At 70.3% G+C, this 230,686-nt stretch carries 192 protein-coding genes, 3 tRNA genes and 7 pseudogenes (1 of these 202 cut by a window edge); 130 read left to right on the forward strand and 72 right to left on the reverse strand.

Going from position 1 to position 230,686, the window contains the following annotated elements:
- Window positions 1-279 precede the first annotated feature (279 nt).
- Window positions 280-960, forward strand: coding sequence for a YdcF family protein (locus B118_RS0103570; protein WP_028192379.1), 681 nt, complete (start codon window positions 280-282; stop codon window positions 958-960).
- A gap of 6 nt (window positions 961-966) precedes the next feature.
- Here B118_RS0103570 and B118_RS33585 read toward each other — a convergent pair.
- Together B118_RS33585 and B118_RS33835 are read right to left on the reverse strand one after the other, a co-directional pair.
- A pseudogene (locus tag B118_RS33585) lies at window positions 967-1,050 on the reverse strand (XRE family transcriptional regulator); the annotation flags it as partial.
- 577 nt (window positions 1,051-1,627) lie between these two features.
- Window positions 1,628-1,719, reverse strand: a pseudogene (locus tag B118_RS33835) (haloacid dehalogenase); the annotation flags it as partial.
- A gap of 714 nt (window positions 1,720-2,433) precedes the next feature.
- Between B118_RS33835 and B118_RS0103580 the strand changes: the two are divergent.
- Window positions 2,434-3,654, forward strand: coding sequence for an LPXTG cell wall anchor domain-containing protein (locus tag B118_RS0103580; protein ID WP_018810636.1), 1,221 nt, complete (start codon window positions 2,434-2,436; stop codon window positions 3,652-3,654).
- 664 nt (window positions 3,655-4,318) lie between these two features.
- Here the strand turns inward: B118_RS0103580 and B118_RS29815 are convergent.
- Window positions 4,319-4,491, reverse strand: a pseudogene (locus tag B118_RS29815) (ISL3 family transposase); the annotation flags it as partial.
- A gap of 401 nt (window positions 4,492-4,892) precedes the next feature.
- Between B118_RS29815 and B118_RS0103585 the strand changes: the two are divergent.
- Window positions 4,893-6,140: a styrene monooxygenase/indole monooxygenase family protein gene (locus B118_RS0103585; RefSeq protein WP_028192380.1), complete on the forward strand. Its 1,248-nt coding sequence runs from the start codon at window positions 4,893-4,895 to the stop codon at window positions 6,138-6,140.
- 111 nt (window positions 6,141-6,251) lie between these two features.
- Here B118_RS0103585 and B118_RS0103590 read toward each other — a convergent pair whose 3' ends face one another.
- The 5 genes from B118_RS0103590 to B118_RS0103610 all read right to left on the reverse strand — a co-directional run bounded on the left by B118_RS0103590 (window position 6,252) and on the right by B118_RS0103610 (window position 11,545).
- Window positions 6,252-6,881, reverse strand: a complete 630-nt coding sequence (locus B118_RS0103590) for a TetR/AcrR family transcriptional regulator (protein ID WP_018220865.1) — start codon at window positions 6,879-6,881, stop codon at window positions 6,252-6,254.
- The gene (locus B118_RS27870) at window positions 6,776-8,125 is read right to left on the reverse strand and encodes a methyltransferase (protein ID WP_043540987.1); all 1,350 of its coding nucleotides are present in this window, start codon (window positions 8,123-8,125) and stop codon (window positions 6,776-6,778) included. Before B118_RS27870 ends, B118_RS0103590 begins: the two co-directional genes overlap by 106 nt.
- On the reverse strand, window positions 8,122-9,021 hold the full coding sequence (locus tag B118_RS0103600; protein ID WP_027647440.1) for a hypothetical protein: 900 nt from the start codon (window positions 9,019-9,021) through the stop codon (window positions 8,122-8,124). Before B118_RS0103600 ends, B118_RS27870 begins: the two co-directional genes overlap by 4 nt.
- Window positions 9,022-9,164: 143 nt before the next feature.
- Window positions 9,165-10,142 carry a saccharopine dehydrogenase family protein gene (locus B118_RS0103605; protein ID WP_028192381.1) on the reverse strand — a complete coding sequence of 326 codons (978 nt, stop codon included), beginning with the start codon at window positions 10,140-10,142 and terminating at the stop codon, window positions 9,165-9,167.
- Window positions 10,139-11,545, reverse strand: a complete 1,407-nt coding sequence (locus B118_RS0103610; RefSeq protein ID WP_026185368.1) for an MFS transporter — start codon at window positions 11,543-11,545, stop codon at window positions 10,139-10,141. Before B118_RS0103610 ends, B118_RS0103605 begins: the two co-directional genes overlap by 4 nt.
- A 97-nt stretch (window positions 11,546-11,642) precedes the next feature.
- On the opposite strand from B118_RS0103610, the gene B118_RS0103615 reads away from it, so the two are divergent.
- Entirely contained in the window at window positions 11,643-12,314 is a 672-nt protein-coding gene (locus B118_RS0103615) for a TetR/AcrR family transcriptional regulator (RefSeq protein ID WP_028192382.1), read from the forward strand.
- Between the two features lie 346 nt (window positions 12,315-12,660).
- Window positions 12,661-12,945, forward strand: a pseudogene (locus tag B118_RS0103625) (hypothetical protein); the annotation flags it as partial.
- Window positions 12,946-13,283: 338 nt separating this feature from the next.
- Here the strand turns inward: B118_RS0103625 and B118_RS0103635 are convergent.
- The 3 genes and pseudogenes from B118_RS0103635 to fabG all read right to left on the reverse strand — a co-directional run bounded on the left by B118_RS0103635 (window position 13,284) and on the right by fabG (window position 15,126).
- Entirely contained in the window at window positions 13,284-14,066 is a 783-nt protein-coding gene (locus B118_RS0103635; RefSeq protein ID WP_018220856.1) for a hypothetical protein, read from the reverse strand.
- A gap of 158 nt (window positions 14,067-14,224) precedes the next feature.
- Window positions 14,225-14,407 (reverse strand): annotated as a pseudogene (locus B118_RS32670) (hypothetical protein); the annotation flags it as partial.
- Window positions 14,408-14,421: 14 nt separating this feature from the next.
- Window positions 14,422-15,126: a 3-oxoacyl-ACP reductase FabG gene (gene fabG / locus B118_RS0103645; protein ID WP_018810646.1), complete on the reverse strand. Its 705-nt coding sequence runs from the start codon at window positions 15,124-15,126 to the stop codon at window positions 14,422-14,424.
- A gap of 481 nt (window positions 15,127-15,607) precedes the next feature.
- Here fabG and B118_RS0103650 point away from each other — a divergent pair, with 481 nt between their 5' ends.
- Both B118_RS0103650 and B118_RS0103655 read left to right on the forward strand, forming a co-directional pair.
- Complete coding sequence (locus B118_RS0103650) at window positions 15,608-17,470, forward strand: site-specific DNA-methyltransferase (protein ID WP_018810647.1); 1,863 nt, start codon at window positions 15,608-15,610, stop codon at window positions 17,468-17,470.
- 3 nt (window positions 17,471-17,473) lie between these two features.
- A complete protein-coding gene (locus tag B118_RS0103655; protein WP_028192383.1) occupies window positions 17,474-20,548 on the forward strand; it encodes a type III restriction-modification system endonuclease in 3,075 nt (1,024 codons plus the stop codon).
- Between the two features lie 651 nt (window positions 20,549-21,199).
- On the opposite strand, the gene B118_RS0103660 is transcribed toward B118_RS0103655, so the two are convergent.
- On the reverse strand, window positions 21,200-22,639 hold the full coding sequence (locus tag B118_RS0103660) for an MFS transporter (RefSeq protein ID WP_018810649.1): 1,440 nt from the start codon (window positions 22,637-22,639) through the stop codon (window positions 21,200-21,202).
- A 637-nt stretch (window positions 22,640-23,276) separates the two neighbouring features.
- Between B118_RS0103660 and B118_RS29495 the strand changes: the two genes are divergently transcribed.
- Window positions 23,277-24,959, forward strand: a complete 1,683-nt coding sequence (locus B118_RS29495; protein WP_080678016.1) for an alpha-keto acid decarboxylase family protein — start codon at window positions 23,277-23,279, stop codon at window positions 24,957-24,959.
- A gap of 282 nt (window positions 24,960-25,241) precedes the next feature.
- On the opposite strand, the gene B118_RS0103680 is transcribed toward B118_RS29495, so the two are convergent.
- Window positions 25,242-26,879, reverse strand: coding sequence for an FAD-dependent monooxygenase (locus B118_RS0103680; protein ID WP_028192384.1), 1,638 nt, complete (start codon window positions 26,877-26,879; stop codon window positions 25,242-25,244).
- Window positions 26,880-26,995: 116 nt separating this feature from the next.
- Here B118_RS0103680 and B118_RS0103685 point away from each other — a divergent pair, with 116 nt between their 5' ends.
- From B118_RS0103685 to B118_RS0103705, 5 genes are all read left to right on the forward strand, one after another.
- Window positions 26,996-27,598, forward strand: a complete 603-nt coding sequence (locus tag B118_RS0103685; protein WP_018826422.1) for a TetR/AcrR family transcriptional regulator — start codon at window positions 26,996-26,998, stop codon at window positions 27,596-27,598.
- Between the two features lie 1,057 nt (window positions 27,599-28,655).
- Window positions 28,656-30,449 (forward strand): AMP-dependent synthetase/ligase, encoded by a 1,794-nt coding sequence (locus B118_RS0103690; protein WP_026185364.1) that lies wholly within the window; start codon window positions 28,656-28,658, stop codon window positions 30,447-30,449.
- 238 nt (window positions 30,450-30,687) lie between these two features.
- A complete protein-coding gene (locus B118_RS0103695; protein WP_043540989.1) occupies window positions 30,688-32,169 on the forward strand; it encodes an MFS transporter in 1,482 nt (493 codons plus the stop codon).
- 58 nt (window positions 32,170-32,227) lie between these two features.
- Complete coding sequence (locus B118_RS0103700; RefSeq protein WP_028192386.1) at window positions 32,228-33,946, forward strand: RCC1 domain-containing protein; 1,719 nt, start codon at window positions 32,228-32,230, stop codon at window positions 33,944-33,946.
- A gap of 37 nt (window positions 33,947-33,983) precedes the next feature.
- Window positions 33,984-34,817 carry an SDR family oxidoreductase gene (locus B118_RS0103705; protein WP_028192387.1) on the forward strand — a complete coding sequence of 278 codons (834 nt, stop codon included), beginning with the start codon at window positions 33,984-33,986 and terminating at the stop codon, window positions 34,815-34,817.
- On the opposite strand, the gene B118_RS0103710 is transcribed toward B118_RS0103705, so the two are convergent.
- A complete protein-coding gene (locus B118_RS0103710) occupies window positions 34,814-35,335 on the reverse strand; it encodes a GNAT family N-acetyltransferase (RefSeq protein WP_028192388.1) in 522 nt (173 codons plus the stop codon). The genes B118_RS0103705 and B118_RS0103710 overlap by 4 nt on opposite strands.
- 150 nt (window positions 35,336-35,485) lie before the next feature.
- Between B118_RS0103710 and B118_RS0103715 the strand changes: the two genes are divergently transcribed.
- The 3 genes from B118_RS0103715 to B118_RS0103725 all read left to right on the forward strand — a co-directional run bounded on the left by B118_RS0103715 (window position 35,486) and on the right by B118_RS0103725 (window position 40,932).
- Window positions 35,486-37,165, forward strand: a complete 1,680-nt coding sequence (locus tag B118_RS0103715) for an RCC1 domain-containing protein (protein ID WP_028192389.1) — start codon at window positions 35,486-35,488, stop codon at window positions 37,163-37,165.
- Between the two features lie 215 nt (window positions 37,166-37,380).
- A complete protein-coding gene (locus tag B118_RS0103720) occupies window positions 37,381-40,494 on the forward strand; it encodes an FAD-binding and (Fe-S)-binding domain-containing protein (RefSeq protein ID WP_028192390.1) in 3,114 nt (1,037 codons plus the stop codon).
- Window positions 40,495-40,527: 33 nt separating this feature from the next.
- Entirely contained in the window at window positions 40,528-40,932 is a 405-nt protein-coding gene (locus B118_RS0103725) for a hypothetical protein (RefSeq protein ID WP_028187994.1), read from the forward strand.
- A gap of 165 nt (window positions 40,933-41,097) precedes the next feature.
- Here B118_RS0103725 and B118_RS0103730 read toward each other — a convergent pair whose 3' ends face one another.
- The gene (locus B118_RS0103730; protein ID WP_018220839.1) at window positions 41,098-42,885 is read right to left on the reverse strand and encodes a glycoside hydrolase family 15 protein; all 1,788 of its coding nucleotides are present in this window, start codon (window positions 42,883-42,885) and stop codon (window positions 41,098-41,100) included.
- 182 nt (window positions 42,886-43,067) lie between these two features.
- On the opposite strand from B118_RS0103730, the gene B118_RS0103735 reads away from it, so the two are divergent.
- Window positions 43,068-44,081 carry an SDR family oxidoreductase gene (locus tag B118_RS0103735; RefSeq protein WP_018220838.1) on the forward strand — a complete coding sequence of 338 codons (1,014 nt, stop codon included), beginning with the start codon at window positions 43,068-43,070 and terminating at the stop codon, window positions 44,079-44,081.
- A gap of 73 nt (window positions 44,082-44,154) precedes the next feature.
- On the opposite strand, the gene B118_RS0103740 is transcribed toward B118_RS0103735, so the two are convergent.
- Together B118_RS0103740 and B118_RS0103745 are read right to left on the reverse strand one after the other, a co-directional pair.
- Window positions 44,155-45,387: a glycoside hydrolase 5 family protein gene (locus B118_RS0103740; protein WP_018220837.1), complete on the reverse strand. Its 1,233-nt coding sequence runs from the start codon at window positions 45,385-45,387 to the stop codon at window positions 44,155-44,157.
- Window positions 45,388-45,482: 95 nt separating this feature from the next.
- The gene (locus tag B118_RS0103745; protein WP_026270547.1) at window positions 45,483-46,502 is read right to left on the reverse strand and encodes a LacI family DNA-binding transcriptional regulator; all 1,020 of its coding nucleotides are present in this window, start codon (window positions 46,500-46,502) and stop codon (window positions 45,483-45,485) included.
- 193 nt (window positions 46,503-46,695) lie between these two features.
- On the opposite strand from B118_RS0103745, the gene B118_RS0103750 reads away from it, so the two are divergent.
- From B118_RS0103750 to B118_RS0103775, 6 genes are all read left to right on the forward strand, one after another.
- The gene (locus tag B118_RS0103750) at window positions 46,696-47,976 is read left to right on the forward strand and encodes an ABC transporter substrate-binding protein (RefSeq protein WP_028192391.1); all 1,281 of its coding nucleotides are present in this window, start codon (window positions 46,696-46,698) and stop codon (window positions 47,974-47,976) included.
- Window positions 47,977-48,140: 164 nt separating this feature from the next.
- Entirely contained in the window at window positions 48,141-49,013 is an 873-nt protein-coding gene (locus tag B118_RS0103755; protein WP_018810664.1) for a carbohydrate ABC transporter permease, read from the forward strand.
- Between the two features lie 2 nt (window positions 49,014-49,015).
- Window positions 49,016-49,930 (forward strand): carbohydrate ABC transporter permease, encoded by a 915-nt coding sequence (locus B118_RS0103760; protein WP_018220833.1) that lies wholly within the window; start codon window positions 49,016-49,018, stop codon window positions 49,928-49,930.
- A gap of 50 nt (window positions 49,931-49,980) precedes the next feature.
- A complete protein-coding gene (locus B118_RS0103765; RefSeq protein WP_018220832.1) occupies window positions 49,981-52,404 on the forward strand; it encodes an endo-beta-N-acetylglucosaminidase in 2,424 nt (807 codons plus the stop codon).
- A gap of 69 nt (window positions 52,405-52,473) precedes the next feature.
- The gene (locus B118_RS0103770; protein ID WP_027657652.1) at window positions 52,474-56,670 is read left to right on the forward strand and encodes a glycoside hydrolase family 38 N-terminal domain-containing protein; all 4,197 of its coding nucleotides are present in this window, start codon (window positions 52,474-52,476) and stop codon (window positions 56,668-56,670) included.
- Complete coding sequence (locus B118_RS0103775; protein ID WP_018220830.1) at window positions 56,667-57,392, forward strand: DUF7158 domain-containing protein; 726 nt, start codon at window positions 56,667-56,669, stop codon at window positions 57,390-57,392. Before B118_RS0103770 ends, B118_RS0103775 begins: the two co-directional genes overlap by 4 nt.
- A 66-nt stretch (window positions 57,393-57,458) precedes the next feature.
- On the opposite strand, the gene B118_RS0103780 is transcribed toward B118_RS0103775, so the two are convergent.
- From B118_RS0103780 to B118_RS0103805, 6 genes are all read right to left on the reverse strand, one after another.
- Entirely contained in the window at window positions 57,459-59,243 is a 1,785-nt protein-coding gene (locus tag B118_RS0103780) for an RCC1 domain-containing protein (protein WP_028192392.1), read from the reverse strand.
- A gap of 236 nt (window positions 59,244-59,479) precedes the next feature.
- Window positions 59,480-60,307 (reverse strand): DUF72 domain-containing protein, encoded by an 828-nt coding sequence (locus B118_RS0103785; RefSeq protein WP_027645342.1) that lies wholly within the window; start codon window positions 60,305-60,307, stop codon window positions 59,480-59,482.
- A gap of 33 nt (window positions 60,308-60,340) precedes the next feature.
- A complete protein-coding gene (locus tag B118_RS0103790; RefSeq protein ID WP_028192393.1) occupies window positions 60,341-60,859 on the reverse strand; it encodes a hypothetical protein in 519 nt (172 codons plus the stop codon).
- Between the two features lie 139 nt (window positions 60,860-60,998).
- Entirely contained in the window at window positions 60,999-61,175 is a 177-nt protein-coding gene (locus B118_RS32315; protein WP_202902319.1) for a hypothetical protein, read from the reverse strand.
- Window positions 61,176-61,235: 60 nt separating this feature from the next.
- Complete coding sequence (locus B118_RS0103800) at window positions 61,236-62,270, reverse strand: sensor histidine kinase (RefSeq protein ID WP_018220825.1); 1,035 nt, start codon at window positions 62,268-62,270, stop codon at window positions 61,236-61,238.
- Window positions 62,263-62,955 (reverse strand): response regulator transcription factor, encoded by a 693-nt coding sequence (locus B118_RS0103805; protein WP_018220824.1) that lies wholly within the window; start codon window positions 62,953-62,955, stop codon window positions 62,263-62,265. Before B118_RS0103805 ends, B118_RS0103800 begins: the two co-directional genes overlap by 8 nt.
- 158 nt (window positions 62,956-63,113) lie before the next feature.
- Between B118_RS0103805 and B118_RS0103810 the strand changes: the two genes are divergently transcribed.
- Window positions 63,114-63,776, forward strand: coding sequence for a GNAT family N-acetyltransferase (locus B118_RS0103810; RefSeq protein WP_018220823.1), 663 nt, complete (start codon window positions 63,114-63,116; stop codon window positions 63,774-63,776).
- A 285-nt stretch (window positions 63,777-64,061) separates the two neighbouring features.
- Here the strand turns inward: B118_RS0103810 and B118_RS0103815 are convergent, their stop codons facing one another.
- Window positions 64,062-65,516 (reverse strand): glycoside hydrolase family 3 N-terminal domain-containing protein, encoded by a 1,455-nt coding sequence (locus B118_RS0103815; RefSeq protein ID WP_028192394.1) that lies wholly within the window; start codon window positions 65,514-65,516, stop codon window positions 64,062-64,064.
- 118 nt (window positions 65,517-65,634) lie between these two features.
- On the opposite strand from B118_RS0103815, the gene B118_RS0103820 reads away from it, so the two are divergent.
- From B118_RS0103820 to B118_RS0103830, 3 genes are all read left to right on the forward strand, one after another.
- Complete coding sequence (locus B118_RS0103820) at window positions 65,635-66,810, forward strand: ROK family transcriptional regulator (RefSeq protein ID WP_026185362.1); 1,176 nt, start codon at window positions 65,635-65,637, stop codon at window positions 66,808-66,810.
- A gap of 80 nt (window positions 66,811-66,890) precedes the next feature.
- A complete protein-coding gene (locus tag B118_RS0103825; RefSeq protein ID WP_018220820.1) occupies window positions 66,891-67,766 on the forward strand; it encodes an ABC transporter ATP-binding protein in 876 nt (291 codons plus the stop codon).
- Between the two features lie 78 nt (window positions 67,767-67,844).
- Window positions 67,845-68,741 (forward strand): ribokinase, encoded by an 897-nt coding sequence (locus tag B118_RS0103830; RefSeq protein ID WP_028184443.1) that lies wholly within the window; start codon window positions 67,845-67,847, stop codon window positions 68,739-68,741.
- 64 nt (window positions 68,742-68,805) lie between these two features.
- On the opposite strand, the gene B118_RS0103835 is transcribed toward B118_RS0103830, so the two are convergent.
- Both B118_RS0103835 and B118_RS0103840 read right to left on the reverse strand, forming a co-directional pair.
- Window positions 68,806-69,285, reverse strand: coding sequence for a DUF6232 family protein (locus tag B118_RS0103835; RefSeq protein ID WP_026185361.1), 480 nt, complete (start codon window positions 69,283-69,285; stop codon window positions 68,806-68,808).
- 59 nt (window positions 69,286-69,344) lie between these two features.
- The gene (locus B118_RS0103840) at window positions 69,345-69,878 is read right to left on the reverse strand and encodes a DUF6232 family protein (RefSeq protein WP_028192395.1); all 534 of its coding nucleotides are present in this window, start codon (window positions 69,876-69,878) and stop codon (window positions 69,345-69,347) included.
- 97 nt (window positions 69,879-69,975) lie between these two features.
- Between B118_RS0103840 and B118_RS0103845 the strand changes: the two genes are divergently transcribed.
- Both B118_RS0103845 and B118_RS0103850 read left to right on the forward strand, forming a co-directional pair.
- Window positions 69,976-70,749 carry an enoyl-CoA hydratase/isomerase family protein gene (locus tag B118_RS0103845; protein ID WP_018220816.1) on the forward strand — a complete coding sequence of 258 codons (774 nt, stop codon included), beginning with the start codon at window positions 69,976-69,978 and terminating at the stop codon, window positions 70,747-70,749.
- 72 nt (window positions 70,750-70,821) lie between these two features.
- The gene (locus B118_RS0103850) at window positions 70,822-72,444 is read left to right on the forward strand and encodes an acetolactate synthase (protein WP_028192396.1); all 1,623 of its coding nucleotides are present in this window, start codon (window positions 70,822-70,824) and stop codon (window positions 72,442-72,444) included.
- 6 nt (window positions 72,445-72,450) lie between these two features.
- On the opposite strand, the gene B118_RS0103855 is transcribed toward B118_RS0103850, so the two are convergent.
- On the reverse strand, window positions 72,451-72,858 hold the full coding sequence (locus tag B118_RS0103855) for a PLD nuclease N-terminal domain-containing protein (RefSeq protein ID WP_027645338.1): 408 nt from the start codon (window positions 72,856-72,858) through the stop codon (window positions 72,451-72,453).
- A 64-nt stretch (window positions 72,859-72,922) separates the two neighbouring features.
- Here B118_RS0103855 and B118_RS0103860 point away from each other — a divergent pair, with 64 nt between their 5' ends.
- The 13 genes from B118_RS0103860 (at window position 72,923) to B118_RS0103925 (ending at window position 92,496) form a co-directional block, all read left to right on the forward strand.
- Window positions 72,923-73,336 (forward strand): hypothetical protein, encoded by a 414-nt coding sequence (locus B118_RS0103860; protein ID WP_018220813.1) that lies wholly within the window; start codon window positions 72,923-72,925, stop codon window positions 73,334-73,336.
- Window positions 73,337-73,516: 180 nt separating this feature from the next.
- Window positions 73,517-74,296, forward strand: coding sequence for an electron transfer flavoprotein subunit beta/FixA family protein (locus tag B118_RS0103865; RefSeq protein ID WP_018820780.1), 780 nt, complete (start codon window positions 73,517-73,519; stop codon window positions 74,294-74,296).
- 14 nt (window positions 74,297-74,310) lie between these two features.
- A complete protein-coding gene (locus B118_RS0103870; RefSeq protein ID WP_018220811.1) occupies window positions 74,311-75,270 on the forward strand; it encodes an electron transfer flavoprotein subunit alpha/FixB family protein in 960 nt (319 codons plus the stop codon).
- A 151-nt stretch (window positions 75,271-75,421) separates the two neighbouring features.
- Window positions 75,422-78,130 carry an HAD-IC family P-type ATPase gene (locus B118_RS0103875; protein ID WP_028192397.1) on the forward strand — a complete coding sequence of 903 codons (2,709 nt, stop codon included), beginning with the start codon at window positions 75,422-75,424 and terminating at the stop codon, window positions 78,128-78,130.
- Window positions 78,131-78,221: 91 nt separating this feature from the next.
- On the forward strand, window positions 78,222-79,397 hold the full coding sequence (locus B118_RS0103880) for a cysteine desulfurase family protein (RefSeq protein ID WP_026185359.1): 1,176 nt from the start codon (window positions 78,222-78,224) through the stop codon (window positions 79,395-79,397).
- 143 nt (window positions 79,398-79,540) lie between these two features.
- A complete protein-coding gene (mnmA, locus tag B118_RS0103885; RefSeq protein ID WP_196230979.1) occupies window positions 79,541-80,614 on the forward strand; it encodes a tRNA 2-thiouridine(34) synthase MnmA in 1,074 nt (357 codons plus the stop codon).
- 52 nt (window positions 80,615-80,666) lie between these two features.
- A complete protein-coding gene (locus B118_RS0103890) occupies window positions 80,667-81,674 on the forward strand; it encodes a uroporphyrinogen decarboxylase/cobalamine-independent methonine synthase family protein (RefSeq protein ID WP_028184447.1) in 1,008 nt (335 codons plus the stop codon).
- A 231-nt stretch (window positions 81,675-81,905) separates the two neighbouring features.
- A complete protein-coding gene (gene ligA / locus B118_RS0103900) occupies window positions 81,906-84,041 on the forward strand; it encodes an NAD-dependent DNA ligase LigA (RefSeq protein WP_018220806.1) in 2,136 nt (711 codons plus the stop codon).
- Window positions 84,042-84,185: 144 nt separating this feature from the next.
- Window positions 84,186-86,603, forward strand: a complete 2,418-nt coding sequence (locus tag B118_RS0103905; RefSeq protein ID WP_027645335.1) for a putative bifunctional diguanylate cyclase/phosphodiesterase — start codon at window positions 84,186-84,188, stop codon at window positions 86,601-86,603.
- A gap of 150 nt (window positions 86,604-86,753) precedes the next feature.
- On the forward strand, window positions 86,754-87,059 hold the full coding sequence (gatC, locus tag B118_RS0103910) for an Asp-tRNA(Asn)/Glu-tRNA(Gln) amidotransferase subunit GatC (protein ID WP_018220804.1): 306 nt from the start codon (window positions 86,754-86,756) through the stop codon (window positions 87,057-87,059).
- Window positions 87,056-88,531 carry an Asp-tRNA(Asn)/Glu-tRNA(Gln) amidotransferase subunit GatA gene (gene gatA / locus B118_RS0103915; protein ID WP_018220803.1) on the forward strand — a complete coding sequence of 492 codons (1,476 nt, stop codon included), beginning with the start codon at window positions 87,056-87,058 and terminating at the stop codon, window positions 88,529-88,531. Before gatC ends, gatA begins: the two co-directional genes overlap by 4 nt.
- Window positions 88,532-88,544: 13 nt before the next feature.
- Window positions 88,545-90,044, forward strand: a complete 1,500-nt coding sequence (gene gatB, locus B118_RS0103920) for an Asp-tRNA(Asn)/Glu-tRNA(Gln) amidotransferase subunit GatB (RefSeq protein ID WP_018220802.1) — start codon at window positions 88,545-88,547, stop codon at window positions 90,042-90,044.
- Between the two features lie 94 nt (window positions 90,045-90,138).
- A complete protein-coding gene (locus B118_RS0103925) occupies window positions 90,139-92,496 on the forward strand; it encodes a transketolase-like TK C-terminal-containing protein (RefSeq protein ID WP_018220801.1) in 2,358 nt (785 codons plus the stop codon).
- Between the two features lie 30 nt (window positions 92,497-92,526).
- Here B118_RS0103925 and B118_RS0103930 read toward each other — a convergent pair whose 3' ends face one another.
- Complete coding sequence (locus B118_RS0103930) at window positions 92,527-94,107, reverse strand: metallophosphoesterase (protein ID WP_027645332.1); 1,581 nt, start codon at window positions 94,105-94,107, stop codon at window positions 92,527-92,529.
- Window positions 94,108-94,301: 194 nt separating this feature from the next.
- Window positions 94,302-95,468, reverse strand: coding sequence for a PQQ-dependent sugar dehydrogenase (locus tag B118_RS0103935; RefSeq protein ID WP_028192398.1), 1,167 nt, complete (start codon window positions 95,466-95,468; stop codon window positions 94,302-94,304).
- A gap of 80 nt (window positions 95,469-95,548) precedes the next feature.
- Between B118_RS0103935 and B118_RS0103940 the strand changes: the two genes are divergently transcribed.
- The gene (locus B118_RS0103940; protein ID WP_026185357.1) at window positions 95,549-96,466 is read left to right on the forward strand and encodes a 2-hydroxyacid dehydrogenase; all 918 of its coding nucleotides are present in this window, start codon (window positions 95,549-95,551) and stop codon (window positions 96,464-96,466) included.
- Here the strand turns inward: B118_RS0103940 and B118_RS0103945 are convergent.
- Window positions 96,460-96,849, reverse strand: coding sequence for a PH domain-containing protein (locus B118_RS0103945; RefSeq protein ID WP_018220797.1), 390 nt, complete (start codon window positions 96,847-96,849; stop codon window positions 96,460-96,462). The genes B118_RS0103940 and B118_RS0103945 overlap by 7 nt on opposite strands.
- A 146-nt stretch (window positions 96,850-96,995) precedes the next feature.
- A complete protein-coding gene (locus B118_RS32320; protein WP_028187982.1) occupies window positions 96,996-98,396 on the reverse strand; it encodes a right-handed parallel beta-helix repeat-containing protein in 1,401 nt (466 codons plus the stop codon).
- Between the two features lie 548 nt (window positions 98,397-98,944).
- On the opposite strand from B118_RS32320, the gene B118_RS31530 reads away from it, so the two are divergent.
- Window positions 98,945-99,106, forward strand: a complete 162-nt coding sequence (locus B118_RS31530; RefSeq protein ID WP_155254598.1) for a hypothetical protein — start codon at window positions 98,945-98,947, stop codon at window positions 99,104-99,106.
- Window positions 99,107-99,221: 115 nt separating this feature from the next.
- Here the strand turns inward: B118_RS31530 and ilvD are convergent, their stop codons facing one another.
- Window positions 99,222-101,069 carry a dihydroxy-acid dehydratase gene (gene ilvD / locus B118_RS0103955; protein WP_028192399.1) on the reverse strand — a complete coding sequence of 616 codons (1,848 nt, stop codon included), beginning with the start codon at window positions 101,067-101,069 and terminating at the stop codon, window positions 99,222-99,224.
- Between the two features lie 111 nt (window positions 101,070-101,180).
- Between ilvD and B118_RS0103960 the strand changes: the two genes are divergently transcribed.
- The 5 genes from B118_RS0103960 (at window position 101,181) to serA (ending at window position 109,322) form a co-directional block, all read left to right on the forward strand.
- Window positions 101,181-103,493, forward strand: a complete 2,313-nt coding sequence (locus B118_RS0103960; protein ID WP_026185355.1) for a putative bifunctional diguanylate cyclase/phosphodiesterase — start codon at window positions 101,181-101,183, stop codon at window positions 103,491-103,493.
- 345 nt (window positions 103,494-103,838) lie between these two features.
- Window positions 103,839-105,722 carry an acetolactate synthase large subunit gene (locus B118_RS0103965; RefSeq protein ID WP_018220793.1) on the forward strand — a complete coding sequence of 628 codons (1,884 nt, stop codon included), beginning with the start codon at window positions 103,839-103,841 and terminating at the stop codon, window positions 105,720-105,722.
- A gap of 61 nt (window positions 105,723-105,783) precedes the next feature.
- Entirely contained in the window at window positions 105,784-106,299 is a 516-nt protein-coding gene (ilvN, locus tag B118_RS0103970; protein WP_018220792.1) for an acetolactate synthase small subunit, read from the forward strand.
- 62 nt (window positions 106,300-106,361) lie between these two features.
- On the forward strand, window positions 106,362-107,375 hold the full coding sequence (gene ilvC / locus B118_RS0103975; RefSeq protein WP_018220791.1) for a ketol-acid reductoisomerase: 1,014 nt from the start codon (window positions 106,362-106,364) through the stop codon (window positions 107,373-107,375).
- A 351-nt stretch (window positions 107,376-107,726) separates the two neighbouring features.
- A complete protein-coding gene (serA, locus tag B118_RS0103980; RefSeq protein WP_018220790.1) occupies window positions 107,727-109,322 on the forward strand; it encodes a phosphoglycerate dehydrogenase in 1,596 nt (531 codons plus the stop codon).
- A 98-nt stretch (window positions 109,323-109,420) separates the two neighbouring features.
- Here serA and B118_RS0103985 read toward each other — a convergent pair whose 3' ends face one another.
- Window positions 109,421-109,777 carry a hypothetical protein gene (locus B118_RS0103985; RefSeq protein WP_238323855.1) on the reverse strand — a complete coding sequence of 119 codons (357 nt, stop codon included), beginning with the start codon at window positions 109,775-109,777 and terminating at the stop codon, window positions 109,421-109,423.
- Between the two features lie 330 nt (window positions 109,778-110,107).
- Entirely contained in the window at window positions 110,108-110,962 is an 855-nt protein-coding gene (locus B118_RS0103990; protein WP_027647467.1) for an FAD:protein FMN transferase, read from the reverse strand.
- Window positions 110,963-111,189: 227 nt separating this feature from the next.
- On the opposite strand from B118_RS0103990, the gene B118_RS0103995 reads away from it, so the two are divergent.
- Together B118_RS0103995 and B118_RS0104000 are read left to right on the forward strand one after the other, a co-directional pair.
- Window positions 111,190-112,221 carry a 3-isopropylmalate dehydrogenase gene (locus tag B118_RS0103995; RefSeq protein ID WP_018810684.1) on the forward strand — a complete coding sequence of 344 codons (1,032 nt, stop codon included), beginning with the start codon at window positions 111,190-111,192 and terminating at the stop codon, window positions 112,219-112,221.
- Window positions 112,222-112,491: 270 nt separating this feature from the next.
- On the forward strand, window positions 112,492-113,589 hold the full coding sequence (locus tag B118_RS0104000; RefSeq protein ID WP_018220786.1) for a branched-chain amino acid aminotransferase: 1,098 nt from the start codon (window positions 112,492-112,494) through the stop codon (window positions 113,587-113,589).
- A gap of 9 nt (window positions 113,590-113,598) precedes the next feature.
- Here B118_RS0104000 and B118_RS0104005 read toward each other — a convergent pair whose 3' ends face one another.
- Both B118_RS0104005 and B118_RS0104010 read right to left on the reverse strand, forming a co-directional pair.
- Window positions 113,599-114,327 (reverse strand): tyrosine-protein phosphatase, encoded by a 729-nt coding sequence (locus tag B118_RS0104005; RefSeq protein ID WP_028192400.1) that lies wholly within the window; start codon window positions 114,325-114,327, stop codon window positions 113,599-113,601.
- A 43-nt stretch (window positions 114,328-114,370) separates the two neighbouring features.
- On the reverse strand, window positions 114,371-114,835 hold the full coding sequence (locus B118_RS0104010; protein WP_018220784.1) for a PRC-barrel domain-containing protein: 465 nt from the start codon (window positions 114,833-114,835) through the stop codon (window positions 114,371-114,373).
- 285 nt (window positions 114,836-115,120) lie between these two features.
- Between B118_RS0104010 and cimA the strand changes: the two genes are divergently transcribed.
- Entirely contained in the window at window positions 115,121-116,713 is a 1,593-nt protein-coding gene (cimA, locus tag B118_RS0104015; RefSeq protein ID WP_028192401.1) for a citramalate synthase, read from the forward strand.
- 1 nt (window position 116,714) lies between these two features.
- Here the strand turns inward: cimA and B118_RS0104020 are convergent, their stop codons facing one another.
- Complete coding sequence (locus B118_RS0104020; protein ID WP_420329448.1) at window positions 116,715-117,656, reverse strand: endonuclease/exonuclease/phosphatase family protein; 942 nt, start codon at window positions 117,654-117,656, stop codon at window positions 116,715-116,717.
- Between the two features lie 212 nt (window positions 117,657-117,868).
- Between B118_RS0104020 and B118_RS0104025 the strand changes: the two genes are divergently transcribed.
- The 5 genes from B118_RS0104025 to arfB all read left to right on the forward strand — a co-directional run bounded on the left by B118_RS0104025 (window position 117,869) and on the right by arfB (window position 122,317).
- Entirely contained in the window at window positions 117,869-118,915 is a 1,047-nt protein-coding gene (locus B118_RS0104025; RefSeq protein ID WP_028192403.1) for an AAA family ATPase, read from the forward strand.
- A 26-nt stretch (window positions 118,916-118,941) separates the two neighbouring features.
- Window positions 118,942-119,928, forward strand: coding sequence for a DUF58 domain-containing protein (locus B118_RS0104030; protein WP_018220780.1), 987 nt, complete (start codon window positions 118,942-118,944; stop codon window positions 119,926-119,928).
- A complete protein-coding gene (locus tag B118_RS0104035; protein WP_018220779.1) occupies window positions 119,925-120,884 on the forward strand; it encodes a VWA domain-containing protein in 960 nt (319 codons plus the stop codon). Before B118_RS0104030 ends, B118_RS0104035 begins: the two co-directional genes overlap by 4 nt.
- Window positions 120,885-120,936: 52 nt before the next feature.
- Window positions 120,937-121,800 carry a S1C family serine protease gene (locus tag B118_RS0104040; protein ID WP_018220778.1) on the forward strand — a complete coding sequence of 288 codons (864 nt, stop codon included), beginning with the start codon at window positions 120,937-120,939 and terminating at the stop codon, window positions 121,798-121,800.
- Window positions 121,801-121,891: 91 nt separating this feature from the next.
- Window positions 121,892-122,317, forward strand: a complete 426-nt coding sequence (gene arfB, locus B118_RS0104045) for an alternative ribosome rescue aminoacyl-tRNA hydrolase ArfB (RefSeq protein ID WP_018220777.1) — start codon at window positions 121,892-121,894, stop codon at window positions 122,315-122,317.
- 78 nt (window positions 122,318-122,395) lie between these two features.
- Here arfB and B118_RS0104050 read toward each other — a convergent pair whose 3' ends face one another.
- Window positions 122,396-123,277, reverse strand: a complete 882-nt coding sequence (locus tag B118_RS0104050; protein WP_028192404.1) for a hypothetical protein — start codon at window positions 123,275-123,277, stop codon at window positions 122,396-122,398.
- Between the two features lie 192 nt (window positions 123,278-123,469).
- Here B118_RS0104050 and B118_RS0104055 point away from each other — a divergent pair, with 192 nt between their 5' ends.
- The 3 genes from B118_RS0104055 to B118_RS0104065 all read left to right on the forward strand — a co-directional run bounded on the left by B118_RS0104055 (window position 123,470) and on the right by B118_RS0104065 (window position 125,841).
- Window positions 123,470-124,078, forward strand: a complete 609-nt coding sequence (locus B118_RS0104055; RefSeq protein ID WP_028192405.1) for a TetR/AcrR family transcriptional regulator — start codon at window positions 123,470-123,472, stop codon at window positions 124,076-124,078.
- On the forward strand, window positions 124,075-125,241 hold the full coding sequence (locus B118_RS0104060) for an FAD-dependent monooxygenase (protein ID WP_018220773.1): 1,167 nt from the start codon (window positions 124,075-124,077) through the stop codon (window positions 125,239-125,241). Before B118_RS0104055 ends, B118_RS0104060 begins: the two co-directional genes overlap by 4 nt.
- A gap of 96 nt (window positions 125,242-125,337) precedes the next feature.
- Entirely contained in the window at window positions 125,338-125,841 is a 504-nt protein-coding gene (locus B118_RS0104065; RefSeq protein ID WP_018220772.1) for a hypothetical protein, read from the forward strand.
- A 156-nt stretch (window positions 125,842-125,997) separates the two neighbouring features.
- On the opposite strand, the gene B118_RS0104070 is transcribed toward B118_RS0104065, so the two are convergent.
- Window positions 125,998-127,317, reverse strand: coding sequence for a hypothetical protein (locus B118_RS0104070; protein ID WP_028192406.1), 1,320 nt, complete (start codon window positions 127,315-127,317; stop codon window positions 125,998-126,000).
- Window positions 127,318-127,481: 164 nt separating this feature from the next.
- On the opposite strand from B118_RS0104070, the gene B118_RS0104075 reads away from it, so the two are divergent.
- The 4 genes from B118_RS0104075 (at window position 127,482) to B118_RS0104090 (ending at window position 128,996) form a co-directional block, all read left to right on the forward strand.
- Window positions 127,482-128,285 (forward strand): fumarylacetoacetate hydrolase family protein, encoded by an 804-nt coding sequence (locus B118_RS0104075; protein WP_080635139.1) that lies wholly within the window; start codon window positions 127,482-127,484, stop codon window positions 128,283-128,285.
- A gap of 101 nt (window positions 128,286-128,386) precedes the next feature.
- Window positions 128,387-128,458 (forward strand) — tRNA-Gln (locus B118_RS0104080).
- Window positions 128,459-128,556: 98 nt separating this feature from the next.
- Window positions 128,557-128,629 (forward strand) — tRNA-Glu (locus B118_RS0104085).
- Between the two features lie 294 nt (window positions 128,630-128,923).
- Window positions 128,924-128,996: transfer RNA gene (locus B118_RS0104090), tRNA-Glu, on the forward strand.
- A gap of 68 nt (window positions 128,997-129,064) precedes the next feature.
- Here the strand turns inward: B118_RS0104090 and B118_RS0104095 are convergent.
- Complete coding sequence (locus B118_RS0104095) at window positions 129,065-129,751, reverse strand: IclR family transcriptional regulator (protein ID WP_018220769.1); 687 nt, start codon at window positions 129,749-129,751, stop codon at window positions 129,065-129,067.
- A gap of 49 nt (window positions 129,752-129,800) precedes the next feature.
- On the opposite strand from B118_RS0104095, the gene leuC reads away from it, so the two are divergent.
- From leuC to B118_RS29850, 3 genes are all read left to right on the forward strand, one after another.
- Window positions 129,801-131,246, forward strand: coding sequence for a 3-isopropylmalate dehydratase large subunit (gene leuC / locus B118_RS0104100; RefSeq protein WP_028192407.1), 1,446 nt, complete (start codon window positions 129,801-129,803; stop codon window positions 131,244-131,246).
- A 15-nt stretch (window positions 131,247-131,261) separates the two neighbouring features.
- Window positions 131,262-131,849: a 3-isopropylmalate dehydratase small subunit gene (gene leuD, locus B118_RS0104105; protein WP_018220767.1), complete on the forward strand. Its 588-nt coding sequence runs from the start codon at window positions 131,262-131,264 to the stop codon at window positions 131,847-131,849.
- 173 nt (window positions 131,850-132,022) lie between these two features.
- Window positions 132,023-132,715 carry an HU family DNA-binding protein gene (locus B118_RS29850; RefSeq protein ID WP_026270558.1) on the forward strand — a complete coding sequence of 231 codons (693 nt, stop codon included), beginning with the start codon at window positions 132,023-132,025 and terminating at the stop codon, window positions 132,713-132,715.
- 49 nt (window positions 132,716-132,764) lie between these two features.
- Here the strand turns inward: B118_RS29850 and B118_RS0104115 are convergent, their stop codons facing one another.
- Genes B118_RS0104115 through cofC form a run of 4 tightly spaced genes read right to left on the reverse strand, consistent with a single transcriptional unit; the run spans window position 132,765 to window position 136,902 of the window.
- Entirely contained in the window at window positions 132,765-133,634 is an 870-nt protein-coding gene (locus tag B118_RS0104115; protein WP_018810693.1) for an NUDIX hydrolase, read from the reverse strand.
- 4 nt (window positions 133,635-133,638) lie between these two features.
- Entirely contained in the window at window positions 133,639-135,996 is a 2,358-nt protein-coding gene (locus B118_RS0104120; protein WP_027657659.1) for an RNA degradosome polyphosphate kinase, read from the reverse strand.
- A 53-nt stretch (window positions 135,997-136,049) separates the two neighbouring features.
- Window positions 136,050-136,247: a hypothetical protein gene (locus tag B118_RS31540; RefSeq protein ID WP_018740399.1), complete on the reverse strand. Its 198-nt coding sequence runs from the start codon at window positions 136,245-136,247 to the stop codon at window positions 136,050-136,052.
- A 10-nt stretch (window positions 136,248-136,257) separates the two neighbouring features.
- Window positions 136,258-136,902 (reverse strand): 2-phospho-L-lactate guanylyltransferase, encoded by a 645-nt coding sequence (gene cofC / locus B118_RS0104130; RefSeq protein ID WP_018810695.1) that lies wholly within the window; start codon window positions 136,900-136,902, stop codon window positions 136,258-136,260.
- Between the two features lie 136 nt (window positions 136,903-137,038).
- On the opposite strand from cofC, the gene B118_RS0104135 reads away from it, so the two are divergent.
- From B118_RS0104135 to B118_RS0104150, 4 genes are all read left to right on the forward strand, one after another.
- Window positions 137,039-137,764 carry a lysophospholipid acyltransferase family protein gene (locus B118_RS0104135; protein WP_028184465.1) on the forward strand — a complete coding sequence of 242 codons (726 nt, stop codon included), beginning with the start codon at window positions 137,039-137,041 and terminating at the stop codon, window positions 137,762-137,764.
- On the forward strand, window positions 137,761-138,759 hold the full coding sequence (locus B118_RS0104140) for an NAD(P)H-dependent glycerol-3-phosphate dehydrogenase (protein ID WP_018826363.1): 999 nt from the start codon (window positions 137,761-137,763) through the stop codon (window positions 138,757-138,759). The genes B118_RS0104135 and B118_RS0104140 overlap by 4 nt, the downstream gene beginning before the upstream one ends.
- Before the next feature lie 4 nt (window positions 138,760-138,763).
- Complete coding sequence (locus B118_RS0104145) at window positions 138,764-139,879, forward strand: cystathionine gamma-lyase (RefSeq protein ID WP_028192409.1); 1,116 nt, start codon at window positions 138,764-138,766, stop codon at window positions 139,877-139,879.
- 78 nt (window positions 139,880-139,957) lie between these two features.
- Window positions 139,958-140,989, forward strand: coding sequence for an ROK family protein (locus B118_RS0104150; protein ID WP_018220759.1), 1,032 nt, complete (start codon window positions 139,958-139,960; stop codon window positions 140,987-140,989).
- Window positions 140,990-141,053: 64 nt separating this feature from the next.
- On the opposite strand, the gene B118_RS0104155 is transcribed toward B118_RS0104150, so the two are convergent.
- Window positions 141,054-141,254 carry a DUF397 domain-containing protein gene (locus B118_RS0104155; RefSeq protein ID WP_018220758.1) on the reverse strand — a complete coding sequence of 67 codons (201 nt, stop codon included), beginning with the start codon at window positions 141,252-141,254 and terminating at the stop codon, window positions 141,054-141,056.
- A gap of 4 nt (window positions 141,255-141,258) precedes the next feature.
- Window positions 141,259-142,104 (reverse strand): helix-turn-helix domain-containing protein, encoded by an 846-nt coding sequence (locus B118_RS0104160; RefSeq protein ID WP_028192410.1) that lies wholly within the window; start codon window positions 142,102-142,104, stop codon window positions 141,259-141,261.
- Window positions 142,105-142,333: 229 nt separating this feature from the next.
- Between B118_RS0104160 and B118_RS0104165 the strand changes: the two genes are divergently transcribed.
- Together B118_RS0104165 and B118_RS0104170 are read left to right on the forward strand one after the other, a co-directional pair.
- Window positions 142,334-142,609: a hypothetical protein gene (locus B118_RS0104165; protein ID WP_018220756.1), complete on the forward strand. Its 276-nt coding sequence runs from the start codon at window positions 142,334-142,336 to the stop codon at window positions 142,607-142,609.
- A gap of 222 nt (window positions 142,610-142,831) precedes the next feature.
- Window positions 142,832-143,938, forward strand: a complete 1,107-nt coding sequence (locus B118_RS0104170) for a D-alanine--D-alanine ligase family protein (protein WP_018810697.1) — start codon at window positions 142,832-142,834, stop codon at window positions 143,936-143,938.
- A gap of 70 nt (window positions 143,939-144,008) precedes the next feature.
- Here B118_RS0104170 and B118_RS0104175 read toward each other — a convergent pair whose 3' ends face one another.
- Entirely contained in the window at window positions 144,009-144,689 is a 681-nt protein-coding gene (locus tag B118_RS0104175; RefSeq protein ID WP_028192411.1) for a DUF3515 family protein, read from the reverse strand.
- Complete coding sequence (locus B118_RS0104180; RefSeq protein ID WP_018218919.1) at window positions 144,690-144,923, reverse strand: Lrp/AsnC ligand binding domain-containing protein; 234 nt, start codon at window positions 144,921-144,923, stop codon at window positions 144,690-144,692.
- A 96-nt stretch (window positions 144,924-145,019) separates the two neighbouring features.
- On the opposite strand from B118_RS0104180, the gene B118_RS0104185 reads away from it, so the two are divergent.
- Both B118_RS0104185 and B118_RS0104190 read left to right on the forward strand, forming a co-directional pair.
- Window positions 145,020-145,973: a thiamine-phosphate kinase gene (locus B118_RS0104185; RefSeq protein ID WP_018220753.1), complete on the forward strand. Its 954-nt coding sequence runs from the start codon at window positions 145,020-145,022 to the stop codon at window positions 145,971-145,973.
- A gap of 28 nt (window positions 145,974-146,001) precedes the next feature.
- Window positions 146,002-146,469: a GNAT family N-acetyltransferase gene (locus B118_RS0104190; protein WP_028192412.1), complete on the forward strand. Its 468-nt coding sequence runs from the start codon at window positions 146,002-146,004 to the stop codon at window positions 146,467-146,469.
- Window positions 146,470-146,635: 166 nt separating this feature from the next.
- Here the strand turns inward: B118_RS0104190 and rpmB are convergent, their stop codons facing one another.
- Window positions 146,636-146,827: a 50S ribosomal protein L28 gene (rpmB, locus tag B118_RS0104195; RefSeq protein ID WP_026185040.1), complete on the reverse strand. Its 192-nt coding sequence runs from the start codon at window positions 146,825-146,827 to the stop codon at window positions 146,636-146,638.
- A 228-nt stretch (window positions 146,828-147,055) separates the two neighbouring features.
- Between rpmB and B118_RS0104200 the strand changes: the two genes are divergently transcribed.
- Together B118_RS0104200 and recG are read left to right on the forward strand one after the other, a co-directional pair.
- Window positions 147,056-148,681 (forward strand): DAK2 domain-containing protein, encoded by a 1,626-nt coding sequence (locus B118_RS0104200; RefSeq protein ID WP_027645307.1) that lies wholly within the window; start codon window positions 147,056-147,058, stop codon window positions 148,679-148,681.
- Window positions 148,678-150,879 carry an ATP-dependent DNA helicase RecG gene (recG, locus tag B118_RS0104205; RefSeq protein ID WP_028192413.1) on the forward strand — a complete coding sequence of 734 codons (2,202 nt, stop codon included), beginning with the start codon at window positions 148,678-148,680 and terminating at the stop codon, window positions 150,877-150,879. The genes B118_RS0104200 and recG overlap by 4 nt, the downstream gene beginning before the upstream one ends.
- Before the next feature lie 162 nt (window positions 150,880-151,041).
- On the opposite strand, the gene B118_RS0104210 is transcribed toward recG, so the two are convergent.
- Window positions 151,042-152,211: a hypothetical protein gene (locus tag B118_RS0104210; RefSeq protein WP_018826356.1), complete on the reverse strand. Its 1,170-nt coding sequence runs from the start codon at window positions 152,209-152,211 to the stop codon at window positions 151,042-151,044.
- A 401-nt stretch (window positions 152,212-152,612) separates the two neighbouring features.
- Here B118_RS0104210 and rsmD point away from each other — a divergent pair, with 401 nt between their 5' ends.
- The 8 genes from rsmD (at window position 152,613) to mutM (ending at window position 157,959) form a co-directional block, all read left to right on the forward strand.
- Window positions 152,613-153,176, forward strand: a complete 564-nt coding sequence (rsmD, locus tag B118_RS0104220) for a 16S rRNA (guanine(966)-N(2))-methyltransferase RsmD (protein ID WP_026185348.1) — start codon at window positions 152,613-152,615, stop codon at window positions 153,174-153,176.
- Entirely contained in the window at window positions 153,173-153,661 is a 489-nt protein-coding gene (coaD, locus tag B118_RS0104225) for a pantetheine-phosphate adenylyltransferase (protein ID WP_018220747.1), read from the forward strand. Before rsmD ends, coaD begins: the two co-directional genes overlap by 4 nt.
- Before the next feature lie 215 nt (window positions 153,662-153,876).
- Window positions 153,877-154,374 carry an SPFH domain-containing protein gene (locus tag B118_RS0104230; RefSeq protein ID WP_018220746.1) on the forward strand — a complete coding sequence of 166 codons (498 nt, stop codon included), beginning with the start codon at window positions 153,877-153,879 and terminating at the stop codon, window positions 154,372-154,374.
- Between the two features lie 145 nt (window positions 154,375-154,519).
- On the forward strand, window positions 154,520-155,083 hold the full coding sequence (locus B118_RS0104235) for a YceD family protein (protein WP_026185347.1): 564 nt from the start codon (window positions 154,520-154,522) through the stop codon (window positions 155,081-155,083).
- A gap of 5 nt (window positions 155,084-155,088) precedes the next feature.
- Window positions 155,089-155,262: a 50S ribosomal protein L32 gene (rpmF, locus tag B118_RS0104240; protein WP_012181392.1), complete on the forward strand. Its 174-nt coding sequence runs from the start codon at window positions 155,089-155,091 to the stop codon at window positions 155,260-155,262.
- Between the two features lie 78 nt (window positions 155,263-155,340).
- Window positions 155,341-156,357 carry a fatty acid synthesis plsX protein gene (locus tag B118_RS0104245; protein ID WP_050563734.1) on the forward strand — a complete coding sequence of 339 codons (1,017 nt, stop codon included), beginning with the start codon at window positions 155,341-155,343 and terminating at the stop codon, window positions 156,355-156,357.
- Window positions 156,354-157,112, forward strand: a complete 759-nt coding sequence (gene rnc / locus B118_RS0104250) for a ribonuclease III (RefSeq protein WP_018220743.1) — start codon at window positions 156,354-156,356, stop codon at window positions 157,110-157,112. Before B118_RS0104245 ends, rnc begins: the two co-directional genes overlap by 4 nt.
- Window positions 157,105-157,959 carry a bifunctional DNA-formamidopyrimidine glycosylase/DNA-(apurinic or apyrimidinic site) lyase gene (gene mutM / locus B118_RS0104255; RefSeq protein WP_027645305.1) on the forward strand — a complete coding sequence of 285 codons (855 nt, stop codon included), beginning with the start codon at window positions 157,105-157,107 and terminating at the stop codon, window positions 157,957-157,959. The genes rnc and mutM overlap by 8 nt, the downstream gene beginning before the upstream one ends.
- A gap of 129 nt (window positions 157,960-158,088) precedes the next feature.
- Here the strand turns inward: mutM and B118_RS0104260 are convergent, their stop codons facing one another.
- Window positions 158,089-159,426, reverse strand: a complete 1,338-nt coding sequence (locus B118_RS0104260) for a CAP domain-containing protein (RefSeq protein ID WP_027645304.1) — start codon at window positions 159,424-159,426, stop codon at window positions 158,089-158,091.
- 357 nt (window positions 159,427-159,783) lie between these two features.
- Here B118_RS0104260 and B118_RS0104265 point away from each other — a divergent pair, with 357 nt between their 5' ends.
- The 3 genes from B118_RS0104265 (at window position 159,784) to B118_RS0104275 (ending at window position 164,606) form a co-directional block, all read left to right on the forward strand.
- Window positions 159,784-159,978 carry a hypothetical protein gene (locus B118_RS0104265; protein ID WP_012181397.1) on the forward strand — a complete coding sequence of 65 codons (195 nt, stop codon included), beginning with the start codon at window positions 159,784-159,786 and terminating at the stop codon, window positions 159,976-159,978.
- A 411-nt stretch (window positions 159,979-160,389) separates the two neighbouring features.
- Window positions 160,390-163,986 carry a chromosome segregation protein SMC gene (gene smc / locus B118_RS0104270; protein ID WP_018220739.1) on the forward strand — a complete coding sequence of 1,199 codons (3,597 nt, stop codon included), beginning with the start codon at window positions 160,390-160,392 and terminating at the stop codon, window positions 163,984-163,986.
- Entirely contained in the window at window positions 163,983-164,606 is a 624-nt protein-coding gene (locus B118_RS0104275; protein WP_018220738.1) for an HAD family hydrolase, read from the forward strand. The genes smc and B118_RS0104275 overlap by 4 nt, the downstream gene beginning before the upstream one ends.
- A 3-nt stretch (window positions 164,607-164,609) precedes the next feature.
- On the opposite strand, the gene B118_RS0104280 is transcribed toward B118_RS0104275, so the two are convergent.
- Window positions 164,610-165,137, reverse strand: coding sequence for a DinB family protein (locus B118_RS0104280; RefSeq protein WP_028192414.1), 528 nt, complete (start codon window positions 165,135-165,137; stop codon window positions 164,610-164,612).
- Between the two features lie 127 nt (window positions 165,138-165,264).
- Window positions 165,265-167,055 (reverse strand): alkaline phosphatase D family protein, encoded by a 1,791-nt coding sequence (locus tag B118_RS0104285; RefSeq protein ID WP_027657667.1) that lies wholly within the window; start codon window positions 167,053-167,055, stop codon window positions 165,265-165,267.
- A 143-nt stretch (window positions 167,056-167,198) separates the two neighbouring features.
- Here B118_RS0104285 and ftsY point away from each other — a divergent pair, with 143 nt between their 5' ends.
- The 21 genes from ftsY to B118_RS0104390 all read left to right on the forward strand — a co-directional run bounded on the left by ftsY (window position 167,199) and on the right by B118_RS0104390 (window position 189,138).
- Window positions 167,199-168,365: a signal recognition particle-docking protein FtsY gene (gene ftsY, locus B118_RS0104290; RefSeq protein WP_028192415.1), complete on the forward strand. Its 1,167-nt coding sequence runs from the start codon at window positions 167,199-167,201 to the stop codon at window positions 168,363-168,365.
- A 10-nt stretch (window positions 168,366-168,375) separates the two neighbouring features.
- Entirely contained in the window at window positions 168,376-169,242 is an 867-nt protein-coding gene (locus B118_RS0104295; RefSeq protein ID WP_018220734.1) for an aminoglycoside phosphotransferase family protein, read from the forward strand.
- A gap of 272 nt (window positions 169,243-169,514) precedes the next feature.
- Window positions 169,515-170,729 (forward strand): right-handed parallel beta-helix repeat-containing protein, encoded by a 1,215-nt coding sequence (locus B118_RS0104300; RefSeq protein WP_028187965.1) that lies wholly within the window; start codon window positions 169,515-169,517, stop codon window positions 170,727-170,729.
- A 324-nt stretch (window positions 170,730-171,053) separates the two neighbouring features.
- Complete coding sequence (locus B118_RS0104305; RefSeq protein ID WP_018220732.1) at window positions 171,054-172,427, forward strand: ammonium transporter; 1,374 nt, start codon at window positions 171,054-171,056, stop codon at window positions 172,425-172,427.
- 54 nt (window positions 172,428-172,481) lie between these two features.
- On the forward strand, window positions 172,482-172,820 hold the full coding sequence (locus B118_RS0104310; RefSeq protein WP_033660444.1) for a P-II family nitrogen regulator: 339 nt from the start codon (window positions 172,482-172,484) through the stop codon (window positions 172,818-172,820).
- A gap of 26 nt (window positions 172,821-172,846) precedes the next feature.
- Window positions 172,847-175,141 carry a [protein-PII] uridylyltransferase gene (locus B118_RS0104315; RefSeq protein ID WP_028192416.1) on the forward strand — a complete coding sequence of 765 codons (2,295 nt, stop codon included), beginning with the start codon at window positions 172,847-172,849 and terminating at the stop codon, window positions 175,139-175,141.
- Between the two features lie 178 nt (window positions 175,142-175,319).
- Window positions 175,320-176,864: a signal recognition particle protein gene (ffh, locus tag B118_RS0104320; RefSeq protein WP_018220729.1), complete on the forward strand. Its 1,545-nt coding sequence runs from the start codon at window positions 175,320-175,322 to the stop codon at window positions 176,862-176,864.
- A 112-nt stretch (window positions 176,865-176,976) separates the two neighbouring features.
- A complete protein-coding gene (locus B118_RS0104325; protein WP_018220728.1) occupies window positions 176,977-178,056 on the forward strand; it encodes an amidohydrolase family protein in 1,080 nt (359 codons plus the stop codon).
- Between the two features lie 83 nt (window positions 178,057-178,139).
- A complete protein-coding gene (proS, locus tag B118_RS0104330) occupies window positions 178,140-179,546 on the forward strand; it encodes a proline--tRNA ligase (RefSeq protein WP_018220727.1) in 1,407 nt (468 codons plus the stop codon).
- Window positions 179,547-179,747: 201 nt separating this feature from the next.
- Window positions 179,748-180,395 (forward strand): ribonuclease FAU-1 family protein, encoded by a 648-nt coding sequence (locus tag B118_RS0104335; protein WP_028192417.1) that lies wholly within the window; start codon window positions 179,748-179,750, stop codon window positions 180,393-180,395.
- A 323-nt stretch (window positions 180,396-180,718) separates the two neighbouring features.
- A complete protein-coding gene (gene rpsP, locus B118_RS0104340; protein ID WP_011905207.1) occupies window positions 180,719-181,183 on the forward strand; it encodes a 30S ribosomal protein S16 in 465 nt (154 codons plus the stop codon).
- On the forward strand, window positions 181,158-181,418 hold the full coding sequence (locus B118_RS0104345) for an RNA-binding protein (RefSeq protein WP_011905208.1): 261 nt from the start codon (window positions 181,158-181,160) through the stop codon (window positions 181,416-181,418). The genes rpsP and B118_RS0104345 overlap by 26 nt, the downstream gene beginning before the upstream one ends.
- Window positions 181,418-181,975: a ribosome maturation factor RimM gene (gene rimM, locus B118_RS0104350; RefSeq protein ID WP_018810713.1), complete on the forward strand. Its 558-nt coding sequence runs from the start codon at window positions 181,418-181,420 to the stop codon at window positions 181,973-181,975. The genes B118_RS0104345 and rimM overlap by 1 nt, the downstream gene beginning before the upstream one ends.
- 77 nt (window positions 181,976-182,052) lie before the next feature.
- Window positions 182,053-182,826, forward strand: coding sequence for a tRNA (guanosine(37)-N1)-methyltransferase TrmD (gene trmD / locus B118_RS0104355; RefSeq protein WP_018220723.1), 774 nt, complete (start codon window positions 182,053-182,055; stop codon window positions 182,824-182,826).
- Window positions 182,827-182,970: 144 nt separating this feature from the next.
- Window positions 182,971-183,327 carry a 50S ribosomal protein L19 gene (gene rplS, locus B118_RS0104360; RefSeq protein ID WP_018218952.1) on the forward strand — a complete coding sequence of 119 codons (357 nt, stop codon included), beginning with the start codon at window positions 182,971-182,973 and terminating at the stop codon, window positions 183,325-183,327.
- 178 nt (window positions 183,328-183,505) lie between these two features.
- Window positions 183,506-184,378, forward strand: a complete 873-nt coding sequence (gene lepB / locus B118_RS0104365) for a signal peptidase I (RefSeq protein ID WP_027645299.1) — start codon at window positions 183,506-183,508, stop codon at window positions 184,376-184,378.
- Between the two features lie 10 nt (window positions 184,379-184,388).
- Window positions 184,389-185,024, forward strand: coding sequence for a signal peptidase I (gene lepB / locus B118_RS0104370; protein ID WP_018220721.1), 636 nt, complete (start codon window positions 184,389-184,391; stop codon window positions 185,022-185,024).
- Between the two features lie 165 nt (window positions 185,025-185,189).
- Complete coding sequence (locus B118_RS0104375) at window positions 185,190-186,002, forward strand: ribonuclease HII (RefSeq protein WP_018220720.1); 813 nt, start codon at window positions 185,190-185,192, stop codon at window positions 186,000-186,002.
- Window positions 185,999-186,322: a DUF2469 domain-containing protein gene (locus tag B118_RS0104380; protein ID WP_018218957.1), complete on the forward strand. Its 324-nt coding sequence runs from the start codon at window positions 185,999-186,001 to the stop codon at window positions 186,320-186,322. The genes B118_RS0104375 and B118_RS0104380 overlap by 4 nt, the downstream gene beginning before the upstream one ends.
- A 226-nt stretch (window positions 186,323-186,548) precedes the next feature.
- Window positions 186,549-187,178, forward strand: coding sequence for a M23 family metallopeptidase (locus B118_RS0104385; protein ID WP_050592208.1), 630 nt, complete (start codon window positions 186,549-186,551; stop codon window positions 187,176-187,178).
- Between the two features lie 736 nt (window positions 187,179-187,914).
- Entirely contained in the window at window positions 187,915-189,138 is a 1,224-nt protein-coding gene (locus B118_RS0104390; protein WP_027658362.1) for a nucleoside hydrolase, read from the forward strand.
- A gap of 165 nt (window positions 189,139-189,303) precedes the next feature.
- Here the strand turns inward: B118_RS0104390 and B118_RS0104395 are convergent, their stop codons facing one another.
- From B118_RS0104395 to B118_RS27880, 3 genes and pseudogenes are all read right to left on the reverse strand, one after another.
- The gene (locus B118_RS0104395; protein ID WP_028192418.1) at window positions 189,304-190,281 is read right to left on the reverse strand and encodes a tyrosine recombinase XerC; all 978 of its coding nucleotides are present in this window, start codon (window positions 190,279-190,281) and stop codon (window positions 189,304-189,306) included.
- Between the two features lie 152 nt (window positions 190,282-190,433).
- Window positions 190,434-191,714: a DNA-processing protein DprA gene (locus B118_RS0104400; RefSeq protein WP_028192419.1), complete on the reverse strand. Its 1,281-nt coding sequence runs from the start codon at window positions 191,712-191,714 to the stop codon at window positions 190,434-190,436.
- Window positions 191,711-192,565 (reverse strand): annotated as a pseudogene (locus B118_RS27880) (ATP-binding protein); the annotation flags it as partial. The pseudogene B118_RS27880 and the gene B118_RS0104400, both read right to left, overlap by 4 nt.
- 180 nt (window positions 192,566-192,745) lie before the next feature.
- On the opposite strand from B118_RS27880, the gene B118_RS29505 reads away from it, so the two are divergent.
- Window positions 192,746-194,185, forward strand: a complete 1,440-nt coding sequence (locus B118_RS29505) for a recombinase family protein (RefSeq protein ID WP_238323856.1) — start codon at window positions 192,746-192,748, stop codon at window positions 194,183-194,185.
- 62 nt (window positions 194,186-194,247) lie between these two features.
- On the opposite strand, the gene B118_RS0104415 is transcribed toward B118_RS29505, so the two are convergent.
- Entirely contained in the window at window positions 194,248-194,436 is a 189-nt protein-coding gene (locus B118_RS0104415) for a hypothetical protein (RefSeq protein WP_043540993.1), read from the reverse strand.
- A gap of 452 nt (window positions 194,437-194,888) precedes the next feature.
- On the opposite strand from B118_RS0104415, the gene B118_RS0104420 reads away from it, so the two are divergent.
- Window positions 194,889-195,443: a hypothetical protein gene (locus B118_RS0104420; RefSeq protein WP_155256532.1), complete on the forward strand. Its 555-nt coding sequence runs from the start codon at window positions 194,889-194,891 to the stop codon at window positions 195,441-195,443.
- A gap of 6 nt (window positions 195,444-195,449) precedes the next feature.
- Here the strand turns inward: B118_RS0104420 and B118_RS0104425 are convergent, their stop codons facing one another.
- Together B118_RS0104425 and B118_RS33400 are read right to left on the reverse strand one after the other, a co-directional pair.
- Complete coding sequence (locus B118_RS0104425) at window positions 195,450-197,138, reverse strand: replication-relaxation family protein (RefSeq protein ID WP_028192422.1); 1,689 nt, start codon at window positions 197,136-197,138, stop codon at window positions 195,450-195,452.
- A gap of 169 nt (window positions 197,139-197,307) precedes the next feature.
- On the reverse strand, window positions 197,308-197,430 hold the full coding sequence (locus B118_RS33400) for a hypothetical protein (RefSeq protein ID WP_272945064.1): 123 nt from the start codon (window positions 197,428-197,430) through the stop codon (window positions 197,308-197,310).
- 203 nt (window positions 197,431-197,633) lie between these two features.
- Here B118_RS33400 and B118_RS29855 point away from each other — a divergent pair, with 203 nt between their 5' ends.
- The 4 genes from B118_RS29855 to B118_RS0104460 all read left to right on the forward strand — a co-directional run bounded on the left by B118_RS29855 (window position 197,634) and on the right by B118_RS0104460 (window position 202,156).
- The gene (locus tag B118_RS29855) at window positions 197,634-198,617 is read left to right on the forward strand and encodes a tyrosine-type recombinase/integrase (RefSeq protein ID WP_080678019.1); all 984 of its coding nucleotides are present in this window, start codon (window positions 197,634-197,636) and stop codon (window positions 198,615-198,617) included.
- 1 nt (window position 198,618) lies between these two features.
- The gene (locus B118_RS31545; RefSeq protein ID WP_155256533.1) at window positions 198,619-200,040 is read left to right on the forward strand and encodes a competence protein CoiA family protein; all 1,422 of its coding nucleotides are present in this window, start codon (window positions 198,619-198,621) and stop codon (window positions 200,038-200,040) included.
- Between the two features lie 52 nt (window positions 200,041-200,092).
- Window positions 200,093-200,704 carry a hypothetical protein gene (locus B118_RS32325; RefSeq protein ID WP_202902320.1) on the forward strand — a complete coding sequence of 204 codons (612 nt, stop codon included), beginning with the start codon at window positions 200,093-200,095 and terminating at the stop codon, window positions 200,702-200,704.
- A gap of 564 nt (window positions 200,705-201,268) precedes the next feature.
- Window positions 201,269-202,156, forward strand: coding sequence for a hypothetical protein (locus B118_RS0104460; protein ID WP_155256534.1), 888 nt, complete (start codon window positions 201,269-201,271; stop codon window positions 202,154-202,156).
- Window positions 202,157-202,162: 6 nt separating this feature from the next.
- On the opposite strand, the gene B118_RS0104465 is transcribed toward B118_RS0104460, so the two are convergent.
- Both B118_RS0104465 and B118_RS0104470 read right to left on the reverse strand, forming a co-directional pair.
- On the reverse strand, window positions 202,163-202,645 hold the full coding sequence (locus B118_RS0104465) for a hypothetical protein (protein WP_028192427.1): 483 nt from the start codon (window positions 202,643-202,645) through the stop codon (window positions 202,163-202,165).
- Between the two features lie 171 nt (window positions 202,646-202,816).
- On the reverse strand, window positions 202,817-203,719 hold the full coding sequence (locus tag B118_RS0104470) for an FkbM family methyltransferase (RefSeq protein WP_028192428.1): 903 nt from the start codon (window positions 203,717-203,719) through the stop codon (window positions 202,817-202,819).
- A gap of 76 nt (window positions 203,720-203,795) precedes the next feature.
- Between B118_RS0104470 and B118_RS0104475 the strand changes: the two genes are divergently transcribed.
- A complete protein-coding gene (locus B118_RS0104475; protein WP_202902321.1) occupies window positions 203,796-204,296 on the forward strand; it encodes a P-loop nucleotide/nucleoside kinase family protein in 501 nt (166 codons plus the stop codon).
- On the opposite strand, the gene B118_RS0104480 is transcribed toward B118_RS0104475, so the two are convergent.
- The 4 genes from B118_RS0104480 to B118_RS0104495 are packed head-to-tail and all read right to left on the reverse strand — an operon-like array spanning window position 204,233 to window position 208,285.
- Window positions 204,233-205,138, reverse strand: a complete 906-nt coding sequence (locus B118_RS0104480; protein ID WP_028192430.1) for a glycosyltransferase family protein — start codon at window positions 205,136-205,138, stop codon at window positions 204,233-204,235. The genes B118_RS0104475 and B118_RS0104480 overlap by 64 nt on opposite strands.
- Window positions 205,135-206,406: a glycosyltransferase family protein gene (locus B118_RS27905; RefSeq protein WP_050592780.1), complete on the reverse strand. Its 1,272-nt coding sequence runs from the start codon at window positions 206,404-206,406 to the stop codon at window positions 205,135-205,137. The genes B118_RS0104480 and B118_RS27905 overlap by 4 nt, the downstream gene beginning before the upstream one ends.
- Window positions 206,373-207,065, reverse strand: a complete 693-nt coding sequence (locus B118_RS0104490) for a hypothetical protein (protein ID WP_028192431.1) — start codon at window positions 207,063-207,065, stop codon at window positions 206,373-206,375. Before B118_RS0104490 ends, B118_RS27905 begins: the two co-directional genes overlap by 34 nt.
- Window positions 207,062-208,285: a glycosyltransferase family protein gene (locus B118_RS0104495; protein WP_202902322.1), complete on the reverse strand. Its 1,224-nt coding sequence runs from the start codon at window positions 208,283-208,285 to the stop codon at window positions 207,062-207,064. Before B118_RS0104495 ends, B118_RS0104490 begins: the two co-directional genes overlap by 4 nt.
- Before the next feature lie 1,046 nt (window positions 208,286-209,331).
- Between B118_RS0104495 and B118_RS31550 the strand changes: the two genes are divergently transcribed.
- The 3 genes from B118_RS31550 to B118_RS29875 all read left to right on the forward strand — a co-directional run bounded on the left by B118_RS31550 (window position 209,332) and on the right by B118_RS29875 (window position 211,381).
- Complete coding sequence (locus B118_RS31550) at window positions 209,332-209,643, forward strand: hypothetical protein (RefSeq protein WP_155256535.1); 312 nt, start codon at window positions 209,332-209,334, stop codon at window positions 209,641-209,643.
- Between the two features lie 669 nt (window positions 209,644-210,312).
- Window positions 210,313-211,191, forward strand: coding sequence for a helix-turn-helix domain-containing protein (locus tag B118_RS0104505; protein WP_028192433.1), 879 nt, complete (start codon window positions 210,313-210,315; stop codon window positions 211,189-211,191).
- On the forward strand, window positions 211,178-211,381 hold the full coding sequence (locus B118_RS29875; protein ID WP_080678021.1) for a DUF397 domain-containing protein: 204 nt from the start codon (window positions 211,178-211,180) through the stop codon (window positions 211,379-211,381). Before B118_RS0104505 ends, B118_RS29875 begins: the two co-directional genes overlap by 14 nt.
- A 111-nt stretch (window positions 211,382-211,492) precedes the next feature.
- Here the strand turns inward: B118_RS29875 and B118_RS0104510 are convergent, their stop codons facing one another.
- Window positions 211,493-211,693: a DUF397 domain-containing protein gene (locus B118_RS0104510; protein WP_028192434.1), complete on the reverse strand. Its 201-nt coding sequence runs from the start codon at window positions 211,691-211,693 to the stop codon at window positions 211,493-211,495.
- A 112-nt stretch (window positions 211,694-211,805) separates the two neighbouring features.
- Here B118_RS0104510 and B118_RS0104515 point away from each other — a divergent pair, with 112 nt between their 5' ends.
- Together B118_RS0104515 and B118_RS0104520 are read left to right on the forward strand one after the other, a co-directional pair.
- Complete coding sequence (locus B118_RS0104515) at window positions 211,806-212,342, forward strand: DUF6879 family protein (RefSeq protein WP_043540995.1); 537 nt, start codon at window positions 211,806-211,808, stop codon at window positions 212,340-212,342.
- On the forward strand, window positions 212,336-213,193 hold the full coding sequence (locus tag B118_RS0104520; protein ID WP_238323858.1) for a helix-turn-helix domain-containing protein: 858 nt from the start codon (window positions 212,336-212,338) through the stop codon (window positions 213,191-213,193). Before B118_RS0104515 ends, B118_RS0104520 begins: the two co-directional genes overlap by 7 nt.
- A 142-nt stretch (window positions 213,194-213,335) precedes the next feature.
- On the opposite strand, the gene B118_RS27915 is transcribed toward B118_RS0104520, so the two are convergent.
- The 3 genes and pseudogenes from B118_RS27915 to B118_RS0104535 all read right to left on the reverse strand — a co-directional run bounded on the left by B118_RS27915 (window position 213,336) and on the right by B118_RS0104535 (window position 215,404).
- A complete protein-coding gene (locus tag B118_RS27915; RefSeq protein WP_080678022.1) occupies window positions 213,336-214,187 on the reverse strand; it encodes a DUF2637 domain-containing protein in 852 nt (283 codons plus the stop codon).
- A 170-nt stretch (window positions 214,188-214,357) separates the two neighbouring features.
- Window positions 214,358-215,032, reverse strand: a pseudogene (locus tag B118_RS27920) (magnesium chelatase domain-containing protein); the annotation flags it as partial.
- A 15-nt stretch (window positions 215,033-215,047) separates the two neighbouring features.
- A complete protein-coding gene (locus B118_RS0104535; protein ID WP_018220714.1) occupies window positions 215,048-215,404 on the reverse strand; it encodes a YraN family protein in 357 nt (118 codons plus the stop codon).
- A 246-nt stretch (window positions 215,405-215,650) separates the two neighbouring features.
- Between B118_RS0104535 and B118_RS0104540 the strand changes: the two genes are divergently transcribed.
- The 8 genes from B118_RS0104540 to B118_RS0104575 all read left to right on the forward strand — a co-directional run bounded on the left by B118_RS0104540 (window position 215,651) and on the right by B118_RS0104575 (window position 224,443).
- Complete coding sequence (locus B118_RS0104540) at window positions 215,651-216,586, forward strand: hypothetical protein (RefSeq protein ID WP_018820688.1); 936 nt, start codon at window positions 215,651-215,653, stop codon at window positions 216,584-216,586.
- A gap of 309 nt (window positions 216,587-216,895) precedes the next feature.
- Window positions 216,896-217,783, forward strand: coding sequence for a 30S ribosomal protein S2 (rpsB, locus tag B118_RS0104545; RefSeq protein WP_028192437.1), 888 nt, complete (start codon window positions 216,896-216,898; stop codon window positions 217,781-217,783).
- 90 nt (window positions 217,784-217,873) lie between these two features.
- Window positions 217,874-218,701, forward strand: coding sequence for a translation elongation factor Ts (tsf, locus tag B118_RS0104550; RefSeq protein WP_018220711.1), 828 nt, complete (start codon window positions 217,874-217,876; stop codon window positions 218,699-218,701).
- 162 nt (window positions 218,702-218,863) lie between these two features.
- The gene (pyrH, locus tag B118_RS0104555) at window positions 218,864-219,631 is read left to right on the forward strand and encodes a UMP kinase (RefSeq protein ID WP_033660626.1); all 768 of its coding nucleotides are present in this window, start codon (window positions 218,864-218,866) and stop codon (window positions 219,629-219,631) included.
- A gap of 68 nt (window positions 219,632-219,699) precedes the next feature.
- Window positions 219,700-220,257: a ribosome recycling factor gene (frr, locus tag B118_RS0104560; RefSeq protein WP_018220709.1), complete on the forward strand. Its 558-nt coding sequence runs from the start codon at window positions 219,700-219,702 to the stop codon at window positions 220,255-220,257.
- A 370-nt stretch (window positions 220,258-220,627) separates the two neighbouring features.
- A complete protein-coding gene (locus B118_RS0104565) occupies window positions 220,628-221,863 on the forward strand; it encodes a phosphatidate cytidylyltransferase (RefSeq protein WP_028192438.1) in 1,236 nt (411 codons plus the stop codon).
- A 128-nt stretch (window positions 221,864-221,991) separates the two neighbouring features.
- Window positions 221,992-223,110: a dual-specificity RNA methyltransferase RlmN gene (rlmN, locus tag B118_RS0104570; RefSeq protein ID WP_026270593.1), complete on the forward strand. Its 1,119-nt coding sequence runs from the start codon at window positions 221,992-221,994 to the stop codon at window positions 223,108-223,110.
- 55 nt (window positions 223,111-223,165) lie between these two features.
- Entirely contained in the window at window positions 223,166-224,443 is a 1,278-nt protein-coding gene (locus B118_RS0104575; protein WP_028192439.1) for a DivIVA domain-containing protein, read from the forward strand.
- Window positions 224,444-224,534: 91 nt separating this feature from the next.
- On the opposite strand, the gene B118_RS29880 is transcribed toward B118_RS0104575, so the two are convergent.
- A complete protein-coding gene (locus B118_RS29880; protein ID WP_026185340.1) occupies window positions 224,535-224,801 on the reverse strand; it encodes a DUF2631 domain-containing protein in 267 nt (88 codons plus the stop codon).
- A 193-nt stretch (window positions 224,802-224,994) separates the two neighbouring features.
- On the opposite strand from B118_RS29880, the gene B118_RS0104585 reads away from it, so the two are divergent.
- The gene (locus tag B118_RS0104585) at window positions 224,995-226,584 is read left to right on the forward strand and encodes a Rieske 2Fe-2S domain-containing protein (RefSeq protein ID WP_028184481.1); all 1,590 of its coding nucleotides are present in this window, start codon (window positions 224,995-224,997) and stop codon (window positions 226,582-226,584) included.
- Between the two features lie 88 nt (window positions 226,585-226,672).
- Here the strand turns inward: B118_RS0104585 and B118_RS0104590 are convergent, their stop codons facing one another.
- The gene (locus tag B118_RS0104590) at window positions 226,673-228,298 is read right to left on the reverse strand and encodes a phytoene desaturase family protein (RefSeq protein ID WP_050592782.1); all 1,626 of its coding nucleotides are present in this window, start codon (window positions 228,296-228,298) and stop codon (window positions 226,673-226,675) included.
- Between the two features lie 117 nt (window positions 228,299-228,415).
- Window positions 228,416-230,686 carry the 3' portion of a DNRLRE domain-containing protein gene (locus tag B118_RS0104595; protein ID WP_028192441.1) on the reverse strand. 861 nt of this gene lie beyond the right edge of the window, so only the last 2,271 of its 3,132 coding nucleotides appear in the window; the start codon falls outside the window, past its right edge; its stop codon occupies window positions 228,416-228,418.

Genomic DNA, 230,686 nt, shown 5'->3' on the forward strand with positions numbered 1-230,686 from the left:
AATCCGCGGGTTCGGGGTTCGAGTCCCTGGCGGCGCACCAACGAGCAAGGCCCTGACCTGGTACTTCTGTGCCGGTCGGGGCCTTCTTCGCGTACGGCGGTGGTGGCTGGTCGTTCGACGGGTGCTCGGGAGCCGTTGGACGTCACGATCATCCTGGCCGTTGCCAACCTCCTGGTTCTGAGGTGGCCGGCGGCGTGGCGCTGGCGTCAGCGGTGTTGTGCTGCGCTGCTGCCCCTACGCTGGCGGCATGAGGGAACCCAGCGCGGACCGGACTGGTAGGTGCTGATGGACCGGCGTGCGGCAGCTGCTGCCGAGGTGATTCCCGACGCTGTTCGGGCGGATGTGGTGACGCTGTGGCGCTACCACGATCTGCGTCACGGGTTGCGTTCGTGTGATGTGGGGATCGGGCTGGGTAGTCATGATCTTGGGGTGGCGGTCGTCGCGACGCGTCTGTTCCACGAGGGCTTGTTCCCAACGATCGTGTTTACCGGCGCGAATGCTCCGACGACGGTTGGGCGGTTCCCGCGCGGGGAGGCGGTGCACTACCGCGAGTACGCCGTTGAGCGGGGCGTACCGGCGGGAGCGGTTTTGGTGGAGCCGCGTGCCATGAACACCGCCGAGAATCTGGAGTTCTCCCGTGCGCTGCTGGCCGAACGCCGGATCCCGGTGGAGTCGGTGCTGATCATGTCGCGGCCCTACCAGCAGCGTCGGGCTTATGCGACGTGCCGGCTGGTGTGGCCGGAGGTCGAGGTGGTGTGCGCGTCGAACCCACTCGAACTGGATGACTACGTGCGCAGGATCGGCGACGCGCGGCAGGTGGTGGACATGCTGGTCGGCGACACACAGCGGATCGAGGTGTACGCGCAGCGCGGGTTCGCGATCCGGCAGGAGATGCCGGACGAGGTACGGGCGGCGTTCGAGCGCCTGGTGGCGGCCGGCTACACGAGCCGGCTGATCTGAGCCGGGCTACCAGCGCGGCCCTCCCGGCCGGACGCCCATCCGGTCGCTGAGTTCGACGGCGAGTCGAGGTGGCCGGGGGCGGGTGAGGATGCAAGGGGTTGTGGTGCTTGCCGTACCTCTCAATTCCGCGCGCCCCGGCCTTCGGCCGGTGGCGGTGACAGATCCGATGTCGGTCTCCGTTGCGGGTTCCGGGTTGGGTTCAGTCTTCAGGCGGACGTCCGGATGGACCCTCTTCGCCTCACACCGCAGGCCAGCGCGTCTGTCAGCGCAGTCGGCTTGTCCTGCGACAGGCCCTGCCTGGTCTTGGTTCTCTCCCCTGGGGGCGGGCTTTCCCTACTTGGGAAGGAGGTGGTAGCCGGTGAATGATCTGGTCCTTCGGGTCCAGTCCCAGCTGACCGGCCGCGATTGGGTGTTGCTGGGCTGGTTGTACGACCACGGTGTCGGGACGTCGTTCCAGCTCGCGAACGCCTTGTCTTTCGTCGTTGGACGTCGGTCAGCGGCGGTTGCGGACCCTGTACCGGCTGGACGGACGTGTCGCCGCCCTCACTGCCAGCCGGGCCGCGCTGCCGGGTAGTTAGCGTGCCGACTGGTTGTGCTTGCGTACGAGGTCAGGCAGCTCGGCCAGCGAGTCGAGCTGGAACATGCACTGGTCGCTGACCGTCTTGTCGCCGAGGATGGCCGAGAAGGGGTGGCGCGGCACGCGAGCCAGTCCGCCCAGGTGCCGTACTCCCGGGACTCGTCAACGATAGTCTCGCCCACATCGAAGGTCGTGCCAGCGAGGTCCGACTGCTTCCAACAGGCTGTGCTGGGTGCGGGGAGTACCGGGGCGTAGACGACGCCGGAATGCGACTGGCCGAAGTTGGCCCGCGAGGCTGCGGGGCGTCCATCGTCGAGGCAGCGAACGCGTAGCCCCTGCCGTGCGGCGGCGAGGGCGATGGTGAGCCGCACAGCCCCTCCCCGATGGCAAGGACATCGACACTGTCGTCACTCATGACTGCCCCCAGATAGGGCCCCGGCCGGACCGTTCATCGACGACGACAAGGTGGTGTCGATTGGCGCACCGGCGTACCAGCTCCGCCGGTGCGTGGTGGTGATTGGTGCGGAGCCGCAGCCGTTCGGGAGTCCAGCCCCAGCCAGCCGCGGGCTGCCGCCCGATGGGCGCGATCGGGGTTGCACGTGATACGCGGGCGTCTTTCCACGGGCCAAAGTGCGGTCTGCGTCCGGAATCTCCGACACGGCACATGCGAGCCGGAGATCAACCGCATCTCGCCTCAATCGGATTTCTTCCACGCTGGCCTGATTGTTCCGTTTATGAAACAGTGCCTCACCATCCATTATGGTGAGGCACTGTCCGCTACGGATAAGCCACACAGTGATTGATCAAAATAACGAGTGGATCACGGGGTGGCCCGGGGTGGCGCCGCAGGCTAATGTGCCTGCCTGTAGTTACCTTTGTCGAGGGAGAAACCCTTCATGAAGTCACACAACCGGCAGCTCGCCCGACTGGGTGCTGGCGCCGTCGGTCTTTTCGTTGCGGGCTCGTTCGCCTCGCCCGCTTACGCGGTTGATGGCACGGACCTCTCCGTCGAGCTCTCGGGCACGACTATCGCTGCCGGCTCGACCGAAAAGGTCGTCGAAATCGACCTGGAGAACGTCGGAAAGACCACACCGGAGTCGGTCGACATTATCTTTACCGTCGGCGATCTCGTCGGTGCGTTCCAGTTCGCTGACATCTGTGACGATGATCCCGCAGATGGCACCGTCTATTGCGCGGTCGATAAGACCTCCATTCCGGAACCGGGCGGCACAACCGATTTGTCCTACCTGGTGACCCGGGCCGACGACTCAGCCGACGCCTCGGGCGAGCTGACTGTGACGGTCCTGGTCGACGGCGACGACAACACCGCCAACAACACTGACACCGCCGAGGTGGTGATTGGGGAGCACGGTGTCGACCTGGGTGTCGTAGCCGAGGACGTGCGCGCGCCCATCGACGCCGACGCGAGCCTCGAGTCCGGCGCACCTGTCTACATCGATGGGTCGATCGCCCCGGGCGGTTCGACCGCCGTCGTGGCGACCGTGTTCAATCAGGGCGATATGACGGCGGACGGGGTCAGGATCTCCGTCACTCTGCCGGAGCAGGCCACCTTCACCGAACCTGAGCAGGGTTGCGAGTACAGTGCCGACAACCGCACGGTCACCTGTGACTACTCCGAGATTACGCTGATCCCGGCCGACCATGACACACAGGACGGCGACGCAACCTCCGGCGGTACCTTCTGGTTCCCCGCCAAGATCGATGCTGGCGTTGCGAAGAGCGGTGCCCTGACCGGCGGTAGCGTCACGGTCGCCGCCCTCGCCGCAGTTCCCTACGGCCCCAAGCAGAACGTCGCCGCACCTACCGCACTGCCGGAGAACGTGGAACTGCTCGACGCCGCGGATGTCGACAAGGTTGTTGATGTTGACGAGTCCGACAACACCGACACGTACTCGATCTTCGTGTCGGTCAACGGCGGTTCCGGCGGTGGATCCACCGGCGGTGACGGCAGCTCACTTCCGGTGACTGGCGCGCAGGCGGGCCTGTTCGGCGGCCTCGGCGCCTTCGTGATCGTCCTCGGCGCCGCGCTCTTCCTGATCGCTCGCCGTCGCCGCGTCGTTCTGATGACTCCGGGTGACGAAAAGCCGAACGCGTAAGAAGCCACACGCGATACACCTCCCCACCGGAGGTGACGCCTTCGCGCGGCGGGGTGGGACGGGCTACCGTCCCACCCCGCTGCCCCGACAGATGTGCCGATGGTGATGTAGGCGGCATGAGGCAACAGCAACTGGACGGTGTCGCGCTCGTTGGCATCGCTGGAGCACGCGCCGGTCGCGAGGTCGAGAGTCACTGGGGCTTAGCGATCACAGGTCGGACCAGGTAGCCGAACGGCGCGTTGAGGCCATCCGCGATGGTGCACTGACTCGTCAACGACGAACACGCAGCGCCAGGGGCTCGCGCAGACGGCAGCGGGCTCGGCGGCGGCTGCGCGTTCGGTGTGGACCCACTGCTTGCCGAGGAGGAAGCGTGACCGCGATCGCTGACCCAGCGATTCCCTACCGCGCTTCTGGTCTCGCTCTCACCCTTGGGCTTATAGTCACAGTCGCGTCGTGGTTCGTCGCTCTCGCATCGTGGTTCAACTGGAAGGACTACTTCGCGGGGTGGACACGAGGATAGAAGCGTGGCTGCGATTGCCTTAGCGATTACCTTTGGCACGGCATTCATGGGACGACTTGGATCGAGCCCACCGCCAGCCTGTCGACGACTCTGATCGATGCTGTCCAGAAAGTACTCATAGCCCTCACGCTGCTGTCGGCAGTATTGGTGGCGGAGCAGGGTGAAGCCTGCTCGTCCGTGCATCTGGCGGGCGATTCGTTTGGTCTCGGTGTTGACGCCTTCGGTGGGGCCGTCGCTGTAGAGAGCGTGAGCGCGGCGTTCACGGCGTCGCGATCCCGTTCCAGACCTCGGGTGAAGGCGTGCAGCTGAGGCACCTCGTCGCGCGGCCCACCCAACCCGGACCGTCAAGAGCCAGAATGGCCTGGACCCGCGGCAGGTCCGCCGCTGGGACTCCTGGCACCGTTCACCACCCTCGCCCTGGCCGCACTCCCGTCCCAGTCGACGGACCCTCAGCCTGAGACTCGGCTACTCTGCGGTAGCCTGCCCCAGCGACGATGTCAACCCGCCGTCGACAGCCGTGACAACGTTGTCCACGTTCGCTCCCCGCGCACCACCCCGACGCGGTACGGCAGATGTTGTTCCATCCGTGCCGCTGGTCATCGTTGACCCGTGGCATCGCCAGCAGGCGCTCGCACCCTCGACCCCGCGGCGACGCCAGCAAACCCACACCCTGCTTGCCTGGTCGGTCAGCCGACAGCTCTGAACCAAAGGAACACCCATGCGCAGAATATTGATTGTCGGTGCCGGGCAATCCGGCCTGCAACTCGCCCACGGGCTACTCGCCGAGGGCTACGAGGTGACGATCATGTCGGCTCACACCCCGGATGAGATCCGTAACGGCGGGCCAACCTCCACCCAGGCCATGTTCGCTCCCGCGCTGGACGCCGAACGCCGCTACGAGCTAAATCTGTGGGACGACCAGGCGCCCCAGATCGCGGGCCTGCGTGTCAACCTGTCCGCACCGCCGGGTACCCGCGCGCTGGACGTCATCGCCGAGTTGGAGCGACCGGCCCAGTCCACCGACCAACGGCTGAAGATGGCCGCCTGGCTCGAACTCGCCGAACACCGCGGCGCCACCGTCGTCCACAACACGGCCTCCGCCGCCGACCTGGACACCCTCACCTCGGATGGCCACCACGACCTGACCATCGTCGCGGCCGGCAGAAGTGATCTCGCCGCCGCGTTCGACCGGGACCCAGTCCGCTCACCCCACACAACCCCACAACGCGGCCTGGCCATCGCCTACGTCCACGGCCTCGCTCCCGACCCGGACTGGCCCGCTCCGCACGTCGGATTCCACGCCGTGCCCGGCCTCGGCGAACTGTTCGTGATTCCTGCCCTCACGCAAGCCGGCGCCTGCGACATCCTCTTCTGGGAGGCTGTCCCAGGTCAGGACCTAGACCGCTGGCCCACCAATGGCAGCCGTGTGCCACCCACCGAACACCTCCAGACCACCCTCGACCTCGCCAAGCAGTACGTGCCCTGGGTGTATGAGCGATGCCGAAACGTCGAACTGACCGACGCCAAGGCCACCCTGCATGGTCGGTTCACCCCCACCGTACGTAAACCGGTCGCCCACCTACCCAGCGGCGGCGTCGCACTGGGCATGGCCGACGTCGTCATCACCAATGACCCCATCACCGGCCAGGGCTCCAACACCGCCGCCAGATGCGCTGACCACTATCTACGCGCCATCCTCGCCCACGGCGACCGGCCCTTCGACACCACCTGGATGCGCGATACCTTCGAATCGTTCTGGGCCACCACCGCTCACGCTGTCACTGCCTGGACCAACGCTATGCTGCAACCCCTACCAGAGCATGTGCAGCAAATCCTCGCCACCGCCGCCACCAACCCAGAAGTCGCCCGACGATTTGCTGCCGGATTCGCGGACCCGACCACTCTCACCGACTGGTTCATGACCCCCACTGGCGCAGCCGACTACCTCGCCTCCACCCGTGCCTGAGATGCCGGCATCGCGGTAGCCAACTTCACCCTGTTTGAGATCACGTCAATAGATGCCTGCATTGGGAGCTGGAGGGCTTCCCGCCTCCCGACCACTCGGCCGGCATTGTGGCTAGCGTCGGGTCGCTTTGCTGATCTTGTTGTGGAGGGCGCGCCGGGCGATCGGGCCGAGGTCATCGACGATCTCGATGAGCACGGCGAGTTGGTCCAGCGCCTCGATGCCGCGCTCGGCTGAGGGCCGGTCGACGCCGTCGTACAGCTCCAGGCCGATGAAGGCCGCCGACACCGCGCGGGCGAGCCCGGGAACGTCGGCGATTTCGGCGAACGGTGATCCGGCCAGCAGCCGGCGCAGGACCAGCTCGATCTCGTCCACCCACAGCTGCAGGGACTCGGCGGTGGGGGCGGCGAGGCGCTCGTCGGCCTGTGCGCCGGCGAGCATCTGGGCCAGCACGGACACGTTGCCCAGCTCGCGTTCCTCCTCGTGCAGGACGCGCCCGACGGCGAGCAGTTCGCGCAGCGACCCAACCTGGCGCAGCCGGGCCGACCAGTGGGCGACCCGCTCGGCTGTGCCGGTCCGGCATGCGGCTGCCAGCAGCTCGTCGAGCGTCCCGAAGTGGTAGAAGACCAGCGCCTGGTTCACTCCGGCGGCGGCGGCGATGGTGCGGGCCGAGACGCCGGCGATGCCGTGCTGGCGGATCGCGGCGAGGGTGCCGTCGAGCAGGCGTCGCTTGGTGTCCGACATCGCTCTCCTCCCGCCGGGTGTGGCGGTGCGATCATCGCATCCGCCACCAGTTGCGCCAGCCAGGTGATGCCGGGCAGCCGCAGGGTCCAGCCCACCCAGGCCCAGCCGAGGTTGAGGTGCTCGAGAGCGCGGGCGACGGCGGCCACCCCCCGTTCCGCGTGGCCGTCGCCGCCCGTGTACCCGGCCCGCAGCTGCCCCTCCTTGGCCGGGGCGAGCCTCAGGTTCACCGGGTTTCGCCGCGCGAGGAACCGCCAGACCGCCACGCAGGGCCCGCACCCGGCGTCGAGCCGCAACACCGCGGGCGCGCCCGAGGCGTATGGCCGCCAGCGCGGATACCAGTCGCGTACCGCCCGTCGCCAGTCCCGCCAGGCGTCCCCGTGCCGGCGGGCCAGGTCGTGCTCCTCATGCGACCGGGCCACGGCCGCACTGAAGGCCACGGCGAGGGCGGTCGCGGCCAGCAGCGCCATGCTGTGGGTGACCGCCGCGGTCAGCAGGAGCAGGCCAGCCGCGCTGACCTGCATCGGGTTCGCCAGGTACGCGTAGGGCCCGGTGCTGACGAGCCGGGCCGGCGGATCCCACGGGTACGGGGTGCCGCCGCCCCGTCCGGCGAACTCGCGTACCGCGATGAGCGCCGGGGTGGCCACCAGCAGCGCGACCTGGGCCAGGACCAGGAGGGCGGCCCGGGGTAGCCCGGTCAGCGGGGACCACGAGCCGCCACCCAGTTCGAAGGCGACACCGGGCACGAACCACAGCAGCAGCGTGGCGAAGACGACGACCTGGAGCAGCACCCGGGCCCGTAGGTGTCGGCCGTCGGCGCCCCACCGGCCGAGCAGCTGCGCGGGGAGGGCCACGGCGAGCAGCCCCACCACCTCGCCCACCAGCCAGTGCGGCCCGAGCAGGACGAGCGGGTGCAGCGCCGGCATCGCCACCACGTCGAGCCAGAGCAGCAGGCCCAGCGCGAGGGGCAGGGGCAGGAACCGGCGTAGCAGCACCGGCAGCGCGCCCCAGAGCGCCGCCCACCCCAGCCACAGGTCGACTGGTATCCCCCGGTAGGCCCCGTGCACCGGCGCGAACGCGTACCAGCCAGTCCGGCGGGCCGACTCGTTCAGCGCGGCGACGCCCAGGGCGGCGGTCACGGCGGCGAGCAGGGCGGCGGCCCGCGCCCGCCGGTCGCGCTCCAGCCGGGCCGCGGCCAGCACCGCCAGCAGGGGCGCCCCCAGGGCGAGCCAGCGGGCGGCGGTCACGGCAGGACGAGCATGTCGAGCAGGTGCCCCACGCCCTCGTGGAGCAGGCCGTCCTGGAGCGGCCCGAAGTACCAGGAGGGGTCGAGACCACGCTCGTACGCCACCCGGATGCGCACCTCGGTACGTTCTCGGCCCACCGCCTGCCAGGTCACCTCCGCATGTCGGAAGGTGACCCACCGACCGGTGATGGCGGTGTCCTCGACGAACTCGAAGTCGACCCGGCCCGGCTCGGTGGCGGTGACCTCGGTGAGCAGATGTCCGCCGGGCCCGTGCGAGCTGCCGTGGTAGGCGAACATCCACCGGTCCCCGGTGGCGAGGCCGTCGCCGGTGACGCGGGTCGGCACGGGTACGCCGAGCAGGCGCAGCGGCACCGACCGGACCGGTACCGGGCGGGGGCCGGTCGCCAGCCGCTCGCCGACCGCGTGGGCCGGGAGGGTGACCACCCGGACCACCTCGACCGACTGCTCCGGGGTGATCCGTGGGGCGAGCCCGGTGCCCTCGAGCCCGGGTACGAGCAGCAGGGGCACGGCGACTAGCGAGTACGCCCGGGTGGTGGCGCGGCGGGCCAGCCTGATCAGGGCGGTGGTGCCGTGGGTCATGGCGTACACCAGCGGCGCGGACAGGATGACGCAGATGGCGCCTTCGTGCAGCGCCACCGAGGCCAGCAGCAGCGCGATCGTGGTGGCGGCGAAGACCCGGCCGTGGGTGGTACGGCCCGGGGCCAGGGCGAGGGCAACGGCCAGCAGTACCGGCAGTCCGACGAAGAGCAGGGCGCTGTCGGCGCGCCCCTGGGCCACGGTGACGGCGTAGACGACGATCCCGAAGGCCGCGATGAGGCTGGCGAGCGTCCAGTTGGCCCAGGTGCGCCTCGGCTCCGGCTCCGGCTGACTGGTCATACTTCCTCCCAGGTTTGAGCGATCGCTCAAACCTGGAGCGTAGGCGGATTTGAGCAGCTGCTCAAGAGGTGGCCCGGTCGAACCCTGGCAGTGCGGACCGGCTCGCCCGCCCGCACTGCCAGCCGGGCCGTGCTGCCGGGTGGTCAGCGTCTCAGGTTGAGGGTGAATCCACTGGCAGCGAGTTCGGTGAGAAAGGCTCTCGGCTCCACGAGGTGCTCGATGTGTCGTACTCCCGAGGGCATGGCGGGCAGGTCTCGGATGAGTAGCGCCGCAGCGAGACCGGTGGCGCGACTCTGCTGGCGACCGCTGAAGCTTGCCTGACTGGCGCCGGAGTCGACGGTGACGGCAAATCCGTCACCGCCAAGCTTGATCCTGGCCAGCGCGTCCAGCATGGTGCGGCGGATCCAGGGGCGACGTAATAGCCGGGCGATGCCGGGTCGCCCGGCGGCTGCCAGCAGCGCGGTGGTCAGCCGGGAGTCCAGGCACAGGCCGGTACTCGCTGCGACACCCAACGTGGTGGACAGCGTGTACTGGTCTGAGAACGGGAACCGATACACGGTTCGCTCGCCGTGCGGAGCCGGAAATCGCATTGCCCACGAGCCGTGTAGGCGGCCCAGCCCATCGAGAGTCCAGGCGAGTGCCGCTGGCCCGTGCCGTTCCCCGGAACCGAGCAGCACGCCGATTTGTACCTGCCGCGTTGTTGACTGTTCGACGCAGTGTCGGGCAAGCAGGTTGCTGACCCCGGGGACCAGTCCGACGCTGAGGACCGCTGTGGCCTGCCGCTGGGAGGCGAGCTCGTCCAGTTGTTCGATCTCGACGTGCAGCCGGTGGGAAGCCGAGACGTCCACGTAGTGGATCCCCCGCTCCAGGCAGGCGCGGGCGATCCGCGCGTTGTCGAGTTCGGCGCACATGAGCACGGCGTCAACGCCGTTGAGCGCGGTGGCCAGGTCGCCGGGATCGGCGGCGTCCAAGCGAACCACGGTGGACCCCTGCACGCGCGGCGCACGGTGTGGGTTACGGCCGGCCACCACCACGTCCGTCGTGCGTAGGTGACTGACCAGTGCGGTCACGGCGTGTACGCCGACGGCGCCGTATCCGCCGAGGACGAGGATCCGCTTCATCGGGCGATCGCCTCCTGCTGTGGTGTGTCGCCGCTCGCCGGCTTCTTTGGTTCTCGGGTGCCCATGGACAGGGCGCAGAGGATGCCCAGGACGGCGAGACCGGCCGCGCCGGCAAACCCGATGCGCAGACCATCGGCGAGCGCGCTGGCCCCGTCCCCGCTGCCGCGGTTGGTGGTCCATGCTGTCGAGGCCATCAGCAAGGCGGTGAGGCCGAGGGCGGCGCCGAGGCGTTGGGCGGTGTTGACCAGGCCAGCGGCGACTCCTTGCTGACTTTCTGGTGCGCTGCGGACGGCGGGGGCGGTGGAACCGACGAACACAGCAGGCAGGCCGACTGCGAAGATCAGGCTGGCCGGCAACACGGCGGTCAGGTAGCCGGCGCCGGGGTGCAGCAGGATCGCATATCCGGCCAGGCCGAGCGCGAGCAGGAACATCCCGGCCGCGAGAACCACGCGTGACCCGAAGCGGCCCATCGCCCAGGGCAGCGCGGTACGCGCGGTGACCATGTTGACCGCGGCGATGGGCAGTACGGCGAATCCGGCGGCGAGGGCGGAGTATCCCATCGCCTGCTGGAGCATGAGTGACAGCAGCACGAACGCCGGCACGTGGGAGGCGCCCACGAGAGCGTTGGCCGCGACGCCGGTCCGTACCTGGCGGATCCGCAGCAGTTGCGGCGGCAGGATCGGGGCCGGGTGGCGCCGCTGGTTGACCGCGAACACCGTACCGAGTCCGAGGGCGGCGACGGCTGCCGTGTAGGTGAGCGGTGTCCACCCGGCGGTGGGCAGCTCGGTGGCGAGCAGGACCACGGCGAGCAGGCAACCGGTGGCGGTGAGTCCACCTACCAGGTCCAGCCGTGTCCGAGCGTCGCTGGCGCGCCCGACCCAGGGCGGGTCGGCGGGCAGCAGGCGCGGGCTCAGGACAAGGGCGACCACACCGATCGGGACGTTGATCAGAAAGATCCAGGGCCAACCAAGTGTCTGGGTCAGGACACCGCCCAACGCCACGCCCGAGCCCGCGCCGGCGGCGGCCATGGCGCTCCATACCGCGAACGCCCGACGGTAGGCAGCGGGTTCGGTGAAGATCGCGGCGATCAATGCGAGCTCGGCGGGGACCAGGATCGCTGCACCGACGCCCTGTACCGCTCGACCCAGCAGCAGCGTTCCGGCGTCCGGCGCGAGGCCGGCCAGTAGCGACGCGCCGGTGAACAGTGCGATTCCGGCCTGGAACATGCGACGTCGGCCGACCACGTCCGCGGCCCTACCGGCGACCAGTTGCAAGCCGCCGAAGGTGAGTTGGTAGGCGTTGACCACCCAGGTCAGCCCGGATTCGGTCAATGTAAGCGCTGCACCCATCGCGGGCAGTGCGACGTTGACGATCGACACCTCAAGAAACACCACGAGTTCCACGGAGGTGAGCAGCAGCAGCGCGGCGAGCCCACCCCGTCCCCAAGTTTTTGTAGTCACGCTACAAGCATGTTTTTGTAGTCGAGCTATAGTCAATGGTGTGAGCGAAACACCACACCGCAACCGCCAGCAACCAACCGTGAAGACACCACACGAGGACGGCAGGACCGCGCGATCCCGGTGCACCCGGACGCGCATCACCACGGCGGCCACCGAGTTGTTCACCAGTGCCGGCTACAGCAGCACCAGCATCGCGGCCATCGCCGCCAGGGCCGGCGTGAGCGAGCAGAGCGTCTACTACAGCTTCGGCACCAAGCGGGCTGTCCTCACTGCGGCCCTCGACCTGGCCATCGCCGGTGACGACGAACCTGTACCCACACTTGAGCGGCCCTGGGTGCGTGCGGCACTCGCCGATCCGGACCCGCACGGGCAGATCCACCGACAGGTCGCCGGTGCCGCAGACGTCTTACGGCGCGCCGCGCCACTGTTGGACGTCGTGCGCAGCGCTGCCACCATCGACGCCGAACTGGCCGAAGTATGGGAGACCAATCTTCAGCAGCGGCTCACCGTGCAACGCGTCTTCGCCGAAGCGTTGGCCCGCAAGACACCGCTGCCCGCCAACATGGCCGTCGACGCGGCCGCCGACACCGCCCTGGCCATCCTCAGCCCCGAGACATACCACCTGCTCGTGCACCACCAGGGCTGGGCACACACGCGATGGCGTGACTGGGCCACGAACGCTCTGCGCCGCCTACTCACGACGTTGCCGTAGCACAGCGGCGACCCGGCTGGATCACGCCGGGCACCCGCCCGTGGAGCCCAGTGGCTACCGTCGGCCCTGCGCTGAGGAGCCGGGTGTACCTCGACGTAGGCCCGATCGCTGCGGTGGGTGCGCTCGTCCTCGGCGAGTGCCACTTGCTGTGGTCAACGCAGCCCAGGACGGCGGCGAGTTTGCAATCGTGGCACTTGACGTGGCTCACACCGGTCCAGGGTCTGCTCGGGTACGGCGGTGGTGGTTGGTCGGGAGCCGTTGGACCGGGGTTGGACGTCACGATCGCCCTGGCCGTCGCCGACCTCCTGGTCTTGAGGTGGCGGGCGGCGTGGTGCTGAAGCGGAGGGTGCTGATCATGTCGCGGCCCTACCAGCACCGTCGGGCTTATGCGACGTGCCGGCTGGTGTGGCCGGAGGTCGAGGTGGTGTGCGCGTCGAATCCACTCGAACTGGATGACTACGTGCGCGGCGTCGGCGACGCGCGGCAGGTGGTGGACATGCTGGTGGGCGACACGCAGCGGATCGAGGTGTACGCCGAGCGTGGGTTCGCGATCCGGCAGGAGGTGCCGGACGAGGTGCGGGCGGCGTTCGAGCGTCTGGTGGCGGCCGGTTACACGAGCCGGCTGGTCTGAGCCGGGCTACCAGCGCGGCCCTCCCGGCCGGACGCCCATCCGGTCGCTGAGTTCGACGGCGATTCGAGGTGGACGGGGGCGGGTGGGGATGGCCCCGGACCAGGTCGCGGGAGAGCCGGTGGCATTGGCCTCGGCGATGTGGGTGTCGGCCGAGGCGCGGTCGTTGTCTCAGGCGGCGGCCAGTGCGCAGACGAGGGGCAGGCTCCCGTGGACCGTCAGGAGCTGCGGAGTCGGCGTGCCGAGCTGTGGTTCCAGGAACTGCGCCGCCGCCGCGGCGGCGAGGCCGCCGGCTGGGGCGTACTCACCGATGGGCGGTCCACGCGAGGCGATGTGAACGGTTACGGCAGCACCGCGCCTCGGTAGATGCGGTCGAAGAGGTTGAACAGAGGCTGGTCATAGGCCTGCAACTTCGTCCGCGTATTGATGTCGTTGTGCACACCGTCGCCGCCGGGCGGTCCGGGGAAGTTCACTCCGAAGTAGCTCTGGATGCCCTCGGCGAAGTACTCCTTGATATCCGTTCCCGCGTACGTGTTCGTCCACAGACCGTTGGCGCGGGCGTTGCTCCAGGCACTGGACAACTCGGTGGACATCGCGGGGTCGATGTTCTGCAGGGCCATCAGATGCAGGGTGTGTCCGAACTCGTGCACGAACAGGTTCGCCCGCCCCTGGTTGTCCAGCACGTTGCTCTCGGTGCAGGTCGACAGCGGGAAGGAGGGGGTGGCGCCGAATCCGGCCCAGTATCGGTCGTCCAGGCTCGTGCCGAACTGCTGGTACACGTCGGGGATCGCGCTCATGCGCTCACCTCGGGCGACGACCACGAGGCGGACGTTCTGCCGGTTCAACTCGTGCACGGGCCAGTACGGGTAGGTCCACAGCAAGGTCCCGAGCTGATTCCGCATCCGCACCAGGGTCTCGTCCTGCAGGTGGTGCGGACCGAAGAGCGGCAGCCCCCACGCGTCGACGTACTTGCCGTACCAACGGGTGTCCAGACCGTACTTGGTCACCAGGGACGGTGGGATCGGCTCGACCGGTCCGGCCAGCGCCGGCGACGCCCCGGCGATCGTGGACAGTACTCCTATCGCGCCGGCGGACAGCAGGGACCGGCGTGTGATGGCACCCAAAATATCGACTCCTCTCATGCGGCATGCCATCTTCACGCCATATCGGACAGTGTGTCAATCCCCCCGGAAACGTGGAGGGATCCGGTTCCGGCCTGAGCCTCCAGAGCTCGTGCCGTTGATCGTGTGTAGTCGACTGGTGGGCGGCCGCCGCGGCCCGACTATGTCCGAGACGAACCGAATCGTCTCCTGCAGGGTAGCGGTTGCGCCGCCGCGCCGAGCGCGGTGCGGTCCGGGGCGTCCGCGTTGTTGCTGGTGTGCGAAGCGCCGTACGGGTTGCCGGCGACGAACTGGCTCGGGTCGGTGTAACCGGGGGTGACCACGCTCCCGCCCCAGTGGTTAAAGAAGGTGCCGGCCGCTAATGTCCCATGCTGAGGCCACCATCGACCGGAATGATCGCGCCGGAGACGTAGCTGGCGGTGTCGCCAGCCAGCCAGGTGATCACGCCGGCGACATCATCCGGCTGGGCGAATCGGCCAGCGGGGATCGCTCGGTGGAACTCGGCTCGCCGCTCGTCGGGTACGGCGGCGAACTGCTCGGTCTCGACCGGTCCCGGCGCCACCACGTTCGCGGTGATGTTGCGACTGGCGAGTTCGCGGGTGAGCGAGCGGGCCACGCCGACCAGTCCGGCCTTGCTGGCGGCGTAGTTGACCTGGCTGTGGCTGCCGGTGAGGCCAACCACGGAGGACAGGAAGATCAGCCGACCCCACCCTCCCCGCAGCATGCTGTGCGACGCGCGGCTGGCACAACGAAAGGCACCGGTGAGGTTGGTGTCCAGCACCCGACCGAACTGCGCCTCGGTCAGCTTCGGAAACGGCCCGTCGTCAATGATGCCGGCGTTCGCCACCAACACCTCGACCGGTCCCAACTCGGCTTCGACCTCGTCGAAGGCGGCATTGACGCTGCCCGCGTCCCGGATATCACAATAGACCCCGAACATCCCGTCTGGGAAATCCCGGCCACGGTGTGCCACCGCCACCCGGTCGCCCTGTTTGGTGAATGCCTGCGCGGTGGCCAGGCCGATTCCCCGGTTGCCGCCAGTCACCACCACGGTTCGGGCCATGGAAGCCTCCTTCCAGCCGACCTGGGTTACCCGGCCGGTCTCGGTTGACGCGTGGAAGCCGGCGGGGTTTCGGCCCCAGCCCCTTCACGGCCTTCGTCCCGCTGCACCACCGACCGCACCTGTCCCAGCACGGCACGGCTACCTCTGCGCTCCCGAAGGCGCGGGTACAACGCCGGGGGGCGGTCCCTGCCCAGCAGCGGTCCTCTTCGCGGCCGGTGGCGTGGTGTCCGACACGCAGGAGTTGCCGGTCGCTACGTCGGTCTCCGGACGCCGGTTCTGCCCTTCAGGAGGTGTCCGGGCGAGGATGTGTCGGAAGCAACCGGCAGGATAGACAGGCACGCGAGATCACTAATCTGGGGAAGAGCCTCCGGTGCGAGCCGTAGTTCAACCGCAGGGGCGAGTTGCGGTGGCTGCCTCGCGACCGAGCCGCAGCGCTCGCGGCGCCGACCGACCCTGCAACACCGACGACCGAGGAAGCCCCGTGGACGAGCTGAGGATGCACTCGCCGGACCTGACCGGCCGGAACATCGACAAGATCGCCGAGCTGTTCCCAGCGGTCGTCACCGAGGGGCCCGATGGCGCACGAGTGATCGACTTTGACCTGCTCCGTCAGGAGCTGTCGGGCCACACGGTCGAGGGTCCGCAGGAGCGCTACCAGCTCAACTGGCCGGGTAAGCGTGAGGCGCTCTTCGCCGCGAACGCGCCGGTCGCCAAGACGTTGCGTCCGGTCCGGGGCGAGTCGGCCGATTTTGACACCACGCGGAACATCTTCATCGAGGGCGACAACCTCGACGCGCTCAAGCTGCTCCAGGAGTCGTACCTCGACAAGATCAAGATTATCTACATCGACCCGCCGTACAACACGGGAAACGACTTCATCTACGACGACGACTTTGCGGAGAACTCCACGGAGTACCTCGCGAAATCCGGGCAGGTCGATGCCGCCGGGAACCGCCTGGTCGCGAACACCGAGGCGAACGGGCGGTTCCACTCCGACTGGCTCAGCATGATGTACCCGCGTCTCAAGCTCGCGCGAAACCTGCTGACCGACGATGGCGTGATCTTCATCTCGATCGACGACAATGAGGTCGACAACCTCAAAAAGATCGGCTCGGAGATCTTCGGGCAGCAGAACTTCGTCGCACAGATCATCTGGCAGAAGGTGTACGCGCCGAAGAACTCGGCGCGATGGTTCTCCGAGGACCACGACTACATCGTCGTATTCGCCCGTAACAAGGAACGCTGGCAGCCGCAGCGGCTTGCGCGCACCGAGGATATGGAGGCGCGCTACAAGAACCCCGACAGCGATCCAAGGGGTCCGTGGAAGGCCGAGAACATGTCGGCGCGGAACAGGTATGACGCAGGCGTCTACCCAATCACGGCACCATCGGGACGCCTTGTCGAAGGTCCGCCGCGGGGCAGCTACTGGCGAATATCCGAGCAAAAATTCGCCGAGCTCGACGCGGACAACCGAATCTGGTGGGGTGCGGACGGGAACAACACCCCGGCGGTGAAGCGGTTCCTGTCCGAGGTCTCGGCCGGCCGGACCCCCCAGACGCTGTGGTCCTATGCGGAGGTTGGGCACACCCAGGACGCCAAGAAGGCGCTCCTGAGGTACGTTCCGTTCGAGAACACGGCGAATGTGCTCAATTCTGTCAAGCCGGTCGAGCTGATCCAGCGGATCCTGCAGCTCGCGGGCAGGCCGAGTGACGGCGATATCGTCCTCGACTTCTTTGGCGGAAGCGCGACCACCGCTCATGCCGTCCTCCAGCAGAACCTGGCCGACGGTGGCAACCGACGCTTCATCAGCGTCCAGATCCACGAGCCGCTGCCGGTCCCGGAGCCCGCCTTCAGGTCGATCTTCGAGATGGGTCTCACCCGGGTAAGGAACCTCGCGGCGGAGATCGGGAGCCTGGACAACGCCCCACGCAACCTCGACCTGGGCTTCCGTGTCCTCAAGGTTGACTCGACGAACCTCTCCGACCTGCTGCGCACCCCGGACGAGCTTGGCCAGGGCGAACTCGACCTCTTCGTGGACAGCGTGAAGCCCAACCGGACCGGCGAAGATCTTGTCTTTCAGGTGCTCCTCGACTGGGGTCTGGAGCTGACGATGCCCATCGTCCCGGAGCCGATCGATGATCACGAGGTGTTCGTGGTCGAGGACGGCGTCCTGATCGCCTGCTTCGAGGCAAAGGTGAGTCCCGCCGTGGTGCGCGAGATGGCGCGCCGACAGCCGCTGCGTGCCGTATTCCGGGACTCCGGCTTCGCCACGGACGCCGATCGGATCAACGCCGAGCAGGTGTTCGCCGAGGTTTCGCCCGCGACCGAGGTGCGGGCGATCTGACCGATGAAGCTTCAATTCAAGGTCCAGCAGTACCAGACCGATGCGGTGGATGCGGTGGTGGACTGCTTCGCCGGGCAGCCTCGTGGCGAAGGTGTGTCGTATCGAGTCGACCCGGGGCATCCCGCCAATTTCGCTCAACCAGCGCTGGAGCTTTCGGACTCCGGGCTGCGGAACTCGGAGATCCTGCTGAGTCCGGCACGGCTGCTGCAGAATGTCCAGGCAGTGCAGCGCAGCCGGAACCTGCCGCTATCGGCGTCGCTCGTGCAGAGCAGGGCGGCCTCGGCACCGAACACGCCGAACCTCGATGTCGAAATGGAAACGGGAACCGGCAAGACCTACGTCTACATAAAGACGATCATGGAGCTGAACAAGCGCTACGGCTGGTCGAAGTTTATCGTCGTGGTGCCGAGTGTTGCGATCCGCGAAGGCGTGCAGAAAACGTTCGACATCACCGCCGAGCACTTCCAGCAGACGTACGGGACGAAGCCGCGCTCCTTCGTCTACAACTCGTCCCAACTGCACGAGCTGGAGCGTTTCAGCTCGGACGTGGGCATCCAGGTAATGATCATCAACATCCAGTCGTTCAACGCCACGGGTAAGGATAACCGGCGCATCTACGACGAACTCGACGGCTTCCTGTCCCGCCGCCCGATCGACGTGATCAGCGCAAACCGACCCATCGTCATCATCGACGAGCCGCAGAAGCTCGGCGCGGCCAAATCTCTGGAGGCACTGAGCCGGTTCAACGCGTTGATGGTGCTGCGGTACTCCGCGACCCACAAGGTGGAGCACAACAAGATCCACCGGCTCGACGCCCTTGACGCGTACAACCAGAAGCTCGTGAAGCGGATCGCCGTGCGCGGCATCACCGTCAAGGGGTTGGCCGGGAGCACGGCGTACCTGTATCTGGCCGGGATCGAGATCACCAAGGGCGCCAAGCCACGCGCCCGGCTCGAGTTGGAGATCCAGACCAAGAGCGGCATCAAGCGCGCGGTCAGACGGCTCGACCAGGGAGCGAATCTGCACAACGCCGCAAAGGGTATCGAGGCATACCGGGGCCTGTTCATCACCGACATCGACGCGAACCGCGACGTGGTCGAGCTGAGCAACGGCGATACCTTGTTCGCGGGGCAGGTCACGGGGGACGTGAGCGACGAGGCGAAGCGGCGTATCCAGATCCGCGAGGTGATCAGCGCCCACCTGGACAAGGAGCGCGAGCTGTTCGCGCAGGGCATCAAGGTGCTCTCGCTCCTCTTCGTCGACGACGTGGCCAAGTACCGCGACTACGACCGCGAAGACACTCTCGGCGACTACGCGCGTTTCTTCGTCGAGGAGTATCAGGCGCTCGTGGCCGAGGAGCTGAGCCAGTTGTCGCTTGACGAGGGTGCCGAGGCGTACCGCCGCCACCTCCAGGCGATTGCCGCCGAGGACACCCACCAAGGGTATTTCTCGATTGACAGGAGGACCAAGCGTCTCCTTGATCCGAAGGTGTCAAAGCGCGGGGAAGAGGTAGGCCAGGCGACAGATGTCGATGCCTATGATTTGATCCTGCGTAACAAGGAGCGGCTGCTGTCGTTCGCCGAACCCGTCCGGTTCATCTTCTCCCACTCCGCACTGCGCGAAGGCTGGGACAACCCCAACGTGTTCGTCATGGGCATGCTCAAGAAGAGCGACAACACGGTCTCGCGCCGACAGGAGATCGGGCGTGGCCTGCGGCTCGCCGTAGACCAGCACGGTGAGCGGATGGACAACCCTGTCACCGTGCACGACATCAACGAGCTCACCGTCGTCACCGACGAGTCCTACACCGACTTCGTGGCGGGCTTGCAGAAGGAGATCAGCGACTCCCTCGCAGCCCGGCCCCGCCGGGCCAGCGTCAAGTACTTCATCGGCAAGACCTTCACCACGGAATCCGGCGAGAGCGTCGTCGCGGAGGCACTCGCGAACGCCCTGTACAAGTACCTCGTCCGGAACGACTACCTCAACGACGACGACACCATCTCGGATGCCTACAAGAGCGCGCGCGACACGGGCACCCGCGCCGAGCCGACCTCGAATCTACTCAAGCCCGTCGTGGACGGTATTTGGCCGCTGGTCGATGCTCTCTACCAGGACATTGTGCCCATCCCCGACGGGCGCCGGCCCAAGCGCATTCCGCTGAATGAGGAAAACTTCGCCAAGGAGGAGTTCAGAGAACTCTGGAATCGCATCAACCGTAAGGTCGTCTACCAGGTGGAGTTTGACTCCGTCGAACTGGTCGACAAGTGCGTCGCCGCGCTCGACGCCCAGCTCAACGTCGCGGCCATGGAATACGTCGTGCGGTCCGGCCAGCAGCGTGCGGCCCTCGACACCGACGAACTGGCCAGTGGCGCTGGCTTCACGGTCAACTCGACGAGCACTCACACGGACACGGTCTCGGCGTCGTCGCAGGTGCCGTATGACCTGCTCGGCGAGATCACGGAGAAGACCCAGCTGACCCGCCGAACAGCCGCCGCGATCCTAGGTCGCACCGAGCCGACGACCTTCGCGAAGTATCGGCAGAACCCCGAGCAGTTCATCACCGAGTGCGTCCGGCTGATCAACGAGCAGAAGGCCACGGTGGTTGTCGAGCACCTCAGCTATCACGCTCTCGCCGAGCGGCACGACCTCGCCATCTTCACCGAGAACCAGACGAAACAGGACTTCGCCAGAACCGGGCAGCGGCTCAAGCGCCACATCTACGACTACGTGGTCACCGACTCCAAGGTCGAGCGCGACTTTGTCGCTGAACTGGATTCCAGCGAGGAGGTTGTCGTCTACGCCAAGCTGCCGCCGGGATTCTTCATCCCGACCCCGGTCGGCAACTACAACCCCGACTGGGCCATCGCGTTCCAGGGGGGCGCGGGCAAGCACGTTTACGTCGTTGCCGAGACCAAGGGTTCGCTCTCGTCGATGCAACTCAGAGGTGTCGAAAGAGCCAAGATCGAATGTGCCCGCAAGCTTTTCGCCCAGCTGAACCACGAGCGGAAGGAACCGGTGAGATACGACGTTGTCGCCGGCTTCGGTGAGCTCATGCAACTCGTCGCAGCCGGGTCGTAACCGGCGCCTGGAACCGTCCGGCCAGGCTGTCGGGCAGCACCAAGGAGCCTGGGGCTCGAAGGGGCTGAGCCGACCGAACCGGCGAACGCTGGCAGCCCCAACACGTCGACCGAGGCGTCGAATTCGGTCACCTCCCGGCCGTGCGGCGCGCCGAGGGCCGGTACCCGACTGTTTTCGGTCGACATCAGCCTCCATCGTCCCGGACCAGGTGGCCGACACCTTGCCCGCCACGGGGCGCGGGCCGTTGTATTGATGTGAGCGGCGTTCCGATCAAAGGAATGGCGCCCACGTTCCGGCACGGAGGTGCAGGTGCGCAGCAGGGACTTCCGTCGTCTCGGCGCTGTCAGCGCGCTCACCCTCGAAGGTGGCGGGATCGGTGGCGTCTGGGTCCACCGACCACGCTGAGGCAGGACGGTGCCGCAGAGGTGATCCGCGGGCCTCCACGCGACCCTGAAGCGTCTCGGCCGCGAGCAACTGGATCTTCCTGCTCCACTCCCAACTGCACCGCGGGGCTGGACCGGTCCCACTCCCCGGACGCGATGCACCAGCACCCGCGGCCGGATGCGGTCCAGGCGGTGGTGGACACCCTTGACCTGAGTGGCGACATGGCGAGCCCGTGTTGGACGGGTGCCCGCCGGGGTAGGGGGTGGATCAGGATGCTCGACCGCGTCCGTGGCGGCGGCTGCCGAGGATCTCGACCAGGCTGGTGAGCAGGGCGGCGGCGACGATGCCGATCGCCACGGCGAGCGCGTACCGAAGCGCGGTTGACCAGCGTCCGTCGTTGGCCCCGAACGCCGCGAACAGGGTCGCGGTGATGATCGCCAGCCCCATCGCGGATCCGACCTGCCGCATGGTGCGGTACATGCCAGCGGCGCTGCCGACATCAGCCCGGGACACCTCCTGGAGAGTCAGCGCGTTGTTTGGTGTGAGCACGAGGCCGCCGCCGACCCCGGCGAGTAGTAGCGTAGCGCCGGTGACGATCGAGAAGGTCGTCCCGGTTAGGCCGGCGAAGGCTGTCGCCATGACGAGACTCGCCACGACGACGATGAGTCCAATGGCCAGCAGTGGACGACCGTAACGGTTGACCTTGAATCCACCGAGCACGGCCCCGAAGACCGAACCTAACGCGAATGGTGCGATCGTGAGACCGGTGATCAGTGGACTGCGGTCAAGACCGTACTGCAGGTAAAAGCTGAAGATTGCCGGCAGTGGGGCAAACCCGGCGCCGAAGAGGAATCCGACCAGTAGCCCTCGGCGGTACGTCCGATGGGTGAGGAGACGGAAGTCGAAGACCGGCGGGTGGTGTCGTGCCGTGGCGGTTTCCCAGGATCGGAAAACGACGAGGACACTGATTCCGACCGGCACCAACAGCCACGGCAGCAACCCCTTCCACTGTCCCTGTTGCAGTGCGGGCAGGATCACCAACGTGGTCCCGACGGCCAGTAGCAGCGTACCGATCAGGTCGTGTTGGTGATTGGTCTGGTGACGTGTCGATCTGCTCGGGAAGTACCGCCAGATGAGCACTGCCGCCGCGATCCCGATCGCGGCGTTGACGAGAAAGACAAGCCGCCAGCCGTCGTCCGCCCCGCCCGCAGCGATGACTATGCCGCCGATCAGTGGGCCAAGGGCGGCGCCCGCGTGGGAAGTGGCACCGACTGCTCCGAAGGGGCGGCCCCGTTCCCCGGGGCGGAACAGTTCCTCCACCAAGGCGTTGATCTGGGGGGTGAGGATACCGGCGGCCGCGCCCTGCAGGAGCCGGGCGACCACCAGGATGATGCCGGAGTTGGCGAGTCCAGCCATCATGTTGGCTGCGACGAACAAGGCGAGACCGAGGAGCAGGGTAAACCGTCGTCCTTTGGCGTCCCCGAGCCGCCCGGCGGGGATGAGGACGAGTGCGAACATCAGCGAGTAGCCGGAGAAGACCCATTGGAGAATGTTGTTGTCGGTGCCCAGCGTGCGGTCGATCGAGGGCAGCATCACGGTGATGGCACCGAGGTCGATCCAGCTGAGGAACGAGACGATCAGCGCAATGTTGAGGAACCGCCACGGCCGAGCGTACGCGGCCGCTGCCGGGACGTTCGACCGCGACATCCTCACCGCCTGATCCTGAGACAGCACCACCTACGAGACACGGTTGGGGCTGTCTGCCTGGCCCGCGACCCGTCGCCGTGGGCCGTGGCCTGAACCTGCCGCCCCTCCGGCTGTCCGTGGGCTCATCGCGTCACAGAGCGGGCACCCCTCGGCCCCTGCCCGCTTCGGGTGCAGTGAGCGCAGCAGGAGAGGTGGCCGGAGGCCATTGTGATGTTAGGGCAATTATCAACCATTGGCGGCGGGCCGGCGACCGAATCGGCGATCGAATCGATCTGGGGCCCAGGAACTGAGCCGTCCGGACTGCAGGCCCAGTGACCTGCCCGCGCTCGGCACACCTGAGCCCAACGAGGCGGTGTTCGGTGTGCTCCGGCCAGCGTTGCGACAGCTCGACAACCTGCCAGCGTTGCGACAGCTCGACAACCTGCCGGCGTTGCGGTAGCTCGACATTGGCCGGCGCTGCCGTCGATACTCGCGGCAACCGGACAGGTCAGCGCCGCAGGCAGGCCGACGATCCGGCCGATGTTCCTCACCTGATCGGGCGCCGCCGATACAGAGAAGCCGACCTCAGGGGCGAAACATCGAGGTTAGGGTGAGGCTGTTCCACCGCACGTATCCGAAGAATGCTTCCATTGGAGGAATGGTGGGGGGAAGTGGGGGGTCGGTAACGGTCGGCGACCTGTTGCTTGGTCGCCTCCATGACCTGGGTGTGCGGCATGTGTTCGGAGTGCCTGGCGAATTTACAATGGGATTCACCGGGCAGGTTCTGGCCTTCGACGGTATCGACTGGGTCGGTAGTTCCAGCGAGCTGAACGCCTGCTTCAGCGCTGACGGCTATGCGCGGGTTGCTGGCCTGGGAGTGATTGTTTCACAGTTTGGTGCGGGTGAACTATCGAGCATGAATGCAATGGCTACCGCAATTGTTGAGTCGGTGCCGATCGTGTCGATCGTGATTGCCCCCTCGACGGAGGTTTTGCGGGAGCATGCCCAGATCCGTCATTCACTTGTGGATAGCTTTCCGGACCATTGGGTTCAGGTGGCCCAACAGGTGACCGTTGCCCAAACCTCGTTGACCCCGGAGTGTGCGCTGAGGGAGATCGACCGAGTTCTGGCCGAGTGCTGGTCACAGCAACGTCCCGTGTACATCCGGATTCCTACAGATGTAGCTCGAACGTCCGTCCCGCAGCCGTCGCGACGTCTCACCCGCCCGGAACCGATCTCGAACTCCGCGCAACTGGACGCGTTTGCCGTCGCTGCGCAACGGCGACTCACAGACGCGGAACGGCCAGCGCTACTGGTGGGGAATATTCCGATCCGCCTGGGCCTCGGGCCAGCTGTCGCCGCGTTTGCGGCCGAGCATAATTGGCCCGTCGCCACGCAGGCGCCCGGTCGAGGGCTGTTTGATGAGTCTGACTCTCGTTTCGTCGGGGTTTATAGTGGCAGTGGGAGTCGTGATTCAATCCGGGAGGTGGTTGAAGGCGCCGACGTCCTGGTCTGCATGGGTGTCACCTTCTTTGCATGGAATGGTCTTTTCGCCGTAGACCGTGATCCTGATCGAATCATAAACTTGGAACGGGATTCCGCAGAGGTCGCCGGCACCCGGTTCGGCCCGATCTCCATGGTTGCGGCGCTCGGTCAACTGCACGAGATAGCCCCCCGCCGTGCGAGTGGTTGGCCGAGTGGCGAGGCTCCGCTGATTAAGCCATCCGACCTGGCGCGGGCGGGCTCCAGGCCAATCAGTCATGAACGGCTGTGGCCGGCCCTCCAAGGTGTGCTCCGTCCGGGGGATATCTTGGCCGGAGAGGTTGGGACATCATTCTTTGGTTTGGCAACGATGCGGTTGCCAGCCGGGGTTACCGTCTTGATGGCGCCGACCTGGGGGGCGGTCGGTTATGTTATTCCCGCGTCTTTTGGTGCCGGAGTTGCGATGTCTGAACGGCGAGTGGTGTCGATCAGCGGCGATGGGGGCCTGCAGATGTCCTCGCAGGAAATCAGCCGGATGCTTACCTTTGGGCAAAATCCGATCATTTTCGTGATCAATAACCGTGGCTACGCCTCCGAGCGAGCGATAGGAAAAGAGGTTGGGAGAGGTTACGGGGAGGAGATACCTGATTGGCGATATGGTGATCTACCAGCGGTGTTTGCTGCGGAGGGAACCTTCGCGGTACATGCCGCCCGCACCGAGGCCGAGCTGGCCGATATCTTGGCTGGTATCGAAGAGCGCCCGAACCGGTTGACCCTCGTCGAGGTCATGGTCGATCCAACAGATCTGCCTGAAGGAATGCCGCAGTGGAGTCGGAAGGCCGCCGCCCCACAAACCTAGCGGAGGGAGCGTGTCGATTTCGGCGCTAGCTTCGCCGGTTTCGTTCGCTTCGGTTTCGGGCTCGCCAGGGCAGTGCGGGCGGTGCGCGTGGTGGTGGCCATTCCGCCTCCGCCGCACGCCGCCGTCTCGGCTCACGCCAACCTGCCTGAGCCAACGTTCCGGGACGGCGAACCGAGCTTGGAGAAAGCGTCGACTGCGGAACCCTTCGCTCTGCCAGCGGACGTACTCGTGGCTGGCGGGGTCGAGGGCTGGGGTCAAGCTGGCTGGCCGGCCACCTGCACCTCACCCGACCGGGTGGGTCCGGTGCGCAGCTCCGGCTCTGCTGAGCGCAGCAGACAGGTACCGCTCGATGCGGTTCGGCTCCGGCGGGCCGGCGTAGCCGATGTGCCGGTCTGGCCGGATCACGAAGGCCGCGGCACCGGCGTCGTACAGCTTCTGGGCGCTACGGCCCCGGTCGAGGAGGACTGGAACCGGGGCACGCACAGTCTGGGTCAGCTGCCAGGCGGGGGTCAGTAGCCGCAGCTCCACTGCGCCGGGCCAGCGGCGGGCGAGCGTGTCGACCAGCCTGTTGATCTGTGTGGTCAGGGCCGGGTCGGGCTTCGGCGCGGCCAGCAGGAGGGTGTGGCGGTCGGTGGCGAGTTGGTCGTGCAGGCGCTGTGGCTGGTGGGTGATCCCGTCGAACAGCGTCGGGTCGGGCAGGCGGTCCCCACCGTGCAGGCCGCCCCTGCGGCCGGTCACCCCGGCGGTGCCGCGGTAGCTGTGTGCGAGTTGGGACAGTCGGTGGGCGAGTAGTTGGCGGGCCGGCATGCTGGCCTGTAGCCCGGACAGCACCAGGTCGCGTAGGTGCCGGCGCGGGTCGCCCCGCAACAGCATCGCCGCCGCGCCGAGGTGGGTGAAGCGGACGACCTGTCGTCCGATCCGATGCCGTTCGGCCTGGTAGCTGTCGAGTAGGGCGGCCGGGGCCCAGCCGGCGATCACCGCGGCGAGTTTCCAGCCCAGGTTGATCGCGTCGGCGACGCCGAGGTTGAGCCCTTGGCCGCCGAACGGGGTGTGGACATGCGCTGCGTCGCCGGCCAGGAAGACGCGACCCGCGCGGTAGCTGGCCGCCTGCTTGCGGGCCAGGTTGAAGGTCCAGAACTGGTCGGTGGATTCGATGGTGGCGGGGATCCCGGTCCGGGACAGGGCCGCCTGCGCGTCGCTGTGGGTGGGGGGTACCAGCCGGCCGGTGGCGTCGCTGGTTTGGGTGTACGCCAGCCGGAACCGCCGTCGCCCGGGTAGGGGGAAGACGCCGTAGATCCCGCTGCCGTCACTGGAGAAGGTCATCTCGTTGCGCGGCAACGGCCAGTCGACCACCGCGTCGCAGAGCACCCACGGATCGCTGTACGTGGTGCCATCGAAGTCGATCCCGAGCAGGTCCCGCACCGTGCTGTGCGCGCCGTCGCAGCCGACGACCCACTGCGGGGTGACGGTTTCGGTGCCGCCGTCGGGCGTGGTGAGGGTGGCGGTGACCTCAGTATCGGTCGAGGTGAGGCCGACCAGGGTGGTGCTGCGGTGCAGTGGGACGCCGTGCCGGGTCAGATGGTCGATGAGGATCTGCTCGGTGCGGTACTGCGGAATGTCGACCAGGTGCGGGTACGCGGTGTCGTCGAGCACGCGGAAGTCGACGCTGAGTCGGTCGCGGTGGCTGGTTCGCAGGGTGAGCACATCGACCCGCTGCCCTTCGGCGAGGATCCGGTCGGCCACGCCGAGATCACGGAGATGTTCCAGCGTACGGGCGTGCAGCGCGGCCGATTTGGTCAGCTCCAGCGGGGCGGCGTGCTTGTCGATGACCCGGGTGCCAACACCGAGTCGGGTCAGTTGGGCGGCGAGGGCCAGGCCGGTGGGGCCGGCCCCGACGATCAGCACCTGCGGGTGTGGCATGTCGTGCACCTCTCTACTGATGGCCGATGGCTAATAAAAGTGAGCGCTCGCTCTCTTTAGCGTGCGCCCGCCCGCTGGGCGCCGTCAAGAGCGAGTGCTCGCTTTACGATGAGGGGATGCCGAGAGTCTCCGAAGACCACCGTGCTGCCCGACGCCGGCAGATCCTGTCGGCTGCCGCCACCCGCTTCGCCCGCGACGGCTTCCACCGCACCTCCATGCAGGACGTGGTGGATGAGTCCGGCCTGTCGTTCGGTGCCGTCTACCGCTACTTCCGCACCAAGAACGACATCGTCATGGCGATCTCCCTGGAGGCGATCAGCGTGATCGAGACGGTGGTCCGCGACGGTGTCCAGGACGGCCGTCCCGTCGCCGACCTGCTGGCTACGCTGCCAGGCGCGCTGCTCGACCTCGAACAGATCGACGAGCGGATGCGGCTGGCGGTGCAGGCGTGGGGGGAGGCGCTCCGAGATCCAGCCCTCGCCCAGCGGATGCAGGAGGGGCTACGGCGGGCGCGCGCCGCGCTTCGGGAGAGCATCGAGGTCAACTGCGCCGACAGTGGCGTCCATATCGACGCGGACGCCGCGGCGCAGGTCCTGATCTCAATCATCCAGGGCTTTATCCTGCAACGGTCCTGGGATCCCCGCCTCGACGCCGACTCGTACGGCCAGGCGGCCCAAGCGCTGATCAGCGGCAGGCTCGGCGGCGCTACGACGGGGTAGTGTTGATGTTGAGCGATCGTCGGCCTGGCGTCGTGTCGCCAGAGAACCTCTCATCGCGAGATGTGTGCCAACCTTGCCCAAGCCACTGAGGAGCATCTGCGGTACAGCCTTGACTGATTGCCGCACCTCAGCAAAGGGTCGTTAAAGGACGTCCGACTCGCTCTTCGCTGAATCCGTTCCTCCTGCTGGCGGCCGTGGCCGTCTGGGAGCGACTTAGCTACACCGGCACGCCACCTCGCTCCCGCCATACCATGCTCCGGGCTTTCTGGATGGGCGCGACAAGTAGGTGAGAGGTAGGAACAGGAGGCTGTCGGGCGGAGGCGAAACCTCAACTGGCCGCGCACGGCCAAGGGCTTGCAGATTGGTGAGTCTGGAATCTGCCCTAATGGCGTTGGGGGCGATGGAGAGCCGTCGCAGGTCCCGGTGATCGGTCCGCCGTTGGACGCCCTGCTCAAGAACGCCGGGCAATGCGCAGCGGGCCGCCGCGCGCTTCCTGGCAGCTGTGGGTCCGCACCGGATACACCGGCGCCGCTCCGTAGGGTTGCGTCGGGTTCCTTGTCGGTTGTCGGGCCGACGGGGAACGGGCTGCTTCGGGCGTCGGAGTGGATCCGGAGGTCGCCGTCATCGGCCGAAGGCGCGGAACGGGCACGCCCGAGGGGTCGCAGCCATCATCGTGCAGCTCATCGACTGCTCGCTGGCTGCCGTCGCCAGCGAGCAGGGCTGTGGTGGTAATGACCTGCGGCTGCCGGGCGGCCGCACCGAATGGGCCGGCCGAAGGTGACCTGCCGGTGTGTGGACTGGCCTGGTGGACGGAGAGTGGCACCGAACAGACCTTCCCGTTAGCCGAGAATTCGGTTAACGTGAATGCGCGGCTGGTGGGGCGCAGCAGATCGTTCCCGCCGGCTTGTTTGTGGTCTTCCCAGTAAGCCGGGCTGTCTGCGTTGAGTCCGGTGACGCGCCACTGTCGGAGCTCTGAAATCTCTTAACAGGCTGGGCGGCCGGTTCCCCCGATAGCAGCAGCAGCATCGACCGCCGCCACTGAATATTGGAGGATCGGGTGCGGGAGTCGACATCGCCGCCGCTATACGTGGTGCCGGAGGAAGGCGGGCTCGCTGACCTCGTCGCGGGCAACGCCGCCGAGGAGCCGGATGCACCGGTGTTCCACCGCAAGGTCGGGGACCGTTGGGAGCCGGTCAGCGCCGCGACATTCTTCACCGAGGTCACCGATCTGTCCCGTGGGCTGATCGCCAAGGGGGTCGAGCACGGGGACCGCGTCGGCCTGCTCTCCAGTAATCGGTACGAGTGGTCACTCATGGACTTTGCCCTCTGGATGATCGGTGCGTCGCCCGTCCCGATCTACCTGACCTCCTCACCCGAGCAGATCGAATGGATTCTCGGCGACTCGGGTTCGGTGGCGGTCGTGGTGGAGAACGCGACGCACGAGGAGGTGGTTCAGGGATTGCGGGGGAAGCTTCCCGCCCTGCAGCATGTCTGGCAGCTCGACGCCGGGGCGGTGGAGGAACTCCGGGGCGCGGGTGCCGCGGTCGAGCCAGCTGTGGTGGAGGAGCGTCGGAAGGCGGTACAACCGGGGGACATTGCCACGATCATCTACACCTCGGGCACCACCGGGATGCCCAAGGGTTGCACCCTCAGCCACGCCAATCTGCTTGCCGGCTCCGGCAATTCGGTCGCCCTACTCCGCACCATGTTCGGGCCGGTGGGCGACCTTCCCGCCTCAACCCTGCTCTTTCTGCCCCTTGCCCACGTCTTCGGCCGGATGGTGCAGGTCGGTGCCACGGTGGCGCGGACGCCCCTGGCGCACTGCTCCGATGTGAAGCAGGTTCCGGCGGAACTGGCCAGTTACCAGCCGACCTTCCTGCTCTCGGTTCCGTACGTGTTGGAAAAGGCGTACAACAGCGCCCGACGCAAGGCGTACGAGGGTGGCAAGGGCAAGATCTTCGACCGTGCGGCAGCGACGGCGATCGCCTACTCGGAAGCGCAGCAGCCCGGTCTGGGCCTGCGCCTCCGCCATGCTCTCTTCGATCGGCTGGTCTACAGCAAGTTCCGTGCCGCGCTGGGTGGGAACCTGCGCTACGTCATCTCCGGGGGCGCGGCGTTGGGGGAGCGCCTGACGCACTTCTACCGGGGCTGCGGCATCACGGTGTTCGAGGGTTACGGACTCACCGAAACCAGTGCGGCGGTCACGGTCAACTCGCTGGAGTCCTTCCGGCCGGGGACGGTGGGCCGGGTCGTGCCGAGTGTGCAGATGCGCATCGGCGACGACGGTGAGGTGCAGTGCACCGGAGGCCCGGTGTTCGCGGGCTACTGGAACAACGAGACGGCCAATGCCGAGGCCTTCACCGAGGACGGCTGGTTCCGCACCGGCGACATCGGAGAGTTCGACGACCACGGTCACCTGCGGATCACGGGCCGGAAGAAGGAGATCCTGGTGACCAGCGGGGGCAAGAACGTCTCCCCCACCCTGATCGAGGATCGCATCGCCTCCTCCCCCCTGGTCGCCCAGGCGCTCGTGGTGGGGGATGGGCAGAAGTACATCGCCGCGCTCATCACCATCGACTCGGAGTACCTGGAGCACTGGAAGACCAGCGCGGGAAAGCCGGCCGAGGCCACCCCCGCGGAGCTGGCCAATGACCCCGACCTCCTGCAGGAGTTGCAGCGCGCCGTGGACGCGGGCAACGCGGCGGTGTCCACGGCCGAGGCGGTACGACGTTTCCGCGTACTCCCCAGCGAGTTCACCGTGGAGTCCGGCCATCTGACGCCGTCGCTGAAGATGCGTCGCAAGGTGATCATGACGGACTTCGCCGACGAGGTGGCCGAGCTGTACGACTGATCCACCCCTCGCCGTACCCGGAAGGCCCTGCGCGTGCCCTGGCACGTGTCAGGGCCTTTCGGTGTTCGTGCTCCCGGTAGCGAGTCTCGGGGGTGCGGTCACGATCCGCCTCGTTACTGGTAGCGAGCGGCTACACCAGCCACCCAGCCTGCTTCCGATCGGCAGGAGCCACGCGCGGCCGATTAGCGAGCGCGGTACGACCCGGCGGGGCGGCGGGTAGCGAGGCAGCGTCGGCAAGATGGATGGTGTGATGGCTTCGCGACCGCCGGCCCGGTACGGCTACCGCAGCCTCGGGGCCGAGCCCGGCTTCGGGGTCCGGTTGGCGGGCGCCGCCGCGAGCAAGCTGCAAGCCGGCATGTTCTCCTTCGCGCTGCTCTACGCGGTCTCCGCCGGTCGCTCCTATGGCGTCGCCGCGCTGGTCGTCGCGGTCGCCGCGCTCGGCGGTATCGCGGCGCCCCTCCGCGGGCGGCTGCTCGACCGGTTCGGCGACAGGCGGGTCCTGTGGCCCATCCTGGCCGTGCATGTGGTCTCCGTGGCGGCGCTGTCGGTCAACGAAGGGCTGCACGGGCCGGTGCTGGCCACCTTTGGGCCGGCGCTGGTGGCGAACGTGTCGATGCCTCCGGTCGGGGTGCTGTCGCGGGTCATGTGGCGCAGGATGTCGCAGCCGGAGAATCTGCGGAGCGCGTTGGCGCTCGACGCGGTGCTCACGGATCTCGCCTTCGTCCTCGGACCTGCCCTGGTCGGTCTGCTGACCGAAGCCGTGTCGCCGATGGCCGGGTTGGCGGTTTCCAGCGGGTCGAGCGCGCTGGCGGCGGTCCTACTCCTGCGGGCGCAGGCCGGTCGGGAATCAGCCCGGAGAGTCAGCCGGGATCCGGTCGGGGGCACCCGCCGGGAGCCGGTCGCGGGCACCCTTCGGGAGCCGGCTGCGGGGGATGCCGGCCGGGGGTCGGAACGGGGCACCGGCGGCGCGCGGCACTGGTTCGGGCCGCTTGTGTTGGCGCCCCTACGCTGGCTGCTGCTCGTCGCCTGTCTCTTCGCCGCAGCGTTGCACGCCGTGCAGATCGCACTCCCCGCGGTGGCTGGTCGGTCGGCTGGCGCGGCTCTGGTCAGCCTGCTGTCGGTGGGCAGCATCGTCGGTGGCCTGGCCGTTGGGGCGCTGCGTGGGCGGTGGGTACCGCGCCTGCCCGCCCTGCTCCTGGGGCTTGCCCTCGCGTGTGTGGCCCTGGCGGTGGTCGGTCGACTGCCGCTGGGGCTGTTGGTGGCCGGATGCCTCCTGGTCGGTCTCTTCATCGGGCCCACCTTCGTTTCCCTGTACAGCACTGCGGGTGACCTGGCGCCGTCGGGTACCGAGGTGGAGACGCAGTCCTGGACCGGGGCTGCCATTCAGCTCGGCGCCGCCATGGGCGCTGCGGCCGGTGCCGCCGCTATCGAGGGCTGGGCGCCGCTGGCCGCGGTCGGGGTGGCCGCCGTGCTGGCGTTGTCCGGGGTTGGGGCAGGCGTTCGGGTGGCCCGCTCGCCGCGGCACCGCAGCCGACCGGACGGCCCCAGCCGGAGTGCGCCTACCGCGGAGTCGGCTGAGACCGGTCGTCCTTCCTCGGCCGAGGCCGGCCACCTTCCCCCGGCTGAGGCCGGCCGTCTTTCCACGGTGACCAACAACCTCGACGTACCACCGGGCGTTGATCCCGACGGTAGAGGTGTTTCTGCCCGCATTGAGGGATAGGTAACCAGTAGTAATAGCTGCCCTTCTTGCGGTACTTCACTGCGCGGAGGCGTACGCGATGCAGGGGTTCTGTCAGCGGCTGGGTCGGGGTGCCGGAGGGCACCAGGCGGGACGTGCTGTCGTCGGATGGTTCGCCCTCGCGCTGGCGGTGACGGTAACGCAGGCGATCGGGGTATCACCCGTGCTGGCGCAGCACCAGCCCGGATCGATGGCCGCGTCGCAATTCCTCCTCGCCTGGGGAAACAACAACGATGGGCAGCTTGGCAACGGAACTACTACCGGAAGCAACGAGCCGATCGCGGTGAGCCTGCCGCTGGGCGTCACGGTCACCGCTGTCGCCGCCGGTCGGCATCACAGCCTGGCGTTGACCTCGACCGGCACCATCCTCGCCTGGGGTGCCAACCACTTTGGTCAGCTTGGGGACGGAACCCTGATCGACCGTAGCGCGCCCGTCGAGGTGAGCCTGCCGTCGGGCACCACGGTTACCGCCATCGCCGCCGGCAGCATCCACAGCCTGGCGTTGACCTCGACCGGCACCGTCCTCGCCTGGGGCGGCAACGGCTTCGGTCAGCTCGGGGACGGGAGCACGACCAGGCGTACCACGCCCGTCGAGGCGACCATGCCGTCCGGTGTCACGGTCACCGCTGTCGCCGCCGCGGACAGCCACAGCCTGGCGGTGACCTCCGCGGGCGCCGCGTTCGGCTGGGGGCTGAACAGCCTTGGTCAGCTGGGCGACGGGAGCACCGACGATCGGAGCACGCCGGCCAGCGTCGCCCTGCCCCCCGGCGTCGAGGTCACCGCGATCGCCGCCGGCCGCCGTCACAGTCTGGCGGTCACCTCCACCGGCACCGCCCTGGCCTGGGGGTACAACGCCACTGGTCAACTCGGGGACGGGACCAACACCAACCGGAGCGCGCCGGTCGGCGTCGCTCTACCCCTCGGCGTCGACGTTGCCGCCGTGGCGGCCGGCCGCGTCCACAGTGCCGCCCTGACCTCAGCTGGCACCGTCTTCGCCTGGGGGGACAACAGCGCCGGGCAGCTTGGAAACGGGAGCAACAGCAGCAGCAACGAACCCCTCGACGTCAGCCTGCCGACGGGCACCACGTTCACCACCATCGCCTCCCGCGACAGCGACCACACCCTGGTGATAGCCACCGACGGCACCGCCCTCGCCTGGGGGAGCAATGTCTTCGGCCAGCTCGGTGACGGAACCGGCAACAACTCCAACACGCCGGTGGCCGTCACCCTGCCCTCCGGTATCACCCTGACCGCCACCGCCGTCGGCGACAACCACAGCCTGGCCCTGCCGGCTCAGCAGGTGGGCTCCGCCACGACCCTGCAGGTCTCGCCGCCGGACCCGACCGCGGATCAGGACGTCACGCTCACCGCCACCGTCACCTGCGACCTCGCAGACCCGACCGGCAGCGTCACCTTCCGCAACAACAACACCGAGCTCGCCACCGTGCCGCTGGACACCACCAACACCGCCACCCACACCACCCGGCTCCCCACCGGCGCCAACACTCTCACCGCCGACTACACCAGCACCACCACCGTCTGCCCGAGCAGTCAGTCCGAGTCCACCACCATCACCGTCGCCGACCCGACCGATCCGACCGACCCCACCGATCCGACCGATCCGACCGCCCCCACCGACCCTGATCTGCCCATCACCGGGGCCAGTCTGCCCAGCCTGCTCGGCGCCGCCACCCTGCTTCTCCTCGCCGGCGTCAGCTTCATCTGCCTCACCCGCCGACACCGGTCGGCCCACCACTGAGGTGATCAGGTAGCGGTATCGGGCTACATTGCGGCCCATGGACCTTCTCGTGGTGGGCGGTAGCGGGCTGCTGGGCCGGGAGATCGTTCGCCAGGCGCTGCGGACCGGCCGTCAGGTGGCGGCGACCTTCCACCGGCAGGTGGCGCCGGTGGCGGGGGTGACCTGGCGCGAGCTCGACATCCGACGCCGCGACGAGGTCGCCGCCCTGGTGCACCAGCTCCGACCCGGTGCGATCATCAATGCGGCGTACCAGCAGGACGACTGGGTCACCACCGCCGACGGCGGCATGTACGTGGCTGCCGCAGCCGCCGCCAACAGGGCCCGTCTGGTGCAGGTCTCCAGTGATGCCGTCTTCTCCGGCACGGCGGAACGTTACGACGAGACGGATAACCCCGACCCGATCAGCCCGTACGGTGCGGCCAAGGCCGCGGTCGAGACGGCGACCAGGGGCCTGGATCCGAGTGCCGTCATCGCTCGTACCTCGTTGATTGTGGGAGCCGGTGGTAGCTCTCGCCAGGAGCGGCTGGTGCACACCCTGGCCGCCGATCCCACCCGTGGTGTCCTCTTCACCGACGACCTGCGCTGCCCGATCGACGTCACGGACCTGGCCGCGGCACTGCTGGAGTTGGCCAATTCCGATCACGCCGGAATCCATCACGTCGCTGGCGCCGATGCCCTCAGCCGCTACGAACTCGGCCTGCTCATCGCCCGCCGTGACGGTCTCGACGACACGGTCCTGCCCGCCGGCCGCCGGGCCGACACCACCGTTCCTGGTCCGGTCCGGGTCCGCCTCGACTGCACCGAGACCCAGTCGAAGCTGACCACCCAGCTCCGGGGCGCCCGGACGTTCCTTGCCCCCACCGTCGCCTAACCGGCGGCGGTGGCGGCGAAGAACAGCCGGTCGCGCCACTGGCCGCGGAGGTAGCGGTGTCGGCGTCCGGCCGGCCGCATCCCGATTTTCGTCAGGACGCGCGCGGAGGCGCTATTGGCCGGGTCGCATGTCGCGTTCACGGTGCGTAAGCCGAGGTGGTCGAATCCGAACCTCATCAAGGCTTTGCTGGCCTCGGTGGCATACCCGTGCCCGCACCAGGGGCGGGCCAACACGTAGCCGATCTCGGCCTGCCGGGGAGCGGTTTCGGATTTGGCGAGTTGGATGGAGCCGATCAGGGTGCCGACCGCCGGGTTGACTATGGCGAGGGCGAATGTCGAACGTGGGGTGCGCGTGGCGTACTCGGCTACCTCGCGGAGGAATGCCGCGGTGTCCTGCGGATCGTTGGGTCCCCAGTCGGTGTAGCGAACAACCTCGGGATCGCTCGCGAACTCGTGCACGGCGGCATGGTCAGTGCCGTGAAACTCACGCAGCAGTAGGCGCCGCGTAGCCAGTTCCACAGCGGCACATGCTTTCACCTTTGTTCGGGGTGGGCGAGATGGTTTCCCGGACCAGGGTGCTGGGCGTTTCTACCCAATAATCCGACAATCCTCCGCTAATAATGACTTCTATCCTATTAGCGGAGGATTAACCGCTCGGAGGTGGGTGCGATGCAGGGATCCAGCCAGCGGCGTGGCCGGGGCGGCGGAGGGCAGCCGGTGCGACGTGCTGTCGCCGGTTGGTGCTCCCTCGCGCTGGCAATGGCGCTCGCACCGGTGCTCGGTGGATCGGCCGCGTCGGCGCACCACCAGCCCGCATCGACTGCTGTCGCGTCAGCTGCGGTCTTTGCTTGGGGTGGGAACGCCGGGGGGCAGCTGGGCGACGGAACCACGACCAACAGCAGCGAGCCGCTGGCGGTGCGCCTGCCCGCGAACACCACGGTTGCCGCCGTCGCTGCGGGTGAGCGCCACAGTCTCGCCCTGACCTCCGCTGGCAACATCCTCGCCTGGGGCGGCAACGACGACGGCCAACTCGGTAACGGGACCACCGTCAGCAGCCGTGAGCCCGTCCCGGTGCGCCTGCCCGCGGGTGTCCGGGCCGTCGCCGTCGCCGTCGGTGCCAACCACAGTGTGGCGTTGACCTCCACCGGCTCGCTGCTCGCCTGGGGCGCCAACAACTCCGGCCAGCTCGGCAACGGCACGGTCACCAGCAGCAGTATGCCCCTCGCGGTGCGCCTGCCGACGGGTACCGCCGTCGCCGCGGTCGCCGCGGGCCGCGACCACAATCTGGTCCTGACCTCGACCGGGCCGGCGGCCCTGCTCGCCTGGGGGGCGAACAGCGAAGGTCAGCTTGGCGACGGAACCAGGTCCGGACGCAGCGTCCCGGTCTCCGTCGCGCTGCCGGCCGGCCCCACGGTCACCGCCATCGCCGGTGGAGGTGATCACAGCCTGGCGTTGGCCGCCGACGGCGCCGCCCTGGCCTGGGGAAGTAATTCTCGCGGTCAACTCGGCGACGGCACCACCACGGACAGTCTCGTACCCGTCCCCGTCGCCCTGTCCGTCGGCACCGAGGCCACCGCGATCGCCGCCGGCCGTACGCACAGTGCGGTGTTGACCTCCGAGGGAACCGCCCTCGCCTGGGGTGGAAACCAGCTGGGGCAGTTGGGGAACGGCTCCACCTCCGACAGCAGCGAACCGGTCTCGGTCAATCTTCCGATCGGCATGCGGCTCACCACTGTCGCCAGTGGCGACAGCGACCACAACGTGGCGATAGCCGATGACGGCACCGCCCTGGCCTGGGGCGTCAACTCGCAGGGGCACCTGGGGGACGGGACCACCACCGACAGCGCCACCCCGGTGCCGGTCAGCCTGCCCACCGGCACCACGCTGGACATGATCGCCGTCGGCAACGACCACAACCTGGCCCTGCCCACGCTCCAGGCGGCCTCGGCCACGGTCCTGCAGGTCTCGCCGCCGGGCCCGACCGCGGATCAGGACGTCACGCTCACCGCCACGGTCACCTGCAACGCCGGAGACCCGACCGGCAGCGTCACCTTCCGCAACAACAACACCGAGCTCGCCACCGTGCCGCTGGACAGCAGCAACACCGCCACCCACACCACCCGGCTCCCGGTCGGCGCCAATACCCTCACCGCCGACTACACCAGCACCAACAGCGTCTGCCCCGACAGCCCGTCCGAGGCCACCACCATCACCATCGACGAACCCCCCGAACTGCCCACCACCGGAGCCAACCTGCCCATCCTGCTCGGCGCGGCGGGCCTGCTCATCCTCGGTGGCGCCGCCCTTATCCACCTCACCCGTCAGCGCCGGCCAGGCCACCCGTACTGACGCCCCGGCCCTTCGGGTGTGGCGCGGTCCCGGGCGGTCGGCCGGGGCGGCGCGGACAACGTCGGGGAGGGGTTTACCGGCGTCCTTGCCCGGGTACCCCCGGCCCGAGAATGCCTCAAGCCGGCAAGAATCGGGCGTAGTCGGATGAAATTGGCGGTGAGCGTGGTGAGGGGAGCAGGGAAGCGGCGGGCCCAACGGCGGCGGGAGCGGCGGCCGTGAGTGAGGTCCTGCTGCCCCAACCGGTCGTGCGCGCACCCGGGCCGGCGTTGGAGGTCGACCTGGCCGCACTCGTCGCCGACCTTCGGGCGGAGGTGGACGGCGAGGTCCGGTTCGATGCCGGTTCCCGGGCCGCCTACTCCACCGACTCCTCCAACTACCGGCAGGTGCCGCTCGGGGTGGTGCTGCCCCGGACGATCGAGGCGGGGGTGGCGGCGGTCGCGGTGTGCCGTCGGCACCGGGCACCGCTGGTCTCCCGAGGCGGTGGCACCAGCCTGGCCGGACAGTGCACCAACACCGCCGTCGTACTGGACTGGTCGAAGTACTGCAACCTCCTGCTGGAGGTAGATCCGCAGGCGCGGACCTGCCTGGTGGAGCCCGGCATCGTCCTGGACTCACTCAACGCCCAACTCGAGCCGACCGGGCTGGAGTACGGCCCCCGCCCGTCCACCCACAGCCGCTGCACCCTGGGCGGCATGCTCGGCAACAACTCCTGCGGCGCCACCGCCCAGCGGACCGGCAAGGTGGTCGACAACATCGTCGAGTTGGAGGTTCTGCTCTACGACGGGACCCGGATCTGGGTCGGGGAGACCAGCGACGAGCAGTACGCCGAGATCCAGCTCCGTGGCGGCCGACCAGCCGAGATCTACCGGCAGCTGCGGGCGCTGCGCGAGGAGTACCTCGCCGACATCCGTACCCGCTACCCACACATTCCGCGCCGGGTCTCCGGGTACAACCTCGACAGCCTCCTGCCGGAGAAGGGCTTTAACCTCGCGCAGACCCTGGTCGGCTCCGAGGGCACGCTGGTCACCATTCTCCGGGCGCGGTTGCGGCTGGTGCCCGTGGTGAAGGCGTCCGCTCTCGTCTTTGTCAACTATCCGGACATCGCCGCGGCGGGTGACGACGTCATGCGGGTGCTGGCGCACAAACCGGTCACCCTGGAGGGGATCGACCATCGACTGGTCGCGGACGAGCGGCGCAAACGCGAGCGGCCCGCGGGGCTCCGGGAGATCCCCGAGGGCGGCGCCTGGTTGATGATCCAGATGGGCGGGGACACGCCGGGACAGGCTCGTGCCGCCGCCAGCCGGTTGATCGCCGCGGTCCGTGCGGGCGGCGCGGGCACCGTGCACGAATTCAACGACCCGACCCACGAGCGGCAGATGTGGCAGGTCCGGGAGTCGTCCCTGGGAGCGACCGCACAGGTACGTGGCTCCGAGCGCACCTGGCCGGGCTGGGAGGATTCGGCGGTCGCCCCGGAACAGCTCGGCGACTACCTGCGGGACCTGCGACAGCTTCTTGAGGAGTACGGCCTGGACCAGGCGTCGCTGTACGGCCACTTCGGGCAGGGGTGCGTGCACACGCGCATTCCGTTCGAGCTGAACACCCCCGACGGGGTGGGGCGGTTCCGATCGTTCCTGGAACGGGCGGCCGACCTGGTCACCTCCTACGGTGGATCCTGCTCCGGTGAGCACGGGGACGGTCAGGCCCGGGGCGAGCTGCTGCCGAGGATGTACGGTGGCCGGCTGATGCGGGCGTTCGGCCAACTCAAGGCGATCTTCGACCCGGACGACCGGATGAATCCGGGCAAGACCGTGTCGCCCTACCCGCTCGACAGCCATTTGCGGTTGGGCGTCGACTATGACCACGGCCCGGTGCGGACCACCTTCGCTTACCCCAACGACGAGGGTAGTTTCGCCAACGCCGTGCTTCGCTGCGTCGGGGTGGGCCAGTGCCGCCGGCACGACGGTGCGGTGATGTGCCCCTCCTACATGGTCACGCGGGAGGAGGAGCACTCCACGCGGGGTCGCTCCCGGATGCTCTTCGAGATGCTCGACGGCGGCGCCCGGGGCGGCAGCATCGACGACGGGTGGCGCTCCACCGCCGTCCGCGACGCCCTCGATCTCTGCCTGGCCTGCAAGGGCTGCAAGTCGGACTGTCCGGTGAACGTGGACATGGCGACCTACAAGGCGGAGTTCCTGTCACACCACTACGCCGGACGCCTCCGTCCCCGTGCGCACTATTCGATGGGATGGCTGCCGGTGCTGGCGGCGGTGGCCGGAACCGTGCCGGGGGTGGTGAACGCCCTCACCCACGCGCCCGGTCTGGGCCGGCTGGCGAAAGCGGTGGGCGGCATCGACCAGCGGCGCGACATCCCGACCTTCGCCGCGGAGAGCTTCCAGCGGTGGTTCGCGCACCGGACCCCGACTGGGGACGGCCACCGCGGCGAGGTGCTGCTCTGGCCGGACACCTTCACCAACCGGCTCCATCCCGGGGTGGCCCAGGCCGCGGTGGAGGTGCTGGAGTCCGCCGGATGGCGGGTCCGGGTACCGGAGGGGCCGGTGTGCTGCGGCCTGACCTGGCTCTCCACCGGTCAACTCGGTGTCGCCAAGCGGGTGCTACGGGGTACGGTCGCCGCTCTTCGGCCCCACCTGCGGGCGGGTACCCGGGTGGTTGGTCTGGAACCCAGCTGTACGGCCGTCTTCCGTAGCGACGCCTACGAGCTCTTCCCGGACGACGAGGATGTCATCCGTCTTCGCCAGCAGACGGTCACCCTGGCCGAGCTCCTTCACGAGCACAGCCCCGGCTGGCAGCCGCCGTGGCTGCCGGCGCACGCGCTGATCCAGACCCACTGCCACCAGCACGCCGTCCTGGGTACCGGCGCCGACCAGGCGGTACTCACCGACGCTGGGGTGCGAGCCGACTTTCTCGATTCGGGCTGCTGCGGCCTCGCTGGCAACTTCGGCTTCGAGCAGGGGCACTACGAGGTCTCCGAGGCCTGCGCCGAACGGGTGCTCCTACCGGCCGTTCGGGACGCCAACGACACCGACGTGATCCTCGCCGACGGGTTCAGCTGCCGCACCCAGGTCGAACAGAGCGCCTCCGGCGGCCGCACGGCGATTCACCTGGCCGAGTTACTGCGTGCCGGGTTGCACGGTGAGTCGGTGGTGTCCCGGCCGGAACGGCGCTGGGGACGCCGGCCGCAGTCGCCGTCCCGGCGGGCGCGGCTGGCCGCGGTCGGGCTGGTCGGCCTGGCCGTACTCGCGCCGGTGGTCGCCCTGGTCGGGTCGAAGGTGCGGTGGTGGGGGAGGTCAAGGCCACGACGGCTCTGGTGAGGCGGGTTCGGCATCGGATGGAGGGCGGCAACGATGGTGGCGAAACAGGCACCAGCCCGGATCACGGGGCGGGGGGAGCTGACCCCGACCGCGGCGGTGGGGGAGCTGACCCGGTTGGTCTGGGGCGGGCTGCTCCTGGCCGCACCCGACCGGGTGCTGCGGGTGATGGGCGGCGATCCGGGTTCGACCCCGTCGGCGATCCTGCGGGTGCTCGGAATCCGGCACCTGGTGCAGGCCGCGGTGCTGCTCCGGTGGCCGACGCCGGAGGCGTTCCGGCTCGGTGCGGTCGCCGACGGGCTGCACGCGCTGACCGCGGTGGCGCTCATCGCTGATCGTCGACGGCGTCGGGTCGCGTTGACTGACGTCGCCATTACCACCGGGTGGACCATCCACGACGGTGTCGCCGCGAGTCGGGCGGGTGCCCGCGGCCGACGGTGACGCGGACGGGGTCACGCGGTTTCCGCCCGCGACGATCGGGGCCGGGTCTGGGTCACCGTGCGGCTGGACAGCTGAGCTCGTCCAGCGGCGTACCCCCGGTGAACTCCGTGCGGCGCACCGCGAACGTTGGTGGTCACCGCATCACGAATGTTGGTGGTCACCGCATCAGTCGGCGCAGGGAGCGGCGTGGCCGAGGCGTACGGCGGTTTCGAGCATCAGCGCGTGCACGAAGGCCTGCGGTAGGTTGCCCCGTAGCTGCCGCTGCGCCACGTCCAACTCCTCGGTGAAGAGTCCCGGTGGGCCGCACCCCGCCCGGTTGCGTTCGAACCACCGGTTCGCGGCGACGGCGTCGCCGGCCTGCCACTCGGCGAGCGCCGCGGCGAAACCGCAGAGCAGGAAGGCCCCCTCGGCGTCCCCCAGCGGACGGCGGTCGGGTCGAAACCGGTACAGGTAGCCGTCCTGCTGGAGTTCGCTCAGCACGGCCCGCCGGGTCGCCTCGGTCCGGGGGTCACCTTCGGGGAGCGCGCCGCGGATTCCCGGCAGCAGCAACGCCGAGTCGACGCGGGGGTCGTCGTAGGCGCGCTGCCAGCGCCCGGAGGGGTGGAGAGCGTGCGCCGTGGTGTCGGCGAGAATCGTGTCGGCGAGGGAGGCCCACCGGCTGGCCAGCCCGCCCGGCGCGATCCGGGCCGCCGCGCGCAGCCCGGCCACACAGGTCAGCTTCGAGTGAGTCCACTGCCGGGCCGGGAGCTCCCAGATGCCCGAGTCGGGCGACCGCCAGCACTTCTCGACGGCCTGGGCGGCGACGGTCAGCGCCTGCCAGGAGGTGGCCTCCAGCCGTCCCCGCTCGGCGGCGGCCGCCAGGACCAGCAGCACGTCACCGTAGGCGTCCAGTTGGAACTGCCCGCCAACCCAGTTGCCGGTCCGGGCCCTGGCCCCCGGATAGCCGGGCAGGAAGGTCAGCTCCTCTTCCGACGGTACGGGACCACCATCGATGGTGTAGGCGGGAGCGAGCCGATCGCCGTCGGCGAGGACCCGGTCGGTGAGGAACCGCACCGCGTCGTCGAGGAGCTCGTGCCGACCGATCAGGGCGGCGGCCTGTCCGGCGAACGACTGGTCGCGGATCCAGGCGTACCGGTAGTCGTAGTTGCGTCCGGCGAGCGCTCGCTCCGGCAGCCCCGTGGTCACCGCGGCGACCATCCCGCCGCCGGGCTGGGTCAGCCCGCGCAGCACCGTGTAGGCGAAGATCGCATCCCGTCCCGCGGTGCCGCGGGACAGCGGGCGCAGCACGTCCTGCCAGGACTTCTCGGTGATCCGCCACAGCTCCGAGGCATCGGGTGGCTTCCCATCCAGGGGCTGGGTGGCGATCTCCAGCACCAGGTCGACCTGCCCACCGGCGGGCACCCGCAGCTCGCCTTCGAGCGGCCCCTCGGCGCTGGGTTCGAGCGGGTGGCCGCAGCTGTGGCGGAGGTGCAGGCCACCGGAGCGGGCGTGCCACAGCCCCCCGTCCTGCCGTACCTGGCGGAGCGGCTCTCGACCGAAGTTCGCCCGGGGGGCGAGCCGTACCCGGACCTTCGCGTCCTGGTCCACCGCGCGCACCTGGCGTAGCAGGACCACCCGGTGGGCGTCACCAGGGAAGGCCAGGGCCTCCCGGGTTTCGATGATTCCGTCGGTGGTCACCCATCTGTTAATCCAGATCAGCGAGTCGGGCTCGTACTGGCCGCCCCAGACGAAGCGCCGGTCCGTGGGGGTCACCAGGTAGCTGCCCCGGCCCCCGAGCAGGCTGCTGAACAGCGGCGGGTCGGCCCACCGCGGGGCGCAGAGCCAGACGATGTTCCCGTCCGGGCCGACCAACGCCGCCCGCTGCCCGTCGGCGAGTAGCGCGTACTCCCGGAGCACGTTCGGTGAGTCCAGGTGGGGCGCTTCGGAGCTGTTCGTCCGTTTGTTGCGGGCCACGGCAGCACCTCCCCGCCCCCCGTTACCCGATCGGCGGTCCCCGACACCCGTGGCAGCCGGCTGGCCGGCTCCCACCCGCGGCGGCCGGCCAGCCGCTCGACTAACTCGTAACGCCCCGGGTAGACAGCGTGCTGACGCGAGTAGAACCGGAGCAGGTCAACCCGTTACGGGAGGTGGCGCGGATGGGGCACGGGCTACGGGAGATTCAGGTGGCGGTGGTCACGGGTGCCAGCGGCGGGGTCGGGCGGGCCACCGTACGGCAGCTGGCGCGGCCGGGGGTCACGATCGCCCTGTTGGCCCGCGGTCGTGCCGGTCTCGACGCCGCGGCCGACGATGTCCGCGCCGCCGGCGGTCACGCCGTGCCGATCGAGGTCGACATGGCCGACTACCACCAGGTCGCCGCCGCCGGCCAGCGGATCGAGGACGAACTGGGGCCGATCGACGTGTGGATCAACGTGGCGTTCAGCTCGGTCTTCGCGCCCTTCCAGCAGATTCGGCCCGAGGAGTTCCGCCGGACCACCGAGGTCGCCTACCTCGGCTACGTCTACGGCACCCGGGTGGCCCTGGACCACATGATCCCGCGGGACCGGGGCGCCATCGTGCAGGTCGGATCGGCGCTGGCGTACCGAGGAATCCCGCTGCAGGCCGCCTACTGTGGGGCCAAGCACGCCATCGTCGGGTTCACCGAGTCGCTCCGTTGTGAGTTGCTGCACGACAAGAGCAACGTCAAGGTCACCATGGTGCACCTACCGGCGATGAACACCCCACAGTTCTCGTGGCTGCTGTCCCGGCTGCCGCGGCACGCCCAGCCGGTGCCGCCGATCTACGAGCCGGAGGTCGCCGCCCGCACCATCGTCGCCGCTGCCGCCCGGCCGGGGCGGCGGGCGTACTGGGTGGGTACGCCCACCGTCCTGACCATCCTGGGTAACCGGCTGGTGCCGGGGCTGCTGGATCGCTACCTGGGCCGGACGGGCTACGACTCGCAGCAGACCGACCAGCCCGTCGGGCCGGACCAGCCGGTGAACCTGTGGCAGCCGGCCGATGGATCGGGCGGCCACGACTTCGGTGCGCACGGCGCGTTCACCGACCGGTCACTGCGGCACAGTCCACAGGCGTGGCTGTCCCGGCACCGGATGGTGTCGGTGGCGGGGGCGGCGGGGTTGCTCTTCGGCCTGCTCGCCTGGCGTCGTACCTGAGCGGCCGCGGCCGGGTCAACGCCGGCGGCCGCAGCCGCCCCGGCGCTGACCCGACCCGGGACGGTCGGTCGGGTTAGCGGACCGGGCCGAGGCCGCGGGCGGCGAGGTAGCCCTCGTCGGTCGCCCGGTCCGGGGTCACGATCGCGGTGGGTTCGAGTTGCCGGGCCTTCACCCAGTCCTGGTGGAACGTGCTTCCGGGCGCGACCTCCGCCCGCCGTGCGGGTTCCTGGAGCGGGTTGATCGGCGCCACCAGCGCCGGTCGAGCCAGGGCTGCCGCGTGGGCCGCGGTGTCCTGGGCGAACTCGGCCAGGGCGCGCGCGGCCGGCTTCGGCCGGTGGTCCACGGTGAACAGGCCCAGATCGTATTCCCGGTCCGGGAAGTCGGTGAGGCGACGGTCGATGTCGTGCGAGGACCACCAGGTGACGCCCCACAGCGCCGGGTTACCGGCCACCGTCGCCAGGGTGCGCGCGACGAATTCGCCGGCCTGCTCCGCTGGTACGTCCGGCCGGGGCACCCCGAGCTCCTGCAGCCACACCGGGCGGGTGGGGTCCGGCGCGCTGGAGGCGGCGAGCTCCAGCAGGTAGTCGGCGTGTGATGTGGTGGCCGGCCCGAGCGGCCCATCGATGCGCGAGGTGCCGTTGAACACCCAGGAGTGCACTGTGGTCAGGTCGCCCAGCTCGACCGCCTCGGCGGGGTGGAAGGGGTGATCGGGGGCGTACCACGCGTCGTCGAAGACGGAGTGCAGGCGGAGCACGTCGGGCGCCGCGGTGCGGACCACCTCCAGTAGCTCCGCCGCCCACCGGTGGGAGGCGTCCGGGGTGGTGGGGTTGGCCGGCCAGAGGTTGTTGACCTCGTTGCCGAGGGTGATGGCGAAGACGTTGGGGCGCGTCGCGACCTCGGTGCTGAGCCGTCGGACGTACTCGCTGATGCCGTCGCGTGCCGCCCGGTCGGTGAAGATGCTGCTCTGGTGCCAGGTGAGCACCCAGGAGGGTAGGAAGTCGAAGCTGGACAGATGTCCCTGGAGCAGGTCGACCGAGACCCCGAGGTCGAACTCCGCCGCCACGTCGATCAGCGAGAGCAGGTCGTCGATCGGCTGTTGACGGAGGAGTGCGCGGTTGGGTTGGATCCACGGCCAGATCGGGAAGACGCGTACGTGGTCCAGGCCGATGCTCGCCAGGTCTTCGAGGTCGCGGCGGGCCGCGTCAGCCGAGAAGTCGAGCCAGCTGTAGAACCAGCCGTCGGACGGTACGTAGTTGGCGCCGAGGCGGAACCTTCGGGTGCTCTGCGTACGGGCATTGGTGATCAAAAGGTCCTCCACGTGGCTAGCCAGGCACAGATAGGGCGCTAAACCGATTTATTACACACCACGAGTATCGCTCGACACGCATCGACCCGGGAGTGCTAGTTGCGGGTCGGCGAGGTGCTCTCCCGCGCGATCAGCCGGGGCGTCTCGGTCTTGTGGTTCTTCGTCTTCGTGGGGTTGGCCAGGACCGCCATCATGGCCTGGGCCGCCTGCACGCCGAAGCGGTAGGTGTCGCGGGACAGCGCGGTGAGGGAGGGGTGGGTGAGCTGGGCCAACACCGAGTCGTCGAAGGAGATGATCGATAGCTCGTGTGGGACGGGAACCCCCATCTCCAGTGCGACGCCCAGCCCGGCGACCGCCATCAGGTCACTGTCGTAGATGATCGCCGTTGGGCGGCCGGCCCCGGCGAGCAGCTTGCGCGTGGCCGCCGCGCCCTGGGCGTCGCTGAAGTCGGTGTGCAGTGACCGGGCGCGGGGGAGTGCCAGCCGGGTGGCGGCGTCCCGCAGTGCTCGGGAACGGCGCTGGGTGTGTTGAAACTCGGGTAGCCCCGACACGTGGGCGATCCGGGTGTGGCCGAGCACGGCGAGGTACTCCACCGCCGAGAGCATCGCCGCTCGGTCGTCGGCCCAGACCGAGGAGACGCTCCCGTGTCGGCCCGGCCCGCCGACCACGACGGCCGGGATCTTAAGCTGCTCCACCACGGCGATGCGTGGGTCACGAACCTTCAGGTCGATCAGCACCAGGCCGTCCACCCGGCGTTCGGAGACCCAGCTTCGGTAGATCTCGATCTCCGCTTGGGTGTCCTCGACGATCATCAGGTGCAGCGCGATCGACTGACTGGAGAACTCCGCCTGCAGGCCGGAGAGGAGGCGGGCGAAGAAGGGCTCCACGCCGAGGGTGCGCGCGGGGCGCGCGATCACCAGCCCGACGGCGTTGGCTCGGGCTCCGCCGAGGGCCCGCGCCGCACTGTGCGGACGCCAGTTGATCTCCTCTGCCACGCGGAGGATGCGCGCCCGGGTGGCCTCGCTGACGCCGGGCCGGCCGTTGAGCGCGAACGAGACGGCGCCTTTGGAGACCCCGGCCCGCCGGGCGATATCGGCGATTGTCGGTCGCTGCATCTGGCGACGCTCTCCCTCCACGCGGCTACCGGGAAGCGACGGTCGGTAGCCGCTCTTGACACGCGATTCTAACCGGGGGGATAGTCCCTCCACTAGACCGGTTTATCATTGCCATCGGATCGCCTGTGAGCACCGGACACGCCCGATCCGACGGGGGTAGCCGGCTGATAAAAAGTTAGGGGCGGAGAGAGAGATGCGAACACGCTTGGCCGGGCTTGCCCTGTCGTCGGCCGTGCTAACGGCGCTCGCGGGATGCGGGCTGTCCGGCACGGACTCCAGTGACGACCAGGTCGATGTCACCGGCGAGATCAAAGGCACTGTGACCCTGCAGACCTGGGCCCTGAAGCCCAAGTTCACCGACTACGTGCAGGGTGTTATCGACGGGTTCGAGGAGAAGTACCCGGGAACGACCGTCAAGTGGCTGGACCAGCCCGGTGACGGTTACTCGGAGAAGGTGCTCAGCCAGGCGGCCAGCGATGAGCTGCCCGACGTGACGAACCTTCCGCCGGAATTCGCCCTGCCGCTCGCCGAGCAGGGGCTGCTGCTCGACGTCGACCAGGCCGACGACAAGCTCCGCGAGGAGTACGTCGCGGGCGCCGTCGCCTCCTACGAGTACGCCGGTCTGACCGGGGTCTACGGCTACCCGTGGTACCTCAACACCGACGTGAACTACTGGAACACGGAGCTGCTGTCCCAGTACGGGTTGGACGAGACCAAGCTCCCGACCACGATCGAGGAACTGGTCGCCCAGGCCCGGATCGTCAAGGAGGAGTCCGACGGCAAGGTCCACCTGCTGAGCCGGATGCCCAGCGTCGAGGACCTGACCAAGGCCGGCGTCGACATCGTCTCCTCGGACGGCAAGGAATTCGTCTTCAACACCCCCGAGGCCGTGGCGGTCCTCGACACCTACCGGGACGCGTTCGCCGAAGGGCTCCTGCCCCGCAACGTGCTGACCGACGCCTACCTCGGCAACATGGAGCTGTTCAAGAAGCAGCAGGTCGCCTGGACCACCGGTGGCGGTAACTCGATCAACACCATCAAGGTCGACAACCCGTCGCTGGCCGAGAAGATCGTCGCGTCACCGGCGATCGGCACCCCGCCGCTGTACACCCAGGGGCTGTCGGTGGCCAAGGGCAGCGACAACCTGCCCGCGGCCGTCGCCCTCGCCCGTTGGGTGACCAACGCGGAGAACCAGGCGGCCTTCGCTGAGGTCGTGCCCGGCATCTTCCCGAGTACAGTTGCCACCGCTGAGGATCCGCAGTTCAGCGAGAGCGACGGCACCAACGCCGGGGACGCGAAGAAGATCGCCTTCACCTCGCTGGCCGAGGCGGAGCTGTTGAAGCCAGTCATCGTCGACCAGGCGATGACCGACTTCATCAATCAGCAGTTCTCCCTCGCGATCAGCGGAGAGATCACCTCCCAGGAGGCGCTGGACAAGGCAGTCGAGAAGTGCAACGAACTGCTCAACAACTGATCGGCCGAGCCGGGCCGGTCCCACGTTGACCAGCGGTGCTCGGCCGGACCGGAACCCCGGCCGGCCGAGCACCGGCGCCGCCCGCGCCACCACTGCCATCACCTGTCGTTGCGCGACTCACCGCATCGCCACGCCACCCCACCGGAAAAGCAGAGCGGGACGTAATGAAAACTCAGCGTTGGTTCACCCCCTGGCTGTTGCTCGGGCCTGCCCTCGTCTGGCTGCTGGTGTTCAACCTCTGGCCAGCGATCAACACCGTGGTCCTCGCGTTCACCAACGCCAAGCCACTCGGCGGTGGAAGCTTCACTGGAGTGGCCAACTTCGAGCGCATGCTCAATGATGATCAACTCATCTATGCGCTGGTGAACAGCATCGTCTACATGCTGGTCTGCCTACCCCTGTTGCTCTTCCTGCCGCTGCTGCTCGCGGTGCTGTTGGAGAAGAAGCTGCCGGGCATCACGTTCTTTCGCACCGCCTTCTACACCCCGGTGATCGCCTCCGCGGTGGTCGTGGCGCTGATCTGGACCTGGTTGCTGGAGGACCGCGGCCTGGTCAACGGGCTGGCCCAACAGCTCGGCTTCCTCACCGAACCGCTGCCCTTCCTCAGCGGGCGCTGGCTGCTGCTGTTCAGCGCGATCAGCCTCACCGTGTGGAAGGGGCTGGGTTACTACATGATCATCTACTTGTCGGCGTTGGGGAACGTTTCGCGCCAACTGCACGAGGCGGCCGCGGTTGACGGCGCCAGTCCGATCCGCCGGTTCTGGTCGGTCACCGTGCCCGGGGTGCGCACCACGATGTTGCTGGTCAGCGTCCTGGTCACCGTCTCCGCGCTGCGGGTCTTCACCGAGTTGTTCGTCCTCACCAACGGCACCGGCGGGCCCGGCGGCCGGACCATGTCCCTGGTCATGCTCATCCAGATGTACAGCCGGGGCTTCACCGGACACCTCGGCTACGCCTCGGCGCTCAGCCTGTTGCTGTTCGTGATCACTGTCGGCCCCATGCTTCTCCTCCTGCGCCTGAACCGGAAGGCGGCCTAGCCATGACGCAGCTCACCACCCCTCCCGCCGGCGCTCCGGCGAAGACGCCGGCCTCCGCGCCGAAGCGACGGCGTCGGGGCTCGGGCTTCGGCACCATGCGGCGGCGCGAGAAGCTGCTCCGGTACGCGCTGCTGCTGCTGGCGCTGGTGGTGACCGTCGGGCCGTTCGTGTGGCAGCTGTCCACCTCCCTGAAGGGTGCCGGCGAGAGCATCTACACCTCGACGCCGCAGTTCATTCCCTCCGATCCGACGTTCGACAACTACCTGCGGGTGGCCGAGACGATCCCCGTCCTGTCGTACGCGAAGAACTCGCTGATCGTGGCGGCGATAGCGGTCATCGGTAACGCCGTGGGCGCCACCCTGGCCGGGTTCGCCCTCGCCAAGCTGCGCTTCCGAGGCCGGACGCTGTTCCTCGCACTGGTGCTCGGCACCCTGGTGCTGCCCGGCGAGGTGACGATCATTTCGCAGTACGTGACGGTCCGCAGCCTCGGTCTGGCCGACACGTTGGTCGGTGTGGCGCTGCCCACCACCGTCGCCATGTTGAACGTGCTGTTGATGCGCGCGGCGTTCATGGCGATCCCCGACGAGATGGACGAGGCGGCGGTGATCGACGGCGCGTCGGCCTGGCAACGGCTGATCCATGTCGGACTCCCCAACGTGCGGGGCATGCTCAGCGTCATCACGATCTTCGCGTTCATCGGCGCCTGGGACGACTTCCTGTGGCCGCTGATCGTGTTGACCGACCCGCAGAACTACACCCTCACCGTCGGCCTGCAGTACCTCAGCGGTGCCTTCACCTCGAACCCCCGGGTCATCGCGGCCGGCACGATGATCGCGTTCATTCCGATCGTCATTGTCTTCGCGACGCTGCAACGGTTCTTCTTCCGCGGCGTCGAGGAGGGGGCGATCAAGGGGTAACCCTCGCCCCAACCCCCCACCCCCCCCACCCCCAATGGAGGTGATCCTGGATGCGACGCCTGCTTCTGTCCCTGCTGGTTGGTGCCACAGTCGTGGCTGGCAGCACCCTCAACGCGGCCCCCACCGCGGCAGCCAACACCAACCCGCAGGACGGCAGTCAGCCGTACGCCTCGTACTGGTTCCCGAACGAGATCCTCGACTGGGACCCGGACACCGACCCCGACGCCCGCTTCAACCGATCCACGGTTCCGCTCCAGCAGCGGGCCTCCGACCCGACGCTGAAGGCCAACGCGAACGCGCGGGCCGGCGAGGGCAAGGTGGCGTCGCTGGTGTCGTTCGCCCCGACATCGGACAACCCGTCCCAGGGCTCGCTCGAAGAGGACTACTACGCGTTCGGTCACTGGCAGTACATCGACACCCTGGTCTTCTGGGGCGGATCGGCCGTCGAGGGCCTGATCCTGGCGCCGAACCCCACGGTGATCGACGCCGCGCACCGCAACGGCGTCAAGGTGTACGGCACCGTCTTCTTCCCGCCGGTCGCCTACGGCGGCAAGCTCGAATGGGTGCACGACTTCGTGCGTAAGTCGGGCTCGACCTATCCGGTCGCCGACAAGCTCGCGGAGGTAGCCGAGTACTACGGCTTCGAGGGCTGGTTCATCAACCAGGAGACGACCGGCGGCGACGCCGCCCTCGCCACCGAACTTCGCAACCTGATGACCTACGGCCGGAACAAGGGCGTGGAGTTCATGTGGTACGACGCGATGACCGAATCCGGCGCCATCTCCTGGCAGAACGCGCTCACCACCGCCAACGACTCGTTCCTCGGCGGCCCGACGCCGGTGTCGGACTCGATGTTCCTCAACTTCTGGTGGTCCACCGGCGGCCTGGCCTCGTCCCGGGACCGCGCCGAGTCACTCGGGCGGAGCGGGTACGACCTGTACACCGGCATCGACACCGAAGCCAACGGCTACCAGACCAACGTCAACTGGAACGCCCTGTTCCCCGCCGGTGAGTCGCACGTCACCTCCCTGGGCATCTACCGCCCGGAGTGGACCTGGACGTCGTCGAGTGGACCGGCCGACTTCCGGGCGCGCGACTCCCGCTACTGGGTCGGCGCGAACGGCGACCCGTCGAACACCACAACCTCCTCGCCCTGGAAGGGGCTCGCCAACTACGTCGCCGAGTCCACGCCGGTGACCCAGAAGCCTTTTGTGACCAGCTTCAACGCCGGGCAGGGTTCGACATACCACGTCGCCGGGAAGCAGGTGCGTACCGGAGGCTGGAACAACCTGTCGATGCAGGACGTGCCGCCGACCTACCAGTGGCTGGTCTCCTCGACCGGCACGAAGCTGACGCCGTCGCTCGACTTCACCGATGCCTACGAGGGCGGCTCGACGCTGCGGCTCGACGGCAGGCTGGACGCGACGAACACCGTGCGTCTCTACCAGACCGACCTGCCGGTCGACGCGGACACCAAGCTGTCGACGGTCGTCAAGACCCCGGCCGCCGGAGCGACCCACCTGAGCGTGGCGGTGGCCTTCACCGACGCCCCGAACACCTTCACCACTCTTGACCTCGGGTCGACCGCCGGTACCGACTGGGAGCGTCGCGTTCTCGACCTGTCCGCGTACGCCGGTAAGACCATCGCCCAGATCGGGCTGCGGGCGTCGGCGCCGGCCGTTGTCCCGTCCTACGACATCAAGGTCGGCCAGCTCGCCGTGTACGACGGAGCCGTGGACACCGCCGCCGCGCCGACCGAGCTGACCGTGCTGGGCAGCACCGACGTCTCGGCGACCCGCAAGACGTTGCGGCTGGGCTGGACCCCGTCGGACAGCGGGTCGGTGCATCACTACGACGTGTTCCGCCGCAACCCGGACGGCAGCCGTACCCACCTGGGCGCGACGCCGAACGACGCGTACTTCGTGCCGCGGCTCGACCGGGTTGGCGCCGAGACCAGTGCGGTCATCGAGGTCGAGGCGGTGTCGACCGAGTACGGCCGCTCCACCGCGGCGACCACGACCGTCACCTGGTCCGGTACGGGGCCGATCACGACGAACCTGGCTCTCGACCGGCCGGCGACGGCGTCCGGGCAGTGCACCGCTGCCGAAGGACCCACCAAAGCCGTCAACGGCAGTGTCTCCGGCGGGAACAGCGACAAGTGGTGCACGACGACCGCCGACCAGTGGCTCGAAGTTGACCTGGGCTCGGTTCGTTCCCTCGACCGGTTCGTCGTCGCACACGCCGCCGCGGGCGGTGAGTCGGCCTCGTGGAACACCCGCGACTTCACCATCGAGGTACGGTCCACGGCCTCGGACCCGTGGACCACGGCCGTCACCGTCACCGACAACACCGCCGAGCTGACGACACATCCGGTGAGCGTCAGCGCCCGGTACGTGCGGTTGGTGGTCAACACCCCGACCCAGGGCGGCGACCCCGCCACCCGCATCTACGAGTTCGAGGCCTGGGGAGAGTAGCCTTCCCCACCTGCCCCCAACGTGAGCCTGTTTGCGCTGGTGGGCGTACCAACAAGAAAGGATGACCCCGTGTCGGTCATGATTACCGCCGTCGAGTCCACCGACCTGTTCGTCGGTACCGAGGACAACCCGCGTCAGGTGCTCCGCGTGACACTTGACGGCCCGCCCGGTCCGGTCACCGTTACCGGGCCCGGTGTCTCCGGTAACGCGACCGGCACGGGTGTCGTCGAGGTCCCCCTGGACATCGACGACCGAGTCCCCGGCAGGCAGCTGCCGGTAACCGTCACGGCCGGCGACGCGACCGCGGAAGCAACGGTCGTCGTCGCCGAGCCGGGCTGGACGATGTTCCTCGTCTCACACTTCCACTACGACCCGGTGTGGTGGAACACCCAGGCCGCGTACACCTCGCCGTGGGAGCTGCTCTCCGGTGACGCCACCACCCGGCCGCTCTGGGAGCGCAACGGCTTCGCGCTGGTGGACGCGCACATGGACCTCGCCCTGCGCGACCCGGTGTACACCTTCGTTCTCGCCGAGATCGACTACCTGAAGCCGTACTTCGATCTGCATCCCGAGCGTCGGGCGGACCTGCGCCTGCTGATCGAGCGCGGCCAGGTGGAGCTGATCGGCGGCACCTACAACGAGCCCAACACCAACCTCACCGGTGCCGAGACCACCATCCGGAACATCATCTACGGTGTCGGCTACCAGCGGGACATCCTCGGCGGGGATCCGCAGACGGCCTGGCAGCTGGACGTGTTCGGGCACGACCCGCAGTTCCCGGGCTATCTCGCCGACGCCGGGCTGACCGGTTCGGCCTGGGCCCGCGGCCCGTTCCACCAGTGGGGGCCGATCCAGAAGAACTTCCGCGAGGCCAAGAACGACGCGACGGTCATGCAGTTCCCGAGCGAGTTCGAGTGGATCTCGCCGTCGGGGCTCGGTGTCCTCACCCACTTCATGCCGCACCACTACTCGGCCGGCTGGTGGATGGACTCCTCGCCGGATCTGGCGAGCGCCGAGAAGGCCGTCTACGAGCTGTACCAGCGCCTCAAGCCGGTCGGCGCGACGAAGAACCTGCTGCTGCCGGTGGGCACCGACTACACCCCGCCGAACAAGTGGGTCACCGAGATCCACCGCTCGTGGGCCGAGAAGTACGTCTGGCCCCGTTTCGTCTGCGGTAACCCTCGGGACTTCCTCGCCGCCGTCCGCGCGGAGCTGGCCGAAGCCGGACGCCGCCCCAGCCCACAGACGCGGGACATGAACCCGGTCTACACGGGCAAGGACGTCTCCTACATCGACACCAAGCAGGCGCAGCGGGCCGGCGAGGTTGCCGCCGTGGACGCGGAGAAGCTGGCGACGCTGGCCGCGCTGGAGGGGCTCGGTCGGTACCCCGACGCCGCGCTCGACAAGGTCTGGCGGCAGCTCGCCTACGGCGCCCACCACGACGCCATCACCGGATCGGAGTCCGACCAGGTCTACATCGACCTGCTCTCCGGCTGGCGGGAGGCGTACGACCTGGCGGCCACCGTCCGGGACCGGTCGTTGGAGGCGCTCGTCGGGACGGTTGACACCACCGGTGCCGGAACCCCGATCGTCGTCACGAACACCCTCTCCTTCGTCCGCTCCGACCTGGTGTCGGTCCGGCTTCCCGAGGGCCACGACGGTGGCCGGGTGATCGACGACACCGGCGCCGAGGTGCCGGCCGTGGTGGACCGGGGCACGCTGCGCTTCCACGCCGCCGACGTCCCCGCCCTGGGCTGGCGGACCTGGCGGCTGCTGCCGGGCGTCTCCAGCGCCGAGCCGGCCTGGACGCCCGCCGACGGTGCCGCGATCGAGAACGCCTACTACCGGGTCACCGCCGACGCCGAGCGCGGTGGCGGGCTCGACAGCATCTACGACAAGATCGCGGACCGCGAACTGATCCGCGCCGACCACCTCGGCAACGAGCTGCGGATCTATGAGGAGTACCCGACCCACCCCGACTTCGGCGAGGGCCCGTGGCACCTGCTCCCGAAGGGCCCGGTCGTGGGTAGCGCGGCGGCGGGGGCGACGGTCCGCGTCGAGACCAGCCCGATCGGCACCCGCCTGGTGGTCTCCGGCGTCGTGGAGGAGATCGGCTACGAGCAGACGATCACGCTCTGGCACGGGGTGCGCCGGGTGGACTGCCGTACCCGCATCGTCGACTTCGCCGGCGCCGACCGGCTGGTCCGGGTGCGGTTCCCGGTCGACCTGCCCGGTGCCCTGCCGGTCTCCGAGGTCGCTGCCGCGGTGGTCGGCCGGGGGTTCGCGCTACCGGACGTGGACGCCGCAACCGCGCCCTGGACGCTGGACAACCCGGCCAACACCTGGTTCGGGCTCGGCTCCACCGCGCGGGTCTCGCTCTCCGACGCCGCCGGTGCCCCGCTGGGGGACCGCGCCCTCGGCGTCGCCGAGGTGGTCACGCCCACGCTCGACGAGGCGGCCGACGCCCGCGACCTGGTCGTCGCGCTGGCCGCGGTCGGTGTCACGGTGACGACCGCCAGCGCTGACTGGGCGCGGTACGGCTGGCTCGACGTCGACTCGAACCTGCCGGACTTCCGCATTCTCATCGGTGGGGCGCAGGACAACGACGCCACCCGGGAGCTGTTGGAGCGGGCGGGCCCGGAGTACGTCGAGGCGCTGGAGCAGCACGGCCGGGTCTGGATTCCCGCGGAGAAGCCGCTGCACGAGGTGTGGCAGCCCAACGCCGACCTGCGGGACCTGCGGGCGCTGCCGGCGCTCGTGGTCACCGACGTCGCCGCGCTCACCGAGGATGTCGCGGACGCCCAGATCCAGGCGCCCTGCCCGGGTTCGGTGCCGGCCTCGGAGCTGCTGGTCAACCACACCGTCGCGATGCTCACCTACGGGCTGCCCGGCTTCGCCGTCGACCCGACCGGAGCGCTGCACCTGTCGCTGATGCGTTCCTGCACCGGCTGGCCGTCCGGGGTCTGGATCGACCCGCCGAAGCGGACCCTGCCCGACGGCGCTTCGTTCCAGCTGCAGCACTGGACCCACGAGTTCAACTACGCGGTGACCAGTGGCGACGGCGACTGGCGGGCGCTCACGCTGCCCGCACAGGGCCAGGAGTTCAACCACCCGCTGTACGGCCGGGTGGTGGAGAACCACCCGGGAACGAAGCCGGCCACGCACTCGTACCTGGGGGTGGAGCCGGCCCGGGAGGTGCTGATCGGCACGCTCAAGCCCACCGGTAACCCGATCGCGCACGGCGCCGCCGCGTCCTCGGACCCGGCGGACGCGGTCAGCCTGCGGCTGCTGGAGTCGACCGGGCTCGGCCGCTCCGCGACCCTGACCGGTGCGCTGGCCCTGTCCGACAAGCACCAGGCCGACCTGCTGGAACGTCGTGGTGCGCCGCTCGCGGACTCGATTGAGTTGGCGGGTTCGCAGGTCACCACGGTCGTCGGTGTGCCGGCCGCGGCCCCGCGCAGCGAGGAGCCGCTCGGCCCCGAGGTCGAGATCGCCCAGCCGGTGCACTCCCGGTACTGGTTGCACAACCGGGGTCCGGCGCCGATGGGGTACCTGCCGGTCTCCGTGGGTGTCTCACCGGGGCTGCTGCGGACCGTCAGCGAGCCGGTCGAGGTCTCCGTGGTGCTCGCCTCGCACCTGCGGGACGCGGCCGTCGAGGGGACCGTCAATGTCCTCGTACCGCAGGGGTGGACGGCTTCGCTGGGTAGCCGCCCGTACCGGCTCGACCCCGATGGTCAGCTTCGCTTCGACGTCACGGTGACGCCCCCGGCCGGGGTGGAGTCCGGGCTGTACTTCATCACCGCGCGGACCGAGCACCTCGGACAGACGATCGAGGATGTCGCCACGGTCGCGGTCGGCGAGCTGCCCGCGCTGCTGCCGGTGCCCGGAGACATTCCGGAGGACGCGGACGCGATGCAGGGCACGACGGCCGAGACGGGACGCGACACCGGGCTCACGGTGGACGTCACCACCACCTCGGTCACCGTCGCTCCCGGCGGGCGGGCGACCGTCGGAGTGTCGCTGCACAACCGCACCCGGGGGGAGATCCGGGCTGAGCTCCAGCTCGTCTCGCCCTGGGGCACCTGGGACGCCATCGCCGAGCCGATCCGCGGTGTCGCGTTGGCCGCCGGCGAGTCCGACACGATCACCTTCGACGTCGTTCCCCCGCGGGACGCCGACCCAGGCCGCTTCTGGGCGCTGGTGAAGGTGATGTGGTTCGGCCGTTGCCAGTACGCCCCGACGGTTGAACTGGTGCTGGAGCCATGACCACCGCGCAGCTCGACGAGTCGGTGCTGGGCTGGCTCGACGGACGGCCATTGGACCGTACGGAGCTCGACCGCCGGCTCGCCGCCCTGCGCGGCGGGCTGCGGTCCTCCGCACTGCCGGTGCCCGGGAGCGCGGAGGACCGGCAGCTGACCCGCTGGGTGGCGCAGGTGATCCTGACCGAACAGCTCTGCGTCGCGGAGGCCGAGGCCCGTGGTCTCGACGTGACGGATGCACCACTGGTTCGGTTGGATCAGCTGGCCGCCGTCGAGTTCGGATCCATCACCGCGGCGGCGTTCGAGGGCTGTGCCGCGGTCCGGGCTCTGTATGCGGAGCTGACCGCGGAGGTCACCGCGCCAGCGGAGCAGGTCGCTGCCTATCGTGCGGCGACCGCTACGCGGTCGGCCGGGGTCGTGTGGCAGTTGTCCTCCGCCGATGGCGACTTCGAAGCGTCCCCGGACTCGTTGCCGGCGGCGTTGGCGGAGGCGCTGCGTTCGGCCGTGCCGGGGGAGACGGTCACCGTCGACTCGTGGACGGTGGTGCTTCGGGGGCGCCGGGAGTTGGTCGATCCGGCTCCTGATCCGACTGATCGGATCAACGACTCCGCGCGCCGGGTCGCCTTTGTCCGGTGGCTCGACCACGCTCGCGCGCACCGGCTTCGGCTGGTGTCGGGGCTGGAGCACCCGGGCGACCCGAACCAGCCCGATAACTACCACCGGCACTGACGCTCCGGCCGGGGTTGCTCGTCGCCGACGGCGACGAGCAACCCCGGCCGGGCTTTGCGCTACTCGCTACTTCTGGTGCTGGCTGGACTGGCGCCGGCGGGTGAGGTAGATGAAGCTGGCGCCGACGAGGAGGAGCAGGGTGGCGGTGGCGAGCAGGCTGGGCAGGCTGGCCCCGGTGATGGGTAGGTCGGGATCGGTCGGATCGGTGGGATCGGTCGGATCAGTCGGGTCAGTCGGGTCCGTGGGGTCCGTGGGATCAGTCGGGTCCGTGGGGTCAGTCGGGTCGGTGATGATGACGATGACGGCCTCGGACTGACTGTTGGGGCACAGGACCGTGTCGCTGATGTAGTCGGCGGTGATGGTGTGGGTGCCGGCGGGGAGCCGGAGGGTGTGGGTGGCGGTGTTGTTGGTGTCCAGGGGCACGGTGGCGAGGTCGGTGTTGTTGCGGAAGGTGATGCTGCCGGTCGGGGGTCCGGGGTCGCAGGTGACGGTGGCGGTGAGGGTGACGTCCTGATCCGTGGTCGGGTCCGGTGGCGAGACCTGCAGGTCCGTGGTGGAGGTCGCCTGAAGCGTGGGCAGGGCCAGGCTGTGGTTGTTGCCGACGGCGGTGGTGGTCAGGGTGGTGCCGGTGGGCAGGATGACCGCAACGGGGGTGTTGCTGCTGCTGGCGATGCCGACCCCGCCGCTGGTGGTGAGATTGGCACCGAGTTGACCGAAGGAGTTGTCGCCCCAGGCGAGGGCGGTTTCGGTGTTGGTCAGCGCCACGGTGTGGTTGCTGTTGCTGGCGGCGATGGCGGTGAGCGTGGTGTCGGCGGGCAGGATGACCTCGACCGGGGTGCCGCTGCTGAGGTTGTTCCCGTTGCCCAGCTGGCCCGAGGAGTTGTTACCCCAGGTGGCGGCGGTGCCGTTGCCGAGCAACGCCACACTGTGGCGCGCGCCGGCGGCGACGGCGGTGACCTCGGTGCCCGGTGCCAGGGCGACGTTGACCGGCGCGAGGGCGTCGTCGTTGGTCCCGTCACCGAGTTGCCCCTGGGAGTTGTCCCCCCAGGCGAGGGCGACGTTGCCGGAGGTTACCGCGAGGCTGTGGGCCGGGCCGCCGGCGATCGCGGTGAGCGTGGTGCCCGGCACCAGCGCGACACTGCGCGGCTCGCTGGCGTTGTTGGTGCTTTCGTCGCCCAGTTGGCCTTGGTCGTTCGCCCCCCAGGCGAAGGCGCTGCCAGTGGAGGTCAGCGACAGGCTGTGGACGGCACCGGCGGAGATGGCGGTCGCCGTGGTGTTCGTGGGCAGGTTGACGGTGACGGGTGTGCTGGTGTTGTCGGTGCTCCCGTCGCCGAGCTGACCGTGGGAGTTGCTGCCCCAGGCGAAGACGGCGCCACTGGAGGCCAACGCCAGACTGTGGGCGTTGCCGGCGGCGATGGCGGTAACCTCGGTTCCGGTGGGTAGGTCTACCGTGACGGGCGTGTTGCTGCTGGTCGTGGTGCCGTCGCCGAGTTGACCGGAGGTGTTGTCGCCCCAGGCGAGCAGGGTGCCGGTGTTGGTCAACGCCAGGCTGTGGGAGCCGCCGCCGGCGATGTCGGTGACCAGGGCGCCGGCGGGGAGGCTGACCTCGACCGGTACGTTGCTGTTGTCGTTGTTCCCGTCACCCAGCTGTCCCTGGTTGTTCTCACCCCAGGACAGGGCGGTGTCTGTCACGGCGGCGGCCGTCGGTGGCTTGTGCTGCGCGAACGCGGGCGACACGACGAGCGCCTGCGTGACCGTCACGGCCAGCGCGAGGGAGAGCCAGCCGGTGGCGGTGCGTCCCGTCTGTTGCCCTTCAACGCCTCGGCCGAGCCGTTGACCGATTCCTTGCATCGTGCATACCTCCGAGCCGACAAATGACCGCTAATAGGGCAGCAGCCACCTTTAGCCACCTATCACCCTGTGCGGGTAGAAATATCTCTACCGTCAGGATCAACGCGTACCGGGCGTTAAGGATGTCGGTCTGGGCAAAAGGGCGATTGACTTGGCCTCCGCGACGTGAGTCGACGCCGACGACGGTGGCCGGGGCGGCGGCGCCCAGGAGGGGCCGCGCGTGGCGGCGACGGCGCTCAGAAGAGCGTCAGCGGCTGCACCGGAGCCGGTCGGGGCAGCGGCTCGAGCGCGGGGACGCGGGCGCGTACCTCGTCGTGGAAGCGGCGGGCGAGCACCGGGGCGTCGGCGTTGTCTGGAGTGTGGACGAAGAAGGTGGGCGAGCGGCCCTCGTGGAGCCAGCCGGCGACGGTGTCGACCCAGCGCCGCCAGCCCGCGCTGGTCTGGTCGGGATCGTCCCGGCCGAGGTAACGGACGACCGGCCGGTCGGTCAGCGCCTCCGAGCGGAGTGGCATCCGAGGCTTCTTCGTCCAGGCATCCCGCTCCGCGTCACTGGTCGGGGGCCGGGCGAAGAACGCGGTGGTGTCGAAGGGAATCCACTCGGTGCCGGTGGCGGCCAGCGTCTCGACCAACAACTGGGCGGCGCCGGGGTCGACGAAGAACGCGGGGTGGCGCACCTCGACCGCGTACCGGTAGGTCGGGGGGAGGCGCCGCAGGAAGCGGGCCAGGGTGGCCACATCGCCCGGAGCGAAGGAACCCGGCAGCTGGATCCAGAGAGCCTGTGCCCGGGGCCCCAGGGGCTCGATCGCGTCGAGGAAGGCACGCAGCGGTTCGTCCACTGCACCGAGGCGACGCTCGTGCGTGACAACCCGGGGCAGCTTGAGCACGAACCCGAAACTCGGGTCGGTCTGCTGCGCCCAGGAGGACACGGTCTCCCGGGAGGGGGTCGCGTAGAAGGTGGTGTTCCCCTCCACCGCCGTGCACCACCCGGCGTAGTGCCGCAGGCGTTCGGGCGCTGGTAGCGGGTGGGCCACCAGGCGACCCTGCCACGCCTTGTGCGTCCACATCGCGCATCCCACCTGGAGCCGCACGCGAGCTGGTCAGTCCGGAGTGGGGAAGCCGTACCGGGCGGCGTGCTCCGGATCGGCCGGGTCGATCTGGCGTACGCCGGAGTCGGCGAGGCGCTTGTTGACCTCGTCCAGCCGCTCCCGCACCAGCCGGGCCTCCTCCTCGGTGACCCGACCCCGGTGCGGCCGGCCCGCGTGCTCGATGGTGCCGTAGTCGACCTTCTCGGCGGCGCGGCGGCTCTTCGGCGGGCGGATCCGCTCGGCGGTCCGCAGCAACTGCGCCATCGGCGTGTCGGTGGCCATCGAATCGAACTCGCTGGCGGTCAGTACGACCCGGCGCGGCTCGCCCTCACCGTGGCTGTCGTGGATCTCCACGATCGCGACGTCCAGGGCCGCGTCGTCGATGTTCTCCACCTCGGCCGGGGTGGCGTCCAACTGTACGGGCCCGGCAACCAGGTCCGGGTGCTCCAGGACGACCACCCGGGTGGCCTCGTCGTCGGGCTGGAGCACCCGGCCGCTGAAGTCGGAGACGCGGATCGTCTTCTTGCCCATGCGCGGAACTTCTCCTGTCGTAGCCCGGTCGCGGACCAGCAGACGTTACCCGACAGGTGTGCGAACGCCGGCGTCGGCTCGCCGGGCGGTGCGGTGGCGGGGGTGAGCCCCGGGCACCGCCCCGGGGCCCGACGGAGGGTCAGTGGGTGTTGGGGTGGCGGGTGGGCCGGCGGTTCAGCTCAACCCAGGTGAGTAGCGGCGAGGCGCGGATGCCGCGGTGCGGTGGCTGGGCCGGGAAGCGTTCCGCGGCAATCCAGGCGCTTGGCCAGAGTGGGCTGGAGTCATGGCAGCGGCGGTGCTGCGGCGGGTTCGGCATGACCCCACCATTCCAGACAATGTTGTACGTCTATTGAAGATAACGGTAACAGTCGATTTGCTAGGCGGTTCCCGGCAGGGGCAGCCGGACCTCGAACCGACACCCACCGGTGGTGTTGCGGACCTGCACCCGGCCGCCGTGCGCCTCGACCAACCCTCGTACGATCGCCAGCCCCAGTCCTCCGGAGCTGGCCAACTCCCCGGTGCTGGGGCGGCAGGGGGTGCGGGCTCGCTCGCCGCGGAAGGCGACCTCAAAGACGCGGGGTAGATCCGCCTCGGGGATGCCGCCGCAGGTGTCCGCGACCGCCAACCAGGCGCAGTTGGCCTCCGTTCCGGCCTCGACCCGGACGGTCCCCTCCGACGGGGTGTAGCGGACGGCGTTGAGGAGGAGGTTCCCCACCACCCGGGCCAGCTCCGGCTCACTGGCCAGTACGGTCGGCCAGCCCGAGTCGGGTGCCAGCAGCCGGATTCGGCAGGCGGCTGCCAGCGGTGCGGTGCTGGCGACGGCGTCCGACACGACATCGCCCAGGGGCACCGCCGACAGGGTCAGGCGCAGGGCGCCGGCATTGATCCGGGAGAGCTCGAAGAGGTCGTCGACCAGCCGGGTCATCCGATCGGTCTCCACCCGGATCCGGCGGTGGTACTCGCTCACCGTCGCGGGATCGTCGACCACCCGGTCCTCCAGCGCCTCAGCCATCGCGCGCAACCCGGCCAGTGGGGTTCGCAGGTCGTGCGACACCCAGGCGACGAGGTCCCGCCGACCCTGTTCGATCTGGCGTTCCCGCTGCCGGGCCTGGTCCGCCCAGACCGCGGCGGCGGCCAGGCGGCGCCCGAAGAGCCAGCCGACCGTGAGAACCACCAGGGCCGCCGCCGCCACCGTGATCAGCACCACGTTCCGGTCGTGCGGGGAGAGGAACATCTGGTCGGCGACCATGGCCACCGCGGCCACCATCGCGGTCACCGCTATGACCAGCAGGGTGACGATGTGTACCGTCACCGAGCGTCCGCGCAGCAGGCGCAGGGCGAGTGCGCCGAACGCGCCGACACCAAGCGCCGGACCGAGCGCGAACGCGAAGATCAGCGCCAGTTCACCCATCGGTCGGCTCGTATCGGTAGCCGATGCCCCAGACCGTCACGATCCGCCGGGGGTTCGCGGGATCGGCCTCCACCTTCTCCCGTAGCCGGCGAACATGCACGGTCACCGTTGACTGGTCACCGAAGTTCCAGCCCCACACCCGCTCCAGCAACTCCGCCCGGCCCACCGCCCGGGCGGGGTGTCGCATCAGGTAGGCCAGCAGGTCGAACTCGCGCACGGTGAGGGTCAGTTCGTGGCCGTGCAGCCGGGCCACCCGGGGGCCGGTCTCGACCACGAGCGCGTCGTCGCGGAGCACGGTGGCCGGTGCCGTCCGAGGCTCACCGCTGCGCCGCAGCACCGACCCGACCCGCAGGACCAACTCCCGGGGCGAGAACGGCTTGCCGAGGTAGTCATCCGCCCCAAGCTGGAGGCCGAGGACGCGGTCCGCCTCGTCGCCGCGCGCGGTGAGCATGATGATGGGCACCCCGTCCGGCTTGGCGCGCAACCGCCGGCATACCTCCAGACCGTCGAGCCCGGGCAGCATCAGATCCAGCACGACCAGGTCCGGCGGTTCGGCGGCGACCGCGGCGAGCGCCGAATCGCCGTCGCCGACATGCCGCACCTGGTAGCCGGCGTGTACCAGGTAGCGACAGACCACGTCACTGACTGTTCGGTCGTCGTCAACGACCAGTACCCGTTGCGTCACCGGGCCTCCCTCGTCGTTGCCCAGCCTAGCCGCGATGATCAGCTTAAGATCTTGCGAGGCGGTTACGGCCGTCGTCGGCGGCGGTGGCCCGCGACCCGCGGGTCCGCCCCCTGGGCGGGGTGTACGACGTCGCGACGAGCGGACCTCGGAGGAGGGCGATGGACAGCCGGCGGCTTCACCTGCACCTGACCACCTGGCTGGGGCAGTGGCCGGCTGGCCCGGGTCGGCATGTGGTCGCCGCTCGGCGTCGGGCCGAACCCGCCTGGGACGGGCGGCTCCGGCCGGCGATCGCCGTCTCCGCCGGGGAGCACCAGGTGCTCTCCGTGGCGCCGGCACGGGTCGCAGCCGTCCGGGAGCTGGCCCGGGGCTCGTCCCGGCGGCTCCTCGCTGGCCTGCCGGCGGCTGTCGGGCACCCCGACTGGGTGGTGCACGACGACGTGTTTCGGTGGACCGAGGACCCCGCACCGCTGCCGGAGGTCGGTGAGTGGATCCCGCCGACCTCGCCCGGCCTGCCGTCCTGGCTCCGACTGTTCGACCGGCCGGTGCTGGTGGTGCGCGACGACCGCGGCGAGTACCAGGCCGGGGTCGGCGTCAAGTGGCATGACGCGTACGGCCGGGAGTTGGCGGTGGGCACCGTCCCGGCAGCCCGGGGGCGGGGGCTGGCCCGTCGGCTGGTCGCCCAGGCGGCGCGCCGGGTCCTCGCCGAGGGGGCGGTGCCGACGTACCTGCACAGTCGGCAGAACACGGCGTCGGCCCGGGTGGCCGAGGCGGCCGGCTTCCCCGACCGGGGCTGGCTGTCGTTCGGGGTCTACCCGGGCTGAATTCGAGCGCGACCCGCACCAGGGCAGAGGTGAGGTGGCGGCCGGCGCGTGCCGCCGGGAGTGGGTAGGGCGCGGACCGGAGTTCCCGGGCCGGAGCCCCGGTCCGCGTCCTTCCCCCCAGGCCCCGCTGGCCGCCCGGGGCAGATCGCCGGATGCAGTTGTGACGCTACGTATTTAGTGGCGGGTAGGCAAGGGGTGATAGGAGGTGTCGGTGTGTCGAAAACTGGACTCTGACCTGCGCTAAGAGGCTGTGTGGCCGGCTGACGTCGCCGGTAACGGAGCGTACTAGGTATGTCCGGTGGTCAGCCCGAGGCGTTCGGCGGCGGCGCGGCCGTTGGCGTGGCTGGCGCCGTACGTGGTGACGAAGGCGTCGACTCCGGGCGGCCGCCACAACCCGGGCCAGCCCATCTCGACCACCACCACCGGGTGCTGGGCGGCGAGCGCCGCCACTAGGTCGGCGGCGCCGGGGAGCAGGTGTAGCCGCCGGCCGACCAGGACGATCGTCCGCTCGCCGGCGATCCGGCGCAGGGTCGCCGGGTCCGTGCCGGTGGCGACCACCCGCAGCTGCTCGACGCCGCTGAGGTGTGGGCCGAGTCCCCACGGCACCCGTGCCTCGGCGACTGTCCGGCTGGCCTGCAGCTGCACCACTAGGGGACGGCCGAGCCCGGTCAACGTGCCCTCCACCCGGACGGCCCGGCGGGCGGCGGCGTACCCGAGCTGGGTGGGCAGGGGGCTGGCGGCGCCGGTGGTCCGGGTCCGGGCGGCGAGTTCGGCGGTACGGCCGGCCGCCTCCTCGACCCGCGCCCGCTCCAGCCGGCCGTCGGTGAGCGCCGTCCCGATCTCGCCGGCGACCTGCTCGACCAGGCCAGCATCGACCTGCGCGCCGAGGCAGAGCAGGTCCGCCCCGGCGGCAAGCGCCGCGACCGCGGCCGGGCCGACCCCGCCGGTGGCCAACATGGCGCCCCTCATCTCGAGGGCGTCGGTGACGACCGCCCCGGTGAAGCCGTACTCGTGGCGTAGTAGCCCAACCAGGGCTGCCCGGCTGAAGGTGGCCGGGCCAGCCCCGGTCAGGGCCGGGATCCGGATGTGCGCCGTCATCACCGCCCGGGTGCCGGCGTCGACCACCGCCGCGAACGGCGGTAGGTCCCGCTGGCGGAGGAGCGCCAGGGGGACGTCGACCGTGGGCAGTTCGTGGTGGGAGTCGGCGACTGTGGCGCCGTGGCCGGGGAAGTGTTTGGCGCAGGCGGCGACGCCGGCGTGTTGCAGGCCGGCCACCGCGGCGGCGGCGTGCGCGGCCACCTGATCCGGGTCGCGACCGAAGGAGCGGGTGCCGATCACCGGGTTCTCGTCGGCGCTGTTGACATCAACGGCCGGGGCCAGGTTGACGGTGATGCCGAGGGCGGCCAACTCCGCCCCGATGGCCTCGTGGACACGTCGGGTCAGCGCCACGTCGCCGATCGCGCCGAGCGCGGCGTTGCCGGGGTACGGGCTTCCGGTCGCGTGCGCGAGGCGAGTGATGTCTCCGCCCTCCTCGTCGATCGCGATCAGAACGTCGGACCGGGCGGTGCGGAGCGCGGCGGTGCTGGCCGCCACCTGTTCGGGGTTGGGTACGTTGGTGCCGAAGAGCGTGTGTCCGGCGAGGCCGTCGCCGACCAGATCAATGGCCCACTGTGGTGGTACCGGGCCCGGGTACGCGGCGAGCAGCGTGCCCAGCACGAGGCGGCGAATTCCTGGATCCATCTACTCCCCTGTCTCGCTGTCGGTACGACCAGTTACCCGCTCGCTCAGTGGTCGTTACGCTACGGTTACCTCTTTCGTCGTTGCATGTGGCTGGTTTTATGAACCCTCGAGGACTGGCATGACTATGACCCGGCTCCCCGGCACTCCTCGCCTGTTGCGGGCGCTCAACGACCGCGCGGCGCTGGAGCTGCTACTGGAGCAGGGCCCGCTGACCCGGGCGCGGCTGGGCGAGCTGACCGGTCTGTCCAAGGTCACCGCCTCCCAGCTGGTCGAGCGCCTGGAGGAACGAGGGCTGGTCACCCGGGTTGGTGAGCAGGTGGGCGGGCGGGGTCCGAACGCCCAGCTCTATGCCGTCCGCCCGGGAAGCGCCCACGTGGTCGGGGTCGATTTCGGCGCCGAACAGGTGGTCGCCGCCTGCGCGGACATCACCGGGACGGTGGTCGGCCGCTCCGAGCAGGCAACTGGCGACATTGAGGACCCGGCCAGCCTGGTGCACAGCGCCGTCGTCGAAGCCGCGAGCAGCGCCGGGGCGCCCCTGGCGACCGTACGCCGGGTCGTCCTGGGCGCCCCTGGTCTGGTGGATCCGGCCAGTGGTGACATCACCTTCGCGTTCAACCTGCCGCGGTGGCACGCCGGCCTGCTCGGTGAGCTCCGGGAGGACCTGGGCATCCCCCTGGTCTTCGAGAACGACGTCAACCTGGCGGCGATGGCGGAGGCGCGGTCGGGAGCGGCGCAGGGCGTAGCCGACTTCGTCCTGGCCTGGGTGGACGCCGGTATCGGCCTGGCGATCATGATCGGCGGGCGGCTGCACCACGGCAGCACCGGCGCTGCCGGAGAGATCGGCTGGCTGCCGGTGCCCGGGGTGCCGATCCCGCGTGCCGCTGCCCTTCGGACGAAGCCCGCTTTCCAGCAGCTCGTCGGCGCGGAGGCGGTTCGCGCGCTCGCCCGGGAGCACGGGTACCCCGACGCCACGGCGGCCGGCGGGGTCGCTGCGGCGGCCGCCGACGGCGCGGCGGGTGCTCCGATGCTGGACGAGCTGGCCCGTCGGCTCGCGCTCGGCGTGACGAGCACCTGTGTGGTGTTAGATCCGCCGCTGGTGGTCCTGGCTGGTGCGGTCGGCGGGGCCGGCGGGGCGGCGTTGGCCGAACGAGTGCAGCGAGAGGTGGCGGCGATCGCGCTGGTTCGGCCGCGGGTGGTGCCGACCGGGCTGACCGAGGAGCCGATTCTGCGCGGCGCGCTGCACACCGCCCTGGCGGCGGTCCGGGACGAGGTGTTCGGCTCCACGACGAGCTGACCGGCGGGGACGGTGTGATGGTGCGGTCGCCGCTCCGCCGGTCGACCGCGCCTCGCTCCGGTGGCTCTTCGGGGGCTCGGGTGTGGCTGACCGGTGCGTGGTTGGATGGAGTCGTGACTGGTGCCCTGATCCCCGGCCCCGCCGGTGCCGCCCCCGCCCCCGCCGCCGTGGACGCGGATCTGGTGGTCAGCCTGGACGGCGTGACCGTGCGTCGCGCTGGTGCGGCCCTGCTGCACGACATGGACTGGCAGGTCGAGTTGGACGAGCGCTGGGTTGTGCTCGGTCCCAACGGTGCCGGCAAGACCACGCTGCTCAACCTGGCCGGTGGTCGACTGCACCCGACCGCCGGGCTTGCCCACGTGTTGGGCGAGCAGCTTGGCCGGACCGACCTGACCGAGCTGCGGACGCGGATCGGGCTCTCCACCGCGGCCCTCGCCGAGCGGATCCCCACCGAGGAGCGGGTCGTGGACGTGGTGGTGACCGCGTCCTGGTCCGTGGTGGGCCGCTGGCGGGAGGAGTACGACCGCGGCGACGAGATCCGGGCCCGAGCCCTGCTCGGCCAGCTTGGCGTCGGAGATCTCGCCGACCGCCGGTACGGCACCCTCTCCGAGGGGGAACGGAAGCGGGTACAAATCGCCCGGGCCCTGATGACCGATCCGGAGCTGTTGCTGCTCGACGAGCCCGCCGCCGGGCTTGACCTGGGGGGCCGCGAAGAGCTGGTGGCCCGGCTCGCGGAGCTGGCGGCGGACCCGGATGCCCCGGCGTTGGTGCTGGTCACCCACCATGTGGAGGAGATCCCGCCCGGCTTCACCCACGCGCTGCTGCTGCGCGACGGGAACGTGATGGCGCAGGGCCTGCTGACCGATGTCCTCACCGGGGACAATCTCAGCAAGACGTTCGGGCTGTCCCTGGTGGTGGAGCGGCACGGCGACCGCTACACCGCCCGTGCCGGTTGAGGCACGGCCCGGCCCACGTCGGGCCCTGACCGGGAAGGGATTCCGTAGCCCCCAAATCCGCACAACCGGAGGTGCGCGATGCCACAGACCCGGGTGGTCGTACTGGGTAGCGCCAACATGGACCTCGTGGCGACCGCTGCGACGCTGCCTCGACCGGGGGAGACGCTACTCGGCGCGGACTTCGTCATGGTGCCGGGCGGCAAGGGCGCCAACCAGGCCATCGCGGCCGCCCGGGCTGGCGCGGCCTGCACGTTCCTCGGTGCCATCGGCTCCGACGCCTTCGGCGTCACCCTGCGCGCCCGCATCACCGCGGCCGGAGTGGACACCAGCCAGCTGCGGGTCGCGTACGGAGCCTCCGGGGTCGCCCTGGTGATGGTGAACGCCGAGGGGGAGAACGCCATTGTGGTCAGTCCCGGCGCCAACGCCACGATGACCGGGCTGACCGAGCCGGAGCTGACCGCCATCCGCCAGGCGGATGTGCTGGTCGCCCAGTTGGAGATCCCGGTGGAGACCGTCACCGAGGCGGCGGTGGCGGCGCGTGCCGCCGGTACCCGCGTGGTGCTCAACGCCGCGCCGGCCCGGACCGTACCGCCGGAGCTCTTCGCCGCCACCGACGTCCTGGTGGTCAACGAGAGCGAGGCGCAGACGTTCACCGGTCACGGTCGGGACAAGCCGGCGGCCCTACTGGAGTTGACCCCTCGGGCGGTGCTCACCCTCGGTGTCTCCGGCGCCTGGTACGGCGACCGGGAGGGCGGCCGGGCATGCGTCCCGGCGGTGCCGGTCGAGACTGTTGACTCGACGGCGGCCGGCGACGCGTTCTCGGCCGCGCTCGCGGTCGGCTGGGGGGAGGGGCGCGACCTGGTGGACGCGGTGCGGTGGGCGGCGGGCGCCGGCGCGGCGTGTGTTCGGCGGCTCGGCGCTTCGGTGGCGTTACCCCGCCGAGACGAGATCGACGAGCTGTACCGGCTGAGCTGACTCTCCCGCACCGCACGCGCGGGCGGGTGGTGGCCGTGACGGCGGGATGTTCTGGCCGGCCGAGTCACCGGTCGTAGGTCTGCTGTTCGACGGCGCGCTGCACGGCGCGGTAGATCTGGCCGAACCGGAGCGCGTCCGGCGTGCGCAGGAGCAGTAGCTCGCGGCCCTGTGCCTGCACCCACAGCTCGTGCACCCGGTTTCCCCGCTCGTAGGAGCGGTCCAGCCAGCTGAGCGGGAGCTCCAGGAAGGGTGCCACGGCCAACGCGAGCAGCAGGCACCCGGCGAGAGTGAGCAGCACCGGCAGCCACCCTCGCTCCGGCGCCGACCAGACCAGCGAGAGTGCACAGAGCACCGCCGCCAGCGGCGGCAGCGACAACAGCAGCACCAGGACACCGCGGCTGAGCAGCCGCCCGCGGACGGCGAGGGTGGTTCGCCCCTTCGCGTGCCAGACGTACCTGATCTCGGCTATCGGTACCCGGAGCCCGCCCGACCGGATCGCCTCGGAGGTCACCTGCACCGCGTCGTCCCGGTAATAGAGGGTCATCATTAACCCTAACCGGGGTCGGTCGGTGTGGGTCGGCCCGCTCGGGCCGGCGCCGGCCCCTACTTCGGCACCGGGCCGCTCCGGCTGCTGGCGCGGGAGTGGGCCGATCTCGCCGCCGGGTGCGCTGGTTGGGGAGCCGGCTGACTGGCTTCGATGGCGCGCTGCAGGGCTCGGTAGATCTGCCCGAACCGCACCGCGTCCGCGGTCGCCAACAGCAGCATTGGCCGGCCCTGCCAACGGATCCAGATCTCCAGCCGGCGGCTGCCCCGGGCGTATGAGCGATCCAGATGTTCGAAGAGGAAGTCGGCGACCGGCCCGACCGCGAGCCCGACCAGCACCGAGGTGCCGATGATGGCGATGGTGACGGTGGGGGAGCGGCTGAGCCAGAGCGCGAGCGCGATGCCCGCCACCGCGGCGACCAGCGGACCGGCCAGGGCGGCGCCGATCGCGCCGCGGCCGACCAGCACGCGCCAGGAGCGGCTGCCGCGGTGGTGCCACGCGGCGCTGATCTCGGCCAGCGGGAAGGTCTGGTCCAGCACCTGGACAGCCCTGGATGTTACTTGTATCGATTTATCGTGGTAGTGCGTGACCATTTCCGAACTCCCGGCTACGGGGCTGGCGCCAGACTACGGCCCCGGCGGCCGGGCCGTAAGGTTGGCACGCTACTTCGACGAGGAAGTGAGGGACGGCGTGGGCGAGTTCGTGCGGCTGGAGATCAAGGACGGCATCGGCACCATCCGATTGGAGCGGCCGCCGATGAATGCGCTGAACACCCAGGTGCAGGAGGAGCTGCGCGCCGCGGCGACCGAGGCGGGTGGCGACCCGGCCGTCCGCGCGGTCATCGTGTACGGCGGGGACCGGGTCTTCGCCGCCGGGGCGGACATCAAGGAGATGGCCGAGATGTCCTACGTGGACATGTCCGAGCGGGCGGTCGCGCTCTCCGGTGCGCTGGGGGCGATCGCCCAGATTCCCAAGCCGGTGGTCGCCGCGATCACCGGGTACGCCCTCGGCGGGGGCTGCGAGCTGGCCCTCGCCTGCGACTGGCGGGTGGTCGCCGAGGACGCCAAGCTCGGCCAGCCGGAGATCAAACTCGGCGTCATTCCCGGCGCCGGCGGCACCCAGCGGCTGGCCCGCCTGGTCGGCCCGGCCCGCGCCAAGGATCTGATCATGTCGGGCCGGATGGTGGACGCGCCGGAGGCGCACCGGATCGGGCTGGCCGACCGGGTGGTCCCCGCCGCCGAGGTCTACCCCGCCGCGGTGGCCCTGGTGCAGCCGTACCTGACCGGGCCGGTGCAGGCCCTCCGCGCGGCGAAGCTGGCGGTCGACGGCGGTCTGGAGATGGATCTGACCTCCGGCCTGGCCTGGGAGAGCCAGCTCTTCGCGGCGCTGTTCGCCACCGACGACCGGCGGGAGGGCATGGCGGCCTTCGTGGAGAAGCGCAAGCCGGACTTCACCGGACGCTGATCCGGGGCGTTCCCTTTCCGGCTACCGCTGGGTAGCGTATGCCCGGATCTTCCGTGGTCAGGGGAGCTGGTCATGTCGGAGCGGATCGAGGGGCACGGCGGGGCGCTCGCGCTGGCGGCGCTGCGGGCACACGGGGTGCGGGAGATGTTCACCCTCTCCGGAGGGCACGTCTTCCCGCTCTACGACGCCGCGCACCAGCTCGGGTTTCCGATCTATGACGTCCGGCACGAGCAGTCGGCGGTCTTCGCGGCCGAGGCGGTCGCAAAGCTGCAGCGCCGCCCCGGCCTCGCCGTACTGACCGCCGGACCGGGCGTCACCAACGGCATCTCCGGGTTGACCAGCTCCTTCTTCAACGCGTCACCGATCCTGGTGCTCGGTGGGCGAGCACCACAGTTTCGGTGGGGCGCGGGCAGTCTCCAGGAGCTGGATCACCTGCCGTTGGTTGCCCCGGTGACCAAGCACGCCGAGACGGTGTTGCGCCCCGAGGACATCCCCCGCGCGGTGGGTGCCGCGTTGACCACGGCGCTCACCCCGCATCGCGGCCCGGTCTTTGTGGACCTCCCCCTGGAGGTGGCCTTCTCGGTGGCCGATGCCGACCTGCCGGCCGTCGCTCCGATCGCCCCGATCGAGGCGGACCCGGCGGAGGTGGCGAAGGCCGCCGACCTGATCGCCCGGGGTCAGCGACCCGTGCTCATCGCCGGCTCCGACGTCTACGCCGGCGATGCCGTTGCCGCGCTGCGCGCGGCGGCCGAGGCCCTCACGGTGCCGGTCTTCACCAACGGCATGGGCCGGGGCGCGCTGCCGCCGGAGCACCCGCTCGCCTTCGCCAAGTCCCGCCGGGTGGCGTTGCAGCAGGCCGACGTGGTGGTGGTCGTCGGCACGCCGCTGGACTTCCGGCTCAACTTCGGCGACTTCGGCGCCGCGGCGGTGGTGCATGTCGTGGACGCGCCGGGTCAGCGTGCCGGGCACCGCCAGCCGGCGGCCGCACCCGCCGGCGACCTGCGACTGATTCTGTCCGCCTTCGCCGACCACCCCGGCGCCCGCAGCGACCACACGGAGTGGGTCGCCGAGTTGCGGGCCGCCGAGGACGCCGCCCGCACCCGCGACGCCGCGGAGATGGCCGCGGAGACCGACCCGATCCGGCCCGCCCGGGTCTACGGCGAACTGCGCCGCGTGCTGGCCCGAGACGCGATCACCATTGGCGACGGCGGCGACTTCGTCTCGTACGCGGGGCGGTACCTGGAGCCCGCCCAGCCCGGCACCTGGCTCGACCCCGGTCCGTACGGCTGCCTCGGCACCGGGATGGGCTACGCCATGGGCGCGCGGGTCACCCATCCGGACCGGCAGATCTGCGTACTGATGGGGGACGGCGCGGCCGGCTTCTCCCTGCTGGATGTGGAGTCGTTGGTTCGGCAGCGGTTGCCGGTGGTGATCGTCGTCGGCAACAACGGCGTCTGGGGGCTGGAGAAGCATCCGATGCGGGCGCTGTACGGCTACGACGTGGCCGCCGACCTCCAGCCGGAGCTCCGTTACGACCAGGTGGTCCAGGCGCTGGGCGGTGCGGGCGAGACCGTGACGAGCGCCACCGACCTGGGGGCTGCGCTGCGGCGGGCCTTCGCGGCCGGCGTGCCGTATCTGGTCAACGTGGTTACCGACCCGGCTGACGCGTACCCCCGGTCGTCGAATCTCGCCTGAGACGGGTCAGGCGTCGGGTCGCTTCTGCTCACCGTCCCGGCGGCGCAGATCGTCCTCCCGGCGGCGCAGGTCCTCCTCCCAGCGGCGGAAGAGCTCCCGGTCGGCCTGGCTCTGGGTGCGTTCCTCGACCGAACGGAGAAACTCAGGGTCGTCGTCCGGGGCGACCGGGCGGCGCCGGCGCCCGGTGAGACCGTTGCCGGCCGGCCGGCCGGCTCCGGGCTGACCGACTCTGGTCTCCCGGCCGGCGACGAACCAGGCGATCGAGCCGACCAGCGGGAAGAAGAGGATGACCAGCACCCAGGCGATCCGGGGCAGGGCGCGGATGTCGCCCTCCTCGGCCGAGAGACAGCTGATCAACGCGACGACGGCGAGGACGACCTGCGCGAGGAAGAGGAGAACGTACAGCCGAGCCATGACACCATCATGACGTACCCGTGGTTGTTGCCGCACCCCGCGGCGGGCGCGACATTTACACTCCGTGATCATGGAGCAGCGGTTGACGGCCGAGGAGCGGCTGACCCTCAAGACGGGCGCCTTCGGCGCGGTCGTCCTCGTGTCAAATGTGGAGCCCGGTGTGCTGGCGCTGGTTCGGGAGAGCTTCGCCGCCTCCGCCGCGCTGGCTGACTCCAGTGGGATGGTCAAGGCGGTGCTGACCAGTGGTCCCCTGCCTCGACTGCCGCGCGATTCGGAGCTCGAGATCGAGTCTGTGGTGCTGCCGGCGCTGACCCGGGCGGTGGCGATCCTGCGGGAGAAGTCGCCGCAGGACGTGCGGACCTACCAGGAGGTGGTGTTGGCCGCCGCCGACCAGGCGGCCGGGGCCCACCGGGGGGTCACCCCGCGGGAGACAGCGATGATCGAGCGCATTCGGGGTGCGCTGGTGGAGCCGGCCTGAGTCACCCCGGTGAGCTGTGTCACCATACGGGCCCCGGAGGCGGAAGCTACTTGTGGGTAACATGGCGTCGTGGGCAACCGCACAGCGTCCGCGGTTGACCGCACGTTGAGTTACGCGGGAGGCTGCGCCCCATACCGGGCGAGCGAATCGCATCAACCACAGGAGGGTCGTCGAAGCGCGATGAATATCGTCGTACTCGTCAAGCAGGTGCCCGATTCGGGCGCGGACCGCAACCTGCGTACTGACGACAACACCGTCGACCGCGGTTCGGCGAACAACGTCATCAACGAGATGGACGAGTACGCCATCGAGGAGGCGTTGAAGATCAAGGAGGCGCACGGCGGCGAGGTCACCCTCCTGACCATGGGGCCCGACCAGGCGACCGAGTCGATCCGCAAGGCGCTCTCCATGGGGCCGGACAAGGCCGTACACGTCCTGGACGACGCCCTGGCCGGGTCCTGCGCGGTGACCACCGCCAAGGTGCTCAGCGCCGCGCTCGGGCAGCTGAACGCCGATCTGGTGCTCTGTGGTGCCGAGTCCACCGACGGCCGGGTCCAGGTCCTACCGCACATGATCGCCGAGCGGCTCGGCGTCGCCGCGCTGACCGGCGCCCGGAAGCTCACCGTCGACGGCGGCACGCTCACCATCGAGCGGCAGACCGAGGAGGGCTACGAGGTGATCACCGCCGAGACGCCCGCCGTGGTCTCCGTCTGGGACACCATCAACGAGCCGCGCTACCCCTCTTTCAAGGGCATCATGGCCGCCAAGAAGAAGCCGGTGCAGACCCTGCCCCTGGCCGACCTCGGTGTCGCCCCGGCCGAGGTGGGCCACGCCGGCGCGACCAGCGCCGTGCTGGAGCACAGCAAGCGCCCGCCGCGCTCCAGCGGCACGAAGGTCACCGACGAGGGCGCCGGCGGCACGCAGCTGGTCGAGTTCCTCGCCACCGAGAAGTTCGTGTGAGAGCAGGTCTGGACATGTCTGAGGTTCTCGTCGTCGTCGAAGCCACCCAGGAGTTCGGCGTCAAGAAGGTCACCCTGGAGATGCTCACCCTCGCCCGTGGCCTGGGTACGCCGAGCGCGGTCGTGCTCGGCGGCCCCGGCGCAGCCGAGGCGCTGAGCGCGAAGCTGGGTGAGTACGGGGCAGCGAAGATCTACGCCGCCGAGAGCGCGGAGATCGACGGCTACCTGGTCGCGCCCAAGGCCACCGTCCTGGCCGAGTTGGTTACGCGGGTGCAGCCCGCCGCCGTGCTGCTCGCCTCCGCCCAGGAGGGCAAGGAGATCGCCGCTCGGCTCGCGGTGAAGCTCGACAACGGCATCCTGACCGACGTGGTCGGGCTGGACGCCGACGGCACCGCGACGCAGGTCGTCTTCGCCGGCTCCACCATCGTGAAGTCCAAGGTCACCCGTGGCCTGCCGCTGGTCACCGTTCGGCCGAACTCGGTCACCCCGGAACCGGCCGCGGCCACCCCGGCCGTCGAGCAGCTCACCGTCTCGGTCCCGGCCGCCGACAAGCTCGCCCGGGTCGTCAACCGGGTCGCCGAGCAGAAGGGCAGCCGTCCGGAGCTGACCGAGGCGTCGGTCGTCGTCTCCGGCGGCCGTGGGGTCGGCACCGCCGACAACTTCAAGCTCGTCGAGGAGCTGGCGGACCTGCTCGGTGGCGCCGTCGGCGCATCCCGCGCCGCCGTCGACTCGGGCTACTACCCGCACCAGTTCCAGGTGGGTCAGACCGGCAAGACGGTCTCCCCGCAGCTCTACATCGCGCTCGGTATCTCCGGCGCGATCCAGCACCGGGCCGGCATGCAGACCTCAAAGACGATCATCGCGGTCAACAAGGACGGTGAGGCGCCGATCTTCGAACTCGCCGACTTCGGCGTGGTGGGCGACCTGTTCAAGGTCGTACCGCAGACCGCCGAGGAGATCCGCAAGCGCCGGTGAGCTGACTTGTCGTCCACGACCAGCGCCGGGAGCCCCACGAGGTTCCCGGCGCTGGTCGTATCGGCGTCCACGCACCGCCGCCCCGTCAACCTGCGAGGATGGCCTGCGTGCCCGTACGCACCCCGGCCGAGGCAGGGAACGAGGAGCGCGGATGCCGAGGACGCCCGACCGGGGTCACCACGCGTTGGCCCTGCCCGAGGTCGTGCTGCTGCTTGAGACCGACACCGAGCGCGGCCTGAGTGACGCGGCGGCGGCCGACCGCCGGGAGCGCTTCGGGGCCAACGTCCTGCCGGCCGCCCGTCGCGGCGGCCTGCTCCGCCGGCTGCTCCGCCAGTTCCAGAACCCCCTCGTGTACGTGTTGGTGGGTGCCGGCCTGGTCACGCTGTTGCTCGCCGAGTACGTCGACTCGGTCGTGATCTTCGGTGTGGTCCTGGTCAACGCCCTGGTCGGGTTCCTGCAGGAGTCCAGGGCGGAGGCCGCGCTGGACGCGTTGCGGTCGATGGTGCGGACCGAGACCCGGGTGGTCCGGGATGGCCAACCGCGGCGGGTGCCGTCGGCGGAGGTCGTCCCCGGGGACCTGGTGCTGGTCGAGGCGGGGGAGAAGGTCCCCGCTGACCTGCGCCTGGCCCGGGCCGACGAGGTCAGGGTCGATGAGTCGGCCCTGACCGGTGAGTCACAGCCCGTCCGCAAGGACGAGGTCGTCGTCCCGGACGGGACGCCGGTGGCCGATCGTCGGAACCTGCTCTACTCCGGAACGCTTGTCACCGGCGGCTCGGCGGCCGGTCTGGTCACGGCCACCGGTGCCGAGACGGAGCTGGGTCGGATTCATCGCCTGATCGGCAGCGCCCAGGTGCTGGACACCCCGCTCACGACCAAACTGGCCCGATTCAGCCGGCTGCTCACCGTCGTGATCCTGGTGCTCGCCGGGGTGGCCTTCGGAGTCGGCATCCTCCGGGGGGAGAGCGGCAGTGAGATGTTCACCGCCGCCGTGGCGTTGGCGGTGGGGGCCATTCCCGAAGGGCTGCCGGCGGCGGTGACGATCACGCTGGCGATCGGGGTGGGGCGGATGGCCCGCCGGCGAGCGGTGATCCGGCGACTGCCGGCGGTGGAGACGCTGGGCAGCACGACGGTGATCTGTACGGACAAGACCGGCACCCTGACCGAGAACCAGATGACGGTACGGGCGCTCTGGACAGTCGCCGGCCGGTATGAGGTCACCGGCAGCGGATACCGGCCAGCCGGTGAGCTCCGGGGGCTCGACGGCGAGGCCGCCCGGATCTCCGATGCCGGGGCGCTGCGCTGGTCGCTGCTCGCCGGGGTGGCCTGCAACGACGCTCGGCTGGTCGAGCGGGACGAGGAGTACGTGGTGCTCGGCGACCCGACCGAGGGCGCGATGCTGGTGGTGGCGGCCAAGGGTGGCCTGTGGGCCGCGGCGGTGGCCGAGGAGTTGCCCCGGGTCGCGTCGATCCCGTTCACCTCGGAGCGGCGGTTCATGGCGACCCTGCACGATGTTCGGGACGGCGGACGGGTGGTGCTGGTCAAGGGCGCGGTCGAGCGGCTGGTGGAGTGGAGCGTCGGGGCGCTGGACGAGCAGGGGCAACCGGTGCCACTGGACCGGGAGGAGGTGCTGGCCGCCGCCGGAGCGCTCGCCGGCGAGGGGCTGCGGGTGCTGGCCACGGCGCAGGTGCGGCTGGACGGCGCGGCCGAGTTGGCGGAGCAGGAGTTACCCGGCAGCCTGGTCTTCACCGGTCTGCACGCCATGCTTGATCCGCCCCGGGCCGCGGTCGCCGATGCGATCGCGGCCAGCCAGCGAGCCGGAATCTCGGTAAAGATGATCACCGGCGACCACCAGAGCACCGCGCGCGCCATCGCCGGTCGCCTCGGACTGCTGGCCGCGGAGCCGGGGCCCGGCGCGGTGCTCTCCGGTACCGACCTGGCGCGGCTCTCGCCCGCCGACAGCCCGGCGGCGGTGGACCGGGCGGCGGTCTTCGCCCGGGTGTCGCCGGAGCAGAAGCTGCGGCTGGTGGAGGCGTTGCAGGCCGATGGGCAGGTGGTGGCCATGACGGGGGACGGCGTGAACGACGCGCCGGCCCTGCGGCAGGCCGACATCGGGGTGGCGATGGGACGCAGCGGCACCGAGGTGGCGAAGGAGGCGTCGGACATCATCCTCACCGATGACGACTTCACCACGATCGAGGCGGCCGTCGAGGAGGGGCGGGGCGTCTTCGCCAACCTCACCAAGTTCATCACCTGGACCCTGCCCACCAACGCGGCCGAGGGCATGCTGGTCCTCGTCGCCATCGTGCTCGGCACCGCGTTGCCCATCCTGCCCAGCCAGATCCTCTGGATCAACATGACCTCGGCGGTGCTGCTCGGGCTGACGCTCGCGTTCGAGCCGAAGGAGGGCGGGATCATGTCCCGGCCGCCCCGGGATCCGGCCCAGCCGCTGCTGACCGGCGCTCTGGTGGTGCGGATTCTGCTCGTCTCCGCACTGGTCGTGGCCGGTGCCTGGTGGGTGTTTGAGTGGGAGCGCAGCGGCGGCGCGGAACTGGCGCAGGCTCGTACCGCGGCGGTGAACCTCGTCGTCGCGGTGCAGGTCTTCTATCTGTTCAGCTGCCGGTCGTTGCGCCACTCGGCGTGGCGGCTGGGGCTGTTCAGCAATCGCTGGCTGATCGGCGGGGTGCTGCTGCAGGCCCTCGGCCAGGTGGCGCTCACCTACCTGCCGGTGTTGAACACGTTGTTCCGGACGGCGCCCATCGGTCCCGGAACGTGGCTGCGGATCCTGGGCGTCGCCCTCGTGGCCGGTGCCGTCGTGGCACTCGACAAGCGGTTCGGCTGGTTCGGCCGCCGGCTCGGCTGAGCCGAGCTGGCGTGCCCACGCGGTGCGACTCTTCCCTCGGGAAGCCCGCCGGCTTCCGGCTGACGCCGATTCGGTCGTTAGGCTGGCCCTGATGGCTTATCTGGATCATGCGGCGACCACTCCGATGCTCGACGTGGCGTTGGAGGCGTACGTCGCCACCGCTCGCGAGGTCGGCAACGCCTCCGCCCTGCACGGGGCGGGCCGCCAGGCCCGCCGCCGCGTGGAGGAGTCGCGCGAGCGGGTGGCCGCCGCGTTGGGTGCCCGCCCCGCCGAAGTGATCTTCACCGGTGGTGGCACCGAGAGTGACAACCTCGCGGTCAAGGGCATTTTTTGGGCCCGCCGATCCGCCGATCCCCGGCGGACCCGGGTGGTGTCCAGCGCGGTGGAGCACCACGCGGTGCTCGACGCCGTCGACTGGCTGGCCGCGCAGGAGGGCGCCGAGGCGAGCTGGCTCCCGGTCGATGCCCTCGGCCGGGTCACCCCGCAGCGGCTGCGCGCCGAGTTGGCCACCGCCGCCGACCAGGTGGCGGTGATCACGACGATGTGGGCCAGTAACGAGGTGGGTACGGTCCAGCCGGTCGCCGAGTTGGCCGCGGTGGCCGCCGAGCACGGGGTGCCGCTGCACACCGACGCGGTCCAGGCGGTCGGTCAGGTGGCGGTGGACTTCGCCGCCAGTGGCGTCTCGGCGTTGACCGTGACCGGGCACAAGCTCGGCGGGCCGGCTGGGGTTGGTGCCCTGGTGCTCGCCCGGGACGTCGCGGTGACCCCGCTGCTGCACGGGGGTGGCCAGGAGCGGGATGTCCGCTCGGGGACCTTGGACACGGCCGGAATCGTCGCTTTCGCGGTCGCCCTGGAGACGGCGGTTCGACACCAGCAGCAGTACGCGGCCCGGGTCGCCGCGCTCCGGGACGACCTCGTGACGCGGGTGCGGCAGGCGGTGCCGGAGGCGGTGCTCAACGGGGACCCGAACGATCGCCTGCCCGGCAACGCGCACTTCTCCTTTCCCGGCTGTGCCGGCGATGCGCTGCTGCTCCTGCTCGACGCGCAGGGCATCGCCTGCTCCACCGGCTCGGCCTGCTCGGCGGGGGTCGCCCAGCCCAGTCATGTGCTGCTCGCGATGGGTGCCGACAGCGCTCGTGCCGGCTCCTCGCTACGCTTCACGCTCGGTCACACCAGTACATCGGCGGAGGTTGACGCGCTGATCGCGGCCCTGCCGGAGGCGGTCGACCGGGCCCGGCGGGCCGGTGGCCTCCGCGCTTCGCGCTGACCCGTCGACGCCCGGCGGCAGTTAGCCGCTTCGCCGGCACCGTCGGCGGAGAGCGGGGCGCTGGGTTTGGGGGCGGCGGCCAGGGTGGTTACGCTCGTCCGGGCGCCACCGTGGTGCCGGACGGTGTGGGGAAGGTGGTCGGGGTGCGGGTGCTGGCGGCGATGTCGGGCGGCGTGGACTCCGCGGTCGCGGCGGCGCGGGCTGCCGAGGCGGGGCATGACGTGACCGGGGTGCACCTGGCGCTGGCCCGCAACCCGCAGACCTATCGCACCGGCGCCCGGGGCTGCTGCACGCTGGAGGACTCCCGGGACGCCCGGCGGGCCGCCGACGTGCTCGGCATCCCGTTCTATGTGTGGGACATGGCTGAGCGGTTCCAGGCCGACGTGGTGGACGACTTCGTCGCCGAGTACGCGGCCGGCCGTACCCCGAATCCCTGTCTTCGCTGCAACGAGAAGATCAAGTTTGCCGCGGTGCTGGACCGGGCCGTGGCCCTGGGCTTCGACGCCGTCGTCACCGGCCACCACGCGCGGCTCGGCGCCGACGGGTTGCTGCGCCGTAGCGTCGATCTCGCCAAGGACCAGTCCTACGTGCTCGGCGTGCTCACCCGCGAGCAGCTGAGCCGGTCGATGTTCCCGCTGGGGGATTCGACGAAGACGCAGGTCCGAGCGGAGGCGACCCGGCGCGGCCTGGCGGTGGCCGACAAGCCGGACTCGCACGACATCTGCTTCGTCGCCGACGGGGACACCCGTGGTTTCCTCGCCCAGCGACTCGGCACGGCGCCCGGCGATGTCGTTGACGATGCCACCGGCGAGGTGGTGGGCCGGCACACCGGGGCATACGCCTACACCGTCGGGCAGCGGCGCGGGCTGCACCTGGACCGCCCGGCCCCGGACGGTCGCCCCCGCTACGTCCTGTCGATCACCCCGAAGACCAACACGGTGACGGTGGGCCCGGCCGAGGCGTTGGCGGTGTCCCAGGTGCAGGGGCGGCGTCCGGTGTGGATCGGCGGGCCCCGGCCGGCCGATCCGGTCGAGTGTGAGGTGCAGTTGCGTGCGCACGGCAACGTGGTGTCGGCGACCGTGGCGGTGACCGGCGACGGGCTCCGGGCCGAGCTGCATCAGCCGGTCCGCGGGGTGGCGGCCGGCCAGGCGATCGTGGCTTACCGCCCGGACCCGGCGGGTGACATCGTGCTCGGCTCCGCCACCATCGCGGCCTGACCCGCCCGGGTGGCCCGGCGGCGGTCGTCCGCGAATCGGATAGTCTTCGACCGTGAGTGATCAGCCGTGGCCGTGGCCCGCGGGTGCGGCGACCGGTGTCGGGTCGCTGCCCGGCACCGACATCGCGGAGGCCCAGCGGATCGTCCTCGGTGAGCTGCCCCTCCTTCCCCACCTGCCCGAGTTGCCCGCCCGTGGCCCGGGCGCGGAGCTGATCGGCCGGACCGCCGGGTTGCTGGTGGAGCTGCCGGTCGAGCTCTACGCTGCCCGGTGGCGCGTCGCCTCCCGCCCGGGCCGGGACCGGCGCCGGGCCCGGGACCTGATGGAGCGGGATCTGGACCAACTCGCCGCGCAGGCCGAGGCGTACGCCGGGCCGGTCAAGGTCCAGGTCGCCGGGCCGCTGACCCTGGCCGCGGCGGTGGAGCTGCCGGTGGGCGGCCGGTTGGTACGCGATCCCGGCGCGGTGCGGGACCTGGTCGGCTCCCTGGCCGAGGGGGTACGGGAACACGTCGCGGCCGTCACGCGTCGGCTACCGCGGGCCTCGGTGCTGCTGCAGCTGGACGAGCCGTCGTTGCCGGCGGTGCTCGCCGGTCGGGTGCCGACCGAGAGCGGGTTCGGGACGTATCAGCCGGTGGAGCCGGGCCGGGCCCGCAGCCTGCTGCGCGAGGTCGTCGTCGCCGCCGACGTACCGGTCGTGGTGCACTGCTGCGCCCCGGACGTGCCGCTGGAGTTGATTCGGGAGGTCGGCGCGGTTGGTGCGGCCCTCGATCTCGACCTGGTCACCGACCTGGATCCGCTGGGTGAGGCGATCGACGCCGGGCTGGGCCTCCTGGCCGGTGCCGTGCCCACGCGACCGGCGTCGGCCGGCGACGCACCGACGTCGGCGCAGGTCGCCGAGCGGGTCCGCCGGCTCTGGGACCGCCTCGGGTTCCCCCGTCGGCAGCTCGCCGAGCAGGTTGTCGTCACGCCGGCCTGTGGGTTGGCGAACGCCACCGGAGGGCACACCCGAGCGGTCCTCGCCGCCTGCCGGGACGCGGGACGGCGGTTGAGCGAGCAGGGGTGAGCGGCGCGGGCTGGGTGTTGCCTGACTCGGGCAACCGCTCCCGCCGGTGACTCGCGCAATCGCTCCCGCCGGTGACTCGCGCAACCGCTCCCGCCGGTGGCCGGGCGGCCGTCCGGGTCGGGGCTGGCGGCCGGTATCGCCTCGCCGTCGCGGACGCGGGCGGGCGACCGGCGCAATGTCTCACCGCCCCGATACGGTTCCCGGGGTAGGGAAGAATGGGAGGTCAGGGCGATGTCCGAGGATGCCATCGGCCAGCAGGTCCCTGCGGGGCAGGAGGCGGCGGCCGGCGCGGAGCCGACCCCGGCGGCGCGCGAGCGGCATGCGACGCTCAGCCGGGAGCTGACCGAGCACCAATACCGCTACTACGTGCTCGACGCGCCGACCGTCTCCGACGCGGCCTTCGATGAGCAGCTGCGGGAGTTGGCGGCGCTGGAGGCGGAGTTCCCGGCCCTGCGCACGCCGGACTCGCCGACGCAGCGGGTGGGGGGCGCCTTCTCCACCGACTTCACCCCGGTGGCGCACGCCGAGCGGATGATGTCGCTCGACAACGCCTTCTCCGACGAGGAGCTGGCGGCCTGGGCCGAGCGGGTCGAGCGGGATGCCGGTGGCCCGGTTCCCTACCTCTGCGAGCTGAAGGTGGACGGCCTCGCGATCAATCTGAGCTACGAGCAGGGGCGTCTGGTCCGGGCGGCCACCCGCGGGGACGGCCGCACCGGCGAGGATGTGACGGCGAACGTCCGCAGCATTCGGGACGTGCCGGGGGAGCTGACGCCGTCGGCCGAGTTTCCGGAGATCCCCACTTTCCTCGAGGTCCGCGGTGAGATCTACTTCCCGGTCGCCGGCTTCGCGGATCTGAACGCCGGGCTGGTCGAGCAGGGGCGGGCCCCCTTCGCCAACCCGCGCAACGCGGCCGCCGGCAGCCTGCGGCAGAAGGATCCACGGGTCACCGCGTCCCGGCCGCTGCGGCTGGTCGTGCATGGCTTCGGGGCCCGCCGGGGCTGGGCGCCGAGCACTCAGTCCGAGTCGTACGCGGCGTTGCGGGCCTGGGGGCTGCCGACCAGCGATCGGTGGCGGGTGGTGCCGGGGCTGACCGGTGTGGCGGAGTACATCGCGCACTACGCCGCGCACCGGCACGACGTCGAGCACGAGATTGATGGCGTGGTGGTGAAGGTCGACCCGGTGGCGATTCAGGGCCGACTGGGTTCGACCAGCCGGGCACCGCGTTGGGCGATCGCGTTCAAGTACCCGCCGGAGGAGGTCAACACCCGGCTGCTCGACATCGACGTGAACGTCGGGCGCACCGGCCGGGTCACTCCCTTCGCGGTCCTGGAGCCGGTCCGGGTGGCCGGGTCGACGGTGGCGCTGGCCACCCTGCACAACGCCCGCGAGGTGGAGCGCAAGGGGGTGTTGATCGGCGACACGGTGGTGATCCGGAAGGCCGGTGACGTCATTCCCGAGGTGCTTGGCCCGGTGGTCGAGCTGCGCCCACCGGAGGCTCGGCCGTTCGTGATGCCGAGCCGGTGCCCGTGCTGCGACACCCCGCTGGCGCCGGCGAAGGAGGGCGACATCGACATCCGTTGCCCCAACGCGCGTAGCTGCCCGGCCCAGCTCCGGGAGCGGGTCTTCCACCTCGCTGGGCGGGGGGCCTTCGACATCGAGGTCCTGGGCTACAAGGGGGCCGCCGCGTTGCTCGACGCCCAGATCATCACCGATGAGGGCGACCTGTTCACTCTCGACACCGCGCAGTTGGCGCGGTCCCCGTTCTTCGTCAACAAGGACGGCAGCCTCGGCAGCAATGCGGTCAAGTTGCTGGAGAACCTGGCCGTGGCCAAGGAGCGCGAGCTCTGGCGGGTGCTGGTGGCGCTCTCCATCCGGCACGTCGGCCCGACCGCGGCGCAGGCCCTGGCCCGGCACTTCCGGTCGGTCGAGGCGATTGACCAGGCCGGGGAGGAGGAGCTGTCGGCTGTTGACGGAGTCGGGCCGACCATCGCGGCGAGCGTGCGGGAGTGGTTCGCCGTGGGTTGGCACCGCGAGGTGGTGCGGAAGTGGGCCGAGGCCGGGGTGCGGATGGCGGAGAAGGCCGTCGAGCAGGGGCCGCGCCCGCTGGAGGGGGTGACCGTGGTGGTGACCGGGACACTTGCCGGCTTCTCCCGGGACCAGGCGGCCGAGGCGATCAAGTCGCGCGGCGGCAAGGTCACCGGCTCGGTCTCGAAGAAGACCGCCTTTGTGGTGGTCGGTGACAACCCTGGGACGAAGGCGGAGAAGGCGGCGAGCCTGAAGGTGCCGGTGCTGGACGAAGAGGGTTTTGCGGTGCTGCTCGACGCGGGCTCCGAGGCCGCTCAGGCGGTGGCCCGGGTCGAGGACTGACCGGCGGCCGTGGGCGCGTATACCAACTTAATTACGACTACGACCGATTCGTGGCTGTCGTACGGGGAATTGTGGCTCCTGGGGCGTTACATGGGGGACACGGCGTACACCTGGGTGCGCCGACCCTGACCCGCGGGAGGTGTGATGGCGACGGCCGACCCGCGCAACTTCGTCCCACCAGGACGGAGCGCGCCGTTCTTCGCCTTCGTGGCGGTGGTCCTCGCCGTGGCCGCGCTGACGTCGGCGGCTCCGTTGCTTGCCCTCCCGGACCAGGTGTTCCGGCTGCCCGCCGCGTTCTGGACCATGGCGGTGCTGGCGGTCGCCGGAGACGCTTGGCCGTTCGTCCCAGCGGGGCGGCGGCGGTCGTCGGTCATGTTTCCGTCAATCTGCTTCACCTTCGCCATCCTGCTCGGCTGGGGGCTGGGCCCGGCGGTCGCCGTGCAGGCGGTGGCGGTCGTGGTGTCCGGAGTCCGAATGGGGCACGCCAGTTGGCGAATCGCCTTCAACGCCGGTCAGTACGCCTGTGCCCTCGCCGCCGCCCATGTTCTGATCGGCCTCGGCCCGGGCGACCTGGTCGGTGGCGGGCAGCTCAGTGGGACCGACGTGGTGGCGGTCAGTGGCGCGATGCTCGCCTGGTTCACCGTCAACTACGGGCTGGTCAGCACGGCGGTGTGGCTGCGGTTCGGGGCACGTTGGCGGCCGGGGATGGGTTTCGAGCTGCTCTCCACCGGTTCGCTGCTGCTGCTCGCGCCGGTGCTGATCACCGCGGCCCAGGCGAGCGCGGCGCTGGTCCCGCTGGTGCTGGCGCCGCTGTTCGCGGTCTACCAGATGGCCCGGCTCAGCGCCGAGCAGCAGCAGCTCGCCTCTCTCGATCCCCTCACCGGCCTGCCCAACCGGAACGCACTGGTCGCCGAGGTCGGCGCGCGGCTGCACCGGCACGCGGAGCGGGCCGCGGATGGTTCGGCGCCGGCCCGCATGGCGCTGCTGCTGCTCGATCTGGACCGGTTCAAGCACGTCAACGACGCGCTCGGGCACGCCGTCGGCGATCGGCTGCTGGTCGAGGTGGGCGCCCGGCTGACCGAGGTCGCCGATGGGGACCTGGTGGCCCGGCTCGGCGGGGACGAGTTCGCCATCGTGCTGACCGGGCTGACCGACGTCGCCGAGGCACGCGACCGGGCGGGCCGGGTGGTGGCCGCGTTGGCCGAGCCGGTCACGCTGGACGGGCTGCCGCTGGATGTCGGCGGGTCGATCGGGGTCGCGCTCTTCCCCGACCACGGTGAGGACTTCACCACCCTGATGCGCCACGCCGATGTGGCGATGTACGACGCGAAGCAGCGCAACGACACGGTCGCCGTCTACGTGGCCGAGTCCGACCACAACTCGGCCGAGCGGCTGGGTCTCCTGGCCGACCTGCGTCGGGTCCTCGCCTCCGGGTTACGCCCCGACGCGGACGGCGGTGGGGCGGACCCGGGGCGCAACGGTTCGGCGCGTCCGGTGCTCGGCGGCGCCGACGCGGTGCTGCCCGGCACGAGCGGGTCGAGCCCGGGCCGGTGGTCGCGGTGGGGCCGGCGGCAGCGCGTGCACCTGGTCCACTCCGACGAGCTGATCCAGCGGATCGTCACCGCCGCCGACCCGATTCGCCGCCGCGCCATCGTCGGCCCGGCCGGCCTGCCGGCCTCCGGCGAGACCGTTGAACCGCTCGCCGCCGCCACCGACGGAGCCGGGGGGCCGGAGCTCACCGCGGCGGTGGGGTGCGCCGGTGGCCTGGCTGACCCGGCCGGCGCGGGTGAGATAACCATGTACTACCAGCCGCAGGTCGCCATCGCGACCGGGGAGGTGGTCGGGGTCGAGGCACTGCTGCGCTGGCGCCACCCCCGGCGCGGGATGGTCGACCCGGAGGAGCTGATCCGGGTGGCCGAGCAGAGCGCGGTGATGCGCCTGCTCACCTTGCGGGTCATCGACGACGTGGTGGCGCAGCTGGGACGGTGGCAGGCGGCGGGTGTGGTCCTCCGGGCCGCCCTGAACGTCAGCGTCCGGGACCTGCACACCGGGGAGATCGCCGATCGGATCGCGGAGCGACTCGCCCAGCACGACGTACCGCCGCAGCGCCTCCAGCTGGAGATCACCGAGGGGGCGTTGATGGCCGACCCGCGGCGGGTGCTCGCCACCATCACCCGGCTGCACCGGCTCGGCGTGGGAATCGCCCTGGACGACTTCGGTACCGGCTTCTCCTCCCTGCAACACCTGCGGCGGCTACCGCTCACCGAGGTCAAGGTGGACCGCTCCTTCGTGCTCGGGATGACCGAGGACGCCGACGACGCGGCGATCGTCACCTCGGTGGTCGAGCTGGCCCGGGCGCTCGGGCTACGGGCGGTGGCCGAAGGGGTGGAGGACGAGCGAACCTGGCGGATGCTGCACGCGATTGGCTGCGACGCCGCGCAGGGCTGGTTCTATGCCCGGCCGATGCCGGCCGAGGAGCTTGTCGCCTGGCTGGCCCGGCATCGCCCGGTCCGCCCGACGCCGGGCCCGGAGGCCGCCGTCGGGCCGCACCCTGCCCGTTGACCGGCAACCCCGCCGTCGCTCCGCTGAGGGGGGAGTCGGGGCAGCGGCGTCGGGCGGGAGCAATAGACTCGCTGCGGTCACCGCGGGTAGCGCAGCACCGCCCGCGGTCGGCGCGGACAGATCAGCAAAACAGCCACGAAGGGGGCACCGATGGCCGCCATCTCCCGCGAGGAGGTCGCGCACCTGGCGCGACTGTCGCGGCTCGCCGTGACCGAGGAGGAGCTGGCTACCCTCGCCGGCCAACTCGACGTGATCCTCCAGGCAGTCGCCCAGGTCGGCGAGGTCACCGCGGCGGACATCCCGCCGACGTCGCACTCCGTGCCGCTGACCAACGTGCTGCGCGACGACGTGGTGGCGTCGTGCCTGACGCCCCAGGAGGCGCTGTCGGGCGCGCCCGACGCCGCCGAGCAGCGGTTCCGCGTACCGCGGATTCTGGACGAGGATGTGGCCTCATGACCGACCTGACCAGCTTCTCCGCCGCCGAACTCGCCGGCCTGGTGGCGCGCGGCGAGTCCTCGGCGGTCGAGGTCACCCAGGCGCACCTGGACCGGATCTCGGCCGTCGACGACCGGGTGCACGCCTTCCTGCACGTCGACACGGAGGGTGCCCTCGCCGCCGCCCGCGACGTGGATTCGCGTCGCGCCGCGGGTGAGCCGCTCGGCCCGCTGGCCGGGGTGCCGGTGGCGGTCAAGGATGTGCTCACCACGAAGGGCGTACCGACCACCGCCGGGTCGAAGATCCTGGCCGACTGGCGCCCGCCCTACGACTCCACGATCGTGCGGCGGCTGCGGGCGGCCGACACGGTGATGTTGGGCAAGACCAACATGGACGAGTTCGCGATGGGCTCGTCCACCGAGTACTCGGCCTTCGGGCCGACCCACAACCCGTGGGACCTGAGCCGGATCCCGGGCGGCTCCGGCGGCGGCAGCTCGGCCGCCCTGGCCGCGTACGAGACGCCTCTGTCGATCGGTTCGGACACCGGCGGCTCGATCCGACAGCCCGGGGCCGTCACCGGCACCGTCGGCGTCAAGCCCACCTACGGGGGGACCTCCCGGTACGGCCTGATCGCCTTCTCGTCCTCGCTGGACACCCCCGGCCCCTGCGCCCGTACGGTGCTGGACGCCGCGCTGCTGCACGAGGCGATCGGTGGCCACGACCCGCTCGACTCGACCTCGATTCCGGCACCGGTGCCGGACGTGGTGGCCGCTGCCCGGCTCGGTGCCAGCGGCGACCTGACCGGGGTTCGGCTGGGCGTGGTCCGGGAGTTCGCCGGGGAGGGCGCCGAGCCGGGCGTGCTGGCGGCCTTCCGGGCGGCGGTGGAGACGCTCACCAAGTTGGGCGCCGAGGTCGTCGAGGTCTCCTGCCCGCACTTCCGGTACGCGCTGCCGGCGTACTACCTGATCGCCCCGAGCGAGTGCTCGTCGAACCTGGCCCGCTTCGACGGGGTCCGGTTCGGCCTGCGGGTCGGTGACGACGGAGTCCGGTCGCTGGAGGAGGTCATGTCGGCGACCCGGGAGGCCGGTTTCGGCCCGGAGGTCAAGCGGCGGGTCATGCTCGGCACGTACGCCCTCTCGTCGGGCTACTACGACGCGTACTACGGTCAGGCGCAGAAGGTGCGCACCCTGATCAGCCGGGATTTCGCCACCGCCTTCGACCAGGTCGACGCCCTGATCTCGCCGACGACGCCGTTCGTCGCGTTCCCGGTCGGGGCGCGCACCGCCGACCCGTACCAGATGTACCTGGCCGACCTGTTCACCATTCCGAGCAACCTGTACGGCGGGCCGGGCATCTCGGTGCCCTGTGGTCTCGCCGACGGGCTCCCGGTTGGCCTGCAGGTCATGGCACCGACGATGGCCGACGACCGGATGTACCGGGTCGCGGCCGCGCTGGAGAGCGCTGTCGGCCCGTTCACCCCACCGGCACTGTGAGGCAGGAGCACCGATGACGACGACACTGCCCGCGTACGACGAGGTCGTCGCGCGCTACGAACCGGTGATCGGCCTGGAGACCCACGTCGAGTTGGGCACGAACACCAAGATGTTCTGTGGCTGCCCGACCGACTTCGGCGGGGCGCCGAACACCCGGGTCTGCCCGGTTTGCCTGGGGCTGCCGGGCTCGCTTCCGGTGGCCAACCGGGCGGCCGTGGAGGCGACCATCCGGATCGGGCTCGCGCTGAACTGCTCGATCGCGCAGTGGTGCCGGTTTGCCCGGAAGAACTACTACTACCCGGACATGCCGAAGAACTACCAGATCAGCCAGTACGACGAGCCGCTCTGCGTGGACGGCTACCTGGACGTCGAGGTGAACGGCGAACCGGTGCGGATCAGCATCGAACGGGTGCACATGGAGGAGGACACCGGCAAGACCCTGCACGTGGGCGGGGCCACCGGCCGCATCCACGGCGCGACCGAATCGCTGGTCGACTACAACCGGGCCGGTATCCCGCTGGTCGAGATCGTCACCAAGCCGATCCCCGGCGCCGGTGCGATGGCGCCGGAGGTGGCCCGGGCGTACGTCACCGAGCTGCGCGACGTGCTCCGCTCGCTCGGCGTCTCCGACGTCCGGATGGAGGAGGGGTCGCTGCGCTGCGACGTCAACACCTCCCTCAACCTCCCGGGTGAGCAGTGGGGCACCCGTACCGAGACGAAGAACGTCAACTCGCTGCGGTCGGTGGAGCGCGCGGTGCGCTCCGAGATCATCCGGCAGGCGTCGGTGCTCGGGGCGGGTGGCCGAATCATCCAGGAGACCCGGCACTTCCACGAGGACACCGGGGACACCACTTCCGGCCGGTCCAAGGAGACCGCGACCGACTACCGGTACTTCCCGGAGCCGGACCTGGTGCCGGTCGCGCCGGACCCGACCTGGGTGGCCGAGTTGAAGGCCGCGCTGCCGGAGCTGCCGCGGCTGCACCGGCGCCGCCTGCAGCAGGAGTGGGGCCTGTCCGACCTGGACATGCAGTCGATCCTGAACGCGGGCGCGGTCGAGCTGATCGAGGCGACCATCGCGGCGGGCACCACCCCGACCGCCGCCCGCAAGTGGTGGCTGGGCGAGCTGTCCCGCCGGGCCAACGAGACCGGGGCGGAGCTGGCTGACATCGGCGCCACCCCGAAGCAGGTCGCCGAGTTGCAGGGCCTGGTCGACGCCGGCAAACTCACCGACAAGCTGGCCCGTACGGTGCTGGAGCACGTGGTCGCGGGAGAGGGTTCGCCGGCCAAGATCATGGTTGACCGCAAGCTGGAGGTGGTCTCCGACACCGGCGCGCTGACCGCGGCGGTGGACGAGGCGATCGCCGCCAACCCCGCCATCGCCGACAAGGTCCGCGGCGGCAAGGTGGCCGCGGCCGGTGCCCTGGTCGGTGCGGTTATGAAGACGACCCGTGGCCAGGCTGACGCCAAGACCGTGCGTGAGTTGATCCTGGAACGCCTCGGCGTCCAGGGCTGACGTGCGCCGAAGGGCCCGCCGGCTGGTTGCCGGCGGGCCCTTCCCGCCCACCCCTCGGAGGGCGCCAACGGCGGCGCCCGGATGGAGTCCCCCCGTGAACCAGCACGACCTTGCTGTCCTCGACGAGATCCAACGCCGGGTGCTGTGGCTCGCCACCCGCATCGTGGACGCGGCCAACCACGACCGGGACACCGGCGACGGCGTCAAGGTCGGCGGGCACCAGGCGTCCAGCGCGTCGCTGGTCACCGCGATGACGGCGCTGTGGTTCGCGCACCTCGACGCCGAGGACCGGGTCGCGGTGAAGCCGCACGCCTCCCCGGTGTTCCACGCCATCCAGTACCTGCTCGGCAACCTGGACCGGTCGTACCTGACCCGGCTGCGCGCCCGCGGTGGCCTCCAGTCGTACCCGTCCCGGACGAAGGACCCGGACGAGGTCGACTTCTCCACCGGCTCGGTGGGCCTGGGCGCGGCGGCGCCGCTCTTCGCGGCGGTCACCCGCCGCTACGTGGACGCGCACTTCGGTGCCCGTCCCCGGTCCCGGTTCGTCGCCCTCATCGGCGACGCCGAGCTGGACGAGGGCAACATCTGGGAGGCGGTCGCCGACCCGGCCACCGCCGGGCTGGGCACCGTGATGTGGCTGGTCGACTTCAACCGTCAGTCGCTGGATCGGGTCGTACCGGGCATTCGGATCGACCAGTGGCGGGGCCAGTTCGAGGCCGCGGGCTGGCACGTCGTGGAGGTCAAGTACGGCCGCCGGCTCGCTGCCGCGTACGCCCGTCCGGGTGGGGCGGCGCTGCGGGACTGGATCGACCGGATGCCGAACGAGCAGTACCAGTCGCTCTTCGGCCTGGCCGGGCCGCTGCTGCGCAAGCAGTTCCTCGACGGCGCGCCGGCGGGAGTCGCGGAGTTCATCGCCGACATCCCCGACGACGAACTGGGCCCGCTCGTCACCGACCTCGGCGGGCACGACCTGGCGGCGATGCTGGACGCCTACGCCCAGTGCGACGCGGTCACCGACCGGCCCAGCGTGGTCTTCGCGTACACGGTGAAGGGCTGGGGGCTGCCGATCGCCGGCAACCCCCGGAACCACTCGGCGCTGCTCACCACGGCGCAGGTAGACGAGTTGCGGGCCGCGCACGGCCACACCCGGGACACCGAGTGGGACCGGCTCGACCCGGCGTCGGCGGCCGGTGTCCGGGCCGGGGAACGCCGGGAGGCGCTGTCCCGGGCACCACGCACGCGGGCACTGGGCGTCAGCGTCCCGGAGACGACCCGGGTACGCGCGAACAAGCCGGTCTCCACCCAGGAGGTCTTCGGCCGGGTCCTGGTCGACCTGTCCCGTGACCCGCAGGTCGGGCGCTACCTCGTGACCACCGCCCCGGACGTGGCCACCTCGACGAACCTGGCCGGGTTCATCAACCGGTCCGGGGTGTTCGCGCCCACCTCGCAGCGCGCGTGGTCCGAGGACCGGATGCTGCGGTGGACGGAGAGCCCGGCCGGCCAGCACATCGAGCTGGGTATCTCGGAGATGAACCTGTTCCTGCTGCTCGGCCAGCTCGGCCTGGCCTGGGACCACTCCGGGCAGCCGCTGCTGCCGGTCGGCACCGTCTACGACCCGTTCGTGCTGCGGGGCCTGGACGCCTTCCTCCACGGCACCTACTCCGGCGCCCGGTTCGTGGTCGCGGGCACCCCCTCGGGAGTCACCCTCGCGCCGGAGGGGGGTGCACACCAGTCGACGCTCACCGCCAGCGTCGGCGTGGAGCTGCCCGGGGTCACCTTCGTCGAGCCCGCCTACGCCACCACCCTGGACTGGCTGCTCTGTGACGCGTTGGGGCAGATCGCCGGCGGTACGGCGCCGGCTGCGACCGCCGCGCCGGGGGAGGACGGCGGATACTACTTCCGACTCAGTACCCGCCCGGTTGACCAGGCTCCGTTCGCGGCGGCCCGGAGCCGGCTCGGCGACGCGGTGCTGCGCCGGCAGGTGCTCGCCGGCGCCTACCGGCTGGTCGACGCCCATCAGGCGTACCCGCAGCTCGCCGACGCCCCGGTCGTGCAGCTCGCCGCCTCCGGTGCGGTCCTGCCCGAGGTGCTCGCCGCGGCGGCCGAGCTGGCCGAGGAGGGGATCGCCGCGCACGTCGTGGACGTCACCAGCCTGGACCGCCTCTACCGGGCCTGGCAGCGCACCCTGCGCCAGGGGGTCCGCACCGCGACCGTGCCGAGCGTTCCGGGCGCGCTGCGGTCGGCCTTCGTCGACCGGGTGCCGGTGGTCACCGTGCACGACGCCGCGTCGCACGCGATGGCGTGGCTCGGCTCGGCGGTCGGCGCTCCGGCGGTGCCCCTCGGCGTGGACGAGTTCGGTCAGTCCGGCAGCGTCGCCGAGCTGTATGAGCTCCACGACCTGCTGCCGGGCAGCATCGTGAACGCCGCCCTCGCCGCCCTCTCCCTGCGCTGACCGGTAGCTGACCGTCGGCTGGTCCGGCGGTCAGCGGGTCGGGGTGGGGGTGACCGGAGCGGGGGCCCCGGCCTTCGGGTCCTCCACGATGTGCCGTTCGAGGTTCACCTGGGCCTGGCCGGTGCCGCCGACGGTGATGTCGTCATACGCCTGGAGCAGCTTCTCCTCGTCGAAGTAGAGGACGGTCATCGACAGCGGGGTGGGCTCCTCGCCCTCCAACCCGCGCAGGCCGGCGCCACCGGTCGAACCCTGCACCATCAGCAGGGTGGGGGTCTGGTCCGGCTGCTGGGGCAGCCGGTACACCTCGCGGTTGTGGGTGTGTCCGGCGAGTACCAGCGGGGTGGCGCCGGAGAGGGGCCCCGCCGAGGCGGGGTCGTGCACCAGCGCCAGGTCCACCGGTCGGGGTGCGCTACGGGCGGTGGCCGCCAACTGTTCACCGACGCCGATGAGCTGGTCGGCTGTCTCCCCGGTCAGACCGCTGGCCGCCGGTGAGGTGCTCTTGTCCGGCGTGAAGCGCGGGTCCCCGATGCCGGCGAAGGTCAGCCCGGCGACGACGGCGGTCGTGTTGTCCAACACGATGGCGTTGCGCTGCTGGGCCACGGCCGCGGTCGTACCCCCCGAGTCGTGGTTGCCGCGGATGTAGACGTAGGGCGTGCGGAGGAGCCCGATCGAGTCGACGTAGTTCGCCTCCGGCTCGCTGCCCCAGTCGGTGATGTCGCCGGTGTCGGCCACGACGTCGATCCCGAACTGCTCCACCACCGTCTGGATGACCTGCCAGGCGGCTGGGTTCAGGTGCAGGTCGGAGATGTGCAGCACCCGGGTGGTGCCGGGCTGCGGCTCGAAGACCGGCAGCTCCGAGACGGTGGAGTAGAGCTGGCTGACGTTGCCGACCAGCCGCTGGAGTTGCTCGGCGTAGCGGGTGTAGTCGTTGGCGATCCGCTGGACGTCGCCGACGAGCGCCGGCGCGTTGACCAGCAGCCCCTCGTAGCGGGGCTCTTCGATCGCCTGCGGTCGTAGGGTGGCCGCCGCGGTGCCCAGGCTGCCCGCGGTGATCGCGAGCGCGAGCACCCCCGCCCAGGCCGTACGGCGGGTGTCGCGGAACACCAGCAGGGCCAGCAGCAGGGTGACCAGCACCGTGGCGGCGACCGTACGGACACCGAGGCGCAGGATGCCTTCGCGGATGTCGTCGACGGCGGTCTGGCTCGCCCGGTCGAGGCTCTCCGGGTCGTGCAGCAACGCCTCGGTGCGGTCCTGATCGAGGGCGCCGACCTGCACGGTCAACTCGGTCGGCCCGTCGTGGCTGTCGAGCAGCAGGGCGCCGAGCGGCGGGATGTCGATGGTGGTGCCGCCGTGCAGCGCCGGGGTCACCGTCAGGTTCGCCTGGAACGGCCCAACCTCGGTGCTGACCCGGCCGCCGGCCAGCGTGCCGATCAACACCCCGGCCAGGGTTATGGCGAGTACGGCCAGGGTCATCCCGACGGCGCGTAGCGTCCGCCAGCGGGTCGAACGGCCGCCGGCTCGCCGGGGCCGTCGCCGGAGCCGCCGGCTCCAGCCCGTCTCCGGCGGCTGGCCGCCTCGGCTGTCCTGCTGCTCGTTCTCCTGACCGTCCATGCTGAAATTCTGACTCGCCCAGTCGATAGGCTCGGGAAAATCTGGGCCGGGTGTCGCCCATTGTCGAATTTATCCGGTTTTGCTGCCGGTCTTTCTGGCCTCGCTGTCGACACCAATCGGCTTCGCGGCTGGGTTTGCCCGGTCTCGCGGCTGGGTTTGCCTGGTCTCGCGGTTGGTTCTGCCCGATCTCGCGGTCAGCTTCGTCCGGCTTCGCCGTCCGCGAACACCAGGCGCAGCAGCCGGTCGTCCTCCGCCACCGGAGCCCCGCGCCCGTCGTGGTTCGAGGTGCTCACCCAGAGCGAGCCGTCCGGTGCCGCGGCGACTGCCCGCAACCGGCCGTACTGGTTGGTGAGCAGGTCGCGCGGTTGGCCGAGCGTTCCGATGTCGGTCAACTCGACCAGCCAGAGCCGCTGTCCGCGCAGGCAGGCCGTAGCGAGGAGTTGCTCGGTCCGGGCGAGTCCGGAGCAGGAGGCGTCCGCCGGCGGCCACCAGACGATCGGGTTGACGTACCGACTGTCGTCGGAGCGGCCTTCGACCTCCGGCCATCCGTAGTTGCCGCCCGGCTCGATCTCGTTGATCTCGTCCCAGGTGTTCTGGCCGAACTCGACGGCGTACATCCGACCGTCGGCGGCCCAGGTGAAGCCCTGCACGTTCCGGTGCCCCAGGGACCAGACGGGCGAGTCGGGGAAGGGGTTGTCCGGTGCCGGCTCGCCGGCGGTGGTGATTCGCAAGATCTTTCCGCCGAGCCGGTCGCCGTCCTGCGCCTGTTCCCGATCGCCGGCGTCGCCGGTGCTGACATAGAGCTGCCCGTCCGGGCCGAAGGCGAGGCCACCGCCGTTGTGGGTGCGCGCCTTCGGGATACCGGTCAGGATCGGGCGCGGCGGCTCGCCGAGGGTGAGCCGGGCGACGCGGTTGTCCCGTTCGGCGGTGTAGTACACGAAGACCGTCTGGTCCCGCTGATAGTCCGGGGAGACGGCGATCCCCATCAGCCCGCCCTCGCCACCCGCCGTCACCTCGGCGAGGGTCTGGACCACGGTCACCCGCAGCCCGTCGGGGTCGGACTCCGGCCCGACCTGGAGAATCCGGCCGGAGTCCCGCTCGGTCACCAGCGCGCCCCCGTCCGGGAGGAACGCGATGCCCCACGGGACCCGTAGGCCCTTCGCCAGCACGGTGGCCACCACCTCCGGCCCGGTGCTGCCCGGGTCGGAGGTGGTCGGGGTGGGGAAGGTGGGGGGTTCGCCGGCCGGGTCGGGCCCGGGCTCGCCGAAGCTGCAACCGGCGACGATCAGCAGCGTCGCGCACGACGCCGCGAGGGTAGCCCGAAAGCGGTGGATGCGCGGGTGCGCGGGACGGGCGCTCACCGGGACCAGGGTAGCGGCCGGTGGGCCGGTGTGGGCCCCGGAAAAGGGCGGGCCGGTTCGAGGCTCTATCGTCGGCGGGTGTGAAGGTGTGGATCCCCCATGAGCACGGCATGTCCCTCCTCGGCGACCTGCCGGCGGGTGTCACGGTGGAGGTGGCGGAGCCGGACCGGCTCCCGTCCCCGGTGACCGACGTCCGGTTCTGGGTCCCGCCGTTCCTGGCCGAGGCGGAGACCACCGACCTGTTGCGGGAGCTGCCGGATCTGGAAGTGGTGCAGCTGTTGACCGCCGGTGCGGACGCGTGGGTCGGCCGGATGCCGGCGGGTGTGACGCTCTGTGATGCCCGGGGAGTGCACGACCAGGCCACCTCGGAGTGGGTCGTCGCCGCGATCCTGGCGCACCTCCGCTCCATTCCCACGCTGGTCCGGGCACAGGACCGTCGGGAGTGGGCATACCGCGAGGTGGCGCCCACCGACGAACTGGCCGGCAAGCGGGTGTTGATCGTCGGCGCCGGCTCGATCGGCACGGCGCTCGGGGCACGCCTCGCCCCGTTCGAGGTGCGCCTCACCCGGGTGGCCCGGACGGCGCGGCCCGGCGTCCACGCCGTCGCGGAACTGCCCCGGCTGTTGCCGGAGGCGGATGTGGTGGTGCTGCTGGTGCCGTTGACCGAGCAGACCCGCGGGCTGGTTGACGAGGCCTTCCTCGCGGCGATGCGCGATGGCGCCCTGCTGGTCAATGCGGCGCGGGGGCCGGTGGCGCGGACCGAGGCGCTCGTCGCCGAGCTGGGCACCGGCCGGATCTCGGCCGTACTGGATGTCACCGACCCCGAGCCGCTGCCCGCCGACAACCCGTTGTGGGAGATGCCGAACGTGCTACTCACCCCGCATGTCGCGGGCTCGGTACAGGGCCTGCTCCCGCGGGCGTACCAGCTGGTGGGCGATCAGATTCGCCGCTGCGCCGCGGGCGAGCAGCCGACCAACGTGGTGGTGGCGGGCTACTGAATCGACTGGTCGGCCGGGCCGGGCGCGGGCCGCTCGGTGACCGCGACGAGCCGGGGCAGGTCGTCCCGGCGGACGGCGGGCAGCGTGACCGTCTGACCGTCGGTGAGCCGAGCGACCGCCCGGCCAGCTGGATCCGCGCCCAACTCGACGATCTGCTCCCAGCGGACTCGGCGCTGGCCGGCGAGAGCCCGCAGGCACAGCCCCTGTGCGGTGACGTCGGTGCCGGCCCGCCAGGCCCACCCGCCGAGGAGGAGCGGTACGAGGAGCACCGGCAACAGGTACCACCGGGCGGCGGCCAGGGGCAGGGCGCCGAAGAAGGCGACCACCGCGGCTACCAGCAGGGCCTGGTTGTGCCGGAATCGGAGGGTGTCGGAGCTGCTCACCCTGTGATGATCCCACCTGTCCCCAGCGGTGTCGGGACGGGGCGGTCCCCTGCGCCGCGGGTGGCGGCACAGTCGATCATCGCCAGGAGTGCGGGGCTCCGACCCGCCGCCTCTGCGGCGGGTCGGAGCCCCGCGTGGGTGCCGGTTCAGGCTGGGCAGTCGGGAACGTCGCCGACGCAGTTGTTGGGCCGGTTCTTGATAACGATGGTGCCGGTGGCGGTGTTCAGGTCAACCGTCCCACCGTTGTTGACGATGCCGCCGCCGTCGACCGTGGCGATGTTCTTCACCACCTGCGTGTTGAACAGCGTCACCGTGCCCCCGGAGTTGTAGATGCCGCCGCCCTCCTCGGCCTGGTTACCGATGACCTTCGTGTTGCGCATCACCAGCACGCTGAAGTTGTACACGCCGCCGCCGAGGCTCGAGAGGGAGGTGTTGCCCTGGATGAGGCCATCCTCGACCACAGCGGTGGAGTCGGGGCCGACGAACAGGCCGCCGGCAAACCCGGAGGAGGCGGTGTTGTTGGTGATCTTCACCCGCTTCAGGGTGAGCTGTCCGTCGACCTGGATCCCAGCGAAATTACTCGAGCGGTTGCCGGTGATCGTGCTGTCGACGACGGTGCCGATACCGTCGTTGAGGATCAGTAGGCCGCCGGCTCCCCCGGAGTTGTTGTCGGCGATCAGGCTGTGCCGGATCGTCACGACGGCGGAGGAGCCGATGCTGACCACACCGCCCACGGCGCCTGCGGTGTTCGCCTTGACCACTGCTTTCTCCAGAGTCAACCGTCCCCCGGAGTTGAGGAATCCGCCGCCGGTGGCGACGGCGGTATTGCGACTCACGGTGGTGTGTCGCACGGTGGTGACGCCGGCGCTGTAAATGCCCCCGCCGCTTCCGTTGGCGATGTTGCGGGTGATGGTGCTGTGTTTGGTGGTGAGTGCGCCGCCGGTGTTGACGAGGATTCCGCCGCCGTCGCTGTCGGTTTGTCCGCCGGTGATGGTGAGGTGGTGGAGGGTGAGGTCGCCGCCGGTGTCGACGGTGAGGATTCTGAATTGTTCGACGGCGGCGGCGCGTTCGATGACGGTGTGTTTGCCGCCGTTGAGGGTGATGGGGGTGGTGATGTCGGGGAGGCCGGCGTCGTCGATGGTGGCGGTGAGTAGGTAGGTGCACTTGCTGGCGAGGTTGAGGGTGGCGCCGCCGCGGGCGTTGGCGAGGGTGATCGCGGCGATCAGCTTGTCCGCGTCACAGGGGATCGGGATGCCCTTCGTGTCCTTACCCCTGCCGTCGTGGGCGCTCCCGCCCCCCTTGGCTCGCTCGTCGTGGTGGTCGCCTCCGGCGGAGGGGGCGCCCCGGTGTTTCCCGGGCCGGTCGTCGCTACTGCTGATGGCGCGTCCGACCGCATCCCCGATCGGGGTGACGGTGATGCCGGCGGCGGTGAGGGCCAGGCCGGTCACCCCGGCCAGCCCGGCGGCCCACCAGCGCCGCCGTGACCTCGCCCGGTGCCCGCCGGGGCGGTCCGGTTCGGGTGTCTGGATGTGTTCCTGCTGGTTCATCGCGGTGTCGGTGTCCTTCCCCCGTGAACGACGAGGAGCCGTCCGCCCGGTGGTGCCTGACCGGGTGGTTCCTCGGCTACCGAGCGGGCGGTAGCGGCCAACCCGGACGCTAAACCGACAAACAGATCAAATGAACATGAACCCGAAAAACATGCCCAAAACAGACAAAGCTCTGCTGTGGTCGCCCGCTCCGGTTGATCCTGCTCGCTCGTCCCGGGGTGGTCGACGCGGCGCACGCCCGGCGTCGGCCGCAAGGGGGCTCAGGGGAGTTGACGTCGAACAGGGGTGCCGGCGGGTGACGCTGGGTTCGCGGCTGCGTGCGGCGCGAAGCTATTCCAGAAAGGCGGTACCGAACGGCATCACATAAAGTGTTCGGGTAACTGCTAAGTGCTGGAATTTAAGACTTATTAAGGTATTCCTGGGACGGGTCTATGGCTAGATCTATGTGAATGTCGGAGATTGGTCGGTAGAGTCAACCATCGGTGCGGCGGAGGTGGGTTCCGGTTTCTCCGCCGCGGTATTGCCGACCGGCAGACGAGGAGGACGACGTGACGATTCAGAAGGTCGTGAGACTGGTCGCTGTTGTTGTAATCGCCGTGACGGGGCTCACGAATCCAACCGATTCGGGGACTGAGCAGCAAGAAAAGAAACCCGCCGCCACCGGTGAATCGCGGATCTCGCTCGCCGAATCGTGTCCATGTCCGATGTGAGTTGTGTCCGCGCCGACAACCAGCCCGGCCCGGTCCGCTCGGTAGGCGGAGGGCCGGCTGGCGTTCCCGGGTCTTCTCGGGGCGGCGGTCCCCGAGGTCGCGCCCCGAAATCCGGCTACTCGGGGACGCGGCGGTAGGCGCCGTCGCTGGCGGAGGTCGCCATGGCGGCGTACGCGCGCAGCGCCGCCGAGACGGGGCGCTGCCGCTCCGCCGGCGTGTACGGCCGGTCTCGCTTCTCCTGCGCGATCCGGCGGGCATCCAACACCTCGGCCGGTACGGCCAACTCGATGGCCCGGTTCGGAATGTCGATGACGATCTCGTCGCCCGATTCGACCAGGGCGATCAGCCCGCCGGCGGCGGCCTCCGGGGAGACGTGCCCGACCGACAACCCGGAGGTCCCGCCGGAGAACCGGCCGTCGGTGAGCAGCGCGCAGGCCCGCCCCAACCCCCGGCCCTTGAGGAACGAGGTGGGGTAGAGCATCTCCTGCATTCCGGGCCCACCCCGGGGGCCCTCGTAGCGGATCACCACCACGTCCCCCGCGGTGACCTCCTTGGCCAGAATGGCGGTGACCGCATCGTCCTGGGACTCGTAGACCCGGGCTGGGCCGCGGAAGGTTAGGCACTCCTCGGGCACGCCGGCGGTCTTCACCACGCAGCCCTCTGGTGCCAGGTTGCCGTGCAGGATGGCCAGCCCCCCGTCCGCGGTGTACGCGTGCGCCCGGTCCCGGACGCACCCGCCGGCCGCATCGGTGTCCAACGTGGACCAGCGGTTGGTGGTGGAGAACGGCTCGGTGGTGCGTACCCCGCCCGGCGCGGCGTGGAACAGCTCGATCGCCTTCGGTGTCGCGGTGCCGCCGCGAATGTCCCAGTCGGCGAGCCAGCGCTCCAGCGAAGAGGAGTGCACCGCGTGGACCTCCCGGTTGAGCAGGCCGGCCCGGTCCAGCTCACCGAGGATGGCCGGGATTCCGCCCGCCCGGTGGACGTCCTCCATGTGGTAATTGGGGGAGTTCGGTGCGACCTTGGCCAGGCAGGGCACCCGCCGGGAGATGGCGTCGATGTCCATCACCCCGAAGTCCAGCTCGGCCTCGCGGGCGGCGGCGAGTAGGTGCAGGATGGTGTTCGTCGAGCCACCCATCGCGACGTCGAGGGCGACCGCGTTGTCGAAGGCGGCGCGGCTGGCGACCGCGCGGGGCAGCACCGTGGCGTCGTCCCCGTCGTACCAGCGCTTGGCGATCTCGACGACGGTGCGGCCGGCCTCGACGAAGAGCGACCGGCGGGCGGCGTGGGTCGCCAGGGTCGACCCGTTGCCGGGCAGGGCCAGGCCGATCGCCTCGGTGAGGCAGTTCATCGAGTTGGCGGTGAACATGCCGGAGCACGAGCCGCAGGTGGGGCAGGCCGAGCGTTCGATCTGGTCGAGTTGGTCGTCGGTGACCGCCTCGTTGGAGGCGGCGATCATCGCGTCAATCAGGTCGATCTTGGAGTGCACGACTCCCTCGATCGCGACGGTCTTCCCGGCCTCCATCGGACCGCCGGAGACGAAGACGGTCGGGATGTTCAGCCGCAGTGCGGCCAGCAGCATCCCAGGGGTGATCTTGTCGCAGTTGGAGATGCAGACCAGGGCGTCGGCGCAGTGCGCGTTGACCATGTACTCCACCGCGTCGGCGATCAGTTCCCGGCTGGGCAGCGAGTAGAGCATGCCGCCGTGGCCCATCGCGATGCCGTCGTCCACGGCGATGGTGTTGAACTCCCGGCCCACCCCGCCGGACTCGGCTACCGCCTCGGCCACCAAGCCGCCGAGTTCCTTGAGGTGGACATGCCCCGGAACGAACTGGGTGAAACTGTTGGCGATGGCGACGATCGGCTTGCCGAAGTCGTCGTCGGTCATCCCGGTGGCCCGCCACAGGGCTCGGGCGCCGGCCATCGTCCGACCGTGGGTGGAGGTCCTCGACCGCAGCTCAGGCATGCGTACCAGTCTGGCACCGCCGCGGGGGTGACCGGAGCCCGAGCCGGACGTGTCCCAACAGATGCGCATCCCGGCCCCCCATACCCCGCGTTCATCCGGCAGAGTTGGGCTGTGTTGCTACCCACGAGTCGGCTTCGCGGCGCGGTGCGGAGCGGGCTCACCCGCAAGCCGGCTGCCATCCCGGCGGCGGGCGGCGCCCGCCGGTTGTCGGCGCGCCGCCCCGCAGCGTTTCTCCTCCTCGCCGTGGCCGCGGTCATCGGCCTGGTCGCGGTCGTGGCCGGCGTGGCGGTACTGCTGGCCGCTGCCGGGCAGCCCAAGTCGGTCCCCTCGGTCGGCTGGGCCGAGGTGGTCGCCCTGGCCACCGCGACCAGCGGGCTGCTCTTCGGAGCCGGGCTGCTCCGCCTCCCCGGCATGGCCCCCACCATCGGGGTGGCCACCCGGCTGTTGCTGGACGGGATGATCATCTCGACCGCGCTCTGGTTCGTGGGTTGGGTGCTCCTCGCCGAGCCGACCCGTCTGCTCGGATCCGCTCCGGCGGTCGGTGCGCCGATCCTCCTCGCCACCGCCAGCGCGGCGCTGATCGTGGGCCTCGCCACCGTCGTGGTGTTTCGGGTCTCGTCGCCGCGGCGCCGGCTCGCCGCGCTCGGCGCCGGTTCCGCCGCGACGACCGTCGGTGGGCTCGGCGTCGCCACCGGGCTGCTGATGGCTGAGGCGGGGTTGGCGTTCGGTGGCGCGACGGTGGCCGTCGCCGGCCTGCTGACCGTGGCGCTGGTGCTCCATGGGTTCGATCGTCCCTGCCAGTCGGACATCGATCCGACGCGGCGCGAGGGTGAGCACGCCGTCCTGCCGATCCTGGTGATGGCGGGCGCGGCGGCGTACCACCTGCTCCAGGATGGCCGCTTCGAACCGTGCGGCATGGCCGCTGCCAGCGTCGAGGTCTTCGCCCTGGTCGCCCGGCAGTACCTGACCCTGCACGACGTCCGCCGGTACGCGCGCCGGCTGGTCGAGGGGGAGGCGCACTTCCGGGAGTTGGCACACACCGACGCCCTGACCGGCCTGGCGAACCGGCGGGGACTGCTGCGGGCCCTGCACCGCTGCGCCGAGCAGGGCACCCCGTGCGTCCTGCTCCTGCTCGACCTGGACGGCTTCAAGAACGTCAATGATGTGCGTGGTCACGACGCCGGCGACGCCGTCCTGGCCGAGGTGGGCCGGCGGCTACGCGCGCCCCTGGGCTTCGGCGAGCTGGCGGCCCGGCTCGGCGGGGACGAGTTCGCCGTCCTGCTGCCCGGCTCGCCGGCCACCATCGACCAGATGGGGGAGCGACTCCTCGGGGCGCTGGCGGCCGCGTACGAACTGCCCGAGGGGCCCGTCTTCCTCTCGGCGAGCATCGGCATCGCCGGTTGGGCCCGGCAACCCGATGTCGACCTGCTGCTGCGCCACGCCGACCTGGCCCTGCGCTACGCCAAGCAGCGCGGCAAGAACCGGATCGAGCGGTACGACGTCGCCTACGACCAGCTGTTGAGCCGGCGGGCCACGCTTGAGCACGAGCTGCGGGGGGCGATCGAGCGCGACGAGCTGCGGCTGGTGTTCCAACCGGTGGCGTCGCTGCCGTCGGTGCGCCCGGTCGGTGCCGAGGCGCTGCTCCGGTGGCGCCATCCGGAGCTGGGTGCGGTCCGCCCGGATGAGTTCATCCCGCTCGCCGAGGAGTGCGGCATGATCGCCAAGCTGGGGGCGTGGGTGTTGGACCAGGCCTGCCAGCAGCTCGCCCGTTGGCTCGCCGACGGGCATGACGTGTGGGTGTCGGTCAACGTCTCGCCGCGAGAGCTGCACGCCCCGGCCTACGTCGGTCAGGTCGCTGACGCGCTGCGGGCACATCGGGTTCCGCCGCAGCGCCTGGTGCTGGAGGTCACCGAGCACGCCGTCGCCACCGACCTGGACGAGCTGATCCGGCGGTTGACCGCGCTGCGCCGGACCGGGGTTCGGATCGCGTTGGACGACTTCGGCGCCGGCTACTCCTCCCTCGGCCAGCTTCGGCGGCTTCCGCTCGACATCCTCAAGATCGATCACAGTCTCGTCGCCGGGCATGAGCCGGTTCGTCCGGTGGACGCCGACGGCCCGGCATTCGCCCCGATGGTCGATATTGTCATGCGCCTGGGGCATCAGTTGGGTCTCGGGGTTATCGCCGAGGGGGTTACGACTCCGACCGCCCTGGCCGAAGTGGTCGCCGCGGGCTGCCACTTCGGCCAGGGCGCCCTCCTCGGCTGGGGGGTGCCGGCCGAGCACCTGGAGGCGATGTTGGTGGCGGCCACCTCGTCGCACGCCCCGCCGGTCGCCATGTCGATGCCGCCCGTGCTGGCCTCCGGCCCGCCGCTGCCCCGCCGGCCGCCGTCTCGGCCGGGGCCCGGGCAGCCGGTGCCGGAGTAGCCCGGTCGGGTAGCTGGTGCCGGCCGGAGCAGCCCGGGTCGAAACTGGCCGGGTCAGCCCCGGGATCGGTCGGTGGTGCCAACTGTCCCGGGGCGGAAGTTTGCGATCGATCCGTTAACCAATATGTGGGATAGGTTGACTCATTGCTTGAGATCCGTCATGCTGTTCCCATGTCGTCGTACCGGTCGCTGCGAGTACTTACCTGAGCGCGCTCTCCCACTGAGAGTGCGCTGGCCCCGTGCATCCCGCACGCGGGCTTTTTTGTTGCCGTCAGATCCGCCGGGCGTTCCGCCGGCGTTCCACCGCAGAACCCACCGCACCCTCCAGCCGAAGGCTTGAACCGCCATGACGAGACCCACACCCGAGACCCTCGCCAACTCCGCCCGGCGGGCCCGTGCGGCCGTCGAGCAGCCGCGCGACGCCGACCGGCCCCGCGCGGCAGCCACCCCGACCGTTCCGGCGGTACGCACCCCCGTTCCCGCCCCCACCCAGGTCTCCGGTGCCGGCTCCCTCGTGCGCTCCCTCGAAGCGCTCGGCGTCGAGGTCATCTTCGGCATTCCCGGCGGGTCGATCCTGCCGGCGTACGACCCGTTGTACGACTCCACGGTCCGGCACATCCTGGTCCGGCACGAGCAGGGCGCCGGACACGCGGCCACCGGGTACGCGCAGGCGACCGGGCGGGTCGGCGTCTGCGTCGCCACCTCCGGGCCCGGTGCGACCAACCTGGTGACGCCGATCGCCGACGCGTACATGGATTCGGTGCCGCTGGTGGCGATCACCGGCCAGGTCGCCCGGCCGTCGATCGGGACGGACGCCTTCCAGGAGGCGGACATCCAGGGCATCACGCTGCCGATCACCAAGCACAACTTCCTGGTCCAGAGCGCCGAGGAACTGCCCCGGGTGCTCGCCGAGGCGTTCCACCTCGCCGCAACCGGCCGGCCCGGCCCGGTGCTGGTGGACATCCCCAAGGACGTCCTCCAGGCGTCAACCGTCTTCGCCTGGCCGCCGACGCTCGACCTACCCGGCTACCGGCCGACGCTGCACCCGCACGGAAAGCAGATCCGGGAGGCGGCCCGGTTGATGGCCATCGCCCGCCGGCCGGTGCTCTATGTCGGTGGCGGGGTGCTCAAGGCCGGCGCGACCGACGGGCTGCGTCAGCTCGCCGAGCTGACCGGGATTCCGGTGGTCACCACCCTGATGGCGCTCGGGGCGTTCCCCGACTCACACCCGCAGCACCTGGGCATGCCCGGTATGCATGGGACGGTCGCGGCGGTCTACGGCCTGCAGAAGGCAGATCTGATCGTCGCGCTGGGGGCGAGGTTCGACGACCGGGTGACCGGCCAGCTGGGCTCGTTCGCTCCCGACGCGGCCGTGGTGCACGCCGACATCGACCCGGCCGAGATCGGTAAGAACCGGCACGCGGACGTGCCGATTGTGGGAGATGCCCGGCACGTCATCGATGAACTGGTCGACGCGGTCGCCGTCGAGCAGTCGGCCGGTCACCGGTCCGACCTCGACGACTGGTGGGCCCAGCTGCGGGACCTGCGCAGGCGTTACCCGCTGGGGTACGAGGAGCCGGCCGACGGCACACTCTCCCCGCAGTACGTGCTTCGCCGGCTCGGCGAGATCGTCGGCCCGGAGGCGGTGTACGTGGCGGGCGTGGGCCAGCACCAGATGTGGGCTTCCCAGTTCATCTCGTACGAGAAGCCCCGCACCTGGTTGAACTCCGGCGGCCTCGGCACCATGGGGTACGCGGTGCCGGCGGCGATGGGCGCCAAGGTCGGTCGGCCGGAGACGGTCGTCTGGGGGATCGACGGCGACGGCTGCTTCCAGATGACCAGCCAGGAGCTGGCGACCTGTGCGCTGGAGGGCATCCCGGTCAAGATCGCTTTGATCAACAACGGCAATCTCGGCATGGTGCGGCAGTGGCAGGCCCTCTTCTACGGGGAGCGCTACTCCAACACCGAACTCGGTACCCACAAGCATCGCATTCCGGACTTCGTCAAGCTCGCCGAGGCGCTCGGCTGTGTCGGGCTGCGCTGTGAGACGGCGGAGGACGTCGACCAGACGATCGAGGCCGCGATGTCCATCAACGACGTCCCGGTGGTCATCGACTTCGTGGTCGGCAAGGACGCGATGGTGTGGCCGATGGTCGCCGCCGGCACCAGCAACGACGAGATCATGTTCGCCCGCGGGGTTCGGCCGGTCTTCGACGAGGACGAGGTGTAGACATGGCCCACCACACCGGGCGCCGCAGGGGTCGGGAGAATCAGACGAGGAAGGCACCACTGTGACCATGCATACGCTCTCCGTGCTCGTGGAGAACAAGCCCGGGGTCCTGGCCCGGGTGTCCGGGCTCTTCTCCCGGCGCGGTTTCAATATTGGCAGTCTCGCCGTGGGGGAGACCGAGAACCCGGATGTCTCCCGGATCACCATCGTGGTCAACGCCGACTCCTCTCCGCTGGAGCAGGTCACCAAGCAGCTCAACAAGTTGGTGAACATAATCAAGATCGTTGAGCTGGACCCTCAGGTGTCGGTGGCCCGGGAGCTGCTGCTGGTGAAGGTCCGCGCGGACCGCAGCGCCCGCGGTCAGGTACTGGAGACGGTGAACCTGTTCCGCGCCCGGGTCGTCGACGTCGCCCCGGAAACGCTGACCATCGAGGCGACCGGCACTCCGGACAAGCTGGTCGCCCTGCTCCGGGACCTTGAGGCCTTCGGGATCAAGGAGATGGTGCAGTCCGGCACGGTCGCCATCGGCCGTGGTTCCCGCTCCATCACCGCCGGCCCGGCTCTCCGGGTCGCCTGATCCGTACCCCACCAGATCTCCGATCGGCCGCCGCGCGCGCGGCCGTACGAAAGGGAAGTTCCATGAGCGTTGAGGTGTTCTACGACGACGACGCCGACCTGGGCCTGATTCAGGACCGCACGGTCGCCGTGATCGGGTACGGCAGTCAGGGCCATGCCCACGCGCTGTCGCTGCGCGACTCCGGTGTTGCGGTGGTGATCGGTCTGCCCACCGGGTCGAAGAGCCGGCCGAAGGCGGAGGAGCAGGGGCTACGGGTGCAGACCCCGGCCGAGGCGGCGGCCGAGGCCGACATCATCATGATCCTCGCGCCGGACACGGCCCAGCGCACCCTCTACACCGAGTCGATCGCGCCGCACCTCACCGCGGGTAAGGCGCTCCTGTTCGGGCACGGATTCAACATCCGGTACGGGTTGATCAAGCCGCCGGCCGAGGTGGACGTGGCGATGATCGCCCCGAAGGGTCCTGGCCACCTGGTGCGTCGGCAGTACGTCGACGGCAAGGGCGTGCCCTGCCTGGTCGCCGTCGAGCAGGACGCCAGCGGTAGCGCGTTCGGCCTGGCCCTGGCGTACGCCAAGGCCATCGGCGGCACCCGGGCCGGCGCCATCAAGACCACCTTCACCGAGGAGACCGAGACCGATCTCTTCGGCGAACAGGCGGTGCTCTGCGGCGGCGCGGCGGCGCTGGTGCAGACCGGCTTCGAGGTGCTCACCGAGGCCGGCTACGCCCCCGAGGTGGCCTACTTCGAGTGCCTGCACGAGCTGAAGCTCATCGTGGACCTCATGTACGAGGGCGGCATCGCTCGGATGCGGTACAGCATCTCGGACACGGCCGAGTACGGCGACCTCTCCCGTGGTCCCCGCGTCATCGACTCCCGGGTCAAGGAGCGGATGCGGACGATCCTGGGCGAGATTCAGTCTGGTGAGTTCGCCCGGGAGTGGGTTGCCGAGGACGAGGCCGGCCGGCCCAACTTCGCCAAGTGGCGGGCGGAGGGCGCGGCGCATCCGATCGAGGAGACCGGTGGCAAGCTGCGGGCCATGATGAGCTGGGTCGACCGGCCCATCACCGAGACCGCCTGATCCAGGAAGTTCCCGGGCGCCCTGGTGCGAGGGTCTTCCGGGGACCGCGGACGCCCGTGACCTGACGCTCTCCCTCCCCGGCGTTGGGTCCCGGGCGTCCGACGGTTGCGCTGCCCAGGAGCTGCGGACGCACGGGGTGGACGCCCCCCGGAGCCGATGGCGGGTGGGCACCCCGGCCGGGCCGGGTGGTCGCTGTGAGGGCACTCACCCTGGTCGCCGGAGCGCCGATTGGCCCCCTACGATCCCTGTTGGGTGCGTAGCCGCACCTGACGGCCATGGCCGGATTGCCGGCGGGGCGCAGTGCTGCCCCCGCCGCCCGGCCGACCGCTATAGACGACATTTAGAGGACCAATGAATCCCGTCGTACTGATCGCCGAAGAACTCGCTCCCGCCGCCATCGAGGTGCTCGCCCACGACTTCGACGTCCGACATGTGGATGGCACCGACCGCCCGGCCCTGCTCTCGGCGCTCTCCGAGGCCGACGCGGTTATCGTCCGCAGTGCGACCCGAATCGACGCCGAAGCGATCGCCGCGGCACCACGACTCAAGGTGGTCGCCCGGGCGGGGGTCGGCCTGGACAACGTCGAGGTGCCGGCGGCCACCACCCGCGGCGTCATGGTCGTCAACGCCCCCACCTCCAACATCGTCTCCGCGGCAGAGCAGGCGGTCGCCCTCCTGCTGGCGGTCGCGCGGAACACCGCCAGCGCCAGCGCGGCGCTGAAGATGGGGGAGTGGAAGCGGTCGAAGTACACCGGGGTGGAGGTGCAGGGCAAGACCGTCGGGGTGGTCGGCCTCGGGCGCATCGGTGTCCTCTTCGCACAACGAATCGCCGCGTTCGGTACTCGGCTGATCGCCTACGACCCCTACATCCAGCCGGCGCGGGCGGCGCAGCTCGGCGTTCGCCTCGTCGGCCTGGATGAGCTGCTGCGCCAGAGCGACTTCATCTCCATCCACCTGCCGAAGACGTCGGAGACGGTGGGTCTGATCGGGGAGAAGGAGCTGGCGATCGTCAAGCCCGGGGTGCGGATCGTCAACGCCGCCCGGGGTGGCCTCGTGGACGAGCAGGCCCTCGCAGACGCCATCGCCGAGGGGCGGGTCGGCGGGGCCGGCGTTGACGTGTACGCCAAGGAGCCCTGCACCTCATCACCACTGTTCGCCTTCGACAACGTGGTGGCGACCCCACACCTGGGCGCCTCCACGCACGAGGCGCAGGACAAGGCGGGCCTCGCCGTGGCCCGCAGCGTGAAGCTGGCGTTGCAGGGTGAGTTCGTTCCGGACGCGGTGAACGTACAGACCGGTGGCGTCGTCGCGGAGGACGTCCGGCCGCTGCTGCCGCTGGCCGAGAAGCTCGGCCGGGCCTTCACCGCGGTGGCCGGCGGGATCGCCGCGAGCGTGACCGTGGACGTGCGGGGCGAGGTGGTCAGCAACGACGTCTCGGTGCTCAAACTCGCGGCGACCAAGGGGCTGTTCAGCTCGGTGGTGGAGGAGCAGGTCACCTACGTCAATGCGCCGCACCTGGCGGCCGAGCGTGGGGTCGAGGTGTCGCTGGTCACCAGACCCGAGACGGCCGAGGAAGCGCTGCTGGTCACCATCCGTGGCGCCCTGCCGGACGGCCGGACGGTGAGCGTCTCCGGCACCAGCGTCACCGGTGCCCGGGACGTCAACAAGCTGACCGAGGTGGACGGCTTCGACGTGGAGATCGGGGCGGAGGGCATCCTGGTCTTTCTCCGTTACGCCGATCGGCCCGGTGTGGTCGGCGCGGTCGGCACCCTGCTCGGCGAGGCCGGCGTCAATATCGCCGCGATGCAGGTGGCCCGCCGGGAGGCTGGTGGGGAGACGCTGATGACCCTCACCGTTGACCAGGCGCTCGGCGCCGATCTGCTCACCTCGGTCGCCGATTCGGTCGGTGCGACCTCGGCCAGCGCCGCCGACCTGCGGGAGGAGTGATCGCGAGCCACGGAGGGCTCGGCCTGCCCGGCGGGCCCTCCGTGGCCCGGGGGTGCTCCCGGGGCACGGGCCGCGTGCCGGTCTGGTCCCCGGGATCGTCAGCCGTCGGTGCGCTGGGGCGGTGGATAGACCGAGCCGTCCTGGACGTCGAAGAGCATCAGTCGGTGTTCGCCGGCCAGTCGCTCGATGTCCAGCAGCACCTGGTCCGCGCAGGTCGGATGCAGGTTCAGTTCGATGTGATCGCTGGCGGTGTGTAGTGGTGCCGAGGCCCAGGGGGTGTCCGCCAGGTCCGGTCGCTCTGGGTACGCGGCGGTGATCGCCCGATAGAATCCGACCACCCGGGGGTCAGGTCGGCGATCGGTGTGCTGGCCTGCCCGGCACCGCCGTACGGCTGTTCGTACGTCCTCGGGCGTCGCCCCGGGTGCCAGGGCCCACACGCTTAGATCGAAACTCACGGCGGACAGCGTGCCAGTTGTCGGTTGCCATGTCGAAGTCGCCCTTCCCCGAACAGTCCATACTCCTGTCAGGAGAGTCGGTAGTGGATCCTCTTGCGTGGAGTTGTGTCAATTCGCTAGCGTACCGATGCGGTTACTGGCTGAGTCCGTGATGTCGGCCCGTCTTCGGGTGACGAGGTTGACGTCCGGCCCTGTTGGTCCGCACCCCTCGGATGCGCGAGCCACGCGCAATCGTCGCTGACCGGCCCTCACGGTGGTTGCCGAGACCGTGGGGGCCGATCGTGACCCTCGCTCCGGTCGGGGCCCGGAGGTCGCCCCCCGGAGCGTCGATCAGTGGCGGTGAGCGTGCAGGACGCGGTAGTCCGTCCCACTGTGGAACCAGGCTAGACCGGCCGGGCCGGCGGCGTAGAGCGCGGTGGCGTAGGCGTCGGCGACGGCGAGGTCCGGCCCGACGACGGTGGCGGCGATGAACTGGTCGGCGGGTTCCCCGGTGTGCGGATCCACGACATGCCCCCGTCGTCCGGTCACCCCGGAGGTGCCGATCGCGCCGGCGGTCATCTCCAACACCAGCGGCGCCTGGCGCCGGTTGGTGGGGTGGTGTACGGCGACCCGCCACGGTCCCCCGTGCGCGGCGTGCCCACGTACGACGAGGTCGGCGCCGGTGAGCACGGCGTAGTCGTGGACGCCCCCGGCCCGCAACCGGGCCGCGGCCTGTTCTACTGCCCACCCACCGAGGAGTCCTCCCGGATCGAAGCCGCCGGGCACTGCCCAGGCGTCGAACCAGCCGTCGGTCGCGGCCCGCATCGCGGTGCAGCGGTCTACCAGGTCGGTCAGCGGCGGGTACGACTCGGGGCTGACCTCCCCCCGCCGTAACCGGGAGACCAGGCTCTCCGGCCGGTTCGGTCCGTAGGCCAGGTCGATCGCGCGTAGCTCCGCGACGGCGTCTCGAAGCACCGTGCTGGCGCCCCGGCGGCCAAGCCAGTCCGGTGCGTTGAACAGCAATGTGTATTCGGCGATGGTGGTGCGGACGGTGTGCGCGACGGCGATCCGTTCCCCGGTTGCCGGACCCGCTCCGCCGACCCGCCGCTGGTTGCCACCGAGGCGAAGGTCCGGGCGCGGCTGCGGGCGGAGTAGCGACGAGCCGCCCCAGTGGCTGCGTTGCTGTTCGTCGATCCTCATTCTCATCCCGCCTCCTGGCCGACGGCCCCGTTGCGTCGCGGTGTTGGTGTGGGCCCTGGTATATGGCCCGTAGCCCCCGCTGCTGATCAGGATAGGCAACGGAGATCACCGCTGAATGAATGTCAGCTGGAAGCCTCCTGTACATCTGTTTTCTCGAATAATGGAAGAGTCGTACCGATTTTCGGGACCAGGGCGTACGGTCGGAGCCGAGCGAGCGAGGCAGAGGAGCTGACGTGGCACGGATCGCGGTGGTCGCTGGGGACGGAATCGGCCCCGAGGTGGTCGCGCAGGCCCGCAAGGTCATCGATGCGGTGCTCCCGAAGGTGCAGGCCACCGAGTACGACCTGGGCGCCGCGCGGTACCACCGCACCGGCGAGGTGCTGCCCGACTCGGTCCTCGCGGAACTGGCCGGGCATGACGCCATTCTGCTGGGTGCAGTCGGTGACCCGAGCGTCCCGCCCGGCGTGCTGGAGCGGGGCCTGCTGCTGCGGCTGCGGTTCGCCTTCGACCAGTACGTCAACCTGCGCCCCGCCCGGCTCTGGGCCGGCACGAGCAGTCCCCTCGGTGGCGTCAAGGCCGGCGAGGTCGACCTGGTGGTGGTCCGCGAAGGCACCGAAGGGCTGTACGCCGGCGCGGGCGGCGCGCTGCACCGCGGTACCGCGGCCGAGATCGCCACCGAGGAGAGCCTGAACACCCGGCACGGCGTCGAGCGGGTGATCCGAGACGCGTTCCACCGGGCGGAACGGCGGGAACAGCGCAAGGTCACCCTCGTGCACAAGACCAACGTGCTCACCCACGCCGGTTCGCTCTGGGCCCGTGCCTTCGCGGACATCGCCGCCGAGCACCCGGACGTGACCACCGAATACCAGCATGTTGACGCCGCCGCGATGTTCCTGGTGACCCAGCCCCAGCGGTACGACGTGCTGGTCACCGACAACCTCTTCGGTGACATCCTCACCGACATCGCCGCCGCCGTCACCGGCGGAATCGGGCTCGCGGCGAGCGGCAGTATCAATCCGGAGCGCGCGTACCCGTCGATGTTCGAGCCGGTGCACGGCTCCGCGCCGGACATCGCCGGTCGCGGTCTGGCCGACCCGGTGGCAGCGGTACTCTCCGCCGCGCTCCTGCTCGACCAGCTCGGTCACGCCGAGCCGGCGGCCCGGATCAACGCCGCTGTGGCGGCAGAGCTGGCCGGGCGGGTGCCGGGTGCGCCGATCCGCACCGCGGAGGTCGGCGATCGACTGGCAGGTTACGCAGCCGGCTGAATTGTGAGCCGCCTCCGCGGCTCGGGCCGTGAGCCGCCTCCGCAGCCCGTGTTCAGTCACGGTGGGTAGGCGGTCGGCAACCCAGCCCTCGCCCCGGTGGGCAGCCGGGACGAGCCACCCGTGGGGCGGTCCCACGGCCGGTGTGCCAGCCGGCGCGGGCCTGCCCGGATGCCGCTACCCGCTGAACGACCGTTCGGGGTAGGTTTGCTCGCACCAGCTCGGCACGCGGGGTCGCATGCCGTCATCATCCATTCCAGGGAGGTCAGCGCGATGAGCGGTGGTGACAAGCTCGAGTTCGAGATCCGTCCGAATTCCGCGCCGGTATCCGAAGCGGACCGGGGCGCGCTGCTGGCCAACCCCGGCTTCGGGCAGGTCTTCACCGACCACATGGTTACTATCCGCTACGCCGCTGGCAAGGGCTGGTACGACGCCCGGGTCGAGGCGCGGGCGCCGATCCCGATGGACCCGGCCGCCGCGGTCCTGCACTACGCCCAGGAAATCTTCGAGGGCATGAAGGCGTACCGCACCGTCAGCGGTGGCGTGACGATGTTCCGGCCGTACGCCAACGCCGCCCGGTTCGCCGCGTCCGCCCGGCGGATGGCGATGCCCCCCCTCCCCGAGCAGGCCTTCGTCGACTCGCTGCACCGCCTGATCGAGGTGGACCGAAACTGGATTCCCGAGGGGGAGGACGGCAGCCTCTATCTGCGGCCGTTCATGTTCGCCAGCGAGGTCTTCCTCGGTGTGCGGCCCGCCAACGAATACCTCTACGCGGTGATCGCGTCCCCGGTCGGTGCGTACTTCTCCGGTGGGGTGAAGCCGGTGACCGTCTGGGCCTCGCCGGACTACACCCGGGCCGCGCCCGGGGGCACCGGCGCGGCAAAGTGCGGCGGCAACTACGCCAGCTCGCTGGTGGCCCAGGCAGAGGCGATCGAGCACGGCTGCGACCAGGTCGTCTTCCTGGACGCGGTGGAGCGCCGCTTCGTCGAGGAGCTGGGCGGGATGAACCTCTTCTTCGTCTACGACGACGGCACCCTGGTCACCCCGCCGCTGACCGGGACCATCCTGCCCGGCATCACCCGGGAGTCGGTGCTCACGCTCGCCGCCGCCGCCGGCCACCGGGTGGCGGAGCAGCCGATCGCCTTCGCCGACTGGCAGGCCGACGCGGCGAGCGGTCGACTACGCGAGGTCTTCGCCTGCGGCACGGCCGCGGTAATCAATCCGGTCGGCGCGGTTCGCTCTCCCGACGGCGAGTTCCGCATCGGTGGCGGTGCAACCGGCCCGGTCACCATGGCCCTGCGCCAGCAACTCGTCGACATCCAGCGGGGCGCGGCCGCGGATCCGCAGAACTGGGTCCACCACGTGCTCTGAGGTCTGCGGCTACTCCAGCAGGTGGTCGCGGAGCGCGGCCACCTGGGCGTCGGTGACGCCCGCGTGGCGCAGGTAGCCCTCGACCGTGCCGTAGCGGTCGCGCAGTTCGGCGAGGAACAGCAGCATCGCCTCCTCGGGGCAACCCAGCGGCGGCAGCGCCGGGTGTAACGTCTCGCCCGTCGTGGCGAACCAGGCCCGGAAGCGCTCGCCGGCTGCGGTGCTCAACGCGTAGTCGGTGGCGATGTCAGCGTCGGAGACGCCCAGCACAGCCAGGGTGAGACCGCAGACAATGCCGGTTCGATCCTTGCCGGCGACGCAGTGCACCAAGAGCGGGGCGTTGGTCTCGTCCGCGATCAGCCCGATCGCGGCGGCCAGTCCGGTGGTGCCGGTCGAGGCCAGGTCGGCGTACCGGTCGGCGAGGTAGCGGGCGAGGTTGGCACCGGGTTGGTACGGGGTGTTGGCCCATTCGGCGTGCTCCGGGTGGATGTGCCGCCAGGTCAGCCCCGCGAAGTCCGGGATCCGGCCATCTCGAACCACTTCGTGGGGCCGGCGTAGGTCGAGCACGGTGCGGACGCCGAACGCGGCGAACGCCGTCCGGTCGGCGCCGACCAGCCGGTGCGGGGTGTCCGAGCGGAAGAGCCGACCACTTCGGACGACGCGTCCGTCGTGCCCGGCGGGCCCGCCGACGTCGCGGAAGTTGAACAGACTGTCGAATTGAGTTAGTTCAATCGGGTCCACCCTGACACGGTAGCGGTAGACCCGGCGCCGGTGGTCCCACCGATCATCGTTCTCGCGCGGTGCCCGGTGGGATGGCTGAGTACGTGTCGCCGTAGTAGCCACCGAGCCGGTCCCGGTACGCCGGGTCGGTGTCCGCGGTCTCGTCGTACTCCGGCGCGGCCCTGATCTGGTCCTTGCTCCGGTCAACGTGGACCTTTCGTTTGTTGTGGTCAACGTGGTTGACGGTGCCGGCCGGGAGCATGACCCGGCGACCGAAGAACCATGGGCCGGTGTCCACCACGAGGTAGCTGGAGTTGACCGCGTGGCTGGCCTGGTCCACCTTCCCGATTCCACCGTCACTCGCCTCGACCTGGTAGCCCGCCAGGTCGATGTCGGTGACGGTGGAGTCGGCGCGATAGCGCCACGGGTCGAAGCCACTGCCGGGCGGGCCGTCGGGGGCGCTGCTCGGACCGCTGGTGCCGAGTGGGCTCGGCGTGGGACGGGACGGCTGTGGGTCGCGCCGTGCCATGGCGTCTCCTTCCACCCCTGGGGACAGGCGTCGGGCCCTCATGGGGTGGGTACCCGGTGTCGAACCGGGTACACCATCGCGGCCGGGGGCGTCGACGCCGACGACCTCCGAAAGTCGTCCCGGAATGCGGATTCGGCTGCCCAACGGGGCCCGTGGCTGGCACAGTGAGCTCTGTGCACCACACGGTCCTGATTATTCGCCGTTAGCGCGCCGGCCTCCGTCCGCCGAGCGCGCAGACCTCCCACGTTCGTGGGGGGTCTTTTTGTTGCCGCAGAGAGGATCCTGATGACCTTCCAGGTCTACGACACGACCTTGCGTGACGGCGCCCAGCGCGAGGGGCTCAGCTACACGGTGGCCGACAAACTCGCGGTGGCCCGGCTCCTCGACGAGTTCGGGGTGGGCTTCATCGAGGGAGGGTGGCCGGGCGCGGTACCGAAGGACACCGAGTTCTTCCGCCGGGCCTGTACCGAACTCGACCTGCGCCACGCGGTGCTGGTGGCCTTCGGCGCCACCCGGCGCGCCGGCCGGCAGGCCGACGACGACCCGCAGGTGCGCAGCCTGCTCGCCGCCGAGACCCCCGCCGTCACGCTGGTCGCCAAGGCCGACCTGCGGCACGTGCAGCGGGCGCTCCGTACCTCTGCCGACGAGAACCTGGCGATGGTCCACGACACCGTGACGTACCTGGTGGCGCAGGGGCGGCGGGTCTTCGTCGACGGGGAGCACTTCTTCGACGGCTACCGCGACGACCCCGGGTTCTCCTCGTCGGTGGTCGAGACCGCACTCGCCGCCGGCGCCGAGCGATTCGTGCTCTGTGACACCAACGGTGGCATGCTCCCCTCCCAGGTCACCGCCGTGATCGCCGACCTCACCGCCCGGCTTGAGGTGGCGCCCGAGCGACTCGGCATCCACACCCAGGACGACACCGCGTGCGCGGTCGCCAACACCATCGCCGCGGTGGAGGCGGGCGTGCGGCACGTGCAGGGCACCGCCAACGGGTACGGCGAGCGACCCGGTAACGCCGACCTCTTCGCCGTGGTGGCGAACCTGCAACTCAAGCTCGGGCTGCCAGTCCTACCCGAGGGCTGTCTGCAGCAGATGGTCCGGGTATCCCGCGGCATCGCCGAACTCGCCACCATCGTCCCCGACGACCACCAGGCGTACGTCGGGTCCGCGGCCTTCGCCCACAAGGCGGGGTTGCACGCGAGTGCGATCAAGGTGGATCCGTTGTTCTACAACCACATCGACCCGCAGCTGGTGGGGAACGGGATGCGCATCCTCGTCACCGAGATGGCCGGCCGGGCCAGCGTCGAACTCAAGAGCCGGGAGCTGGGCCTCGACCTGGCCGAGCACCCGGAGACGCTGAACCGGGTCGCCAAGCGGGTCAAGGAGCTGGAGGCCGAGGGCTGGTCGTTCGAGGCGGCCGACGCCTCGTTCGAACTGCTGGTCCGCTCCGAGCTGCCGGACGCGGCGCCGCCCCGACCATTCACGCTGGAGTCCTACCGGACCCTGGTCGAGCACCGTGAGGACGGCGCGGTGGTCTCCGAGGCGACCGTCAAGATCCGGGTACGCGGCGAGCGGGTGATCGCCACCGCGGAGGGAAACGGCCCGGTCAACGCGCTCGACGAGGCGCTGCGCGCCGGTCTGGTCACGCACTACCCCGAGCTGCGCGACTTCGAGTTGGCCGACTACAAGGTGGGGATTCTGGCGGGCAGCCACGGCACCGGGGCGGTGACCCGGGTGCTGGTGCAGACGTCAGACCATGCCGGTCGGGACTGGACCACGGTGGGGGTGCACCCCAACGTGGTGGAGGCGAGTTGGGACGCGCTGGTCGACGCCCTGACCTACGGGCTGGACCGGGTTCGCGGCGGACAGTCCTGACTCAACCGGCCGGCGGGAGGCGGAGGTCGGTGAAGACCGCGCGGTGGTCGCTGCCCGGGATCGCGTACACCGTGGTGGACCGGACCGCGATCCGCCGGTCCACCAGCACGTGGTCGATGGTGACCGGCGGAATCAGGTCACCGTCGTACGGCCCCCAGGTGCCGGTGAGCCCGGTCCCGGCAGCGTCCGCCGCGTCCACGTACCCGGTGTCCAGCAGGGCGCGCAGCGGGGCGTGGTCGAGGGTGGCGTTGAAGTCCCCGGCGAGGATGCGCAGCTGCCCGTCCGGGGTGGCGGGGGGTTGGGCGGCGAGGTCCCGGCGCCAGTTCCCGACCTGGTCGAGCGCGTACGGGGCGGCGGGGTGCACCGACTCGACCTGGACCGGCGGCGCCGCCGGAACGAGGACGGTTCCGTAGGCCTGGCGGAAGCCCCAGGCGTTGCTGTTGTGCCGGACGCCGCCCGCGCTGATCGGGTGGCGCGCGTACAGCCCGGAGCCGGGCGTCCCCTCGACGGGGTGTAGTTCCCGGTACGGCAGGAGTTCGTCGAGCCCGAGGCGGTCCAACTCGGCCGCGATCGCCGGGGTGAACTCCTGCACGGCCAACACCTCCACCGAGTGCCGGCGGACGAGGTCAACCAGCGCCTCGGCGTCGGCGGAGCCGGCCAGCAGGTTGGCCGTCAGCAGCCGTACCGGCGGGCCGGTGACGGCCGGCGGGGTGGACGCGAACGTCCGCGGTGCCACCAGGGCGACCAGGGCCACCGTCGTCACCGCCGCCACCATCGCCGGCCGCCAGCGTCGCAACGCGAGGAGCAGGATCAGGGGTAGCAGGCTGGCCGCGGCGGCGTACGGGGTGAAGGCCAGCAGCTGGACGAGGGGTCCGTGGTCGAGGCCGAGCAGGCGTACCGCGGCCCAGGCGGCACCCGGTGTCACGGCCAGCCAACCGGCCACGGTGAGAGCTGTCGGCCGCCGAAGGGGGGTACCTGTTTCCGCCACGACCGCAGCCTAGGGCACGCCGGTCAGCCCAGCCCGGCGCCGAAGCTGCCGGAGGTATTCGGCATTCAATAGGTTCTTTGTCCAGTCACGAGGAGAATCATCGGTAGTGGGCTTTCCAGTGCGGTAAGTCCGACGTTTGCCGGCGTTCGGCGCGGGAAGCAAGCACCGTGACGGACATCTCGGACACCCTGGCCCCCGAGCCCAGCTCGGTCGATCCCGACGCAGCTGGCACCGAGCTACGACAGACCCTCGCCGAGGTCCAACGCGTGATCGTTGGGCAGGACCGGCTCGTGGAACGCCTACTCACCGCGCTTATCGCCGACGGACACTGCCTCCTGGAAGGGGTACCCGGCGTCGCGAAGACACTCGCCGCGCAGACCCTGGCGACCGTCGTCGGCGGCAGCTTCTCCCGCATCCAGTTCACTCCCGACCTGGTTCCCTCCGACATCGTCGGCACCCGCGTCTATCGGGCATCCCGGGAGACGTTCGATGTCGAGCTGGGTCCGGTCATGGCCAACCTGGTCCTCGCCGACGAGATCAATCGCGCTCCGGCGAAGGTGCAGTCCGCGCTGCTGGAGGCGATGGCCGAACGCCAGGTCTCGATCGGCGGGCGGAGTTGGGAGGTCCCGGCGCCGTTCCTGGTGCTGGCCACCCAGAACCCGATCGAGTCCGAGGGGGTGTACCAACTGCCGGAGGCGCAGCGAGACCGGTTCCTGATGAAGGTGACGGTGGACTACCCGAGCGACGCCGACGAACTCGCCATCCTCTACCGGATGAGCACCGACCGGCCGACGCCCCAGCCGGTGCTCGACCCGCAACGGCTGCTCGACCTCCAGGCCCGGGCGAGTCGGGTCTTCGTGCACCACGCGCTCGCCGAGTACGTGGTTCGGCTGATCCTGGCCACCCGGGACCCGGTCCGGTTCGGCCTGCCCGACGTCGCCCCGCTGCTCGCCTACGGGGCGAGCCCCCGCGCCACCCTCGGTCTGGTCGCCGCCGCCCGAGCCCAGGCCCTGCTGCGCGGCCGGGAGTACGTGCTGCCCGAGGATGTCCGCGAGTTGGCGGTCGATGTGCTCGCCCACCGGCTGGTCCTCTCCTTCGACGCGGTCGCCGACGGGGTGTCGGCCGAGTCGGTCATCCGGCGGCTGGTCAACGCGGTACCGCCGCCCCGGGTCGCCGGGGTGACCGAAGCCGCGCCCACCCTGGCGGCGGCGTGAGGTGGCGCGGTCGGCCCGCTGGCCCGGTGTCGCCGGACCCCGGCCTGGCCGACCTGGCCGGGGACCGGCGGCTCCGCCGGCTTGAGCTGGCCGTGACCCGGCGGCTCGACGGCCTGCTGCACGGCCGATACCAAGGGCTGCTCCCCGGGCCGGGCAGCGAACCGGCCGGCAGCCGGGAGTACCGGCCCGGTGAGGACGAGGTCCGCCGGATGGACTGGGCGGTGACCGCGCGGACCACCGTGCCGCACGTGCGTCAGCTCGACGCCGACCGGGAACTCACCACCTGGCTCCTGGTAGACGCCAGCGTCAGCATGGAGTACGGCACGGCTGAGCTGGACAAGCGGGAACTCGCGGTCGCCGCCGTCGCGGCGGTGGGCTTCCTCACCGCCGGAGTGGGTAACCGGCTCGGCGCGTCGGTGCTCACCCCGACCGGGCTCCGCCGCCACGCCCCCGGCAGCGGCCGTACCCATCTCTTCGGGTTGCTTCGAATGCTGTTGGCCGCTCCCCGGCACGGCGGGTACGACCGGGACACCGCACCGCTCGCGCCCCCCGACCTGGCCACCGCGCTGGACGGTGTCCGCCGGGTGGCGACCCGCCGCGGGCTCGTGGTGGTGATCTCGGACTTCCTGGATGGCCTGCCTGAATCGCCCGGGCGGCCCGCCCCCTGGGAACAGCTCCTGCGGCGGCTCGCCGTTCGGCACCAGGTGCTCGCCGTGGAGGTAACCGACCCGCGGGAGTGGGAGCTGCCCGACGTTGGCCTGGTCACCCTGGTGGACCCGGAGAGCGGCCGGCGGCGGGAGGTCTGGACCGGCGACCCCCGGCTGCGCCAGCGGTACGCCGCGGCGGCTGCCGCCCAGCGGGACCAGGTACGCCAGGCGCTACGTCGTGGCGGTGCGGCGCACCTGCCGCTGCGGACCGACCGGGACTGGGTCGCCGACATCGTGCGGCACGTGCACCAACAACGCCGGCTGGCGACCGTCCCGGTCCCCGCCGGGAGGGGAGGTGGCGGGTGATCTGGCTCTCGCCGACCCGGCTGTGGCTGCTGCTCGCCGTGCTCGGACTGGCCGCCGGCTATGTCCTGCTACAGCGCCGCCGGAGCGGGTACGCGGTGCGGTTCACGAACCTGCGGCTGCTGGACCGGGTGGCACCACAGCGACCGGCCTGGCGCCGGCACGTGCCAGCCGGGCTCTTCCTGGCGATGCTGGCGTTGCTGGTGGTCGGCTTTGCTCGACCCACCGCCGAGGTGCGGGTTCCCCGGGAACGGGCGACCGTGATGGTGGCGGTGGATGTCTCCACCTCGATGCTCGCCGGGGACGTGGAGCCGGACCGGCTCACCGCCGCCAAGGAGTCGGCCCGGCGCTTCGTGGGCGGTCTTCCCGACGAGTTCAACGTGGGCCTGGTCGCCTTCGCCGGCAGCGCCGCTGTCCTGGTGCCGCCGGATACCGACCGGGAGGCGCTGGACGAGGGGATCGATCGGCTGCTTGAGGGGGCGACGGGAGTGCAGGGCACCGCGATCGGAGAAGCGATCAACACCTCGCTCGGAGCGGTGAAGGCGCTGGACGGGGAGGCGGCGACGGACCCGCCGCCGGCCCGGATCGTGCTGCTCTCCGACGGGGCCAACACCTCCGGCATGGATCCGATGGAGGCGGCGGCCGACGCGGTGGAGATGGAGGTCCCCGTACACACCATCGCTTTCGGCACCGCCTCCGGCTATGTGGACCGGGGCGGCCGGCCGATTCAGGTTCCGGTGGACGGGCAGACCCTCGACGCGGTCGCCCGGGAGACCGGCGGACAGTTCCACGAGGCGGTCAGCGTCGAGGAGTTGCGCGCGGTATACGACGACATCGGCAGCTCGGTGGGGTACCGCACCAAGCGACAGGACGTTTCAGCCCGGTTCATCGGCCTCAGCCTGGTCTTCGCGCTGGGAGCGGCGGCCGGCTCAATGCGTTGGTTCTCCCGCCTGCCCTGAGCCCGCCGGGTGGCTGGGGTGCAGGTGGCCGATCGACACGAGGAGCGTGGGTATGGCAGTGCAGAGCGGGCTGGGCGAACCGCGTGGCCCCTGGTTCATCTCGCCCGAGCTGGGCCCGGAAGGGCGGCCCTGGCCAGACGATTCCGGCTCGGCCCGGGCGGGCGGGGCGCGCCGCTGGCAGCACCGGCTGTTGCTCGGGTTGGCGCTGGTGGCCATCTCCAGTGTCTCCGGGGCCGCGGCCGGTGGCCTGGTGGCGAGCCAGGACGGGCCGCCCGGGGCGGCTTCCGCCTCGGCCGCGCCGGTCCCGGCGGAGCTGGTGACCGCCGCCGAGCAGACCGTCCCGGGGGTGGTCTCGGTGCTGGCCGCTGGCGCCGACGGCGCCTCCGCGACCGGCTCCGGCTTCGCCGTCGACGACGAGCAGCACATCATCACCAATGACCACATCCTGGCGAAGGGGGGAACTGGTTCGGTGATGGTGGAGTTGCCGGACGGGCGACGGTTCGCCGCCGAGGTGGCGGGCCGGGAGCCCGGCAGTGACCTCGCGGTGTTGCGGATACCGTCGTCCGCGGGTCTGACGGCGTTGCCGCTGGCCAAGCCGGGGACGACCCGGGTCGGTGAGCCGGTGCTGGCGGTGGGCTCGCCCCTGGGCCTCGCCGGCACAGTGACCGCCGGCATCGTGAGCGCCGTGGACCGGCAGGTGCGCCTCGGTGACAACCGGCACACAGCGGTGCAGACCGACGCCTCGATCAACCCGGGGAACTCCGGCGGGCCGCTGGTGAACGCGCGCGGTGAGGTGGTCGGGGTGAACACGGCGATCGCCACGATCGACGGCAACGGCTCGATCGGGATCGGGTTCGCCATCCCGATCGACCAGGTTCAGCAGACCGCCGACACGATCATCGGTAAGGGGGGCTGAGGTCTGCGGAGCCAGACCCGGAACGACTCCGCCTGCCCGGCCTACCCGCCTGCCCGGTGCACCCCGGGGCCCAGGCGCTAGCCTCGGAAGCGTGGACAGTGGGCTGCGGGTGCACGATCGGTGGGTGGTGCCCGAGGCCGAGCTGCGGGAACGCTTCTCCCGGTCGTCCGGGCCCGGCGGCCAGGGGGTCAACACGACCGACTCCCGAGTGGAGTTGAGCTTCGATCTGGCCGCCTCACCGGGGCTCCCGGAGCCGCTGCGCGCCCGGGCCCTCGACCGCCTCGCCGGGCGACTCGTCAACGGCGTCCTCACCGTGACCGCCAGCGAGCACCGCGCCCAACTCGCCAACCGGGAGGCCGCCCGGGAACGGATGGCCGCGCTGCTCCGCGCGGCGATCGCACCGCCGCCGAAGCGTCGTCGCCCGACCCGGCCCTCCCGCGCCGCCAAGGAGCGTCGACTGGCCGAGAAGAAGCGGCGGTCCCAGCGCAAGCGGGACCGCCGCGTAGACGGCGACTGATCGGATCAGCCGGGTCGGCCAGTGGGCGGCGGCAGGCAGTGGTCAGGCACGGCGGCGGTTAAGTTAGCACAGCTGTCACTACGTGTCGCACCGGTCAATCGCGTCGAGTAGCCGGGTGCGCAGCCGGGCGGCCCGTTCGGCGAAACCGCGCTGGGCGGCCGCGTACTCCACCCGTCCCGGTGGGGTCTCGACCGCAACCGGGGGGTAGCCCAGGGCAGCCAGGTCGTACGGCGAGGCGCGCATGTCGAGGGTGCGGATCTGCCCCGCCAACTCGAAGCACTCCGCCACCAGCTCGGACGGAACCAGCGGGGAGAGTTTGTACGCCCACTTGTAGAGATCCATGTTGGCGTGCAGGCATCCGGGCTGCTCCAGGTCGTGCTGGCTGTCCCGGGTCGGCTGGAGGAGGTTCAGCGGTCGGGCCGGCGCGGTGAAGAAGCGGTACGCGTCGAAGTGGCTGCACCGCACTCCCCGCTCCTCGACGACTGTGGCGACCTGCGCCGGGCTCATCCGCAGCGGCCAGGCGTTGTGCCGGATCTCGTCCTGGGTCTGCCGGTAGACCATCGCCCACTCGTGCATGCCGAAGCAGCCGAACTGTGCCGGTCGGCTGGCCGTGGCCGCCAACAAGGTCCGGATCCAGGTGATCGATTCGGCTCGTCGGGCGCGTACCGCCGGGGTGTCGAGGGTGGCGCCGGCGGCGCTGGAGCGGTAGTCCGGCCCGAAGTCGGCCGGGTCCGCGTCGCGCAGCACCACCCCCGCGCCGGGATGCCAGCGGCGGAGTCGGGCCGGCCGGTACGAGTAGTAGGTGAAGAGGAAGTCCTGCACCGGATGCTTCTCGCCCCGGTGGCGGCGGGCCAGGTGTGGGGCCAGCCATGCATCGATCCGCTCTTGGTGTGCCCGGCGTCGGGCCTGCCAGGTCGCCGATTCGAGCACGGTGCCGAGTGCGGGGAGGGCGGCTGTCACCTGCCCAGGGTACGGCCGTCCCCGCTGTGGGGTCCGGGTGTGTCTACCCGTGGTGCGGCCCCGCCGCCCGCTGCCGCTACCGGGCCAGGCTGCGCTACGAAGCCGGTTGCTGGGGCGGCGAGGGTTGCTGCCCCAGCGCGCCACGGATAGTATTTGGTCAAACGTCCAAGGCGATCGCCCAAGGAGGCCATCGTGGGTGAGACCAGCATCGAACGGGGTCGGAGCGCCCGAGCGCGCCTGTTGGCGGCCGCCCGGGAGCTGATCGGCGAGCTCGGTTGGAACGCCGTCAGTACCCGGACGCTCGCTGAGCGGGCCGGCGTCCGTTCCGGGCTGGTGCACTACCACTTCGACTCGTTGCAGGCACTGCTGCGCCATGCCGCCCTGGCTGAGGTCCAACGGATGCTCGACGGCACCAGCGCGCTCCTTGCCGAAGCCACGAGCCCGAGCGACGGCGTCGAGCGGATGTTGTTCGACCTCGACCAGTACAACGGTGCCGACCCGGCGTCACTGCTCTTCGTCGAGACCTACCTCGCCGCCACCCGTGACCACGAACTGCGCCGGGGGATGAGCGCACTGGTCGCCGACTTTCGGTGCGCGTTGACCGAAGCGCTCACCCGCTCCGGACACCCCAGACCGCAAGCCGCCGCGAGCATGGTGATGGCACTTTTCGACGGCTTCGTCCTGCACAAGGGCCTCGACCAGGGTCTGTCCGCGGAGCACATCGCCCCGTTACTGCGCCGCATCACCGACACCGAAGAGGTTCGAAACACCAACACCGAAGAGGATGGAGAACAGCGATGAAAGCCTTTATCTGCGGCGCCGGCATCGCCGGGCTGGCCCTCGCCCACCGCCTGCACCACCACGGTTGGGAGGTGCAGATCGTCGACCACGCTCCCGGGCCCCGCGAACAGGGGTACATGATTGACTTCTTCGGTCCGGGATACGAGGCGCTGACGGCGATGGGACTGCGGCCGAACCTGCGGAGGTTCGCCAGTTCGGTCGATTCCTTCCGCTACATCGACTCCCGGGGCCGGACGACTGTCCGCGTCGACTACACGTTCTTGGCCCGGGCGCTCGACGGCGAAGTCGCCAGCATAATGCGGCCTGCCCTCGAACGCATGCTCCGCGAGTCGCTCAACGACCAGGTTGAGATTCGCTATGGCGTCACGATCGACCGGATCCGCGGTGACCGGGCAGAGCTCTCCGACGGCACTACAGTCGAGGCGGACGTGATCGTGGGGGCAGACGGTATTCACTCCCACGTCCGCTCGCTCGTCTTCGGGCCCGAGCGCAACTACCTCCGTTACCTCGGCATGCATACCGCGGCGTACGTCTTCGAGGACCCCGTGGTGTTCGAGCGGGTTCGGGGTCAGTTCGTGCTTACCGAAACCCTCAACCGTCAACTGGGTCTCTACGGGCTCGCCGGTGGGCGGGTCGCGGTGTTCGCCCTGCACCGAAGGGATGACGCCGGCCTACCCGAGGACCCACGCGAGGTGCTGTGTCGTACCTACACCGGCATGGGTGACCTGGTGGAGCGAGCCGTGGCCAACTGCCCCCCGCCGGAGGCGGTCTACTACGACCAGGTCGCCCAGGTCGACGCCGCGCGCTGGACCGATGGGCGGGTCGCGTTGGTCGGTGACGCCGCGTACGCGGTGTCCCTGATCGCCGGGCAGGGCGCCTCACTGGGGATCGCCGGCGCCTACCTGCTGGCCGAACGGCTGCAAGCCGCCGGGTCGGTCCCAGAGGGACTGGCCGATTACGAGCGTCGCTGGAGGCCAGTCATCCGCGCCACGCAGCAGGCAGCCCGAGATCGGGTCACCGAGTGGTTCCTGCCGACGTCGTCAGTCAAGCTTCTGGCACGGCGCTGGGGATTCCGGGCGATGCGCGTGCCGGGCCTCGATCGGCTTTTGGTCGGCACCCTGTTCCCGAAGAACCACCGGAACATTGCCGAACTCGCGAGGTAGGAACTGCGGGTTCGGCGAAGTGCGGCGGTCATCGGTCCGGCGGGTGTCAACCTTCTATGCTCGGTCGGTGGTGCGGAACGAGGGGGGCGATGCGAAATGGTAGCGCCAGCAGACTACGTGGAGATAGTTCGGCAACGACTGGTGGCCGACGGGTGCGCGGTGACCGATGAGCGCCTCGGTGCTGACTCCGTGGTGGTCGGTTACCGGGCTCAGTTTCGGGCGTTGACCAGGATTCACTTCTTCACGGTCGTCACGAGTACGAATCGGGTTGTCGAGGAAGATCTACGGTCCTTTGTCAGCAACGTGGTAGGGCTGGGACTGGAACGAAAGGGCCGATGGCTCGGCGTGCAGTCGGGCATCATTGTGCTGCCGGTGCTCGTGACCGAGGCGGCGGATCCCGCCGCGACGGCGCTGACCCAGAAGGCGTACCGGCTGAAACGGGCCGGCTTTGCGGTCCTGACCCAGCCCGCCATCGTGGACGTCAGGGCGGGCAGGGTCTGGACCTTCCGCGGTACCCGGGTCTGGGGGTTGGTCTACAACTCGTTGATCAAAAAGAAGTACGAGGCGTACCTGCCGGAGCCGTCGGCGGCGGCCGACTGACCGAATGTCCTCCTCGACCCCGTGCGTGCGCGGCGTGCCCGCCACGAGGCGGACCGGGGCCGAGTCGACGAACTGATCATGGCAGGCACGGAACGCGCCCGGCGGGTGGTGCAGCCGAACGGTCCCGTGAACCCACGGCCACTGTCGGGTAGCGGGTCAGGGCACGTCCACCCGGACGCCGGCGGAGAACACCCCACTGCGTAGCTCGAGTCGGGTCGGTGGCTGCTGGCCGGGCACGCGGAAGACCAACGGGAGGACCATTCGGCTGCCGCCGGCCAGTGGCTTGGCGAACACGTCCCGGCCCTGGTTCACCCGGCGGGTCGCCGGCTCGTCGGTGTTGACGAAGTTACCGTCGGCGAGGTATGCCCGCTGGAGCTGACCGTGCCAGCTCTGCTGTTCCGGGGTGCGGTTGTGGACCCCGACGGTCGCGGCGCAGGTATGTGCCGCCGAGGCCCGCTGGCAGCTGATCCGGTAGACAGTGAACTCGAACGCCGTCTCGCGGAGCGGCTCTCCGATCGCCCCTGCGGCTGCGGTGCCGATCCAGGCGCCGCTGCTGGGATCGGAGTCGGTGTCGACGGCAGCGGCCTTCCGGGTGGCCGTCCAGGCCGCTGCGCCCCCGGTGCCGGCCAGTACCACCGCGGCGACCGGGATGAGCAGCCAGGTCGAGGGCCGGCGGCGGCGGGTCAGAGCGGTCGGTGCCGCCGGTCGCGGATAGACACTTCCGCGACCTTCCGGGTGCGGTGGCGGGACCTGCGTTGGGCGCCGCCGTCGCTGCCAGGTCCACCAGCCGCCGACGGCGAGCGCGGCGAGCCCACCGAGGCCGGTGAGCAGTGCAGCTGGCCGCTGCCACACCGGTGGTTCCGGCTCGGCCGCCGCGGGTGTTGACGGGGACTGCCAGGTCGCGGTCGCGCAGTCGTACGGGCGTTCGCCGCCGGCGGCGAAGGCGCAGGCGGGCGCGGTCAGGGGCGCACCCGGTGGCGCGGAGAGCTCGGTACGGAGCGTGGTGGTACTTCGGGCTGGCAGCCGCAGCTCCCAGGTGACCTCTGTTCCGGCCGAACCGCCGTGGTGGCTGGGTCGGCCGCCGTCGGTGATCGAGGTCGCCGAGGCGCCCGGTGGGAGCTCCTGCCGGACGGTGGTGGAGATCGGGCGGTTCCCGTCGTTGCGGACCTGGATCCGGTACCTCGGCGCGGCGGTGCTCTCCGGCGCGACCTGTACGGTGACCGGCGGCTTCGGTGGTGGGACCGCCGCCCGGGTTGGGCTCGGCAGCGCCGGCGGCGCGGATGGCCGGCCCGGCCCCGCGGAGGGCTCCGCGGATGGCTGGCCGGCCGGCGCCGTGGCTGCCGCGTGCGGGGCCGGCGGTCGGGCGGCCGGTGGCTGTGCGGCGGCCGGGCCGGGTAGCGCCGGCACGGCGGCGAGGATGCCGAGGCAGTAGACGAACACTGCGAGGGCCCTGTGGTGTCGTGTCGATGCAGGCATACGAACGAACCTCCGGAGCCGACGTTAGGGCGGTGTCACGCCGGGCGGTAGGAAGTGGCGAAGCCGGCCCCCGGCGGGTGGTGATGGCGTAGGGTGCGCGGCGCGCCACGCGGCATCCGACCTGCGGCTGTGCCCGTGCACCAGGCCGGGGATAGATTGTCCCGGTGCGTATCGCTCGTTTCGCTCATACCAAGGGAATGTCGTTCGGAGTCGTCGAGGGGGAGCCGGAGGCGGGTCCGCAGGGGCTGACCGTCGCTGAGGTCGAGGGGCATCCGTTCGGACGGATCGCCTTCTCCGGCGCCCGGTGGGCCCTCTCCGACGTCCGGCTGCTCTCGCCGATCCTGCCGAGCAAAGTTGTCTGCGTCGGCCGTAACTACGCCGAGCACGCGGCGGAGCACGGTGCCGAGGTGCCCCAGGAGCCGCTGCTCTTTCTCAAGCCGTCCACCTCGGTGATTGGGCCGCGGGACGCGATCCGGCTGCCGGCGCTGTCGAAGCAGGTCGAGCATGAGGCCGAGTTGGCCGTGGTGATCGGGGCTCCCGGTGCCCGGCGGGCCGATCGGGCCGCTGCTGCCCGCGCGGTCTTCGGCTACACCTGCGCCAACGATGTCACCGCGCGGGACCTGCAACGGGCGGACGGGCAGTGGACCCGGGCCAAGGGCTTCGACTCGTTCTGCCCGATCGGTCCCTGGATCACCACCGGCCTTGACGTCGCCGATCTGGAGATCCGGTGTGAGGTGGGTCGCGATCCGGAGGAGATGGAGGTTCGCCAACTGGGCCGGACCCGGGACATGGTCTTCGACGTGCCGGCCCTGGTGTCGTACGTCTCACATGTGATGACGCTGCTTCCCGGTGATGTGATCCTGACCGGCACGCCGGCCGGGGTTAGTCCGCTGGTGGACGGGGATACGGTCACCGTGCGGATCGAAGGGGTCGGTGAGCTGACGAACCCGGTGCTGCCGGCCAGCTGATCCGTGCGAGGTTTCTGCAGCTCAAGGACGTTCTGTCGGGGGCGATTTGGCCCTGCGGCGGGAGGAGGGTAATGTTTGTGCCCGGCGCTGCGAGGCGCCGATGGGGTATGGGGTAATTGGCAGCCCGACTGATTCTGGTTCAGTTAGTCTAGGTTCGAGTCCTGGTACCCCAGCGCTGTCTCGACTCGGTTGAGTCGGGATCGCTGGTTCCAGCGGAGGTTTGCCTCTGGTGGATTGCTTCCCACCCGCTGGGTGGGAAGCATTAGGTTCTGGCCCCGTCGTCTAGCGGCCCAGGACGCCGCCCTCTCAAGGCGGTAGCGCCGGTTCGAATCCGGTCGGGGCTACAGAGGTGGTGTGAGCCCGTCCCGTTGTCGGGGCGGGCTTTCCCTCTTCCCAGACCGGGTTAACCGATCGCCCTCGGACCGGGTTCGCCCCTGCACCCGGGCCGGGTTCGCTCCCGGTATCCCGAACGGGTTCGTCCCGCACCGGCGGTGTTGCCCGGCGTGGGTGAGCACCGTCCCGGCCGGGACGGCTGCCCCCGGGCATGGGTGGTCCTGCCCCCGGCGGTGGGGCGTCCGGCCGGTGCCGGTAGACTATCCTCGTGCCGCTCAGCCGGGCGGTCATTCGGGAAATTTCCTGGCCCCGTCGTCTAGCGGCCCAGGACGCCGCCCTCTCAAGGCGGTAGCGCCGGTTCGAATCCGGTCGGGGCTACACATTGCCACCAGGCCCGTCTCGCGATGCGAGACGGGCCTGGTGGCTTCGGTCACCGGGTCGGCGGGCTACAGGCCGGAGAGCCGCTGGCCGGCTCGGACGACCGCCATCGCGTGGCGTTCACCGGGCCGGCGGCCGAGCCGTTCGATGGGGCCGCTGACGCTGACCGCGGCGATGACTCGTCCGGTGCGATCCCGGATCGGCGCGGAGACGCTCGCCACTCCCGCTTCCCGTTCCGCCACGCTCTGCGCCCAACCGCGGCGCCGAACCTCGGCGAGCGCTCGACCGGTGAACTTCGAGCGGGGCAGGAGCGGCATGACCGCCTCCGGTGGCTCCCAGGCCAGCAGGATCTGCGCCGCGGAGCCGGCGGTCATGGGTAGCACCGAGCCGATCGGCACGGTGTCCCGCAGGCCGCTGGCCCGCTCGGCGGCGGCTACGCAGACCCGCTCGTCGGCCCGGCGTAGGTAGAGCTGCGCGCTCTCCCCGGTGGCGTCCCGGAGCGCGCTGAGCAGGGGCTCGGCCGCGGTCAGCAGCACGTCGGGTGCGGCGTTGGCCAGTTCACCCAGGCGGGGACCGGGGCGCCACCGTCCCTGGGTGTCGCGTACCAACATTCGGTGGATCTCCAATGCCTGCGCCAACCGGTGTGCGGTTGCCCGGGGCAGCTTCGTGCGTTCAACGAGTTCGGCCAGGCTGGCGCCGTCCACGCAGGCAGCCAGGATGACCACCGCCTTGTCGAGAACGCCGACACCGCTCATACTGTGTCCCACAAGCCGAAACATACCTCCCAGAATTTAGGATGTCCAGATGGTGGGAGTCACTCCAGAGCCGAGGACCCTGGCCGAGAAGGTCTGGGCCTCGCACGTCGTCCGATCCGCCGAGGGCGAGCCCGACCTGCTCTTCATCGACCTGCACCTGCTCCACGAGGTGACCAGCCCACAAGCCTTCGACGGGCTGCGCCTCGCCGGTCGCCGGATCCGCCGTCCCGACCTGACGATCGCGACCGAGGATCACAACACCCCCACCGGGTACGCGGACCCGTCGTACCAACTCCGCCGCGGCGACCTGTTGACAATCACCGATCCCACCTCTCGGACGCAGATCGAGACGCTGCGTCGCAACTGCGCCGAGTTCGGGGTGCGGCTGCATCCGTTGGGCGATCGGAACCAGGGAATCGTCCACGTCATCGGCCCGCAGTTGGGCCTGACCCAACCCGGGATGACGATCGTCTGCGGTGACTCGCACACCGCCACCCACGGGGCCTTCGGTGCGCTGGCCTTCGGAATCGGCACCAGTGAGGTCGAGCACGTGCTCGCCACCCAGACGCTGCCGCAGGCCCGACCGAAGACGATGGCGGTGAACGTCGTCGGTGACCTCGCACCGGGTGTTACCGCGAAAGACCTGGTGCTCGCCCTGATCGCCCAGGTCGGTACGGGTGGTGGCCGTGGGCATGTGGTGGAGTATCGAGGCGAGGCGATCCGGAAGCTGTCCATGGAGGGGCGGATGACCGTCGCCAACATGTCCATCGAGTGGGGCGCCAAGGCGGGGCTGATCGCCCCGGACGAGACGACGTTCGACTACCTCCGGGGACGGCCCAACGCTCCGTCCGGCGCCGACTGGGAGGCGGCGGTCGCGTACTGGCGGACGCTACCCACCGACGCGGGTGCGACGTTCGACTCCGAGGTGACCCTGGACGCGAGCCGGGTCACGCCGTTTGTGACCTGGGGCACCAACCCGGGGCAGGGCGCGTCGCTGGACGCGCGGGTGCCGAATCCGGAGGAGTTCGCCACCGAGCCGGAGCGGGCCGCCGCCCGTCGGGCGCTGGAGTACATGGACCTCGCCGTGGGCACCCCGCTGCGGGATCTCACCGTTGACGTGGTCTTCGTCGGCTCCTGCACCAATGGCCGGATTGAGGACCTGCGGGTGGCTGCCGACGTGTTGCGCGGGCGCCGGGTGGCCCCGGGCGTGCGGATGCTCGTCGTGCCGGGCTCCGCCGCGGTGCGGGAGAGCGCCGAGGCGGAGGGGCTGGACAAGGTCTTCGCCGAAGCCGGTGCTGAGTGGCGTTTCGCGGGCTGCTCGATGTGTCTGGGGATGAACCCGGACACGCTCCGGTCGGGCCAGCGCGCCGCCTCGACCTCGAACCGTAACTTCGAGGGCCGCCAGGGCCGGGGTGGGCGCACCCACCTGGTCTCCCCGCCGGTCGCCGCGGCCACCGCGGTGGCGGGCCGGCTGGCTGCCCCCGCCGATCTGTAGCAAGGGACACCGCTGATGGAGAAGTTCACCATCCACACCGGCACCGCCGTGCCACTACGTCATTCGAATGTGGATACCGACCAGATCATTCCGGCCGTGCACCTGAAGCGAGTAACGCGAACGGGTTTCGCGGACGCCTTGTTCAGTGCCTGGCGGGAGGATCAGGCGTTCGTCCTCAATAATGAATCATTTTCTGGCGCCTCGATTCTTGTTGCTGGTCCCGAGTTTGGCACCGGCTCGTCCCGAGAGCATGCCGTCTGGGCCTTGCGGGACTGGGGGTTCCGGGTCGTGCTGGCCCCGCGCTTCGGTGACATCTTCCGGGGCAACGCACTCAAGGGCGGGCTACTGCCGGTTGAGTTGGAACTGGAAGTGGTCGAAGAGATCTGGGATCGCGTCGAGGCCGATCCCAGCATGCCGATCACCGTCGACCTCACCGCCCGCCAGGTCCAGGTCGCGGATGCGACCTGGGCGTTCCCGCTGGACGACTTCAGCCGCTGGCGGCTGATGGAGGGCATGGACGACATTGGACTCACGCTTCGGCATGAACCCCTGATCGGTGCCTTCGAGGCGTCTCGGCAGCCGTTCCTACCCACCATCACATAGCCGCCTGCCCCGCCCCGCGAGGGAAAGTCGCCCCCACCGGCGTCGCTGGTGGGGGCGAATCTGTTGCGACACAAGGGTCTTTTTCTGTCGAATGTTTGTGTAGCGCCAGCACAGGGCATAACGTGCGCGCAGAATGGCTCGCGTCGAGTCAGTTGCACAATCGGGAGGAAGTCGTGAACAAGGCCGAGCTTATCGAGACGCTCGCCGTTCGCCTGGGGGACCGGAAGACGGCGACGGCCGCGCTCGACGCGGTCCTCACTGAGGTCCAGGCGGCGGTTACCAAGGGTGAAAAGGTATCGATCACCGGCTTCGGAGCGTTCGAGAAGCGTGTCCGGGGCGCCCGAACAGCGCGCAATCCACGGACCGGCGAGGCGGTGAAGGTCAAGAAGACCTCCGTCCCGACGTTCCGCCCGGGTACCGGGTTCAAGGAGATGGTGGCCAGCGGCAAGGTGCCGAAGGCCACGGCGGCGAAGAAGACCACCGCCGCCAAGGCGACCGGGGCCAGGAGCACCGGCGCCGCGGCCAAGAAGACCACCGCGGCGAAGGCGACGAAGACCACCGCCGCCAAGAAGACGACTGCCGCGAAGGCCACCGCGGCGAAGAAGACCGCCGCGGCCAAGGCCACTCCGGCGAAGAAGACCGCGGCGGCCAAGGCCACCCCGGCGAAGAAGACCGCGGCGAAGAAGACCGCCGCGGCCAAGGCCACCCCGGCGAAGCGCGCCACCGCGACGAGGGCCACCGTGGCGCGGAAGTCCGCGACGAAGAAGGCGGCGCCCGCCACGAAGTCCACGGCGGCTCGGAAGAGCGCGGCGGCCACGAAGGCCACCGCGCGGAAGGCGCCGGCGAAGCGGGCGACCACCCGCTGAGCCGACACCGTCGGGGGCGTCCACCAGCACGGTGGGCGCCCCCGATGCGTTACAAGGGGTCGGTGGCGATGAGAGTCGTGCCGGCAAAGGCGAGCAGCCAACCACCTGCATGCGCGGCGGTGAAGTCCACGCAGCGGCCGGAGAGGCGCTCCAGCGCCCCGGAAATCATCGGGCGCTGGCTACACACCACCGCCGACGTACCGGCGGCGCCGAAGGCGGCCAGGCGGGCGGCAGCGGCCAACGCGCACTCGTCCTGGCTCTGGCCCGCCCGCGGCTCGTCCAGCTCTTCGGCCACCTCAACGGGCAGGTCGAGCAGGTCCGCCACCGGGCTGAGAGTCTGGACGCAGCGCCGGGCCGACGCGGCGAGCAGTCGTACCGGTGCAACCACGGCCACCAGCGGCGCCAGCCGTCGGGCCTGGGCCCAGCCGGCAACGGAGAGCGGCCGGCCGCCCTGGGAGCCGGCCCAACTGCTCCGCCCAACCGCGTGCGCGGGCCGCACCAACATGACTGTCGCGGTGACCGGTGGCAGGGCTGCGAACGCGCGGACCACCGCCGCGTCGTGCGGGTAACTGACCAACCGCACCGCTTGGTCCACCGCGAGCCAGCGCACCTCGTCAACCTCGTCGTCGGCCGGAAGGCCACCGGCCGCGACCGCCCGCATCGACCAGTAGTCGACCACCTTCGGCCGGCCCTGGCTGCGGTAGCGCACCCTCGGCAGCCGGGCCTGCGGCACTGCCCGTGCGCCGGTCTCCTCGGCGACCTCCCGGAGGGCGGCTTGGAGCGGGTGCTCGCCCGGCCCGAGCTTTCCCTTCGGCAGGGACCAGTCGGCGTAGCGGGGGCGGTGCACCAGGCAGACCTCGACACCGCCCCGGACCGGCCGCCAGAGGAGTCCGCCGGCCGCTCGGATCCCGCTCGCCATCTGGCTAGCGTACGGCCGTGCCGCCAACTCGGCGTAACAGCAGGTCCTGCAGGTGCGCCCGGGGGGCGTCCCCGCTGCCCACGCGCCGGTGCCAGCTGCCCTCCGCGTCCAGCTCGAACGCCTCCACGTCGGGGCTGAACGCGGCGGTCAGCACGTGATCCAGCTCGGCTCGGGCTACCGGGTCGGTGACCCGGACCAGTGCTTCGACCCGCCGGTCCAGGTTGCGGTGCATCAGATCGGCCGAGCCCATCCAGAACTCGGCGTCGCCGTCGTTGCCGAACCGGAAGATCCGCGAATGCTCCAGGAACCGGCCGAGCACCGATCGGACCCGGATGTTCTCCGACAGGCCCGGAACCCCGGGGCGGAGCGTGCACATACCCCGAATCAGCAGGTCCACGTGGACGCCGGCCTGGGAGGCCCGGTAGAGCGCGTCGGTGATCTCCTCGTCAACCAGCGAGTTCACCTTGAACTGGACCAGCCCCGACAGGCCGAGCCGAACGTTGGCGACCTCCCGTTCGATCCGTTCGATCAGGCCGCTACGGATTCCCTGCGGCGCCACCAGCAGCTGCCGGTACGTCGTCTGCCGGCTGTAGCCGGTCAGCACGTTGAACAGGTCGGTCAGGTCGGCGCCGACCTCCGGGTCGGCGGTGAGTAAACCGAAGTCCTCGTAGAGCCGGGCGGTTTTGGGATGGTAGTTGCCGGTGCCGATATGGCAGTAGCGGCGGATCTGGTTGCCCTCCTGCCGGACCACCAGCGCTGTCTTGCAGTGCGTCTTGAGGCCCACCAGGCCGTAGACGACGTGGCATCCGGCGCGCTCGAGCGTGCGTGCCCAGCCGATGTTGGCGATCTCGTCGAAACGGGCCTTCAACTCGACCAGCACCACCACCTGCTTGCCGGCCTCCGCCGCGTCCACCAGGGCGTCCACGATGGGGGAGTCACCGCTGGTGCGGTAGAGGGTCTGCTTGATGGCCAGCACGTTCGGATCAGCGGCGGCCTGCTCGATGAAGCGCTGCACGCTGGTGGCGAAGGAGCGGTACGGGTGGTGTACCAGCACGTCCCCATCGCGCAGGGTGGCGAAGACACTGCGTGGTACCTCGCCCTCGGCGAGCCGTGGGTGGGTGGCCGGCACGAACGGCGGATCCTTCAGGTCCGGCCGATCCGCCTCGCCGTAGAGCTGCCACAGCGCCGACAGGTCGAGCAGACCGTTGACCCGCTGGACATCCTGGATATCCATGTCCAGTTCACGGATGAGGAGCTCCAGCATGTGTTCGGAGATCGAGGCGGCCACCTCCAGGCGTACCGAAGGGCCGAATCGACGCCGGGCGAGCTCCCGTTCGAGGGCCTGCAACAGGTCCTCGTCCCGGTCCTCGTCAACCTCCACCTCGGCGTTGCGGGTCACCCGGAACAGGTGGCACTCCACCACCTGCATGCCGGAGAAGAGCTGGCCCAGGTGCACCGAAATCAGATCCTCGACCGGCAGCACCTGGACGCCCGGCTGGTCGCGATGGACGCGGACGAACCGGGGTACGTTGTTGGGCACCTTGACCCGCGCGAACAGCTCCGGTCCGCCGTCCGGGGCGCAGACGGAGACCGCCAGGTTGAGGGAACGCCCGGAGATGTACGGGAACGGGTGGGCCGGGTCAACCGCGAGCGGGGTGAGTACGGGAAAGATGTGCTCACCGAAGTAGGTGTACAACCGGGTCTGCTCGGCGTCGGTCAGGTCCGCCCAGCGGAGGATGCGCAGGCCGGTGGCGGCCAGCTTCGGCAGGAGGTCATCGACGAAGCAGGCAGCCTGCCGGGAAACCAGGGTGGCGGTCTTCTCCGCGATCAGCTCGAGCTGGGTGCGCAGCGGCATCCGGTCGCCACCGCGGACCGGTAGCCCCGCGGAGAGCCGTCGCTTCAGCCCGGCGACCCGCACCATGTAGAACTCGTCGAGGTTGCTGGCGAAGATGGCGAGAAACTTCGCCCGTTCCAGCAGCGGGGTGCGCGGGTCCTCGGCGAGCGCGAGGACCCGCGCATTGAAGTCCAGCCAGGAGAGCTCGCGGTTGAGGAACCGGTCGTCCGGCAGCGGTTGCGCGGCGGGCGGTTCGGCGGGCAGCGCCGGCTGGTCCGGCACCGGGTCGAGTGCCTCTGCCAGGCCGGCTGCGTCGTCGGCCGGTTCGGCGTCTGTCGGTTTGGCTGGCTCGATGTCCGTCGGCTCGGTCGGTGCGGCGCTGGTCGGCTCGGCCGGGTGGTCGGCGGTGTCGGTGCCCCGGGCGGACAGGAAGCGGCCGTTGGCCCCGCGCGGGCGGGAGCCGTTGTGGGATGGAACCGCCGGTCGGCCGGCGACGGAGTCAGCGTGGTGCTCGCCAGGGGTGCTCACCCGCCCATCTTGACCTGAGCCCGGTTAACGCCAAATGAACTTGGCCGGGTTGCTCAGCTCATCGTCGGCAACGTCACGCGAATCACGGTTCCCGCCCCGTCGGTCTCCACCCGCAACCGTTGGCCGAGGCGGAGCAGCCGCAGGCCGGAGGCGTCGAAGGCCGGAGCCGGAAACGCCAGCTCGGTGCCGTCGTCGAGGAGGAGCACGCCGCTGCGGGTCGTCGCGTCATAGGTGGCCACCGTGCCCTGCATGACCGGCAGGCTACACCGGCCGACCGACGGTGGGGGCGGCCGTGCCACACAGCGACGCGGTGCGCGCCCCCAGCCCGAGCCGGGTGGCCGCGGCCAGGTCGGCGGCGGTGTCGACATCCCGTCGCAGGCTCGGCCCGGCGCCGAGCAGGGGAAGTGCACCACTGGCCGCATGCGCGGCCGCGGAGCCGCCCCCGAAGCGGGGGTCCAGCGGCACGCCGGGCGGCGCGGCCAGCAGCACGGTGCCGGTGCCGGGGGCGTCGGGTACGTACCGGCGGGCCGTGGGGCCGGACCGCGCCGCCGACAGGGCGGCCGCCAACTCGACCGGGCGTAGCGCGGGCAGGTCCGCGGTGAGGCCCGCGACCCAGCCGGCCCCGGCGACTGCCGCGCCGTGGCGGAAGGCGGGGTTGAGCCCGCCGGTGGGGTGGTCGGGCACCACCCGGGCGCCGGCCGCCCCGGCCGCCGCCGTCACCGCCGGATCGTCTGTCACCACCAACACCCCGGCAACCACCGGACAGGCCCGTACCGCCTCGATCGTGTCGACCGCCAACGCCAGCGCCAACGCCTCGTGGGGCTGGCCTGGCAGCGCGCCGCGGAGCCGGCTCTTCGCCGCGTCCAGCCGCTTCACCGGCACCACCACGGTCCACACCTGGGTCACCCCGCCATCCTGCCAGCCCGGTGCCGGTACCCTCACTGGCCGGACCCGGGGCGAGCAGGCATGATTTCACCTCGCGGGCGTTGAACCGGGTGGGGCGTACCGGCGGGCCGGACGGTGGCGGTAGAAGGAGGCGTGGGTGGCGCGGCGCAGGATCGGGTTCTGGCCACGGTTCGCTGTGGTGCTGGTCAAATCCGTGATGACGATCTGGACGCGGCGGAGTTGGCGCGGCATGGAACACCTGGGTCGCTCCGGCGGGATGATCCTCGTGCCGAACCACATCTCGCACGCCGATCCGCTGGTCGCCGCGCACTTCATCTACGACTCCGGACGTTGGCCGCGGTTCCTCGGCAAGGCCAGCTTGTTTCGAATTCCGCTGGTCGGCCTGATCCTGCGCCGCTGCTGGCAGATCCCGGTCGAGCGCGGCACCACGGCCGCGGTGCAGTCGCTGGACCGCCTGGTCGAGGTGGTGAACAGCGGCGGTGCGGTGGTGATCTACCCGGAGGGGACCACGACCCGGGAACCCGAGCTGTGGCCGATGAAGGCCAAGACCGGAGCGGCGCGGCTCGCCCTGGCCACCGGCGCCCCGGTCATTCCGGTGGCGATGTGGGGGCCCGAGCGGATGTTCGATCCCCGGACCGCCCGGCTGAACCCGCGTCCCCGAATTCCGGTGACCGTCGTCGCCGGGCCCCCGGTCGACCTGGACCGGTGGGCCGGCGTCCCTCCGACGAAGGCGGTGCTTGAGGAGATGACCGAGGTCATCATGCTGCGTCTGCGCGATCTGCTGGCCGAGGTCCGGCAGGCCGACCCGCCGGCGCTCTGGGAACGCCCCCACCGCCCCGAACGCCCGGGAGCGGCGGCATGAGCGGGCACGTCGCCGTGTTGGGGGCCGGGTCCTGGGGGACAGCCTTCGCCAAGATCCTCGGTGACGCGGGCCGGGAGGTCACCCTCTGGGCCCGGCGACAGTCGGTCGTGGCGGCCCTGCGGGCCGAGCGGAGTAACCCGGAGTACCTGCCGGGTCTGGTCCTGCCGGAGCGGGTGACGGCCACCGGTGACGCCGGGGCGGCGATCACGGGCGCTGAGCTGGTGGTGCTGGCGGTCCCGTCGCAGACACTGCGCGGCAACCTCGCCGAGTGGCTCCCGTACCTGCACCGCGACGCCACGCTGGTCTCCCTGATGAAGGGGATCGAACTCGGCACCACCAAGCGGATGAGCGAGGTGGTCATGGAGACTGCCCGCGTCCCCGCCGACCGGGTGGTCGTGGTCTCCGGGCCGAACCTGGCGCCCGAGATCGCCGCCGAGCAGCCCGCCGCCACCGTCGTCGCCTGCCCCGACGTTGACCGGGCCACCCTCGTGCAGCGGTCGATCACCACCCCGTACTTCCGCCCGTACACCAACGACGACGTGATCGGCTGCGAGTTGGGGGGCGCGGTCAAGAACGTCATCGCTCTCGCGTACGGGATCGCCACCGCGATGGGCTTCGGCCACAACACCAGGGCGATGCTGGTCACCCGCGGGCTGGCCGAGACCGCCCGGCTCGGGGTAGCGCTCGGCGCCGACCCGCTGACCTTCGCCGGCCTCGCCGGTATGGGCGATCTGGTCGCGTCCTGCTCCTCCCCGTCAGCTCGCAACCGCACCTTCGGCGAGCACCTCGGCCGGGGGGCGACCCTGGAGGAGGCCCGGATCGCCACCCGGCAGACCGCCGAGGGGGTCAAGAGCGCGCTGGCCATCCGGGATCTGGCCCGAGCACACCAGATCGAGATGCCGATCACCGAGCAGGTCGAGCTGGTCTGCCACGAGGGCGGGGACCCACGACGTGCGGTCGCGGCGCTGATGAGCCGTACGACGAAGCCGGAGTGAGGCGATGCCAGGCGACCGCGACGGAACCCGCTGTGTCCGTGCTGGGCTGCCGGAGCCGGTACCCGGGGATCCGTTCCTGCCCGGTCCGGTCTTTGCCGCGCCGTACCACCTCGATCCGGCGGCCGGTCCGGCGGGCACGCCGAACGGCTACGGTCGGACGGACAATCCGACCCGGCGGCGGCTGGAGGCGGCGATCGGTGAGCTGGAGGGGGCCGACTGTCGGGTCTTCGCCAGCGGCCAGGCGGCGATCACCGGGCTGCTGCTGAGTGCGTTGCGTCCCGGCGACACGGTGCTGCTCCCTGCCGACGGCTACTTTCCGGTGCGGGCGTTCGCCACCGAGACCCTGGCCGGCATCGGGGTACGGGTACTCCTCGCGCCGACCGCCGGGCCGTATCCGGAGCTCACCGGCGTACGTCTGGTGTTGGTGGAGTCCCCGGCCAACCCGGGCCTGGACGTCGTGGACCTGCCCGCGTTGGCGGCGCGGGCGCGGGCGGCGGGGGCCCTGTTGGTGGTGGACAACACCACCGCGACCCCGCTCGGGCTGCGTCCGTTGGAACTCGGCGCCGACCTGGTGGTGGCCTCGGGCACGAAGGCGCTCACCGGCCACTCGGACCTGCTGCTCGGGTATGTCGGCACCCGGTCAGCCGAGCTACTCGCGGCGGTGACCCGGTGGCGGGACCAGACCGGCGCGGTCCCGGGCGCCTTCGACGCCTGGCTGGCACACCGATCCCTGGCCACCCTCGACCTGCGGCTGGCCCGGCAGACCGCGAACGCGGCGGCCCTCGCCGGGTTGTTGGCTGAGCAACCGGGGGTGACCGGGCTGCGCTGGCCGGGCCGACCGGAGGACCCGGCCTACCCGGTCGCCGTGGCGCAGCTGCGCCGGATGCCGGGGGTGCTCTCGTTTGATCTCGGCGACGCCGACCGGGTCGCGCGCTTCGTCGCCGCGGCTCGGCTGGTGGCGGCGGCCACCTCGTTCGGCGGGCTGCACACCACGGCTGACCGGCGGGCCCAATGGGGGGACGACACCCCACCCGGCTTCGTCCGGCTCTCCTGCGGTGTCGAGGACACCGCCGACCTGGTTGCCGACGTGGCCGCAGCGCTGCGGGTCGTCAACTGCTGACCGCCGCCGGTTCCCCATGGCGGGTCACCGGCGTGGGAACTAGCCTCACGTCATCGTCTCCGGAGCGGGAGGGCAGACGTGGGCAGCGCGGCAACGCCGGTGGTCGTTGGTTTGGACAACGGCGGCACCAGCAACAACGCCACCGTTCTGACGGTGGATGGACGCTTCCTTGTGGACGGGTTGCTGGAGAGCCCGAGCGAGGTCCAGGCCGGTCCGCAGGCGGCGATCGAGGCTCTCGCGGGCGCCTTTGCCGGGGCATTGGCGTCGGCCGGGGTAGCTCGGGATCTGGTCCGGGCGGTGGGGCTGGACACCCCCGGACCGGCCAGCGCCGTCGGGGTGATCTCCTCGCGTGGTTCGACCAACTTCTCCCAGCCACAGTGGCGGGGTTACGACGTGCGGGGTGCACTTGAGCGGCGGCTCGGCCTGCCGGTGGTGTATCTCAACGACGGCAACGCCGCCGCCCTGTACGCGCACCACTCGTACTTTGGCGCGGATGCGGCGCGTCGCTCCTCGGCCTCCGTGGTGGTCGGTACCGGGCTCGGTGGTGGGCTGGTCGACGGCGGGCGGGTGATCGCCGGTGCGGCCGGCATGGCGGGTGAGTTGGGGCACGTACCGCTACCGCTGACCGGCCTGCTTGGCCCCGGTCAGCCGGATCCGGTCTGCGGCTGTGGGTTCGTCGGGGACGCGGAGAGCGTCGCGTCGCTGACCGGGATCGCCCGTAACCTGCTGCCGTACTGGCTGACCCGATTCCCCGGGCATCCGCTGACCGCGCAGCCGCTGGCGCGGGCCGCGAAGCTGGTCCGTGGGCTTGGCGAGCGGGGCGACCCACTGGCCCGGGAGATCTTCACCCAGCAGGCGAAGGCGATCGGCCGGCTGTTCACCCTCGTGGCGAATCTGGCTGACCCGCACGCCTACTTCGTCGGCGGGGGCGTGGTGGAGGCGGCCCCGGAGTTTCGCGACTGGTTCCTCGCCACTGTCCGCGAGCACACCGTGCTGCGGAAGGAGCAGGCGGCGGTGGCGACATTTGCGCTGGTGCCGGAGCGGGACATGGCCGGGGCCCGGGGGGTGGCCCTCGCGGCGCTGCGGGGGTGGTCGGCGCCGGGGCGATGACGGGTGCCCGGGCTTGACTACCGGTGGTCGGGCGACGGTGGGACCAGTACCGCCGCCCGACCGGTCATCGGCGTGGTGGCGCGGCGGTGAAGGTCGTCCAGGCTGCGGGGGTGAAGAGCAGCGCCGGGCCGGTGCGGTCCTTCGAGTCGCGCACGCCCACCACCTGCGGCAGCGTCGCGATCTCGACGCACGCCCCCTCGTCTCCGCTGTGGCTGCTGGTGCGCCAGTGGGCCCGGGTCAGCTCCGGGCCGAACGTCGGGGTCATCGTCCTACCGTCCCTCCATGAGGTGCCGAAGCTGGTCCCGGCTGTCTGCCGGGCTGAGGGCCACGCTCCGTAGGTGCTCCATGATTTTGGTGCAGGTGCGGAGGTCGCCGGGGCGGTCGAGGACCATCTGGCCGGCGACTGTCTCCACCGAGGCGATGACGGGGTCTTCGGGGTCCGCGAACTCCAGGATGTGTAGTGAGCCGCGGGTGCCACGGTGGTAGCCGGCGGCCAGTGGGATCACCTGGACGGTGACGTTGGGCAACTCGCTTGCCTTCAGCAGGTGGCCCAGTTGCGCCGCCATCACCGTCCGGTCGCCGACCGGTCGGAGTAGGGCGCCTTCGTCGATGATGGCGTCGAGGATCGGCGGGTGCGGTGCGGTGAGTCGCTGCTGCCGGTCGAGCCGAAGCTGGACCCGCTGCTCGACCTCGTCATCGATCAGGGTGTGTGGGCCGCCCCGCATCACGCCGCGGATGTAGTCGGCGGTCTGGAGCAGGCCGGGCACCACGGAGGGCTCGAAGTTGGCGATTCCGGTGGCCTCGGCCTCCAGCGCGATGAAGTCGATGGTGCGCCGGTCGAGAAGGTACGAGTAGGAGACCCACCAACCGGGCTTGCGTGCGTCCTTGGCGAGTTGTGCCGCTGCCGCGATCTCGTCTGGCGCGACACCGTAGAGGGTGAGGAGCGCGCGGACGACCGCCGGGCTCACCAGCGTCTGCGCGTTCTCGTAGCGGGACAGGGTGCTGCGGGTGCTGCTGATTTCGTCCGCTGCGGACTCCAGGGTGAGGCCGGCGGCCTCCCGGTGCGTGCGCAGAGCGATGCCCAGCCGGCGGGCACGGGCGGTTTTCGGGGCCATGTATCGATCCTTGCACATATTTGGGAGGTGGTAAATGAGAGAACGCGGGTGAGAGTTGCATTCACGGCTGTCGCAGTGTCACTCTGTTATCAGGTCCTCGCTGGCGGTTGTCGTGGCGACGGTGGTGGCGAGCGACTCGGAGGGATGAGGCGCGCGGTGGTCGGGTTCCCTCCCCCGGACCCGATTGCCGCGTGCTGCCCCGATGGCTCGCCGTCCGGAGGGACTCGACATGCGAACTGCCCGGCTGCCCCGACAGGGCCGCGACGCCACCGAGTCCGGCCAGGTGGCGCTGACCCGATTCCTGGTGGTGCTCACCGATGTGCGCTCCCAGGACCGCGACCGGGACGAGCGGGCCAGCCCGGAGCGGCGGCGGCAGGTGGTGGGCGCGAGTAGCCGTGAGGCGGCCGAGCGCATCGCGGGAGCGTTCATGGCGCTGGGCATGGTGCGGGCGGGTCGGCAGCGGGTCAAGCTGATCGCGACCGGCCGGCGGCGCACTGGGGGGTAGTCGACGCCCCCGGGCTTCCGGAAACAACCGGACCGTCTCCTTCCTGCCCGACTAAACCTATACATCCCAAAATTCGGTTACCCACCGTATTGTGGGGTCGCCTTGTTACCAAGCCCTCGCGCTCTCAACGGGGTATCGCCCGCCGACGTTCACCACGCACAGTAAGGTCACCAAGGTGAGCGCCCCGGCAGATGCGGCGAGCCGACGGAGAGGTGAGGGCCAGTGACCACCCCAGGCAAGACCCGCGTGGCGGTCGTGTTCGGCGGGCGTAGCCCGGAGCACGGCATTTCCTGTCTCAGCGCCGGCAGCGTGCTGGCGGCGCTTGACCCCGACGAATACGAGGTCGTGCCGGTAGGGATCAGCCGCGCCGGCCAGTGGGTGTTGACCGGAGGCGATCCGGGTCAGTTTGAGATCAGTGCCCGGCAGTTGCCGGAGATCACCGCCGAGAGCGGGGACGCCGTCATGCTGAACGCCGACCCGAGTAGCCAGGGGCTGCTGGTACTCGACGCGACCGCGGGCCCCCGGGCCCTCGCCGACGTGGACGTGGTGTTTCCGGTCCTGCATGGAGCGTACGGGGAGGACGGCACTATCCAGGGGATGCTGGAGATGGCCGGCCTCCCGTACGTCGGGGCGAACGTCTTCGCCTCCGCCGCCGCCATGGACAAGGAGTTCACCAAGAAGCTCTGCGCCGCTGAGGGGATTCCGGTCGGCCCGTACGCGGTGCTGCGCAGCGGCATGACCCTGACCGAGCGGGACAAGCAGCGCCTCGGCCTGCCGGTCTTCGTCAAGCCCTCCCGGGCCGGCTCATCCTTCGGGATCACCAAGATCAGCGACTGGGCGGAGTTGGACGACGCGGTCGCCACCGCCCGGAAGATCGATTCCAAGGTCCTCGTCGAGGGTGCTGTCGTTGGCCGTGAGGTCGAATGTGGCGTGTTGGAGGGCGAGGCCGGCGGGACGCCGGAAGCCTCCGTGCTCGCCGAGATCCGGGTGGTCGGGGAGCAAGACTTCTACGACTTCGAGGCGAAGTACATCGACGCTGATCTCGCCTCGGAGTACGACATCCCCGCCGACCTACCGGAGCGGGTCACCCGTCAGGTCCAGGAGTACGCGGTCCGCGCCTTCACCGCGCTCGACTGCGCCGGGCTGGCTCGGGCTGACTTCTTCATCACCCCCGAGCTGGATGTCTACCTCAACGAGGTCAACACGATGCCCGGCTTCACTCCGTCGTCGATGTTCCCGCGGATGTGGGCGGCCGCCGGCCTGGAGTACCCGAAGCTGATCAACCGCCTCGTCCGGACCGCCCTGCACCGTGGGACCGGGCTGCGCTGAGTCGCCTCGCCGCCGCCCGTTGGCGGCCGGTCCGGCAGGTCCGGTCGCGGCGGCGGCCCGGTGACGGGGTCTACGCGGGGCGGCAGCCCGTCGGGGCGTCGGCAACGGAGGGGACCGTAGCGATGATCGTCTCCGAGATGGGGGAGACCCACTGGAGCGGCTGGTCGTAATCGTCGGGCACCCGGACCGTGACCGTCGTCTCCCGGTCGACGGTGCTCAGCACGGTGCTGCCCGCCGCCTCGCTGCCGTACCAGCAGACCCGGTTGACCAACCAGAGCTTGTCGGTGTCGGCGACGGTCGGCGCTGCGCCGCCGCAGGCCACGGTGAGGGCTGGGTCACCGTACGCGGCGTTCTGCTCGGGGCCGGCGGTGACCGGACGCTGCGGCAACTCCCGGATCGCCGGCGGAAGCTGGGAGAGCAGGGCCCGGCAGACGGTGGCGGGGCGCTCGGCCAGAGCCGGAGCGGCCATCTCCACCGGGGTGGTTGCGAGCGGCGCGGGAGCCGTCGCCGACGCACTCGGCTCGGATTCCGGCTGATCCGGGGCGAACTGGTTGAACGCCAGGACGCCGGCCAGCACGGTGGCCGGGAGCGCGACCGCCGTCGCGATCAGGGCCGCGCCGCGGTTGGAGCGGTCCCGGCCGCCCTCCGGAGACCCGTCGGTGGCCGCCGGGCGGGCGGCGGTGTCGTCTCCGAGGGCGGGCGCGGCGTCGGGGGCGGTGGTGGTTTCGGATGAGTCGGGCAGCTTGCTCACTTAGAGACGCACCACCGAACAGGTGAGGGTGCGGGTGATTCCAGGCACCATCTGCACCTTGCTGACGATGAGGTCGCCGAGTTCGTCCACGGTCGGCGCTTCGCAGAGCAGCACCACGTCGTAGGGCCCGGTGACGGCGTCGACGCGGACAACGCCGGTAATCTTCGCGATCTGACCGGCCACGTCACGCGCCTGGCCGACCTCTGTCTGGATGAGTATGTACGCCTGTACCACGTTCGACCTCCCTCCGTCGCCGCCGGATGCGCGGCCTGAAGGGAGAAAATACCCTACCGACCAGGCCGAATTCCGATCGGCGGAGAAGGAGAAGCGGTGAGCGAACGCGGCAACGGCGTTTCGGGGCTGGGTGAGTTCGGTCTGATCGACCGGGTCACCGCTCGGTTGTCCTACGGACCAACCGTCCTGCTCGGCCCCGGGGACGACGCGGCGGTGGTGGCCGCCGCGGACGCCCGGGTCGTCGCCTGCACCGATGTGCTGGTCGAGGGGCGGCATTTCCGCCGGGACTGGTCCGCGGCGCAGGACATCGGCCACCGGGCAGCCGCGGCGAACCTCGCCGACATCGCGGCGATGGGTGCGCGATCGACCGCCCTGCTGGTCGCCCTCTGCATGCCACCGGAGCTGCCGCCCGGGTGGGCGGAGGAGTTGGCCGACGGCCTGGCCGCGGAGGCCACCATCGTGGGGGCCAGCGTGGTGGGCGGGGACATATCGGCGAGTCCCACCCTGACCATCGCGGTGACCGCACTCGGTGATCTCGGCGGCCGGGCACCGGTGACCCGGGCCGGGGCCCAGCCCGGTGACGTCCTGGCGCTCGCCGGTCGGACCGGGTACGCGGCAGCCGGCCTCACCGTCCTGTCCCGCGGCTTCCGGACCCCGCGGCTGCTGGTCGAGGCGTACCGACGACCCGAGGTGCCGTACCCGGCCGGACCGGCCGCGGCCGCCGCCGGGGCGACCGCGATGATCGATGTTTCGGATGGGCTCCTCGCCGACCTGGGGCATGTGGCCCAGGCGAGCGGGGTGGCGGTGGACGTGCGGCGGGACGCCTTCGCGGTGCCCCGGCAGATGCGCGATGCGGCCCAGGCGCTCGGCGTCGATCCGTACACCTGGCTGTTGACCGGCGGGGACGATCACGCCCTCGCGGCGACCTTCCCCCCGACGGCGGTGTTGCCGGCGGGTTGGCAGCCGATCGGCGCGGTCACCGCTGGCGCCGGGGTGACCGTCGACCAGCGGCAGTGGGAGGGCTCCGCCGGCTGGGACCACTTCCGGTAGGCGCACCGGACGGTCGTACCCTGCACTGGTGCAGAACCTGCAGATCTACCTCACCCGATTCGACTCGCCGACGGCACAGCGGCTGATCAAGGCCGCCCTCGCCGACCTGGGCGTGCGATACGGCGGCAGCGGCGACGAGACCCCGGTGGACGCGGCCGAGTTCGAGCCGCCCGCCGGGACCTTCCTCGTCGCCGAGCTCGATGGCGAGTCCGTGGCCTGTGGCGGCTGGCGTAGCCACGACGGGTCGGTCGAGACAGCCGAGCTGAAGCGGATGTACGTGACACCGCACGTCCGGGGGCGGGGCGTGGCCCGAGTCATGCTGGCGGCGGTGGAACAGTCCGCGCGTGAGCAGGGCCGGCAGCGGATCGTCCTGGAGTGCGGCGACCGGCAACCCGAGGCGCTCGCGCTGTACCGTTCATCCGGCTACGCGCGGATCCCGAACTTTGGCTTCTACAAGGATGCCCCGGGCTGCGTCTCGTTCGGCCGGGCCCTCTGAATCCGCGCTCCGCTCGGCGGCCGCCCCCAGGCTCCGCTCAGCGGACGACCGGCCCCGCTCGGCGGGCATGCCGCCCCAGGCTCCGCTCAGCCGGTGCGCGGGGCCCAACAACGCGAAACCGGCGGACCCGTCAGGGTCCGCCGGCGCGTCTGGCTGGGCTACCGCGTCAGGCGCGGGTGACCTTGCCGGCCTTGATGCAGGACGTGCAGGCCTTCAGCTTCTTGGTGGTGCCACCACCGGCCGGGGTACGCACGGACTGGATGTTCGGGTTCCAGCGGCGGTTGGTCCGCCGGTGCGAGTGGGACACGTTGTGGCCGAAGCCCGGCCCCTTACCACAGACGTCGCACACGCTAGCCACGGGATACTCCTGGGATTGATCCGTTCATGAGGTCGTCACCAGGCGCTGCCCGGGCAACCCGGTCAGGTTACCCGATGCCTGCTCGCGATGCCCAACCCCCCTCCGTTCCGCCCCGGCCCTGGGCAGACCGCCCCGGCCTGGGCGGGACCCGTCCGGCGTTGCGCGGACACGCCCGGCGCGCGCCGCCGGGCCAGACGCGGGTCGGAGGGCGCCAGTAGGCTACTCACCGTGCTGGACACCCTCGATGCCGCCGCGGTCCGCCGTTGGTGCGCGGGTGGGCTGGTCGCGCTGAAACGCCACCAGGGCGAGATCGACCACCTCAATGTCTACCCGGTGCCCGACCGTGATACCGGCACCAACCTGGTCCTCACCCTCACCTCGGCGCAGCAGGCGTTGGCGATGGAGCTGGACAAGCTGCCCGACGACGGGCGCACCCCGCACGGGCAGGCGCTCCGGCTGATGGCGCGGGGTGCGCTGCTCGGGGCCCGGGGCAACTCGGGAGTGATCCTGGCGCAGATCCTGCGTGGCTTCGCGGACGCGCTGGCCGCGGTCCCGGTGGTGCGGGGCCGGGCGCTGGCCGCCGCCCTGCGCGCCGCCGCCACCGCCGCCTACGCCGCCGTCGCCGCTCCGGTCGAGGGGACGCTGCTCAGCGTGGCCGCCGCCGCGGCACGCGCCGCCGAGCGGGCCGGCCGGGACGAGCTGGGCACCGTGGTCCGGGCCGCGGCCGACGAGGCCGCCCAAGCCCTCGGCCGAACGCCCCAGCAGCTACCGGCGCTGGCCCGCGCGCGGGTGGTTGACGCCGGTGGGCGGGGCCTCTGTCTGCTACTCGACGCCCTGGTCGAGGTGGTCACCGGGGAGCGTCCGGCGCGTCCGGAGCTCACCGGCCGCTCGCCCCACCCGCCAGCCGACGATTCCCGCGAGCGCAGCGGGTCGACGTACGCCTACGAGGTGCAGTACCTGCTCGACGCCGAACCGGCGGCCGTGGCCCGGCTACGCGAGGAGCTCGGCGCTCTGGGCGACTCGCTGGCGGTCGTCGGCGACGGCGCGGTCTCCGGCGGCACCTGGAACGTCCACGTGCACGTGGACGATGTCGGCGCGGCAATCGAGGCGGGAGTGGTCGCTGGTCGTCCGCACCGGATCGCGGTGACCCGCTTCGCCGATCCGCCCCGGCCGCCCGCGTCGCCGGGGCCCGACCCGGCGCCGGACCGCCGGGCGGCGGTGGTGGTGGCCACCGGGGTTGGCATCGTCGAGCTCTGCACCGCGGCGGAGGCGACGGTGCTGGAGGGCGTCTTCTCCACCGATGAGCTGTTGACCGCCGTCCGCGCCACTGGCGCGGCCCACGTCGTGGTGCTGCCCAACGACGCGGACACCCAGGCGATGGCGAACGACGTGACCCGAGCGGCGTACGAACTCGGCGTCAGGGTCAGCGTGGTCCCGACCCGGTCGCCGGTGCAGGCGCTCGCCGCGCTCGCCGTCCGGGACCCGGGTCGGCCCTTCGAGGACGACGTGATCGCGATGGCCGAGGCCGCCGGCGCCTGCCGGTACGCGGAGGTCTGCTACGCCAGCCGGGCGGCCCTGACGGTCGCCGGTCCCTGCCGGCCGGGGGACGTGCTCGCCCTGGTCGACGGCGAGGTACACCTCATCGGGGCGGACCTGCTCGACACCTGCACCGCTGTGGTCGACCGGATGCTCGGCGGCGGTGGCGAGCTGGTGACCCTGCTGGTTGGGGCGGACGCCCCCGCCGGCCTGGCCGAGGCGGTCCGCGAGCACGTGGTTCGCTCCTGGCCGTTCGTCGAGGCGCAGGTGTACCTGGGCGGGCAGCCGCACCACCCGCTCCTGGTGGGGGTCGAATGACCTCCGACCAGGCCACTGTCGACACCCCGTTGGGCAAGCTGGTCGGGGCGAAGACGGCCAAGGCGCTCGCCGCCCACCTTGACCTGCACACCGCGGGCGATCTGCTCTACCACGTCCCCCGCCGGTACGACGAGCGCGGTGAGCACACCGACATTCGGTCGCTCGATGTCGGCGAGCAGGTCACCGTCCTGGCCCAGGTGCAGCGCACCGCCGTGCGTCCGATGCGCCAGCGCCGCGGAAATCTGCTGGAGGTGACGGTCGGTGACGGTTCGGGGGGCGCGCTGACCCTGACCTTCTTCGGCAACCAGGTCTGGCGCGAGCGGGACCTACGCCCCGGCCGGTGGGGGCTGTTCGCCGGCAAGGTCACCGAGTTTCGGGGCCGCCGGCAGCTCAACGGCCCGGAGTACGTGCTCCTCGGCGACGGTGCTGAGGGCGAGGTGGCGGCCAGCGAGGAGGTCGAGGAGTTCGCGGGCGCGTTGATCCCGGTCTATCCGGCCGCCGCGGCGGTGCCGACGTGGGTGATCGCCCGGTGCGTGCGGGTCGTACTGGACACTGTCGACCCACCGGCGGATCCGGTACCGGCTACCGTGCGGAGCGCTCGTAACCTGGTCGGCCTCGGCACCGCCCTGCGCGAGGTGCACCGGCCGGCCAGTAAGGAGGCGCTCTACCGGGCCCGCCGCCGGCTCAAGTGGGACGAGGCCTTCGCGGTGCAGCTCACCCTGGTGCGACGCAAGCGGCAGGCCGCCGACCACCCAGCCCGACCACGACCCGGAGTGGACGGTGGCCTGCGAGACGCCTTCGACGCCCGCCTGCCGTACCAGCTGACGGCCGGCCAGCGGGAGGTCGGCACCGAGATCGCCACCGACCTGGCCACCGCCCACCCGATGCACCGGCTGCTCCAGGGCGAGGTCGGTTCCGGTAAGACGGTGGTCGCGCTGCGCGCGATGCTGCAGGTGGTGGACGCCGGTGGGCAGGCCGCCCTGCTGGCCCCGACCGAGGTGCTCGCCGCCCAGCACCACCGCGGCATCCTCGACCTGCTCGGGTCGCTGGGGCGGGCGGGCGAGCTGGACGCCGCCGAGCACGCCACCCGGGTGGAGCTGGTCACCGGGTCGCTGGGTGCCGCGGCTCGTCGCCGGGCACTGGGCGAGGTGCGTAGCGGCGCCGCCGGCATCGTGCTGGGCACACACGCCCTGCTGTACGAGGGCGTCGACTTCGCCGACCTCGGGCTGGTGGTGGTGGACGAGCAGCACCGCTTCGGCGTCGAGCAGCGGGACGCGTTGCGGGCGAAGGCGGAGCAGCCACCACACGTACTGGTCATGACGGCCACCCCGATTCCCCGTACGGTGGCCATGACCGTCTACGGAGACCTGGAGGTCTCCACCCTGTCGCAGCTGCCGCGGGGGCGTTCGCCGATCGCGTCGCACGTGGTTCCGGCCGCGGAGAAGCCGGCCTTCCTGGACCGGGCGTGGCGCCGGCTGCGGGAGGAGGTCACCGCCGGCCACCAGGCGTACGTGGTCTGCCCACGTATCGGCGACGGCCCCGCCGCCGACGAGGAGGCGGCGCCGGCGGACGACACCGCGCGCCGGCCACCGCTCGCGGTGACCGAGGTGGCGCCGCTGCTCGCCGAGGGGCCGCTGCACGGGCTGCGGATCGGGGTGCTGCACGGTCGACTTCCCGCGGAGGAGAAGGACGCGGTGATGCGTTCCTTCGCCGCTGGTGATCTCGATGTGCTGGTGGCCACCACCGTGGTCGAGGTCGGAGTGGACGTGCCGAACGCCACCGTGATGATCGTGCTGGACGCCGACCGGTTCGGGGTGTCCCAGCTGCATCAGCTGCGCGGTCGGGTCGGCCGTGGCTCCGCGGCGGGGCTCTGTCTGCTGGTCACCGAGGCGCTGGAGGGCAGTCCGGCGCGGGAGCGGCTGGACGCGGTGGGGTCGACAACGGATGGTTTCAAGCTCGCCGAGCTCGATCTGGAGCAGCGCCGCGAGGGCGATGTGCTCGGTGCCACCCAGTCCGGTCGCCGCTCGCAGCTGCGGCTGCTGTCGCTGCTGCGGGACGCGGACCTGATCCGCGACGCCCGGACCGAGGCGATCAACCTGGTAGAGGAGGATCCGGAGCTGGTGCGCCATCCGGCGTTGGCGGCGTCGGTGGCGGCCCTGGTGGACGCGGACCGCGCCGAGTACCTGGAGAAGGGTTAGCCGCGCCAGGGGCGGCGGCGACCAGAGCGGGATCGGTCCGGCATGGCCGGTCCGGCGGGATCGGGTCCGGCTCGGTAAGCCCGGACGGTATCGGTCCGGGCAACGGCGAAGGGCGGGCCGACCAACTGGTCGGCCCGCCCTCAGCGGTCAGTAACCCTCAGCTCAGGCGGTGAACCGGAGCTTGCGACGACGGGCCATGACGAACAGGCCGCCACCGATGGCCAGCAGTACGGCGGCGCCGGCGGCGATGCCGCCAGCCGCGGCACCGGTCACGGGCAGGCCCGGGTCGCCGCCGCCCTCACCGGGGGTGCAGTCCTCGGGCTTCTCCCAGGCGACCGGCTCGGGGTTCTCGATGCCCTCGCCGCTCGGCGTGACGGTCAGGCCCTCCTCGGCCGGGAAGGACACGGTGCCGCTCATGCCCGGCTCGACGGTCAGCGTCTGCGGCTCGCCCTTGTTCGGGGTGAAGGTCGCGGTGACGGTCTTGCCGTCCTCGGGGTTGTCGATCTCGAAGATCAGCTCGTCGCAGGTGGACTTGTAGGCGCCGGTCGGCTCGCCCGGCTCGACGCAGTCGTCGGCCGGCTCCGGGGCGCCCTTGAAGAGCACCTCATCGGTGCCCTCTTCCCGCACCAGGATTTCGGTCGCCTGCTCCGCGGGAATCTGGATTGTTGCGCTCTCGCCAGGCTTGACGCTCGCCTCCTGCTCGCCGCCCACCGCCGTAACAGTGAACTCCGCCGCGGCGGTCGCGTCGGCGGCGTTGTTGAGCGTGACGTGGACGACGCCCTCGCAGTCAGCCTGGATGCTCGCCGTCGGCTTGGGAGTCCCTGACGTGGGCGGGTCGGAGGGCGTCGGCGTCGGAGTGGTCGGCGTCGGCGTCGGAGTCGGCGGCTTACAGGTGCCGCAGATCTTGACCGTGGCCGGGCGCAGCCGGCGCTCCTTGAAACCGTTGTCCCATTCGACCCGGACGGCCAGCGACGCCTTGGTGACGTTGCGGTCCACCCGCAGGGAGGCGGTCAGCGTGTCGTTGATCGAGTGCGGGTACTCGTCGGTGACGGCGAGTTCGGGGATGGTGACGTCGGTGGCCTTCCGCCCGACGTAGGTCTTGGCCACCACCTCGACCAGCTTGAACTTCTCGACGTTCTTCGGGGTGGATGCGCTTTCGACGTTCCAGGTGACAACCCACTCGCCGGTGGCGGTGTCGCACTCGGCCGAGCCCGTGACGCTGCTGTGGTGGGCGCTGGCGGGGGTGGCGACGAGCGCTACCCCGGTGAGGCCGAGCAGCGCGCCGGCGGCGATGACGCCGGCACGTCGGAATAGGGCGTGGAGACGGTTCACGTCTGCTCCTGATAGAGGGGTCGGACGACGTGCCAGGCGGACGGGAGGTAGCGGTGACGCTGACGTGGACCGCGAGCTCACGGCGCTCGCTCGACACGGACTGTGCACCCACGGGGCGGGCACAGTGGGTGACTGTACTGACTTCCCATCGATCTCGTGGGCTGGGATGGGCGTCCCCCCAGGATGTTGCTGATTCGTGATCATTGATGTGCGGAGGGTCGCTGATTGGTGACCGTCCGATGTGTCGTATCGGTCTTTCTGGCGGTTACGGGGTCGTTGGGCGGTCCACGCGGTCGTGGCCGCCCACACCGAGGGGCAGCCGGATTACGATCCGGCCAAGGTCGGCCGGGGCGAGTGACGTAGCGTCGGACCATGACCATGTCCATGACCAGGAGTAGGCGTTGACGCGCATCGTGGCGGGCGCGCTCGGTGGACGCCGCATCGCCACCCCGCCCGGCGCCGGCACGCGGCCCACCTCTGACCGGGTCCGGGAGGCCCTGTTCAGCGCCGTTGCGGCGGCCGACGACCTGGAGGGGGTCCGATTCGCCGACCTGTACGCCGGGTCCGGGGCGGTGGGGCTGGAGGCGCTCTCCCGGGGCGCCGCGCACGTGCTGTTGGTCGAGTCGAACCCGCGGGCCGCCCGGACGATCCGGGAGAACATGGCCGCCCTGCGGGCCGGTGCGGCTGCCCGCCTGGTCGCGGGGAAGGTGGCCACCGTGCTCGCGGCCGGCCCCGAAGACGGCCCGTATGACGTGGTCTTCGCCGACCCGCCCTACTCGGTGTCGGACGAGGAGGTTTCCGTCATGCTCGCCGCGCTCCTGGGGAACGGCTGGTTGGCGCCCGATGCCCTGGTCGTGGTGGAGCGGTCGAGTCGCAGCGGCCCGGTCGGCTGGGCGCCAGGTGTCACCGGCGAGCGCAGCCGGCGATACGGCGAAACCATCCTTTGGTACGGTCGCCGATCATGAGGCGTGCGGTCTGTCCCGGCTCGTTCGACCCGGTCACCAACGGTCATCTCGACATCATCGGCCGGGCCAGTCGGCTCTTCGATGAAGTGATCGTCGGAGTGCTGATCAACCAGTCGAAGACCGGTCTGTTCACCGTTGACGAGCGCATCGACATGCTCCGCGAGGCGATCTCGTCGTACGGCAACGTTCGGGTGGAGTCGTTCCGCGGCCTGTTGGTGGACTTCTGTCACGCCCAGCAGGCCAGTGTCCTGATCAAGGGGCTCCGGGCGGTCAGTGACTTCGACTACGAGTTGCAGATGGCCCAGATGAACATCGGCCTGGCCGGCGTCGAGACGCTCTTCATGCCGACCAACCCGCTCTACTCGTTCCTCTCCTCGAGCCTGGTCAAGGATGTGGCGAAGTGGGGTGGTGACATCTCCGCCCACGTGCCGGAGGTGGTTCGCGAAGCCCTGCTGGCCCGCCTCGACCCGCCGTCGCGTCCCTGACCCACGGTCGGCGTCTCGGTTCGTCGTTGGTGTCCCGGTTCAGGGGACGGCGTCTCGGTCCCGGTCCGCCGCACCATGCGCCCCCTCCCGGCGACGCGCCGGGAGGGGGCATGGTGCGCCGGTGGATGGCACAGCGCATCATGTGTGGGGGCGCCGAATCCGGGTTCAACCCGCATCATTGAGATCGGCCGACGAACAACAGGAGTGAGGTACCAGTGGACCCGCTCGATCGAATCGACGAACTGATCACCATGGTGGAGCAGGCCCGCTCCGTGCCCATGTCCCGCAACAACTGCATGTTCGACCGGGGCGAGATGATCGCTGTCCTCGACGAACTGCGTGCCGAGTTACCCGCGGACCTGCGTCGGGCCGCCGCGCTGCTCGATGAGCGCGACAAGATCATGGAGGCCGGGAAGCGGGAGGCTGACCGGATCATCGCCGAGGGGGAGACGGAGCACGCCCGACTCGTGTCGATGAACGAGATCACCGTCTCGGCCGAGCACGAGGGGGCGCGGATCGTCGCCGAGGCGCGGGCCGAGGCGCAGCGACTCCGGGACGAGGTGGACGACTACGTCGACACCGCGCTCGCCAACTTCGAGCAGTTCCTCACCCGCGCCCTCGCCTCGATCGAGCGGGGTCGGGACAAGATGCACGCCCTCCGGGAGATCGGTACGTTCAGCGGAGAAGAGGCCGAGCGGCCGTTGAACTTCTAGGGCCGGCGGCCAGGACCGCGGGTTGAGCCCTGCCGAACGGGCGCGGTACGCCGCCGCCGTGGGGTGGAAACGCCCCCGGTTCGACGTTGCGGCGACCACCCAGGTAATCTCGGGTGTCGGCCCTCCCACCGGCCGGAGTCTAACTATGCCCAAGCACACGCCTGCACCACTCGACCCCAGGTCGCCGCTGGTCCTCGACACGAGAGACCTGCCGCGTCGACCTGGCGCGTTGCGTACGGTCCGGCGGGTGGCGGCGGCACCGGCGGACCTCGGCGTGGAGTTGATCGGCGTGCCGGCCGGTGCTGATCTCGACCTCGACCTGAGGTTGGAGTCGGTATCCGAGGGGGTGCTCGTCTCCGGGACCATCAGTGTTCCCATCAGGGGCGAGTGCAGCCGCTGCCTGCGCGAGATCGACGACGTCGCGGCCGTCCCGGTCCAGGAGCTGTACGCGTACGAGAACAGCACCACGGACATGACGGCCGACGAGGACGAGGTGGGCCGGATGCAGGGCGATCTGATCGACCTGGAGCCGGTGCTGCGGGACGCGGTGGTGTTGACGCTGCCGACCAACCCGCTCTGCCGGGAGGACTGCCCAGGCCTCTGCCCCGACTGCGGGGTGGGCTGGGCTGAGCTGCCGGCCGATCACAGCCACCAGCAGGTCGACCCGCGTTGGGCGGCCCTGTCGCAACTGACCCGTAAAGAGGAGTAAGAACCGTGGCCGTCCCCAAGCGCAAGATGTCGCGCAGCAACACCCGGTCCCGTCGGGCGCAGTGGAAGACCGCGGCGGTTGCGACCGTGGCCTGCCCGCAGTGCAAGTCGGCCAAGCTGCCGCACGCCGCCTGCTCCGTCTGCGGCACCTACAACGGCCGCCAGGTCCTTGAGGTCTGACCTGGACGACGAGTGACGCCCCCGACCTCTGGTCGGGCGGCGCGTGCGCCCCGGCGCGCGCCCGATGCCCCGGCTCCCATCGCCACCGGCTGGCCTGTTCCGGTCGAGGTCCCGGCGGAGCCGGGCATCGTGCGGATCGCCGTCGACCTCCTCGGCGGGGACGACGCTCCCGCCGTCGTGGTTGACGGCGTTCTGCGGGCCGTCCGTGCCGACCCCGACCTACACGTTCTGCTCGTCGGCCCGCCCGAGGCCGTCGGCGAGCTGACCGCCACCCTCGATCCGGCGCAGCGCGTCCGGATCACGACTTGCCCCGCTGAGCGGGGAGACCACACCACCGCCCGCGCCAACTCCACCGTTGGCGCCGCGGTGGACGCTGTCCGGGACGGCGCCGCCGACGCGCTCGTCTCCGCTGGTTCGACCGGGGCCACCGTCACCGCTGCTGCGCTCGGGCTCGGCCGCTGGCCCGACGTCCGGCAGCCAGCCCTGGCCGCCACCCTGCCCGGGGTCAACGGTCCGGTGGTCCTCCTGGACGTCGGCGGCTCGTTGGAGCCCCGTCCGGCTACCCTCGCCCGGCACGCGGCGCTCGGTGCCGCGTACGCCGTCGTCACGCATGCGCTTGAGTCACCGCGGGTCGGGTTGCTCTCGATCGGCACCGAGCCCGGCAAGGGCGATCGCGCGCGACGCCTGGCCGATCCCGCCCTCGCCACGGCGCTGCTGCCGTGCGCCGCCCGCTATATCGGCTTGGTCGAGGGATACGACGTCGCGTCCGGCGCGCGCGCCGATGTGGTGGTCACCGACGGATTCACCGGTAACGTGCTGCTCAAGGCGATCGAGGGCGCGTACGCGTTGACCGGTGGCCCACCGGCTGGCGGCCGGGCTCCCCGGGCCGCCGCCCTGCTCGGCGTCGCTGGCACGGTGGTGGTGTGCCATGGTGCTGCCCACGGAGGGGACATCGCCTCGGGTATCGCGTTGGCAGCCCACCTGGCCCGGCGTGAGGCCACCGACCAGGTCCGTGCGCTTCTCTCCGATCTCGGCACGGAAGCTCCCACGGACCGCTACGACCGCATCACCGACACCGAGGTACGCACATCATGAGCATCGACAAGCGTCGGCGACCGGCCGTCGGACACCTGGAGGCGGCGTTCGGCGTGGCGCTGGACCCGGAGTTGCTGGAGCGGGCGTTGACCCACCGTTCGTACGCGTACGAGAACGGCGGTCTGCCCACCAACGAGCGGCTGGAGTTTCTCGGCGACTCGGTGCTCGGCGTGGTGATCACGACCGCGTTGTTCCACAACCACCCCGACCTGCCCGAGGGGCAGCTGGCAAAGCTGCGGGCCAGCGTGGTCAACATGCGGGCCCTCGCCGAGGTGGCCCGCGGTTTGGGACCCACCGGCCTCGGCCCGTATCTGCTGCTCGGCAAGGGGGAGGAGAGCACCGGCGGGCGGGACAAGGCGAGCATCCTCGCCGACACGCTGGAGGCGCTGCTCGGTGCGATCTATCTCGAGAGCGGCCTGGAGACCGTGGCGAGCGTCATCCACCGGCTCTTCGACCCGTTGATGGCCGAGTCGGCCGGGCGCGGCGCGGCGTTGGACTGGAAGACCAGCCTGCAGGAGCTGACCGCCGCGCAGGGGTTGGGCGTCCCCGAGTACCGAATCGAGGGCACGGGGCCGGACCACCTGAAGACCTTCACCGCCTGGGTGGTGGTGGCGGGCCGGCGGTACGGCGGCGCGGAGGGGCGGAGCAAGAAGGAAGCCGAGCAGCGGGCCGCCGAAGCGGCCTGGCGGACGCTGACCGAGCAGGCGGGGCAAGAACCGGCCAGCGCCGGCAGCGGGGCAGCCGGCAGTGCCTGAGCTGCCGGAGGTCGAGACCGTCCGGCAGGGGCTGGCGCAGTGGGTGATCGGCCGGCGGATCGCCGAGGTGCGGGTGCTGCACCCGCGGGCGGTACGCCGACACGCTGCGGGTGTCGCCCACTTCGCCGATGTGCTCGTCGGGACGACGGTCCGGGACGTGCGGCGGCGCGGAAAGTACCTGTGGCTACCGCTGGACAGCGGCGATGCGGTGATCGGGCACCTCGGTATGTCGGGGCAACTGCTCCTGCAGCCCGCTGCGGTGCCGGACGAAACCCACCTTCGGGTCCGGTTTCGGTTCGCGGATGACGGACCCGAGTTGCGCTTCGTCGACCAGCGAACGTTCGGCGGCTTGTCGGTCAGCGCCGGGGGCGCGGAACTACCCGCGGAGATCGCGCACATCGCCCGGGACCCGCTGGACCCGGAGTTCTCCGACGCCACCTTCGTCGCGGCGCTACGCCGTCGCCGCTCCGAGATCAAGCGGGCGCTGCTGGATCAGACGCTGCTCTCCGGCGTGGGCAACATCTACGCCGACGAGGCGCTCTGGCGGGCTCGGTTGCACGGCGCCCGGCCCGCCGACGGGCTGACCGGCCCGGCCGCACTGCGCCTACTCGGGCACGTCCGGGACGTGCTCGGCGAGGCGATCAAGGAGGGCGGAACGAGCTTCGACGCCCTGTACGTCAATGTCAACGGCGAGAGTGGTTACTTCGACCGGGCGCTGAACGTATACGGGCGGGCGGACCAGCCATGCCGGCGGTGCGGTGCGCCGGTGCGCCGTGAGGCGTTCATGAACCGCTCGTCGTTCAGCTGCCCGCGCTGCCAGCCGCGGCCGCGTGGGCCGGCATCCTGAACGCCGCGCCGTCGCGGTTGCCTCCCCAGCCGCCGCGCGGCTGAACCGAAGGCGCCCGGTTGAGGCACGCCGTTCGGCGCTGCCCAACCGGGCACCCAGGTGGTGGATGACGCGGACGACGACCCGTGGTCAACGGGGCGCGGCGAAGACCTGCGTCCAGTAGGGTCCGTTGCTGTTCGCGATGCCGACCCCGATTTCGGTGAAGGAGCAGTTCAGGATGTTCGCCCGGTGGCCGGGGCTGTTCATCCAGGCCTTCATCACCGCCGCCGGCGACTGCTGGTTCCAGGCGACGTTCTCCCCGATGGAGCTCCACTGGTAGCTGACATTGTTGACGCGGTCGCCGAGGCTACTGCCGTTGCTGCCTGTGTGTGTCATCTTCTTGTTGTCGGCCTGGTCCTGGCTGTGTCGCTGGGCGGCGGTCATCAGCTTGTCGTCGATGCCCAACGCCCCGCAGCCGGCTTTCGCGCGCTCAACGTTGGCCAGGCGCACCACCTCGGCGGCGTCTTTGCCGACGTCGCCGTTGGCGGGCTTGGTGGTGTTGGGGGGCGCGGTGCTACGGGTCGGGGCGGGCTGGGAGGTGGCGGTGGAGCGCGACGCCGTCGGGCTCGGCTTACGACTGGGGCTGACCGACGGCGACGGCGTGGGCGACGCCGTGGTCGGTGTGGCGCTGGGGCTGGCGGAGGTCGGTGATGTGTCGGGGAATCCACCCTCCGCGGTCGGGCTGGTCGCCACGATGTCGTCGATGGCCGAGGTGGGGCTGGCCCCACCACCACCAGAGAGGGCGGCGGCGCCGACCCCGAGGCTCACCACCAGTGTGGCTGCCGCCGCAGCTCCGCCGATGAGCAGCGGTCGCCGGTTCCGCCGGCCGGGCCGATCCTCGTCGGCCGCCAGCTCACCGGTTGGTGCAGCGGCTTCCACGACGGGCGGCATGCTGGTCGTCGGTTCGTCGGCGTACCAGCCGGTCGGCTTCGGGGGCGGCCACTGGCCGGTGGGTTCGGGCTGCCCGGCGGGGGTGGCCGCGCCGTGCCGGCCGCCGGTGGATTCGTCCGGCCGGCCCGCGACCCGCCAGTCGCCCGACCGGTCGGGCTGCCAGCTCTGGGTGGGCTCTCCGTGCTGCCGGTTCGGGGTGGCTTCCCAGCCCCGCGTGGGCTGCTCCTGGTAGGGGTCACCGGAGCGTCCGTGGCGCGGCTGCTCCCCGGCTCCCCAGCCCCGGGCGGGCTCGGAGTCGGGCCCCCAGCGCGCGGTCGGCTGCTGCTTGTCCCACTCGTTGGCGGGCCGGTCCCATCGGTCGGTGGGCTGCTCCCAGCCGCCGGAGGGGTTGTCCGGCTCGTCACCGAACAGGTAGGCAGAGCGTGGCTCCGGGCGGTCCGTCGGCCACGCTGGTTGGTCAGCCGGCGGTTCTGGTTGCCGACGACTACCGTCCGGGTTCCTCGGGTCGTTCCAGCCGTACACGACGGTCGCCTCCACGGGTTGAGGTGCGGGCCGGGGCGACGCTACGTCGCAGCCGCTGCCTGCGGCAACGTGGCTAAGAAAGAGTTAAGGGGAACCCGGACTCGCGGGGTGGGGAGTTGGCGGAAGTAGTGCGTACAGTTAAGTGGTCCGGACAGCGCATGTCCGCGCCGAGAGGCAGCCCCCGTTAGGTGGACAGGTCGACGTGGAGATGGTCACGGCCTGTAGCAACTTGACGAAGGAGGGGGTGTCAGCTCAATATGTAGGTGTCGCCAGTCGCGCCCGGTCATGCCCAGAATTTGCTGGATTGACAGTCGCGTACTAACTGGGCGCGCGTTGGCCGGCTCTTCCGGCAGCGCATATCAAGGAGTCAACATGGCGAAGGCCCTGTACGGCCACGTAGGTGCGGCGCCCGATCGGCGCCTGCTCGACGAGGTCACCCGACTGCGTGCCACGGTTCAGGCACTGGAGTTCGAGATCACGCGGTTGCGTGCCGAGAACGATCGGCTCGCGGCAGCGGCGGCCGAGGCGGATGACCTACTCCGTCTCGCTGAGCCCGCGCTGACCTGATCCACCAGGTCCGCACTGGTCCGCAGTCCGTAGAAAACCGAATCGCACCAGGTAAGAAGCGCGCCGACACGACCGTGCCGGCGCGCGGTTCTGTGTAGCCCGTCACCCGGTGCGCATCGCCAGCTGGGTACGTCAGCGCTGGTGCCCCCGGCAACTGTGGCTCCCGGCACCTGTGGCTCCCGTCACCTGTGCGGTCCGGCACCTGATTCGGTGCCAGGGGAGCCGCATCAGGGCCCCGAGTCACCGTGCGTCCTGCTCGACTCGGGCGGAAACCTGAATCGGAGCTGCCCGGCGGTCGCGCCGCAGGCGGGTCGCGTGCGCGGTGGCTGCCGACAGCGGGTTAGTCTGCGGGTTCACCAGGTCCGCGCGGCCGGGCGACGGTACGGCGGCCACCGGACGAGGATCGAGAAGGTGTATCTCAAGAGCCTGACGGTCAAGGGCTTCAAGTCCTTCGCCTCAGCGACGACGCTGAAGTTGGAGCCGGGCATCACCTGCGTGGTGGGTCCGAACGGCTCCGGCAAGTCAAACGTTGTCGACGCTATCGCCTGGGTCCTCGGCGAGCAGGGCGCGAAGGCACTGCGGGGCGGCAAGATGGAAGATGTCATCTTCGCCGGCACCGCCGGGCGGGCGCCGCTGGGCCGGGCCGAGGTGACCCTCACCATCGACAACACCGACGGCGCGCTGCCCATCGAGTACACCGAGGTTTCGATCACCCGCCGGATGTTCCGCTCCGGTGAGAGCGAGTACGAGATCAACGGTGACTCCTGTCGGCTGCTCGACATTCAGGAGCTGCTCAGCGACTCCGGTATCGGCCGGGAGATGCACATCATCGTCGGCCAGGGGCGGCTCGACGGCATGCTGCACGCCAAACCGGAAGACCGGCGGGCCTTCATCGAGGAGGCGGCCGGCGTCCTCAAACACCGCAAGCGCAAGGAGAAGGCGCTGCGGAAGCTCGACGCGATGCAGACCAACCTGAACCGGCTCACCGACCTCACCGCCGAACTGCGCCGCCAGCTCAAGCCACTCGGCCGGCAGGCCGAGGTGGCCCGCCGGGCCGCGGTTATCCAGGCGAACCTGCGGGACTCCCGGCTCCGACTGCTCGCCGACGACCTCGCCACCCTACGCAGCACCCTGGCCAAGGAGATCGCGGACGAGACCGCGCTGCGCGAGCGGCGCGAGCGAACAGAGGCCGAGCATGCCGAGGTGCAGGCCCGCCTCGGCGAGCTGGAGGCGGCGCTCGCCGAGGACGCCCCACTGCTCGCCGCCGCCCAGGACACCTGGTACCGGCTCTCGGCGCTGCAGGAGCGATTCCGGTCGATGGAGCAGCTGGCCCGGGAGCGGCGGCGCCACCTGAGCGCCACGCCGGACGATGAGCGGCCGGGTCGGGACCCGGACCAGCTCGAGGTGGAGGCGGAGCACGTCCGCGAGCAGGAGGAGGAGCTCCGCGCGGCGCTCACCGACGACCAGGTGCGGCTGGCCGAGGCGGTGGAGCACCGCCAGGAGTTGGAGCAGCAGCTCGCCGCCGCCGAGCGGGCGCTGGTGACGGCGGCGAAGGCCATCGCCGACCGGCGGGAGGGGCTGGCCCGGCTGGCGGGGCAGGTCAACTCCGCCCGTGCCCGCACGGCCACCGCCGGTGAGGAGATCGAGCGCCTCAGCACCGCGCACGCCGACGCTTCGGCTCGGGCGGAACGGGCCCAGGCCGAGCTGGACGCCGTGGCGGAGCAGTCCACCGAGGCCGATCGGGACAACGCCGGCCTGGACGCCCGCCACGCGGAGGCGGTCGCCGTCCAGGAGCAGGCACAGGCGGGGGTGCGGTCGTGCAGCGACGCCGAGCGGTCCGCGGAGAAGGAAGCCGCCACCTGGAAGGCCCGCGAGGAGGCGCTCGCCCTGGGCCTGCGCCGTAAGGATGGCGCGGGCGCCCTGCTGGCTCGGGCGGGTGAGGTGCCGGGGCTGCTCGGCGGCCTCTCCGGGCTGCTCACCGTCGCGCCCGGGCACGAGGCTGCGCTCGCCGCTGCGTTGGACGGGCTCGCCGACGCCGTCGTGGTCAGCGGCGTGGACGAGGCGGCCGAAGCGATCCGCCTACTCAAGATTTCCGATGCTGGTCGCGCTGGTCTGCTGGTGGGTAGCCCGGCCGGCCCCGGCATGACCGGCCCAGCCGACGCGCTGCGCCCCAAGCTGCCGGACCGGGCCCAGTGGGCGCCAGACCTCGTGGAGTGCGACGGACAGCTTCGTCCAGCCGTACACCGGGCACTGCGGGATGTCGTCCTCGTCCCCGACCTCGTCACCGCCGCCGAGGTCATCGGCGACAATTCCGAGCTGCGGGCGGTGACCCCGGAGGGGGACGTGCTCGGGGCGTACGCGGCCGCCGGCGGGTCGGCCAAGGCGCCGAGCTTCATCGAGGTGCAGGCCGCCGTGGAGGAGGCGCGGACCCATCGCGCTGCCGCCGAGCAGACCGCTGCGCAGCTGCGTGAGCAGCTGGTGCAGGCCCGGGCCGAGGTGGCGGTGGCGAAGGAGGCGGTGCAGCAGGCCGCCGCGGCGAAGCGGGAGGCTGAGGGGCACCGCAACGCCGCCGCTCGCCGCCTCGCCGAACTGGGGGCCGCGGCCCGGTCCGCGCAGGCCGAGACCGAACGGCTCGGTGCGGCCCGCTCCCGCGCCGTCGAGGCCCGCGAGCGGGACCTCACCAGCCTGACCGAGCTGGCCGAGCGGCTGCGGCTGGCCGAGGAGGCACCGGTGGACGCCGAACCCTCCACCGAGGAGCGCGACGAACTCGCCGCGGCCCTCCCCCGAGCCCGGCAGAACGAGATGGAGGTACGGCTGGCGGTGCGTACCGCCGAGGAGCGGGTCTCCTCGATCGCCGGACGGGCCGACTCGCTCCGCCGGCAGGCCACGGCTGAGCGGGCCGCCCGGGAGCGGGCGGCGGCGCGGCGGGCGGTACGTACCCGGGGGGCCGCGGTCGCCGGGGCGGTGGCCGCCGGAGCGCACACGGCGCTGGCCCGGCTTGAGGTCTCCATCGACCAGGCGGCGCAGCAGCGGGACGCCGTGGCCAGCCAACGCGCGGCCCGGGAGGCCGAGCTCGCCGAGGTGCGCGGCGCCGCGAAGCGCCTCGGGGCGGAGCTGGAGCGGCTCACCGGCCAGGTGCACCGGGACGAGGTCGCCCGCGCCGAGCAACGGCTGCGGATCGAGCAGCTGGAGGCGAAGGCGGCCGAGGACTTCGGCCTGGACCTGGCGACCCTGATCGCCGAGTACGGTCCGACCCAGCCGGTCCCGCCGACCGACGCCGAGGTCGCCGCCGCCGAACGGGACGGCCAGCCCGTGCCCGAGGCGGTCGGGTACGAGCGGGCGGTGCAGGAGAAGCGGGCCGCCAAGGCGGAGCGGGAATTGACCCTGCTCGGCAAGGTCAATCCCCTCGCGCTGGAGGAGTTCGCGGCGCTGGAGGAGCGGTACAAGTTCCTGACCGAGCAGCTGGAGGACCTGAAGGCCACCCGGCGGGACCTGTTGACCGTGGTCAAGGATGTGGACGACCGGATCCTGTCGGTCTTCGCCAGCGCGTTCGCCGACACCGCCCGGGAGTTTGAGCAGGTCTTCGGCGTACTCTTCCCCGGCGGTGCGGGGCGGCTGGTCCTCACCGATCCGGACGACCTGCTCACCACCGGCGTCGAGGTGGAGGCCCGCCCGCCGAGCAAGAAGATCAAACGGTTGTCGCTGCTCTCCGGTGGGGAGCGGTCGCTGACCGCGGTGGCGATGCTGGTGGCGATCTTCCGGGCTCGGCCCAGTCCCTTCTACATCATGGACGAGGTGGAGGCGGCGCTCGACGACGTGAACCTGGGTCGCCTGCTCACACTGCTCACGCAGCTGCGGGAGAGGAGCCAGCTGATCGTCATCACGCACCAGAAGCGGACGATGGAGGTCGCGGACGCGCTCTACGGCGTGACCATGCGAAACGGGGTTACCCAGGTAATCAGCCAGCGGCTCGACCGAGCCGGGGGCGGGCAGGAGGATAGCGAGTGAGTCGGGAACGAGCGACGGCGTTGTTGGTGGACTTCGATGGGGTGCTGCGCCGCTGGGACCCGGCGGTCGCCGCCGGCGTCGAGCAGGCGTACGGGCTCACCGAAGGTGTCCTCAACGAGATCGCGATGTCCTGGGGGCTGCTCCAGCCGGTACTGACCGGCCGGGTGAGCCACGCCGAGTGGATGGCCAGCGTGGCCGCGGCGCTGGCCCCGTCGGTGGGGGAGCAGCAGGCTCAGGCGGCTGTGCACGAGTGGCAGCGCTACCGGGGCGAGGTCGACCCGCAGGTGCTGACGTTCGTCCGGGAGGTCCGGGCGTCCGGGGTCCCGGTCGGGCTCGCCACGAACGCCACCGACGTACTCGATGCCGACCTCGCCGCCCTCGGGCTCGAGGGTGAGCTGGATGTGGTGGTCAACTCGTCGGTCGTCGGCACGCACAAGCCGGCGAAGGAGTACTTCGAGGCGGCCTGCGAGGCGCTGCGCACCTCGCCGTCGCGGGTGCTGCTCGTTGACGACGACGACCGGGTGGTCGCGGGGGCCCGGGTGGCCGGCCTGTCGGCGCACCGTTGGAGCGGCCCCGGCGACCTGCGCTACCTGCGGGCCGCCCTGGCCCCGGCCGGCTGACGATCAGTCTCCGGTGACGCCGTCGAGGCGTTCCCGGATCAGGTCGGCGTGGCCGTTGTGCCGGGCGTACTCCTCGATCATGTGGAGGTAGACCCAGCGCAGGCTGAGCTGGTCGCCGCCGCCGTCCCGTCGGCGCATCGTGAACTCCTCGTCGAGGTCGCGCCCGGCGGCGGCGGCGTCGGCGGCCGCGATCTCGGCCCGGAGCGCGGCGAAGTCGGCCTCCGGGTCGGCGGTCTCCACCCGGAACTCAGCGTCCGGATCGGCGGTGAAGTCGAACAGGTCGGGCAGGTCCTGCCCGGCGAAGCGCTGCCGGAACCAGGCCCGCTCGACGTAGGTCATGTGTCGAACCAGACCGAGGAGGGAGAGCGGGGACGGTGCGACGCTCGCGGTGCGTAGCTGGTCGACGGTCAGGCCCGCGCACTTGTGCAGCAGGGTGTCTCGATGGTAGTCGAGCCAGCCGGTGAGCAGGGTACGTTCCGTGCCGAGGTCGGGCTCGGGCCGGCGGTCGATCTCAGGTGCCTTCCAGATCATGGCCGTATCCTCGCGTAGCGGGTCCGGGACGAGCGCACTACCCCCGGCGAGGGCCCATGCCGGCGCCATCTGGACCGGACCCGGCGCCGTCCGGCGAGCCGGGACCGCCTTCGGTGTTGGCCGGGCGTCAGCCGCTGGTGAGCTGGTGGCGCATCACCTCCTGCAGCCCACCCGCGCTGGTGGTGCCCGCGATCGTCACCTCGGCCGTCCGCCCGTCGTGTCGCAGCGTGCCGATGGCGTTGCCGAAGTACGGTCCGGCCAGCTTCGTCCAGCGCAGCGCCGGCCGGCCGGTCCCGGCGGTGCGGGACAGCGCTCGGGCGGCGATGGCCAGGGCAGGTGACCAGCCCAGCCGCAGCGGTAGCCGCATCGCGGCCGGCACCTGGTTGTGCAGCGGGGAGCAGGTGAGCTGGTGTACCGGGGTGACCACCGCGGGATCGGCGAACCGGGCCCGGGCCACGTACGAGTGGTGCACGTCGCCGCTGAGGACACTGATCGACGCCGGCGCGGCGCCCGGGGCGCGCTCCGCCGGCTGCCCGGGCTGCCCCGGCTCACCACCCGGCTGCCCGGTCCCACCCGGCTGCCCCAGCTCACCCGACTCACCCGACTCACGGCGAGGCCGGGTCGTCCCGTCCGGTGCGCCGCCACCGATGCGGGCGAAGAGGGCGCCGAGCGCGTCGAAGGAGCGACGAAACGCCGCCCAGTGCTCGAGGTCGACAGCGCGGCGCAGCTTCTCCGCCGCGTCAGCCACCCAGCGTCGGCGCGAGTCGGCGAGCACCTCGTTCCACGCCTCCACGTGGTGGATGCCGGGCGGCAGCAGCCAGGGCAGGGACGAGCCCACCACCAGGTGGTCGTAGCTGCCGTGGGTCTGGTCGACCAGCCAGGACCACTCGGCCGGCGGGAGCATCGCCCGCCGGCCCGGCTCCAGCACCCGGCTGCACCGGTTGTCGAGCATGACCAGGCGGGTCCGGCCGACTCCGAGCGCGAAGCTCCACTGGTACCGCTTCGCCCGCCACGGTTCGGGGCCGGGCGCGAGGCCGGACTCCTGGTCGACCTGGTGACCGAAGTCGCGGAGTGTGTCGGTGGCGTCCTCGGCCGCGGTCACCCTCGCGTAGAGCGGGTCGGCCGCGATCTCCGCCGGGGCGAGGTTGCCGAGGTGCTGGTAGACCCAGTAGGAGGCGAGCCCGCTGCTGATGCGCTCGCCCCACCAGGGCTGGGCGCGGGCGTGGGCGCGCCAGGCGGCGGAGGTGTTCCAGTCGTCCACGATCTCGTGGTCGTCGAAGATCATGACGCTCGGCACGGTGGAGAGTAGCCAGCGGGTCTCCGGGACGCGCCACGACTCCAGGTAGAGCTTGGTGTACTCGTCGAAGCTGACCACCTGGTCCACCGGCGCGCCCACCGGCCGCCGCCGGCGCCGCCGGAGCAGCCGTCGTACGGTCGGTGAGGTCTCGTCGGCATAGACTTGGTCGCCGAGGAGCACCAGCAGGTCGGGCAGGTCCGCCGGGTCGGGGGTGGCGGCCAGCCCACGGGCGTACGCGTCGAGCGCGTCCGGGGGCAGCTCGCGGCCGGTGGCGTGCTGGGTGGCTTCCCGGCACGAGCCGAACACCAGGCGTACCGGCTGGTCCCGGTCGTCGGCGGCCCGGGTACGGATGACGCTGGGCGGGTACGGGCCGGGCAGTGGCCAGACGAGCTCCCCTCCGAGCAGTACCTCGTAGCTGCTGGCGGTGCCGGGGGCCAGCCCGGAGACCACGACCAGGGCGTAGTGGTGCTGGTAGGCGGAGAAGGTGGGTGCGGTGCCGGTGGCGCCGTCGGCGGTACGGACGGTGACGGTCGCCGGGGCGCTGGTCTCCACCCAGATGGTGGCCTGCGTGCCGACCACCCGGCGGAGCAGCGGGCCGACCAGCAGGTCTGTGGCGGGCATGGTGGGCCTCCCGAGGAGCGTGTCGTCCCTGCTGTCCGGCCGGCGGGCGCAGCAGGGGTGCGGACGAGCCTATTGCCCGCCGGGTCTCCGGTGGGGGTGCGGTGGTGGAGACGCGGTCGCCCGCGTCTGACAGGATTTCGGGCATGACGGATTACCTCCTCATCGCACTCGCCCTGCTCGGCGTGCTGATTCTCGGCACCGTCGGGCTGGTGGCGCCGAAGCTGCGTCGCCGTCGGGAGCCCCCGTTGCCGACGACGGAGGTCGAGACCCGCGCCGAGGAGGACGTTGCCGGACCGCCGGTCGAGCCGGCGCCGGCTCCCCCGGTGCAGGTGCCGGAGGTCCCGGTTGAGGTCCCGGTGGAGGTCCCGGAGCCGACCGCCGGCCGGTTGGTTCGGCTTCGTTCCCGGCTGTCCCGCTCGCAGAGCGTGTTCGGCAAGGGGCTGTTGGGCCTGCTCAGTCGGGACCGCCTCGACGAGGAGACCTGGGAGGAGATCGAGGACAGCCTGATCACCGCGGACGTCGGCATCGACTCCACCCGGGAGATCGTTGACCGGCTCCGCGAGCGGACCCGGGTGCTCGGCACCCGCACCGTCGCCGAGCTGCGGGCGCTGCTCGCCGCCGAACTGGTCAACGCCCTCGACCCGGAGCTGGACCGCGCCCTGCACACGGCGCCGAAGGACGGCGTACCGGCGGTGCTGTTGGTGGTGGGGGTCAATGGGGCCGGGAAGACCACCACCTGCGGCAAGGTCGCTCGGGTGCTGGTGGCGGATGGCCGGAGTGTGATCCTCGGCGCTGCCGACACGTTCCGTGCCGCCGCCGCGGACCAGCTGGAGACCTGGGCCGGCCGGGTCGGGGCGGAGACCGTCCGGGGCCCGGAGGGGGCCGATCCGGCCAGCGTCGCCTTTGACGCGGTCAAACGCGGGATCGAGACCGGGGTGGACACGGTGTTGGTCGACACCGCCGGCCGGCTGCAGAACAAGGTCGGCCTGATGGATGAGCTGGGCAAGGTCAAGCGGGTGGTGGAGAAGCACGGCCCGATCGACGAGACGCTGCTGATCCTCGACGCCACCACCGGCCAGAATGGTCTGGAGCAGGCGCGGGTCTTCACCGAGGCGGTGGACGTGACCGGCGTCGCGCTCACCAAGCTTGACGGCACCGCCAAGGGCGGCATCGTGATCTCCGTGCAGCGCAAGCTGGGCATCCCGGTGAAGCTGGTCGGTCTCGGCGAGGGGAAGGACGACCTGGCGCCGTTCGACCCCGCGCAGTTCGTGGACGCGTTGCTGGGCGCCGAGGCCGGGTCGGACGCGTAACCCCACGGTGATGACCAACGATCGCGCCCACCCCGGTTGGCGCGACCCGCGCCGCCCGACCTCCCGCCTCGGGCGGCCCTATGTGATGGCCCAGGAGATCCCGCTGCGCGGCGGCAATGTGAGCACGGTGGTCCGGGTCGGGGACACGGTTCGGCGCAACGCCGGCCCGTGGACACCGTCGGTGCACGCCCTGCTGCGGCACCTGGAATACGTGGGCTTCACCGGCGCGCCTCGGGCGCTGGGGATGGATGAGCGGAACCGTGAGGTGCTGTCGTACCTGGAGGGGGAGTGCGGGGAGTACCCGCTGGCCCCGCACTGGGTCACCGACGAGGCGCTGGTGACGGTCGCGACGATGCTGCGGATGTTTCACGACGCGCAGTACGGCTTCGTCCTGCCGGAGGGGGCGGTGTGGCGTTCCTTCGGGCCGTCGCCGGAGAGCGAGGTGATCTGCCATCACGACGCCGCCCCGCACAACGTGATCTGGCGCCCGGACGGCACCCTCGGAATGATCGATTTTGATCTCGCCTCGCCGGGTTCCCGCATCTACGACGTCGCCTACGCGGCGTGGACCTGGGTGCCGGTCTTCGCCGACCGGGACTCGATCACCCTCGGGTGGCGGCGTCCGGACCGGCCGCGGCGGCTGCGGCTCTTCGCCGACGCGTACGGGCTCATCCCGCGCGACCGGCATCGGCTGGTGCGCACCATCCGCAAGCGGATCGTCGACCATGTGGAGGGCATCCGGCGGATGGCCGCTGCCGGTGATCCGGCCTTCGTGCGGATCGTCAACCGTGGGCACCTCCGTCGCCCGCTGCGGGACCTGCGCCTGCTCGACTACGAGCAGCACATCCTGGAGGACGCGCTTCGGGTTCCGGGGTAGTCGTGCCGGGAGCGTATCCGCTAGTTCATATGGGTATCTTTTTCGGGTTCATGTTTATTTGGGTTTCATGTCGGTTTTGCTCGGTGGTGGCTGCTACTGCCTGCCTGGTAGCCGAGGAACGCCAACCGGGCTACCCGGGGCGGTGCGTTCCTCGTCCATGACGGGGGAAGGGACACCGAAACGACATGAACCATCAGCACCACACCCACACACCTGCTCGCCCCGACCGGGTTCGGGCGAGATCACGATGGTGGGCCGTCGGGCTCGCCGGTGTGACCGGCCTGGCCCTCACCGCCACCATTGGCGTCGCGACCTCCGCCGCCGGCGCGGACGGGCGCCCCGGCGCCACCAGGGGAGACCACCGGACGGGCATCCCGGTCCCCTGTGACGCGGACAAACTGATCGCCGCGATCACGCTCGCCAACGCCCGCGGCGGTGCTGTCCTCGACCTCGCCAAGGACTGCACCTATCTACTCACCGCCGAACTCGACGATGCCGGCCTTCCCACCATCACCACCCCGATCACCCTCAACGGTGGAAAGCACACCACCATCAAACGCGCCGCCGCGGTCGACCCGTTCCGCATTCTCGCCGTGGACGTCGGTGGTGACCTCACCCTCAAACACCTCACCGTCACCGGCGGGCAGACCGCCAGCGGCGACGGTGGCGGCCTCCTGGTGAACGCTGGTGGCCGCGCCACCCTGAAGCACGTTGAGGTCGTGACCAACGTGTCCGACCAGGACGGTGGAGGGGTGGCCAACAGTGGGACGGTTGTTGTCGAACACTCCAGCATCAGCCGTAACATCGCCGCCGTGAACGGTGGTGGTGTCTACACCACGGGTCAGCTCACGGTCAGGTCCTCACGGGTGGACAAGAACACGGCTAGCAATGGGGCTGGCATTGGGAGCGCCCCTGGTGGTGCGATCCGGATCGAACACAGCTCCATCACGGGAAACCAGGCCGAAACCAGTATCGGAGGCATCCAGCTGGAGGGGATCGGCTACATCGCCGATTCGAAGATTGCGGACAACACCGCCGGCGAGACGGGGGGCGTCGCGGTATTCGGTCAGACCACGATGCGACGCGTCGGCATCATCAACAACACCGCGACCGGGCTCACCGCGGGCGGGCTGTTCGTTGCGGCGGGGCTTCCGGTGTCCCCCGTGGCGGTCCTCGAGGACAGCCGGATCGAGGGCAACACCGCTGCCACCGACGGTGGGGGAATCCTCAACGGTGGACAGGTGGTACTGCGGCGGACGTCGGTCGCCGGCAACCAGGCGGGTGACGAGGGTGGTGGCATCTTCAACTCCGCCACCGGTACGGCCACCCTGTTCACTTCCAAGATTGTCAAGAACATCGCTGTCACCGACGGCGGCGGTATCTTCAACGAGGTGGGTGGAACGGTGAACCTGAACACCGCCACCGGCACCATCGTGGCGAAGAACCGGCCGAACAACTGCGTCAACGTACCCGGCTGTTCCGGGTAGCGGGCCGGCCGCGCCGGATCCACCAGGCCCCGTTCCCACCGGTTCTCCGGTGGGAACGGGGCCACTGTCGTGCTGCGTGAACAAGGCGGGAGCCGAGCGTGGGCTCAGCTCTGGAGGTGTACCGAGCCGGCGATCGGCTGGTCTCGGCACCATCCGTTCGGTTGGTCAAGGCCCGCTTCACACATACGAAACAAGTCGTCATCGACTGGAAATCGGCGGGTGACGTTGCAGGAAACAGGGGGCGAGCAGGATTCGGAGTGACCGGTGGACGGGCAGTGCTGCCTCGGAAGCCGTTAGGGAGGGAACTTTACTTAGGAGGCAAGCGTGCCCGAAGCACCGACCATCGACACCGGCAACACCGCGTGGCTGCTGGTGTCGAGCGCGATCGTGCTGCTCATGACGCCCGGACTGGCACTGTTCTACGGCGGCCTGAACCGGGCCAAGGGCGTCCTCAATATGATTATGATGAGCTTCTCCGCGATCGGGCTCGTCAGTATTCTCTGGTTGTTCTACGGTTTCTCCGCCGCTTTCGGCACGGACCAGGGTGGGGTCATCGGCGACCTCGGCCAGTATCTCGGCACCAAGACCTTCATGGCGGAGACCGACCTGTGGGGTGAGACCGGCATCCCGCTCTACGTCTTCATGGCGTTCCAGATGATGTTCGCGGTCATCACGGTCGCCCTGATCAGCGGTGCGATCTCCGACCGGGCCAAGTTCTCCGGCTGGCTGTTGTTCGTCGTCGGCTGGGCGAGTCTGGTCTACTTCCCGGTCGCCCACTGGGTGTGGGGCGGCGGATTCATCGGTGCCGAGCTCGGTGCGCTCGACTTCGCCGGTGGGACCGCGGTGCACATCAACGCCGGTGCGGCGGCGCTGGCCCTGGTGCTGGTGCTGGGTCGACGGCTCGGCTGGCCCCGGGAGACGATGAAGCCGCACAACGTTCCGATGGTGGCGCTCGGCGCCGGCCTGCTCTGGTTCGGCTGGTTTGGCTTCAACGCCGGCTCCGAGTTGACCGCGGACCTGACCACGGGGCTGGCCTTCGTCAACACCCAGGTGGCGACCGCCGCCGCCGTACTCGGCTGGTTGCTGGTGGAGAAGGCGCGGGACGGCCGGCCCACCCTGGTCGGCGCCTCCTCCGGCGCCATCGCCGGGCTGGTCGCGATCACCCCGGCCTGTGCCTTCATCACCCCCTGGGCCGCGGTGCTGCTCGGCCTGGTCGCCGGTGCGGTCTGTGCGTTGGCGGTGAGCCTGAAGTACCGGCTGGGCTTCGACGACTCGCTCGACGTCGTCGGCGTGCACTTCGTCGGTGGCTGGATCGGCTGCCTGTGGATCGGTCTCTTCGGCACGTCGTCGGTCAGCTCGCTGGTCACCGACGAGGGCCTCTTCTACGGGGGCGGGGTGGCCCAGCTGGGCGTCCAGGCACTCAGCGCGTTGATCGTCACCGGCTACTCCTTCGCGGTGGCCCTCGTCCTCGCCCTCGTCCTGGAGAAGACGATCGGCTTCCGGGTCAGCAGGGCGGCCGAGGTCGAGGGGATCGACATCGCCGAGCACGCCGAGAGCGGCTACGACCTCTCGCCCGCCGCCGGCTCGGCCGGCGGCAGCGCGTACGCGGCGGCGGGCCTGGCCGGCGGGAAGCACGCCGGGGAGAGCAGCGCCACGGAGCAGGTCGCGTCGGCGCCGTGGGCGGGCGGCCGGCGGTGAGCCCCGTCGTCGAGCAGGTCGCTGGTTAACGTTCCGGGAATGGAGGGGTTGGACATGAAGTTGGTGACCGCGGTCATCAAGCCGTACCAGCTGGACGCGGTGAAGGAGGCGCTGCACGCGCTCGGGGTGGCTGGCCTGACCGTCAGCGAGGTCCAGGGCTACGGCCGCCAGAAGGGGCACACCGAGGTGTATCGGGGCGCCGAGTACACGGTGGAGTTTCTGCCCAAGATCCGGGTGGAGGTACTCACCGACGAGCTGGATGTCGCCAAGATCGTCGATGCCGTCGTCGCCGCCGCCCGGACCGGCAGGATCGGTGACGGCAAGGTGTGGGTCACCGCGGTCGAGGAGGTCGTCCGGGTCCGTACCGGCGAACGCGGCCTCGACGCCGTGTAGGCACCCACCGGCGGGAGGAGGTACCGATGACCTTGTTGCACCAGAGGCGTACGGCCGGACCGGGCCTCCTGATCAACAAGGTCACCGGTGCTCCCGGCGGGATCGACGCCGCCGCCCGGGCAGCCCGGGCGGCGGCGATCGACGGCTGGCTCGCCAGGCTGCTGCCCCGGCGGGACGGGGTCGCGCTGGTCGCGGTGGGCGGGCTCGGCCGTCGTCAGTGCGCCCCACACGGGGACCTCGACCTGCTGTTGCTGCACGCCGACGTACCCGAGGTGGACGAGTTGGCCGCCAGCATCTGGTATCCGGTCTGGGACGCCGGGCTGCGCCTCGACCACTCGGTACGAACGGTCCCCGAGGCCCTCGCGGTCGCCCAGGATGATGTCCGGGTGGCTCTCGGTCTGCTCGACGCCCGCCTCGTCGCGGGTGACGAGGCGCTGGCCGACCGGCTGGTTCGTTCGGCCGTCGACCACTGGCGACGGAGCGCGGTGCGCCGACTGCCGGGGCTGCGCGAGCTGACCGAGGCCCGGTGGGCGGCCCACGGGGAACTGGCATTCCTGCTCGAGGGGGACCTCAAGGAGGCGGCCGGTGGGCTTCGCGACGTGGGACTCCTGCGGGCGATCGCCCGGGCCGGCGTCACCACCGCGCTCCGGCCCGTGGTCCGCGCCGCCCACCTGCGGCTACTGGACACCCGCGACGCGCTGCACCTGCGCGCCGGTCGGCGGGTGGACCGGCTGGTCGCCCCAGAACGCGACGGGGTCGCCGCCCTGCTCGGGCTGCGCCAGCCGCGGACCGCCCCGGCGGCGGAGCCGGTGGACGAGGGGGATCTGCTGCTGCGCCGGGTCGCCAACGACGCCCGGACCGTCAGCCACGCCCTGGACGACGCCTTCCGGGCGGCCGGCCGGCTCCGCGCCCAACGCCGGGGCGCCGACGGGCGGCCGCTCCGGCGGCCGGTGGCCCGGGACGTGGTCGAGCACGACGGTGAGCTGGTGCTCGCCCGCGCGGTGGTCGGGGTACGTCCGGAGCCGAGCCTGTCCCTGCGGGTCGCCGCCGCGGCGGCGACCACCGGTCTGCCGATCGCGGCGGCCACCTGCGAGTGGCTGGCCGCCTACTGCCCGCCGCTGCCGACTCCCTGGCCGGCCGCGGCGCGCACCGCCCTGGTCACGCTCCTGGGCGCGGGGCCGGGGCTGGTGTCGGTGTGGGAGACGTGCGACCGGTACGGGCTGGTTGACGGCTGGTTACCGGAGTGGACCCGAATCCGGAGCCTGCCGCAGCACCACCCGGTGCACCGGTTCACCCTCGACCGACACCTGGTGCAGACGGCGTACGAGGCCAGTCGGCTTACCCGGGAGGTGGACCGGCCGGACCTGCTGCTGCTCGGCGCCCTCCTGCACGACGTGGGCAAGGGGCTACCCGGTGACCACAGCCAGGTCGGCGCGCCGATCGCGGAGGCGGTCGCCGCCCGGATCGGCCTGCCCGCGGCCGAGGTGACGCTGATCGGGCGGCTGGTCCGGCTGCACCTGCTCTTGCCCGAGGTGGCGACCCGGCGCGACCTCGCCGATCCGGTGACCGTGGCCGGCGTGGCGGCGAAGGTCGTCGACACCAACACCCTGGAGCTGCTGCACGCCCTGGTCCGGGCCGACGCGGCGGCCACCGGCCCGGCCGCCTGGTCACGCTGGAAGGAACGGCTCGTCGCGGATCTGGTGGCCCGGGTACGCACCACACTGGACACCGGTCGGCCACCCGAACCGCCGGTACCGGATCCGGCGTTGGTCGCTGGCCCGCTGCCGGTGGTCCGGCTGACCGGGGACGAGGTGGCGGTGGCGGCGGCCCACCGGCGTGGCCTGCTCACGACGGTGGCCGGTTGCCTGGCCCGGCACCGGCTCGACGTGATCTCCGCGGACGCCTCGACGGTGTCCGGGCGGGCGTTGGTCGAGTTCCGGGTCCAGCCACGGTACGGCCTCGCGCCGGACCTGGTGGCGCTCGGCGCCGACCTGCGTCGGGCCGTAACCGGCGACGGGTCGGTGGTCCAGCGGCTGCGGGAGCGGGCCGTCGCCGTCGGTGGCGCGGGGCCGGCGCCCCAGGTGCGGTGGTATCGGGAGGCGGCCACCGACGCGGTGGTGTTGGAGCTGCGGGCGGCCGACGCCGCCGGTCTGCTCTACCGGGTCAGCGCGGCGCTGGACGAGGTGGGCGTGCAGCTACGGGCGGCGCGGATCTCTACCCTCGGTGCTGCCGCTGTGGACGCGTTCTACCTGGTCGGCGTCGGGCCGGACGCCGAGACCCAGGCCCAGATCTCGGCCGCTGTCCTGGCTGCGGCGCGATGAGAGGGGGCGAATGCCGTCGGCTGGAGGGCGGGTACGCGGGCGGCGCCGGAGGTGTCGGGGTGCGCCGCGTGTGCCGGCCGGAAGCGGGTGGATCGCGGGCCGGATACCCTAGCGGTGGCTGGACAGCTCGTCCGGCCGTGCTCGTGCTCACCAGAACTCTGACAAACGGGATGTTCGCGTGTTTGACACCTTGAGTGACCGCCTGTCCGGGATCTTCACCAAGCTCCGCGGTAAGGGACGGCTCACCGACGCCGACATCGACGCCACCGCCCGCGAGATCCGCCTCGCGTTGCTGGAGGCGGACGTGGCGCTGCCGGTGGTCAAGGGCTTCATCGCGCGCGTCAAGGAGCGGGCGCGGGGCGCCGAGGTCTCCCAGGCGCTGAACCCGGCCCAGCAGATCGTCAAGATCGTCAACGAGGAGTTGGTCAACGTCCTCGGTGGCGAGGCGCGGCGGCTTCAGTTCGCCAAGCAGCCGCCGACCGTGATCATGCTGGCCGGTCTCCAGGGCTCCGGCAAGACCACGCTCGCCGGCAAGCTGGCCGGTTGGCTGCGCGGCCAGGGCCACCAGCCGCTGCTGGTCGCCGCCGACCTGCAGCGCCCCAACGCCGTCGGGCAGCTCCAGGTGCTCGGTGGTCGCGCCGGCGTCGAGGTGTACTCACCGGAGCCCGGCAACGGCGTCGGCGACCCGGTGCAGGTGGCTCGCGCCTCGATCGAGCACGCTCGTCGGGCTGCCCGGGACATCGTCATCGTGGACACCGCGGGCCGCCTCGGTATCGACGCCGAGATGATGCAGCAGGCCGCCGACATCCGGGACGCGGTCAACCCGGACGAGGTCATCTTCGTGATCGACGCCATGGTCGGCCAGGACGCGGTGCGCACCGCGGAGGCGTTCCGGGACGGCGTCGGCATCACCGGTGTGGTCCTCTCCAAGCTCGACGGTGACGCCCGTGGTGGTGCCGCGCTGTCGGTCCGGGAGGTCACCGGCCAGCCGATTCTCTTCGCCTCCACCGGTGAGAAGCTGGAGGACTTCGATGTCTTCCACCCGGATCGGATGGCCAGCCGGATTCTCGGCATGGGGGATGTTCTCACTCTGATCGAGCAGGCCGAACAGGCCTTCGACGTCGATCAGAAGGAGAAGATGACCGCCAAGCTGATGGGCGGTGAGCAGTTCACCCTGGAGGACTTCCTCGACCAGCTCATCGCGGTACGGCGGATGGGTCCGATCGCCAACGTGCTGGCCATGATGCCCGGCATGGGGCAGATGAAAGACCAACTCGCCGAGGTGGACGACAAGCACTTCGACCGGGTCACCGCGATCATTCGGTCGATGACCCCGGCCGAGCGCACCAATCCGAAGATCATCAACGGCTCGCGCCGGGCCCGCATCGCCAACGGCTCCGGGGTCACCGTGATGGACGTCAACCAGCTGCTCAACCGCTTCACCGACGCCCAGAAGATGATGAAGCAGATGGGCGGCATGATGGGTCTGCCCGGAGGGCGCCGAAAGGCGACCAAGTCGCCGAAGAACAAGCGTAAGGGCGGGAAGGGTGGCGGTCGGTCGCGGACCGGCGCGGGGGCGCGGGGCGGTCTCCCCGCCGGCATGCCGCAGCTGCCGCCCGGCCTGGGCCCCGACGACCTGGCCGGCCAGGGACTCCCCCCGGGATTCAAGCTTCCGAAGATCGACTTTAACAAGCTCGGCAAGGGGGATCAGCGCCCCCGTTGACCGAGGCGAACGGCCAGGTCGGTGCTGACGGCGGCTGATCCGGCGCCGGCCACGGCCCGTCGGTGGTGGGCTGCCCGCGCGCCGCGGCGGGCGATCCGGTAGGACTGAGCGTATGGCTTTGCACGTGCGTGGTGTGCTCCTGCCCGAGGACGAGGTCCGAGACATCTGGCTGGTCGGTGACCGGGTGACCCTCGAGCCGGTGGCCGGCGCGGAGACCATCGCCGACGGTGGCTTCCTGCTCCCCGGTTTGACCGACGCGCACTGCCACATCGGCATCGCCCGGGGCGGGACGCCGATCACCTCGCTCGACCAGGCCCGCGAGCTGGCCGAGGTCAACCGGGATGCCGGGGTGCTCGCCATCCGGGACGCCGGCTCCCCGTACCCGTATCCGGAGCTCGACGACGCCCCAGACCTGCCGCGGCTGGCCCGGGCCGGCCGGCATGTCGCCCCACCGAAGCGCTACCTGCGCGGGGTCGGGGTGGAGGTCGGCGCGGCAGAGGTGGCCGCGACCGTCACCGCGCAGGCCGACGCCGGCAACGGGTGGGTCAAGCTGGTCGGCGACTGGATCGATCGTGGTGTCGGCGATCTCGCCCCGGCCTGGGACGCGGAGACCATGACCGCCGCGGTTCGGGCCGCCCACGCCGCGGGGGCTCGCGCCGCGGTGCACACCTTCTCCGAGTCCGCCGTGGAGATCATGGTGCGGGCCGGGGTCGACTCGGTGGAACACGGCACCGGCCTGAGCCTGGATCTGATCGACGTGATGGCCCGGCAGGGCACCGCGCTGGTACCCACCATGATCAACATACGTACCTTCGGCGGCATCGCGGACCAGGCGCGGGCGAAGTTCCCCAGCTACGCCGACCACATGCTCGCCCTGCGAGACCGCTTCCCCGAGGTGGTCCGCGCCGCCCACCAGGCCGGCGTGCCGATCTACGTGGGCACGGACGCCGGCGGTGGCATCGCACACGGTCTGGCCGCCGAGGAGATGCTGCTGCTGCACGAGGAGGCCGGGATCCCCGCCGAGGCCGTCCTCGCCGCCGCCTCCTGGCGGGCCCGCGAGTGGCTCGGCTTCCCCGGCCTGGTCGAGGGGGGCCTGGCCGATCTGGTCGTCTACCCGCAGGATCCGCGGCGGGACCTCCGCGTCGTCCGGGCCCCCGACCGGGTCGTCCTCCGCGGCCGGGTCCTGCGCTGATCCACCGGGGCGGGTCAGCGGTCCGGGGTGGAGCGACCGCCCGCCGGCGGCGACCGCTCCGGCGGCACATAGGATGTGCGGTCATGGCGCGCGTGCTCACTCCCCGTGCGGAGGACTTCCCCCGCTGGTACCAGGACCTGATCGCCAAGGCGAAGCTGGCCGACAACGGCCCGGTCCGGGGGACCATGGTGATCCGACCAGCTGGCTACGCCATCTGGGAGCGGATGCAGGCCGAGATGGACAACCGGATCAAGGCTGCCGGCGCGGAGAACGCGTACTTCCCGCTCTTCATCCCGGAGGGCCACCTCAAACGCGAGGCCGAGCACGTCGAGGGCTTCTCGCCGGAGCTGGCGGTGGTCACCCACGGTGGCGGCAAGCAGCTCGCCGAGCCGGTCGTGGTCCGTCCGACCAGCGAGACCGTCATCGGCGAGTTCATGGCCAAGTGGGTCGACTCGTACCGGGACCTGCCGTTGCTGCTCAACCAGTGGGCGAACGTGGTCCGCTGGGAGCTACGCCCCCGCATCTTCCTGCGGACCAGCGAGTTCCTCTGGCAGGAGGGGCACACCGCGCACACGACCCGCGAGGACGCCCGCGCCTACGCGCGGCGGATTCTGCACGAGGCGTACGAGGACCTGCTGGTCAACGTCCTCGCCATCCCGGTGCAGGTGGGTCTCAAGACCGCCCGGGAGCGGTTCGCCGGTGCGACCGCCACCTACACCCTCGAGGGCATGATGGGCGACGGCAAGGCGCTCCAGCTGGGCACCAGCCACGAGCTGGGGCAGAACTTCGGCCGCGCCTTCGACATCAGCTACACCTCGGCCGAGGGGGGACGGGAGTACGCCTGGACCACCTCGTGGGGCACCTCCACCCGGATGCTGGGTGGCCTGATCATGTGCCACGGCGACGACAACGGCCTGCGGGTGCCGCCGAAGCTCGCGCCGGTCCAGGCGTACGTCATGGTCGTCAAGGACGGCGAGGGGGTCGGCGAGGCCGCGACACGGCTGCACGACGCGCTGCGGGATGCCGGTGTCCGGGTCGCCCTCGACGACCGGACCGACACCCCCTTCGGGCGTCGCGCGGTCGACGCGGAGTTGCGCGGCTACCCGATCCGCGTCGAGATCGGCCCCCGCGACCTGGCGGCGGGGAACGCGGTCGTGGTTCGGCGGACGGACGGCTCGAAGTCCCCGGTTCCGGTGGCCGACGTGGTCGGCGTGGTGCGCGCGGCGCTCGACGCCGACCAGCAGGCGCTGCACGACCAGGCGCTCGCCAGTCGGCAGGCGCGGACCCACGAGGTGGGGACGCTCGCCGAGGCGATCGAGGCGGCGGCGACGGGCTGGGCCCGGGTGCCGTGGTCGGTGGTCGGCACTAAGGGCGAGGTGGAGGCGAACGCCCAGGGTGTCACCGTGCGATGCCTGATCCGGGCAGATGGCTCGGTGCCCGACAACGAGGACGAGCCGGACCTGGTCGCCATTCTGTCCCGGGCCTACTGAGCTGCGTCCACGCCCGAGCCCGGTACGGCCGTCGAGCCGGTCCGACCGGTCCGACCCAAGCTGGCCCGACCGGGCTCGGGCGCCCTTGTGGGGCAGCTCGACAGCGAGTGGAGCGAACCGGGTCCCCGGCGTTGCGACCGGTCGTCGGTTGGGTGGGCTTGGCGTTCCGACCGGTCGTCGGCGGGCGGTAGGGTCGGCCAGGTGAGATTCGAGCCTGGGCGGTTGGTGGTGCACCGCAATGTGCGGCGGGGGCAGATCGGCTGGGTTCGTCCGGCGCGCGTGGTCAGCGATGACCACCGGGGGCTGCTGCTCTGGATCCCCCGGGGCTCCGAGGTGGCCAGCGAGACCACCGACGCCGGAGTCGGGATGCGGGCGATCCCGTTCGCCGAGTGGATCGTCTCCGCGCACCGGCTGACGCGCACGCGGTGGCAGGGGCCACCCCTGCTGAAGTTCCTGCCGGTCGGGGCCGCGCACTCGGTCTGGTTCTTCCGGGACGAGCAAGGGCATTTCGCCCATTGGTACGTCAACCTCGAGGAACATGGTGTGCGCTGGGCCGACGGTGGACTCGCCGGCGTTGACGTGGTGGACCAGGACCTTGACGTGCTGATCCACGCGGACCGCCGCTGGGCGTGGAAGGACGAGGACGAGTTCGCCGAGCGGCTCGACTTTCCGGCGCACTACTGGGTGCCCGACCCGGACGCCGTCTGGGCCGAGGGAAAGCGGGTGATCGGCCGGGCCGAGGCGGGTGAGTTCCCGTTCGATGGCACCTGGTGTGACTTCGTGCCGCCGGCCGAGTGGGCAGCCCCGCTGGACCTGCCGCCCGGGTGGGATCGGCCGCCGGCGCGCTGACGGCGCCCACCGGGCTGCCGGAACCGATGCTGCCCACCCGGCTGCCCGATACCGACTGCCGTGAGCGTGGCGGCCTACCCCGACCGAACCCGTGTGCTCTTCGTCATAGGCGAATGGTGCGCCGGGGCCGGTCCGATGTGAGGCTTCTCGGTCCGATCTGGCAGAATGGCTGGCTGGTATCCGACGTGGGTCCGGCGCCCTCTACCCGGGCACCACGTCAGTCCACCCGAGCAACCTCCGGCCCAACCCCACTGTGCCGGAGAGCGCGCTCAACCGTGCACCGCCCGTCCAGAGGCGGTGGAAACAACAGGAGCGAAAACACTGTGGCCGTAAAGATCCGGCTCCTGCGGATGGGCAAGATCCGCAACCCGCAGTACCGCATCGTCATCGCCGATTCGCGCACCAAGCGTGACGGCCGGGCGATCGAGTTCGTCGGGATCTACCAGCCGAAGCATGACCCTTCGGTGATCGAGGTCAAGTCGGACCGGGTGCAGTACTGGCTCTCCGTGGGCGCGCAGCCGAGCGAGGCGGTGCAGCGCCTGCTGGAGAAGACCGGCGACTGGCAGAAGTTCAAGGGCCTGCCGGCCCCCGAGCCGCTGAAGGTCGCCCCCGAGCGGGTCGACCGCAAGGCGGCGTACGAGGCTGAGGCGAAGGCCGCCGCTGGTCTGGCGGAGGCTCCGACCAAGCCGGCGAAGAAGGCCGCCAAGGCCGAGGCGGCGCCGAAGACCGACGAGGCGGCGCCGAAGACCGAGGAGCAGGCCGGTGCGGGCTCCGGCGAGCAGGGCTGACGTGGCACTGCGTCCGGCGCTGGAGCATCTGGTCAAGGGCATCGTCGACAACCCCGACGATGTCCGCGTCCGGCTGGTCGACTCCCGGCGGGGCAAGCGGCTCGAAGTCCGCGTGCACCCGGAGGACCTCGGCACGGTGATCGGGCGGTCCGGGCGGACCGCCAAGGCGCTGCGCCAGGTCATCGGTTCCATCGGTGGACGCGGCGTACGCGTCGACATCGTCGACTCGTACTGATGCTTGTCGTCGGCAGGATCGGCAAACCGCACGGGATCCGCGGTGAGGTGACCGTGGAGGTGCGGACCGACGAACCTGAGACGCGGTTCGCCCCGGGCTCGGTGCTGCGCACCGAGCCCGGGGCGAACCTACCCGGGGCGAGCGTGCCCGCCCACCCCGAGGCGTACCGGGTGCCGGGTGAACTGACCGTCGAGGCGGCGCGGTGGCATCAGGGGCGGGTGTTGCTGGTGGCGTTCGAGGGTGTGCTCGACCGCAACGTCGCCGAGGCGCTCCGCGGCACCCTGGTCGGCGTGGACCTCGCTGACGTGGCTCCGCCGACGGACCCGGAGGAGTTCCACGACCAGCAACTGGTCGGCCTGGCCGTGGTCACCCCGGCTGGGGAACGGCTGGGTGAGGTCGCCCGGATCGACCACGCCCCCGCCGCGGACCTGCTGGTGCTGCGCCGTTCCGGCCGTCGGGACGTGTTGATCCCGTTCGTCCGGGCGATCGTCCCCGAGGTTGATCTCGCCGGCGGTCGGGTGGTCGTGGATCCGCCCGGCGGCCTGCTTGACCTCTGACCCCGGCGGTCAGCGCTACCCCGGGCGGTATCCGGTGGCCCGGCCGTCCGGCCCGCACAGCTGTTGGAGCCCCCGCAATGCGTGTAGACGTCGTGTCGATCTTCCCGGAGTACTTCGCTCCGCTGGACCTGTCGCTGATCGGCAGGGCCCGGGCCGGTGGCGCCCTCCAGTTGGCGGTGCACGACCTCCGTACCTGGACCCACGACGTGCACCGCACGGTCGACGACACGCCGTACGGTGGGGGGCCGGGGATGGTGATGCGGCCGGAGCCGTGGGGGGAGGCGCTGGACGCGCTCGCCCCGCCGGGAGGTAACCCGCCCCGGCTGCTGGTGCCCACGCCGGCCGGTGTTCCGTTCACCCAGGCACTGGCCCACGAACTGGCCGCCGAGCCGCACCTCCTCTTCGCCTGTGGCCGGTATGAGGGGATCGACCAGCGGGTGCTCGAGCACGCCGCGAGCCGGATGCCGGTCACCGAGGTTTCCCTCGGTGACTATGTGCTCTTCGGCGGTGAGGTGGCGGTGCTGGTGATCCTGGAGGCGGTGACCCGGCTGCTACCCGGGGTGCTCGGCAACGTTGGCTCGCTGGATGACGAGTCGCACGCCCATGGGTTGCTGGAGGCGCCGATGTACACCAAGCCGGCTGCCTGGCGGGGTCAGGAGGTGCCGGCGGTGCTTCGCTCGGGGGACCACGGGAAGATCGCCCGTTGGCGCCGGGACGAGGCCCTGGCGCGGACGGTCGTCCGGCGGCCCGACATGATCGCCGCGCTGGCTCCGGAGTGCCTGGACCCGCAGGACCGGGCGATGCTGGAGCGGGCCGGGTTTCCGACCGCCCCCGGGGGTGTGGCAAAATAGGGGGTTGCCGCAGTCGACCGCGCCCGCGGGTGGCTGCGAGGACCCTCGACCGGGGTCGGCGAGTGCCGGCGGCCACCCGGGGGTCAGAATCACCCATTCGCGCATCGACTGACGATGCGCCGTGAGCCTCGCGAGGACGCAGCGATGAACATCCTGGACGCGCTTGACGCCCAGTCGAAGCGGACCGACGTTCCCGATTTCCGCGCCGGTGACACCGTCAAGGTGCACGCACGGGTCGTCGAGGGAAACCGGTCCCGGGTCCAGATCTTCCAGGGCGTCGTCATCCGTCGTCAGGGTGACGGTCTGCGGGAGACCTTCCTGGTCCGCAAGATCAGCTTTGGGGTGGGGGTCGAGCGCACCTACCCGATCAACAGCCCGGCCATCGACCGCATCGAGGTCGTGACCCGCGGTGATGTCCGGAGGGCCAAGCTCTACTACCTCCGCGAGCTGCGCGGCAAGAAGGCCAAGATCAAGGAGAAGCGGGAGAAGCAGCCGAGCTGAATCGTGCTGCACCACCCGTCCTGAGCTGCACGTATGGTGTACGAACCGGAGGGCACCACCCGGGACGTAGCAGCGCAGCCGGATGCCCCCGCCCAGCGGCGGGGCAGGTGTCCACTGCCGCCCGGAGGCCTCGACCAGGCCCCCGGGCGGCAGTGTCGTTTCGGCGGACCGGGGAGGCGTGGTGCAGACGCGCGATGAGGACGGCACGGTCGATCCACGCCGTCGTCGGGCCCGGCGACGCCGCCGCCCGTTGCCGCTCTGGCAGGAGCTGCCGCTGCTGCTGACGGTCACCTTCTGCCTCGCGGTGCTGATCCGGACCTTCCTGCTTCAGGTGTTCTACATCCCATCCGGCTCGATGACCGAGACGCTGCTCGTCGGGGACCGGGTGCTGGTCAACAAGGTCGTCTACGACGTACGGGACCCGGTGCGGGGCGAGGTGGTGGTATTCCACGGCACCGAACGGTGGGCCGACCAACTCGACGGGGAGCCCGACCCCGGATTCCTGCGCCGGCTCACCGCCACCTTCGCTGATCTGGTGGGCGTCGGCGGCCCCGGCGAGCAGGACTTCATCAAGCGGGTGATCGGGCTGCCGGGCGACCGGGTGAGCTGCTGCGACGAGCAGGGGCGAGTGCTCGTCAACGGCGTCGCCATCGACGAGCCGTACGTGTGGCGCGACTCGCCGCTGGACCTCCCGCCGAATCCGGGGGAGTGCCGTGCGCGGCGCTTCGACGAGGTGATCGTCCCACCCGGGCAGCTCTTCGTGCTGGGTGACAACCGGTTGGTCTCCCAGGACGCCCGGTGTCAGGGCCCGGTGCCGATTGACAATGTGGTCGGACGGGCGGTCGGCGTGGTGTGGCCGTCGTCGCGGTGGGCCGCACTCTCCACTCCGGAGGTCTTCGCGAGCGTTCCGGCGTCGGCGGGTTCCCCGATCAGCGAGCCACCGCCGGTTGGGCCGAACCCTGACGGTGGCGCGTTGCTACTCCTTCCGCTCCCAGCCGCGTGGCTCAGTTCTCGCGCGTTCCGTCCCGTGCCGCCCAGCTTGGCAACGTAGGCTCCATTCCGTGATTGACGAGCAGACCGACAAGTCCCGCAACTCCTTCTGGAAGGAGCTGCCAATTCTCCTGGGCGTGGCGATTCTGGTCGCGGTGCTGGTACGTGCCTTTGTGCTGCAGACCTTCTTCATCCCGTCGCCGTCGATGGAGAACACCCTCCAGATCGACGATCGGGTGCTGGTCAACAAGTTGGTGTACGACTTTCGCTCGCCGAAACGCGGCGAGGTGGTCGTCTTCAAGGCACCGACCTCCTGGAGCCCGGACGAGGAGGATTTCATCAAGCGGGTCATCGGCATCGGCGGCGACCACGTGGTCTGCTGCGACGAACAGGGGCGGATCACGATCAACGGGGTCGCCCTGGACGAGCCGTACCTCTACTCCGTCGGCGGCGAGCGGGACCAGCCCGCTGACCAGGACTTTGATATCACCGTCCCGCGGGGGCGGCTGTGGGTGATGGGCGACCACCGGTCGGCCTCGGGCGACTCGTTGCAGCACTGGCAGCAGTCGGGGGAGGACGTCCACCAGGCGACGGTGCCCGAGGATCGTCTCGTCGGCCGTGCCTTTACGATCTTCTGGCCGCTGGACCGGGCCCGCTGGCTGAGCGTGCCCGAGCAGTACGGCCCCATTCCCCGGCCCGGAACCTGAGCCGGTGAGCCGGGTAGGCCCGGTAGGCGATGGCGAAGCCGTCTGGCAGGCTGGGACGATGACCGTCGCCCACGCCCTACGTCGCCCCATCCGGGCGCCGCTCGTCGCCGAGCCCGGCTGCCGCCTGCTCGTCGAGCGGTGGGTGAGCGCGGACAGGGGTGGGCCGTGCTGACGCCGCCGCGTACCGTCGTCCGCCGCGACGGCGGGCTCTACGCGCTGGAGCGTGCCCTGCAACGACGCGGATTTCGGCAGGTGGCCGGCGCGGACGAGGCCGGTCGGGGTGCCTGCGCCGGTCCGCTGGTGGCCGCCGCCGCCATCCTGCCCCCGGGGCGGCGCGGGGAGATCGACGGACTCGCCGACTCCAAGCTGCTCACCCCGGCCAGCCGGGAGCGGGTGTACGCGGAGGTTGTCGCCCGGGCGTCGGCGTACGCGGTGGTGGTGATCCCGGCGGCGGAGGTGGACCTGCGCGGACTGCACGTGTGCAACCTGGCGGCGATGCGTCGTGCGCTGGCGTCGCTGGCCACCCGGCCGGAGTATGTGCTGACCGACGGCTTCGGGGTGGACGGGCTGGACGTGCCCGGGTTGGCGGTCTGGAAGGGTGACCGGGTGGCGGCCTGTGTCGCGGCAGCCAGCGTGCTGGCCAAGGTCACCCGAGATCGGATCATGGTGGAGCTGGATCTGGAGTTTCCTGGTTACGGGTTCGCGGAGCACAAGGGTTACATCACCGCCGAGCACTCGGCTGCGCTGCGGGAACGCGGGCCGTGCCCGGAACACCGGTTCTCGTACGTCAATGTCGCCACCGTCTCCGGTCGGCACGGGGCCCCGCCCCGGGCTCGTCGGCCTTTGGTCGCCGCGGCCGACGAGGCGATGGAACGCGCTGGGGCGGTAGAGGGTACCGTCGGCGTGGCGTTGGGCGACCGACCCTGGGCTGCGGCGTCGGTGGGGAATGATGTGGCCATGGAAGGCGGGATGGGATGAGCGCGGAAGATCTCGAAAAGTACGAGACGGAGATGGAGCTGCAGCTCTACCGGGAGTACCGCGACATCGTCCGCCAGTTCTCCTACGTCGTGGAGACCGAGCGTCGGTTCTATCTGGCAAACCAGGTCGACCTGCACGTGCGTAACTCGGACGGTGAGGTCTACTTCGAGGTCGAGATGCACGACGCCTGGGTGTGGGACATGTATCGTCCTGCCCGCTTCGTCAAGAATGTCCGGGTAATGACGTTTAAAGACGTCAATGTGGAAGAGCTGGAGAAGCCGGACATCTCGCTGCCGGCCGACTCAGGGTTCGGCAACTGACCTCCGGACCTCGCTGACCCTCCCGTTCCCCAGCGGGCCCAGCTCCTGCCGCCCTGACCGGACGCCGCTCTGACCGCACGTCCCGCTGACTCCCCTGGCAGGCCCAGGCTGGCCTCGTTCAGCAGATCGAGGCGCTCCCCGCACTCTTGTCCACAGTGTTGTGGCTATCCACAGGGTGAGCTGGGTGGGGGTGGCCATCGGCTGGCTGTTCGAACAGGCTGCCGCCATGGAGCCGTCCCCGATCCTCGCCATCCTGCTCAGCACTGGGCTGGTCACCACGCCCGCCGTGCCCGCGTCGCCGGTGGTGGGGCCGGCGTCGTGGGTGGTGGGGTCCACGTCGTGGGTGGTGGGGCCCGCGTCGCCGGCGGTGGAGTCCTCGCTTGGGGTTGGTTCCACGCCGAGTGCGGCGGGCTCCCCGTCGCCCGAGGCAGTCCCGGCTTTCCAGTGGCCGCTGCCCGGGGAGCCACCGGTCGTGCGACGGTTCGATCCACCGCCGCAGCCCTGGTTGCCCGGCCACCGCGGCGTTGACCTGGCAGCCGCCGCGGGCACGCCAGTGTTGGCGGCGGGCGATGGGGTGGTCACCTTCGCCGGTGCCGTGGCCGGCCGCCCGGTGCTCACCGTGACGCACGCCGCTGGCCTACGGACCACCTATGAGCCGGTGTACTCCGATGTCGAGGTGGGCACACCGGTCCTGGCCGGAGTGCCGATCGGCCGGCTGCGGGCCGGGCACCCGGGCTGTGTGGCTCCGGCGTGCCTGCACTGGGGTCTGCGTCGAGGCGGCACCTACCTGGACCCGTTGGCGCTGCTCGGTCGGGGGCCCGTGCGGCTGCTGCCACTCGACGGTACGCCTCGGTAGCGGGTGTTTCGGCCCTTGAAAAGCCAACACAGGCCAACCGGCACCGATGCCGTGCTGGTCGGTGATGGCGGACGGGAATCTCGGCTCGGCGAGGCGGTGCCCGCCAAAGCTTGTAGCCGTGGTGTTGCCCCATCCGGGGCTGGTTGTGGGCTGAGCTCGCCAAACGGCTCGTCTGTGCCGCGGACGTGGGGGTCAGCCGACACCCAGGTGTCGGTATGCGGGCGCTGCCTCGAACGGGTACCTGATCCGGGCAAAACCGAGAGAAACCCATGATATCGCCAAAAGCTTGGATACTGTGACCTCTGGCAGCGCTCGTGAGTAAACCTCGCACAACTGCCTATCCGGCTCGTTCTCGTACGCGGATGCACCAACGGTATCGCTTTGGTGTCGGCGAACCTTCGAACCCAGGGCGCCGGCTGGGAGCAAGGTCCGAGCGCGAAATCTCTACACCCAGGAAGTGATGCTGATGTGGAAAATCGTACGTCCGACGACGCGGCGCGCGTCCACGATTGCCGCCGGGGCGCTTGCCTGCACGGTGGCTGTCGGTGTTGCGGGCAGTATGCCGCCCGCGCTCGCGGATCCCACGTCGCCGTTAGCGCCGGAGAGCTCCCCGTCAGTGCAGAATGATGGTCGGGCTGCCCCCGATCGTGGCCGCTATGTCCCGTCGGCTCCCCCTTCCGTGGAGCCTCAGCATCGGGGTGATCGGCAACGTGAGCCAGTGCTTTTTTCTACCGATATGTCGATGGGCCTGACCACGGGCGCCCGTAATGGTATGTCCACCTCGGTCCCGGATATTGACGACTCGTACGCGCTCGCCCTTGCGTTGGCTCACGGGGTCGATGTGCGGGGCGTTGTGGTGACCATGGGAAACTCGATGGCTGAATCGACTGTGGTAACCGCCCAGGCGACGGTTGATGCACTCGGTGCGGACATACCCGTGGTGCAGGGGGCGGAGGTCTGGTTGCCGGTTGAGGCCCAGCAGACCACCGGCGGCGCGGATCTGACCAATACCTGCGTCAACGACGGCGTCCGGTTCATGGCTGACCAGTTGCGGGAGACCGGCGGGTTGACGATCCTGGCGATCGGTCCGTTGACCGACGTGGCATGTCTGACCATGAACTTCCCGGAAGAGGCCGCCCTCATCTCCCGGATCGTCGCCCTCGTCGGCAGTAAGCCGACGACAGTGTTCGAGATCTTCGGTACCCCGCTGGTTGACTTCAACTACATCATGGACCCGCGTGCCGAGCAGATCGTCTTGGACGAAACGACCATTCCCTTCACTGCCATCACCTTCGACCTCTCCTCGCTGGCGCCGATCCCGATCCCGGAGTTGGAGCGGCTGGCCACCAGTACGGACCCGCTCGCGCGGTTCTACGGCGAGTCGTCGATGCCGCGCCTGGAGATGCTGAAGGACATAGACTTCGGCCCTGCGTACCCGATCTTTGACGCCGCCGCCGCATGGCATCTGATTCGGCCGCAAGACCAGGTGTGTCAGCAGGCGGGTTATCGACTGAAGACCGGATCGCCCGCGACAGCGGAGGCCGGAGAAACAGATATCTACGACTGGTTCTCGCCTGAGATCACCGAAACTCGGCAGGTCACCTCGTGCACGGGTTTCACGAGTAGGCAGGCGGCGGGCCGCTACCAGCATGCAATTCTTCAGGCCGTTGGCGGAGATGGGTGGACCGACCGGGATGTCCTTCTGAACGAGGAGGGCCCGCTGCGGACCGACGAGTGGTCTGCACCGACTGACACCGGGCCGCTGCAGACCGACGAGTGGTCCGCATCGACCGCGGGACCTCTGTGGACCGAAGACTGGGCGGCGCCGACCGATACCGGGCCGCTGTGGACCGAAGACTGGACGCTCCCGACCGAGGAGGGGCTCCTGGGGACTGAGGAGTGGGCGCTTCCCACCGAGGAGGGCACCACCTGGGATGAGGGGGGTGTTGTCCCGGAGTAACGGGAACCTGTCAAGCACGGGCTACGTCCCCACGCCGAGTGGCTGGGTACGTAGCCCGTTCGCATCAGTGGCTTTCGCGGTGACCGCGGGAGCGTCGTGGCGGGGTGCCCGGAATTGGTGCACCCGCAGGATCGGCGTGCGGAACGCCGCGGCGGGCCCGCCGGCTCACGCCCGAGGGTGGGCCTGCCGGTACGCGGCCCGCAGCCGCTCGACCGACACGTGGGTGTAGATCTGGGTACTGGCCAGCGAGGAGTGCCCGAGGAGTTCCTGCACCGCCCGCAGGTCCGCGCCGCCCTCCAACAGGTGAGTTGCCGCCGCGTGCCGCAGCCCGTGCGGGCTGGTCCGGGGTAGGCCCGCCGCGGTCGCGTACCGGCCGACGATCCCCCGCGCGGTGGTCGGGTTGAGCCGGCCGCCCCGCGCCCCGAGCAGCAGTGCGCTCGCCGACCGGGCGCCGACCAGCCGGGGGCGGCCGTGGCGTAGCCACGCGTCGAGCGCCCGTTGCGCCGGGACTCCGTAGGGCACGCTGCGTTCCCGGCCCCCTTTGCCGAACACCCGGAGCACCCGCCGGCCCGGGTCCACGTCCGCGACGTTGAGCCCGCACGCCTCACTGACCCGGACCCCGGTCGCGTACAGCAGCTCCAGCAGCAGTTGGTCTCGTAGCCGGGCCGGGCCGACAGCACCCGGCTGGACGTCGTCGGTCGGCTGCTCCTGGGGTGCCGTGTGCGCCGTTGCCAGCAGGGCGGCGGCCTGATCAATCGGGAGTACGGCGGGTAGCTCCCGGTGGGCGCGGGGACTGGCCAGACCGGCGGCGACGTCGGTGGGTAGCCGGCCGTCGTGGTGGGCCCAGGCGCTGAAGGTGCGGGCCGCGGCGGACCTTCGGGCCAGTGTGGACTGGGCGGCTCCCGTCGTGCGCTGTCGGGCCAACCAGCTGCGGATCTGTGCGAGCGTCAGGTCAGCGGGAGTCTGGGCGCCCGCCCGTACGGCGTGGTCGAGCAGACTGATGACATCGGTCACGTATGCCCGGACGGTGTGGTCGGAGCGGTTCTGGACCTGGGCCAGCTGGGCCGCGAAGTCGTCCACCGCCTCGCGTAGCGGCACAGGGAGCGCCGCGTGCCGGGCCCGGGTCGCTTCGCCTCGCTTCACTGCCTGACCTCGCTTCACTGCCGGGCCTCGGGTCAGCTGGTGAATCGGCCCGGCGGACCGATGGTGAGCTGCTTGTCGGCGTGCACCCGATCAGCCTACGGGCGCCTTGCCGGCTTCTACGGTCCCGACGGCTCCTGTGGTCTCGACGGCTCCTACGACGTCAGGGGTTCCCGCGGCGGGGGCGAGAGCGCGTATCCGTCGCCGCGTCGGCTGACCAGGCCCAGTTCCTCAAGGAGGGCCAGCTTGCGCAGCGCTGTCCGTGCCATCACCCCGGATCGGGCTGCGATGTCGTCAACTCCGCGTACGCCGCGCCGGGGCAGCGCCTCCAACACCATCGTGGACTCGTCGTCGAGTTGGTCCCGCACCTGCGCGGGCCCGCGTACCAGCGGTGCTAGGTCCCCACCGATGCGACCCACCTCCTCGAGCACCTGGGCGGGGGAGGTGACCAGCCGGGCATCCGGATACTGCCGGAGCAGCTCATGCGCCCCGACGGACATGGTGGAGGTGACCGGGCCGGGCACCACCATCGCCGGCCGGGCGATCGCCAGGGCCCGGTGCATCGTCTGGGTCGCTCCGCTGCGGGCGGCGGCCTCGACCAGCACGCTGCCCCGGGTCGCCGCGGCGATCACGCGGTTGCGGATCAGGAACCGGGGCCGCAGCGGATCCGCCCCCGGTATCCACTCGCTGACCAGCAGCCCGGTGTCGGCGATCCGCTCGAAGAGGGCGGCATTGCCCATCGGGTACGGCCGGTCCAGGCCGCAGGCGAGCACGGAGACGGTCAGCCCGCCAGCGGTCAGCGCCCCCCGGTGGGCGGCGGCGTCGATGCCGAATGCCCCGCCCGAGACGATCGTCCAGCCCCGCTCGGCCAGTCCGTACGCCAGCTCGGTGCCCACGTGGATGCCGTAGCCGGTCGCGGCCCGGGCGCCCACCAACGCGACCGACCGGTCCAGCGTCTCGGCCAGGGAGTGCCCACCCCGCACCCAGAGGCAGAGCGGTGGGGCGGTCTCCCGGTCGACCCGGCGGGGCGAACTCGCCAGGACGAGGCGGTGTAGGTCGGCAACGGGCAGCGGCCACTCGTCGTCGGCTGGCGTCACCAGCCGGGCACCGAGGCGGTTGGCGCGCTCCATCGCCTCCGCGGCTACTGCCAGCGGGTCTGCGGCCGAGAGCCGGGCGGTCACGGTCTGCCGCAGTGCCTCCTCGGGGGCGCCGCCCTCCCGCAGCAGGGTCAGCGCGCCAACCGCGCCGTGCTGCTCGACCAACCTGAAGACGGACCGGTTACCCGGTTCGGCGATCCAGGTCAACGCCACCCGCGCGAGGCGGTCGGCGTCGAGTGCCGTCGCCGCTGGCGGGCTACTGGTCGGGTGCCTCATCCAGGCCTGCTCCGGGTTTCCCGCTGGCCCGAAGCCGGCACTGGTCTCTCCTCGGGCGGTCACAGTGCCTCCCCGGTGCACAGGCCGATCGCCTCTCGGATGTCCTCGGCGTCGGGGCGCTGCCGACCGTCCAGGTCGGCGATCGTCCACGCCAACCGGAGCACCCGGTCGAAGCCCCGGGCCGAGAGCGATCCTCGGTCGAGCCGGGCACGTAGCTCCCGGATGACCGGGCCGGGCAGGCACCAGGGTGGCCGCCGCAGCACCGGGCCGGGTAGCTCGGCGTTACTCCGCTGGCCGAGGCGGGACCAGCGCTCGCGGGCCGCCGCGCGGGCCGTCGCGACCCGGCCGGCCACCACGGTCGAGGGCTCGCCGTCGGAGCTCACCTGCACCAGCTCGGCGGCGCGTACCGGCCGCACGGTCACCTGGATGTCGACCCGGTCGAGGAGTGGGCCGGAGAGGCGGCCGAGGTAGCGGCGGCGGGCGAGCGGGGTGCAGTCGCAGGAGACGTCGCCCGCTGGCTTGGCGCAGGGGCAGGGATTGGCGGCCAGGACAAGCTGCACCTGGGCCGGGTATTCGGCGGTGCCGCGGGAGCGGGCCAACCGGACCCGGCCGTGCTCGAGCGGCTGCCGGAGGGCGTCGAGAGCGCGCCGATCGAATTCGGGAGCTTCGTCGAGCAGCAGTACGCCTCGGTGGGCCAGCGATACCGCGCCGGGGCGGGCGAGGCCAGAGCCACCACCGACCAATGCCGAAACGGTGGCGGTGTGGTGCGGCGCCTGGAACGGTGGTCGTCGGATCAACTGCCCACCGGAGGGCAGCAGGCCGGCGATCGAGTGCAGCGAGGTCACCTCCATCGCCGCGTCGTCGGGCAGCTCGGGTAGGACCGACGGGAGCCGTTCGGCGAGCATGGTCTTGCCGCACACCGTGTTCTAGCACAGTATTTAGGCATGGCTAGTTCCTCTCGGCGTCGGGCGATCTTGCTGGCGCGTCTGTCTGACAACAGGGTCGATGTGGACCTCACTGACGAGGGTATCCCTTCAGGGCTTGATGACCAGCTCCGTCGTATGCAGGACCGGGCCGGTGAGCTTGGGTGGGATATGTGGAAGGTGATCAAGAATCCGCGTCTGTCCGCCTACAAGCGACGAAAGGTCGTGCTGCCGGACGGGCGGCGGGAGTACCGGGTGTTCCGGCCTGATCTGCGGGAGGCCCTGGCGGACCTTGCGGCGGGTCGGGCGAACGCGCTGTTGTGTCTGGATTTGGATCGGGCGTTCCGTGATCCGAAGGACTTGCAGGACTTGATTGATGTGGTGGACCACTCGCCACACGACATCGTGGTGGAGTCGGTCACCGGGTCGTTGCACATGGAGAAGGGCCGGGACAACTTCGACGCGGAGATCCGGGTTCTAGTGGCGAACAAGGCATCTAGGGACACCGCCCGTAGGGTCGCTGCCGCGAGGGAGCGTCAGGCCCTCAATGGTCAGTACGGTGGCGGGAAACGTCCCTTCGGGTTCTGCTCGGGACCGCCGAAGATCGTCCCGGACGGCGGACGGACGGACGAAGCGGTGTGCGCGTGGCACGGCGGACGGGACTGCCAGTCCGGCGTCACCCCGATCAAGGCTGAGACCGAGGTGATCGCGGACTGCTCGCGCCGGCTGTTGCAGGGCGTGAGCTTGCGGTCGATGGCCCTGGAACTGCGAGGCAAGGACGTGCCGACCGTGACCGGCGCGAAGTGGTCGGCCGAGACACTGCGGGACGTGCTGTTGCGTCCGCGCAACGCTGGCTTGATCGTCTACCGGGGCGAGGTCCTCGACGGGGTGACCGCGCCGTGGAAGCCGATCGTGGCGCGGGAGACGTTCGAGGAGGTCCGCGCTTTGCTGACAGATCCGGGGCGGGAGACGGCCCCGGGTGCGCCGCCGCGTTGGACCGGATCGGGAATCTACCGGTGCGGGCTGTGCACCCCACCCAGCAGCAAGACGGACAAACCGGCGACCTGTCATGTGACCCGTGGTGGGACGAACCCCCGCTACACCTGCCGGGAGTACAGCCACCTGGCCCGCAACGCCTACCGGACCGACGAGGTGGTGTTCGCGCATGTCATGTACGCGATCACCCATCCCCGCGCGTACGAGTTGCTGGCCCCGGCCGCACCGGATGTCGACGCGGCGGCGTTGCGGACGGAGAAGGCCACGATCCGCAAGAACCTGGAGCGGATGGCCGAGGACGAGGTACTGGGGCTGCGGACCAGGGCGCAGGTGCTCGCCGCGACCCGTAGGGCCAACGCCCGGATCGGTGAGATTGATGAACTGCTGAACATGACGCTGACCGAGGACCCGCTGGCCGAGGTAGTCAACGCCGTCGATCCGGTGAAGGTGTGGAAAGACATGCCGTTGGCGAACCGGCGGATCATCGTGGACCGGCTGTGTACGGTGACGATCCTGTCCGCCCGTCCCGGCCGGCGCTTCGACGTCGCGTCGGTGCGGGTCGACCCGAAGCACCCCCTTGGTGCGACTCCACCGGAGTTCTTAGGCGCGGGGTAGCCGGGGCCGCCGCGGTGAGGGGAGCTCGGGGCTCCCCTCACCCTTGTTAGATGGTGGCGGTGTCACCTGGTCGGTGGTAGCCACAGCGAGGCGATGGTGTCCCGCTGTTCCTCGGTCAGCGGCGGCCACTGCTCCACGTTGGCCGTGACGTGGGCCATCAGCGCTTCGTTGCGCAGGACCGCTCGTAGGGCAGCCAGTTCGGGATCGTCGGTGTCGCGGGGTGCGGCCATCGCGGCGAGGCGTGCGCGCATGAGCCTCTGCACCTCCGCTTGCCCTGGGTTCGGTGGCGTCTGGCTGGTGGGCGCTGGTGGGTCGGGCCGGGGTGTGATCCGGGCTGTTGCCCGGGTGCGAGGCGGGTGGGTGGCCAGCGGTAACGTCCCCCTGGCGTTGGGCTGGCCGGGCGTGCTGTCGGCGGGGGTAGGGTCGCCGGGCGGCGTCTGCGCGCCGCGCTCCGGGGATCGGTCGCCTCGGGGGCGGCGGCGCGGATCAGGTGTCGTCTGGCGTGAGACCATCGTCCTCCATTGTCGGATCCGTCGGCTTTTGGCGGCTTCTGTTCATTGCTTTGCCTTCCGCTGACATACAGCGAGCGATGGTGGTCGCTCATGGTCGGGACATAATTTTCTTATCGCCGAGCAGGCAATTCGAGGTCAAGCGTCTGATCTTCGCTGGTGGCGGTCTTGCGTTGCGCCGCTATCCTGAGGCGATGAATGGCCAGGTGCAGGCAGCGTTGCTCGGTGCTTTGGTGGCGGGCGTGCTCACGACTATGACATCGCTGATTGATCGTTTCGCCCGTCGGCGGGATGCCGCTGTCGCCGCGAGGCGGGAGCGAGAGGATTCGGCTACCCGCCGCATCGCCGAGGCGCTGACCAGGCTCTTGCTCTTGCCCGAGGATCCGCGTAGTCGGCAGCCGCACGAGCCCGAATATTACGAGCGGTGCGAGGCGTGGGAGCGCGAGCGTGACGAGCTGATCTGGACGATCGACACTGACACCTTCGATATCAGCCACAGCGACGTGCGGGGTCAGTTGCGTGAGATGTGCACGGTACTGCGGATGTATGAACGCCGCGTCCGCCCTGCTGATGAATTTGACTTTCGCCGGAATGTGGTAACAACCGGGCGAGAATGGTTGGGTGCCTATCGGCGGGGTGACGATCTTCCCCCGGACAACTATTCGATGTGGGAGGCGTGGAGGCGGCTGGTCGATAGGCAGTCCGAGGACGCGAAATCGAAATTTAGGTCCGTTCAGAACGCGGATTGAGACGGGTCAGGAATCGTCGACTGCCTTATCGAGTAGTGGTGTGATGAGGTCAGCCAGCGTGGTGAGGGTGTGGCGTTGGTCGTGGGGTAGGCGGTGGGTGTGTTGGCAGCCAGGGCAGTCGACGGTGTCGGTGGTGGGGAGGGTGAGCCGGCAGCGGGCGCAGGCGGTGAGGTGCTCGTTGTCGAAGGCAGCGGCGAGGTCGGCGGGGTCGGTGCGTTGACGCTGCCACCAGGACAGATGTTTCCACTGTTCTCCGATCTGCTGTTCGCGCCACCGGGGGTAGCTCGGCGGTGCGGCGGTGTTGCGGTGCTCGGGTGGCCGCCAGTAGCGCCAGACGTGGGCTTGGACCTCGTCGCGGCTGCGGGCTTCGGCGAGGTGGTGGTGTTCGGCAGGGGTGAGCAGGCGGGGCTGGGCGAGGTAGGCCGAGGCGCGGTACCAGGCGGGCCTGTCGCCGGCGCCGGCGACCAAGTGGGCGAGGTGTCGGACCTGGTGGGACCAGGCGCGGTGGTGCAGCTGGGTGAGGGTGGCGTTGAGGGCGGCGGTGTCGTCTCGGGATCGGGGGTAGCGGCGCCACCAGTCGGCGAGGGTGGTGAGGATCGCGGTGGTACCGAGTCGGGGTGTGAACGCATCGTTGGGGTCGTGGTTGGTATCGAGCAGGTAGCGGACGAGGTCGACGGCGGCTGGGCTGAGCAGTGGTTCGAGTCGCCGGGGGTAACTGCGGAGATGCCGCAGGGTGTCGTGGAGTCGTCGGCGGTCGGCTTCGGCCTGTCGACGGTGGTAGGCGGGCGCGGCGGCGGCAGCGGCAGTGGCGCGTTCGGTGAGAAGAGCGGTGAGGGTGACCTCGGCGGCTTCCGGGTCGGTGAGGGTCCAGACGTGCGCGGTGGCGGCGCGGGTTGGGTCGCGCACGAGGCCGGTCGCGGCGACGACGAGCCGCCCGTGTGCGTCGATGAGGTCGAAGTCGTCGGCCAGGCGCCGGTAATGGCCGGATGTGGGGTCCTCGCCGAGGTGGCGAGCGGTGTTGCGGGTGAAGGTGACCGCCCGGTGGGCGGTAGTGGTGAACAGCAGCAGGGGCGGGCAGTGCGGGAACCGGCCGCGCCACGCTTCGTCGCGGGCGTAGGCGCGGTAGCGGTCGAGTTTGGCTTTCAACTGGGTTTGGGTCATGGAGGCGAGGTCGATCTCGATGAACGCCGCCGTCGGCCGCCCATCGGCGAGGACGGCTTCGTACACGGCGTCGGGGGTGAGGCGTTTGGTGGTGGTGCCGCCCCACGCGGAGGTGCGGCCGTCCCACTGCTGCCAACCAGCTCGGTCGGTGGCCCAGCCGGTCATCGTCAGGCCGACGGCGGGGCCGTGCTCGCGCAGGGCGAGCCAAGCCTCGCTGATGGTGGCGGCATGGGCGCTGAACATCGCCGAGGGGCGGCGGCCGTCAGCCGGCGCGGTGCCGGTGATCAGGCGGGCTCCGGCGGGGCGCAGCCACCAGTGGTGCGGTGAGCTGCCGGAGTGGCGGCCGGGCCGGTCGTAGCTGATCAGACCGTCGGCGCGGAGCTGGTCGAGGCGGTACAGCACGGTCCGGTCCGGGGTTCCGGTCGCGCGGGCGAGTTGGTCGGTGGTCATCACCCGGTGGTCGTTGAGCAGGAGCAGAAGCTCCTCTCCAGGGCCACCGAAGGCCCGAAGGCGGTTCGTCGATCCGGATGCCATCAGCCCGACTCCTTTCGTCGCTATGCGGATTTAGCCCTACCGGGTAGGGAGTGACATCTATGTCAGTCGCCGGTCCGGCCAGGCCGGACGAGTCAGCGGTGACCTGCCTGTTCATGGCCTGTTGGGTTGCGGATTGGGTTCAGGGCAATCCGCAACCCAACAGGCCGCTTCAGGCGCTGCCTCCGCCGCGTACGTGCCGGACGGGCATCGCCGCCGAGACCTCGTCAAGCGGCACCTCGCCGTCCGGCTGAAGCCGACCGGGCCGGGCACGGCGGACCGGATCACCGTGCACCCCGACATACCCTTCGGCTTGCGCCTCACCAACGGCCCGGCAGCGCCTGAACCGCTGTCGCAGGAAATGACCGATTCCCCGCGATGACCACGCCAGCGCGATCATGCCCGCCCTGCGGCAAGCAGCGCGGGCATCGAAATGTCGTACCGCCCTGACACCCTCGACCTGTATGCATTTCCTGCGACGGGCTGCGAGGTACGCGGGTGGGGCAGGTCCACAAGCCCAGGACGTCGTACGCGACGCCGACCTTCGCTTACGCCGTCGAGACGTTCCTTGTCGCCCACACCGCCGCTGGTGCCTGGTCGACCGGCACGACCGCCAAGTACCGACAGACCCTGACCGCGCTCGCCGCCCGGCTCCCCGGTACCGCAGTCGGCGACGACGTCGCCGTGCTGGACACCGAGCCTGGGGTGGCCGCGCTCGCCCAGGCGTACACGGCGGCGTTCGACGCCACATCTCCGGCCACCCGAGTCCGGCACCTGTCCACTCTGCGCTCGGCGCTGACTTGGTGGCGCGAGCCGGCCGGGTGGATCGCCGGGGACCCCACCGCGCGGGCTGGGCCCGGCCGAAAGGTCAGCGTGGATACCACCCGGGCGTTGACCCGCGACCAGGTCGCCGCGCTGTGGCGCCTAGACGTCGGCCTGCGCGACAAGACGCTGTGGCAGTTGCTCTACGAGACCGCCGCCCGCGCTGAGGAGATCCTCACCCTCGACGTGGGTGACCTCGACCTGGGCAGCAAGCGCGCCCGGGTGGTGTCCAAGGGCGGCAAGACCGAGTGGGTGTTCTGGCAGACCGGCGCCGCCATGCTGCTGCCCCGGCTCCTCGCCGGTCGCATCCGCGGCCCGGTGTTCCTCGCCGACCGCAAGCCGACCCGGGCCGTGGCCGCCGTCGACCTGCGCCCCGTCACCGGCCGGGCCCGGCTGTCTTACCGCCGCGCCGCCGAGATCTTCGAGCACGCCACCCGGCGCCTCGCCGACCCGATCGACCAGGCGCAGGGCTTCACGCTGCGCCAGCTGCGCCATGCGATTCTCACCCACGAAGCCGAGAACGGCACCAACACCGCCACCCTGCTCGCCCGCTCCCGGCACGCCTCCGTGCGGTCTCTGGAACGCTACGCCCGGCTCGGCCCGGAAGCCGTCGCCGCGACCGACCCGGCCGCCCGCCGCCGGACGGGGCAGGGCCGGTGACGTGGCGTTCGCGGCGATCCACCCCGAGGCCGGCCGCATCGACGCAACCCTGCCCGACCTCGGCCGCGGACTGACCTGGGACCAGGTGCACAAGACCCGGCCCCGAGTCGCGCTGCGCTGCCCCGAGTGCGGCCACGGCGTGCACGCCAAGGTGTCCGCCCGCAAACTGCGCTACTTCGCCCACGACCCCGGCCGGCCCACCGACTGCGCCTGGCTCAACGAATCCCTGGAGCACCACCTGCTCAAGCTGGAACTCGCGACCGCGATCCGCGCCGCCGACTGGCACGCCGAGTTGGAAGTCCGCGCCCCCGACGGCACTTGGCGCGCCGACGTGCTCGCCTCATCCCACGACGGCACCCAACGCGTCGCCTGGGAAGCCCAACTGTCACCCATCACCAACGAGGACATCCAGGAACGCACCGAGCGGTACTGGGCCGAAGGCATCGGCGTGTGCTGGGTCAGCCCTGGCGGCAAAGCGCCCTGGATCGGCAGCGTGCCGTCCATTCGCGTCCAGGAGCCACACGACGACCAGCCGTGGACCGTCGTGGACGGGCCCGCCGCCTTCCACTTCGAGCACGGCACCTGGATCGTCATCGACGCCCCACAGCTGACCGCCTTCATCGGCTGGGTCCTACACGAACAGACGATCGTCCACCGGGTCCGCTCCCGGTACCGGCGGATCTGGTATCCCACCAGCGAGGGCTACCGCCGCCGGAACCTGATCTGGACCACCAGCCGACACATCGACACCGAAACCCGGCACGAGGCGATGCGGCAACGCCAGGAGGAGCGCAAACGCCAGCGCGAGAAGCAAGAGCGGCGAGCCGAGCAACAGCGCCAGGCCGAAGCCGAGGCTCGCCGGATCGAAGAGGAACGCCAGCGCGAGGTACAACGGCAGGAGCAGGAGCGGCAGCGCAAGATCCGGGAAGCGGAGATGGCCGTCCGCTGGGAGGAACAGCAACGGCAGCGGGCGATCGAGGCCGAACAGGCCCGGCGGCGACGAGAAGCCGAGGAACGGCAGCGGCAGGAGCAGGCCCGCGCCGCTGAGGAGCAGCGCCTTTGGCAGGAACAGCGCGAGCACCAGATGGCGGTCCAGTGGTGGGCGGAGCTGTCCCACACGCAGATCCAGGAACTGCAGGACGCAGTGGCCGAGCCGCTATGGAAGAAGCAAGCCACCCGCGCCGAGTTTGACACCCAGGGCGCCTCCGCCGACAACGCGTACGGCATCGCGATCTACATCCGCCGCCGGCTGCACGGCATTCTGCGCCCCAGCCCCGCCTCCCTGCATCGACTCCCAGCCGTGGTACCCGTCTTCGTCCGCAACGCCCGCGAAGCCCACGACCTGATCAACACTGGCAACATCGAGCCTGCTCGCGTCGTGCACTTCAACCTTCCCGACCACGAACAGATGTCGCTCATGTGACCCCTCACCAGCGACCACGCGACGGCCACACCGAGAAGGGAACAGCACCACCATGTCGATCTACGCCGTGCTCATCGATGGCTGGGACCACCGCAGCACCTGGGGCTGGGACGACGGCACCCGCAGCCTCTACGCCCAGCTCACCCGCAACGGCAACTCCGACGACAACGGACCAGACGTCTGGATAACCCCACCCGCCACCCCACGGATTCTCCTGCCCGAAGCCCTCGCCAAGGCCATCGCCCACGTCACCGGCACCAACCTCGCCACCGTCCACGCAGCGATGAACGACAGCCTCGACCAGGAAGGCCAGCACCTGCGGCTGCCCGCCGTCCCCGGCCGACGGCCCGTTCCGGCACCCGCGCCCGAGGACGTGAGGCCCTTCGAGGGACTCGGCCCATACCAACTCCGCCTCGCCGGCTGGCAGAACAGCGAGTTCGGCTACGGCATCGGCCTGCATAGCTTCTGGGCACGGCTACGGCACGACGAGCAGCACACCGACATCTGGATTTCCCCGCAGCATGGCGGCCGCCCCATGCCCCACATCAACGACCTTGGCGAAGCCATCGCGGGCCGCACCGGACACCGCTACGCCGCGATCCGCGCGGCAATCAACCACGCCGTCGATCACCAAAGCGCCCCCAACGACTTCCGGCTGCCGTAGGCGGCCAGCCGTATCCTCTGACACCCCGCGTGAGATTCGCTGACAGCCAGTACGAGATTGAGCGCTGACACCTCGGCGAGATGTCCCACCGAACGCGGGGTTCAACCCTCCTCCTTGACGGCCGTCCTGACAGGCCGGAGCAACTGTCAGGACGGCCCGACCGCCCTGGTGCCCCCGGGAAGTGCGTCCCTCACATAGGGAATACAAAATCGGACCGCCAATTGGAAAAGCCCAGGTCGCAGCGGCTGACCACCAGGACTGGCCGGTGCTGTCAGACAGCGAAGCCCCGGTCGGCGCGCGCCTCTCTATTAGTAAAGGGGAAGCCGGGGCCAGCGAACTTGCCGTCTCGCTCGAAAGAAATCTTGAACGGGTGAGCGCGTAGGCTCGGTGGCATGGCCGGCGTGACGGTCCGGGTGCCCCGGCCGCGACAGCGACGGGGAACGAGGTCAGCGAGATGGGATCACCGCGGGGCAGGAGCGGTCAGCACTCGGTCATCCACCAGCGTCCCGGCCCGGTTCGTCACCGCCCACCCGCACGCCGCCGCTGACCCGGCTGGAACGCGTCGTGTCGACCCCGCACGAGACGAGCCCGCCACCCGAGACCCTGCCGTTGCCGAATGCGAGCCGCGCTGACCGCACGGCTTTGGGCGAGATCGAGGCGCACGCCAGGATCCGGATCACGCGCTCCATTCCCAGCGACGTCATCGAGCCGGACGCACCGCCGGTCCCGCTTCCTATGGTCGACTTCCGTCTCCGGGTCATGCTGGCCGCCGGGCCAGAACGCGACCGGGCGTGGCGACACCTCGGCAAGCTGGCACGCGCCGAGCGGGGCGACTGGAACCTTTACGCCCTCGGAGCCGCCTACCCGAAGCTACGTGCCCAGGTAATCGGGCTAACCGTGTACCGCCGTCGTGAGGACGCCGAACAGGCTCACTATGACCTCGCCGCCGAGTTCCTGTTCGCCCTGCACCGCCTCGACCTGGACGCGCCCCAGGTGTTCCCCCGGCTGGTCGACGCTGCCTACACCCACGCCAGCGGGCGAAAGAAGAATCACCCGCCGCTTATACACGACCTCGACACCTTGCCCGAGGAGCACACGCCGCAATCGGCGTATGGCAACCCCGAGCATGACGCCGAGCTGAACGAGGCCAACCAGGAAACCGTTTACGACGTGCTGAAGCGCGTCGTCGCAATGGCCAACACCGACCTGGGACGGGAACGAATCACCCAGACGCAGGCTGAGCTGATCCGCCGCACCTACTTGGACGGCGAGAAACTTCGCGCCGTCGCTGCGGACCTTAACCTCAGCGAGCCCAGCGCCTCCAAACAACGCCGCCGCGCTGCCGCCACCATCGCACGACTCCTCCGACCCTGGTGGGCCGACAGCGCAGCAGCCCCACCGATGCAGCAACAGTCGGCTGCCGCGGACCCTCCTCACGTCCAAGCCCAATGACACCGATCAGTCGGGCGGGGGGCTGCCCCTATCCATCAGCGCCTCACGGGTGGTCAACGCTAGCTCAATCTCGGTGCGCAGCCGCGACAACGCCTCTCGTGCCCGCTGATCATCTTCGGATATCCACATGCAGTGATCCTTTAACTCATCCACGCAGACCAGCACCGGGCCGGTGAACGGCTCGTACGGGACGACCAAACTCCAATCGTCCATGCCTCCCTCGGGACAATGCACAAATAAGATCACGCCGCCATGACCCTCGATGCAGCCGAACTGAGCGCCCAACGCGATCAGGCGAGGTGCGTGATCGAAGGCGATCTGGGCGTCTATGGTGGAGGTCAAGTGGACCTGCATAGCGGTCGCCGCAACGAAGTCGCTGAGCGCGTTAGGCCGGGCATCGGGGTCCGGATGTGCCAACTCCCAAGCCAACCGCTCGGCTAGCTTCCGCCGACGCTGCTCGGCAGCCCGCCATTGATCGTGATCAACCATGACGGGCTCCGGTCGATTGTTCGGCAGCGGCAGGCTTCACCTCCACAGCTTGACACCCTCGCCGTCGGTGTGCGAGCCACCGGTCGAGCCGGGGACGGACGTGATTTCGGCGTGCGGGTCGTGCGCACACCGGATGGTTCGTTAAATCGATGGGCAGGGTGGGTGCCAACGTCACGGCAGGGCCTCGGCGTCCGCCCGGGAGAGGATGATGTCGCTCATGTCGGTGATCGGGGTGGTCAGCCGTCGGGGAGCGATGGGGCGGCGTCGGGCGCGGGGATAGCTGGTAGCGGCGTAGTCGTTGTCGAGGCGATAGGCGTGAAAACCGGCTGCGGTGAGTGGGGCGGTGACATCTGTGGGGGTCAGCCCTTGTTTGGCGAGCAGTCGTGGGGTGACCTCAATGACCACTTCGACCGAATGGTGGAGTTGGACGATCGCGGGGCTGAGTCCTTGGATGACGGCGGCTTCGGCCCCTTCGACGTCGATCTTGATGATACGGGCTTGGGTAAGTTCGCTTGTGGTGGTGAGGTTGGGTAGGGGTCTGGCCTCCGCTTGGAACCTGGCGGTGGCCGAGCCGCGTGGCCGCACCTGTGTGGTGTTGCCGAGATTGGCCGTGCTGGGTGTGTAGAAGGTGATCCGGTTAGTGGTGTTGGAGGCTGCGGCGCGGACGATCCGGATGTTGTCGAGCTGGTTGGCGTGTGCGGCGGTGGCGAGGGCTTGGGTGAAGTGTGGGGAGGGTTCGACGGCGACGACGCGGCCATTCGGCCCGACGAGGTGGGCGGCGAGCAGGCTGTAGTAGCCGATATTTGCACCCACATCGATGAATATGTCGCCAGGGGCGAGGCGTCGGCGTATCCAGGCGGTGAGGTGGGGTTCCCAGGTGCCGAACAGGTAGAGGTAACGCTGGATGATGTCGGTGGTGGTGACGTTCGGGAAGACGATGCCGTCGACGGTGCGTGCAGTGGCGGTGACCGGCCGGCGTGTCAGGTGGTCATCAAGACGGATAGCGAGCTGGGCACCACCGGGTCCGTGCCGGAGGTAGGTCCGGAGGGTGTTGACAACAAAACGTTGCGACATCGACGCGACTCCTGGAGTTTCGGGTAGGTGGCAGACTGTCACCGTGATTGGTACGAGCGATGGTGTTTGCAACCGGGTGAGTGAGCCGGTGCCGGTGGCGTTCTTCCTGGTGGGTCTAACCGGTTCGGGTAAGACCACGTACGCGAGGCGGGTGTTAGAGCCGGCGGGGGCGGTGCGGTTGTCGGTGGACGAGGAGGTCTTCGCCCGACATGGCCGGTACGGGGTCGACTATCCGGAGTACGAGTACTTCGAGCGGGAGGCACCGGTCGTGGCCGAGGTGCGGGACCGGCTGGTGGGGCTGGTGTCCGAGGGGCGTGACGTGGTGCTCGATCATGGGTTGTGGCGTCGGGCGGATCGGGACGCATGGAAGAAGTTGGTGGAGACGGCCGGGGGCCAGTGGCGGCTGCTGTACTTCCCGGTCCACCGGGATGAGTTGCTTCGTCGCCTGACGGCTCGTAACCGTGAGGGGCACGCTAACGCGCTGGCGGTGACTGAGAGCGCGCTCGATGACTTCTACGCCCGGTTTGACCTGCCGGACGGTGAGGGTGAGGAGATCGTGTCGGTCGGTTCGTTCTGAGGCGGGGGCCGCCAGGCATCGATGATGTGGGCCGCCTCTTGCGCCCACCAGGCCGGTAGCGCATTGATGGTCACCGGGCGCATCCGAAGGGTAGGAGAGTCGACGGCGATGCGGCCATCGTGTCGGGCGAGGTGATCGAGCAGCTTCCGGGATTCCCGTAGCAGAGCCGTACTACTGCTACGCCAACTGCCGTCCGCGAGGTGGGTTACGCGCTGCTGGAGGTAGGCGTCGACCCCGTGACGCCACTTGAAGTGATGGACCACGACCGATGGTCGGTTGGCTGGCCGGCGTCCGGGGGCGCGGTGGTTGCCGCTGGAGACCGGGACCGTGGAGTGCGCCAAGACGATCTTTCGCGGGTCACCGCGCAGTAGGTAGTGGGTGAGGAACCCGCCGAGCGGGTAGGTGCGGTCGAGGCCCTGTTGCGGGGTCCACGGCCGGAGTTGGCCGTCTGTAGCGATCCGGTCGAGCATTAAGCCGCCGACCGTGCCGGTGCCGGCGCTGGCCGCTTCGTGCAGGGTGTCGATCAGGCCGTTTGGGTAGGTGTGAAACTCATCGGTGTCGGCGAGCAGGTGCCAGCCGGGGCCAGCGAGGCCCCGTAGCTCGTCGCGGAGGTGGGTGTTGGTGTACTCGTGCCAGGGGCCGACGTTGACCAGGGCGGGACTGATGCCGAGGCTGCCACAGGTGTCGAGAAGCTGGACGCGTTCGTTGTCACTGGTGTCGTCGGGGAAGTGGAAAGCGAGAAGAAACCGGTGCACGCCGTGGGCGCGGTAGTGCCGGACGAAGGCGGTGAGTAGGTCTGGTTCAACCGGCCCGATGACGGCAATCAGAGGTGGGATCGTCATGGTTTCGAATCCACTTCGATGTTGGTGGATAGGTCGGTCCAGAACGCGAGCGTGGCCGCTGCGGTGGGCAGGCCGAGGTGGGCTGCCTCGCCAGGCGCTGGGCGTGGCAGCGGCCGGCGGGTCGTGTCGGTGATCGCTGCGGCGAGGTCATCAGGGTCGGCGGTGCGAAACAGGCGCACCCACTGCCGGTTACCGAGTAGGTTGGTCGTGGCCGGATCGTGGTCGGACAACAGCAGCGGCACGCCGAGGACCGCGCAGTCGGCGATGAGGCCGCTTTCCTTGCCGACGCCGGCTCGGCGGGCCACGATCGCGGCGTCGGCGGCGGCGTAGACGCGGCGGACGTGCCAGCGAGGTGCCGCGCCGGCAAACGTGTGCACCCGGCCATCCACGGCGGCGGCGAGATCACGCAGCAGCATCGGATCGACGGGGTGCCCGGCGACGAGCACACAGACCGGACGGGTCAGCCGGGCCAGGGCCGCCGTGACGGTGGCGATGTCCTTGTGCGGCCACCACCCGCCGACCAGGGCAAGCGCTGCGTCGTCGGACCGGAGCCCGAAGTCAGCCCTGGCCGCAGCGCGATCAGCGTCAGTGAGGCGTGGCTCGGCATCTGCCAGCGCGAACGGCCACATTCCGACCGGCAGCCCGGGGAACAGGTGCGCCAAGCGTGCCCGGACCGCCTCAGTGGGACATACCACGCGAACCTGGTCGAGGCTGACGGACACGAGCCTGCCGATGAGGCGTAGGGCTCGGTCCTCGGTCGTGGGAATTTCGTGTACCACTCGGATGTGGGCCGTGCCGGACAGTGCGGCGGCGAGGATGTGCAACGCGCCGCTGGCCGACAGCACCACCACAACCCGTCTGCCGGTCTGGATACGACGGGTACCAGTCCGCAGCGCGGCCGCTTCGGCCAGACACCGGGCGAGAGCGCCGATCTGGTGCGGCAGCCGGCGGTGTCGTGCCAGCCGGCCCGCGAGCCGGCTGGCACGACCGAGCAGCCGGCTGGCCGCCCATAGCGAACGCTCGGTGGGCTCGCGGCCGACGCACCCGATAACGTCTGCTCTCGCGCGGTGGAAAGCGACGCGGGCGGTCGGCTCGATCCCGCCGAGGGCGACGACCGTGCATGGGCGTCCCTCAGCAGCGCACTGCTGGGCTAGGCGGATAGCAGCCTGGAACCAGTGCCCGCCGACCGAGCCGGCCGCCGGTTCGATGAGCACCAACGGCGCGGCGGTGGCGGTCATCGGCTGGCGGCGTAGCGCTGCGCGAGCCACGCCGGGTCGTTGAGGTTCTGCCACATGCTGTCATCGGGCGGAGTGTTGGTGGCGAACGTCACCCCGGCCCGCGCGCCTCTGATCGCGTCCTCGGCATAAAGGCCGGTGCCGGTGAGGGTCCACACTTCCAGGCGGGCCTGCGCTTCGGTGCTGGTGGTGCCGTACTCGCAGCCTCGGGCGAGCATTGCGCACTCCCGGAACCCGGCCCGCCAGGCGTGCCATGCCGACTGGTTGAACCGGGTCCGGCCCACGATGCCCGGGGCGAACTCGATCCTTCCCGGCAGGCCGGCAAGGACGTCAACAACGTCGTCTCGAATGTCGCGCAGGGCTTGCCGGCGGCACAACTTGAGACCCCCGTGGCCATAGACGAGACCATTGACGGCGTTAACCGTGCGCCATACCCGCATCGACACCCCCTCTTTGAGGGTGTCTACCTCCGAGGGGTTGAAGTCGGCCGAGACCTCTAAGTCAGCGTCGGCAATGAACAAGAAGTCGCTGTCGACAATCTCAGCGGTCAGTTGGTAGGCGCGGCGCATCCCATGAACGCCGTGTAGCCGCTTCACCCGCCCAAATGTGTCGCTGAGTCGGTCGTACAACGCATCGGCGAGCGGTTCATCGTAGGAGAGAAACACCACGTCGAACGGCGAGGAGTGCGTCATTGTGTGATCGCCTTCAAATAAGCGGTTGCGACGACATCGGGGGCCAGGCCGGCGGTCGAGCGCACCGCCCGATCGGCGGCTGCGGCAGCGAAGACGGGGTCCGTCACCAGACGCCGCACGATCGCCACAGCCTCGGCAGGAGCATCGAACGTCAACTCCGGATCGCCGATCTCGCCCAGCCAGCCCAACCGACGGGTCAGCAGAGGCAAGCCCATGGATAGGCAGTCGACCACGGACATCGACCAAATAGTGCCCGGCCTAAAAGGGGCGAATGCGAAGGTGGCTCCGGCGAGCAGCTGCCAATAGCGCTGACGCTCGACAGAATCGGCAACAATCTCGACGTTGTCCAGAGCGCCGAGTCGAGCCAAGTAGCGCTCCGGGCTGTCATCGAGTCGAATCCGGTCTGGCCGGCGCTGACCGAGAAGGTCGGTGACCCGCAGCCGGGCACGAACACCCGAGGCGGCCATTTGCCGCGCCACCTCAAGGAACTGCCCAGTGCCGTAGTGCTCGTACAAGCGGTGGTTGTAAATACCAACGGGCAGCCCCGGATCGGGCAGCTCGCCCGTCCTACGGACAAGGTTCGGGTCTGCTGGCGCCGGTACGATCCGCACACGGTCGCCCAGATCCAGACCGAGCCTGCCCGCGGTCTCGGTCACCCACCTCTCGGCGGTAACCGAATGAACCATCACCCGGTCGCAGGCCATAAGCCCGGCGAAGAACGACAGCAATACAGGATGCCCGAGACCAGCGTCATTCAGCGACGGGTCCAAGCGCAGGTGACCTGCTGGGTCGAGGTGGAACGGCAAGTAGTGGCAGTAGCCGGCCAGCCGTGCATCGACGCCGGCCTCCAGCATCGCCGCCCGCACGCCTGGCGCGGCCTCGATTTGGTTGGCAACGATGACCTCCGGGCAGGCACGCCGCAGCAACCCGGCGCACGCGTCGACATCGAACGCGAACCGCGCCCGGTACTTCGTCGTAGGCGTAGGCACCTCGATGTGACCGGCCCGAGGATCGGAGATACCTACTGGCCCTGCGACCGTGAACCGAACGCCCTTGTCGAGTAACGCCGGCGCGAGGATATCCGCGAACAGTAGTCCTGAGTCAGCCGACAGCCGTCCCGGGTTGGTCACGTTGAGTAGATACAACAGCGACAGCCCTGCCGCCGGCGCCTCGACCGGGACAGTCCGTTCTTCCGGCGACTCACGTGCCGATGCCCGCACTCCCGACTTGTAGTCGCGACGGTGTAGCTGGGCGAGTGTCGTAGGGTAAGGCATCAAGTTCTCCCTAGAGGGGTGGCGGAATCGAACAACTAACCCGATGGCCGGTTCGTGTCTTTATGAACCGCTATCGGACTGCGTGATACATCGGTTGCGGCGCAAGCGAGATCAACCGTCTTTGCTTGCACCGAACGCGCTATTGCCGGCCGTCACTGCTCCCGCTCGTAGAGCAAGCCCTCGGCGTCCAACGGCATACCGCGCCCGCCGACCGCGAAGCCGAACGGTTCCGACTGGGTACGCCCGAGATCTGGCTCCAGTGCCGGGGCCAGATCGGGCTCCCGAGCCTGAGCGGCTACCGGTCCGGCAGATGCTGGAAGGCCGCGCCGGGCGTCATACGAGCGAGGGTCTTCCCCAGACGCCGCGATAGCCGAGGCAGCGAACGTCCGAACCAGACACGGCGTTGAACTGCCACACCTTGCGCACACCCCGGCCGCAGTGCCGTGATGGCCTTGGTACAACTCCACGGCTGTCGCATGAGTCGGGGTGCCGCGTAGTGTGGGAATCGGTTGGTGCATCGCGGCCCCCTCTTGTCGCGGCCATTGGTGGTTGTCAGGGCGCTGGGCGTGTCCGGCCCGCTTCTGTATCTGGGTGACGGCGGACCTGCCTGCCGTTTCTCGGCGTTGGAGCGCACGAGACGTGGTGAAGTCAGGAAAGACGAGAGGTAGCCGGAACCGGGCCTTGGAGTCGGTGTCGGCGAGCGTGAGCACTTGATCCAACACCGCCTGCGCCGCGAGCCTCGGTGGCGCAGGCGCGGTTCGATACTCCCAGTCGGAGACGGTCGCCCGGGTCACGCCGAGGTAGTCGGTGAACGCGTGTACAGCCATCCGCAACACCCCGCGTAACGCGCGGACCTCCCGTCCGGTCCACCGGCCGACGACTGCCGGCCCGCACCCACACGCGACCGAACACGTCGCCACCTCGGAGGTGGGCGGGGCCTGTGGCACCGCTAGTTGCTTGCGCTCTTGGTCACTCGCTCGATCCCTCTGTGTTTGAAGGTCCCGCACAAGCACGTTCACCTGGCCGAATACGGTCAGCAAGGCTCCGCCTGTGCCGAGGGCCGCATGAGTGCTATGCCAGAACTGGCGGGTGGTGTTGTCCCGAACCTGGACGTTGGTGATCTGGCTTCGGGAGTAGCGGATGAGCTTGGCAGATTCGACCTGTTCCAGTCCGGCGATGACACACCGTTCCGTCAGATAGCGGCCGAGGTCTTTGCTCGCGCGCAGGCCCGCTCGGCGCTCGGCCGCCATCGCGGTCGGCACGTCAAGCTCGCCGTCCGTGTCGGCAGCCAACCAGAGACATGAAAGCTCTGGGCGGGGTCCAGGCTCACGGTGTAGTCGAGGATCGGAGAGCCACATCGTTTCCGACACCACCCGGATCACGTCGCACCGAACCAGGGTTGGCGTCCCGTAACGCGGCGTGCGCCGATCAGTTCCGGCCGCGTCAACCCTGGCCGACGTCGAGGCAACCGGCAGAAACTGGTGAATACCGACGCAGCTGTTTCCCGTCGCTGGCACGGCCCGAGCACGCCACACTCCAGGCAACGGCCGTCGGAACTGGACGTCACATGTTTGTCCAGCACGTCTTGCGCGATCACCAACTGGTCGTTGCCGGAGTACGTCCTCACGGCGCCCCGCCTCCGGTCGCCAGATCCGATGCCTGCCGTTTCGATGTCCAAACATTGGACGGATCCTGCGACGCCTCGGCATGCAGGCAGTGCGCCGCGCTAATCGTCGCGCCGCATCCCGGACACCACCGTTGCGCGCGTCTGAACAGAGCGAACCCTGCCGCGAAGCCCACTAGCAGCGCCGTACACACCGCGATCCCAGCTAGGAAACTCACCGTGCACCTCCCCGACGTGTCGAGTGCCGACGGCCGACATCGTCGACCGACGACCATCTAGTCTTAGGCTTTTCCTAGTCTTACAGGTCGGACTAGATCCAGACAAGTTGTGTGACCGATGTTCTTCGGGGATGTGGCATGCTGTCTTCGTGCCCAACTGGCCTACCCTGAGACGCAGGCGGCTCGCGCGCGAGCTGAACAACTTGCGTGAGTCCATCGACATGACGATCGAGGAAGCTGCGGCGAGCGCCGGGATCTCCCCGTCTCACCTTTCACGTGTGGAGCGTGCACTCGTCGGCGTTCGGGTGCCGGCCGTGCGGGCGCTGCTGGCGACATACGGCGCGAGCGCCTCAATGACGGCCAGCCTGCTGGAGGTGGCCCAGGCGTCCGCGCAGCGTGGCTGGTGGCATCGATACGCAGGCAGCATCCCCGATGAGTACGCGACCTACATCGGATTTGAGTCCGATGCCGCCCGGATCTGGAATTTCGAGTTGATCTCGATTCCCGGTCTGATGCAGACCGAGGGGTACACCCGTTCAATCCTCCAACGTGGAGTCGCCCGCCTAACGGATGGGGAGATAGAGCGGCGCATCGAGGTTCGCATGCGTCGACAGGCGTTACTGTATCGCGAGGATCCTCCAACGCTGTGGGTTGTCCTCGACGAGGCCGCTATCCGTAGACAGGTTGGCGGTGCCGAAACGATGGCCGAGCAGATGGGCCACCTTGCAACCATCGCGGTTCTGCCGCACGTGGATGTTCAGATCGTTCCGTTCGGAGCAGGAGCCCATCCCGGTGCGCCTGGAGGGTTCGTCATCCTCAGATTTGCCGATCCGGCCGATCGGGACGTTGTCTACATCGAGACTATGGCCGGCGATCTCTATCCTGAAGGTGACGCCGACGTTCAGGGTGCGGCCCTAGCGTTTGATCGACTGAGGGCGATGGCACTCAGCCCGGATGACTCGGCGTCGATAATCCGGAACGCTGCAGAGGAGTTTCATGATCGACTTTAGCTGTGCGACGTGGCGGAAGAGCACCAGAACGCAGCAAAGTGGCCAATGCGTCGAGATGGCAAGAGTTGGAGAGGTCATCGGCATGCGGGACTCCAAGGACCCGAATGGCCCGGTGCTGGCGTTTGCGACCGAGGAGTTCGCCGCATTTCTCGAAGGTGTGGCAAGGGGCGAATTTGGCAACCTTCCCTAGAGCGGCCAGCTCGGCCGACAAGAGCAGCTTGCGAGCTGAGACGCCCGACTCGGAGAATTCTCCGGGTCGGGCGTTCCCGCTCTCGCTACGAGCGCGTGGCTGGTGAATCGATCACAGGTTGTCGAACTCGTCATGGTTGGCGCCCCGAAGGAACGCTTGCCATTCCGAACGCGAAAAGCGGAGCATCGCGCCTTCGGGGTTCTTTGAGTCCCGTACGGCGACACCGTCACACAGTGAGGCGACCTCCACGCAGTCACCGTTGAGGCTCTCCGAACTCTTGCGCCAGACCAGGCGTCCGGGAACGTCCGGCATGTTGACTCCCTTCGTTGTGTAGCTTGAGACTCCCACAGGGCGCCCCACGGCGACTAGTCTCTTTCCTCGACTAGACTTGATCGGAAGGTGGCGGACAGAACGGGACAATCTGATGCAGATGGATGAGCTTCAACGCAGGCTGCGCGTGGCCAAACGATCGGTGTTCCGGCTCGAAACGCTCAGGTCGTACACCGCCCCAGGCGAGGCCGACCTGTTGCGCGACTTTCATGCGGGACGCCCGCTGCCGCCACGCGGACCGGAGACTGATCCATGGCTACGGATGGTGGCCGACAGTGTGCAGGCGGGCAGGAGTTGGAGCCGGGTCCATGTGCTGGACCGCCCGCTGTCGGACTACCTGCGATTCGAACTGTTGGGCTATCAGGGCAACGTCGCGGCTGGGGAGGACGTTCGTATCGCTGACCGGGCGACGATCCCCGAGGCGCTGGGTGCGTCGAGGCAGGATTTTTGGCTGCTCGATGACGAACTTGCCGTGGTCATCGACTATGACGGGGAAGGCAAACGTCTCGCCATGAGGCCACGCAGCGCTGTTGGAGCCCTCATCGAACAGCGGAACCTCGCGATTCGGCATTCGATCCCGCTTCTAGACTACCTGCCGATGGTCCAGGACGAGTTGCGTAGATCATGGTGAGCCCATCCGCGGATGACCGGGCGACGCTCGTCACCAGACTGCGTGAACTCCGCGAGGACGCGGGTCTGTCGACCACGCGACTCGCCGCGGAGTTGGGCTGGTCGCAATCCAAGGTCTCGAAGATCGAAAACCGCCGTACGAAACCGTCCGTTGACGACGTCCGGGCGTGGTTGGCCGCCACGGGCGCCACTGCCGAGGTCACCGCCGAACTGACGGACGTCGCGGAGTCCATCCAGGTGGCATCGATTATCTGGGATCGGACGCTGACCGGCGGGCGCGCGGCGCACCAACGCAGCATCGGTCGTACTCTCGCCGAGGCCACGCGGATGCAGGTCTTCCAACACGCCGCCGTACCCGGACTTCTCCAGACCGCCAAGTATGCCAGCAGCGTCCTTGCCCTTGCCGACGTGTTCGGCGTAGGAGACACCGCACGGGCAGCGGCGGCGCGAGTGGAGCGACAGGCGGCGCTGTACGAGAAGGGCCGGCAGTTCGACTTTCTCATCTCAGAAGCCGCACTGCGATTCTGCCCAGTGCCCCACGACGCGCTTGCCGCGCAGTACGACAAAATCCTGTCAGTCGCCACCCTGCCCGGAGTCAGCTTATCGATCTTGCCGATTGGCGTCCGCCCCTCGGCGGTCCACGCGCACCCCTTTGTGCTCTACACCCTGCCTGACGGCTCCCAACTCGCGACGATCGAGACCTACACCCGCGAGCTGACCCTGACCGATCCCGAAGAGATCCGGGTCTACTCGCGGGTATACGACGCGCTACGCGCCGACTCGGTTGCTGGCGAGCAGGCCCGCCACCTGTTGAACGCCATGCGGACCGAAGCCTTGGGCTCGGTGGAGTAGCGCGGCTGGTGACGGCAAGACCCGGGCAGATCGACCGGGCCTCGTCTATCTACCCGGCCCGAGACCGGCGGATGTCCACACTGACCCACGGACGTTCACCGCTTCGTGTGTTGACAACCAAGCTCGCCCTTCCACGGCGGCTTCAAGGGCCTTCGTCTGTGCGTCCGATTGTCCCGTCGGACCGGCCATCGCCCCCGACACCCAGTGAAACGTCCTCTGCCTTGATGATCTTTAGCAGCAGTGATGCGCGTTCGTTGGACACGCCGTGCCCGTCGGCGCGCATCGTGTCGGCCAACCTGTCCCGCGACAGCGAGCATCCCGTAGCCGTCACTGCCGCGCGGGCGGCCCGTGCGGCCGGGAGTAGGTGCGCCACTGTGCGCACGTCCACCGGCACGGGTTGGGAGGCTGGGTCGCTCTCCCGCCCCGAGATGAGCCCGGCAGTCCGACCCGCCCCACTAGTCGCGGACGGGCCGGTGAGACCGGTCCGCGAGCCCGGTATCGGTCCGGACAGCGGTCCGCTGTCCGGACCGGTCTGCGGGACCGTCGCGGGGGCGAGCGGACAATTAGCGGACGGCCGCTGACCTTCTGGGACCGTCTGCTGATTGACTTCGCGATGGTCGATCATTCCGAATAGCAGTTTGACCGAGATGAGCATCGACAGCGCTGGCCACCCCGCGAGGGCCTTGCCGATAGGGTCGTGGCCACCTACGGCGATGTTCGCGGCGAAGCTAGCCACGGTGCCGACCACGAGCGCGAACCAGGGAATCCACCCAGTCGGGCGTCCCGCGCGGCGCTGCGCCACAAGGTACAGGCTCGCTACAATCTCCAGCCCGTCCACACTGACTGGGAAGGCATACGCCTTCCAGCCCCCCTGACCGTGCTCGACGGCGAGTTCAGTCATGTGCGAGAACGAGATCGCCCCCGCCACGATCGCCAGCCCGGCCACGGTCAACCAGGTCAGTACATGAATCACGCTGTCAGTACGGTTACTCATCGGGCCGCCCCTCGGTAGAGGGGACGGGCGGCACCACGAACAACCAGGCCAGACCGGCGGCAGGAACCGTGCACGCGGTGGCTGCATGAAGTTGGCAGCAGCTAACGGCAGTTAATACCTGGAATATTCGGGCATTCGGTCCGGAATAATGTGTGTCACATTGTGGGATTGGTCTTGCCGGCGCCGGGTGGGCCGAGTAGGGCGAGGTGGTGGCCGCCGGCGGCGGCGATCTCCAGGGCCCGCCGGCCCAGGCTCTGGCCGGCGATGTCGGCCAGGTCGAGGGTGGGGGTGGGGTCCGCCGGGGTGGCCGGGGGCGGCTGCGGCAGCGGGGTGCCCTCGGTGAGGAAGGCGGCCAACTGGCGGAGGCTGCGGACGGCGTGGACCTGGATGCTGGGGATCATGCCCGCCTCGGTGGCGTTGTCGAGGGGAACGACCACCCGGTGGTGCCCGGCGCGGGCCGCCGCGGCGACCATGGGTAGGGCACCGCGGACGGGGCGGACGGTGCCGTCCAGGCCCAGCTCACCGAGGAGCACCACCTGATCCAGGGGGGCCAGGGGTAGCTCCCCGGCGCTGCCCAGCACCGCTACCGCGATCGCGAGGTCGAGGCTGGAGCCGTGTTTGGGCAGGGTGGCGGGGAGCAGGTTGATGGTGATCCGGCGGTTGGGCCAGGCCCGACCGGAGTTGACCACTGCGGCGCGGACGCGGTCGCGCGCTTCGTGTAGGGCGGTGTCCGGTAGGCCGGTGATCGCCACGGTGGGCAGGCCGGGGGCGAGGTCGGCTTCGACCTGCAGCACATGCCCGGTGACGCCGACCAGGCCGACGCAGCGGACCCGGGCGTAGCTCATCGGTGTGCTCTCATGTCAGAACGCACCTTTCAGGTGCTCGATGCGAGGACTACCACCGGTGAGGCGGATGGAGAGCACGTCGAAGCGGACCTCGTCGGCCCGGGTGCCGGTCTCGGCGAGCCAGCGGGCGGCGAGGAGGCGTAGCCGGCGGGCCTTGGCGTCGGTTACGGCTGCGGTGGGGGTGCCGAAGGTGTCGGTGCGCCGGGTCTTGACCTCGCAGATGGCGAGGACCGGGCCGTCCCAGGCGATGATGTCGATCTCGCCGTGCGGGCAGCGCCAGTTGCGGGCCACCGGCCGTAGCCCGGCAGTGATCAGGTGTCGGAGGGCGCAGCGCTCCCCGTATGCGCCCACCGACTGGTTGTGTCTGCTCATACCCGGCACGGTGCCGGGGCTGGCTCCGGGGCGTGGGTTGGGGGCGCGGGCCTGTGGACGACGAGCCCACCTGTGGACGAACGGACGATCAAGCTCTCGCCGTGCTAGGGACATCGCCTTCGGCGTCGCGATCGTGGCCTCCAACCGGCGTGCTGGTGGACCGGACCACCTCGATGAGCACGGGGAGTGATGTCCAGATAATCAAGGTTGGTGGGGTTGGTGCAGGCCGAGGGGATGACCCGGCGAATGGCGTCCGCGCGGTCGGTCGCATACGGTGCCGACGTGGACGGACGACGGAGTTTCACTGAAGATCAGGAGTCGCGTTGGCACCCCGGTGACCGGGAGCGGGGTTATGGGGAGCCGACATGGCGGGGGGAGAGCCGCTACGGCGAGGAGGAACTCCGGGGCCCCGAGCAGGGTGGTGGGGGCCACCGGTACGACGGCTTTGGCGACGGGCGGGCCGGGCTCGTCAAACCGGAGGACTCCGGTGCGTTTCGGATCAGCGAGGACGACTCCGGACGTTTCAGCGCCACGGGAGCGTACGGCGACGCTCGGTCCGAGACCGAGGGCTACCGGGCGAGCCGCTCCCGGTGGGCCGAGACGGACCCGGAGAGCACCGGTGATGCCACCGCTGACCGGCCGGGGCGGCGCTCACGGGAGGCACGTGACCAACTCTCGGCCTCCAGCGCGGACGTGTTCGGTGCGGCCGGCCCGGTCGCCGAGCCGGGGCGGCCGAGCGCGTTGGGCGGGTACCCGATCGTGGAGTCGAACCGCCCAACCGAGGAGCCGGTGAACCCACTGGAGCTGCCGACCGGCCCGATGCCGCCGGTCGGGCCGCGTGGTGACCTGTCGCCGGCAGCGACGCCGGCGCCCCCGGCGGGTGACGGTGTCTATCGGACGCGCCGCCCGGCGTTGGCGGTGATCTTCGCCGTCCTGGTGCTGGCCTTCGAGGTGCCGGCACTGCTGGTGCTGCTGGACGGGTTGTCCGGGGAGTTGGTGGCGGCGAACGTGCTGGCCGGGATGTTCCTTGTCGGCGGAGCGCCGCTCTTCGCCGTTGGCCTGTACGGGCTGCGTGCGGGTGGGTTGTCGTTGCCGGATGGTCGCGGTTGGCTGCGTCCGCCGACGGCCTGTCTCACCGCCGGCCTGGTGCTCTTCGTGGCGGCGGCGCTCGCGGTCGGCTGATCTGCCCGGTCGGGGCTGGCCAATCCTGGTCGGCCGGTCGGCCAACTCCGGTCCGGCGGCTGCTGGGGCCCATGACAATCCCGGCGTTGCGGCCCTTACTCCCGAAGGCGGGGTTTGTGGGAGGTGGCGTACACTGGTCGACTGGCGACCGCCTTGCGCGGTCGACCTCGCGCGCCCTCTCCGCGGCTTGCCGTGGGGCGGCGGCTCCCTGGTCCCGACCGCTGGGTCGGGCCCACCACGGCCGACGACCGGGCGCCAGGCCGCCCAGCCGCCGGCCGGGCGGAACAACCAGGGATGCAAGGAGTAACCATGGCCGTCGTGACCATGCGTCAGCTGCTCGAAAGCGGTGTCCACTTCGGGCACCAGACCCGGCGCTGGAACCCGAAGATGAAGCGCTTCATCTTCACCGAGCGCAACGGTATCTACATCATCGACCTGCGCCAGACCCTCGACTACATCGAGAAGGCGTACGAGTTCGTGCGCGGGACGGTCGCCGAGGGGGGCAGCATCCTCTTCGTCGGGACCAAGAAGCAGGCGCAGGAGGCGATCGCCGAGCAGGCGACCCGGGTTGGTCAGCCGTACGTCAACCACCGCTGGCTCGGCGGCATGCTGACCAACTTCCAGACGGTGTACAAGCGGCTCCAGCGGATGAAGGAGCTGGAGGCCCTCGGTGACCTGAGCGGCACCGCAGCCGGCTACACCAAGAAGGAGACGCTGCAGCTCAACCGGGAGAAGGGGAAGCTGTCGCGTACCCTCGGGGGCCTGCGGGACATGCAGAAGCTCCCGGCCGCGATCTGGGTGGTCGACACGAAGAAGGAGCACATCGCCGTTGACGAGGCCCGCAAGCTGGGCATTCCGGTCATCGCGGTGCTCGACACCAACTGCGACCCGGACGAGGTTGACTACCCGATCCCGGGTAACGACGACGCGATCCGCTCGGCGGAGCTGCTGACCAAGGTTGTGGCCGCCGCTGTCGCCGACGGCCTGATCGCCCGTTCCGGCCGCCGTCGGGGCACCGACGAGAAGCCGGAGGCGGGGGTCGCCGCCGACGAGCCGCTGGCCGAGTGGGAGCGCGAGCTGCTCGAGGAGCCGAAGAAGAGCGACGAGCAGCCGGCGAAGGCTGAAGAGCAGCCGGCGAAGGCTGAAGAGCAGCCGGCAAAGGCTGAGGAGCAGCCGGCGGCGGCCGCCGCGGAGTGACCGCCCGCCCGCCCCGGCCGTTCGGCCGGGGCTCCGGGTACATCGTCATCCAGACCACCCACCCGCAGTCTCACCACTGAAGAGAGAGTCATGTCCAACTTCACCGCCGCGGATGTCAAGAAGCTCCGCGACCTCACCGGCGCCGGCATGATGGACAGCAAGAAGGCGTTGACCGAGGCCGAGGGCGACTTCGACAAGGCTGTCGAGGTTCTGCGCGTCAAGGGCGCCAAGGACGTCGGCAAGCGGGCCGGCCGGACCGCCGCCAACGGCTTGGTCGCGCACTCCGGCAAGGCCCTGCTGGAGCTGAACTGCGAGACGGACTTCGTCGCCAAGACCGACAGCTTCGTCGCGCTGGCCCAGCAGCTGGTCGAGTACGGCGAGCGCACCGGCGTCAGTAACGCCGAGGAGCTGCTGGCCAGTGAGATCGACGGCAAGGGCGTCGCCGAGCTGATCCAGGAGCAGTCCGCCAAGATCGGCGAGAAGCTGGTGCTGAACCGGTTCGCGAAGCTGGACGGCACCGTCGCGGTCTACCTGCACCGTAAGGCGCAGGATCTGCCGCCGGCCGTCGGTGTGCTGGTGCAGTACACCGGCAAGACCGACGAGGCCGGGGACGCCGACGCGCGCGGTGTGGCGATGCAGATCGCCGCGATGCGCCCGCAGTACCTGAGCCGGGACGAGGTGCCGGCAGAGGTCGTCGAGTCCGAGCGGCGCATCGCCGAGCAGACTGCCCGGGAGGAGAACAAGCCCGAGGCGGCGCTGCCGAAGATCGTTGAGGGCCGGGTGAACTCCTTCTTCAAGGACTTCGTCCTGCTGGAGCAGGCCTCGGTCACCGACAACAAGAAGCCGGTGCGGCAGGTTCTGGCCGAGGCCGGTGTTGAGATCACCCGCTTCGTCCGGTTCGAGGTCGGCCAGGCCTGAGCCGAGCCTGAGCGCTTGTCGGCGCTCGGGACGGGAACGTGGACGAGGAGGTCGCCGGTGTACGTGTCAAGCACCGCGGCCTCCTCGTCACATAGGGTCGATGGCGGCAATTCGCGGCGTGTGCGGCGTGTGCAGCGTTCGCATGGTGAAGGGGCGGGGAGGATGACACAGGTTGTGAGTGACCGGAGTCTGCTGGCGGAGGATCCGACGGCGCCGCCTCCTGGCCGCGCGCGGCGGGTGGTGCTGAAGCTCTCCGGCGAGGTGTTCGGCGGGGGTGCGATCGGTGTCGATCCCGATGTTGTTCAGGCTATCGCCCAGCAGATCGCGACCGTGGTCCGGCGCGGCGTGCAGGTCTCGGTGGTGGTCGGTGGAGGTAACTTCTTTCGGGGCGCCGAGTTGCAGAAGCGGGGGATGGACCGGGCCCGGGCCGACTACATGGGCATGCTCGGTACGGTTATGAACTGCCTCGCCCTCCAGGACTTTCTGGAGAAGGAGGGCATCGAGACCCGGGTGCAGAGCGCCATCACGATGGCCCAGGTCGCCGAGTCCTACATTCCGCTGCGCGCCATCCGGCACCTTGAGAAGGGGCGAGTGGTGATCTTCGGTGCCGGCGCCGGCATGCCCTACTTCTCCACCGACACCGTCGCCGCGCAGCGTGCGCTGGAGATCCGGGCAGATGTGGTGCTGATGAGCAAGAACGGGGTGGACGGCGTCTACACGGCGGATCCGCGCGTCGACTCGACCGCCAGCAAGTTCGACTCGATCACCTTCTCCGAGGTGCTTCGTCGAAACCTGCGGGTCGCCGACGCCGCCGCGTTCAGCCTCTGCATGGAGAACGGCCTGCCGATGTTGGTCTTCGGCGCCCAGGGCGACGACACCATCACTCGGGCCGTGGGTGGCGACAAGATCGGTACCCTGATCACCACCTGAGCGGTTCGACCTCGACGGTCCTCCGACACGACCAGCCACGACGAGCATAGAAGGAGGCGAGGAGAACGGTGATCGACGAAACCCTCCTCGAGGCCGAGGAGAAGATGGAGCGGGCCATCGAGCACGCCAAGGAGGAGTTCGGGGCCATCCGTACGGGCCGCGCCAACGCCGCCATGTTCTCCAAGATCATCATCGACTATTATGGCAGCCCGACCCCGTTGCCGCAGATGGCGTCGATCGGGGTGCCGGAGCCCCGTATGGTCATCATCAAGCCGTACGACACCTCGCAGACCAACGCCATGGAAAAGGCGATCCGCGACTCCGACCTTGGGGTGAACCCCAACAATGAGGGTAACCAGCTGCGCATTCTGCTCCCGCAGATGACCGAGGAGCGCCGCCGCGAGATGATCAAGGTGGCCCGGCACAAGGGGGAGGAGGCCAAGGTGGCGGTCCGCAACATCCGCCGCAAGGCCAAGGAGGAGCTGGACCGGCTGGTCAAGGCCGGTGAGGTCGGTGAGGACGACGGGCGCCGTGCCGAGCGGGAACTGGACGATCTGACTCAGCGCTTCGTCGGCACCGTGGACGAGCTGATCAAGCACAAGGAAGCCGAGCTGCTCGAGGTCTGACCTCGCTCCCGACTGCTGACGCGGCACCGGCGACCACGCCCTTCGGGGCCGTCGGTGCCGCCTCGCTGTTGCGGCTCGTTGCCGACCGACGCGCAAGGGCCGCGCCGACGCACCAAGGCCCGGCAGGGTCGCACCGGTGGGCGTCGGGCGTACCGGTCGTCCTGGCTGTGCTGGTCGGGTCAGCGGAGGCGGTTTCAGATGCCGGGGTAGCGGGTGCAGTAGGCTCGGCTCGACTCTCGGGCACCTGGCGGTGAATGGCGGGGATCGACTGGCCGACCCGTCGGTCAACCAGAGGGAACATCATTCGGGTGGGGGACATGGTTGTGGTTGTGCGTCTGGTCGTCGGTTTCGTCTTCCCTCCAGGTGCGTGATGTCCGCCGTTGACCCGCACAGCAGCGCCGAACCGCACGGCTGGGAACGGCCCGCCCACTCGCGTGGCGTTCCGCCGGCGGATTCCGATGCGGTCCCCCGCGAAGTCGGTGCAGGGGTTCGGCATCGAGAAACTCCCGGTTACGACCACGGTGGTCCCAGCCAGCATGGCCGGTCGCCAGCGGAGTCGATGGGTGGGCCTGGCCGAATCCCGGGTAACGGCCACCAAGCCCCCGTCGACGACCGGGACTACCCGACCGCGCGGCAGACCCCGGTCCCGGACGCCCCAGTCGGGTCCGAGCACCCCACAGCCCAACTCCAGCCGGTCCGGGACGACGATCCGGCCGCACAGCCGCGACCGCGGGGGCGGCGTCGGGCGGGACGGCGTCGTGCCACCGGCGCCGCTGCCGGACCGCCGTCGTCCGGCAAGGCCGGTCGTAACCTGCCGGCGGCCATCGGGGTAGGGGTCGGCCTCGGTGCCCTCATCCTCGTGCCCCTCTTCCTCTACCCGTTCGCCTTCGTGGTGGTCGTCGCGGGGGCGCTGGTGGTCGGTTGTTGGGAGATGACCCGGGCGGTCGGTCGCGCGGGCGTCCACCCGCCGTTGGTCCCGCTGGCCGCGGGCAGTGTGCTGGTGTCTGGGCTGGCCTGGTTCGCCGGGCCCGATGCGTTGACCCTCGGTTTGGCCGTTACGGTGCTCGGTACCCTGGTGTGGCGACTGGGCGACGGGCTGGCCGGATTCCGCCGGGACGCCCTCGCGGCCACCCTGATCGCTGTCTACGTACCGTTCCTCGGTGGGTTCGCCGCGTTGCTGGCGGCGCCGGAGGACGGGGCGCTGCGGGTGTTGGTGACATTGACCGCGGTGGTGCTCTCCGACACCGGTGGGTACGCGGCCGGAGCCAACTTCGGTCGGCATCCGATGGCGCCGACCATCAGTCCGAAGAAGTCCTGGGAGGGGCTGGCGGGTTCGCTCGGCGCGGCGGCCCTCGGCGGCGCCCTGCTGATCTGGCTGCTCTTCGATGTGGCGCCCTGGTGGGGGGCGCTCTTCGGAGTCGCTGTCTCCGCCGCGGCCGTCCTGGGCGATCTGGCCGAGTCCATGATCAAACGAGACCTCGGGGTGAAGGACATGAGCAACCTGCTGCCGGGGCATGGCGGCCTGATGGACCGGCTCGACTCGGTTCTCTTCGCCCTCCCGACGGCGTACCTGCTGCTTGCGCTCTTCGTTCCGGTGACGGGCTGAGGCGTGGGCTACCCGGTGCCCGCCGCCGGGCACGCCCCGCCCTCACCAGCGTCGCCGGCGGGTCCGGGGCGAGGCTGGCGGATCCACCGCGGCGCGGTCCGAGCCGGGCGTGACAGACTGGATGGGTCATGACTAGCCTGCCCTTGACCCCGGTCAACCCCGACGCCCCCGCCCGCCGCGCGGCGATGCCCCCGCGGCACCTCGCCGACTTCGATCTCGCCGGCCGCCAGGCCCTGGCCGAGGAACTGGGCGAGCCGCGGTTCCGGGCTCGGCAGGTGTCGACCCACTATTTCGGCCGCCTGGTCCGCGATCCGGAGCAGATGACTGATCTGCCGTCGGCCACCCGGGAGAAGCTGGCCAGCCAGTTGCTGCCCACGCTGTTGACGCCGGTGCGGGAACTGGCGTGTGACGACGGTGCCACCCACAAGGCGCTCTGGCGGCTGCACGACGGATCGCTGGTCGAGAGTGTGCTGATGGGCTATCCGGACCGGGTGACGGTCTGTCTCTCCAGCCAGGCGGGGTGCGGGATGGCCTGCCCCTTCTGCGCGACCGGCCAGGCCGGCCTGACCCGCAACCTCTCCACCGCCGAGATCGTCGACCAGGCGGTCTACCTGGCTGGAGTGGCCGCCTCTGGCGCTGTCGCCGGGTCCCCACCGCGACTGTCTCGCGTGGTGTTCATGGGGATGGGGGAGCCGCTGGCCAACTACCACCGGGTGGTGTCGGCGATTCGCCGGCTGGTGGCGCCCGCGCCAGAGGGGTTGGGGCTGTCCCAGCGACACATCACCGTTTCCACGGTGGGTCTGGTCCCTGCTATCCGTCGGCTGGCCAGCGAAGACCTCTCCGTGACCCTTGCGTTGTCGCTGCACGCGCCCGATGATGAGCTTCGCGACGAACTCGTGCCCGTGAACCAGCGCTGGAAGGTGTCCGAGGTGCTGGAGGCGGCCTGGGAGTACGCGGCCCACACGAGACGTCGCGTGTCGATCGAATACGCAATGATCAAGGACGTGAACGACCAGCCGTGGCGAGCCGACCTGCTTGGGCGGCTGCTGGCCGGCCGGTTGGCCCATGTGAACCTGATCCCGCTCAACCCCACTCCGGGTAGCCGCTGGGATGCGAGCCCGAAGCCGGTTGAGCGGGAGTTCGTCCGGCGGTTGCGCGCCGCCGGGGTCTCCACGACAGTGCGGGACACCCGGGGGCGTGAGATCGACGGAGCGTGTGGTCAACTCGCCGCGGCCGAGGGGCAATGAGAGCGTGGGGGCCGGGGAGAGCGACCCGGCGGAGCGAACGAGACCAGGAGACATAGTGGCGAGTCAGGGTCAGCGTTTCCGGCGTAAGTCGCTGCGCCGGGGATACAAGGTTGACGAGGTGGATGCCTTCCTCGACCGGGTCGAGGCCACGCTGGAGGGGCAGCCGGTGGGCGCGCCCGTGTCCGCGCAGGAGGTCCACGACGTCGTCTTCCGGGTCCGATTCAACGGCTATGACGAGTGGCAGGTCGATCTTCACCTCGACCGGGTCGAACGGCAGCTCGCCGACGTGGAGGAACAGGGCGGCCGCCCGGCTCCGGCCGCTGACCCACACCCGCCCGAGCGGATGGGTCCGGCGGAGCGGATGGGTCCGCCTGACCAGTTCGGCCCGGCGGAGCGGATGGGTCCGCCTGACCAGTTCGGCCCGGCGGAGCGGATGGGTCCGCCTGACCAGTTCGGCCCGGCGGAGCGGATGGGTCCGCCCGACCAGTTCGGCCCGCCAGGACGCATGGGTCCGGCGGAGCGGATGGGTCCGCCCGACCAGTTCGGCCCGCCGGGACGGATGGGTCCACCCGACGAGCGGGGCATCGCCCCGGAGCAGCAGCCGATGCCGCCCCGGTTCTCGCCGGCGCAGCCCGGAGTGCCCTACAGCCGGTACGACGAAACCACCGGGTCCTTCGCCGGCGGCCACGATGCCCCCCGTGGGGGCTACGATGCCCCCCGCGGCGGCTATGAACCGCCACGCGGTCCGGCCGCCCCGCACGGTCCCAGCGGCCCGCACGGTCCCGGTGCCCCGCACGCTCCCGGTGGTTCGCACGGTCCCGGTGGCCTGTCGCGGGGGCCAGCGACCGGCGGCTACGGCCCCGACGAGCCGCGGTTCGACGGGTTCGAGGCCGGTCGACACGGACGTGCCGACATGACGACCGAGATGCGGATGCCGGAGCGTGGGCGGGAAATGGGCGGTTTGCCCGCGTCGCAGCCCGGTTTCGCCGGCTCACCGGAGGTCCCTGGGCCGCCGATGGTGGCTCCTCCGCCCAGGGAGGGTGATCCATCAAGGGGAGGGCCGCCGATGGCTGGGCCGCCGGGCAGCGACCTCTACCGGGTTGACCAGATTCGCCGCAGTTTCCAGGTTCGCCGCTTCGGCAGCGGGTACGACCCGGACCAGGTCGATCGCTTCTTCGACAGCCTGCTCGGCGGAATGCAGGGGCGGAATCCGATGCCGGTGAACCCGCACGACCTGGGCACGCTCCGCTTCGGCCTGGTGCAGGGCGGCTACTTCGAGGAGGAGGTAGACACCGCCCTGAAGAATGTGCAGGACGTTCTGCTCGGTCGTTGACCCGGGCAACACCGGGTTGACCCGGAACAACGCTGTGGCCCGCTCCCTGACTCCGGGGAGCGGGCCACAGCGTTGTGGCTGACGGTGCGCGCTACGGGCGAAGCCCGTTACGCCGGAGCACGATGTCGCCGACGACGATGGCCAGCAGCAGAACGGCGAGACCGATCAGCCAGAGGTCCTCGATCCTGCCCTCGTGGTTACCGCAGATCATTGCCAGCAGCGACAGCGCAACAACCACCGCGCCGATCCGTCCGGACCTGCGGTGCCCGGGCTTGTGTTGGTCCGGAGACGTAACCGGCTCGCTTCCTGCCACTGTCGGTCCTTCCCTCGTGATCTGATCCGCGGTCAAGTCTGGCACGCCCTGTACCGGCCCCGGCGCTGGGTCCGACCATCTCCCGGACGGAGTCGGTGGGACACCGGGAGCCCATGTCGGCCGGAACGAAGGCCGTTGTCGCCCATGGACGGCACTACCGGCGTCGCGGCGTGATGGTGAAAGTGGCTCCGGTAGGTTCTGACGTGAACCTTGTTATGTCTGCTAAGGGGGAACTGCGGTGCGAGTGACCGGTACCGGGCACGCCAGCATGCGGATCGACACTCCCGCGGGGAGCATCCTGTGCGACCCGTGGGTCAACCCGGCGTACTTCGCCTCGTGGTTTCCGTTTCCCGACAACTCCCAACTCGACTGGGCGGCGCTGGGCGACGTTGACTACCTCTACGTCTCGCACCTGCACCGGGACCACTTCGACGCGGCGCACCTCAAGCGGTACGTGTCGAAGCGGGCTACCGTACTGCTGCCCGCCTTCCCGACCTCGGAGATGGAAGACGAGCTGCGGGAACTGGGCTTCACCCAGTTCCTGAAGGCGCCGAACGAGGAGGTCGTTGACCTGGGTGGCGGCCTCAAGGTCATGATCCAGGCCCTGACCAGCCCGACCGACGGTCCGATCGGCGACTCGTCGCTGTGGGTGGAGCACGACGGGGTCCGGCTGCTCAACCAGAACGACGCCCGCCCCACCGACCTCAGCGTCTTCACCGAGCTGGGCCACGTGCACGCGCACATGCTCCAGTTCTCCGGTGCGATCTGGTATCCGATGGTCTACGAGCTGCCGAACGCCGCCAAGACCGCGTTCGGCAAGCAGAAGCGGGACCGGCAGTTCGACCGGACCTGGCGCTATATCGACGACCTGAAGGCCGACCACGTCTTCCCGATCGCCGGCCCACCGTGCTTCCTCGACGACGCGCTGTGGCAGTTCAACGATATCCACGGCGACGAGGGCAACATCTTCCCCGACCAGTCGGTGTTCCTGGACGAGTACGCCAAGGTCGGCGGCACCAACGGGGTGGTGTTGCTGCCGGGCAGCGTCGCCGAGGTCACCGCCGACGGCTGCGAGACCACCCATCCGGTGCCGGTGGCGGAGTTCTTCGCCGACAAGGTCGCCCACCTCGAAGAGATGCGGGAGCGCAAGCGGCCGATCATCGAGGCGGAGAAGGCGTCCTGGCGGCACCCGGAGGTGGACGTCCTGGGGGAGATGCAGCGCCGCATCGAGCCGTTGCTGAACGAGTCGATCTATCTGGCCAAGGGGGTTGGCGGGCCGGTCCGCTTCGACCTGGTCGATGTTGATGACGCGGGTACGGAGACCGTCGAGTCGATCGTGGTGGACTTCCCCGGCAAGCAGGTCCGCCCCTACGCCGACGAGAAGGTGCGCTACCGGTTCCGCACCGAGCGGGCGCTGATCGAGCACCTGCTCCACGTCGGCGAGGTGGACTGGGTCAACTCGCTCTTCCTGTCCTGCCGGTTCTCCGCGGCGCGGATCGGCCAGTACAACGAGTTCGTCTACGCCTTCTTCAAGTGCCTCTCCCAGGAGCGGTTGCAGTACGCCGAGGGCTGGTACGACGAGCACGAGCGGGCGGTCGACGCGGAGGACATCACTCTCGGCGACTGGGTGGTGCAGCGGCGTTGCCCGCACCTCAAGGCGGACCTGAGCCGGTTTGGCATCGTGGCGGACGACCAGCTCACCTGCCAGCTGCACGGTTGGCGCTTCGACCTGCCCAGCGGGCGGTGCCTGACCAGCGTCGGCCACAAGATCCGCGCCGAGCGCGCCGACGAGCAGACTCCCGCCCCGGTCGTCGAGACGACGACCTGACCCGCGCCGGTCGTCGAGTGGGCTACCTGGCCCCCGTTCGGTCCCGCACGGCTCCGGCTGCGCGGCGGCTGTTCCGCCCCGCGCATCCTCACCGTCCGAGGTCGGTGAGGATGCGCCGGGCGGCGTTGTGGCCGGACGCACCGATGACACTGCCAGCTGGGTGACAGCCGGCGCTGCCCGCGTACACGCCGTCGATCCCGGTGGCGTACGGCATCCGGTCGGTGAACGACACCGTGTTGTCCACGTGGTGGATGTGCCCACCGGTGATGCCGAAGTGCGCCTCGATGCCGGGCGGGGCCAGCGGTACCGCGTCGGCGATCAGGGCCCCGGTGCCCGGGGCGTACCGCTCGCAGATCGCCACCAGCCGCGCCACGTACCCGGGTAGCGCCTCGTCCCACGTGGTGCCCGCCAACTCGTACGGCACCGACTGGACGAAGAGCGCCGACGAGTGGTGCCCGGCGGCGTCGGAGAGCGTCGGGTCGACGGTGGTGTGCAGGTACCACTCGATCGTCGGCTCCGGTGGCAGCCGTCCGGCCCGCACGTCGGCCCACATCGCGCGTAGCCCCGCCAGCGGTGTGTCCCGGGTGGCGCCGAGGTCGGAGCCGGGCAGCAGGTGGATCGTGGACCCGAACGGGTTGGGGGCGCCTGCCGGCAGGCAGGAGAAGCGCGGCAACCCGGTCAGCGCCAGGTTGAGCTTGAGCGTGGTGCCGGGGCGGCGGACCGCCGCCAATCTGTCGGTCAGCGACGCCGGGAGCGCACCATCGGGGAGCAGCTCCACCAGCCGGTACGGGTCGCAGGCCCCCAGCACCACGGAGGCGGCAACGGTCTGCCCGTCGGCGAGCCGGACACCGGAGGCCGCACCCCCGTCGAGGGTGATCGCGCTGACCGGCGTACCGGTGCGGATGGTGGCGCCGGCGGCCCGCGCGGCGTCGGCGAAGGTCCGGGAGACGGTCCCCATGCCCCCCTTGGCGATCATCCAGGTGCCGTCGGAGCCGGGAAGTCGGCACATGTTGTGGACCAGGAAGTTGTGCCCGGTGCCGGGGTCGTCCGGGCCGGCGTTGACCCCGGAGAGGCCGTCGGTCACCGCGTACATGCTGATCAGCAGCTCGGAGTGGAAGTCGAAGCGGGCCAGATAGTCGACGACCGAGCCGCGAACCAGGTCGACGAAGATCTGGCGCAGCGCCGGCCGGACGTACCGTTCGGCGGTCTCCTCGACCGGCAGCGGTTCGGCCAGCCAGGCTGGCGCCAGGTCCGCGCGCAGCGCCGCCAGCTCGGCCTGGAGCGCGGCGTCGGCGGCGACATCGGCGGGGGAGAAGAACTCGGCGAACTGCCGCCGGGTCGCGCTCGGGTCGGCACCGAAGAGCAGGTACGGCGAGCCGGGCCCGCCCGGGGTGGGCAGAAAGTAGTGCGGGTCGCGTCGCAGCACCGGGATGCGCACGTCGAGCCGGGCGAGCAGCTCCGGGGGCATCAGCCCGAGCAGGTAGGACCCGGTGGAGTGGCGCAGCTCCGGCACCCGGGGAAACGGCGTCTCGGTGCGGGCCGCGCCACCGACCACGTCGGCCGCCTCCAGCACCAGCACGTCCAGCCCGGCTCGGGCCAGCAGGATGGCCGACACCAGCCCGTTGTGCCCAGCACCGACGACGGCGACGTCCACCCGCCGCGGGAGCTTGGTCTGCGGTCGAGCCCGCAACGTCGAGGTCGGCTGCTGATCCATGCAGCGAAGATAGCTGTCGATCTGCCCCTGGGCTACCCCGGCACCGCGGGTGGTGGGGGCGCGGGTTGGGGATGGGGCCGCACGGGCCCGGCCAGCTGCCGGGCCCGCGCGACGCATTCAGCCGAAGGCCTTGACGCTGTTCCAGTCGTTCCCCAGCACGATCTTCACGGGGCCGTTGGTATTGGTGGCGGACGGATGGTAGATCCGCATCATGCCGTCCTCCCCAAACCGGGCCCACAGGTCCGGGACACTGTCCCCGTTCACGTCAGGGATACCGATCACCGCGTTGATGTTGGTTTCGGTCCAGTTGGTGCCGTAGGGGACGTCACCGTTCTGGGAGTTCGCCGCGAGTTTGATCGAATCCAGATCGACGCTGCCCGCTACTGCGCCTGGCTTCCCGTGGCGGACGTACATGTTGCCGTTGTCCAGGTTGCGCCAGAGCAGATCCGGTGTGCTGTCCAGGTCGATGTCCGCGACGTTGACGACTTCCCGGCGTTCCCAAGCGTTCCCGTTCATCAGGATGGCTTCCTGGAAGCTGGCGCCGGTGTAGCCGCTCAACGTCCAGAACGCCGTCCCGGCCCGCAGGACCAGATCAGGCAGCCCATCGCCAGTGATGTCGCCGAGCGCCTTGATCTGGGTCCAGGTCGCGGGGTCGGGTGTGTCTGGCGGGAGCAGGACGCGGAGTCGGTCGTCAACATTGAAGGTGCCGTATCCGTCGCCGGGGTAGAGCCAGAAGCCGCCGTCCGGGGTTCGGGCGAACAGGTCCGTGGAGCCGTCACCCGGATACACGTCGGAGTGTTTGGTGATCAGCGCGGCCTCGCCCGTTTCCGGGTCGTACCAGTGGCCGGTCGGGTTGAGCGCTCCTGATCCGGTGTAGGAGGCGGCCTGCCAGGCGTACAGTTCGCCGTCCACGTCACCCGCGTAGTTCCGTAGGTTGCCGGTGGAGTCGATGAGGAGAAGGTCGGGGATCCCATCGCCACCGGTGTCTCCGGGCCCGTCGACGGCATCGCGGGGCGGTACGTTGAAGTAGTAGCGGGTCCGGGCACTCTGGTTGCCGACGTCGTCGTAGGCGTAGACGTGCAGGGTGGTGGGGCCGGCGTGCCGGGGTTTCAGATCCGGCACGGTTGCGGTGCCGTCGGTGGCGTCCACGTACGTGGTGCCGAGTCCTTCGAAGGAGTAGCTGAACTCTTTTGCACCCGCGGCGGTGAAGGTGATCGGCCCGGTCTCCCCGAACTTTACGGTCGCCCAGGTGGCACCGTCGGGGGTGGCTTCCAGGAATACGTCGCTGCTGACATCGGGCGCCGGTGGAGCCGAGGCATCGACGATGAGCTTGCAGGGAGTGACGGGCGGGTTCCAGCTGGAGCGCGCGTCGGAGGTGTCCTCGGCCCGGACGTTCCACAGGTAGACGCCCTCGTCGACCAGGGTGCTGCTGGGGATCGTCAGGCTGGCCTTGCCGGCGCTGGTGGTGGTGACCAGGGTGCCGGTGGGCCAGGGGGAACCACTCTTCAAGAAGCGGAAGCGCAGGCCCTTCAGGTTGCCGTCGGGGTCGGTGGCGGTCGCCGACAGGGTGAGGTCGGTCTTGGCGACCCTGACCCCGCCGGGGGCGCATGTGCCCCCGGGGGAGGTGGTGAGGCTGGTCGGAACGTTGGGCTTGCGGTTGTAGGTAACCGTCAGCGTCGCGGACTTCGCCGTGAACTTGCGCCAGGTGTAGGTGTCGGACTCACTGGTGGCCCGCATGCCCAGGTTGATGTTCGACCACCCGTTGTCGGCCCCCTGCTGGGCCGCGTTCTTCACGTCGAAGTCTACGTAGTCCCCTCTGCAGCTGCTGTTGTAGCCGTAGGCGAACGACTTCTTCTGCTGCAGGGTCATGTAGCTGGGTTGGGCTTTCCAGGTGGTGCCGGAGGAGATCGCACCGACGAGCCACAACTGCATTTCCCGTTTGGTGCAGCTCCACGAGTATTCGTTGTTCACCTTGAAGGTCGCCGAGCTGACCGTAGCGCCGCGCAGGGAGGTGCTGAAGCCCATCCGCCAGAATGAGCGGGTTCGGAGCGGAGTGGACTTCTCGTATCCCACCCGCGCGACGGTCGTTCCCTTGTTGAAGTTGGTGCCATTCCAGGTGTTGGTGGTGGGGTGCTGCGAGTAGACGGTCGCCCAGTCGACCACCCCGCTGTTGAGCGTCGGGTCCAGGAAGACGGGGAAGAGCGTCTCCGAATTGGTCAGCAGCCCGGTGGCAGCGGCATCGAGGTGCAGGCGGAGCGCGCCGGTGCCGTCGCCGTCCACTCGGGTGGGGAGTTGGGCGCTGCGGGCACCGGGCTCGCTGCCGCTGAGACCGCTGAGGTTCAGCACGTCGGCGGGGGTATCCACCGCGGTGCGGATCTCGGCATCCGG

This window comes from Salinispora pacifica CNR114 (genome assembly GCF_000514775.1).
GTDB lineage: Bacteria > Actinomycetota > Actinomycetes > Mycobacteriales > Micromonosporaceae > Micromonospora > Micromonospora pacifica.

Excerpts from the sequence above, each read along its gene's own strand:
- fabG (WP_018810646.1), bottom strand. The coding sequence starts at position 15,126 with ATGGCCCGAACCGTGGTGGTGACTGGCGGCAACCGGGGAATCGGCCTG.
- B118_RS0104490 (WP_028192431.1), bottom strand. The coding sequence starts at position 207,065 with ATGACGCACTCCTCGCCGTTCGACGTGGTGTTTCTCTCCTACGATGAA.
- B118_RS0103865 (WP_018820780.1), top strand. The coding sequence starts at position 73,517 with ATGAATATCGTCGTACTCGTCAAGCAGGTGCCCGATTCGGGCGCGGAC.
- B118_RS0104285 (WP_027657667.1), bottom strand. The coding sequence starts at position 167,055 with ATGCCCGCCACAGACCTGCTGGTCGGCCCGCTGCTCCGCCGGGTGGTC.
- B118_RS0103660 (WP_018810649.1), bottom strand. The coding sequence starts at position 22,639 with ATGTCGCGGTCGAACGTCCCGGCAGCGGCCGCGTACGCTCGGCCGTGG.
- ligA (WP_018220806.1), top strand. The coding sequence starts at position 81,906 with ATGTCCGAGGATGCCATCGGCCAGCAGGTCCCTGCGGGGCAGGAGGCG.
- B118_RS0104165 (WP_018220756.1), top strand. The coding sequence starts at position 142,334 with ATGCGAACTGCCCGGCTGCCCCGACAGGGCCGCGACGCCACCGAGTCC.
- B118_RS0103655 (WP_028192383.1), top strand. The coding sequence starts at position 17,474 with ATGAAGCTTCAATTCAAGGTCCAGCAGTACCAGACCGATGCGGTGGAT.
- B118_RS0103830 (WP_028184443.1), top strand. The coding sequence starts at position 67,845 with ATGCCACAGACCCGGGTGGTCGTACTGGGTAGCGCCAACATGGACCTC.
- B118_RS0104565 (WP_028192438.1), top strand. The coding sequence starts at position 220,628 with ATGTCCGCCGTTGACCCGCACAGCAGCGCCGAACCGCACGGCTGGGAA.
- B118_RS0103905 (WP_027645335.1), top strand. The coding sequence starts at position 84,186 with ATGGCGACGGCCGACCCGCGCAACTTCGTCCCACCAGGACGGAGCGCG.
- B118_RS0104325 (WP_018220728.1), top strand. The coding sequence starts at position 176,977 with ATGGCTTTGCACGTGCGTGGTGTGCTCCTGCCCGAGGACGAGGTCCGA.
- B118_RS0103765 (WP_018220832.1), top strand. The coding sequence starts at position 49,981 with ATGCGACGCCTGCTTCTGTCCCTGCTGGTTGGTGCCACAGTCGTGGCT.
- B118_RS0104040 (WP_018220778.1), top strand. The coding sequence starts at position 120,937 with ATGGCAGTGCAGAGCGGGCTGGGCGAACCGCGTGGCCCCTGGTTCATC.
- B118_RS0104115 (WP_018810693.1), bottom strand. The coding sequence starts at position 133,634 with ATGGCGAGCGGGATCCGAGCGGCCGGCGGACTCCTCTGGCGGCCGGTC.
- ftsY (WP_028192415.1), top strand. The coding sequence starts at position 167,199 with ATGACGGATTACCTCCTCATCGCACTCGCCCTGCTCGGCGTGCTGATT.
- B118_RS0104505 (WP_028192433.1), top strand. The coding sequence starts at position 210,313 with ATGTGGCATGCTGTCTTCGTGCCCAACTGGCCTACCCTGAGACGCAGG.
- B118_RS0104140 (WP_018826363.1), top strand. The coding sequence starts at position 137,761 with ATGAGCGGGCACGTCGCCGTGTTGGGGGCCGGGTCCTGGGGGACAGCC.
- trmD (WP_018220723.1), top strand. The coding sequence starts at position 182,053 with ATGCGTGTAGACGTCGTGTCGATCTTCCCGGAGTACTTCGCTCCGCTG.
- B118_RS0103680 (WP_028192384.1), bottom strand. The coding sequence starts at position 26,879 with ATGCCACACCCGCAGGTGCTGATCGTCGGGGCCGGCCCCACCGGCCTG.
- B118_RS0104390 (WP_027658362.1), top strand. The coding sequence starts at position 187,915 with ATGTCGATGGGCCTGACCACGGGCGCCCGTAATGGTATGTCCACCTCG.
- B118_RS0103750 (WP_028192391.1), top strand. The coding sequence starts at position 46,696 with ATGCGAACACGCTTGGCCGGGCTTGCCCTGTCGTCGGCCGTGCTAACG.
- B118_RS0104000 (WP_018220786.1), top strand. The coding sequence starts at position 112,492 with ATGAGCGGTGGTGACAAGCTCGAGTTCGAGATCCGTCCGAATTCCGCG.
- B118_RS31540 (WP_018740399.1), bottom strand. The coding sequence starts at position 136,247 with ATGCAGGGCACGGTGGCCACCTATGACGCGACGACCCGCAGCGGCGTG.
- B118_RS0104095 (WP_018220769.1), bottom strand. The coding sequence starts at position 129,751 with ATGAGCGGTGTCGGCGTTCTCGACAAGGCGGTGGTCATCCTGGCTGCC.
- B118_RS0103600 (WP_027647440.1), bottom strand. The coding sequence starts at position 9,021 with ATGACCAGTCAGCCGGAGCCGGAGCCGAGGCGCACCTGGGCCAACTGG.
- B118_RS0103590 (WP_018220865.1), bottom strand. The coding sequence starts at position 6,881 with ATGTCGGACACCAAGCGACGCCTGCTCGACGGCACCCTCGCCGCGATC.
- B118_RS0103705 (WP_028192387.1), top strand. The coding sequence starts at position 33,984 with ATGGACCTTCTCGTGGTGGGCGGTAGCGGGCTGCTGGGCCGGGAGATC.
- ilvD (WP_028192399.1), bottom strand. The coding sequence starts at position 101,069 with ATGCCTGAGCTGCGGTCGAGGACCTCCACCCACGGTCGGACGATGGCC.
- B118_RS0104155 (WP_018220758.1), bottom strand. The coding sequence starts at position 141,254 with ATGACCCCGACGTTCGGCCCGGAGCTGACCCGGGCCCACTGGCGCACC.
- coaD (WP_018220747.1), top strand. The coding sequence starts at position 153,173 with ATGAGGCGTGCGGTCTGTCCCGGCTCGTTCGACCCGGTCACCAACGGT.
- B118_RS0104160 (WP_028192410.1), bottom strand. The coding sequence starts at position 142,104 with ATGGCCCCGAAAACCGCCCGTGCCCGCCGGCTGGGCATCGCTCTGCGC.
- B118_RS0104520 (WP_238323858.1), top strand. The coding sequence starts at position 212,336 with ATGGTGAGCCCATCCGCGGATGACCGGGCGACGCTCGTCACCAGACTG.
- B118_RS0103990 (WP_027647467.1), bottom strand. The coding sequence starts at position 110,962 with ATGAGAATGAGGATCGACGAACAGCAACGCAGCCACTGGGGCGGCTCG.
- B118_RS0103605 (WP_028192381.1), bottom strand. The coding sequence starts at position 10,142 with ATGAAGCGGATCCTCGTCCTCGGCGGATACGGCGCCGTCGGCGTACAC.
- pyrH (WP_033660626.1), top strand. The coding sequence starts at position 218,864 with ATGACACAGGTTGTGAGTGACCGGAGTCTGCTGGCGGAGGATCCGACG.
- gatC (WP_018220804.1), top strand. The coding sequence starts at position 86,754 with ATGGCCGCCATCTCCCGCGAGGAGGTCGCGCACCTGGCGCGACTGTCG.
- B118_RS0104235 (WP_026185347.1), top strand. The coding sequence starts at position 154,520 with ATGCCCAAGCACACGCCTGCACCACTCGACCCCAGGTCGCCGCTGGTC.
- B118_RS0104420 (WP_155256532.1), top strand. The coding sequence starts at position 194,889 with ATGAATGGCCAGGTGCAGGCAGCGTTGCTCGGTGCTTTGGTGGCGGGC.
- gatA (WP_018220803.1), top strand. The coding sequence starts at position 87,056 with ATGACCGACCTGACCAGCTTCTCCGCCGCCGAACTCGCCGGCCTGGTG.
- B118_RS0104070 (WP_028192406.1), bottom strand. The coding sequence starts at position 127,317 with ATGCCTGCATCGACACGACACCACAGGGCCCTCGCAGTGTTCGTCTAC.
- B118_RS0104465 (WP_028192427.1), bottom strand. The coding sequence starts at position 202,645 with ATGGTTGATCACGATCAATGGCGGGCTGCCGAGCAGCGTCGGCGGAAG.
- rplS (WP_018218952.1), top strand. The coding sequence starts at position 182,971 with ATGAACATCCTGGACGCGCTTGACGCCCAGTCGAAGCGGACCGACGTT.
- B118_RS0103850 (WP_028192396.1), top strand. The coding sequence starts at position 70,822 with ATGTCGGAGCGGATCGAGGGGCACGGCGGGGCGCTCGCGCTGGCGGCG.
- B118_RS0103800 (WP_018220825.1), bottom strand. The coding sequence starts at position 62,270 with ATGGGTGAACTGGCGCTGATCTTCGCGTTCGCGCTCGGTCCGGCGCTT.
- B118_RS0104310 (WP_033660444.1), top strand. The coding sequence starts at position 172,482 with ATGAAGTTGGTGACCGCGGTCATCAAGCCGTACCAGCTGGACGCGGTG.
- B118_RS0104510 (WP_028192434.1), bottom strand. The coding sequence starts at position 211,693 with ATGCCGGACGTTCCCGGACGCCTGGTCTGGCGCAAGAGTTCGGAGAGC.
- B118_RS0103585 (WP_028192380.1), top strand. The coding sequence starts at position 4,893 with ATGCGCAGAATATTGATTGTCGGTGCCGGGCAATCCGGCCTGCAACTC.
- B118_RS0103785 (WP_027645342.1), bottom strand. The coding sequence starts at position 60,307 with ATGTGGACGCACAAGGCGTGGCAGGGTCGCCTGGTGGCCCACCCGCTA.
- B118_RS0104590 (WP_050592782.1), bottom strand. The coding sequence starts at position 228,298 with ATGGATCAGCAGCCGACCTCGACGTTGCGGGCTCGACCGCAGACCAAG.
- rimM (WP_018810713.1), top strand. The coding sequence starts at position 181,418 with ATGCTTGTCGTCGGCAGGATCGGCAAACCGCACGGGATCCGCGGTGAG.
- B118_RS0103715 (WP_028192389.1), top strand. The coding sequence starts at position 35,486 with ATGCAGGGATCCAGCCAGCGGCGTGGCCGGGGCGGCGGAGGGCAGCCG.
- B118_RS0103815 (WP_028192394.1), bottom strand. The coding sequence starts at position 65,516 with ATGGATCCAGGAATTCGCCGCCTCGTGCTGGGCACGCTGCTCGCCGCG.
- cimA (WP_028192401.1), top strand. The coding sequence starts at position 115,121 with ATGACCTTCCAGGTCTACGACACGACCTTGCGTGACGGCGCCCAGCGC.
- B118_RS0104425 (WP_028192422.1), bottom strand. The coding sequence starts at position 197,138 with ATGGCATCCGGATCGACGAACCGCCTTCGGGCCTTCGGTGGCCCTGGA.
- B118_RS0104065 (WP_018220772.1), top strand. The coding sequence starts at position 125,338 with ATGGTAGCGCCAGCAGACTACGTGGAGATAGTTCGGCAACGACTGGTG.
- B118_RS0103835 (WP_026185361.1), bottom strand. The coding sequence starts at position 69,285 with ATGACCCTCTATTACCGGGACGACGCGGTGCAGGTGACCTCCGAGGCG.
- B118_RS0104380 (WP_018218957.1), top strand. The coding sequence starts at position 185,999 with ATGAGCGCGGAAGATCTCGAAAAGTACGAGACGGAGATGGAGCTGCAG.
- gatB (WP_018220802.1), top strand. The coding sequence starts at position 88,545 with ATGACGACGACACTGCCCGCGTACGACGAGGTCGTCGCGCGCTACGAA.
- B118_RS0103685 (WP_018826422.1), top strand. The coding sequence starts at position 26,996 with ATGCCGAGAGTCTCCGAAGACCACCGTGCTGCCCGACGCCGGCAGATC.
- B118_RS0104295 (WP_018220734.1), top strand. The coding sequence starts at position 168,376 with ATGACCAACGATCGCGCCCACCCCGGTTGGCGCGACCCGCGCCGCCCG.
- B118_RS32325 (WP_202902320.1), top strand. The coding sequence starts at position 200,093 with ATGTCGATCTACGCCGTGCTCATCGATGGCTGGGACCACCGCAGCACC.
- rpsB (WP_028192437.1), top strand. The coding sequence starts at position 216,896 with ATGGCCGTCGTGACCATGCGTCAGCTGCTCGAAAGCGGTGTCCACTTC.
- B118_RS0104145 (WP_028192409.1), top strand. The coding sequence starts at position 138,764 with ATGCCAGGCGACCGCGACGGAACCCGCTGTGTCCGTGCTGGGCTGCCG.
- B118_RS0103790 (WP_028192393.1), bottom strand. The coding sequence starts at position 60,859 with ATGGGCAAGAAGACGATCCGCGTCTCCGACTTCAGCGGCCGGGTGCTC.
- ilvC (WP_018220791.1), top strand. The coding sequence starts at position 106,362 with ATGAGCGTTGAGGTGTTCTACGACGACGACGCCGACCTGGGCCTGATT.
- B118_RS0103840 (WP_028192395.1), bottom strand. The coding sequence starts at position 69,878 with ATGGTCACGCACTACCACGATAAATCGATACAAGTAACATCCAGGGCT.
- B118_RS27915 (WP_080678022.1), bottom strand. The coding sequence starts at position 214,187 with ATGAGTAACCGTACTGACAGCGTGATTCATGTACTGACCTGGTTGACC.
- B118_RS0103870 (WP_018220811.1), top strand. The coding sequence starts at position 74,311 with ATGTCTGAGGTTCTCGTCGTCGTCGAAGCCACCCAGGAGTTCGGCGTC.
- B118_RS0103735 (WP_018220838.1), top strand. The coding sequence starts at position 43,068 with ATGGGGCACGGGCTACGGGAGATTCAGGTGGCGGTGGTCACGGGTGCC.
- B118_RS0103725 (WP_028187994.1), top strand. The coding sequence starts at position 40,528 with ATGGTGGCGAAACAGGCACCAGCCCGGATCACGGGGCGGGGGGAGCTG.
- B118_RS29495 (WP_080678016.1), top strand. The coding sequence starts at position 23,277 with ATGGTGGGGGGAAGTGGGGGGTCGGTAACGGTCGGCGACCTGTTGCTT.
- tsf (WP_018220711.1), top strand. The coding sequence starts at position 217,874 with ATGTCCAACTTCACCGCCGCGGATGTCAAGAAGCTCCGCGACCTCACC.
- B118_RS0103930 (WP_027645332.1), bottom strand. The coding sequence starts at position 94,107 with ATGGACGGTCAGGAGAACGAGCAGCAGGACAGCCGAGGCGGCCAGCCG.
- B118_RS0104470 (WP_028192428.1), bottom strand. The coding sequence starts at position 203,719 with ATGTCGCAACGTTTTGTTGTCAACACCCTCCGGACCTACCTCCGGCAC.
- B118_RS29875 (WP_080678021.1), top strand. The coding sequence starts at position 211,178 with ATGATCGACTTTAGCTGTGCGACGTGGCGGAAGAGCACCAGAACGCAG.
- B118_RS0103820 (WP_026185362.1), top strand. The coding sequence starts at position 65,635 with ATGACTATGACCCGGCTCCCCGGCACTCCTCGCCTGTTGCGGGCGCTC.
- B118_RS32315 (WP_202902319.1), bottom strand. The coding sequence starts at position 61,175 with ATGCCGAACCCGCCGCAGCACCGCCGCTGCCATGACTCCAGCCCACTC.
- leuC (WP_028192407.1), top strand. The coding sequence starts at position 129,801 with ATGGTGGGAGTCACTCCAGAGCCGAGGACCCTGGCCGAGAAGGTCTGG.
- B118_RS0103760 (WP_018220833.1), top strand. The coding sequence starts at position 49,016 with ATGACGCAGCTCACCACCCCTCCCGCCGGCGCTCCGGCGAAGACGCCG.
- B118_RS0104265 (WP_012181397.1), top strand. The coding sequence starts at position 159,784 with ATGGCGAAGGCCCTGTACGGCCACGTAGGTGCGGCGCCCGATCGGCGC.
- B118_RS29505 (WP_238323856.1), top strand. The coding sequence starts at position 192,746 with ATGTGGAAGGTGATCAAGAATCCGCGTCTGTCCGCCTACAAGCGACGA.
- B118_RS0103580 (WP_018810636.1), top strand. The coding sequence starts at position 2,434 with ATGAAGTCACACAACCGGCAGCTCGCCCGACTGGGTGCTGGCGCCGTC.
- rlmN (WP_026270593.1), top strand. The coding sequence starts at position 221,992 with ATGACTAGCCTGCCCTTGACCCCGGTCAACCCCGACGCCCCCGCCCGC.
- B118_RS0103965 (WP_018220793.1), top strand. The coding sequence starts at position 103,839 with ATGACGAGACCCACACCCGAGACCCTCGCCAACTCCGCCCGGCGGGCC.
- B118_RS0104280 (WP_028192414.1), bottom strand. The coding sequence starts at position 165,137 with ATGATCTGGAAGGCACCTGAGATCGACCGCCGGCCCGAGCCCGACCTC.
- B118_RS0103780 (WP_028192392.1), bottom strand. The coding sequence starts at position 59,243 with ATGCAAGGAATCGGTCAACGGCTCGGCCGAGGCGTTGAAGGGCAACAG.
- proS (WP_018220727.1), top strand. The coding sequence starts at position 178,140 with ATGGCGCGCGTGCTCACTCCCCGTGCGGAGGACTTCCCCCGCTGGTAC.
- B118_RS0104315 (WP_028192416.1), top strand. The coding sequence starts at position 172,847 with ATGACCTTGTTGCACCAGAGGCGTACGGCCGGACCGGGCCTCCTGATC.
- B118_RS0104535 (WP_018220714.1), bottom strand. The coding sequence starts at position 215,404 with ATGAGCAGACACAACCAGTCGGTGGGCGCATACGGGGAGCGCTGCGCC.
- B118_RS0103810 (WP_018220823.1), top strand. The coding sequence starts at position 63,114 with ATGGACAGCCGGCGGCTTCACCTGCACCTGACCACCTGGCTGGGGCAG.
- B118_RS32320 (WP_028187982.1), bottom strand. The coding sequence starts at position 98,396 with ATGAACCAGCAGGAACACATCCAGACACCCGAACCGGACCGCCCCGGC.
- rnc (WP_018220743.1), top strand. The coding sequence starts at position 156,354 with ATGAGCATCGACAAGCGTCGGCGACCGGCCGTCGGACACCTGGAGGCG.
- B118_RS0104480 (WP_028192430.1), bottom strand. The coding sequence starts at position 205,138 with ATGACGATCCCACCTCTGATTGCCGTCATCGGGCCGGTTGAACCAGAC.
- B118_RS0103700 (WP_028192386.1), top strand. The coding sequence starts at position 32,228 with ATGCAGGGGTTCTGTCAGCGGCTGGGTCGGGGTGCCGGAGGGCACCAG.
- B118_RS0103855 (WP_027645338.1), bottom strand. The coding sequence starts at position 72,858 with ATGGCTCGGCTGTACGTTCTCCTCTTCCTCGCGCAGGTCGTCCTCGCC.
- B118_RS0103880 (WP_026185359.1), top strand. The coding sequence starts at position 78,222 with ATGGCTTATCTGGATCATGCGGCGACCACTCCGATGCTCGACGTGGCG.
- B118_RS0104540 (WP_018820688.1), top strand. The coding sequence starts at position 215,651 with ATGGCGTCCGCGCGGTCGGTCGCATACGGTGCCGACGTGGACGGACGA.
- B118_RS0104415 (WP_043540993.1), bottom strand. The coding sequence starts at position 194,436 with ATGCGCGCACGCCTCGCCGCGATGGCCGCACCCCGCGACACCGACGAT.
- B118_RS0103775 (WP_018220830.1), top strand. The coding sequence starts at position 56,667 with ATGACCACCGCGCAGCTCGACGAGTCGGTGCTGGGCTGGCTCGACGGA.
- B118_RS0104010 (WP_018220784.1), bottom strand. The coding sequence starts at position 114,835 with ATGGCACGGCGCGACCCACAGCCGTCCCGTCCCACGCCGAGCCCACTC.
- B118_RS0104060 (WP_018220773.1), top strand. The coding sequence starts at position 124,075 with ATGAAAGCCTTTATCTGCGGCGCCGGCATCGCCGGGCTGGCCCTCGCC.
- B118_RS0103695 (WP_043540989.1), top strand. The coding sequence starts at position 30,688 with ATGGATGGTGTGATGGCTTCGCGACCGCCGGCCCGGTACGGCTACCGC.
- serA (WP_018220790.1), top strand. The coding sequence starts at position 107,727 with ATGAATCCCGTCGTACTGATCGCCGAAGAACTCGCTCCCGCCGCCATC.
- recG (WP_028192413.1), top strand. The coding sequence starts at position 148,678 with ATGACCTCCGACCAGGCCACTGTCGACACCCCGTTGGGCAAGCTGGTC.
- leuD (WP_018220767.1), top strand. The coding sequence starts at position 131,262 with ATGGAGAAGTTCACCATCCACACCGGCACCGCCGTGCCACTACGTCAT.
- B118_RS0103745 (WP_026270547.1), bottom strand. The coding sequence starts at position 46,502 with ATGCAGCGACCGACAATCGCCGATATCGCCCGGCGGGCCGGGGTCTCC.
- B118_RS0103875 (WP_028192397.1), top strand. The coding sequence starts at position 75,422 with ATGCCGAGGACGCCCGACCGGGGTCACCACGCGTTGGCCCTGCCCGAG.
- B118_RS0103755 (WP_018810664.1), top strand. The coding sequence starts at position 48,141 with ATGAAAACTCAGCGTTGGTTCACCCCCTGGCTGTTGCTCGGGCCTGCC.
- B118_RS0104515 (WP_043540995.1), top strand. The coding sequence starts at position 211,806 with ATGCAGATGGATGAGCTTCAACGCAGGCTGCGCGTGGCCAAACGATCG.
- B118_RS0104385 (WP_050592208.1), top strand. The coding sequence starts at position 186,549 with ATGGAGCCGTCCCCGATCCTCGCCATCCTGCTCAGCACTGGGCTGGTC.